Source organism: Streptomyces boninensis, from assembly GCF_048572725.1.
Lineage (GTDB): Bacteria > Actinomycetota > Actinomycetes > Streptomycetales > Streptomycetaceae > Streptomyces > Streptomyces boninensis.
The window spans coordinates 2029432-2256849 of record NZ_CP183837.1 but is presented as its reverse complement, the minus strand read 5'-3'; the positions used below and the strand labels follow the sequence as shown (position 1 = coordinate 2256849).

Annotated in this window: 198 protein-coding genes, 1 tRNA gene, 1 pseudogene and 1 riboswitch (3 of these 201 running past the window's edge); of the genes and pseudogenes, 125 read left to right on the top strand and 75 right to left on the bottom strand. The window is 71.6% G+C overall.

Annotation, left to right across the window (positions count from 1 at the left end):
* Window positions 1–568: the 3' portion of a methylenetetrahydrofolate reductase [NAD(P)H] gene (gene metF / locus ACNNMR_RS10100; protein WP_419994205.1), read on the top strand. The gene continues 350 nt to the left of window position 1, outside the view; 568 of the gene's 918 nt are visible here — the last part of the coding sequence; its start codon lies beyond the left edge, outside the window; its stop codon occupies window positions 566–568.
* 39 nt (window positions 569–607) lie between these two features.
* Window positions 608–1555 carry a hypothetical protein gene (locus ACNNMR_RS10095; RefSeq protein ID WP_419994204.1) on the top strand — a complete coding sequence of 316 codons (948 nt, stop codon included), beginning with the start codon at window positions 608–610 and terminating at the stop codon, window positions 1553–1555.
* A 21-nt stretch (window positions 1556–1576) separates the two neighbouring features.
* On the opposite strand, the gene ACNNMR_RS10090 is transcribed toward ACNNMR_RS10095, so the two are convergent.
* Window positions 1577–3115 (bottom strand): phytoene desaturase family protein, encoded by a 1539-nt coding sequence (locus tag ACNNMR_RS10090; RefSeq protein WP_419994203.1) that lies wholly within the window; start codon window positions 3113–3115, stop codon window positions 1577–1579.
* Window positions 3097–3723, bottom strand: coding sequence for a DUF4126 domain-containing protein (locus tag ACNNMR_RS10085; protein WP_419994202.1), 627 nt, complete (start codon window positions 3721–3723; stop codon window positions 3097–3099). The genes ACNNMR_RS10090 and ACNNMR_RS10085 overlap by 19 nt, the downstream gene beginning before the upstream one ends.
* 401 nt (window positions 3724–4124) lie before the next feature.
* Between ACNNMR_RS10085 and ACNNMR_RS10080 the strand changes: the two genes are divergently transcribed.
* From ACNNMR_RS10080 to ACNNMR_RS10070, 3 genes are all read left to right on the top strand, one after another.
* Entirely contained in the window at window positions 4125–4595 is a 471-nt protein-coding gene (locus ACNNMR_RS10080; protein ID WP_419994201.1) for an SAV_6107 family HEPN domain-containing protein, read from the top strand.
* Between the two features lie 49 nt (window positions 4596–4644).
* Window positions 4645–5421 (top strand): methyltransferase, encoded by a 777-nt coding sequence (locus ACNNMR_RS10075; RefSeq protein ID WP_419994200.1) that lies wholly within the window; start codon window positions 4645–4647, stop codon window positions 5419–5421.
* A 254-nt stretch (window positions 5422–5675) separates the two neighbouring features.
* Window positions 5676–6116 carry a DUF3040 domain-containing protein gene (locus tag ACNNMR_RS10070; protein ID WP_419994199.1) on the top strand — a complete coding sequence of 147 codons (441 nt, stop codon included), beginning with the start codon at window positions 5676–5678 and terminating at the stop codon, window positions 6114–6116.
* Between the two features lie 214 nt (window positions 6117–6330).
* On the opposite strand, the gene ACNNMR_RS10065 is transcribed toward ACNNMR_RS10070, so the two are convergent.
* From ACNNMR_RS10065 to ACNNMR_RS10050, 4 genes are all read right to left on the bottom strand, one after another.
* The gene (locus ACNNMR_RS10065; protein WP_420000318.1) at window positions 6331–8718 is read right to left on the bottom strand and encodes a transglutaminaseTgpA domain-containing protein; all 2388 of its coding nucleotides are present in this window, start codon (window positions 8716–8718) and stop codon (window positions 6331–6333) included.
* 28 nt (window positions 8719–8746) lie between these two features.
* The gene (locus ACNNMR_RS10060) at window positions 8747–10111 is read right to left on the bottom strand and encodes a DUF58 domain-containing protein (protein WP_419994198.1); all 1365 of its coding nucleotides are present in this window, start codon (window positions 10109–10111) and stop codon (window positions 8747–8749) included.
* Entirely contained in the window at window positions 10111–11151 is a 1041-nt protein-coding gene (locus tag ACNNMR_RS10055; protein WP_419994197.1) for an AAA family ATPase, read from the bottom strand. Before ACNNMR_RS10055 ends, ACNNMR_RS10060 begins: the two co-directional genes overlap by 1 nt.
* A 140-nt stretch (window positions 11152–11291) precedes the next feature.
* Complete coding sequence (locus ACNNMR_RS10050; protein WP_419994196.1) at window positions 11292–11846, bottom strand: beta-class carbonic anhydrase; 555 nt, start codon at window positions 11844–11846, stop codon at window positions 11292–11294.
* Between the two features lie 267 nt (window positions 11847–12113).
* Between ACNNMR_RS10050 and rsmH the strand changes: the two genes are divergently transcribed.
* From rsmH to ACNNMR_RS09970, 16 genes are all read left to right on the top strand, one after another.
* Entirely contained in the window at window positions 12114–13070 is a 957-nt protein-coding gene (rsmH, locus tag ACNNMR_RS10045) for a 16S rRNA (cytosine(1402)-N(4))-methyltransferase RsmH (protein ID WP_419994195.1), read from the top strand.
* The gene (locus ACNNMR_RS10040) at window positions 13067–13453 is read left to right on the top strand and encodes a cell division protein FtsL (protein ID WP_419994194.1); all 387 of its coding nucleotides are present in this window, start codon (window positions 13067–13069) and stop codon (window positions 13451–13453) included. The genes rsmH and ACNNMR_RS10040 overlap by 4 nt, the downstream gene beginning before the upstream one ends.
* Window positions 13450–15381 carry a peptidoglycan D,D-transpeptidase FtsI family protein gene (locus ACNNMR_RS10035; RefSeq protein ID WP_419994193.1) on the top strand — a complete coding sequence of 644 codons (1932 nt, stop codon included), beginning with the start codon at window positions 13450–13452 and terminating at the stop codon, window positions 15379–15381. The genes ACNNMR_RS10040 and ACNNMR_RS10035 overlap by 4 nt, the downstream gene beginning before the upstream one ends.
* Before the next feature lie 83 nt (window positions 15382–15464).
* Window positions 15465–17198: a UDP-N-acetylmuramoyl-L-alanyl-D-glutamate--2,6-diaminopimelate ligase gene (locus tag ACNNMR_RS10030; protein WP_420000317.1), complete on the top strand. Its 1734-nt coding sequence runs from the start codon at window positions 15465–15467 to the stop codon at window positions 17196–17198.
* Window positions 17195–18616 carry a UDP-N-acetylmuramoyl-tripeptide--D-alanyl-D-alanine ligase gene (locus tag ACNNMR_RS10025; RefSeq protein ID WP_419994192.1) on the top strand — a complete coding sequence of 474 codons (1422 nt, stop codon included), beginning with the start codon at window positions 17195–17197 and terminating at the stop codon, window positions 18614–18616. The genes ACNNMR_RS10030 and ACNNMR_RS10025 overlap by 4 nt, the downstream gene beginning before the upstream one ends.
* A complete protein-coding gene (mraY, locus tag ACNNMR_RS10020; RefSeq protein ID WP_419994191.1) occupies window positions 18613–19683 on the top strand; it encodes a phospho-N-acetylmuramoyl-pentapeptide-transferase in 1071 nt (356 codons plus the stop codon). The genes ACNNMR_RS10025 and mraY overlap by 4 nt, the downstream gene beginning before the upstream one ends.
* On the top strand, window positions 19680–21083 hold the full coding sequence (gene murD, locus ACNNMR_RS10015; protein WP_419994190.1) for a UDP-N-acetylmuramoyl-L-alanine--D-glutamate ligase: 1404 nt from the start codon (window positions 19680–19682) through the stop codon (window positions 21081–21083). The genes mraY and murD overlap by 4 nt, the downstream gene beginning before the upstream one ends.
* A gap of 176 nt (window positions 21084–21259) precedes the next feature.
* On the top strand, window positions 21260–22603 hold the full coding sequence (ftsW, locus tag ACNNMR_RS10010) for a putative lipid II flippase FtsW (RefSeq protein ID WP_419994189.1): 1344 nt from the start codon (window positions 21260–21262) through the stop codon (window positions 22601–22603).
* 36 nt (window positions 22604–22639) lie between these two features.
* A complete protein-coding gene (gene murG, locus ACNNMR_RS10005; RefSeq protein ID WP_419994188.1) occupies window positions 22640–23734 on the top strand; it encodes an undecaprenyldiphospho-muramoylpentapeptide beta-N-acetylglucosaminyltransferase in 1095 nt (364 codons plus the stop codon).
* 33 nt (window positions 23735–23767) lie between these two features.
* Complete coding sequence (locus tag ACNNMR_RS10000; protein ID WP_419994187.1) at window positions 23768–24580, top strand: cell division protein FtsQ/DivIB; 813 nt, start codon at window positions 23768–23770, stop codon at window positions 24578–24580.
* 250 nt (window positions 24581–24830) lie between these two features.
* A complete protein-coding gene (ftsZ, locus tag ACNNMR_RS09995) occupies window positions 24831–26084 on the top strand; it encodes a cell division protein FtsZ (protein ID WP_419994186.1) in 1254 nt (417 codons plus the stop codon).
* 13 nt (window positions 26085–26097) lie between these two features.
* A complete protein-coding gene (gene pgeF, locus ACNNMR_RS09990) occupies window positions 26098–26835 on the top strand; it encodes a peptidoglycan editing factor PgeF (protein ID WP_420000316.1) in 738 nt (245 codons plus the stop codon).
* A complete protein-coding gene (locus ACNNMR_RS09985; RefSeq protein WP_419994185.1) occupies window positions 26832–27560 on the top strand; it encodes a YggS family pyridoxal phosphate-dependent enzyme in 729 nt (242 codons plus the stop codon). The genes pgeF and ACNNMR_RS09985 overlap by 4 nt, the downstream gene beginning before the upstream one ends.
* A gap of 128 nt (window positions 27561–27688) precedes the next feature.
* Window positions 27689–28345 (top strand): cell division protein SepF, encoded by a 657-nt coding sequence (locus ACNNMR_RS09980; RefSeq protein ID WP_419994184.1) that lies wholly within the window; start codon window positions 27689–27691, stop codon window positions 28343–28345.
* A 62-nt stretch (window positions 28346–28407) separates the two neighbouring features.
* Complete coding sequence (locus ACNNMR_RS09975; protein WP_165238716.1) at window positions 28408–28692, top strand: YggT family protein; 285 nt, start codon at window positions 28408–28410, stop codon at window positions 28690–28692.
* 56 nt (window positions 28693–28748) lie between these two features.
* Complete coding sequence (locus ACNNMR_RS09970; protein WP_419994183.1) at window positions 28749–29903, top strand: DivIVA domain-containing protein; 1155 nt, start codon at window positions 28749–28751, stop codon at window positions 29901–29903.
* A gap of 104 nt (window positions 29904–30007) precedes the next feature.
* On the opposite strand, the gene ACNNMR_RS09965 is transcribed toward ACNNMR_RS09970, so the two are convergent.
* On the bottom strand, window positions 30008–30592 hold the full coding sequence (locus tag ACNNMR_RS09965; RefSeq protein WP_419994182.1) for a dienelactone hydrolase family protein: 585 nt from the start codon (window positions 30590–30592) through the stop codon (window positions 30008–30010).
* A 67-nt stretch (window positions 30593–30659) separates the two neighbouring features.
* Between ACNNMR_RS09965 and ACNNMR_RS09960 the strand changes: the two genes are divergently transcribed.
* Entirely contained in the window at window positions 30660–31742 is a 1083-nt protein-coding gene (locus ACNNMR_RS09960; RefSeq protein WP_419994181.1) for a mechanosensitive ion channel family protein, read from the top strand.
* Here the strand turns inward: ACNNMR_RS09960 and ACNNMR_RS09955 are convergent.
* From ACNNMR_RS09955 to ACNNMR_RS09940, 4 genes are read right to left on the bottom strand one after another with little or no spacing between them, the layout of a single operon-like run.
* A complete protein-coding gene (locus ACNNMR_RS09955; protein WP_419994180.1) occupies window positions 31704–33296 on the bottom strand; it encodes a Na+/H+ antiporter in 1593 nt (530 codons plus the stop codon). The genes ACNNMR_RS09960 and ACNNMR_RS09955 overlap by 39 nt on opposite strands.
* 27 nt (window positions 33297–33323) lie before the next feature.
* Window positions 33324–34265, bottom strand: coding sequence for an RluA family pseudouridine synthase (locus ACNNMR_RS09950; protein WP_419994179.1), 942 nt, complete (start codon window positions 34263–34265; stop codon window positions 33324–33326).
* 22 nt (window positions 34266–34287) lie between these two features.
* Window positions 34288–34869 (bottom strand): signal peptidase II, encoded by a 582-nt coding sequence (gene lspA / locus ACNNMR_RS09945; RefSeq protein WP_420000315.1) that lies wholly within the window; start codon window positions 34867–34869, stop codon window positions 34288–34290.
* 39 nt (window positions 34870–34908) lie between these two features.
* Complete coding sequence (locus ACNNMR_RS09940) at window positions 34909–35676, bottom strand: TraR/DksA family transcriptional regulator (RefSeq protein WP_419994178.1); 768 nt, start codon at window positions 35674–35676, stop codon at window positions 34909–34911.
* A 538-nt stretch (window positions 35677–36214) separates the two neighbouring features.
* On the opposite strand from ACNNMR_RS09940, the gene ileS reads away from it, so the two are divergent.
* On the top strand, window positions 36215–39382 hold the full coding sequence (gene ileS, locus ACNNMR_RS09935; protein ID WP_419994177.1) for an isoleucine--tRNA ligase: 3168 nt from the start codon (window positions 36215–36217) through the stop codon (window positions 39380–39382).
* Window positions 39383–39451: 69 nt separating this feature from the next.
* On the opposite strand, the gene ACNNMR_RS09930 is transcribed toward ileS, so the two are convergent.
* The 3 genes from ACNNMR_RS09930 to ACNNMR_RS09920 all read right to left on the bottom strand — a co-directional run bounded on the left by ACNNMR_RS09930 (window position 39452) and on the right by ACNNMR_RS09920 (window position 42364).
* Window positions 39452–40249, bottom strand: a complete 798-nt coding sequence (locus tag ACNNMR_RS09930; RefSeq protein WP_419994176.1) for a thioredoxin domain-containing protein — start codon at window positions 40247–40249, stop codon at window positions 39452–39454.
* A 63-nt stretch (window positions 40250–40312) separates the two neighbouring features.
* A complete protein-coding gene (locus ACNNMR_RS09925; protein ID WP_419994175.1) occupies window positions 40313–40981 on the bottom strand; it encodes a hypothetical protein in 669 nt (222 codons plus the stop codon).
* Window positions 40982–41035: 54 nt separating this feature from the next.
* Window positions 41036–42364, bottom strand: a complete 1329-nt coding sequence (locus tag ACNNMR_RS09920) for a DUF2252 domain-containing protein (protein ID WP_419994174.1) — start codon at window positions 42362–42364, stop codon at window positions 41036–41038.
* A 163-nt stretch (window positions 42365–42527) separates the two neighbouring features.
* On the opposite strand from ACNNMR_RS09920, the gene ACNNMR_RS09915 reads away from it, so the two are divergent.
* Window positions 42528–44072, top strand: a complete 1545-nt coding sequence (locus ACNNMR_RS09915) for a recombinase family protein (protein ID WP_419994173.1) — start codon at window positions 42528–42530, stop codon at window positions 44070–44072.
* A 102-nt stretch (window positions 44073–44174) separates the two neighbouring features.
* On the top strand, window positions 44175–47717 hold the full coding sequence (gene dnaE / locus ACNNMR_RS09910) for a DNA polymerase III subunit alpha (protein WP_419994172.1): 3543 nt from the start codon (window positions 44175–44177) through the stop codon (window positions 47715–47717).
* A 59-nt stretch (window positions 47718–47776) separates the two neighbouring features.
* Here dnaE and ACNNMR_RS09905 read toward each other — a convergent pair whose 3' ends face one another.
* Both ACNNMR_RS09905 and ACNNMR_RS09900 read right to left on the bottom strand, forming a co-directional pair.
* The gene (locus tag ACNNMR_RS09905; RefSeq protein ID WP_419994171.1) at window positions 47777–47977 is read right to left on the bottom strand and encodes a hypothetical protein; all 201 of its coding nucleotides are present in this window, start codon (window positions 47975–47977) and stop codon (window positions 47777–47779) included.
* Between the two features lie 6 nt (window positions 47978–47983).
* Window positions 47984–48202 carry a hypothetical protein gene (locus tag ACNNMR_RS09900; protein WP_419994170.1) on the bottom strand — a complete coding sequence of 73 codons (219 nt, stop codon included), beginning with the start codon at window positions 48200–48202 and terminating at the stop codon, window positions 47984–47986.
* A 189-nt stretch (window positions 48203–48391) separates the two neighbouring features.
* Between ACNNMR_RS09900 and ACNNMR_RS09895 the strand changes: the two genes are divergently transcribed.
* Window positions 48392–49795 (top strand): NYN domain-containing protein, encoded by a 1404-nt coding sequence (locus ACNNMR_RS09895; protein WP_419994169.1) that lies wholly within the window; start codon window positions 48392–48394, stop codon window positions 49793–49795.
* Between the two features lie 142 nt (window positions 49796–49937).
* Here ACNNMR_RS09895 and ACNNMR_RS09890 read toward each other — a convergent pair whose 3' ends face one another.
* The 6 genes from ACNNMR_RS09890 to ACNNMR_RS09865 form a co-directional block, all read right to left on the bottom strand.
* On the bottom strand, window positions 49938–50582 hold the full coding sequence (locus ACNNMR_RS09890; RefSeq protein ID WP_419994168.1) for a DUF2567 domain-containing protein: 645 nt from the start codon (window positions 50580–50582) through the stop codon (window positions 49938–49940).
* A 130-nt stretch (window positions 50583–50712) separates the two neighbouring features.
* Window positions 50713–51525, bottom strand: a complete 813-nt coding sequence (locus ACNNMR_RS09885) for an ABC transporter permease (RefSeq protein ID WP_419994167.1) — start codon at window positions 51523–51525, stop codon at window positions 50713–50715.
* The gene (locus ACNNMR_RS09880; RefSeq protein WP_419994166.1) at window positions 51522–52475 is read right to left on the bottom strand and encodes an ABC transporter ATP-binding protein; all 954 of its coding nucleotides are present in this window, start codon (window positions 52473–52475) and stop codon (window positions 51522–51524) included. The genes ACNNMR_RS09885 and ACNNMR_RS09880 overlap by 4 nt, the downstream gene beginning before the upstream one ends.
* A gap of 287 nt (window positions 52476–52762) precedes the next feature.
* Window positions 52763–53263 (bottom strand): Cys-tRNA(Pro) deacylase, encoded by a 501-nt coding sequence (gene ybaK, locus ACNNMR_RS09875; RefSeq protein WP_419994165.1) that lies wholly within the window; start codon window positions 53261–53263, stop codon window positions 52763–52765.
* An 18-nt stretch (window positions 53264–53281) separates the two neighbouring features.
* Window positions 53282–54022, bottom strand: a complete 741-nt coding sequence (locus ACNNMR_RS09870; protein WP_419994164.1) for an LON peptidase substrate-binding domain-containing protein — start codon at window positions 54020–54022, stop codon at window positions 53282–53284.
* A gap of 102 nt (window positions 54023–54124) precedes the next feature.
* A complete protein-coding gene (locus ACNNMR_RS09865; protein WP_420000314.1) occupies window positions 54125–55699 on the bottom strand; it encodes an oxidoreductase in 1575 nt (524 codons plus the stop codon).
* A 329-nt stretch (window positions 55700–56028) separates the two neighbouring features.
* On the opposite strand from ACNNMR_RS09865, the gene hisD reads away from it, so the two are divergent.
* The 8 genes from hisD to hisF are packed head-to-tail and all read left to right on the top strand — an operon-like array spanning window position 56029 to window position 61711.
* Window positions 56029–57348, top strand: a complete 1320-nt coding sequence (gene hisD, locus ACNNMR_RS09860; protein ID WP_419994163.1) for a histidinol dehydrogenase — start codon at window positions 56029–56031, stop codon at window positions 57346–57348.
* A complete protein-coding gene (locus ACNNMR_RS09855; protein ID WP_419994162.1) occupies window positions 57345–58439 on the top strand; it encodes a histidinol-phosphate transaminase in 1095 nt (364 codons plus the stop codon). Before hisD ends, ACNNMR_RS09855 begins: the two co-directional genes overlap by 4 nt.
* Entirely contained in the window at window positions 58436–59032 is a 597-nt protein-coding gene (gene hisB, locus ACNNMR_RS09850) for an imidazoleglycerol-phosphate dehydratase HisB (RefSeq protein WP_419994161.1), read from the top strand. Before ACNNMR_RS09855 ends, hisB begins: the two co-directional genes overlap by 4 nt.
* Window positions 59029–59193, top strand: a complete 165-nt coding sequence (locus ACNNMR_RS09845) for a hypothetical protein (protein ID WP_419994160.1) — start codon at window positions 59029–59031, stop codon at window positions 59191–59193. Before hisB ends, ACNNMR_RS09845 begins: the two co-directional genes overlap by 4 nt.
* A 4-nt stretch (window positions 59194–59197) precedes the next feature.
* A complete protein-coding gene (hisH, locus tag ACNNMR_RS09840; protein WP_419994159.1) occupies window positions 59198–59833 on the top strand; it encodes an imidazole glycerol phosphate synthase subunit HisH in 636 nt (211 codons plus the stop codon).
* Window positions 59834–59835: 2 nt separating this feature from the next.
* Window positions 59836–60561, top strand: a complete 726-nt coding sequence (priA, locus tag ACNNMR_RS09835; RefSeq protein WP_419994158.1) for a bifunctional 1-(5-phosphoribosyl)-5-((5-phosphoribosylamino)methylideneamino)imidazole-4-carboxamide isomerase/phosphoribosylanthranilate isomerase PriA — start codon at window positions 59836–59838, stop codon at window positions 60559–60561.
* Window positions 60558–60959: a Rid family hydrolase gene (locus ACNNMR_RS09830; RefSeq protein ID WP_419994157.1), complete on the top strand. Its 402-nt coding sequence runs from the start codon at window positions 60558–60560 to the stop codon at window positions 60957–60959. Before priA ends, ACNNMR_RS09830 begins: the two co-directional genes overlap by 4 nt.
* Complete coding sequence (gene hisF / locus ACNNMR_RS09825; protein ID WP_419994156.1) at window positions 60956–61711, top strand: imidazole glycerol phosphate synthase subunit HisF; 756 nt, start codon at window positions 60956–60958, stop codon at window positions 61709–61711. The genes ACNNMR_RS09830 and hisF overlap by 4 nt, the downstream gene beginning before the upstream one ends.
* A gap of 102 nt (window positions 61712–61813) precedes the next feature.
* Here the strand turns inward: hisF and ACNNMR_RS09820 are convergent, their stop codons facing one another.
* Window positions 61814–63451 carry an alkaline phosphatase D family protein gene (locus tag ACNNMR_RS09820; protein WP_419994155.1) on the bottom strand — a complete coding sequence of 546 codons (1638 nt, stop codon included), beginning with the start codon at window positions 63449–63451 and terminating at the stop codon, window positions 61814–61816.
* 171 nt (window positions 63452–63622) lie between these two features.
* Here ACNNMR_RS09820 and ACNNMR_RS09815 point away from each other — a divergent pair, with 171 nt between their 5' ends.
* Complete coding sequence (locus ACNNMR_RS09815) at window positions 63623–63817, top strand: hypothetical protein (RefSeq protein WP_419994154.1); 195 nt, start codon at window positions 63623–63625, stop codon at window positions 63815–63817.
* Here ACNNMR_RS09815 and ACNNMR_RS09810 read toward each other — a convergent pair.
* From ACNNMR_RS09810 to ACNNMR_RS09795, 4 genes are read right to left on the bottom strand one after another with little or no spacing between them, the layout of a single operon-like run.
* A complete protein-coding gene (locus ACNNMR_RS09810; RefSeq protein WP_419994153.1) occupies window positions 63789–64682 on the bottom strand; it encodes a ketopantoate reductase family protein in 894 nt (297 codons plus the stop codon). The genes ACNNMR_RS09815 and ACNNMR_RS09810 overlap by 29 nt on opposite strands.
* Before the next feature lie 8 nt (window positions 64683–64690).
* Window positions 64691–65434 carry a succinate dehydrogenase/fumarate reductase iron-sulfur subunit gene (locus ACNNMR_RS09805; protein WP_419994152.1) on the bottom strand — a complete coding sequence of 248 codons (744 nt, stop codon included), beginning with the start codon at window positions 65432–65434 and terminating at the stop codon, window positions 64691–64693.
* Window positions 65431–67380, bottom strand: coding sequence for a fumarate reductase/succinate dehydrogenase flavoprotein subunit (locus ACNNMR_RS09800; RefSeq protein ID WP_419994151.1), 1950 nt, complete (start codon window positions 67378–67380; stop codon window positions 65431–65433). Before ACNNMR_RS09800 ends, ACNNMR_RS09805 begins: the two co-directional genes overlap by 4 nt.
* A gap of 1 nt (window position 67381) precedes the next feature.
* Window positions 67382–68077 (bottom strand): succinate dehydrogenase, encoded by a 696-nt coding sequence (locus ACNNMR_RS09795; RefSeq protein WP_419994150.1) that lies wholly within the window; start codon window positions 68075–68077, stop codon window positions 67382–67384.
* Window positions 68078–68150: 73 nt separating this feature from the next.
* On the opposite strand from ACNNMR_RS09795, the gene ACNNMR_RS09790 reads away from it, so the two are divergent.
* On the top strand, window positions 68151–69035 hold the full coding sequence (locus ACNNMR_RS09790) for a LysR family transcriptional regulator (protein WP_419994149.1): 885 nt from the start codon (window positions 68151–68153) through the stop codon (window positions 69033–69035).
* Window position 69036: 1 nt separating this feature from the next.
* Here ACNNMR_RS09790 and ACNNMR_RS09785 read toward each other — a convergent pair whose 3' ends face one another.
* Both ACNNMR_RS09785 and ACNNMR_RS09780 read right to left on the bottom strand, forming a co-directional pair.
* Window positions 69037–70413 carry an ATP-binding protein gene (locus ACNNMR_RS09785; protein ID WP_419994148.1) on the bottom strand — a complete coding sequence of 459 codons (1377 nt, stop codon included), beginning with the start codon at window positions 70411–70413 and terminating at the stop codon, window positions 69037–69039.
* Window positions 70410–71120, bottom strand: coding sequence for a response regulator transcription factor (locus tag ACNNMR_RS09780; RefSeq protein ID WP_420000313.1), 711 nt, complete (start codon window positions 71118–71120; stop codon window positions 70410–70412). The genes ACNNMR_RS09785 and ACNNMR_RS09780 overlap by 4 nt, the downstream gene beginning before the upstream one ends.
* 71 nt (window positions 71121–71191) lie before the next feature.
* Between ACNNMR_RS09780 and ACNNMR_RS09775 the strand changes: the two genes are divergently transcribed.
* Both ACNNMR_RS09775 and ACNNMR_RS09770 read left to right on the top strand, forming a co-directional pair.
* Entirely contained in the window at window positions 71192–72382 is a 1191-nt protein-coding gene (locus tag ACNNMR_RS09775; protein ID WP_419994147.1) for a UDP-N-acetylglucosamine--N-acetylmuramyl-(pentapeptide) pyrophosphoryl-undecaprenol N-acetylglucosamine transferase, read from the top strand.
* Complete coding sequence (locus ACNNMR_RS09770) at window positions 72379–73368, top strand: SDR family NAD(P)-dependent oxidoreductase (RefSeq protein WP_419994146.1); 990 nt, start codon at window positions 72379–72381, stop codon at window positions 73366–73368. Before ACNNMR_RS09775 ends, ACNNMR_RS09770 begins: the two co-directional genes overlap by 4 nt.
* A 46-nt stretch (window positions 73369–73414) precedes the next feature.
* Here the strand turns inward: ACNNMR_RS09770 and ACNNMR_RS09765 are convergent, their stop codons facing one another.
* Window positions 73415–75199, bottom strand: a complete 1785-nt coding sequence (locus tag ACNNMR_RS09765; protein ID WP_419994145.1) for a glycoside hydrolase family 3 protein — start codon at window positions 75197–75199, stop codon at window positions 73415–73417.
* A gap of 365 nt (window positions 75200–75564) precedes the next feature.
* Window positions 75565–75718: riboswitch (cyclic di-AMP (ydaO/yuaA leader) on the top strand.
* A 9-nt stretch (window positions 75719–75727) separates the two neighbouring features.
* On the opposite strand from ACNNMR_RS09765, the gene ACNNMR_RS09760 reads away from it, so the two are divergent.
* The 3 genes from ACNNMR_RS09760 to ACNNMR_RS09750 all read left to right on the top strand — a co-directional run bounded on the left by ACNNMR_RS09760 (window position 75728) and on the right by ACNNMR_RS09750 (window position 78543).
* The gene (locus ACNNMR_RS09760) at window positions 75728–76504 is read left to right on the top strand and encodes a M23 family metallopeptidase (protein ID WP_419994144.1); all 777 of its coding nucleotides are present in this window, start codon (window positions 75728–75730) and stop codon (window positions 76502–76504) included.
* Window positions 76505–76627: 123 nt separating this feature from the next.
* Entirely contained in the window at window positions 76628–77203 is a 576-nt protein-coding gene (locus ACNNMR_RS09755; RefSeq protein ID WP_419994143.1) for an ArsR/SmtB family transcription factor, read from the top strand.
* On the top strand, window positions 77200–78543 hold the full coding sequence (locus ACNNMR_RS09750; protein ID WP_419994142.1) for an MFS transporter: 1344 nt from the start codon (window positions 77200–77202) through the stop codon (window positions 78541–78543). The genes ACNNMR_RS09755 and ACNNMR_RS09750 overlap by 4 nt, the downstream gene beginning before the upstream one ends.
* A gap of 9 nt (window positions 78544–78552) precedes the next feature.
* Here the strand turns inward: ACNNMR_RS09750 and ACNNMR_RS09745 are convergent, their stop codons facing one another.
* Window positions 78553–80106, bottom strand: a complete 1554-nt coding sequence (locus tag ACNNMR_RS09745) for an AAA family ATPase (RefSeq protein WP_419994141.1) — start codon at window positions 80104–80106, stop codon at window positions 78553–78555.
* Window positions 80107–80363: 257 nt separating this feature from the next.
* On the opposite strand from ACNNMR_RS09745, the gene ACNNMR_RS09740 reads away from it, so the two are divergent.
* The 6 genes from ACNNMR_RS09740 (at window position 80364) to ACNNMR_RS09715 (ending at window position 89265) form a co-directional block, all read left to right on the top strand.
* Complete coding sequence (locus tag ACNNMR_RS09740) at window positions 80364–81233, top strand: thiopeptide-type bacteriocin biosynthesis protein (protein WP_419994140.1); 870 nt, start codon at window positions 80364–80366, stop codon at window positions 81231–81233.
* Entirely contained in the window at window positions 81230–83716 is a 2487-nt protein-coding gene (locus tag ACNNMR_RS09735) for a lantibiotic dehydratase (RefSeq protein ID WP_419994139.1), read from the top strand. Before ACNNMR_RS09740 ends, ACNNMR_RS09735 begins: the two co-directional genes overlap by 4 nt.
* Window positions 83717–83805: 89 nt before the next feature.
* A complete protein-coding gene (locus tag ACNNMR_RS09730) occupies window positions 83806–84036 on the top strand; it encodes a hypothetical protein (RefSeq protein ID WP_419994138.1) in 231 nt (76 codons plus the stop codon).
* Between the two features lie 132 nt (window positions 84037–84168).
* A complete protein-coding gene (locus ACNNMR_RS09725) occupies window positions 84169–85356 on the top strand; it encodes a lanthionine synthetase LanC family protein (protein ID WP_419994137.1) in 1188 nt (395 codons plus the stop codon).
* Window positions 85329–87449, top strand: coding sequence for an ABC transporter ATP-binding protein (locus ACNNMR_RS09720; protein ID WP_419994136.1), 2121 nt, complete (start codon window positions 85329–85331; stop codon window positions 87447–87449). The genes ACNNMR_RS09725 and ACNNMR_RS09720 overlap by 28 nt, the downstream gene beginning before the upstream one ends.
* Complete coding sequence (locus tag ACNNMR_RS09715) at window positions 87442–89265, top strand: ABC transporter ATP-binding protein (protein WP_419994135.1); 1824 nt, start codon at window positions 87442–87444, stop codon at window positions 89263–89265. Before ACNNMR_RS09720 ends, ACNNMR_RS09715 begins: the two co-directional genes overlap by 8 nt.
* Window positions 89266–89284: 19 nt before the next feature.
* Here ACNNMR_RS09715 and ACNNMR_RS09710 read toward each other — a convergent pair whose 3' ends face one another.
* Together ACNNMR_RS09710 and ACNNMR_RS09705 are read right to left on the bottom strand one after the other, a co-directional pair.
* A complete protein-coding gene (locus ACNNMR_RS09710; protein WP_419994134.1) occupies window positions 89285–89917 on the bottom strand; it encodes a TIGR03085 family metal-binding protein in 633 nt (210 codons plus the stop codon).
* Between the two features lie 9 nt (window positions 89918–89926).
* On the bottom strand, window positions 89927–90526 hold the full coding sequence (locus ACNNMR_RS09705; RefSeq protein WP_419994133.1) for a hypothetical protein: 600 nt from the start codon (window positions 90524–90526) through the stop codon (window positions 89927–89929).
* Between the two features lie 60 nt (window positions 90527–90586).
* Between ACNNMR_RS09705 and hisI the strand changes: the two genes are divergently transcribed.
* The 13 genes and pseudogenes from hisI to ACNNMR_RS09640 all read left to right on the top strand — a co-directional run bounded on the left by hisI (window position 90587) and on the right by ACNNMR_RS09640 (window position 100599).
* Window positions 90587–90943, top strand: coding sequence for a phosphoribosyl-AMP cyclohydrolase (gene hisI / locus ACNNMR_RS09700; protein WP_419994132.1), 357 nt, complete (start codon window positions 90587–90589; stop codon window positions 90941–90943).
* Window positions 90940–92454 carry an anthranilate synthase component I gene (locus ACNNMR_RS09695; RefSeq protein WP_419994131.1) on the top strand — a complete coding sequence of 505 codons (1515 nt, stop codon included), beginning with the start codon at window positions 90940–90942 and terminating at the stop codon, window positions 92452–92454. Before hisI ends, ACNNMR_RS09695 begins: the two co-directional genes overlap by 4 nt.
* A gap of 109 nt (window positions 92455–92563) precedes the next feature.
* Entirely contained in the window at window positions 92564–93202 is a 639-nt protein-coding gene (locus ACNNMR_RS09690) for a TIGR02234 family membrane protein (RefSeq protein ID WP_419994130.1), read from the top strand.
* A gap of 75 nt (window positions 93203–93277) precedes the next feature.
* Entirely contained in the window at window positions 93278–93499 is a 222-nt protein-coding gene (locus ACNNMR_RS09685; protein WP_419994129.1) for an HGxxPAAW family protein, read from the top strand.
* Between the two features lie 88 nt (window positions 93500–93587).
* A complete protein-coding gene (locus ACNNMR_RS09680) occupies window positions 93588–94001 on the top strand; it encodes a DUF2752 domain-containing protein (protein WP_420000312.1) in 414 nt (137 codons plus the stop codon).
* A 147-nt stretch (window positions 94002–94148) separates the two neighbouring features.
* Entirely contained in the window at window positions 94149–94958 is an 810-nt protein-coding gene (trpC, locus tag ACNNMR_RS09675) for an indole-3-glycerol phosphate synthase TrpC (protein ID WP_419994128.1), read from the top strand.
* 189 nt (window positions 94959–95147) lie between these two features.
* Window positions 95148–95273 (top strand): annotated as a pseudogene (gene trpM, locus ACNNMR_RS09670) (tryptophan biosynthesis modulator TrpM); the annotation flags it as partial.
* Window positions 95274–95313: 40 nt separating this feature from the next.
* Window positions 95314–96561: a tryptophan synthase subunit beta gene (gene trpB / locus ACNNMR_RS09665; protein ID WP_419994127.1), complete on the top strand. Its 1248-nt coding sequence runs from the start codon at window positions 95314–95316 to the stop codon at window positions 96559–96561.
* Window positions 96558–97370 (top strand): tryptophan synthase subunit alpha, encoded by an 813-nt coding sequence (trpA, locus tag ACNNMR_RS09660; protein WP_419994126.1) that lies wholly within the window; start codon window positions 96558–96560, stop codon window positions 97368–97370. Before trpB ends, trpA begins: the two co-directional genes overlap by 4 nt.
* Window positions 97371–97478: 108 nt before the next feature.
* Window positions 97479–97805 (top strand): hypothetical protein, encoded by a 327-nt coding sequence (locus tag ACNNMR_RS09655; protein ID WP_419994125.1) that lies wholly within the window; start codon window positions 97479–97481, stop codon window positions 97803–97805.
* 113 nt (window positions 97806–97918) lie between these two features.
* Window positions 97919–98722: a DsbA family protein gene (locus ACNNMR_RS09650; protein WP_419994124.1), complete on the top strand. Its 804-nt coding sequence runs from the start codon at window positions 97919–97921 to the stop codon at window positions 98720–98722.
* A 72-nt stretch (window positions 98723–98794) separates the two neighbouring features.
* Window positions 98795–99730 carry a prolipoprotein diacylglyceryl transferase gene (gene lgt, locus ACNNMR_RS09645; RefSeq protein ID WP_419994123.1) on the top strand — a complete coding sequence of 312 codons (936 nt, stop codon included), beginning with the start codon at window positions 98795–98797 and terminating at the stop codon, window positions 99728–99730.
* A 59-nt stretch (window positions 99731–99789) separates the two neighbouring features.
* Window positions 99790–100599 (top strand): M23 family metallopeptidase, encoded by an 810-nt coding sequence (locus tag ACNNMR_RS09640; protein WP_419994122.1) that lies wholly within the window; start codon window positions 99790–99792, stop codon window positions 100597–100599.
* Window positions 100600–100615: 16 nt separating this feature from the next.
* Here the strand turns inward: ACNNMR_RS09640 and ACNNMR_RS09635 are convergent, their stop codons facing one another.
* The 11 genes from ACNNMR_RS09635 to ACNNMR_RS09585 all read right to left on the bottom strand — a co-directional run bounded on the left by ACNNMR_RS09635 (window position 100616) and on the right by ACNNMR_RS09585 (window position 112955).
* Window positions 100616–101452 carry an HpcH/HpaI aldolase/citrate lyase family protein gene (locus tag ACNNMR_RS09635; RefSeq protein WP_419994121.1) on the bottom strand — a complete coding sequence of 279 codons (837 nt, stop codon included), beginning with the start codon at window positions 101450–101452 and terminating at the stop codon, window positions 100616–100618.
* Window positions 101449–102657: a CaiB/BaiF CoA transferase family protein gene (locus ACNNMR_RS09630; protein ID WP_419994120.1), complete on the bottom strand. Its 1209-nt coding sequence runs from the start codon at window positions 102655–102657 to the stop codon at window positions 101449–101451. Before ACNNMR_RS09630 ends, ACNNMR_RS09635 begins: the two co-directional genes overlap by 4 nt.
* On the bottom strand, window positions 102654–103562 hold the full coding sequence (gene rbsK / locus ACNNMR_RS09625) for a ribokinase (RefSeq protein ID WP_419994119.1): 909 nt from the start codon (window positions 103560–103562) through the stop codon (window positions 102654–102656). Before rbsK ends, ACNNMR_RS09630 begins: the two co-directional genes overlap by 4 nt.
* Window positions 103559–105154 (bottom strand): ADP-ribosylglycohydrolase family protein, encoded by a 1596-nt coding sequence (locus ACNNMR_RS09620; protein ID WP_419994118.1) that lies wholly within the window; start codon window positions 105152–105154, stop codon window positions 103559–103561. The genes rbsK and ACNNMR_RS09620 overlap by 4 nt, the downstream gene beginning before the upstream one ends.
* Window positions 105154–106323, bottom strand: coding sequence for an ADP-ribosylglycohydrolase family protein (locus ACNNMR_RS09615; protein WP_419994117.1), 1170 nt, complete (start codon window positions 106321–106323; stop codon window positions 105154–105156). The genes ACNNMR_RS09620 and ACNNMR_RS09615 overlap by 1 nt, the downstream gene beginning before the upstream one ends.
* Complete coding sequence (locus tag ACNNMR_RS09610) at window positions 106320–107561, bottom strand: ADP-ribosylglycohydrolase family protein (RefSeq protein ID WP_419994116.1); 1242 nt, start codon at window positions 107559–107561, stop codon at window positions 106320–106322. The genes ACNNMR_RS09615 and ACNNMR_RS09610 overlap by 4 nt, the downstream gene beginning before the upstream one ends.
* A complete protein-coding gene (locus ACNNMR_RS09605; protein WP_419994115.1) occupies window positions 107558–108661 on the bottom strand; it encodes an ADP-ribosylglycohydrolase family protein in 1104 nt (367 codons plus the stop codon). The genes ACNNMR_RS09610 and ACNNMR_RS09605 overlap by 4 nt, the downstream gene beginning before the upstream one ends.
* Window positions 108662–108725: 64 nt before the next feature.
* Window positions 108726–110042: an ABC transporter substrate-binding protein gene (locus tag ACNNMR_RS09600; RefSeq protein WP_419994114.1), complete on the bottom strand. Its 1317-nt coding sequence runs from the start codon at window positions 110040–110042 to the stop codon at window positions 108726–108728.
* A complete protein-coding gene (locus ACNNMR_RS09595) occupies window positions 110042–110896 on the bottom strand; it encodes a carbohydrate ABC transporter permease (RefSeq protein ID WP_419994113.1) in 855 nt (284 codons plus the stop codon). Before ACNNMR_RS09595 ends, ACNNMR_RS09600 begins: the two co-directional genes overlap by 1 nt.
* The gene (locus ACNNMR_RS09590; protein WP_419994112.1) at window positions 110893–111855 is read right to left on the bottom strand and encodes a carbohydrate ABC transporter permease; all 963 of its coding nucleotides are present in this window, start codon (window positions 111853–111855) and stop codon (window positions 110893–110895) included. The genes ACNNMR_RS09595 and ACNNMR_RS09590 overlap by 4 nt, the downstream gene beginning before the upstream one ends.
* Window positions 111852–112955: a LacI family DNA-binding transcriptional regulator gene (locus tag ACNNMR_RS09585; RefSeq protein WP_419994111.1), complete on the bottom strand. Its 1104-nt coding sequence runs from the start codon at window positions 112953–112955 to the stop codon at window positions 111852–111854. Before ACNNMR_RS09585 ends, ACNNMR_RS09590 begins: the two co-directional genes overlap by 4 nt.
* 193 nt (window positions 112956–113148) lie before the next feature.
* Here ACNNMR_RS09585 and ACNNMR_RS09580 point away from each other — a divergent pair, with 193 nt between their 5' ends.
* The gene (locus ACNNMR_RS09580; protein WP_419994110.1) at window positions 113149–113877 is read left to right on the top strand and encodes a VIT1/CCC1 transporter family protein; all 729 of its coding nucleotides are present in this window, start codon (window positions 113149–113151) and stop codon (window positions 113875–113877) included.
* Between the two features lie 130 nt (window positions 113878–114007).
* Here ACNNMR_RS09580 and ACNNMR_RS09575 read toward each other — a convergent pair whose 3' ends face one another.
* The 4 genes from ACNNMR_RS09575 to ACNNMR_RS09560 are packed head-to-tail and all read right to left on the bottom strand — an operon-like array spanning window position 114008 to window position 116993.
* Window positions 114008–114901, bottom strand: coding sequence for a DUF4232 domain-containing protein (locus ACNNMR_RS09575; RefSeq protein ID WP_419994109.1), 894 nt, complete (start codon window positions 114899–114901; stop codon window positions 114008–114010).
* On the bottom strand, window positions 114885–115379 hold the full coding sequence (locus ACNNMR_RS09570; RefSeq protein ID WP_420000311.1) for an RNA polymerase sigma factor: 495 nt from the start codon (window positions 115377–115379) through the stop codon (window positions 114885–114887). The genes ACNNMR_RS09575 and ACNNMR_RS09570 overlap by 17 nt, the downstream gene beginning before the upstream one ends.
* 41 nt (window positions 115380–115420) lie before the next feature.
* On the bottom strand, window positions 115421–116203 hold the full coding sequence (locus ACNNMR_RS09565) for a class F sortase (RefSeq protein ID WP_419994108.1): 783 nt from the start codon (window positions 116201–116203) through the stop codon (window positions 115421–115423).
* 7 nt (window positions 116204–116210) lie between these two features.
* The gene (locus ACNNMR_RS09560) at window positions 116211–116993 is read right to left on the bottom strand and encodes a DUF4232 domain-containing protein (RefSeq protein ID WP_419994107.1); all 783 of its coding nucleotides are present in this window, start codon (window positions 116991–116993) and stop codon (window positions 116211–116213) included.
* A 140-nt stretch (window positions 116994–117133) separates the two neighbouring features.
* Here ACNNMR_RS09560 and ACNNMR_RS09555 point away from each other — a divergent pair, with 140 nt between their 5' ends.
* Window positions 117134–118147, top strand: coding sequence for a winged helix-turn-helix domain-containing protein (locus tag ACNNMR_RS09555; RefSeq protein ID WP_419994106.1), 1014 nt, complete (start codon window positions 117134–117136; stop codon window positions 118145–118147).
* Here the strand turns inward: ACNNMR_RS09555 and ACNNMR_RS09550 are convergent.
* Complete coding sequence (locus tag ACNNMR_RS09550; RefSeq protein ID WP_419994105.1) at window positions 118107–119147, bottom strand: hypothetical protein; 1041 nt, start codon at window positions 119145–119147, stop codon at window positions 118107–118109. The two genes, ACNNMR_RS09555 and ACNNMR_RS09550, sit on opposite strands and share 41 nt — an antisense overlap.
* A gap of 472 nt (window positions 119148–119619) precedes the next feature.
* On the opposite strand from ACNNMR_RS09550, the gene gltB reads away from it, so the two are divergent.
* The 3 genes from gltB (at window position 119620) to ACNNMR_RS09535 (ending at window position 126200) form a co-directional block, all read left to right on the top strand.
* Window positions 119620–124170 (top strand): glutamate synthase large subunit, encoded by a 4551-nt coding sequence (gene gltB, locus ACNNMR_RS09545; protein ID WP_420000310.1) that lies wholly within the window; start codon window positions 119620–119622, stop codon window positions 124168–124170.
* Window positions 124163–125623 carry a glutamate synthase subunit beta gene (locus tag ACNNMR_RS09540; RefSeq protein ID WP_419994104.1) on the top strand — a complete coding sequence of 487 codons (1461 nt, stop codon included), beginning with the start codon at window positions 124163–124165 and terminating at the stop codon, window positions 125621–125623. The genes gltB and ACNNMR_RS09540 overlap by 8 nt, the downstream gene beginning before the upstream one ends.
* Window positions 125624–125855: 232 nt before the next feature.
* Entirely contained in the window at window positions 125856–126200 is a 345-nt protein-coding gene (locus tag ACNNMR_RS09535; RefSeq protein WP_419994103.1) for a DUF6401 family natural product biosynthesis protein, read from the top strand.
* A gap of 26 nt (window positions 126201–126226) precedes the next feature.
* Here ACNNMR_RS09535 and ACNNMR_RS09530 read toward each other — a convergent pair whose 3' ends face one another.
* Complete coding sequence (locus ACNNMR_RS09530; RefSeq protein WP_419994102.1) at window positions 126227–127042, bottom strand: mechanosensitive ion channel family protein; 816 nt, start codon at window positions 127040–127042, stop codon at window positions 126227–126229.
* 306 nt (window positions 127043–127348) lie between these two features.
* Between ACNNMR_RS09530 and ACNNMR_RS09525 the strand changes: the two genes are divergently transcribed.
* From ACNNMR_RS09525 to ACNNMR_RS09505, 5 genes are all read left to right on the top strand, one after another.
* On the top strand, window positions 127349–128632 hold the full coding sequence (locus ACNNMR_RS09525) for a sugar ABC transporter substrate-binding protein (protein WP_419994101.1): 1284 nt from the start codon (window positions 127349–127351) through the stop codon (window positions 128630–128632).
* 33 nt (window positions 128633–128665) lie between these two features.
* The gene (locus tag ACNNMR_RS09520; RefSeq protein ID WP_419994100.1) at window positions 128666–129655 is read left to right on the top strand and encodes a carbohydrate ABC transporter permease; all 990 of its coding nucleotides are present in this window, start codon (window positions 128666–128668) and stop codon (window positions 129653–129655) included.
* Window positions 129652–130479 (top strand): carbohydrate ABC transporter permease, encoded by an 828-nt coding sequence (locus tag ACNNMR_RS09515; RefSeq protein ID WP_419994099.1) that lies wholly within the window; start codon window positions 129652–129654, stop codon window positions 130477–130479. Before ACNNMR_RS09520 ends, ACNNMR_RS09515 begins: the two co-directional genes overlap by 4 nt.
* Window positions 130480–130671: 192 nt before the next feature.
* A complete protein-coding gene (locus ACNNMR_RS09510) occupies window positions 130672–131313 on the top strand; it encodes a hypothetical protein (protein ID WP_419994098.1) in 642 nt (213 codons plus the stop codon).
* A gap of 32 nt (window positions 131314–131345) precedes the next feature.
* Window positions 131346–132290, top strand: a complete 945-nt coding sequence (locus tag ACNNMR_RS09505; protein ID WP_419994097.1) for a hypothetical protein — start codon at window positions 131346–131348, stop codon at window positions 132288–132290.
* Window positions 132291–132297: 7 nt separating this feature from the next.
* On the opposite strand, the gene ACNNMR_RS09500 is transcribed toward ACNNMR_RS09505, so the two are convergent.
* Together ACNNMR_RS09500 and ACNNMR_RS09495 are read right to left on the bottom strand one after the other, a co-directional pair.
* On the bottom strand, window positions 132298–133236 hold the full coding sequence (locus tag ACNNMR_RS09500) for a rhomboid family intramembrane serine protease (protein WP_419994096.1): 939 nt from the start codon (window positions 133234–133236) through the stop codon (window positions 132298–132300).
* A gap of 36 nt (window positions 133237–133272) precedes the next feature.
* Window positions 133273–134145: a hypothetical protein gene (locus tag ACNNMR_RS09495; RefSeq protein WP_420000309.1), complete on the bottom strand. Its 873-nt coding sequence runs from the start codon at window positions 134143–134145 to the stop codon at window positions 133273–133275.
* Between the two features lie 87 nt (window positions 134146–134232).
* Here ACNNMR_RS09495 and ACNNMR_RS09490 point away from each other — a divergent pair, with 87 nt between their 5' ends.
* Window positions 134233–134694: a PPOX class F420-dependent oxidoreductase gene (locus ACNNMR_RS09490; RefSeq protein WP_419994095.1), complete on the top strand. Its 462-nt coding sequence runs from the start codon at window positions 134233–134235 to the stop codon at window positions 134692–134694.
* Window positions 134695–134739: 45 nt separating this feature from the next.
* On the opposite strand, the gene ACNNMR_RS09485 is transcribed toward ACNNMR_RS09490, so the two are convergent.
* The 5 genes from ACNNMR_RS09485 to ACNNMR_RS09465 form a co-directional block, all read right to left on the bottom strand.
* Window positions 134740–135630 (bottom strand): helix-turn-helix domain-containing protein, encoded by an 891-nt coding sequence (locus tag ACNNMR_RS09485; protein WP_419994094.1) that lies wholly within the window; start codon window positions 135628–135630, stop codon window positions 134740–134742.
* A 124-nt stretch (window positions 135631–135754) separates the two neighbouring features.
* Window positions 135755–136423: a response regulator gene (locus ACNNMR_RS09480; RefSeq protein WP_419994093.1), complete on the bottom strand. Its 669-nt coding sequence runs from the start codon at window positions 136421–136423 to the stop codon at window positions 135755–135757.
* Complete coding sequence (locus ACNNMR_RS09475; RefSeq protein ID WP_419994092.1) at window positions 136420–137793, bottom strand: sensor histidine kinase; 1374 nt, start codon at window positions 137791–137793, stop codon at window positions 136420–136422. The genes ACNNMR_RS09480 and ACNNMR_RS09475 overlap by 4 nt, the downstream gene beginning before the upstream one ends.
* A 25-nt stretch (window positions 137794–137818) precedes the next feature.
* Entirely contained in the window at window positions 137819–138607 is a 789-nt protein-coding gene (locus ACNNMR_RS09470; RefSeq protein ID WP_419994091.1) for an ABC transporter permease, read from the bottom strand.
* On the bottom strand, window positions 138604–139545 hold the full coding sequence (locus ACNNMR_RS09465) for an ABC transporter ATP-binding protein (protein ID WP_419994090.1): 942 nt from the start codon (window positions 139543–139545) through the stop codon (window positions 138604–138606). The genes ACNNMR_RS09470 and ACNNMR_RS09465 overlap by 4 nt, the downstream gene beginning before the upstream one ends.
* Before the next feature lie 156 nt (window positions 139546–139701).
* On the opposite strand from ACNNMR_RS09465, the gene ACNNMR_RS09460 reads away from it, so the two are divergent.
* Both ACNNMR_RS09460 and ACNNMR_RS09455 read left to right on the top strand, forming a co-directional pair.
* Window positions 139702–140001, top strand: a complete 300-nt coding sequence (locus ACNNMR_RS09460) for a type II toxin-antitoxin system Phd/YefM family antitoxin (RefSeq protein WP_419994089.1) — start codon at window positions 139702–139704, stop codon at window positions 139999–140001.
* The gene (locus ACNNMR_RS09455; RefSeq protein ID WP_419994088.1) at window positions 139998–140399 is read left to right on the top strand and encodes a type II toxin-antitoxin system VapC family toxin; all 402 of its coding nucleotides are present in this window, start codon (window positions 139998–140000) and stop codon (window positions 140397–140399) included. Before ACNNMR_RS09460 ends, ACNNMR_RS09455 begins: the two co-directional genes overlap by 4 nt.
* Window positions 140400–140423: 24 nt before the next feature.
* On the opposite strand, the gene ACNNMR_RS09450 is transcribed toward ACNNMR_RS09455, so the two are convergent.
* The gene (locus ACNNMR_RS09450; RefSeq protein ID WP_419994087.1) at window positions 140424–141398 is read right to left on the bottom strand and encodes a DMT family transporter; all 975 of its coding nucleotides are present in this window, start codon (window positions 141396–141398) and stop codon (window positions 140424–140426) included.
* Between the two features lie 58 nt (window positions 141399–141456).
* Here ACNNMR_RS09450 and ACNNMR_RS09445 point away from each other — a divergent pair, with 58 nt between their 5' ends.
* The 8 genes from ACNNMR_RS09445 (at window position 141457) to ACNNMR_RS09410 (ending at window position 152301) form a co-directional block, all read left to right on the top strand.
* Entirely contained in the window at window positions 141457–141822 is a 366-nt protein-coding gene (locus tag ACNNMR_RS09445; protein ID WP_419994086.1) for a chorismate mutase, read from the top strand.
* Between the two features lie 55 nt (window positions 141823–141877).
* Complete coding sequence (pepN, locus tag ACNNMR_RS09440) at window positions 141878–144388, top strand: aminopeptidase N (protein ID WP_419994085.1); 2511 nt, start codon at window positions 141878–141880, stop codon at window positions 144386–144388.
* Window positions 144389–144521: 133 nt separating this feature from the next.
* Window positions 144522–145940, top strand: coding sequence for a pyridoxal phosphate-dependent decarboxylase family protein (locus ACNNMR_RS09435; RefSeq protein WP_419994084.1), 1419 nt, complete (start codon window positions 144522–144524; stop codon window positions 145938–145940).
* Window positions 145937–147340 (top strand): lysine N(6)-hydroxylase/L-ornithine N(5)-oxygenase family protein, encoded by a 1404-nt coding sequence (locus ACNNMR_RS09430; RefSeq protein ID WP_419994083.1) that lies wholly within the window; start codon window positions 145937–145939, stop codon window positions 147338–147340. The genes ACNNMR_RS09435 and ACNNMR_RS09430 overlap by 4 nt, the downstream gene beginning before the upstream one ends.
* 28 nt (window positions 147341–147368) lie before the next feature.
* Window positions 147369–148064, top strand: coding sequence for an SIMPL domain-containing protein (locus tag ACNNMR_RS09425; protein WP_419994082.1), 696 nt, complete (start codon window positions 147369–147371; stop codon window positions 148062–148064).
* A 127-nt stretch (window positions 148065–148191) separates the two neighbouring features.
* A complete protein-coding gene (gene pyk / locus ACNNMR_RS09420; protein WP_419994081.1) occupies window positions 148192–149625 on the top strand; it encodes a pyruvate kinase in 1434 nt (477 codons plus the stop codon).
* A gap of 73 nt (window positions 149626–149698) precedes the next feature.
* Window positions 149699–151027 (top strand): DUF1800 domain-containing protein, encoded by a 1329-nt coding sequence (locus tag ACNNMR_RS09415; RefSeq protein ID WP_419994080.1) that lies wholly within the window; start codon window positions 149699–149701, stop codon window positions 151025–151027.
* A 20-nt stretch (window positions 151028–151047) separates the two neighbouring features.
* Window positions 151048–152301: a DUF1501 domain-containing protein gene (locus tag ACNNMR_RS09410; RefSeq protein ID WP_419994079.1), complete on the top strand. Its 1254-nt coding sequence runs from the start codon at window positions 151048–151050 to the stop codon at window positions 152299–152301.
* 22 nt (window positions 152302–152323) lie between these two features.
* On the opposite strand, the gene ACNNMR_RS09405 is transcribed toward ACNNMR_RS09410, so the two are convergent.
* From ACNNMR_RS09405 to ACNNMR_RS09395, 3 genes are read right to left on the bottom strand one after another with little or no spacing between them, the layout of a single operon-like run.
* Window positions 152324–153745: a sensor histidine kinase gene (locus ACNNMR_RS09405; protein WP_419994078.1), complete on the bottom strand. Its 1422-nt coding sequence runs from the start codon at window positions 153743–153745 to the stop codon at window positions 152324–152326.
* Window positions 153746–153750: 5 nt separating this feature from the next.
* Entirely contained in the window at window positions 153751–154449 is a 699-nt protein-coding gene (locus tag ACNNMR_RS09400) for a response regulator transcription factor (protein ID WP_419994077.1), read from the bottom strand.
* Between the two features lie 42 nt (window positions 154450–154491).
* A complete protein-coding gene (locus ACNNMR_RS09395; RefSeq protein WP_419994076.1) occupies window positions 154492–155931 on the bottom strand; it encodes an arabinose isomerase in 1440 nt (479 codons plus the stop codon).
* Window positions 155932–156063: 132 nt separating this feature from the next.
* Between ACNNMR_RS09395 and ACNNMR_RS09390 the strand changes: the two genes are divergently transcribed.
* From ACNNMR_RS09390 to ACNNMR_RS09335, 12 genes are all read left to right on the top strand, one after another.
* Window positions 156064–157080 carry a LacI family DNA-binding transcriptional regulator gene (locus ACNNMR_RS09390; RefSeq protein WP_419994075.1) on the top strand — a complete coding sequence of 339 codons (1017 nt, stop codon included), beginning with the start codon at window positions 156064–156066 and terminating at the stop codon, window positions 157078–157080.
* A 127-nt stretch (window positions 157081–157207) separates the two neighbouring features.
* A complete protein-coding gene (locus ACNNMR_RS09385) occupies window positions 157208–158497 on the top strand; it encodes an MFS transporter (protein WP_419994074.1) in 1290 nt (429 codons plus the stop codon).
* A complete protein-coding gene (locus tag ACNNMR_RS09380) occupies window positions 158494–162156 on the top strand; it encodes a hypothetical protein (protein WP_419994073.1) in 3663 nt (1220 codons plus the stop codon). The genes ACNNMR_RS09385 and ACNNMR_RS09380 overlap by 4 nt, the downstream gene beginning before the upstream one ends.
* A complete protein-coding gene (locus ACNNMR_RS09375; RefSeq protein WP_419994072.1) occupies window positions 162153–164744 on the top strand; it encodes a family 78 glycoside hydrolase catalytic domain in 2592 nt (863 codons plus the stop codon). The genes ACNNMR_RS09380 and ACNNMR_RS09375 overlap by 4 nt, the downstream gene beginning before the upstream one ends.
* 15 nt (window positions 164745–164759) lie before the next feature.
* Window positions 164760–166010, top strand: coding sequence for an endonuclease/exonuclease/phosphatase family protein (locus tag ACNNMR_RS09370; RefSeq protein WP_419994071.1), 1251 nt, complete (start codon window positions 164760–164762; stop codon window positions 166008–166010).
* A gap of 82 nt (window positions 166011–166092) precedes the next feature.
* A complete protein-coding gene (locus tag ACNNMR_RS09365) occupies window positions 166093–166698 on the top strand; it encodes a hypothetical protein (protein WP_419994070.1) in 606 nt (201 codons plus the stop codon).
* Window positions 166699–166942: 244 nt separating this feature from the next.
* Complete coding sequence (locus ACNNMR_RS09360) at window positions 166943–168202, top strand: branched-chain amino acid ABC transporter substrate-binding protein (RefSeq protein ID WP_419994069.1); 1260 nt, start codon at window positions 166943–166945, stop codon at window positions 168200–168202.
* A gap of 100 nt (window positions 168203–168302) precedes the next feature.
* Window positions 168303–169232 (top strand): branched-chain amino acid ABC transporter permease, encoded by a 930-nt coding sequence (locus ACNNMR_RS09355; RefSeq protein WP_419994068.1) that lies wholly within the window; start codon window positions 168303–168305, stop codon window positions 169230–169232.
* A 5-nt stretch (window positions 169233–169237) separates the two neighbouring features.
* Window positions 169238–171019 carry a branched-chain amino acid ABC transporter permease gene (locus tag ACNNMR_RS09350; protein WP_419994067.1) on the top strand — a complete coding sequence of 594 codons (1782 nt, stop codon included), beginning with the start codon at window positions 169238–169240 and terminating at the stop codon, window positions 171017–171019.
* Between the two features lie 5 nt (window positions 171020–171024).
* Window positions 171025–171936, top strand: a complete 912-nt coding sequence (locus tag ACNNMR_RS09345) for an ABC transporter ATP-binding protein (RefSeq protein ID WP_420000308.1) — start codon at window positions 171025–171027, stop codon at window positions 171934–171936.
* Window positions 171933–172649 carry an ABC transporter ATP-binding protein gene (locus ACNNMR_RS09340; RefSeq protein ID WP_419994066.1) on the top strand — a complete coding sequence of 239 codons (717 nt, stop codon included), beginning with the start codon at window positions 171933–171935 and terminating at the stop codon, window positions 172647–172649. The genes ACNNMR_RS09345 and ACNNMR_RS09340 overlap by 4 nt, the downstream gene beginning before the upstream one ends.
* Before the next feature lie 101 nt (window positions 172650–172750).
* Window positions 172751–173545 carry a phosphatase PAP2 family protein gene (locus ACNNMR_RS09335; RefSeq protein ID WP_419994065.1) on the top strand — a complete coding sequence of 265 codons (795 nt, stop codon included), beginning with the start codon at window positions 172751–172753 and terminating at the stop codon, window positions 173543–173545.
* Here the strand turns inward: ACNNMR_RS09335 and ACNNMR_RS09330 are convergent.
* Complete coding sequence (locus ACNNMR_RS09330) at window positions 173523–174131, bottom strand: ANTAR domain-containing response regulator (RefSeq protein WP_420000307.1); 609 nt, start codon at window positions 174129–174131, stop codon at window positions 173523–173525. The genes ACNNMR_RS09335 and ACNNMR_RS09330 overlap by 23 nt on opposite strands.
* Before the next feature lie 185 nt (window positions 174132–174316).
* Here ACNNMR_RS09330 and ACNNMR_RS09325 point away from each other — a divergent pair.
* From ACNNMR_RS09325 to ACNNMR_RS09310, 4 genes are all read left to right on the top strand, one after another.
* A tRNA-Leu gene (locus tag ACNNMR_RS09325) sits at window positions 174317–174391 on the top strand.
* 109 nt (window positions 174392–174500) lie between these two features.
* Window positions 174501–175283 carry a transcriptional regulator gene (locus ACNNMR_RS09320; RefSeq protein ID WP_419994064.1) on the top strand — a complete coding sequence of 261 codons (783 nt, stop codon included), beginning with the start codon at window positions 174501–174503 and terminating at the stop codon, window positions 175281–175283.
* Between the two features lie 86 nt (window positions 175284–175369).
* The gene (locus tag ACNNMR_RS09315) at window positions 175370–177667 is read left to right on the top strand and encodes an FdhF/YdeP family oxidoreductase (protein WP_419994063.1); all 2298 of its coding nucleotides are present in this window, start codon (window positions 175370–175372) and stop codon (window positions 177665–177667) included.
* A 119-nt stretch (window positions 177668–177786) separates the two neighbouring features.
* Window positions 177787–178251 carry a PaaI family thioesterase gene (locus ACNNMR_RS09310; RefSeq protein WP_420000306.1) on the top strand — a complete coding sequence of 155 codons (465 nt, stop codon included), beginning with the start codon at window positions 177787–177789 and terminating at the stop codon, window positions 178249–178251.
* Between the two features lie 32 nt (window positions 178252–178283).
* Here ACNNMR_RS09310 and ACNNMR_RS09305 read toward each other — a convergent pair whose 3' ends face one another.
* From ACNNMR_RS09305 to ACNNMR_RS09295, 3 genes are all read right to left on the bottom strand, one after another.
* Window positions 178284–179498 (bottom strand): isochorismate synthase, encoded by a 1215-nt coding sequence (locus ACNNMR_RS09305; RefSeq protein WP_419994062.1) that lies wholly within the window; start codon window positions 179496–179498, stop codon window positions 178284–178286.
* Window positions 179499–179570: 72 nt separating this feature from the next.
* Window positions 179571–180719 carry an IS701 family transposase gene (locus tag ACNNMR_RS09300; protein WP_419994061.1) on the bottom strand — a complete coding sequence of 383 codons (1149 nt, stop codon included), beginning with the start codon at window positions 180717–180719 and terminating at the stop codon, window positions 179571–179573.
* 98 nt (window positions 180720–180817) lie between these two features.
* Window positions 180818–182254 carry an MFS transporter gene (locus ACNNMR_RS09295; RefSeq protein WP_419994060.1) on the bottom strand — a complete coding sequence of 479 codons (1437 nt, stop codon included), beginning with the start codon at window positions 182252–182254 and terminating at the stop codon, window positions 180818–180820.
* Between the two features lie 81 nt (window positions 182255–182335).
* Between ACNNMR_RS09295 and ACNNMR_RS09290 the strand changes: the two genes are divergently transcribed.
* From ACNNMR_RS09290 to ACNNMR_RS09240, 11 genes are all read left to right on the top strand, one after another.
* Window positions 182336–182992 carry a TetR/AcrR family transcriptional regulator gene (locus ACNNMR_RS09290; protein ID WP_419994059.1) on the top strand — a complete coding sequence of 219 codons (657 nt, stop codon included), beginning with the start codon at window positions 182336–182338 and terminating at the stop codon, window positions 182990–182992.
* 178 nt (window positions 182993–183170) lie between these two features.
* Window positions 183171–184337 (top strand): 3-deoxy-7-phosphoheptulonate synthase, encoded by a 1167-nt coding sequence (locus ACNNMR_RS09285; protein WP_419994058.1) that lies wholly within the window; start codon window positions 183171–183173, stop codon window positions 184335–184337.
* A 33-nt stretch (window positions 184338–184370) separates the two neighbouring features.
* Window positions 184371–185165: a 2,3-dihydro-2,3-dihydroxybenzoate dehydrogenase gene (locus ACNNMR_RS09280; RefSeq protein WP_419994057.1), complete on the top strand. Its 795-nt coding sequence runs from the start codon at window positions 184371–184373 to the stop codon at window positions 185163–185165.
* A 70-nt stretch (window positions 185166–185235) separates the two neighbouring features.
* Window positions 185236–185892, top strand: a complete 657-nt coding sequence (locus ACNNMR_RS09275; RefSeq protein ID WP_419994056.1) for an isochorismatase family protein — start codon at window positions 185236–185238, stop codon at window positions 185890–185892.
* A gap of 6 nt (window positions 185893–185898) precedes the next feature.
* Window positions 185899–187116 carry an FAD-dependent monooxygenase gene (locus ACNNMR_RS09270; RefSeq protein WP_419994055.1) on the top strand — a complete coding sequence of 406 codons (1218 nt, stop codon included), beginning with the start codon at window positions 185899–185901 and terminating at the stop codon, window positions 187114–187116.
* Window positions 187113–187652 (top strand): DoxX family protein, encoded by a 540-nt coding sequence (locus ACNNMR_RS09265; protein WP_419994054.1) that lies wholly within the window; start codon window positions 187113–187115, stop codon window positions 187650–187652. Before ACNNMR_RS09270 ends, ACNNMR_RS09265 begins: the two co-directional genes overlap by 4 nt.
* Window positions 187653–187713: 61 nt before the next feature.
* Window positions 187714–190446 (top strand): DNA polymerase I, encoded by a 2733-nt coding sequence (polA, locus tag ACNNMR_RS09260; protein ID WP_419994053.1) that lies wholly within the window; start codon window positions 187714–187716, stop codon window positions 190444–190446.
* A gap of 112 nt (window positions 190447–190558) precedes the next feature.
* Complete coding sequence (locus ACNNMR_RS09255; RefSeq protein WP_419994052.1) at window positions 190559–191461, top strand: serine hydrolase; 903 nt, start codon at window positions 190559–190561, stop codon at window positions 191459–191461.
* Between the two features lie 200 nt (window positions 191462–191661).
* Window positions 191662–193254 carry a lytic transglycosylase domain-containing protein gene (locus tag ACNNMR_RS09250; RefSeq protein WP_419994051.1) on the top strand — a complete coding sequence of 531 codons (1593 nt, stop codon included), beginning with the start codon at window positions 191662–191664 and terminating at the stop codon, window positions 193252–193254.
* 135 nt (window positions 193255–193389) lie between these two features.
* Window positions 193390–193530 (top strand): SPW_0924 family protein, encoded by a 141-nt coding sequence (locus ACNNMR_RS09245; RefSeq protein WP_419994050.1) that lies wholly within the window; start codon window positions 193390–193392, stop codon window positions 193528–193530.
* A 21-nt stretch (window positions 193531–193551) separates the two neighbouring features.
* On the top strand, window positions 193552–194559 hold the full coding sequence (locus ACNNMR_RS09240; protein WP_419994049.1) for a DUF3068 domain-containing protein: 1008 nt from the start codon (window positions 193552–193554) through the stop codon (window positions 194557–194559).
* On the opposite strand, the gene hrpB is transcribed toward ACNNMR_RS09240, so the two are convergent.
* Window positions 194549–197086, bottom strand: a complete 2538-nt coding sequence (gene hrpB, locus ACNNMR_RS09235; protein WP_419994048.1) for an ATP-dependent helicase HrpB — start codon at window positions 197084–197086, stop codon at window positions 194549–194551. The two genes, ACNNMR_RS09240 and hrpB, sit on opposite strands and share 11 nt — an antisense overlap.
* 99 nt (window positions 197087–197185) lie before the next feature.
* Between hrpB and ACNNMR_RS09230 the strand changes: the two genes are divergently transcribed.
* Complete coding sequence (locus tag ACNNMR_RS09230; protein ID WP_419994047.1) at window positions 197186–198151, top strand: ATP-binding cassette domain-containing protein; 966 nt, start codon at window positions 197186–197188, stop codon at window positions 198149–198151.
* On the top strand, window positions 198151–198975 hold the full coding sequence (locus ACNNMR_RS09225; RefSeq protein WP_419994046.1) for an ABC transporter permease: 825 nt from the start codon (window positions 198151–198153) through the stop codon (window positions 198973–198975). Before ACNNMR_RS09230 ends, ACNNMR_RS09225 begins: the two co-directional genes overlap by 1 nt.
* Before the next feature lie 5 nt (window positions 198976–198980).
* On the opposite strand, the gene ACNNMR_RS09220 is transcribed toward ACNNMR_RS09225, so the two are convergent.
* Together ACNNMR_RS09220 and ACNNMR_RS09215 are read right to left on the bottom strand one after the other, a co-directional pair.
* On the bottom strand, window positions 198981–202262 hold the full coding sequence (locus tag ACNNMR_RS09220) for a BTAD domain-containing putative transcriptional regulator (RefSeq protein WP_419994045.1): 3282 nt from the start codon (window positions 202260–202262) through the stop codon (window positions 198981–198983).
* A 491-nt stretch (window positions 202263–202753) separates the two neighbouring features.
* Window positions 202754–203946 (bottom strand): IS3 family transposase gene (locus tag ACNNMR_RS09215; RefSeq protein ID WP_419993208.1). Its coding sequence is split into 2 segments (ribosomal slippage): window positions 202754–203682 and window positions 203682–203946, totalling 1194 coding nucleotides; the frame shifts between segments, so codons are not numbered across the junction.
* A 166-nt stretch (window positions 203947–204112) separates the two neighbouring features.
* Here ACNNMR_RS09215 and ACNNMR_RS09210 point away from each other — a divergent pair.
* Entirely contained in the window at window positions 204113–204358 is a 246-nt protein-coding gene (locus ACNNMR_RS09210; RefSeq protein ID WP_419994044.1) for a hypothetical protein, read from the top strand.
* Window positions 204359–204371: 13 nt separating this feature from the next.
* Here ACNNMR_RS09210 and ACNNMR_RS09205 read toward each other — a convergent pair whose 3' ends face one another.
* On the bottom strand, window positions 204372–205565 hold the full coding sequence (locus ACNNMR_RS09205) for an IS110 family transposase (RefSeq protein ID WP_419994043.1): 1194 nt from the start codon (window positions 205563–205565) through the stop codon (window positions 204372–204374).
* Window positions 205566–205998: 433 nt separating this feature from the next.
* On the bottom strand, window positions 205999–206862 hold the full coding sequence (locus ACNNMR_RS09200; protein WP_419994042.1) for a class I SAM-dependent methyltransferase: 864 nt from the start codon (window positions 206860–206862) through the stop codon (window positions 205999–206001).
* A 378-nt stretch (window positions 206863–207240) separates the two neighbouring features.
* Between ACNNMR_RS09200 and rpsA the strand changes: the two genes are divergently transcribed.
* Window positions 207241–208752 carry a 30S ribosomal protein S1 gene (rpsA, locus tag ACNNMR_RS09195; RefSeq protein ID WP_419994041.1) on the top strand — a complete coding sequence of 504 codons (1512 nt, stop codon included), beginning with the start codon at window positions 207241–207243 and terminating at the stop codon, window positions 208750–208752.
* A 99-nt stretch (window positions 208753–208851) separates the two neighbouring features.
* Here rpsA and ACNNMR_RS09190 read toward each other — a convergent pair whose 3' ends face one another.
* Both ACNNMR_RS09190 and ACNNMR_RS09185 read right to left on the bottom strand, forming a co-directional pair.
* Window positions 208852–211197 (bottom strand): protein kinase domain-containing protein, encoded by a 2346-nt coding sequence (locus tag ACNNMR_RS09190; protein WP_419994040.1) that lies wholly within the window; start codon window positions 211195–211197, stop codon window positions 208852–208854.
* 68 nt (window positions 211198–211265) lie between these two features.
* Window positions 211266–213554 carry a protein kinase domain-containing protein gene (locus tag ACNNMR_RS09185; RefSeq protein ID WP_419994039.1) on the bottom strand — a complete coding sequence of 763 codons (2289 nt, stop codon included), beginning with the start codon at window positions 213552–213554 and terminating at the stop codon, window positions 211266–211268.
* Window positions 213555–213628: 74 nt separating this feature from the next.
* Here ACNNMR_RS09185 and ACNNMR_RS09180 point away from each other — a divergent pair, with 74 nt between their 5' ends.
* From ACNNMR_RS09180 to ACNNMR_RS09165, 4 genes are all read left to right on the top strand, one after another.
* Entirely contained in the window at window positions 213629–213991 is a 363-nt protein-coding gene (locus tag ACNNMR_RS09180; RefSeq protein WP_419994038.1) for an arsenate reductase family protein, read from the top strand.
* A 64-nt stretch (window positions 213992–214055) separates the two neighbouring features.
* Complete coding sequence (locus tag ACNNMR_RS09175) at window positions 214056–215192, top strand: sensor histidine kinase (protein WP_419994037.1); 1137 nt, start codon at window positions 214056–214058, stop codon at window positions 215190–215192.
* Window positions 215192–215866, top strand: a complete 675-nt coding sequence (locus tag ACNNMR_RS09170) for a response regulator (RefSeq protein WP_419994036.1) — start codon at window positions 215192–215194, stop codon at window positions 215864–215866. The genes ACNNMR_RS09175 and ACNNMR_RS09170 overlap by 1 nt, the downstream gene beginning before the upstream one ends.
* A 137-nt stretch (window positions 215867–216003) precedes the next feature.
* A complete protein-coding gene (locus ACNNMR_RS09165) occupies window positions 216004–218157 on the top strand; it encodes an MMPL family transporter (RefSeq protein WP_419994035.1) in 2154 nt (717 codons plus the stop codon).
* A gap of 19 nt (window positions 218158–218176) precedes the next feature.
* Here the strand turns inward: ACNNMR_RS09165 and ACNNMR_RS09160 are convergent, their stop codons facing one another.
* Window positions 218177–219061, bottom strand: coding sequence for an NAD(P)-dependent oxidoreductase (locus ACNNMR_RS09160; RefSeq protein WP_419994034.1), 885 nt, complete (start codon window positions 219059–219061; stop codon window positions 218177–218179).
* Window positions 219062–219180: 119 nt separating this feature from the next.
* Here ACNNMR_RS09160 and ACNNMR_RS09155 point away from each other — a divergent pair, with 119 nt between their 5' ends.
* The 8 genes from ACNNMR_RS09155 (at window position 219181) to ACNNMR_RS09120 (ending at window position 225651) form a co-directional block, all read left to right on the top strand.
* A complete protein-coding gene (locus tag ACNNMR_RS09155) occupies window positions 219181–219507 on the top strand; it encodes a winged helix-turn-helix transcriptional regulator (RefSeq protein WP_419994033.1) in 327 nt (108 codons plus the stop codon).
* A gap of 205 nt (window positions 219508–219712) precedes the next feature.
* On the top strand, window positions 219713–221038 hold the full coding sequence (locus ACNNMR_RS09150) for an N-acetylmuramoyl-L-alanine amidase (protein WP_419994032.1): 1326 nt from the start codon (window positions 219713–219715) through the stop codon (window positions 221036–221038).
* Window positions 221039–221100: 62 nt separating this feature from the next.
* Entirely contained in the window at window positions 221101–222018 is a 918-nt protein-coding gene (locus tag ACNNMR_RS09145) for a PAC2 family protein (RefSeq protein WP_420000305.1), read from the top strand.
* Between the two features lie 42 nt (window positions 222019–222060).
* The gene (coaE, locus tag ACNNMR_RS09140; RefSeq protein ID WP_419994031.1) at window positions 222061–222678 is read left to right on the top strand and encodes a dephospho-CoA kinase; all 618 of its coding nucleotides are present in this window, start codon (window positions 222061–222063) and stop codon (window positions 222676–222678) included.
* A 63-nt stretch (window positions 222679–222741) separates the two neighbouring features.
* Window positions 222742–223110, top strand: coding sequence for a tetratricopeptide repeat protein (locus tag ACNNMR_RS09135; RefSeq protein WP_419994030.1), 369 nt, complete (start codon window positions 222742–222744; stop codon window positions 223108–223110).
* Between the two features lie 144 nt (window positions 223111–223254).
* Window positions 223255–223902 carry a nitroreductase family protein gene (locus ACNNMR_RS09130; protein ID WP_419994029.1) on the top strand — a complete coding sequence of 216 codons (648 nt, stop codon included), beginning with the start codon at window positions 223255–223257 and terminating at the stop codon, window positions 223900–223902.
* Between the two features lie 217 nt (window positions 223903–224119).
* The gene (locus ACNNMR_RS09125; RefSeq protein ID WP_420000304.1) at window positions 224120–224851 is read left to right on the top strand and encodes a sugar phosphate isomerase/epimerase family protein; all 732 of its coding nucleotides are present in this window, start codon (window positions 224120–224122) and stop codon (window positions 224849–224851) included.
* 53 nt (window positions 224852–224904) lie between these two features.
* Window positions 224905–225651 (top strand): phosphotransferase family protein, encoded by a 747-nt coding sequence (locus ACNNMR_RS09120; protein ID WP_419994028.1) that lies wholly within the window; start codon window positions 224905–224907, stop codon window positions 225649–225651.
* 4 nt (window positions 225652–225655) lie between these two features.
* Here the strand turns inward: ACNNMR_RS09120 and ACNNMR_RS09115 are convergent, their stop codons facing one another.
* A complete protein-coding gene (locus ACNNMR_RS09115) occupies window positions 225656–226744 on the bottom strand; it encodes a DUF4037 domain-containing protein (RefSeq protein ID WP_419994027.1) in 1089 nt (362 codons plus the stop codon).
* Window positions 226745–226779: 35 nt separating this feature from the next.
* Between ACNNMR_RS09115 and ACNNMR_RS09110 the strand changes: the two genes are divergently transcribed.
* A protein-coding gene (locus ACNNMR_RS09110; protein ID WP_420000303.1) for a uridine kinase crosses the window boundary here: on the top strand, window positions 226780–227418 show its 5' portion. It continues 9 nt past the right edge of the window; 639 of the gene's 648 nt are visible here — the first part of the coding sequence; the start codon lies at window positions 226780–226782; its stop codon lies beyond the right edge, outside the window.
* Window positions 227414–227418 carry the final stretch of a hypothetical protein gene (locus ACNNMR_RS09105; RefSeq protein ID WP_419994026.1) on the bottom strand. 1693 nt of this gene lie beyond the right edge of the window, so the window shows 5 of its 1698 coding nt (coding positions 1694–1698); its start codon lies off the right edge, out of view — the gene reads right to left on this strand; its stop codon occupies window positions 227414–227416. The genes ACNNMR_RS09110 and ACNNMR_RS09105 overlap by 14 nt on opposite strands.

Genomic DNA, 227418 nt, shown 5'->3' with positions numbered 1-227418 from the left:
CGCGGTCCGCGGCGACCCGCCCGGCGACCCCAACGGCGAGTGGATCACGCACCCGGAGGGTGTGACGTATGCCGCCGAACTCGTCGAATTGATCAAGGAATCCGGCGACTTCTGCGTCGGCGTCGCCGCGTTTACCAATAAGCACCCGCGTTCGACGGACTGGGAATCGGACATCCGGTACTTCGTGGAGAAGTGCCGCGCGGGCGCCGATTACGCGATCACCCAGATCTTCTATACCGCCGAGGAGTATCTCAGCCTGCGCGATCGCGTCGCCGCGACCGGCTGCGAGGTGCCAATCATCCCGGAGATCATGCCGGTGACCAAGGTCACCCAGATCGAGCGATTCGCACAGCTGAGCAACTCGCCGTTCCCCCAGGACCTCGCGGATCGCATTCTCGCGGTCAAAGACGACGCGGCGGCAGTACGCTCCATTGGCATCGAGTACGCGACGAAGCTCTGCGAGCGGCTGCGGGCCGAGGGAGTCCCCGGACTGCACTTCATTACGATGAACCACTCCACGGCGACGCTGGAGATCTACGAGAACCTCGGACTGCACCCGCAGTCCTGACCCAACCAGCCGGATCAGCGGCGGAAGAGGGGCCCAGAAATGAGCCTGATGTGGATCGCCCTCTACATCGCGTTCGGCATTGTCGCGCTCTGGCTGCTCGGCGAGGTGCTGCTGCAGTACAAGGCCCGGCTGCGGTGGCGGCTGCTGGCCTTCTTCGGCTTCCTCGGCGTCGTGCTCGGGGTGCTGCAGGCGTCGGTGCCCATAATCGGCCTCGGCGTGATCGTCTTCGGCATCGGCCAGGTCAAGGTCACGCTCTCCTACCGGCAGGGCTACGACGCCGGCTGGGCCATCCGCGGCGGCCCCGGCCGCCCGCCGATGCGGCGCCGCCCGCCCGAGGAGGAGTACGAGCCGGAGCCCGCGTACGGGCCCGGACCCGGCGGCCGGTACGACGACGAGTTCGGCACCGACCCCGACGCGGCGCACCAGAACCCGTACAGCGAGCTGTCGGGCTACCAGGGCGATGGCTATGAGAGCCCGCAGCCGCAGCAGCCGCCGCAGCAGCTTCAGCCTCAGATGATCGACCAGACCGCGGAGTTCTCGGCCTTCGGCACCGGACCGCAGGACTATCCGGCCGAGTCCACCGGCTACGACCAGTACAGCGGCGCGTACGACACGGGCAGCCACGGGACGCTCGCCGGGGCCGGCTATGACGCGGGCTATGACACCGGTCAGTACGCCGTCCAGGGCTACGACACCGGTCAGTACGCCACCACGGGCTCGTACGACCAGGGCTACAGCGACCCGTACTCGGGCACCGAATACGCCACCCCGGGCTATTACGACGCCGCCCCGACGGGCTACGACACCAACGGCTACGGCTACGACACCGGCCAGTACGCGGCCCAGGGCTACGACTCGTCCTACCAGGCGACCCCGCCCCCGCCGGCGTACGACCCGAACGGCGCCTGGGTGCCGCAGCAGCGGGACGACAGCGGGCAGTACCCGGTGCAGGGGACCGGATATGAGGAGCAGCAGTACCGGTACTGAGGCGCGCGGCCTGCATTGCGCCTATTGAGAGCCGCGGAAATCCGCGCCTTCCGTGATCAGCCCGGCGACCAGCGTCCCCGACATCCCCGCGTGCGCCAGCCCGCCGCCCGGGTGCGACCAGCCGCCCACCGCGTACAGGCCCGGCAGCCGGGTCGCGTTCCGCTGCACCAGATAGGCGCCGCGGGCGCCCGCCAGCGCGGGCCCCGGCACGGCGCCGCCGCCCGCGCCCGTCTCCGCCTCCGTGTCGGCGGGGGTGCGGACCTCGCGCCACAGGATCCTTTCCGCAAGGCCCGGCAGCGCGGCTGCGGCAGCCTGTTGCATGCGGTCGGCGAAGTCCTCGGCCACGCCCGGCTCCGACCAGTTCCAGTCGGGGGCGGTCGCGGTGAGGGTCACCGCCTCGTGGTCGTCGTCCGGGCGCTGGGTGGGGTCGTCGGGACGTAGCACGGTCACGGTCGGGGCGGCCGTGGTCAGCGGGCCGCGGCGGAAGATCCAGTCCAGTTCGGCGGCGCGGTCGGGGGTGTGCACGACGGTGCGGTGCGCGGCGTCGGCGGGGCGGGTGCCGTGCAGGGCGAGGCAGACGACCACGCGGCCGGGCATCCCTACTTGCGCGTCCGCTTCCGGCTCTGAGCCTTGATCGCCGGGGTCGTCGGCCGCGTCCTCGGCGCCCAGCGCGTCGAGCCGGCCGGGGGAGACCCCGGCGACGACGGCGTCCGCGTCCACCACGGTGCCGTCGGCGAGCTCCAGGCCGGCGACCCCGTCCTCCTTGCGGACCAGGGCGGCGACGGGTGCGTCGAAGGTGAAGCTGACGCGGCGTTCGAGGCAGCGCTCGTACACGGCGGTGGCCAGGGCACGGATGCCGCCGTGCACGTACCAGGCGCCGAAGGTCTGCTCCATGTACGGCAGCACGGCCGCGCTCGCGGGCGCGGTGCGCGGGTCGAAGCCGTGGGCGAGGGCCTGGCTCTCCAGCAGCGCGGCCAGCCGCGGGTCGGCGAGCTCGTGCTCGCCGATCTCCGCCAGCCGCCGGGAGCGCTGCTGGTGGCGGCGGCGGAGCAGGCCGCGGCGGCCGGTCACCGGCGGGTACGGGTCGTCGCCGAGGCCCGCCGCGCGCCAGTCGGCGGCGAGGGGCTCCTCCAGCAGCGGGCGGCGGGTGGCGTCCCAGGCGGCGCGGCCGCGGCCGAGCATCGCCGCCCAGCGGTCGCCGGTGCCGTGGCCGAGTGCGGCGTCCAGGGCGGCGGTGACGCCGGCCTGGGAGGCGTTCGGGAGGGCGACCTCGGTGCCGTCGGGGAAGAGGTGGCGGGCGGCCGGGTCGACGGTGGTGAGGGAGACGCACTGTTCGAGGGGCTTGCGGCCGGTCTTGATGAACAGATCGCGTTGGACCGCGGGGAGGTGCAGCAGCCCCGGGCCCGTATCGAAGCCGAAGCCGGCGCGCTCGAAGCGGCGCACCCCGCCGCCGTACGTGGAGGTGCGCTCGTACACGGCCACCTGGTGGCCCGCGGTCGCCAGCCGGGCGGCCGCGGCCATGGCGCCCATTCCGGCGCCGATTACCGCAATCTGTGCCATGGCCTGGACCCTATCCGGCCGTCCAGGGCGCGCTGTTGGCGGCGCTCGCGTCTGCGGCGGCGGAAGCGGCGGATGCGGGTGGCGAGGAGGATGAGGAGAACGAAGCCGATGAGGAGCAGGAGGCCCGCGATGACCGCGGCGGCCACGGGATAGAAGACGGCGAGGGTGACGAGGGTGCCTACGCCGAGGTCTTCGGCGGTGCTCATCAGGAAGTTGCTGACCGGCTCGGGGGAGGCGTTGATCGCCATTCGGGTGCCGGTCTTGACGACATGGCTGGCGAGGGCGGTCGTGCCGCCGACGGCGCCGGCGGACAGCTCCTCCATGGAGCCGCTCTGGCCGGCGAGGAGCGCGGCGACGCCGCTGCCGACGGCGGGGCGGATGAGGGTGGAGATCGTGTCCCAGAGGGAGTCGAGATACGGGACCTTGTCGACGACGCCCTCGAAGAGGAACAGGATCCCGGCCGTGATGAGCACCTCGGGCCGCTGCATGGACTCGGGCACCTCGTCCGTGATCCCGGCGGAGCCGAGCAGGCCGAGGAGCAGGACGACGGCGTAGGCGTTGACCCCGCTGGCCCAGCCGCTGGTGAAGACCAGGGGAAGCACGGACACGCTGCGATCTTAGGCCGGGATGGGGGAGCTCGCCCGCCGGTGCCGGGGGGCCGGAGACGCGAGCGCGCCGCCCCGGTGCGGAACGATCCCCCGTCGCTCCGCGCCGGGACGGCGCTTTTTCTCCCCCGGGGTCGCCCCCGGTTTCCTCCCCCGTCCCCGTTACGGCCGGGCTTCCTGGTCCGGCTCCGCCGCCCCGTGTCGGCGGTGTCGGTCCGTTCGGCCTTGCCGTGAGCACAACTCTGCCCGCCGGGGGAGGGCGGTCCCATCCGCGTCCGTACTCATCTCATGGACTAGGTACGCGTACTCAGGCGTCCGCGCTCATCCCTAGAAACCGCCAGGTCAAGGCCGATTGTCAGTGGCGTGTCGCACTATGGGCACATACGAACGACAGGAGGTTCGTCATGGCAGTCAAGTCGACACGCCGAGCGGCCCCCCAATCCGTGCCGCGTCGCGCGCCCGTGTCCCGTGCGGCGCTCGAGCTGCTCGCCCAGGCGCATGCCGCCCTGGACGAGGCGGCCGTGCTGGAGACGGCCAATGAGCGCTATGCCACCGCGCATCTCGCCGCGCTGCGTACCGCCGCGGCGGTACTCGCGGTCCGCGCGAGCCCCGAGCCCCCGCGCAGCAGGCGCAAGCGCATCCGCAGCGCCTGGGAGGTGCTGCCGGAGGCGGCTCCTGAGCTGGCCGAGTGGAGCGCCCTGTTCGCCGCCGGGGCCCGGCTGCGGGCGCGGGCCGAGGCGGGCATACAGGGAGCGGTCAGCTGGCGGGACGCCGACGATCTGATGCGCGAGGCCGGGATGTTCGTCCGGATCGTGGAGCGGATGCTCGTCGTCGACCCGATGCTGCCGCGCCAGGGCGATGCGGAAGGGGCCTGAGGCCCGTCTAAGCTGGTGCGCGCCCCGCGACGCCCTTAGGAGCAGGCCGATGTCCGCTGAGCCGAACGACCGAGAAGCCGACCCGCAGGCGGGCCGGTCCTGGATGCGTAGCGCCGTGGTCTGGGAGGTGCTCCGGGAGGCGCTGGACGGGCGGGGCACGGCGGAGCCAGGGCGACAGCTCGACGTGCTGGATACCGGCGGCGGGGCCGGGCACTTCGCGGTGCCGGTGGCCCGGCTGGGCCATCGCGTCACGGTCGTCGACCCGTCGCCGAACGCGCTCTTCGCCCTGGAGCGGCGCGCCGCCGACGCGGGCGTCGCCGAGCGGGTGCGCGGGGTGCAGGGCGATGTGCACGGGCTCTTCGACGTCGCGGAGCGCGACGGGTACGACGCGGTGCTGTGCCACGGCGTGCTGGAGTACGTCGACGACCCGGCGGAGGGGCTGCGCAATGCGGCAGCCGCGCTGCGGCCGTCCGGGCTGCTCAGCGTGCTTGCGCCTGGGCTCGGCGGTGCGGTGCTGGCGCGGGCTCTGGCCGGTCACTTCTCGGATGCCCGGCGGGCCCTGACCGGTGTGGATGGGCGCTGGGGCGAGGGTGACCCGGTGCCGCGGCGGTTCACGGCCGAGCAGCTGACCGGGCTGGTCGGGGATGCCGGTCTTGAGGTCCGGTCGGTGCATGGCGTACGGATCTTCTCCGACCTCGTCGGTGGGCTGGAGGAGCAGGAGCCGCAGGCCGCCGAGGCGCTGCTGGAGCTGGAGCGGGCTGCTGCGGCGCGCCCGGATTTCCACTCCGTGGCGAGTCGGCTGCACGTGCTTGCTACCCGGAAGTGACCTGGATGCGGCGCTGAAGTGATTTTTTCCGCCGGGGTGGGCACAGGTCAGGCAGAGGTGCCGTGGACCTCACTCAACCGGGGTACCACCCGTTCGGCCGCATCGCCCCGTATCATTACGAGACACGGTCCGGCTTGGCGGATCGGCGGATTTGGCGTTGAGGGGCGGTTTCACGGGGGCGGTTCCCTGCATATCCTGAAGGGGACATCCCCGGTCCGGGCCAGCCCCCCGCGACCGACGAGTAGGAGGACTCCGTGCCGCTCTCGGAGCACGAGCAGCGCATGCTCGAGCAGATGGAGCGAGCGCTGTATGCCGAAGATCCCAAATTCGCGACAGCGCTTGAGGGAAGCGGGCTGCGGACGTACACCCGGCGCCGGGTGTACCAGGCAGTCGCCGGCTTCTTGGTGGGTATCGCCCTCCTCATGGCCGGAATGGTCGCGCAGCAGATCTGGGTCAGCGTGGTGGGCTTCCTCGTCATGCTGGGATGTGCGGTGCTGGCCGTAACCGGTTGGAGGAAGGCCGCGAAGCCTGGTGAGCAGCAGGCCGAGGGTGCGGAGGCCTCCGGCGGTGCGGCCGCCGGTTCTTCGCCGCCTTCGCGTGCTCCCCGCGGTTCGCGCCGCCAGGGGCGGCAGCGCCGCTCCATGATGAACCGGATCGAGGAGCGGTGGCAGCGTCGCCGCGATGAGCAGCAGTGAGACTGCTGCTCTAGGTTCCGGCGGAGCGGGGTGGGGCATCGAGTGGTGCCCCGCCCCGTTTCGCTGCGCCCGGTTTGGGTTGTGGGCCGGGGCCGGGGTTCCACGACACCACCGAAAAAACGTGGTGGTCGGCCGCCGCCGAGCTATGGGTTTTTTCGGCGGCGTCGTTCCACCCCGGCCCCTCCTTGGGAGGGCGGCCGGCGGCCTCGGTTTTCTACGCGCTTCCTTCCGATGCCCCGCGGCGCCAGCCGCGCAGGCTCCTGAGCCACCGGTCCGTGAGGGCCGTCCAGCGGGCGGACCAGGCCCACAGGATCCGTACCGCTGACCGTGGGGCCGCCGTCGCCCGGATCCGGGCCCAGCGGGTTGAGCTGGTCGCCAGGGCCGCGCGGACCTGCCGTACGTCGTCAGCGAGGCCTGTCACCGGGCGTGGGGAGGGGGCGTACAGGATCTGCTCCACCGCTGCTGCCGCGCGATACGCCGCCGTGCGGGCGTCCGCGTCCAGCGACGCGAAGCGGACCAGGCGGGACACGGTGGTGCGGGGGGTCTGGGCCTCGTCCGGCCAGAGGCCGAAGTCCCAGGCGGAGTCTGTTAGTTCGCGCCAGGCGTGGAGGGTGTCGCCGGAGGTGAGGCGGCGGCGGCGTTCTCTGATGCGCCACAGCATGGGTAGGGCGGGCAGGAAGAGTAGGGCGATTACCCCTATGGCCGCGGCGATCGTGCCGCCTGTCGGCCAGCCGGAGTCGCCGCCGGGTGCCGCGCCCGACTCCTGGTCGTCCGTTTCGCAGTTGCCCGAGCGGCGCAGTGCCGCCGGGCAGTCGCTCGTGGAGGCCGAGGGGGAGGCGGACGGGTCCGCGCTCTCCGAGGGCTCCGGGGCGCTCTCGCTCGGCTGGCTGCCGCCGGACGGGGTCTGCTCGACGGTGTAGTCGGGGATTTCGCCGCGGGTGGGGGTGGGCTCGAAGCGGGTCCAGCCGATGCCCTGGAAGTACAGCTCCGGCCAGGCGTGCGCGTCCTTCAGGCCCACCGACATCGAGTTGTCGCCCTGGACGTCGCCCGGCGTGTAGCCGACCGCGACCCGGGCGGGGATGCCCAGGGTGCGGGCCATCGCCGCCATCGTGAAGGAGAAGTGGACGCAGAAGCCCTCCTTGTTACGGAGGAACTTGACGATCGCGCGCGGGTCGTCCGGGTTGAGGGCGACCTCGGTCGAGTACTCGAAGTTCTCGGTGAAGTAGCGCTGCAGCGACACCGCCCGGTCGTAGTCGCTGGCGTCGCCCGCGGTGATCTTACGGGCCTGGGCCGCGACCTCGCCGGGCAGCGACCTCGGCACCCGCGTGTACTCCTCGCGCAGCGGCTCGGGCGCCGTTGGGGCCGCGGCGAGCTGCTGGGCGGTCGGCTCCAGCTGCAGGCTGGTGAGCTGGTAGTCGGTGCCCGCCGTGGTCCGGCCGCGGTCGCCGATCACCGACCGGGCCTCGGGCTCGTACCGCCAGCCGTCGCGCACGCTCACCCGCAGCGCCGGATACGGCATCGGCAGCCACTGCTGGCGATACCAGTCGGAGACCTTCACATCGAGGCTGACCTGATCGGCCTTCACGTCGGGGTTGGTGTAGCCGACGGGGCGCGGGAGCGGCTCGGGGACATCCTGGATGTCGCGCTTGGCGGTGGTCCAGGAGGTGCCGTCGAACTGGTCGAGGGCGACGAAGCGCATGTACACATCGCGGTCGGTGCGCTTGTCGGAGGTGCGGTAGCGGAGCACCTCGCGGTTCTCCGGCTGGTTCAGGGACTGCTGCAGGCGGACGATCGGGTTCACGGCCGAGACCGTCCCGCCGCCCGAGCCCTGGCCGCCGCCCCCGCCGCGGCCGTCGAGCAGGCCGCCGCTGAGCTCCGGCAGCAGCGCGGGGGTGAGCAGCGCGATGCCCAGCGCCATGGCGCCGATCCGGCGGCCGGTACGGACCGGGCTGACCGGCCGTGACCCGCCGTCGCCGAGCGGGTCGGCGGTGGGGGTGCGGGGCACGCCGCCGCCGAACATCCGGCCCCACTGCACGAGGCGTTCGCGGCCCTCGGCGAGGAGCAGCAGCAGATAGCCGGCCCCGGCGAGCAGGAACCAGATCCAGCGGGTGCCGTCCTGGTTGAGCCCGGCCGCCACCGAATACAGCGCCAGCAGCGGCAGCCCGGCGGGGGCGGCGCTGCGATACGTGACGGCGAGGGCGTCCACCAGCAGCGCCACGCCCGCGATGCCGCTGAGCAGCAGCAGCCGGATGCCGTCGGATACGGGGGCGGGGATGGCGTACCGGGAGACGTCGTCGGCGCCCTCCTGATAGAGCTGGCTGAACTCGTCGATGGACTGCGGGCCCGGGATCACCCCGGCCAGCGCCTGCCCGGGCGTGAAGATCAGGGTGAGCACCAGCAGCGCGATGACCACCTGCGCCAGCACCGTCAGCGGCCTGGCCAGGGGGATGCGGCGGGCCAGCGCGCCCGCGCCGGTGACCACCGCGACCAGGAAGACCGCCTGGAAGTACCAGCCGGCGCCGTCCGTCAGCGGCATCAGGGCGGTGCCCGCGAGCAGCGTCGCCGCCGCCGCGCAGACCGCCAGCCGGGCCCGTCCGCTCAGCATCCCCGCCCCACCTCACGCATAGTGCCTAAGCCCCCGCCTTCGTCCCCTGGATACGGCTGGTGTGCTGCTCGGCCTGCCGCCACAGGTCGGGCAGCGGCTGTCCCGGCCGTACGGGAAGCGCCGTCCAGCCCGCCTCGCGCAGCAGCCGCACATGGTCGTCGGTGGCGGACGGCTCGCCGTCCTGTGCCCAGGCGGCGCTGTCCATCACGAACGCGACCGCCGCGGTCGTCCGCTGCCGCATCCGGGCCACGGTCGCCGCCGACTCCTCGTCCAGCTCGCCGAGGAACGCCACCAGCAGCCCCTCGTGCCCGGCGCGCAGCACGTCGTACGCCGCCGAGATGTCCTCGCCGTCGGAGTGGTCGATCACGGCGAGGGTGTCGAGCATCAGCCCGGCCGCGTCCGCCGACTCCGGGCTCTGCTGGGCGCCGCCGAGGGCGTCGGGCCCGGGCACGCTGTCGCCGGTGTCGGTGAGCAGGCGGACCGAGAAGCCGCGCTCCAGCATGTGCAGCGCGGCCGAAGCGGCGCCGGAGACCGCCCATTCGAAGGCGGAGTCGGGGCCGGCGCCGTAATAGCCGTCCGCCCGGGTGTCGAGCAGGACGGTGCAGCCGGCCCGCTGCGGCTGCTCCTCGCGGCGCACCATCAGCTCGCCGTACTTGGCGGTGGAGCGCCAGTGGACGCGGCGGAGGTCGTCGCCGTGCCGGTAGCCGCGCGGGATGACGTCGTCCTCGCCCGCGAGGGCGAGGGCGCGGTGGCGGCCGTCGCCGAAGCCCGTCGTCTCGCCGGAGAGGCGGACGGGCGCCAGGGCCTCGGTGCGAGGCACCACCGTGAGGGTGTCGTACGCGGAGAAGGACCTGGTCAGCTCGCACATCCCGAACGGGTCGGTGAGCCGCAGCTGCAGCGGCCCCAGCGGATAGCGGCCGCGCAGGTCCGACCGCACCCGGTAGGACACCTCGCGGCGGCCGCCCTGCTCCACCCGGTCGAGGACGAAGCGGGGGCGGGGGCCCAGCACGTACGGCACCCGGTCCTGGAGCATCAGCAGCCCGGTCGGGAGCCGGGAGACATTGTCGAGGCGCAGGTGGACGCGCGACTCCGAGCCCGCGGGGACGCGGGCGGGGGAGAGGCGGCGGGAGCCCGCGACCCGGTAGCGGGTGCGGTGCAGCACCAGGGCGCACACCAGCGGCAGCGCCGCCAGCAGCAGGCCGACGCGCAGCAGATCGGACTGGCCGAGGACGTACGAGCAGACCACCGCGGCGATCCCGGCCGCGAGGAAGGACCGGCCGCGGGTGGTGGTCGCGGCCAGTGCGCCGCGCAGCCCGCTGCCCGCCTTGCCCGATGCCGAGCCGTCGGCTTCGGGGGCGGTGGCGGTGGCGGCGGCCGCCGGGACCGACATCAGAAGCCCCGGGAGCCCGGCGCCCGCTGGTCGTACGGTCCTGGGGGCGGCTGCAGCCGGGACGGGCCGCCGTGGTCCGGTGTCGGTACGGGGGTGCGCTGCAGGATCTCGGCGACGATCTGCTCGGCGGTGCGCCGGTTCAACTGCGCCTGCGCGGTGGGCAGCAGCCGGTGCGCCAGCACGGCGACGGCGAGCTGCTGCACATCGTCGGGCAGCACGAACTCGCGCCCGGCCAGCGCCGCCGAGGCCTTCGCCGCCCGCAGCAGCTGCAGCGTGGCCCGCGGCGAGGCGCCGAGGCGCAGCTCCGGGTGCGTACGGGTCGCGGTGACGAGGTCGACCGCATACCGGCGGACGGAGTCGGCGACATGGACGCCGCGGACCGCGTCGATCAGCTTGGAGATGTCATGCGCGTGCGCCACCGGCTGCAGATCTGCCAGCGGATTGACGCCGCCGTGCACGTCCAGCATTTCCAGCTCGGCGTCCGCGGACGGATAGCCGATGGAAAGCCGCGCCATGAAACGGTCCCGCTGCGCCTCCGGCAGCGGATACGTTCCTTCCATCTCGATGGGGTTCTGCGTGGCCACCACCATGAAGGGATTGGGCAGTTCATACGTCTGCCCGTCGATGGTGACCTGCCGCTCCTCCATCGACTCCAGCAGCGCCGACTGGGTCTTCGGCGAGGCGCGGTTGATCTCGTCGCCGATGACTATCTGCGCGAAGATGGCGCCCGGCTTGAATTCAAAGTCCCGCCGCTGCTGGTCGAAGACGCTCACGCCCGTGATGTCGGACGGCAGCAGGTCGGGCGTGAACTGGATCCGCCGCACCGAGCAGTCGATCGACTTGGCAAGCGCCTTGGCCAGCATGGTCTTTCCGACGCCCGGCACATCCTCGATGAGCAGATGCCCCTCGGCCAGCAGCACCGTGAGCGAGAGCCTGACGGCCTCCGGCTTCCCCTCGATGACGCTCTCGACCGACCGCCGCACCTGCTCCGCGGTCGACGTCAGATCGCTGAGGTTCGCTCGCTCGTCATACGTCGTCACCCGGCCCTCCTCGGCCCATTACTCCCCGATACCCGTGGGCTCGCTGTGCACGGGACCACAACCGCATTCTTGCTGCCGATGGGCGTTTTCGTCACTCGACTGCCGCAATCAAAGTCAACGAGCGGGTGTCCAGGATGGTTTCAGGAGGGCGCCACCTCGTGCAGCAGACCGGTGTGGACATCGAAGACAAACCCGCGCACATCATCGGTGTGCAGCAGGAACGGCGAGGTCCGCACCTTCTGGATCGACTGCCGTACGTCCTGATCCACGTCGCGGAAGGCCTCCACCGCCCAGGTCGGCCGCTGCCCGACCTCCTCCTCGAGGTCGTAGCGGAACTCCTCGGTCAGGTTCAGCAGGCCGCAGCCGGTGTGGTGGATGAGCGCCACGCTGCGGGTGCCCAGCGCGCGCTGGCTGATGGTGAGGGAGCGGATGATGTCGTCGGTGACCACGCCACCCGCGTTACGGATGGTGTGGCAGTCGCCCAGCTCCAGGCCGAGCGCCTCGTGCAGGTCGAGACGGGCGTCCATGCAGGCGACGATGGCGACCCGGAGGACGGGGGAGGCGTCCATGCCGGGGTCGGTGAAGCTCTCGGCGTACGTGCGGTTGGCCTCAACCAGGCGGTCGATGACCGCGTGGCTGTCGACGGAGTCGCTGTCTGAGGGGTTGGGCAGCGGCTGGGCCGCGGATATCGACATGCCTGAAACGGTATCCGGGCCGGGCCGCCGCGTCATGACCGGCCTGGTCGGGGAGGCGGAGATCACGTACGGCCGCGGGGCGCTGTCCAGGGTGGGTGCCTGACCGATTTTGCGATTCGTCTTCGGTATGGTGACGCGCGTGGCGCCAGCGGCCGGGCCTCCCTCCCCTTCCCCTTCAGGCGGGGCGGGGCCCAGCCGCACAGCCGGCGCGCGATGCGCGGGCGCGCGGGGCTGTTGCAGCGGAGGGTGAGTGCTTCGGAGGCCAGTGTGAGCAGCGCACGCCACGTGCCCGTCATGCTTCAGCGGTGTCTTGACCTGCTGGCTCCCGCGCTTCAGGCGCCCGGCGCCGTGGTGGTGGACTGTACGCTCGGCCTCGGCGGCCACAGCGAGGCGCTGCTCAAGACCTTTCCCGGGGTGCGGCTGGTCGGACTCGACCGCGACACCGCCGCGCTGGACCTCTCGCGGGAGCGGCTGGCCGAATACGCCGATCGGGTGAGCCTGGTCCATGCCGTATACGACGAACTGCCCGATGTGCTCGGCCGGCTCGGCATCGCGCGGGTGCAGGGCGTGCTCTTCGACCTCGGCGTGTCGTCCATGCAGCTGGACGAGGCCGACCGCGGCTTCGCGTACGCGCAGGACGCGCCGCTCGACATGCGCATGGATCAGACGCGGGGGGTGAGCGCGGCGGAGGTGCTGAATACGTATCCGCCGGGCGAGCTGGTGCGGATCCTGCGGGCGTACGGGGAGGAGAAGCAGGCGAAGCGGATCGTTTCCGCGGTGGTGAAGGAGCGCGCGAACGAACCCTTCAGCGGGAGCGCGCGCCTGGTCGAAGTGATCAGGGACGCGCTGCCGCAGGCGGCGAAGCGCACCGGCGGCAACCCGGCGAAGCGCACCTTCCAGGCGCTGCGCATCGAGGTGAACGGCGAGCTGGAGGTCCTGGAGCGGGCGATCCCGGCGGCGGTGGCCGCGCTGGCGGTCGGCGGCCGGATCGCGGTGCTGTCGTATCAGTCGCTGGAGGACCGCCTGGTCAAGCAGGTCCTCGCGGCGGGTGCGGCGGATACGGCGCCGCCGGGGATGCCGGTGGTGCCGGAGGAGTACCAGCCGCGGCTGAAGCTCCTCACGCGCGGTGCGGAGCTGCCGACGGAGGCGGAGATCGAGGAGAACCGGCGCGCGGCCCCGGCGAGGCTGCGGGGGGCGGAGCGGATCCGGGAGGCGGTGCGGTGACGTCGCGGCAGCGGTTTTCGTGGATGGTGCCGAGCGGGAGTGCCTCGGCGGCGAAGACGCCGTTCGTGCTGCTGATCGTGGTGCTGCTCGGGGCCGGGCTCATTGCGCTGCTGCTGCTCAATTCCGCCGTCAATCAGGGGTCGTTCCGGCTGAACAAGCTCAAGCATGAGACGACCGAGAAGACCGATCAGGAGCAGGAGCTGCAGCGGGTCGTCGACGGGTACTCGGCGCCCGATGCGCTGGCGCGGCGGGCGCGGGAGCTGGGGATGGTGCCGGGCGGGCCGCCGGCGTTCCTGGAGCCCGGCGGGAAGGTGCGCGGGCGGCCGAGCCCGGCCGCGGCGCCGTCCGCGCCCGCGCCCAAGCCGGAGAGGAGCGGGGAATGAGCGAGCGCCGGCGGCCCGTGCCGCGGCCCGCCCAGCGCGGCGGACAGGCGCCGGGTCAGCGCGGCCAGGCGGCCGGCCAGCGCGGCCAAGCGACGGCCCAGCGCGGCCAGACGGCCGCCCAGCGCCTCCGGCTCGCCGCGGCCCGGCCGCGATTGCGGCTGGTCAGCGTCGGCCTGACGCTGGTCATGCTGATCTTCACCGTCCGGCTGCTGCAGGTGCAGGCCGTCGACGCCTCCGAGTTCTCCGACAAGGCCAAGCTCAATCGGTACGTGCCCGTCACCCTGGCCGCGGAGCGCGGGCGGATCACCGACCGCGACGGCACGCTGCTGGCCACCAACGTCGACGCGTACGACATCACCGCCGACCCCTTCCTCTTCACCCCGGAGCAGTCCAAGAGCAAGGACGCCCCGCGGCGCGCGGCCGAGAAGCTCGCGCCCGTACTCGGGAAGGACGCGGCCGAGCTGGAGAAGAAGCTGGCCGCGCCGAAGTCGCGGTATGTGCGGCTCGCCCGGCAGCAGACCCCGCAGACCTGGAAGCAGATCAAGAAGATGAAGGAGAAGGCGCCCTACCTGGCCGGCGTCTTCGCCGAGGAGCAGGCCAAGCGCGTCTATCCGAACGGCGACCTGGCCGCCGGGATGCTCGGCTGGGTCAACGCCGAGGGCAAGGGCGGCGGCGGCGTCGAGGGCACCTTCAACAAGACCCTGTCCGGCAAGGACGGCAAGCTCGTCTACGCACAGTCCGCCGGCCGCCGTATCCCCACGGCCGGATCCCGGGAGGTGCCGCCCGAGCCCGGCGACGACGTCGAGCTGACCATTGACAGGGACATCCAGTGGGCCGCCCAGGACGCCCTCTCCCAGCAGGTGAAGAAGTCGAACGCGCAGCGCGGCTACGTGGTCGTCCAGGACAACAAGACCGGCGAGATCCTCGCCCTCGCCAACGCCCCCGGCTTCGACCCCAACAACGTCTCGGGCAGCCGCCCCGAAGCGCTCGGCAATGCCGCGCTGACCGATGTCTACGAGCCGGGCAGCGTGAACAAGGTCATCTCCATGTCCGCCGTGCTGGAGGAGGGCGCCGCCGCACCCTCCACGCATGTGACGGTGCCGAACACCCTGCAGCGGGCCGACCGGGTCTTCCACGACGACGTCGACCACCCGACCTGGTACCTGACGCTCAACGGCGTGCTCGCCAAGTCCAGCAACATCGGCACCATCCTGGCCACCGAGCAGCTGGGCGACTCGCAGCAGAAGGCGAACCAGGTGCTGCACTCGTACCTGCGGAAGTTCGGCCTCGGCGCGGAGACCGGGCTCGGGCTGCCGGAGAGCCCGGGGCTGCTCGCGAAGCCGCAGGACTGGAACGCCTCCCAGCAGTACACGATCCCCTTCGGCCAGGGACTCTCGGTCAATGCCGTACAGGCCGCCTCGGTCTACTCCACGATCGCCAACGGCGGCATGCGGGTGCAGCCCACCCTGATCCGCGGCAGCAAGGGCCCGGACGGGCACTTCACCGAGTCCGGGGAGCCGAAGCAGCGGCGCGTCGTCAGCGAGAAGACCGCGAAGACCGTGTCGAAGATGCTGGAATCCGTGGTGGACGACGAGGAGGGCACCGGCGTGCTCGCCCGGATGCCGGGCTACCGGGCGGCGGGCAAGACGGGTACGTCCAACCGCGTCGACCCCGAGACCGGCCGCTACCGCGGCTACACGGCGTCCTTCGCCGGCTTCGCGCCCGCCGACAATCCTCGGGTGACCGTCTACTGCGCCGTCCAGGACCCGAAGAAGGGCAGCTACTTCGGCGGCCAGGTCTGCGGCCCGGTCTACAAGAAAGTGATGGAGTTCGCGCTGAAGTCCCTCCAGGTCCCCCCGACCGGCGCAAAGCCGCCGCGGCTGCCCGTGACCTTCGAACCGGGCGAAAAGAACGAGAAGAAGCAGTGAGGACACCCGTGAACGCCGCCTCGACCGGGCCGGAGGGCCCCTCGCTTCGCGGCGCGGCGGTGGAGCCCGGTACGCTCACCGCCGTGCCCCACCCTGATCAGTCCCACGAAGACCCGCCGGCGCCCGCCGCGGCGCCGCCGCCGGGCCCGCCGCGCCCTGCGCGGGTGACGCCCGCCCCGCTGCCGGAGCTCGCCGCGCGGCTCGGCATCGACGGCCCGGCGGACGCCGCCGAGGTGGCAGCGACCGGCATCACGCACGACTCCCGGGCGGTACGCCCCGGCGACATCTATGCCGCCCTGCCGGGCGCCCGCTTCCACGGCGCCGACTTCGCCGCCCAGGCCGCCGACCTCGGCGCCGCCGCCGTACTCACCGACCCGCAGGGCAGCGACCGCGCCGCCGCCACCGGTCTTCCGGTGCTGGTGGTCGGCGACCCGCGCGGCCGGATGGGCGAGCTGGCCGCCGAGATCTACGGCGAGCCGGGCAACGACCTGCTGCAGATCGGCATCACGGGCACCAGCGGCAAGACCACCACCGCCTACCTGGTCGAGGGCGGCCTGCGCGCCATCGTGGAGAAGGCGGGCACCGGCCAGACCGGGCTGATCGGCACCGTCGAGATGCGGATCGGCGACGACCGGATCAAGTCGGAGCGCACCACCCCGGAGGCCACCGACCTGCAGGCGCTGTTCGCGGTGATGCGCGAACGCGGCGTCTCGGCCGTGGCGATGGAGGTCTCCAGCCACGCGCTGGTTCTCGGCCGGGTCGACGGCTGCGTCTTCGACGTCGCGGTCTTCAACAACCTCAGCCCCGAACACCTCGACTTCCACCCGGACATGGAGGACTACTTCCGGGCGAAGGCGCAGCTGTTCACCAAGGCGCGGGCCAAGAAGGGCGTGGTGAACCTCGACGACGAGTGGGGCCAGCGCCTGGTCACCGAGTCCGAGATCCCGGTCGTCACCTTCTCCGCCGAGGGCCACCCGGACGCCGACTGGCGGGCCGAGGACGTCGAGATCGGGCCGCTCGGCTCGGCCTTCACCGTCCGCGGCCCGGACGGCGTCGTCCTGCACGCCGAGGCCCCGCTGCCCGGCGCCTTCAACGTCTCCAACACGCTCGCCGCGATCACCGCCCTCGCGGTCGCGGGCGCCGACCCGGCTACGGCAGCCGCGGGTGTCGCGGCCGTGCCCGGCGTCCCCGGGCGCCTGGAGCGGGTGGACGCCGGCCAGCCGTATCTCGCCGTCGTCGACTACGCCCACAAGCCGGACGCTGTCGAATCGGTCCTGCGCGCCCTGCGCAAGGTCACCGAGGGCAAGATCCACGCGGTGCTCGGCGCCGGCGGCGACCGCGACCCGCACAAGCGCGGCCCGATGGGCGCCGCGCTGGCCCGGCTCGCCGACACCGCGATCCTCACGTCCGATAACCCGCGCGGCGAAGACCCCCTCGCGATCCTCGCCACGATGCTCGCGGGCGCCGCCGAGGTGCCGATCCACGAGCGCGGCGAGGTCCTGCTCGCCGAGGACCGCGCCACGGCCATCCGCGCGGCGGTGGCCCGCGCACGGGCCGGTGACACGGTGCTGGTGGCCGGCAAGGGCCACGAGCAGGGTCAGGACACGGCGGGCGTGGTCCGGCCGTTCGACGACCGCGAAGAGCTGCGCAGTGCGATCCGACGCCGGATGGCGGGAGCGGGCGGTGCGGCGGCGGTGGCCGTCGGCGCGACCGGGCCGTACGACGGCGCCGCCGCCGGCACCGCGGCGTCCGCCGCTTCGGAAGACGCGGCAGCCGCGGACGCGGCCACGCAGACCGAGCCCGGAGGCGCCGTATGATCCCGCTGACCCTCGCCGAGATCGCCGAGGTCACCGGCGGCACGCTGCACGACGCCCCCGACCCCGGCGCCCAGGTCACCGCGCCGGTCGTGATCGACTCCCGTAAGGCAGGACCCGGCAGCCTCTTCGCCGCCTTCGCGGGCGAGCACGTGGACGGCCACGACTACGCGGAGAAGGCGGTCAGGACCGGCGCCACCGCGGTGCTGGCGACCCGCCCCGTCGGCGTACCGGCGATCGTCGTCGACGACGTCCCGGCCGCGCTCGCCGCCCTCGCCCAGCACGTCGTCGCCCGCCTGACAGACACCACCGTCGTCGGCCTCACCGGCTCCTCGGGCAAGACGAGCACCAAGGACCTGCTCGCCCAGCTCCTGGGGCGCCTCGGCCCGACCGTCTACACATACGGCTCCTTCAACAACGAGATCGGCCACCCGGTGACCGCCTTGGAGGCGGACGCCGCCACCAAGTACCTGATCCTGGAGATGGGCGCCCGCAGCACCGGCCACATCCGCAGCCTCGCGCGGACCACCCCGCCCCGGATCGGCCTGGTCCTCAACGTCGGCACCGCCCACATCGGCGAGTTCGGCGGCCGCGAGCAGATCGCCGAGGCCAAGGGCGAACTGGTGGAGTCGCTCCCGGCTGACGGGGTGGCCGTCCTGAACGCCGACGACCCGCTCGTACGCGCCATGGCGCCGCGCACGCAGGCACGCGTCGTCCTCTTCGGCGAGGCCCCGGAGGCGCAGATCCGCGCGGGCGACGTCCGGCTGACCGACGACGGCCGCCCGGCGTTCACCCTGCACACCCCGTCCGGTGCCGCCCCCGTGATCATGAAGTTGTACGGTGAGCACCACGTGTCGAACGCGCTCGCCGCCGCCGCCGTCGCCCACGAGCTGGGCCTGCCGCCCCAGGAGATCGCCGAAGCACTCGGCGCGGCGGAGCCGCTCTCCCGCTGGCGGATGGAGGTCAGCGAGCGCGCCGACGGCGTCACGGTCATCAACGACGCCTACAACGCCAACCCCGACTCCATGCGGGCCGCGCTCCGCGCGCTGGTCGCCATGGGCCGGGGCCCCAAGGACCAGGGGGGCAGGACCTGGGCGGTGCTGGGCACAATGGCCGAGCTCGGCGGGGAATCGCTGGCCGAGCACGACGGGGTGGGCCGGCTAGTTGTACGGCTCAACGTCAGCAAGCTCGTGGCGGTCGGCGGCCAGGAGGCCGCCTGGCTGGACATGGGCGCCAAGAACGAGGGTTCGTGGGGTGAGGAGTCGGTGCACGTGTCAGACGCCGATGCGGCGATCGAGCTGCTGCGCGGCGAGCTGCGACCGGGGGATGTGGTGCTGGTGAAGGCATCGCGGTCCGTCGGCCTGGAGCGAATCGCCGAGGCGCTCCTGCAGGAAGAAGACCAGGAGGCCGCTGCCCGATGAGGCAAATCCTCTTCTCCGGAGCCCTCGGGCTCTTCTTCTCCCTGATCGGCACCCCGCTGCTGATCAGGCTCCTGGCCTCGCGCGGCTACGGCCAGATGATCCGCGACGACGGCCCGCAGGCGCACCACAGCAAGCGCGGCACGCCGACGATGGGCGGCATCGCCTTCATCCTGGCGACGCTGGTGGCGTACGCGCTGACGAAACTGATCACCGGCAGCTCCCCGAGCTTCTCGGGCCTGCTGGTCCTCTTCCTGATGGCGGGCCTCGGCCTGGTCGGCTTCCTCGACGACTACATCAAGATCGTCAAGCAGCGCAGCCTCGGCCTGCGGGCGAAGGCGAAGATGGCCGGCCAGTTCATCGTCGGCATCTCCTTCGCCATCCTGGCCCTGAACTTCGAGGACAAGCGCCAGCTGACCCCGGCGTCCACCAAGCTGTCCTTCACCCAGGACTTCGGCTGGACCCTGGGCCCGGTGATCTTCGTGATCTGGGCGCTCTTCATGATCCTGGCGATGTCCAACGGCGTGAACCTGACCGACGGCCTCGACGGCCTGGCCACGGGCGCGTCGGTGATGGTCTTCGGCGCGTACGTCTTCATCGGCGTCTGGCAGTACCAGGAGTCCTGCATCAACGCGGAGTCGCTGACGAACCCGGCGGCCTGTTACGACGTACGAGATCCACTCGACCTGGCGGTCGTGGCGGCGGCTTTGATGGGCGCCTGCTTCGGCTTCCTGTGGTGGAACACGTCCCCCGCGAAGATCTTCATGGGCGACACGGGCTCGCTCGCCCTGGGCGGCGCCCTGGCGGGCCTGGCCATCGTCTCCCGTACCGAACTGCTGCTGGCGCTGCTCGGCGGCCTCTTCGTCCTGATCACCATGTCGGTGGTCATCCAGGTCGGCTCGTTCCGTATGACCGGCAAGCGGGTCTTCAGAATGGCGCCACTCCAGCACCACTTCGAGCTGAAGGGGTGGAGCGAAGTCCTTGTGGTGGTCAGATTCTGGATCATCCAGGGCATGTTCGTGATCACCGGACTCGGCATCTTCTACGCGGGATGGGCAGCGGGTAAGTGAGCGAGGACTTCGCGGGCCGGTCGGTCACCGTCGCCGGCCTCGGCGTCTCCGGCGTACCGACGGCCAAGGCCCTGCACCGCCTCGGCGCCAAGGTCACGGTCGTCAACGGCAGCGACGACGACCGGGCCCGCGGCCAGGCGGCGGAGCTGGAGGCCCTGGGCCTCACGGTCCGCCTCGGCGACGGCGAGACACTGCCACCGGGCACGGAACTGGTCGTCACCACCCCCGGCTGGAAGCCCACCAGCCCGCTCTTCCTCGCCGCGGCGGCGGCGGGCGTCGAGGTCTGGGGCGACGTCGAGCTGGCCTGGCGGCTGCGCGGCCCGGACGCGGCCGACTGGCTGGCGATCACCGGCACGAACGGCAAGACGACGACGGTGAAGATGTTGGCGTCGATGCTGGCGGCAGGCGGCCTGCGCACGGCGGCGGTCGGCAACATCGGCGTCCCGCTGGTGGACGTCGTCCTGGGCGACGAGCCGTACGACGTCCTGGCAGTGGAGCTGTCGAGCTACCAGCTCCACTGGGCCCCGTCGTTGCGCGTCCACTCGGCGGCGGTCCTGAACCTGGCCCCCGACCACCTCGACTGGCACGGCTCCATGGAGGCGTACGGGGCGGACAAGGGCCGCATCTACGAGGGCAATCAGGTCGCCTGCGTCTACAACGTCGCCGACCCCGCCACGGAGGACCTCGTCCGCGAGGCGGACGTGGTGGAGGGCTGCCGCGCCATCGGCTTCACCCTGGGCACGCCTGCCCCGTCCCAGCTGGGCGTGGTGGAGGGCCTGCTGGTCGACCGCGCCTTCGTGGACGACCGGCAGCAGAACGCCCAGGAGCTGGCCTCGGTGGACGACGTCCACCCCACGGTGCCGCACAACATCGCCAACGCCCTTGCGGCGGCGGCGCTCGCGCGCGCCTACGGGGTCGCCCCGGCGGCGATCAGGCAGGGCCTGCTGGCCTTCCGCCCGGACGCGCACCGGATGGCGCACGTGGCGGATGTGGCGGGCGTCGCGTACGTGGACGACTCCAAGGCGACGAATACGCATGCGGCGGAGGCCTCGCTGGCCTCGTACGACTCGATTGTGTGGATCGCGGGCGGCCTGGCGAAGGGCGCGACTTTCGACGACCTGGTCGCGAATGCGGCGGGCCGGCTGCGCGGGGTCGTCCTGATCGGGGCGGAGCGCGGATTGATCCGCGAGGCCCTGGAGAAGCACGCTCCCGGCGTTCCGGTGGTGGACCTGGACCGTACGGACGAGGGTGCGATGGCGGCGGCGGTCGGGGAGGCGGCGCGACTCGCGGAGGAGGGCGACACCGTGTTGTTGGCGCCCGCATGCGCTTCGATGGATATGTTCACCAACTACAACGTTCGCGGCGACATGTTCGCCGCAGCAGTACGCGAAATGGCCTGAGCCCCGGGTGCCCCGGCGGCGGGGCCCGGAGGGGTAGCGATGACACTCAAGGCCAAGGCCGGGACGCACTCTCCAGCCCGTCCGGCGTTTGAGGACGAGGCGCGCAGCGCCGATATCGGGGGTCTGGGGGCGGAGCCCCCAGAGATTCGGGTAGGGGCGGGTCTGGGGCACATCGCATGACCCGCCCACCCACGAAGCCCCGCCGCGGCAGCGGCACGCGCCCACCCCGCCCCCGCGGCAACCGCCCTCGCACGGCGAGCGCAACCCCGACGGCGGTCGCACGCGTCCAACGCGGGATCGCGCAGGCGAGAAGGGCCTGGGACCGCCCTCTGACCGCCTATTATCTCCTCCTCGGCGGCAGCCTCCTCATCACGGTCCTAGGCCTCGTGATGGTCTTCTCCGCCTCCCAGATCAAGGCCCTCGAATACGGCCTCTCCTCCACGTACTACTTCAAGAAGCAGCTCATCGCCGCCGTCCTCGGCACCGGACTGCTCCTCCTCGCCTCCCGCCTCCCCGTGAAGGCGCACCGGGCGATGGCGTACCCGCTCCTCACCGTCTCCGTCTTCTTCATGTCCCTGGTCCAGGTCCCGGGGATAGGGCATACGGTCAACGGCAACACCAACTGGCTCTCCCTCGGCGGGCCCTTCCAGCTGCAGCCGAGCGAGTTCGGGAAGCTCGCCCTGGTCCTCTGGGGCGCCGACCTGCTCGCCCGTAAACAGGACAAGAACCTGCTCACCCAGTGGAAGCACATGCTGGTCCCGCTGGTCCCCGCAGCGCTCCTCCTGCTCGGCCTGATCATGCTCGGCGGCGACATGGGCACCGCGATCATCCTGACCGCGGTCCTCTTCGGCCTCCTGTGGGTGGCAGGCGCCCCCACCCGCCTCTTTACGCTCACCCTCGCCGCCGCGGCGACCATCGGCCTGCTCCTCATGAAGACGAGCCCGCACCGCATGGACCGCCTCAGCTGCATCGGCGCGACGGAACCGGGGCCGAACGACATCTGCTGGCAGGGCCTGCACGGCATCTACGCACTGGCGTCCGGGGGATGGTTCGGTTCCGGCCTCGGCGCAAGTGTGGAAAAATGGGGCGAACTCCCGGAACCGCACACCGACTTCATCTTCGCCGTGACCGGGGAGGAACTCGGCCTCGCGGGGACGCTGTCGGTGCTCACCCTCTTCGCGGCTCTAGGCTATGCGGGTATCCGCGTGGCCGGACGCACGGAGGACCCCTTCGTACGGTATGCCGCGGGAGGCGTGACCACCTGGATCACGGCGCAGGTCGTGGTCAATGTCGGTGCGGTGCTGGGGCTGCTGCCCATCGCCGGGGTCCCGCTCCCGCTTTTCTCGTATGGTGGCTCCGCGCTGCTGCCGACGATGTTCGCCATCGGTCTGCTCATCGCGTTCGCGCGCGATGATCCGGCGGCGCGGGCGGCACTGGCCATGAGACAGCAGCCTGGCCGGCTGAAGGGCCTTGGGAAGCTGTCCCGGGTGAGAAGGAAGTCGATGCGACGGCGCGCCTGACGAATCAGGCGTCCGTCCGGAGAGCGGTGAAATTCGGTGCATGTCGTACTCGCCGGCGGGGGGACCGCCGGCCACATCGAGCCCGCGCTCGCCCTTGCGGACGCCCTGCGCAGGCAGGACCCGACCACGGGCATCACGGCGCTCGGTACGGAGCGGGGGCTCGAGACCAGGCTGGTGCCGGAGCGCGGCTATGAACTCGCCCTGATCCCGGCGGTCCCGCTGCCGCGCAAGCCCACCCCGGAGCTGCTGACGGTCCCGGGCCGGCTGCGCGGCACGATCAAGGCGGCCCAGGAGGTCCTGGAGCGTACGAAGGCGGACTGCCTGGTCGGCTTCGGCGGCTATGTGTCGCTGCCCGGCTATCTGGCCGCCAAGCGCGCAGGAGTGCCCATCGTGGTGCACGAGGCCAACGCGCGCCCCGGTCTGGCCAACAAGATCGGCACGCGCTACACCAACTTCGTCGCGGTCTCGACCCCCGACAGCAAGCTGCGCAACGCGCGCTATGTCGGCATTCCGCTGCGCGCCAACATCGCCATCCTGGACCGAGCCGCGGTCCGCCCGGAGGCGCAGCAGCACTTCGGCCTCAACCCGTCCTTCCCGACCCTGCTGGTGTCGGGCGGCTCGCAGGGCGCCCGCCGGCTGAACGAGGTCGTGCAGCAGGTCGCGCCGTACCTCCAGCGCGCGGGCGTGCAGATCCTGCATGTGGTCGGCCCGAAGAACGAACTGCCGCCGATCGACAACATGCCCGGAATGCCGCCCTATATCCCGGTACCGTATGTGGACCGGATGGACCTCGCGTACGCCGCGGCCGACATGATGCTCTGCCGCGCGGGCGCGATGACCGTCGCGGAGCTCACCGCGGTCGGGCTGCCGGCGGCGTATGTGCCGCTGCCGATCGGCAATGGCGAGCAGCGGCTCAACGCGCAGCCGGTGATCAACGCCGGCGGCGGGCTGCTGGTCGACGACGCGCAGCTCACCCCGGAGTGGGTGCAGCAGAACGTGCTGCCGGTGCTCAGCGACGGGCAGCGGCTGATGGACATGGCGCGCAAGGCGGCCGAGTTCGGCCGCCGGGACGCCGACGAGCTGCTGGTCGGCATGGTGTACGAGGCGATCGCCGCCAGGCAGGCGGCGTAGCGAGGGTCTGACGACACGGACGGGGCGAGGCGAGTGGCCGGAGCGACGACCGCTAAGCGCGACGAGCGGCGCGGCAGCGCCTCACCCCCGTCCGGACGCCGCCCGCGCGGCGGCGGCTCCGGCGCCCGCCCCGCCTGGCGGCGGCTGGCCAACAAGCGGCTCGCGGTGGTGGCGCTCGTCCTCGCCGCGCTCCTCGGCGGCTTCGCCGGCTGGGCGCTGTACGGGTCCAACTGGCTGCGGGTGGAGCGGGTGCAGGCGAGCGGCACCCGCGTGCTCACGGCCGACGAGGTCGTCGGCGCGGCGGCGGTCGGCACCGGCGGGCCGCTGGCGTCCGTGGACACGGACGGGGTGGCGGCGCGGCTGCGCAAGGAGCTGCCGCGCATTAAGTCGGTGGATGTGCAGCGGTCCTGGCCGCACACCGTCAAGCTGGTGGTGACCGAGCGGACGCCCGCGGTGTTGCTGCACGGGGGCGACGGGCGCTATACGGAGGTGGACGCGGAGGGGGTGCGGTACGCCACCGTGGTGCGGCCGCCGCGGAAGGTGCCCGTACTGGAGGTGGCGGCGGACAACTCGCCGAGCCTGAAGCGCTTCGACGCGGAGCGGCTGCGCGCCGAGGCGATCAAGGTGGCCGGTCAACTTCCCGTGACGCTGCGGCACGCGACTCGTACGATCAAGGTCACGTCATATGACTCGATCACTCTTCAACTCGCCGACGACCGCACGGTCCTGTGGGGGAGTGCGGAGCGGGGCAAGGCGAAGGCGCGGGTCCTCACGGCGCTAATGAAAGCGGCCAAAGGCGCGGACCACTTCGACGTAAGCGCTCCAAGCGCCCCTGCGGCATCGTAGAGTTGACGCTTATCTCCCCAGATCAAGCCCGGATTGGGCAGAGCAAAGCCTGATCACATAGGGTGAAAAAGAAACTCGGGAGGTTCGGCGTGTTCATTGAACGCGCACGGCTTGTCGACTTAGTGTCTCGTTCCAAGAGTCCGGGGACCAGACACACCAGTAACCCTAAACTTCACGCTTAGGGTTCGGGTCGGCGAAGGCGAACGGGCCGACCCACCGGCAACGTAACTCGAGGCGAGAGGCCTTCGACGTGGCAGCACCGCAGAACTACCTCGCAGTCATCAAGGTCGTCGGCATCGGCGGCGGTGGCGTGAACGCCATCAACCGGATGATCGAGGTCGGTCTCAAGGGCGTCGAGTTCATCGCGATCAACACCGATGCGCAGGCGCTCCTGATGAGCGACGCCGACGTCAAGCTCGACGTCGGCCGTGAATTGACCCGGGGCCTCGGCGCCGGCGCAAACCCGGATGTCGGCCGCAAGGCCGCAGAGGACCACCGCGAGGAGATCGAGGAGGTCCTCAAGGGGGCCGACATGGTCTTCGTCACCGCGGGCGAGGGCGGCGGCACCGGCACCGGTGGCGCTCCCGTCGTCGCCAACATCGCGCGCTCGCTGGGCGCGCTGACCATCGGCGTGGTCACCCGCCCGTTCACGTTCGAGGGGCGCCGCCGGGCCAACCAGGCCGAGGACGGCATCGCGCAGCTGCGCGACGAGGTCGACACCCTGATCGTGATCCCGAACGACCGGCTGCTGTCCATCTCCGACCGCCAGGTGAGCGTCCTCGACGCCTTCCGCTCGGCGGACCAGGTGCTGCTCTCCGGTGTGCAGGGCATCACCGACCTGATCACCACCCCGGGCCTGATCAACCTCGACTTCGCCGACGTCAAGTCGGTCATGTCCGAGGCCGGATCCGCGCTCATGGGCATCGGCTCGGCGCGCGGTGACGACCGCGCGGTGGCGGCGGCCGAGATGGCGATCTCGTCGCCGCTGCTGGAGGCGTCCATCGACGGCGCCCGCGGCGTGCTGCTCTCCATCTCCGGCGGCTCGGACCTCGGTCTCTTCGAGATCAACGAGGCCGCGCAGCTGGTGAGCGAGGCCGCGCACCCCGAGGCGAACATCATCTTCGGTGCGGTCATCGACGACGCGCTGGGCGACGAGGTGCGGGTCACCGTCATCGCGGCCGGCTTCGACGGCGGCCAGCTGCCGTCGAAGAACCGCGACAAGGCCCTCGGCTCGTACGGCGAGCGGGAAGGCGCCCCGGCGGGCTCCGGCTCCGCGGCCACGGACCAGCCGGCCGGCCGCCCGACGCCGGAGCCGGCCACGTCGTTCCCGGGCCTCGGCAGCCCCGCCACCGAGCCGGACCCGCTGCCCACGGCGTCGACGACCCCGGACCCGGCCCCCGAGCCGGTCACGGCGCCGACCCCGACGACCCCGCACCAGCGCCCGTCGTACGGCAGCGACAGCCAGCCGGAGGAGCTGGACGTGCCGGACTTCCTGAAGGACTAAGGGAAGAAGCAAGCTGCGCGTGATACATCGAGAACAGCCCGTGAGCGGCGTTCACTTCGCGACCACCGACCGGTGGGGCGGCGTGAGCGCCGCTCCGTATGCCGAACTGAACCTGGGCGACCTGGTCGGCGACGACCCCGCCGCCGTACGGGACAACCGCGAACTCGCCGCGAAGAGCCTGGGCCTCGACCCGGGCGACGTGGTGTGGATGCGCCAGGTGCACGGCCGGGACGTCGCCGTCGTCGACCGGCCGTGGGGCGAGGACCGGCCGCCGGTGGACGGCATCGTGACCGCCCGCCGCGGCCTCGCCCTCGCCGTACTCACCGCCGACTGCACCCCCGTGCTCCTCGCCGACCCGGTCGCGGGCGTCGCCGGCGCCGCCCACGCGGGCCGGCCCGGGATGCTCGCCGGGGTCGCGGAGGCGACCGTGGCGGCGATGCGCGAGCTGGGCGCCGAGCCGGCGCGGATGGTCGCGCACCTGGGCCCGTCCGTCTGCGGGCGCTGCTACGAGGTCCCCGAGGACATGCGCGCCGAAGCGGCCGCGCAACTCCCGGAGTCGGCGGCCACCACGAGCTGGGGGACGCCCGCCATCGACGTCGCCGCGGGGGTACGGGCCCAACTGGCAGCCGCGGGTGTGAGCAGCGTCACAGCCTCATCCGTATGCACCCTGGAGTCCGTGGACCACTTCTCGTACCGCAGGGAGAAGGCCACGGGCCGGCTGGCGAGCTATGTGTGGCTGGGTGCCGCGTGAGCGACCGCAAGGACGAACTCGCCGCCAACCTCGCCCGCGTGGAGGAGCGCATCGCGGCCGCCTGCAAGGCGGCGGGGCGGGACCGCGACGAGGTCACGCTGATCGTCATCACCAAGACCTACCCGGCGAGCGACGTGAGACTTCTCGCGGAACTGGGCGTGACGCACGTCGGGGAGAACCGCGACCAGGAGGCGGCGCCTAAGGCTGCCGAATGCGCGGATGCCGGCCTGACCTGGCATTTCGTCGGGCAGCTGCAGACCAACAAGGCGCGGCATGTGGCCGCCTACGCCGACTATGTGCACTCCGTGGACCGGGTGCGCCTTGTCACTTCGCTCGCGGCCGGTGCGGCCCGCGAGGAGCGCGAGTTGGGGGTCCTGCTCCAGGTCGCGCTCGACAAGGAGGGCATGACGGCCGAGGAGGCCGCCGGACGCGGGGGAGTCGCTCCGGAAGGGGTGGCGGAGCTCGCGGACGCGGTGGCGGCCGCGGACGGCCTCAGGCTCGACGGGCTGATGACCGTCGCACCTTTGTCCGGGCCGTACGCGGGACGCCAACAGCAGGCGTTTCGGCGGCTGGTGGAAATCTCATCCGGCCTGCGCGCGGCGCATCCTGGTGCGAGCATGGTCTCGGCAGGTATGAGCGGGGACCTCGAGGAAGCCGTTGCTGCGGGGGCGACACATGTGCGCGTCGGCAGCGCGGTACTCGGAGTCCGGCCTCGCCTCCGGTAACGTCGCGAAGCAAGTCGGACTGCGCTTGGAAATATGGTTATTCCGGGCGAAATTGGACAGACTGCGTAGTTGAGCAATCAGAGTTTCCGGTGGCGGGCAGATCCACCACAGAGCGGAGGACGCAGAGAATGGCCGGCGCAATGCGCAAGATGGCGGTCTACCTCGGCCTCGTGGAGGACGATGGATACGACGGCGCGGGATACGACCCCGATGACGAGTTCGAGCCGGAGCCCGAGCCTGATCGCCGCAGGGGTCATGAGGGCGGCCAGCCGCACCACAGCCGCGGTCAGGCCCCCGTGGAGGAGCCGGCGGCGCGTATGGTACCCGCTCCGGCGCCGCGACAAGAGCGTCCGCCCGTAGCCGTTGAGAGCGGCCGAAGCTCGGGCATCCTTCCCGAAGGAGGGCGCAGCAACCGCATCGCGCCCGTGTCTTCCATCACACCTGAACGTCAGAATCTGGAGAAGAGCGCTCCCGTGATCATGCCCAAGGTCGTATCGGATCGGGAGCCGTACCGGATCACCACGCTCCACCCCCGCACCTACAACGAGGCCCGTACCATCGGGGAACACTTCCGCGAGGGCACTCCGGTGATCATGAATCTGACCGAGATGGACGATACGGACGCCAAGCGACTTGTCGACTTCGCGGCCGGTCTGGTCTTCGGCCTGCACGGAAGCATCGAGCGGGTGACCCAGAAGGTTTTCCTCCTGTCGCCTGCTAACGTCGATGTAACGGCTGAGGACAAGGCCCGCATCGCTGAAGGTGGGTTCTTCAACCAAAGCTAGACGCACCACCGGTAGCAGCGGCCGGCAACGGCCCGCAACGAAGGGGAGAGGGACGCGGCGAGATGGGTATCGCTCTAGACGTGATCCACGTCGCGCTGTTGTGCTTCCTGTTCGTGCTGATCTTCCGGCTCGTCATGGACTATGTGTTCATGTTCGCCCGGTCGTGGCAGCCCGGGAAGGCCATGGTGGTGCTGTTGGAGGGCGCCTACACGGTCACCGATCCGCCGCTCAAGCTCCTGCGGCGGTTCATCCCGCCGCTGCGTCTTGGCGGCGTAGCGCTAGACCTGTCCTTCTTCGTACTGATGATCATCGTCTACATCCTGATCTCCGTCGTGAGCGGGCTGTGATCGATGGTGAACGATACGGTCTGCCGATATGCCGACGACTACGTTGAGGTGAAGAGATGCCGCTGACTCCTGAGGACGTGCGGAACAAGCAGTTCACAACCGTCCGTCTCCGAGAGGGCTACGACGAAGACGAGGTCGATGCCTTTCTCGACGAGGTCGAGGCGGAGCTGACGCGTCTGCTCCGTGAGAACGAGGACCTGCGCGCCAAGCTGGCCGCGGCCACCCGTGCCGCCGCCCAGAACCAGGGCATGCGCAAGCCCGAGCCGCAGGACGGACGCCCCGGCGGCCCCGTGCCCGCCGCCATATCGGGCCCGCAGCCGGTGCCGCCGCAGCAGATGGGCCCGCCGCAGGGCCGTCCCGGCGCACCCCAGCTGCCTGCCGGTCCCGGCGGCCAGGGCCCGCAGGGTCCCGGCCCCATGCAGGGCCCGCCGCAGGGCGGCCCGCAGGGCCCCGGCACCATGGGCCAGGGTGCGCCGATGGCGCCGCCCGGCGGTCCGATGGGCCAGGGTGGTCCGATGGGCCCCGGTCCTGGTGGCCCGCACCTGCCGCAGCAGGGTCAGGGCCCGGGCGGCGACAGCGCCGCGCGCGTGCTGTCCCTCGCCCAACAGACCGCTGACCAGGCGATCGCGGAGGCCCGTTCCGAGGCCAACAAGATCGTCGGCGAGGCGCGTTCGCGCGCCGAGGGCCTGGAGCGGGACGCCCGCGCCAAGGCCGACGCGCTGGAGCGGGACGCGCAGGAGAAGCACCGCGTGGCGATGGGCTCCCTGGAGTCCGCGCGCGCCACGCTGGAGCGCAAGGTCGAGGACCTGCGCGGCTTCGAGCGCGAGTACCGCACCCGCCTGAAGTCCTACCTGGAGTCCCAGCTGCGCCAGCTGGAGAACCAGGCCGACGACTCGCTCGCCCCGCCGCGGACCCCGGCGACCGCGTCGCTGCCGGCTTCCCAGCCGCAGCCGCCGCAGCCGTCGATGGCCTCGGCAGGCGCTCCGGTCGGCCATGGTGGCGGCCCCTCGGGTCACCACAGCATGGGCGGCCAGCAGCAGATGCAGCAGCCGCAGCCGCAGCGCGGCGGTCAGCCGTCGTACGGCGGCCAGCAGCAGATGTCGCCGGCCATGACCCAGCCGATGGCGCCGGTGCGTCCGCAGGGTCCGGCGCCGATGCAGCAGCCGCCGTCCCCGATGCGCGGCTTCCTCATCGACGAGGACGACAACTGACAACGGCGGCTTACGCCGCGTAGTAGTCGGCAAAAGGCAAGGCCCGGGCCCCGGGGAGAAACCGTTCTCCTCGGGGCCCGGGCCTTTGTCGTGGTTACGGGCGCTCAGCCCGCCGCGACCTCGTCCACGAAGGCCGTCGCCACCGGCCACATCGACTCCGCCGCCTCCGGGTCGTAGTCATCCAGCTCCGGGTCCGTGAAGAGGTGCCCGGCGCCCGGGTAGCGGTAGACCTCCACCTCCGCGCCCGCCCGCTGCATCCGCAAGTACCAGGCGTTCAGCCAGTCATGGGTCTCGAACGGGTCCGGGTCCGCCACATGCAGCTGCACCGGCAGCTCGCCGGACGCGGCGACCGTGTCATCCGCGATATCCGACGTGCCATGCAGAAGCAGCAGCCCGCGCGCCCTCGCATCGCCCAGGGCGACGTTCTGCGCCAGCGCGGCGCCCATGGACAGCCCGGCGTAGACGATCCCGCGCTCCGAGTACGGCGCCGAGGCGACCACCGCGCGGCGCAGCAGCTCGTCCTTGCCGATCTCGTCGCGCAGCTTCTGCCCCTCCTCCATCGTGTCCGGCGTCCGGCCGTCGAACAGGTCGGGGACAATCACCTCGTGGCCGGTGGACCGCAGCAGATCGGCGGCCGCGTGCACCGCCGGGCGCAGGCCGAATGCCGAGTGGAAGAGCAGAACTGTCATGCCGCCATCCTGCCAGTTACGGTCTTAGGGAACGGTCTGCACGCACCCCCGTACGAGGAGAGGCATCTTGTCCACCGAGGAAGTGCTGCGCCCGGTCATCGTGCTCGGCGGCTCACTGGCCCTCACCGCGGCCATAGGAGCGGTCGCCGACTATCTGCTCCGCCGCGCGGACGCCGCGCACCCCGAGACGCCGCTGTGGGGGCTGCTGCGGCGCTGCCGGGTGCCGCTGCAGCTGGTGGTGCTGACGGGGCTGTTGCTCGGCCTGCACGGCCAGACGGACCTTGAGGGCGGCCTGGAGAACGACCAGGTCTCGGCCATCGACCGCGGCCTCACGCTCGTTCTGATGGCCGGCGTCGGCTGGCTGCTCACCCGCGTCGTCACGGTGATCGTCGAGCTCTCCTACACGCGCTACGCCGCCAAGGCCCGCGACGCGAGCCGCCGCCGGCGGGTGCGGACGCAGCTGACGCTCATCCAGCGGGTGGTGACCTTCGTCATCATCGTGGTGGCGGTGGCCTCGATGCTGCTGACCTTCCCCGCCATGCGCACCGTCGGCACCTCGATGCTGGCCTCCGCGGGCATCATCGGCATCATCGCCGGTGTCGCCGCCCAGTCCACGCTCGGCAATCTCTTCGCCGGGCTGCAGATCGCCTTCGGGGATCTCGTACGGATCGGGGACACGGTCGTCGTCGAGGGGGAGTGGGGCACGGTCGAGGAGATCACGCTGACCTTCCTCACCGTGAAGACCTGGGACGAGCGCCGGTTCACCGTGCCCGTCTCGTACTTCACCTCCCGGCCCTTCGAGAACTGGTCCCGCGGCGGCGCCGAGATGACCGGCACGGTCTTCTTCCAGCTCGACCACTCCACGCCGGTCGCGGCGATGCGCGAGAAGCTGCACGAGGTGCTGCAGGACTGCCCCGACTGGGACGGCCGCGCCTGGAATCTGCTGGTCACCGACACCAGCCCGTCGACCATAGAGGTACGGGCCCTGGTGACCGCCGCGGACGCGGACGCGGTCTGGGGAGTGCGCTGCTACGTCCGCGAGCAGCTGATCGGCTGGCTGACGGAGAAGCACCCGTACGCGCTGCCCCGCATCACCATGGCGCCGCCCCAGTCAGATCCGCCCGAGGCTGCGCACGTCGAGCTGCCGTAGCACCCGGTCCACGACCTCCGGGTCGGTGCCGGGCTCGCTGCGGGCGGAGAGCACCTCGTGCCGGGCGGCGGACATCATCTCGGCCTGGATGGACTGCATGTGCTTCGCCCGCTTCATGCGGTCCTTGGCGGCGGCCCGCCGCTCGTCGTCCAGGATCTCGGGGGAGATGCGCACCCCGAGCTCGTGGATCCGGCTGACGAGGCGCTGCGCGACCTCGTCGGGGAGCTCCTCGACCTGCTGGATCTCCTTCAGCCGGCGCTTGGCGGCCTTGGTGGCGCGGATCGCCAGCTGCCGCTCCAGGTCGTGCTCGGCGGCACTGTCCGCGCTCACCCCGAGCTTCTGCACCAGCCACGGCAGCGTCAGGCCCTGCACCACCAGCGTGAAGAGCACCACGGCGAAGGCGATGAAGAGGATCCACTCGCGGGCCGGGAAGTCCTTGCCGTCGTGGATCGACAGCGGCACCGCGAGCGCCAGCGCCACGGTGGCGACGCCGCGCATCCCCGACCACCACATGACGATGGTCTCCCGCCAGGTCAGCGGGATGTCCTCGTCGGTGTCGCGGTGCGAGTGCAGCCGGCGCGCCACCCAGGCGGCGGGCAGCAGCCACAGCAGCCGTACCAGCGCGATCACGCCGATCACCGCGGCGGCGGCGCCGAGCATGGCGCCCCAGCGGCCGTCGGCGGTGCCGAAGACGTTGTGCAGCTCCAGGCCGATCAGGCCGAAGGCGACGCCGGTGACCAGCATTTCGACGATCTCCCAGAACGTCTGCCCGGCCAGCCGCCCGAAGACATCGTCGGCGTCGGTGGCGTACTCACTCAGATAGAGCGCGGTGGCCAGCACCGCGAGCACGCCGGAGCCCTGGAGCTCCTCGGCGATCAGATACGACATGAACGGCAGCAGCAGGGTGAGGCCGATCTGCAGCGTGGAGTCGTCGAGCCGGTCCAGGTATTTGCCCGCCGCCCACGCGAGGCCGACCCCCACGACCACCGCGACGACCGCGGACAGCACCAGCTCGCCGGCCGCATCGGGTACGGAGAAGGTGCCGCTGATCGCGGCCCCGATGGCCACGTGGTACAGCACGATCGCGGTGACGTCGTTGAAGAGCCCCTCGCCCTCCAGGATCGACACCATGCGCCGCGGCAGCCCCAGCTTCCCGGCCACCGCCGTCGCCGCGACCGGGTCAGGAGGCGCTACGAGGGCGCCCAGCGCGACCGCGGCGGCCAGCGGCAGCCCGGGGACGACGGCGTTCGCGACGGCCGCGACGGCGGCCGTGGTGACGAATACCAGCGCCACGGCGAGCAGCAGGATCGGCCGCATGTTCGCCGTGAACTGCCGCCACGAGGTGCGCTGCACCGCCGCGTACAGCAGCGGCGGCAGCACCAGCGGCAGGATGTAGTCGGGCGGGAACTCGACGTTCGGCACCCACTTGATCATCGCGAGCCCGGCGCCGGCGATCGTCATCAGCACGGGTGCGGGCAGCCCCAGCTTGTTGCCGAGCGGCACGGTGGCGATGGCGCCGAGCAGCAGGACGAAGAGCAGTGCGAGCTGGCCCATGGTGGTGCGGACCTCCTCGCCGGGTGTTCAGGCGCTGTCGGCCTGCACGGTGTCGAGCGCGAACTGCAGATCATCAGGATAAACCGACTCAAACTCTACCCAACGACCATCTTCCGGGTGCTCAAACCCCAGCCGCACCGCGTGCAGCCACTGCCGGGTCAGCTTCAGCCGCTTGGCGAGCGTGGGGTCGGCGCCGTACGTCAGATCGCCGACGCACGGGTGCTTCACGGTCGACATATGGACCCGGATCTGGTGCGTGCGCCCCGTCTCCAGCTTGATGTCGAGCAGGCTGGCGGCCCGGAAGGCCTCGATGAGGTCGTAGTGGGTGACGGAGTCCTTGCCGTCGGCGGTCACGGCCCACTTGTAGTCGTGTACGGGATGCCGCCCGATCGGCGCGTCGATGGTGCCGCTCAGCGGGTCCGGGTGGCCCTGCACCAGCGCGTGGTAGCGCTTGTCGACGGTCCGCTCCCGGAACTGCTGCTTCAGCAGCGTGTACGCCAGCTCGGACTTCGCCACCACCATCAGCCCGGAGGTGCCCACGTCCAGCCGGTGCACGATGCCCTTCCGCTCGGCGGCACCGGAGGTGGAGACCCGGTAGCCGGCGGCGGCGAGCCCGCCGACCACGGTGGTCCCGGTCCAGCCGGGGCTGGGGTGGGCGGCCACACCGACGGGCTTGTCGACGACCACGATGTGGTCGTCGTCGTACACGATCGTCATGCCCGGCACCGGCTCGGCGACGACCTCGACGGGCCGCGGCGGCGCGGGCATCTCGACCTCGAGCCAGGCCCCGGCCGTGACCCGGTCGGACTTCATGGCCTCGGCGCCGTCGATACGCACCTTGCCGCCGGCGGCCAGCTCGGCGGCCTTCGTACGGGAGAACCCGAACATGCGGGCCAGGGCGGCATCGAGCCGCTCGCCTTCAAGGCCGTCGGGTACGGGCAGGGTGCGGATCTCCGGAATGGTGCTCACCCGTCGATTATGGGCGACAGTCTCAGTCGCGGTGCACCGTGCCGTCCGGGTCGAGGCCGCGGAAGGACAGGATCACGATCAGGATGCCGCCGCAGACGATGGCCGAGTCGGCGAGGTTGAAGACGGCGAAGTGCTTCGGGGCGATGAAGTCGACGACATGGCCCTGCAGGAAGCCGGGGGAGCGGAAGATGCGGTCGGTGAGATTGCCGAGCGGGCCGCCGAGCAGCAGGCCGAGCGCGATCGCCCAGGGCAGGCTGTAGAGCTTGCGGGCCAGGCGGGCGATCACCACGATCACGATGAGCGCGATCAGCGTGAAGACGATCGTCATCGACTCGCCGATCCCGAAGGCGGCGCCGGCATTGCGCACCACCTGGAACTTCAGCAGGTCGCCGACCACATCGATGGTCTTGTGCTCCGGCTCCAGCTGCGAGACCACGATGAGCTTGGTGATCAGATCGAGGGCGTAGACGACGGCCGCCACCCCCAGCAGCACGGCGATCTTGCGCTTCCCCCGCGCCGCGCTTTCCGCCGCGTCAGCGGCCTCCGCGGACTCGCCGCCGACCTGTTCCGCCTCAGTCACTTGTGTGGTCCCTCCGCTGCACAGAACTGCGTCAGAGGGTACGGCACCGACCCCGGGCCGCCGCTACCGCCGTTCCTGCTTCTGCTTGCACTCCACACACAGCGTCGCCCGCGGGAAGGCCTGCATCCGCGCCTTGCCGATGGGGTTGCCGCAGTTCTCGCAGAGGCCGTACGTGCCCGCGTCGATCCGGGCCAGCGCGTCCTCGGTCTGCGCGAGGCGCTCGCGGGCGCCCGCGGCCAGGGCGAGGCTGTGCTCGCGCTCGATGTTCTTGGTGCCGGTGTCGGCCTGGTCGTCGCCGGCACCGCCGCCCGAGTCCCGCATCAGGCCCGTAATGGCCTCCTCCGCCGCCGCGATCTCGCTGCGCAGCGCCGCGCTGTCCTGCTCCAGCTCGGCCCGGGCCTCGGCGATCTCCGCCGGAGTCCACGGGTCTTCCCCCGGGCGTACGGCGAGCTCGCCTGGGGCCGCCGGGGCGGCCGTCCGGGAGGCGGGCACCGCTGTCTTCGCGGCTTTTGTTGCAGCCGCCGTCTTCTTCACGACCACCTGTCGAGCTCCCGTCTCCTTCTTGGGGGCGGCCTTCTTCGCCGCGGTCTTCTTGGCGGCGGTCTTCTTCGCCGCGCTCTTCCGCGCCGCCCCTGTCCCCGTCCCCGTCTCGGTCTCCGCACCGGCCGCCTTCTTGGCCGGTGCCGCCTTCTTGGCCGGTGCTGCCTTCTTGGCGGCCGGCGACTTCTTCTTCGCCGGTGCCGCCTTCTTCGTGGCCGGCGCCTTCTTCGCGGCCGGTGTGGTCTTCTTCGCCGTCTTTTTCGCTGCCGGCGCGGTCTTCTTCGCCACCATGGCCGCGGCCCCTTCACATATTGTGATCTTGCGCGCGAATCGTGCCGGAACGATAAATCGACACATGGGCCGCGGCAACAGGGCACGCCATGGCAGATCGGTCTCCATCCGTTGTGCCCCACCACCGGCCCCGTAATCCGCCTGAGACGGCCCTACGGCGGCACTCCGCCAAACGGCGCACCCGGGCTACGGCGGCCGCAGGTCGGGTGCGCCGCCGAAAACCGGTCGGCGGCACCCCGCCGCCGCCCGTACACTGGCAGGCAGCGAAAGGCATGGATGGGGACGAGTAGCGTCGTCCAGCGGCCAGGAGCGACCCGGGGACGGTGGGAGCCCGGGGACCGCAGCGACGCGAAGATCACCCCGGAGCCGCCGGAAGAAAGCCTGACAGGCGAGTAGACCCGGCAGCGCTGACCCCAATGAGGGGGCGGCGGGCACCGCACCACGGAGCCCGGCGCCAAGGAGGGTGGTACCGCGGGAGCCGCAGGCTCTCGTCCCTCCGGACGGAAGCGCGACGGATCCGCCGGAGGAAGAGCCCGAGATGGCCAAGACGACGCAGTACCGCCAGGTCCCCGCCCAGGTCGACCTGCCCGCGCTGGAGCACGCCGTGCTCGACTTCTGGCGCGACGCCAAGGTCTTCGACAAGAGCGTCGAGCAGACCGAGGGCCGGCCGGAGTGGGTCTTCTACGAGGGCCCGCCCACCGCCAACGGCATGCCGGGCGCCCACCACATCGAGGCCCGCGTCTTCAAGGACGTCTTCCCCCGCTTCCGTACGATGCGCGGCTATCACGTCGCCCGCAAGGCCGGCTGGGACTGCCACGGCCTGCCGGTCGAGCTCGCCGTCGAGAAGGAGCTGGGCTTCAACGGCAAGCAGGACATTGAGGCGTACGGCATCGCCGAATTCAACGCCAGGTGCCGCGAGTCGGTGACCCGGCACACGGACGCGTTCGCCGAGCTGACGACCCGGATGGGCTACTGGACGGACCTCGACAACGCCTACCGGACCATGGACCCGGAGTACATCGAGTCCGTGTGGTGGTCGCTGAAGCAGATCTTCGACAAGGGCCTGCTGGTCCAGGACCACCGCGTCGCCCCCTGGTGCCCCCGCTGCGGCACCGGCCTGTCCGACCACGAGCTGGCGCAGGGCTACGAGACCGTGGTCGACCCGTCGGTCTTCGTGCGCTTCCCGCTGACCTCGGGCCCGCTGGCCGGCGAGGCGGCGCTGCTGGTGTGGACGACGACGCCGTGGACGCTGGTGTCCAACACCGCGGTGGCCGCGCACCCTGACGTCACGTATGTGGTGGCGACGGACGGCGACGAGAAGCTGGTCGTCGCCGAGCCGCTGCTGGAGAAGGCCCTCGGCGAGGGCTGGACGGCCACCGGGGAGACCTTCACCGGGCGCGAGATGGAGCGCTGGACGTATCAGCGCCCCTTCGAGCTGGTCGAGTTCTCTGCCCCCGCGCACTACGTGGTCAACGCCGAGTATGTGACGACCGAGGACGGCACGGGTCTGGTGCACCAGTCGCCCGCCTTCGGTGAGGACGACCTCAAGACCTGCCGGGCGTACGGGCTGCCGGTGGTGAACCCGGTGCGGCCCGACGGCACCTTCGAGGAGGGCCTCGGCCTGGTCGGCGGGCAGTTCTTCAAGAAGGCCGACGAGGCGCTGGTCGCCGACCTGAAGGAGCGCGGCCGCCTCTTCCGGCACGTCCCGTACGAGCACAGCTACCCGCACTGCTGGCGCTGCCACACCGCGCTGCTCTACTACGCGCAGCCGTCCTGGTACATCAGGACCACGCAGATCAAGGACGAGCTGCTGCGGGAAAACGAGCGGACCAACTGGTACCCGGACTCGGTCAAGCACGGCCGCTACGGCGACTGGCTGAACAACAACGTCGACTGGGCGCTGTCCCGCAACCGCTACTGGGGCACCCCGCTGCCCGTCTGGCGCTGCGACGAGGGGCACACGACCTGCGTCGGTTCGCTGGCGGAGCTGAGCGAGCTGACCGGGGCCGACCAGTCGGGTCTCGACCCGCACCGGCCGTTCATCGACGAGGTGGTCTTCGACTGCCCGCAGTGCTCGGCGACGGCGGTGCGCGTCCCTGAGGTCATCGACGCCTGGTACGACTCGGGTTCGATGCCCTTCGCGCAGTGGGGTTACCCGTACAAGAACAAGGAGCTCTTCGAGCGGGCGTATCCGGCGCAGTTCATCTGCGAGGCGATCGACCAGACGCGCGGGTGGTTCTACACGCTGATGGCGGTGGGCACTCTCGTCTTCGACAAGTCCTCGTACGAGAACGTGGTCTGCCTCGGGCACATCCTCGCCGAGGACGGCCGCAAGATGTCCAAGCACCTGGGCAACATCCTGCAGCCGATCCCGCTGATGGATCAGCACGGGGCGGACGCGGTCCGGTGGTTCATGGCGGCCGGTGGGTCGCCGTGGGCGGCGCGGCGCGTCGGCCACGGCACCATCCAGGAGGTCGTACGGAAGACCCTGCTGACGTACTGGAACACGGTCGCCTTCCAGGCGCTGTACGCCCGTACGTCGGGGTGGGCGCCGTCTGCTTCCGACCCGGCGCCGGCGGATCGTCCGGTGCTGGACCGCTGGCTGCTGGGCGAGCTGGGCACGCTGGTGCAGGGCGTCACGGACGCCATGGAGAACTACGACACGCAGCGGGCGGGCAAGCTGCTGTCCGCCTTCGTGGACGACCTCTCCAACTGGTACGTGCGCCGCTCCCGCCGCCGCTTCTGGCAGGGCGACGCGGCCGCGCTGCGGACGCTGCACGAGGTCGTGGAGATGGTGACGCGGCTGATGGCGCCGCTGGTGCCGTTCATCACCGAGCGGGTGTGGCAGGACCTGGTGGTGCCGGTGACGCCGGACGCGCCGGAGTCGGTGCACCTGGCGACGTGGCCGTCGGTGGACTCGGAGCTGATCGATCCCGAGCTGTCCCGGCAGATGGCTCTCGTACGGCGCCTGGTCGAGCTGGGCCGCGCCTCGCGGGCGGAGTCCGGGGTCAAGACCCGGCAGCCGCTGTCGCGGGCGCTGGTCGGCGTGCTCGGCTTCGAGCAGCTCGACGAGGAGCTGCGCGGGCAGATCGCCGAGGAGCTGAACGTGGCCGGGCTGGCGCCGCTGGCGCACACCGGCGGCTCGCTGGTCGACACCTCGGCGAAGGCGAACTTCCGCTCGCTCGGCAAGCGCTTCGGCAAGGGCGTGCAGGCGGTCGCCAAGGCGGTGGCGGCGGCGGACGCGGCGCGCCTCTCGGCGGAGCTGCGGGACGGCGGCACCACGTCGGTGGAGGTCGAGGGCTTCGAGGACGGCCCGGTGTCGCTGTCGCCGGAGGAGGTCATCATCACCGAGACGCCGCGCGAGGGCTGGTCGGTGGCGTCCGACGCGGGCGCGACGGTGGCGCTGGACCTGGAGATCACGCCGGAGCTGCGCCGTGCGGGCCTGGCCCGGGACGCGATCCGGCTGATCCAGGAGGCCCGCAAGAACAGCGGCCTGGATGTGGCGGACCGGATCGCGCTGCGGTGGTCGTCGTCGGACGACGAGGTGGCCACGGCGCTGGGCGAGCACGCGGAGCTGATCGCGGAGGAGGTCCTGGCGACGGCCTTCTTGAATGAGCACAGCGCGATGGGTGAGGCTGACGGCTCGTACGGCGAGGCTTTCGCGGACGAGTCACTGTCGCTGACCTTCCGGCTGCGGAAGGCGTAACCGCTTCGGGTACGCGGAAGGGCCCCGGCTCAGTGAGCCGGGGCCCTTCCGTATGCGTTGCTGCCGGTGTCAGCCGACCTTGACGCCCATCTTCGCGAGCTCGGCCGGGAACTTGTCCGTCGCGACCTTCTTGCCGTCGACCAGGACGGTCGGGGTGCCCTCGACCTGCTTCTCCTTGCCGAAGTCCTTGATCATCTCAAGGGCCCAGCGGTCGTAGGTGCCCTTCTTGACGGCGTTCTCGAACTTGGTGTTGCCCTTGAGCTCCTTGACGTTCTTCGCGACGTCCAGGAGGTAGGAGTCGTCGGCGAACTTGTCGTCGGACTCCTCCGGGTGGTGCTCCTTCGAGTACAGGAGGTCGTGGTACTCGGAGAACGCCTCGGGGCTCACATTGAGCGCGGCGCCCAGGGCGCTGGCGGCGTTCTTGGAGCCGTCACCGCCGAAGTTTGCGTCGATGATCGAGCCGAGGTGGTACTTGAGGGTGTATTTGCCGTCGTCGGCGCCCTTCTTCACCGCGCCACCGATGGCCTGCTCGAACTGGGCGCAGGCCGGGCAGCGCATGTCCTCGTAGACATCGACGGTCTTCTTGCCCTTGCCGAAGGAGACGGTGGTGCCCTTCGCGCCCTCCGCATTGGCGGGCTCGACGAGCTGCGCCTTGGCGGCAGCCTGCCAGTCGCTCGATCCCTCGTCGTCGCCGGACATCTTCGATACGCCGAAGGCGATGCCGACGCCCGCCGCGATGACCGCGATGACGGTGCCGCCGACGATCAGCTGCCGGCGGGCCCGCTCCTTCTTGGCCTGCTTTTCGCGCTCTACGCGCAGCCGCTCGCGGGCGGCGCGCTTGGCTTCCTGGCTGTTGCGCTTGCTCATGGTTCTGCTGCTCCGTGTGATGTGGGTGAGATGGGGTCCGTCAGTACGTGCCGGTGCTGCTGGTCAGGCAGGCAGCGGGCACGGGGGACCCCGGCGCACCACGGAGTGGGCGAGCCGTACGGGGGTGCGTACCGGGCGGAGGGCGAAGGCGCGGCCCGCGGAGTGCTTGCGGGGCGTCAGCCCGGCGGCGACCACGGCCGCGGCCAGCAGCAGCGGCCGGAAGGCGGCCGCGGCGACCGCGCGCAGCAGCTGGCCGAGGGCGGCCTCGCCGCGGCGGAGCCAGGCGGCGGCGATCAGGCCCACCGCGATGTGCGCGGCGAGCAGCAGCCAGGGGGAGGCGGCGAGGGCGGAGGCCTCGGTGCGGCCCGCGTACCGGGCCAGGGGGGTGCCGAAGTCGCCGCCGCGGCAGAGCAGGTCCACGCCCATGACGCGCAGCGGCCCTGCGACGGGGCCGCCGGCCTTTCCGTAACAGGCGTGCTGGCCGACCGTGAAGATCGTGTCGGCGGCCAGCTCCAGCGGCACGATGAGCGCGGCTATCGGCCAGAAGCCGCGCTCGCGCCGCCCGGCGAGGGCGAAGGCTATGCAGAAGACGGCGGCGGACAGCAGCGCCACGGTGGTGAGGGGGAGCGGCGCCGAGGACAGCAGCACGTGGGCGCCGGCGGACAGCGTCAGGCATACCGCGGTGAACACTGCGGCGCGCAGTGCTCGTATCGCCACGGGATTGCTGTCCATCGGCGCCGATTGTGCCACGGGGTGGGATAAGCAGTTGCTAAGAGTGGGCCGGAATCAGAGACCCGCGATCCGACCGTTACGGAACAGGTCGACGAAGATCTGGTGGTCCGCGCGCGCCCGCGCCCCGTAATCGTGTGCGAAGTCGACCAGCATCTGGGCGAAGCCCTCCGCGTGCGCGGAGATCGCCTCGTCGATGGCCTTCTCCGTCGAGAACGGGACCAGCGAGTGGCCGCTCTCCGCCACATCCGCCGCCGCGTGCATCGTGGCCGTCGCGCGGCCCAGGTCGGCGACGACCGCCTCGATCTCGGCCGGGTCGTCGATGTCCGACCAGTCCAGGTCGACAGCGTACGGCGAGACCTCGGCGACCAGCTGCCCGGCACCGTCCAGCTCGGTCCAGCCGAGCCACGGGTCGGAGGCGGCCTGCAGGGCGCGCTGGGAGATCACCGTGCGGTGGCCCTCGTGCTGGAAGTAGCCGCTGATAGCGGGGTCGGTGATGTGCCGGGAGACGGCCGGGGTCTGGCCGCGCTTCATGTAAATGACGACGTCGTTCTCGAGGGCGTCGCTGTGGCCCTCCAGGAGGATGTTGTACGAGGGCAGGCCGGCCGAGCCGATTCCGATGCCGCGGCGGCCGACGACGTCCTTGACGCGGCGGGCGTCGGGGCGGGCGTGCTCGTCGGCGGGGAGGGTGGCCAGGTAGCCATCGAAGGCGTCGAGGACCTTCGCGCGGGTGGCCGCGTCCAGCTCGATCGCACCGCCGCCGGGAGTGAAGCGGCGCTCGTAGTCGCGGATCTCCGTCATGGAGGCGAGCAGGTCGACGCGGGTCTTGCCGCGGGCGGCGCGCAGCGCCTCCAGGAGCGGGCCGCTCGCGGTGTCGAGGGTGAAGGGCGGGACCTCGTCCTCCTTGGCGCCGGTGGCCAGGGCGTGGATGCGCTCGCGGTAAGCATCGGCATAGGCACGGACCAGGGCGGTGATCTGGGCGTCGCTGAGCGCCTTGGTGTAGCCGATCAGGGCCAGGGAGGCGGCGAGGCGCTTGATGTCCCAGGTGAAGGGGGCCACGAGGGCTTCGTCGAAGTCGTTGACGTTGAAGACCAGCTTTCCGTTGGCGTCCATGTACGTGCCGAAGTTCTCGGCATGCAGGTCGCCGTGCACCCAGACACGTGAGGTGCGTTCGTCCAGGAAGGAGCGGCTCTGCTCGCGCACGAGGTCGTGGTAGTAGAGGCAGGCGCTGCCGCGGTAGAAGGCGAACGCGGATGCCGCCATCTTGCGGAACTTGACCCGGAATGCCGCGGGATCGCTGGAGAGCAGGTCGCCGAAGGCGGTGTCGAAGATCGAGAGGATCTCGTCCTCGCGTGTGGCGCGATCCGTCGTGAAGCTGTTGGCCATTGCGGGACCGTCTCCTGGTGGTGGGCTCGGACTGGCTGGCATGGGTAAAAACGGTGGGGCAGGCCATGGAGTGCCCGGACGAGTGTGTCTGTGACGTCACCCCTCTGGGCGAACCGTACTTTGAACGGCAGCGCAAGGTGCCGACCTAAGCGACGCTGCGCGCATGAGTTATGAAGCGGGCACAGGGAGTGATGGTGGTGTCCTTCGTGCGGCGGTCTATTCGAGGCTGTCGCGTACCACGGGGAGCAGCACCGCGCTGGAACGCCAGGAGGCCGACTGTCGCGCGTATGCGGCACGTCAGGGGTGGCTGGTGACTCGGGTATTCGTCGACGGCGGTGTTTCCGGAGGTGTGGATCCGGTGGATCGCCCCGGACTTGCCCGGCTGTGCGAGACCCTGGCGGACTACGACGTTCTGCTGGTCTGGCGCACGGACCGGGTCGCCAGGTCGCTGGTCCACTTCTCCTCGGTCATCGAGATGTGTGATGCCGCCGGAGTGCGACTGGTATCCGTCCAGGACGGCTGGGACGTCCATACCCCGCACGGTCGGTTCGCCGCACATGTGCTTGCCTCGTTTGCGCAGTTCGAGCGTGAGCTGTGTCGGGAGCGTCAGGTCTCATCGCAGAACCACCTCAGAAAATCAGGGCGCTGGACGGGGGGACGTGTGCCGTATGGGCTCCGGGCGATTCCGCACCAGGACGGCAAGGGCAAAGTCCTCATGCGGGACGAGAGTGCGGTCCCAGTGGTGCGGGAACTCGCTGAGCGGATCATGGAGGGTGAGGCTCCCACGCGCATTGCTGCGGATCTGCAAGCTCGCGGGGTGGCGCCGCCCCGGGTGCACAACTCGTCCAGCGCCACGCCTGTGCCGTCGTCGTGGTCCCATAAATCGATCAAGATCGTGATGACGTCCGTGACGCTGCTGGGGCATCGTCTGGAGCACCGAACGGGCAAGGTGATCTGTGACGAGAGTGGGCCGGTTCGCTACTGGGAGCCGATCCTGAGCGAAGCAGAGTTCGCACGTGTCGCCGAGGCCTTCGCGGCGACCTACCGTCCCCGGTCTCCGAACCGGCCGACGTATTGGTTGCACGGGGTCGTGGTGTGCGGCGTATGCGGTGGAAGCCTGAAACGCTCGGAGTCCTCGGGTGCTGAAACGCTGCGCTGCCTGGGCACCCTGAAGGAACCCCACAGCGGGGTGAGCATCAAGACGGAGGATTTCGAGGAGTGGTTCGAAGGCGATTTGCGGCGGCGGCTGGGGGGCGCTTACGTCGTGGACCATCGCCACCATGCAGAGGTGGAGCTAAGGGGAGAGATCGTACGCCTGCGTCGATATCTGGACGAGTTGATCGACGATCGTCGGGCAGGTGTCTTTGCCACCCCAGAGGCGGTGGCGGTGTTTCGGCGGGAGTACGAGACAACGGCGCGAGCTCTTGCGGATTGCGAGCGTCAGCCGCACGTTCCCGGAAGCTGGGAGGTGCAGGAGACGTCGTGCCCGATGTGGGTCGCCTGGGCGCGGTGGACTCCCGAGGAGCGGGGAAGCTACCTCCTGGGCTGCAGTGTCAAGGCCGTGATCGGGCGCCCGCCCCGGCCGCGGGCCAGGGTGGCGCCGAAGGAACGCGGCATGGTGGAACTGGGAGACCTGGCTCAGTTTGATGCCGAGGCGGCCGGGTCGGCGGCCGGCATCGGTCTGCGCCATGGGAGCGAGCGTGTTTGAGGCCCGTCGGAGGGCAGGTGCCGCCCGGATTGTCAGTCCCGGGTCGTAGACTCTGGCGCATCCCTGGACCAGTCGCCGAGCGCCCCTCCCGGAGGTCGAGTCGTGGCAAAGCCGCCGTTCACGCACCTGCATGTGCACACTCAGTATTCGCTGCTGGACGGGGCGGCGCGGCTGAAGGACATGTTCGCGGCCTGTAATGAGATGGGCATGACGCACATCGCCATGACCGACCACGGCAACCTCCATGGCGCGTACGACTTCTTCCAGCAGGCGCAGAAGGCGGATGTGACGCCGATCATCGGGATCGAGGCGTATGTGGCGCCTGAGTCCCGCAAGCACAAGCGGAAGGTGCAGTGGGGGCAGCCGCACCAGAAGCGCGATGACGTGTCCGGCTCCGGTGGCTATACGCACAAGACGATCTGGGCGGCGAACAAGACGGGGCTGCACAACCTCTTCCGGCTGTCCTCCGACGCGTATGCCGAGGGCTGGCTGCAGAAGTGGCCGCGGATGGACAAGGAGTCGATCTCCCAGTTCTCGGAGGGGCTGATCGCGTCCACCGGCTGCCCGTCCGGAGAGGTGCAGACGCGGCTGCGGCTCGGGCAGTTCGACGAGGCCGTGAAGGCCGCCGCGGAGTATCAGGAGATCTTCGGCAAGGAGCGGTATTTCCTGGAGCTGATGGACCACGGCATCGAGATCGAGCGCCGGGTCCGCGACGGGCTGCTGGAGATCGGCAAGAAGCTGGGGATCCCGCCGCTGGTCACCAATGACTCGCATTACACGTACGAGCACCAGTCGACGGCGCAGGAAGCGCTGCTGTGCATCCAGACCGGCAAGAATCTTTCCGATCCTGACCGCTTTAAGTTCGACGGCACCGGCTACTACCTGAAGTCGACCGATGAGATGTACGCCATCGACTCCTCCGACGCCTGGCAGGAGGGCTGCGCCAACACGCTGCTGGTGGCGGAGCAGATCGATGCCAGCGGGTGGTTCGAGAAGCGCGACCTGATGCCGCGCTTCGACGTGCCCGAGGGCTATACCGAGGTCACCTGGTTCCAGGAGGAGGTCAGGAAGGGCATGGCCCGCCGGTATCCGGGCGGGGTGCCCGAGGACCGGCAGAAGCAGGCCGAGTACGAGATGGACGTCATCATCCAGATGGGGTTCCCCGGCTACTTCCTGGTCGTCGCCGACTTCATCATGTGGGCCAAGGAGAACGGCATCGCGGTCGGCCCGGGCCGTGGCTCCGCGGCCGGCTCCATCGCGTCGTACGCGATGGGGATCACCGACCTCGACCCGATCGAGCACGGCCTGATCTTCGAGCGGTTCCTGAACCCCGAGCGGCTGTCCATGCCCGATGTCGACATCGACTTCGACGAGCGTCGGCGCGCCGAGGTGATCCGGTACGTCACCGAGAAGTACGGCGCCGACAAGGTCGCCATGATCGGCACGTACGGCACCATTAAGGCCAAGAACGCGATCAAGGACTCGGCGCGCGTGCTGGGTTACCCGTACGCGATGGGTGACCGCATCACCAAGGCGATGCCGGCGGATGTGCTCGGCAAGGGCATCGACCTCAATGGCATCACCGACAAGAACCACCCGCGCTATGGCGAGGCGGGCGAGGTCCGGGGGATGTACGAGAACGAGCCCGACGTGAAGAAGGTGATCGACACCGCGCGGGGTGTCGAGGGCCTGGTGCGGCAGATGGGCGTGCATGCCGCCGGCGTGATCATGTCCAGCGAGACCATCACCGACCATGTGCCGGTCTGGGTGCGGCATACGGACGGCGTGACGATCACGCAGTGGGACTACCCGACGTGTGAGTCGCTCGGCCTCCTGAAGATGGACTTCCTGGGCCTGCGCAACCTCACCATCATGGACGACGCCGTCAAGATGGTGAAGCAGAACAAGGGCACCGACATCGAGCTGCTGTCGCTGCCGCTCGACGACCCCAAGACCTTCGAGCTGCTGGGGCGCGGCGACACACTGGGCGTGTTCCAGTTCGACGGCGGCCCGATGCGCTCGCTGCTGCGCATGATGAAGCCCGACAACTTCGAGGACATCTCCGCGGTCTCGGCCCTCTACCGGCCGGGCCCGATGGGCATGAACTCGCACATCAACTACGCGCTGCGCAAGAACGGCCAGCAGGAGATCACCCCGATCCACCCCGAGCTCGAGGAGCCTCTGAAGGAGGTCCTCGACATCACCCACGGCCTGATCGTGTATCAGGAGCAGGTGCAGAAGGCCGCGCAGGTGCTGGCGGGTTATTCGCTGGGCCAGGCCGACCTGCTGCGCCGGGCGATGGGCAAGAAGAAGCAGGAGGTCCTGGACAAGGAGTTCGTGCCCTTCCAGAGCGGCATGCGCGAGCGCGGCTATTCCGACCAGGCCATCCAGGCGGTCTGGGATGTGCTGGTGCCGTTCGCCGGCTACGCCTTCAACAAGGCGCACTCCTCGGCGTACGGGCTCGTCTCCTACTGGACCGCCTACCTCAAGGCGAACTATCCGGCCGAGTACATGGCCGCGCTGCTGACGTCCGTGAAGGACGACAAGGACAAGTCGGCGATCTATCTCAACGAGTGCCGCAAGATGGGCATCAAGGTGCTGCCGCCGGATGTCAACGAGTCCGAGTCGAACTTCACCCCGCGCGGCGACGACGTCATCGTCTTCGGCCTCAGCGCCGTCCGTAACGTCGGCAACAACGTGGTGGACTCGATCGTGCGCTGCCGGAAGTCCAAGGGGCGGTATACCTCCTTCCCCGACTTCCTGGACAAGGTCGAGGCGGTGGTCTGCAACAAGCGGACGATCGAATCGATGATCAAGGCCGGCGCCTTCGACGCCCTCGGCCACACCCGCAAGGGCCTGACCGCGCACTATGAGCCGATGATCGACAATGTGGTGCAGGTCAAGCGCAAGGAGGCGGAGGGCCAGTTCGACCTCTTCGGCGGCATGGGGGAGGACGAGGGCAAGGACGAGCCGGGCTTCGGCATGGACGTCGAGTTCTCCGACATCGAGTGGGAGAAGACGTATCTGCTCGCCCAGGAGCGGGAGATGCTCGGGCTGTACGTATCCGACCACCCGCTCTTCGGCATCGAGCACGTCCTCAACGAGAAGGCGGATGCCGCCATCTCGCAGCTGACCGGCGGCGAGCACTCCGACGGGGCGATCGTCACCATCGGCGGGATCATTTCCGGGCTGCAGCGCAAAATGACCAAGCAGGGCAATGCTTGGGCCATCGCCACGGTCGAGGACCTGGCGGGCTCCATCGACTGCATGTTCTTCCCGGCCACGTATCAGCTGGTGTCCACGCAACTGGTCGAGGACGCCGTCGTCTTCGTCAAGGGCCGCCTCGACAAGCGCGAGGATGTGCCGCGGCTGGTGGCGATGGAGCTGATGGTCCCGGACCTGACGGACGTCTCGGTCAATGCGCCGGTCACCATCACCATTCCCACGGTGAAGGTCACCCCGCCGCTGGTGGAGAAGCTCGGCGAGGTGCTCAAGCACCACCGCGGCGCGACCGAGGTGCGGGTGAAGCTGCTGGGCACGCAGAAGACCACGCTGCTGCGGCTCGACCGGCATCGGGTGACCCCGGATCCGGCGCTCTTCGGTGACTTGAAGGAGCTGCTGGGGCCGTCCTGCCTGGCGGGTTAGCAGGATCGCAGGGGAGGGGCGTGACCTTCGGCGGTCACGCCCCTCGTCCCTGTGCGCGCTTAGTTGTGGCCGAAGCGCTTCGGCTTGTGGTACTGCGTCTTGTGGCTCGCCTGCTGCGCGCCGCGCTGGGCTGACGAACCCTCCTTCACGGCGTCCGTGACCTGGTCCTGATTGACCTGTTCGGGGGCGAACTCCTGCTGCTCGGTGCCCTTCTCGGGTATGCCGGAGCCGTCGTCCTGACCGCGGTTCTTACGTCCCATCGCCGATCACCGCTCCCCGAACGACTGGCCCTGCTCGAAGCCACCGGGAGCGGCGGCGTCGCCGAGCGCGTCGTCAAGTGAGGCGTTCTCGTCGAAGGACTGCTGGGTGCCGCGCTGCGGCTGGTCCTGGCCGCCCTGGCTCCGGGAGTCCTCCGGAGCGGCGTACTTGTCCTGGTGCTTGTTCTGCTGCTGATCCTGCTGCCTGCGCTTCTTGCCCTTACCCATGATTTTTTCCTTCACGGTTGCGGGTCCCCCGCGGAAAACACCGTCGCATGGGGCGACATCTGTCGCATTTCGGGCAATTACCGTGCGTGATCCTGAAGCCCGCCACGCCGAAGATCGCCGTGCTGCTGATAACCCCCTTGCAGTCGGGCAGACTCGAAGGCAACCCCGCCGGACGGAGAGGGTGAGATCATGGACCGCTGCGTCGTCCTGGTGGACGCCGGCTATCTGCTGGGGGCCGCCGCGAGCCTGCTGGCAGGAGAGCCCGCACGCTCCCGTATCGCCATTGACCACGCGGCTCTTGTGCAGGGCCTTCGCGAACGAGCCGAGGCGGATACGGGGCAGCAGCTGCTGCGGATCTACTGGTTCGACGGCGCACCCGACCGGGTTCCGCAGCCCGAGCACCGGCGATTGCGCGTCATGCCCCGGGTGACCGTGCGGCTGGGTGCGCTTACGCGCAGTGACGGCCGATGGGCCCAGAAGGGTGTAGACGCCGCGATGCACGCCGAGCTCACGGAGCTGGCGCGTAATCGGGCGTGCTCGGACGTGGTGCTGATCACGGGCGACGGGGATCTGCTGCCCGGGATGATGTCCGCGAAGGAGCACGGCGTTGCTGTGCACCTGTGGGCGGTGCAGGCCGCGGACGGCGACTACAACCAGTCGGAAGACCTGGTCGCCGAGGCCGATGAACGCAGAGTGCTCGACCGGGCCTGGATCACGCAGGCCGTTCGGGTGAAGGAGCTCACCGGGATCTGCGCACCGGCGCCCGCGCCGCGGCCGGAGATCGCGGCGATTCTGTCGGCGCCGCTGCCCGAGGGCGCGGCGGCCGCTGCCGCGCGTTCCGCCGCCGCGGCGGACGAGGCGGTGGCGGCGGCCGGCGGTGAAGGTGCGGAGGCGCCCGCGGTCGCCGCGGCCAATGGCAGCGAGCCCGGTGAGGACGGCGCGGAGGCGGAGGCCGAGGGAGAGGGCGGCACCTCCGGCAAGGGCGTGCCCACGCCGAAGGACCTTGCGGGTCTCGGCGCGGCACGGGCGGCCTCGATGCCTGAGGCGCGGACCGGCGGGGCCGCGGGCTCGCCGGGGAACGCCACGTTGCGGTGGTCCTCCGACAAGGGCTGGGTCGAGCGGGGCGGCACCGGCGAGTCCCCCGACACCGCGTCGCTGCCGACGCTCGCGGCGCTGACGACCGCGGAGCAGCGGTGGGCCGACCGCGAGGAGGACATCACCGCGATCGGCGGGGACCCGTACGAGGTGGGTCAGGTCTTCGCGCGCCGCTGGATCGAGCGGCTGGGGGAGGCGGGACGGCTGCCGGTGCTGGCGGGGCAGTATCCGCGGATCCCGCATCGGATCGATGGTGAACTGCTGCGGTACGCGGCGCGATTTGGGCTGCTCGCCCACAAGGACGATCAGATCGATGAGCACGATCGCTATGCGATCCGCGCCGGATTCTGGCGCGAAGTCGACGTACGGGCCGCCTCGGAAGGCGGGGGTGTGACGGTGGACCGGGCTCCGGCTGCCCCGTCGACCCCGGCTGCCGCGCCGACCCCGGCGGCCGCGCAGGAGCCTGCGCCTGCGCCTGCGGAGCAGCGCGGGGCGTAGCGCAGCGCCCGGTTGGGCTCGGTGCTAGCTGGGTGGGGCGGCTTGCGAAACGTCCCGGGCCAAAGCGCCCTTCCCCAAGCTCTCGGCTTCGCTCGAGCAGGGGATACCCCATTGCCTTGCGGGACGCCCTCCCCCGGAGGTGCTACGCCGGGGGCTTGCCCCAGCCCTGCCAGGTGCCCGGGGACTGGGGCTGGGGGGCCGGGTCGCGGGGGCCGAAGAGGCCGGTCAGGAGCAGGTGGGTGATCATGGCGGCTACGGGCCAGGCCAAGAGGGCGCCCTTGGCGTTGAGGACCAGGGGGGCGTCGAAGGGCTTGCCCTCGCCGAAGGATTTCGCGCGGGCTGCCACGTCCTGCGAGGGGCCCAGCCAGATGCCGAAGCGCCACGCCAGCAGCGAGGCGAGCAGGCCCCCGATGGCCAGGGCCAGGACCAGGGCGATGCCGCCGCGGCGGCGCCACAGGAAGGCGAGCGCCGCCAGCGCCGCGCCGAAGCCGAGGCCGATCAGGGTGAAGGTGCCGTCGATGGCGATCGTGTGCTCCGACTCGGAGTCCCGCAGCAGCACCGCCCCGTCCTGAGCGATGAGCGGCACCCGCGGCGCCAGCCACACCCACATCGCCCCGAAGAGCAGCCCGGCCACCACACTGCCCACCGCGATCACCGCCGCCCCGCGCAGCTCACGCCCCGACAGCTCGCCCCCGCCGACGCCGCGAGCGTCGGGCGCGGCCGGCCAGGGAGAGTCGGGTGAGGAGCCGTGCTGCGGCGGGCCGTGAGGCGTCATGGGAGCGGTCACCCAGCCATGGTGCCAGGGTTCGGTCGCACGTCCGTCGCAGGGGCAGTCGTTCGGGCGTTTCTTACGGCCCCGTTTACGGCTCCGCTTACGGCACCGCTGACGAACCCGCCGACGACCCCCGCCGCGCGTATCACCGCAGCGCCGCCCGCCGGTACGCCCACGTGGCCGCCGCCAGCGCCAGCACCCCGACGCCCGCGCACACCGCGAGGTCGGCGAGCACCGCCGCCCAGTCCGGGCGCGGCCCGAAGGTGCGGGCCAGGGCCTCGACCCCGTACGTGGACGGGAGCAGGTCGCGGGCGAAGGCGATCGGGCCGGGAAGGTTCGCGGCCGGGACGACGCCGAGGAGCAGCGCCGCGGACATGCCGAGCTGCCCGGCCAGCGTCGCCAGCTCCGGCCGCGGCGCGAGCAGGCCGAGCGCCGCGCCGAGGCCGGCGAGCGCCGCCCCTGCGAGGGGGATGACGGCGGCGAGCAGCCACAGGTGGGTCAGCGGCAGCTCGAAGAGCAGGCTGCCGAAGACGGCGGTCACGACCGTGCCGGGCACGGTGAAGGAGGCGTATGCCCCCGCCGCCCCCAGGACCACGGCGGCGGGCGGTACCGGCAGCGTGGCGTAGTGGTCGAGGCCGCCGTGGGCGCGGAGCTTGCCGAAGTACTGGGCGAGGAGGTTGAGCGCCACGAAGGCGACGACGAGGACGGTGGATCCGGCGACGACCGAGCGCGCCGCCTCGCTGCCGGGGTCGGCGTCCACCACGCCGCGCATCAGGACCATGATCCCGATGGACTGGAAGGTGGCGACGAAGAGGAGCGGGATGCGGGCGACGCGGGCGCGGGCGAGCTGGGCCCGGTAGACGGCGCCGAGGGCCGGGAGGAACGCGGCCCGGGGTGCGAGGGGGGCCGCGGCCTCGTAGTGCGTGTCGGTGGTGTTCTCCGCCGCGGTCGCCGTCACGCCTTCACCAGGCCTTCGCCGCTGCCGCCCAGGCTCATATAGACGTCCTCCAGGCTCGGGGTGGTGAGGGTGAAGTCGTCCAGGGCGTCGAAGGCCGGGCCGCCGGTGACGGCGGCGACCGCGGCGCGGGCCTCGTCGGTGGGGAGGCGGAGCGTCCAGCGGCGGCTGGTGCCGGCGCCTTCGTTACGGGCCGACAGTGCGGCGACCTCGGGCAGGTGGACGGGGGCCGTATCGCGCCAGACCAGCTCCACCCGTACCTCGTCGTCGATCCGCGCCTTCAGGCCGCCCGGGGTGTCGCAGGCGATGACCCGGCCCGTGTCCATGACGGCGACCCGGTCGAGGACCGTCTCGGCCTCGATGACGTTGTGGGTGACGAGGAGGACGGTGACGTCGTCGGCGGTGCGGCGGCGGTCGATCGCGGCCCAGACGGCGCGGCGGGCGACCGGGTCCATGCCGGTGGTCGGTTCGTCCAGGACCAGCACCGGGCGGTGGCCGGCGAGCGCGGCGGCCACGCAGGCGAGGCGGCGCTGGCCGCCGGAGAGGCGGGCGAGCGGCTTTGCGGCGAGCGGGGCGAGGCCGAGCTCGTCCAGGACCGCGTCCCGTTCCGTACGGGCGGCGCGGGCGCTCAGGCCGCGCAGCCGTGCCGTGGTCTCGGCGGCCAGGGCGACCGGGAGCTCGTCGAGCGCCGTGGACTCCTGGCCGAGATAGCCGAGGAGGCGGGAGGCGCGCTCCGGGTGCCGGACGAGGTCGTGGCCGAGGAGCGTGATGGCGCCGGAGTCGGGGCGGAGCAGGCCGGTGAGCTGCCGTACGAGGGTGGACTTCCCGGCGCCGTTCGGCCCGAGCAGGCCGAAGATCTCACCGCGGTGCACGTCGAGGCAGACGCCGTCGTTGGCGCGGACATCGCCGTAGCTCTTGGTGAGATCGCGAATGGTGCAGGCGCCTGTGCTCACGAGGTATGAGGGTACGCGGTGCGAGTCGCGTGGCGCTGGCAGGGGCTTGGTTCGAGTCGCGGACAGGTGCGCTGCGGTCTTGCTCGGTGCGGGTTGGGTGGGCGGCTGCGCGAAACGTCCCGGGCCAGCCCGTCCCGCCTTGCGGGACGCCCTCCCCCGGAGTTGCGTGAAGCGTTGACGGCTTCTCGCTGCGCCAGTAATACCTGGACATGTCCAAGAAGACGCGTAAGCGGCGGTGGCGGATCAAAAAGGGCAAGGCCAATCATGGGAGTCGGCCTGCGTAGGGGTCACGCCCGCGCGATCGGGGCCAGCACCGCGTTCGTCAGCTCGGCCAGGTCGGCCGGTGCCAGTTCGATCTCCAGGCCGCGGCGGCCCGCTGACACGCACACCGTCTCGTACGACGACGCCGACGCGTCCACCACCGTGGGCAGCCGCTTGCGCTGGCCCAGCGGGGAGATGCCGCCGCGGACGTAGCCCGTGGTGCGTTCCGCCGCCGCCGGGTCGGCCATCGACGCGCGCTTGCCGCCCGTGGCCGAGGCCAGGGCCTTGAGGTCGAGCGAGCCGGCGACCGGGACCACGGCGACGGTCAGCGTGCCGTCGACGTCCGCCACCAGCGTCTTGAAGACCTGGCCGGGGTCGACGCCGAGCGCCTCGGCGGCCTCCTCGCCGTACGAGGCGGCCGCCGGGTCGTGCTCGTACGCATGGATCGTGAAGGGCTTGCCGGCCGCCGTCAGCGCGACCGTCGCCGGGGTGCCGCCGGACTGCTGCTTCTGCTTCTTTTTCGCCATGACCTGCCGCAGGGAGACTCAGTTCGGGCTCGTCGGCTGCCGCGTCAGCTCCACCGCCGGCAGCGACGGGAGCTTACCGATCACCGCCGACTCGCGGCGAAGGAGTTTCAGCTCCTCCGCCAGCCGCGACGCCGTGTCCGGCGTCTGCAGCAGCCGCTGCTTCGTCGGCACGTCGAGCACCGCGGCCGCCGCGACCAGGTACGACACCACCGACGGCTCGTCCGGAAGCTCCTGGTCCGCCGCCACCGAGCGCTCCCGCGCCCCGGCCAGGCGCTTCTGGTACGTACGGAACGCCCGCAGCACGCCGGCCGACAGCGCGCCCGCGCCATCGCCCTCCTCCTCGCCGAGCAGCTCGACCTCGCCGGTCAGATACGGCCCCGAGGCGTCCACCGAGAGCAGCTTGAAGCGCCGCGTGCCCGTGGCCAGCACCTCGAAGCCGCCGTCCTCGCGCTCCCTGATGGTGGCGGCGTCCGCGGTGCAGCCGACGGAGAAGAAGGCCTGCATGGGGTCGGCGCCGAAGCCCGCCGCGGCGCCGCCCTGGGCGGCCTCCGTCTGCTCGTCCGGCAGCCCGGGCGCGGTCGGCGCGACCTCGCGCCCGTCCCGGATCGCGACGACCCCGAACTGCCGCTCCTCCTCGTCCAGCTCCAGCAGCGCCCGCATCATGGCGCGGTACCGCTCCTCGAAGACGTTCAGCGGCAGCACCAGCCCAGGGAAGAGCACCGTGTTCAACGGGAACAGGGGCAGGGCGGCAACGGTCACGCGCAAATCCTAAGCGCGTCGCGGGCGGGATCCGGCCACCCGGTGGGGGTCCGGGGGCCCGCGGCGCCGGCCGCTGATGTCACAGCCCCTGGAAAAATGCTGTCACTGGCGGCGAAGCAGCCGGGAAGCCCCCGCCGCGACCGTGGTCGCGAGGGTCCATCCGGCCAGTACGAACAGCGACGCCACCCACTGCGCCGCCCCCCGCTGCTGCCATGCCGTCTCCTGCCCCAGGTCGATCACCGGCAGCAGGATGTCCAGGGCGTACAGGGTCGCGCTGAAGCGGCCCTCCGAGTCGGGCTGCGTGGGATTCGCCTCGACGCGCGAGAAGTAGAAGGTGCCCAGCGCCCACAGCACCGCCATCCACAGCATCGCGCGGGTGGGCCGGTAGCCGTACGCCACCGCCCAGTCCTGCAGATAGCCCCACGCCTTGCCCGCCGGGCCGAAGGTCTCGCGCTGCCTGCGGTGCTTGGCGAGCATGACGCGGCGGGCGTCGTGGTCCTCGCCGGAGTTCCGCAGCACGCCCGCGAGCTGCTCGTACGGCTCCGGCGAATACTCGGCGGTGGCGGCGGCCACCCACTCCAGGCGCTCGGCGATCGGGAAGCGGTCGGTCGGTATCAGGTGCTCGTACGCGAACCCCGCCATCTGCAGCCGGCCGGGAGACGGCCAGCTGGCGTACGCATCGGCGAGATTGCCGACCTTGGCGCCGGAGAGGACGACGCGGCCGCCCTCCGGCGGCTTGCCGGTGAAGCGCAGCTCCGGCGTCTGGATGCGGCGGAGGGAGACCTCCTGGTCCTCGTCCATGACGAAGCGGGCGTCCTTGAAATCCACCATCCCGCCGAACCGGCCGTCGTCGAGGCGCACCCCGCCGTGGCACTCGAAGTTCCGGCTGCCGGTGCCGAACGGGGGCGTCTGCTCGCCGCGCGGTGCGACGCGGACGCGGGCCGGGGTGAGGTGGAAGGAACGCTCCACCGAGACCTGCGGGGCGTTCAGGGCGCGGCGGCCGTACGGATTGCGGATCATGCTCCCGGCGAGGTTGAGCGAGACGCCGATGGTCGCGCCGCGCAGGCTGACCTGCCCGTACGACTGGAGCAGCTCGGCGGTCAGGTCCTGGCCCACGGTGATGCCGTCGGCGGCGATGGCCTGGCCGCGGCGGTCCGGGCGGACGGTGAGCTGGCTGATCTGCAGGTCCGTGCCGATGCGGGCGTCGGTGAGGCGGACGCCGCTGTCGATGGTGCAGCGGGGGAGGTGCAGGTCGCCTTCCGCCTGGAGGCGGGCGCCTTCGAAGCGGGGGATGGCGCAGGCGATGAAGCGGGCGGTCGTCACGCGGCACTCGGGGAGGAGGATCTCCTCCTCGAAGCGGCAGTTGCGGAGTTCGAGGTACGGGCCGACGTTGCCGCCGGAGAGGTCGAGTTTGCCGGTGAGGCGGGCGCCGTTGAGCTTGAGGGCGGCTACGCGGCCGGGGGCGGCGGTGGGGCCGTCGAGGAGGAGGAGGGCTACGAGGACGGCGCGGACGGTGCGCTCCGGGCCCCAGGCGTGGAGGCCTGCGGGGTCGTCGTGGGCGGGGTCGCGTTCGCGGAGGTCGTACATGGTGCCGGTGCGATAGGCGTGCCAGAGGCCTTTCTCGGTGTCGGTCAGGCCGAGCTCCTCGGGGGGTTCAGTGTCCCCGCCCCCCTGCATGCCGGCGTGTGCGCTCACGCGTGGCTCCCCTCCTCGGTGTGAACGGCCCCCCGGCCGCCCGTAACGCTAGTGGTTGGGGGTGGGGAGGGGGTATTCCCCAATCCCGCCCCTTCCCGAAACCGGGGAGCGGCCCCGGGCCCCCTGTTCCGCGCTGCGCGCGGATATCGCGCCTGCGGCGCTCGGCCTCAAACGCCGGCCGGGCTGGAGACGGCCGGCCGGGCTGGAGATGGCCTCCCGGGCTGGAGATGGCCTCCCGGGCTGATTGCGGGCGCAGCCCGCATCGTGGACTCGCAGTCGCCCTCGACCCCCCGTCTGAGACACTTGACTACGTGATCTCCCGAATCGACCTGCGCGGTCGTGCCCTCGCCGGCGCGATCGACCGCGACCTGTTGCCCCGTGCCGAGCTCGACGTCGAGGCTGCCCTGGAGAAGGTGCGCCCGATCTGCGAGGACGTGCACCATCGCGGCACCGCGGCGCTGATCGATTACGCGGCCAAGTTCGACGGCGTACAGCTCGAGCGGGTCCGGGTCCCGGTCGAGGCCATCCAGCAGGCCCTCGCCGACCTCGACCCCGCGGTCCGTGCCGCCCTCGAGGAGTCCATCCGCCGCGCCCGCATCGTGCACCGCGAGCAGCGTCGCCAGGACACGACCGTGCAGGTCGTGCCGGGTGGCACCGTCACCGAGCGGTGGGTGCCGGTGGAGCGGGTCGGGCTGTACGTGCCCGGCGGTAACGCCGTGTATCCGTCGTCCGTCGTCATGAACGTCGTGCCTGCTCAGGAGGCCGGCGTCGGCTCGCTTGCCGTCACCTCGCCGCCGCAGAAGGACTTCGACGGGCTGCCGCACCCGACCATCCTCGCCGCCTGCGCCCTCCTCGGCGTCGACGAGGTGTACGCGGCCGGCGGCGCCCAGGCGATCGCGATGTTCGCGTACGGGACTGACGAGTGCGCGCCCGCGCAGCTGGTCACCGGGCCCGGAAATATCTGGGTCGCCGCGGCCAAGCGCCTGCTCAAGGGGCGTATCGGCATCGATGCCGAGGCCGGGCCCACCGAGATCGCCATCCTTGCCGACGACACCGCGGACGCCCGTCACGTCGCCTCCGACCTGATCTCGCAGGCCGAGCACGACACCCTCGCGGCAGCGGTGCTCGTCACGCCTTCCGTGCAGCTCGCCGAGGCCGTCGAGGCCGAGCTGAAGACGCAGGTCGCCGCCACCAAGCACGTCGAGCGGATCACCGAGGCGCTGGCCGGGCGGCAGTCCGGGATCGTGCTCGTGGACGACATCGACGCCGGGCTCGCCGTCGTCGATGCGTACGCCGCCGAGCACCTGGAGATCCAGACCGCCGACGCCGCGGCCGTCGCCGCCCGGGTCCGTAACGCCGGCGCGATCTTCGTCGGCGCCTTCGCGCCCGTCTCGCTCGGCGACTACTGCGCCGGGTCCAACCACGTCCTGCCCACCGGGGGCTGCGCCTGCCACTCCTCGGGCCTGTCCGTCCAGTCCTTCCTGCGCGGCATCCACGTCGTGGACTACACCCGCGACGCGCTGGCCGAGGTGACGCATCACGTCGTCAATCTCGCCAATGCCGAAGATCTGCCCGCGCACGGAGCGGCGCTCAAGGCCCGTTTTGGATGGAAGGTTCCGACAGAACAGTGACCCGGATCGACGATCTCCCCATCCGCGACGAGCTCCGCGGCAAGTCCCCGTACGGAGCCCCGCAGCTCGACGTCCCGGTGCGGCTGAACACCAACGAGAATCCGTACCCGCTGCCCGAGCCGCTGGTGCGGCGCATCGGCGAGCGCGTCACCGAGGCCGCCCGCGAGCTCAACCGCTACCCGGACCGGGACGCGGTCGAGCTGCGCACGGCGCTGGCCGCGTATCTGACGAAGACCACCGGCCATGAGACCGGCCTCGCCAATGTCTGGGCCGCCAACGGGTCCAACGAGATCATCCAGCAGCTGCTGCAGACCTTCGCCGGACCCGGCCGTACGGCGATCGGCTTCGAGCCCTCGTACTCGATGCACTCGATCATCTCCCGCGGCACCGGCACCGGCTGGATCTCCGGGGCCCGGCACGAGGACTTCACCGTCGACGCCGACGGTGCCGTCGCGCAGATCCGTGAGCTGAAGCCGGACGTGGTCTTCATCTGCTCGCCGAACAACCCGACCGGCACCGCCGTCGACCGCGAGACGGTCCTCAAGCTGTACGAGGCCGCCCCCGGCATGGTCGTCATCGACGAGGCCTACAACGAGTTCAGCCACGGCGCCTCGCTCATCGACCTCCTCGACGGGCGGCCGAATCTCGTCATCACCCGCACCATGTCGAAGGCCTTCGGCGCCGCCGGGCTGCGGCTCGGCTATCTCGCCGCCGACCCGGCCGTGGTCGACGCGGTGCAGCTGGTGCGGCTCCCGTACCACCTGTCTTCGGTCACCCAGGCCACCGCGCTTGCGGCCCTGGAGTACACCGATACGCTGCTCGCCTACGTCCAGCAGCTCAAAGGCGAGCGGGACCGGCTGGTCGCCGAGCTGGCGGCGGCCGGGTGCGAGGTGACCGCCTCCGACGCCAACTTCGTCCAGTTCGGGCGGTTCGAGGACGCCCACGCCACCTGGCAGCAGCTCCTCGACCGCGGCGTCCTCGTACGCGACAACGGGGTGCCGGGCTTCCTGCGCGTCACCGCGGGCACGCCGGCCGAGAACGACGCCTTTCTGGACGCCATCCGCGCCATCGTTAAGGAGACCAGCGCATGACCCGCGTGGGCCGTGTTGAGCGCAGTACCAAGGAGACCTCCGTCGTCGTCGAGATCAACCTCGACGGGACCGGGAAGGTCGATGTCGCCACCGGCGTCGGCTTCTTCGATCACATGCTGGACCAGCTGGGCCGCCACGGCCTCTTCGACCTCACGGTCAAGACCGAGGGCGACCTGCACATCGACTCGCACCACACCATCGAGGACACCGCCCTCGCCCTCGGCGCCGCCTTCAAGCAGGCGCTGGGCAACAAGCGCGGCATCGTGCGCTTCGCCAACGCGTCGGTCCCGCTGGACGAGTCGCTGGCCAACGTCACCGTCGACCTCTCCGGGCGGCCGTACCTCGTCCACTCCGAGCCCGAGGGCATGGCCCCGATGATCGGCGCGGAGTACGACACGACGATGACCCGGCACATCCTCGAATCCCTCGTCGCCCAGGCGCAGATCGCGCTGCACGTGCACGTGCCGTACGGGCGCAACGCCCACCACATCGTGGAGTGCCAGTTCAAGGCGCTGGCCCGGGCACTGCGGTACGCGTCCGAGATCGACCCGCGGGCGCAGGGCGTGATTCCGTCGACGAAGGGCGCGCTGTGACCGGCCTTTCGGTGCTGCTGCTGTTCGTCGGCCTCTTCCTGGCCGGCGGCGCGTACTCCTTCGCCAAGCAGGGGCTGCCGAAGGGCGTGATCGTGCTGCTCGCGGTCTGCTCGGCGTTCGCGCTGCTGGCCGGGGTGCTGCGCCTCGACGTGTGGGAGTAGAGCGATGAGCAAGAAGGTCGTCGTCTTCGACTACGGCTTCGGCAACGTCCGTTCCGCCGAGCGCGCGATAGCCCGTACCGGCGCGGACGTCGAAATCACCCGCGACTACGACGCCGCCATGAACGCCGACGGGCTCCTGGTCCCCGGCGTCGGCGCCTTCGCCTCCTGCATGCGCGGGCTGCGGGCGGCGCGCGGCGACTGGATCGTCGAGCGGCGGCTGGCCGGGGGGCGGCCGGTGATGGGCATCTGCGTCGGTATGCAGATCCTCTTCGCCCGTGGCGTGGAGCATGGCGTGGAGACCGAGGGCCTGGACGAGTGGCCCGGCACGGTCGAGGCGCTGAAGGCGGACATCGTGCCGCACATGGGGTGGAACACGGTCGACGTTGCGTCTGGGTCCCGGCTCTTTGCGGGCGTGGGCGCGGACGAGCGGTTCTACTTCGTGCACTCGTACGCGGTCCAGGGCTGGGACTTCGACGTCACCAGCGCCGCGATGACGCCCCCGCTGGTCACCTGGTCCACGCACGGCGAGCCGTTCGTCGCCGCGGTGGAGAACGGACCGCTGTGGGCCACCCAGTTCCACCCCGAGAAGTCCGGCGATGCCGGAGCCCAGCTGCTGACCAACTGGATCGAGAGTCTGTAGAGATGACCGCGAAGCTTGAGCTGCTCCCCGCCGTCGACGTCCGCGCAGGGCAGGCCGTCCGCCTCGTCCATGGCGAGTCGGGTACGGAGACCTCCTATGGCTCCCCGCTGGAGGCCGCCCTGGCCTGGCAGCGGTCCGGCGCCGAGTGGCTGCACCTCGTCGACCTCGACGCCGCCTTCGGTACGGGCGACAACCGCGAGCTCATCGCGGAGGTCGCGCAGGCGATGGACATCAAGGTGGAGCTGTCGGGCGGCATCCGCGACGACGATTCGCTGGCGGCCGCGCTGGCCACGGGGTGCCGTCGGGTGAATCTGGGCACCGCCGCCCTGGAGACCCCGGAGTGGGTCGCCAAGGTCATCGCCGAGCACGGCGACAAGATCGCGGTGGGCCTGGACGTACGCGGCACGACGCTGCGCGGGCGCGGGTGGACGCGGGACGGCGGGGATCTCTACGAGACGCTTTCGCGACTCGATGCTGAGGGGTGCGCACGCTACGTAGTCACCGACATCAACAAGGACGGCACGCTCAAGGGCCCGAATCTGGAGCTGCTGCGCAACGTCTGCGGCCGTACCGACCGCCCGGTGGTCGCCAGCGGCGGGGTCTCCTCACTTGACGATCTGCGGGCACTTGCGACCCTGGTACCAGAGGGCGTCGAAGGCGCGATCGTCGGCAAGGCTCTCTACGCCAAGGCGTTCACCTTGGAGGAGGCTCTGGAGGCGGTCTCGTGAGCGATGTCCGGCGTTACGGCTCCGAGAATCAGTGGGAGCAGCGCTTCGGTTTTTCCCGCGCGGTCGAGCTGCCGAACGGCCTCGTCCTGGTCTCCGGCTGTACGTCGACCGTGAACGGCGGCATTGACGCCGGCGGCCCGTACGACCAGGCGATGGCCTCCTTCCGGGAGGCCTTCGACGTACTGAAGAAGGCGGGCCTCGGCCGCGAGGACGTGGTCCGCACCCGCATGTACATCACCCACGCCCGCGATGTCGACGAGGTCGGCCGGGCGCACAAGGAACTGTTCGGCGACGTGCTCCCCGCGGCGTCGATCATCGTCGTCTCCGGCTTCGTCGACCCCAGCCTGGTGGTCGAGGTCGAGGTGGAGGCGTACCGAGGAGAGAGCGATAACGGATGACCCTGGCGGTCCGAGTGATCCCCTGCCTGGACGTCGACGGCGGCCGGGTGGTGAAGGGCGTCAACTTCCAGAACCTGCGCGATGCGGGTGATCCGGTCGAGATGGCGAAGCTCTACGATGCGGAGGGCGCGGACGAGCTGACCTTCCTGGACATCACGGCGTCGAGCGGGGACCGGGAGACCACGTATGACGTGGTGCGGAGGACGGCTGAGCAGGTCTTTATCCCGCTGACGGTGGGGGGCGGGGTCCGTACGCCGGAGGACGTGGACAAGCTGCTGCGGGCTGGGGCCGACAAGGTCGGGGTCAATACGGCCGCCATTGCCCGGCCTGAGCTGATTCAGGAGATCGCGGAGCGGTTTGGGCGGCAGGTGCTGGTGCTGTCGGTGGATGCGCGGCGGACGTCGTCCGGGGCCTTCGAGGTGACTACGCATGGTGGGCGTCGGGGGACCGGGATCGACGCGGTCGAGTGGGCGCATCGGGCGGCGGAGTTGGGGGCGGGGGAGATCCTGCTCAACTCGATGGATGCGGATGGCACGAAGGACGGCTACGACACGGAGATGATCGCGGGGGTTCGGAAGCATGTGGCTGTGCCGGTGATTGCCAGCGGGGGCGCGGGGGCGCTGGCGGACTTTCCGCCGGCGATCGAGGCGGGGGCGGATGCTGTGCTGGCGGCGTCGGTCTTCCACTTCGGGGATCTGCGGATCGCACAGGTCAAGGAGACGCTGCGGGGGGCTGGGCACCCGGTCAGGTAGCGCTGCCGGCCGGCGGTCGGTCTCGGTGCGCTGCGGGCCCACCCGCCTGCCCGTTGCTGCCAGCAGTAAAAGGGGGTGGGCCCGCCAGGACCGGGTGGGCTCTTATGCCACCGGGGTGTCTGCTCGCTGTACTCGTTGCGTGCCAGTCGCCGTCCGGTACGAGCGGGACCACTCTGCCGTGGCCGCCCGGTCCGCCTTGTCCGACAGCACGAAGTAGTCCATCTGCGTCTGCTCAGGCGTGATGTCCAGGACGCCGTAGCCGTGCGAGTCCATGTCCAGCCACTTCACATGGCGGTTGGCCGCCTTGATGGCCGTCTCCGCCACCACGGACACCGTGTCCGGGGCCACCCCAAGCACGTCATCCAGGTTGTCCGACGTCACCGACGTCACCACGAACTCCGTCGCCGCAGACCGCGACAGCGGATACGTAGCCGCCTTCACCGGGACATCGCACGCCCACGCCATATGGATATCCCCGGTCAGGAAGACCGTGTCCTTGATCCCGCGATCCGTGAGATGCGCCAGCAGCTCCCGCCGGTCATCCGTATAGCCGTCCCACTGGTCGACATTGATCGCCAGGCCGCCCTCCGGGATTTTGATCTGGAGCAGGTCCGCCAGCGGCTTCAGCAGGTGCGCGGGCAGTGACCCGAAGGCGACCGGGGAGATCATGACCTCATTGCCGACCAGCTTCCACTGCGCGTCCGAGTCCGCCAGGCCCGCCTTCAGCCAGTCCAGTTGCGCCCGCCCCGTGATCGTACGGTCCGGATCGTCCACGTCGCCGCTGCCGATGCCCACCTGCTGTGAGCGATACGAGCGCAGGTCCAGCAGATGCAGCTCCGCCAGCCGCCCGTAGCGCACCCGCCGGTACGTCGTGCCAGCCACCGACTGCCGGACCGGCATCCACTCGAAGTAGGCCTGTTTCGCCGCCGCCGCCCGTGCCGCCCAGTCGCCCTCCGCGCCCGGCGTGTGGTTCTCGGCGCCGCCGGACCAGGCGTCGTTGGCGAACTCGTGGTCGTCCCAGATGGCGATGATCGGGTGCGCGGCGTGCAGCGCCTGGAGGTCCGTGTCGCCCTTGTACGTGGCGTGCCGGGTCCGGTAGTCGGCGAGTGTCAGGATCTCGTGCGTGGGCTGGACCACGCGCAGCGGGGTGTCCGTCGCCGGGTACTCGCCCGTGGCGTATTCGTAGATGTAGTCGCCCAGGTGCAGGACTGCGTCGAGGTCGGCGCGCGCCGCGAGGTGGCGGTATGCCGCGAAGTAGCCGCCCTCCCAGTTGGCGCACGAGACCACCCCGAAGCGCAGGCCGTCTGGCGAGGCGTCCACCGCCGGGGCGGTGCGGGTGCGGCCCGTGGCCGACTGCGCGTCGCCCGCGCCGAAGCGGTACCAGTATGTCGTCGCCGGGCGCAGCCCCCGTACATCCGCCTTCACCGTGTGGTCGGCGGCGGCCCGTGCCGTCACGGTGCCCTTCGCGGCCACCTTCGCGAAGTTCTTGTCCTCCGCCAGCTCCCAGCTCACCTCGACGTCCGCGCCGGACACCGGTGTCACCCGCGTCCACAGCAGGACGCCGTCCGGGAGCGGGTCGCCGGACGCGACGCCGTGCAGGAAGGCCGGGCCCTCGGCGGCGTGCGCCGGGAGCGCGGCGGCGGCGAGCGGCGCGGCCAGCGCGGCGGTGGCGGCTGCGGCCTTCACGACCGTGCGGCGGCGGGGCAAATGGGACTCGGGAGTTGCGTGTTGACTGGTCACGGCGGATCAGGTTACTGGCAGGTACCCGCAACGGCCCCGGCAGGGGGGAAGATTCGCCCGGAATTCGCTTCTGGTTCGCGCGTGCTTGAGCCCCGGGAACGTACATCCACTACGTCCCCCGTCGCGGTGAACTTAAGACCGCCCCGGGCTGGCCGGTTCTAACCTGTGTCCATGACCGCGCTTACCGTGGAGCTGACCGACGCGGAGTTCGCCGAACTCCGCGCCGTCGCCGCCATGCGTGGCGTGCCGATCAGCTGTCTCGCGCACGCCATGCTGCTGGAGGGTGTGGAGCGGCGGCGGCTTCAGCGCCGGGAGCCGCGGCTGCCGGACTGGGAGCTCAGGGGTGACGCTCGCGGAGCGAGCTGACCAGCCGCGTCGCCACCGGCACCGGCACGCCGTGCCGTTCCGCCGCCCGCAGCAGCGCCCCGCCGATCGCGTCGAGTTCCAGCGGCCGCCCGGCCTCGGCGTCCCGCTGCATCGAGGACTTGGTCTCGTACGGCATCATCTCGAAGAGCCGCAGCACCTGTTCCACCGCCACCTCGGCCCCGCAGGCCCGCCCGGTCGCCACCGCCTCGGCCGCCAGCGCGCGCATCTCGTCGGCGTAGGTGGTACGGACATCGCCCACGGTCGCGGCGTAGCGGGTGGTGAGGAGCGCCGCGCAGGCGAGGAAGGACAGTTTGCGCCACAGGATCGTGGCCTCGTCCTCCTGCACCGCCGCCGTCGCGCCCGCGTCCTTCAGCAGCGCGGCCAGCTGCTCCACCCGCTCCCGCGGCGCCGTCGCGCTCGCCAGGTCGAGGTCGCAGAACGGGCTGCCGTGCTCGATCTCGCCCGGCGCGACCCGCGTCGATTCGACCCGGATCACGGAGGCGACGACCTGCGCCGGGTCGTAGCGCTCGCGCAGCACATCCATGTGCTCGACGCCGTTGAGCAGCGGCACGACAAGGCCGTCGCCCGGCGTCGGGGCGCGGTCGAGCGCGGCAGGCATCGCCGTGGCCTTGACCGTCACGAACAGGGCGTCCACCGGCTCGCGCAGCTCCGTATCGGCCTCGACGGCGGCGGTGAAGTCGCCGAAGTGTGCGCTGCGGACGCGGATGCCGCGGTCGCGGATGGCGGCCGCGGTCTCGCCGCCCGCGAGGCAGGTGACGCGGTGGCCCGCGCGGGCGAACAGGCCCGCGAGCAGGCCACCGACGCCGCCCGGGCCGAGCACGGCTATGTGGCTGGGGTTGTTCATTGACTCAGTCAAGCGCCTTTGCGGGCGGCCCGCAAGAACTCCTTGTTCATGTTGGTGATGGAGACGAGCGGGATGCCCTTCGGGCAGGCCGTCGCGCACTCACCGGTGAGCGTGCAGCCGCCGAAGCCCTCGTCGTCCATCTGCGCCACCATGTCCAGCACCCGCGACTCACGCTCGGGCGCGCCCTGCGGCAGTACGTTGAGGTGGTTGACCTTGGCCGAAGTGAACAGCATCGCCGCCCCGTTCGGGCACGCCGCCACGCAGGCGCCGCAGCCGATGCACTCGGCGTGCTCGAAGGCGAAGTCCGCGTCCGGCTTCGGCACGGGCGTGGCGTGCGCCTCCGGGGCGGCGCCGGTCGGCGCGGTGACGTAACCCCCGGCCTGGATGATGCGGTCGAAGGCCGACCGGTCCACGACCAGGTCCTTGATGACCGGGAACGCGGCCGCCCGCCACGGCTCGATGTCGATCGTGTCGCCGTCCTTGAAGGACCGCATGTGCAGTTGGCAGGTGGTGGTGCGCTCCGGGCCGTGCGCGTCGCCGTTGATGACGAGCGAGCAGGCGCCGCAGATGCCCTCGCGGCAGTCGTGGTCGAAGGCGACGGGGTCCTCGCCCTTGAGGATCAGCTCCTCGTTGAGGGTGTCGAGCATCTCCAGGAAGGACATGTCCTGGCTGATCCCGTCCACCTCATACGTGGACATGCCGCCTTCGGCGTCGGTGTTCTGCTGCCGCCAGACGCGCAGGTTGAGCTTCATGCGTAGCTCCGCTGGGTGGGGTGGACGTACTCGAAGACCAGGTCTTCCTTGTGGAGGGTCGGGGCCTCGCCCGTACCCGTGAACTCCCAGGCGGCCGCGTACGAGAACTCCTCGTCCCGGCGCTCCGCCTCGCCGTCCGGGGTCTGCGACTCCTCGCGGAAGTGGCCGCCGCAGGACTCGGCGCGGTGCAGCGCGTCGAGGCACATCAGCTCGGCCAGCTCCAGGTAGTCGACGATGCGATTCGCCTTCTCCAGGGACTGGTTGAACTCCTCGCCGGTGCCAGGGACCTTGATCCGGCGCCAGAACTCCTCGCGGATCTGCGGGATCCGGTCGAGGGCTTTCCGCAGCCCCTCGTCCGTACGGGCCATGCCGCAGAACTCCCACATCAGCTCGCCGAGTTCGCGGTGGAAGGAGTCGGGGGTGCGGTCGCCGTCGACGGCGAGGAGGAGGTGGAGCCGGTCCTCGGTGTCGGCGATGGTCTCCTGGACGGCCGGGTGGTCGGGGGTGACGGTCTCGGCGTGCGGGTTCCGGGCGAGGTAGTCGTTGATCGTGGCCGGCAGGACGAAGTAGCCGTCGGCCAGGCCCTGCATCAGCGCCGAGGCGCCGAGGCGGTTGGCGCCGTGGTCGGAGAAGTTCGCCTCGCCGATCGCGAAGAGGCCGGGGATGGTCGTCTGCAGGTCGTAGTCCACCCACAGCCCGCCCATCGTGTAGTGCACGGCCGGGTAGATCCGCATGGGCACCTGGTACGGATCCTCGTCGGTGATCCGCTGGTACATGTCGAAGAGGTTGCCGTACTTCGCCTCGACCGCCTTCCGCCCCATCCGCTCGATGGCGTCGGCGAAGTCGAGGTACACGCCCTGGCCGCCGGGGCCGACGCCGCGGCCCTCGTCGCAGACGTTCTTCGCGGCGCGGGAGGCGATGTCGCGCGGCACCAGGTTGCCGAAGGACGGGTAGATCCGCTCCAGGTAGTAGTCGCGCTCGGCCTCGGGGATCTGGTTCGGCGGGCGGTCGTCGCCGCGCTCCTTCGGGACCCAGATGCGGCCGTCGTTGCGGAGGGACTCCGACATCAGCGTCAGCTTCGACTGGTGGTCGCCGGTGCGCGGGATGCAGGTCGGGTGGATCTGGGTGAAGCACGGGTTGGCGAAGTGGGCGCCGCGGCGGTGCGCCCGCCAGATGGCGGTCGCGTTGGAGTTCATGGCGTTCGTGGAGAGGTAGAAGACGTTGCCGTAGCCGCCGCTCGCCAGCACGACCGCGTCCGCGAAGTACGTGTCGATCTTCCCGGTGATCAGGTCGCGGGCGACGATGCCGCGGGCCTTCCCGTCCACGACGATCAGGTCGAGCATTTCGGTGCGCGGATGCATCTCGACATTGCCGGCCGCGATCTGGCGGCTGAGCGCCTGGTATGCGCCGAGGAGCAGCTGCTGGCCGGTCTGGCCGCGGGCGTAGAACGTGCGCGAGACCTGGACGCCGCCGAAGGAGCGGGTGTCGAGGAGGCCGCCGTACTCGCGGGCGAAGGGGACGCCCTGCGCCACGCACTGGTCGATGATCTCGACGGAGATCTGGGCGAGGCGGTGCACGTTGGACTCGCGGGCGCGGAAGTCGCCGCCCTTCACCGTGTCGTAGAAGAGGCGGTGGATGGAGTCGCCGTCGTTGCGGTAGTTCTTCGCCGCGTTGATGCCGCCCTGGGCGGCGATGGAGTGGGCGCGGCGGGGGGAGTCCTGGTAGCAGAACTGGACGACGTGGTAGCCCTGCTCGGCGAGGGTGGCGCCGGCGGAGCCGCCGGCCAGGCCCGTACCGACGACGATCACGGTGTGCTTGCGGCGGTTGGCCGGGTTGACCAGCTTCGCCTCGAAGCGGCGGGTGTCCCAGCGCTCGGCGACGGCCCCGCCCGGAGCCGCGGAGTCGGCGATCGGGTCGCCGGTTGCGTAGTCGGTGTAGTCGGTCATGTCAGCTCACGACTCCCGTCATGACTCCGATGGGTACGGAGATGAACCCCGCCGTCAGGACCACGGCGAGGCCGGTGGACAGCGCCTTCGACACCCGGCCGCCGTAGCCGAGGGTGTGCGAGGCCGCCCAGAACCCGTGCTGGATGTGGAATCCGAGGGCGGTCATCGCGACGAGGTAGATGACGTTGCCGTACCAGGTCGAGAAGGTGTCGATGACGTTCTGGTACGGGCGCAGATGCTCGTACCCGTCCGGGTGCACGGTGCCCGTCGTCAGGTCGAGGAGGTGCCAGACGATGAAGAGGGCGAGGATGATGCCGCCCCAGCGCATGGTGCGGGTGGCGTAACTGGCCTTCGGCTTCGCGTGGACGTACTTGCTCGGGCGCGCCTTGATGTCGCGGCGGCTGAGCTGGTACGCGGAGACCGCGTGCGCGATCACGGCGGCCACGAGGACGATCCGCAGCAGCCAGAGGGCCCACTCGTAGTGGAGCACCGGCTCGCCCATGGTGCGCAGCCAGCGGGCGTAGTGGTTCATATCGTCGGGGCCGAAGAAGATCTTCAGGTTCCCGACCATGTGCGCGACCAGGTAGAGCAGCATGATCACGCCGCTGACCGCCATGACCGTCTTCTTGCCGAGGGTGGACTTCCACAGCAGCTCGGGGGTGGACGGGCGGCGGTCCGACTTCGTTGCCAGTGCCATGGAAATTGACGGTAGATTCGGAGCCTGCCATACGTCCAAGACATGATTCCGCTGTATTCGATAGGCTCTGCCTATGCAGCTGCATCAGCTCCGCTACTTCGCGGCGGTCGCCGACACCCGGCACTTCACCCGCGCCGCCGAGCGCGAGCATGTCGCGCAGCCCTCGCTGTCGCAGCAGATCCGGGCGCTGGAGAAGGAGCTGGGGGCGGAGCTCTTCCACCGGGCGCGCGGCCATATCGGGCTGACGGACGCGGGGGAGGCGCTGCTGCCGCTGGCGCGCCGGATCCTCGCCGATACGGAGACGGCGCGGCGCGAGGTGCAGGAGGTGGCGCAGCTGCGGCGGGGGCGGGTGCGGCTGGGGGCGCCGCCGAGTCTGTGCGCGTCGGTGGTGCCGGATGTGCTGCGGGACTTCCACGCCGAATACCCGGGCGTCGAGCTGGTGGTGCACGAGGACGGGTCGCAGGACCTGGTGCGCGAGCTCGCGGCGGGCGAGCTGGATCTGGCGCTGATCATCACGCCGCTGGCGGGGCAGGGCCCGGTGCTGTCCACGTCGCAGCTGCTGCGGGAGGACCTGGTGGTGGTGTCCTCGGCGGACGGCCCCGCGCCGGTGGCGCGGAAGCACATCCGGGTGGGGGATCTGCGCGGGCGGCCGATGGTGATGTTCCGGCGGGGGTACGACCTGCGGGACTTCACCCTGGCGGCGTGCCGGGAGGCCGGTTTCGAGCCGGAGTTCTCGGTGGAGGGCGGGGAGATGGACGCGGTGCTCGGTTTCGTACGGGCCGGGCTGGGGGTCGCGGTGGTGCCGCGGATGGTCGCGGAGCGGAGTGGGCTGCGGGCCACGCCGTTCGCGGCGCCCGGGCTGCACCGGACGATCTCGCTGGCGCACCGCGGCGATGTGTCGCCGCCGCGGGCGGCGCGGGAGCTGAGCCGGCTGCTGCGGGCGGGCCTGCGGCCCTGAGTCAGGCGAACGCGACCCGGAACAGCGCCCCGCCGCCGGGCGCCGCATGCGCCGTGAGCTCCGCGTCGTGCGACCGCGCGATCTGCCGCGCCATCGCCAGACCCAGCCCGGACCCGGGCAGCGCCCGTGCATTGTGGGCCCGGTAGAAGCGGTCGAAGACGTGCGGGAGGTCCGCCGGGTCGATGCCGGGGCCGTGGTCGCGGACCGTCAACTCCAGCCCGCCGGACGGCAGCAGGCGCAGTGTCGTCTCCACCGGGCCGCCCGATGGCGAGAACTTCGCCGCGTTGTCCAGCAAGTTGGACAGCATCCGGCTCAGCCGGGCCGGCACCCCCGACACCAGCACCTCCTCCGCCGCGGGGTCGACCGACACCGTAAAAGCAACTCCTGGCCAGTGCTCTCCCGCCGTCCCCACGGAGTGGGACAGCAGCCCGGCCAGGCGCACGTGTTCCACCGACTGATGGGGCTCCTCGTCCCGCGCCAGGTCGATGAGGTCGTTCACCATCGTGGTCACTTCGCGCAGCTGCCGCGACAGCGCACCGGCCGCGCGTGCGCGCTGCTCCGGTGTGAGGTGGTCGGCCCGCGCCAGCAGGTCGGCGTTGGTGCGCAGCGCTGTGAGCGGGGTGCGCAGCTCGTGCGAGGCATCCGCCACCAGCCGACGCTGGGCGGTCAGCGACTCCTCCAGCGCATCCAGCATCGTATTGATGGTGACCGCGAGCCGCGTGATCTCGTCGTCCCGGCCTCGGCCCGCCGGCCGCGCCGTCGGCAGCTCGATCCGATGACCGGCGTCCCGCGTGGCCGTGATCCGTTCCGCCGTCGCCGTCAGCCGCGTGACCGGCGCCAGGCCCGTACGCGAGACCCAGTAGCCCAGCAGCGCCGCCAGCGGCACGCCCGCGCCGCCGACCAGCGCCAGCAGGCCCGTTGCCTGTCGCTCGGCCTTGGTGAGGGCGTCGGAGCGGAGGGCCACCTGCATGGCCATGCCGTTGCCCGCGGGGGTGCTGAGGACCCGGACCGGGTGGCCGTCGACCGTGGCCGCGCGGTAGTACGGGGCGCGGTCGCCGGCCGCGACCTCGCGGTCGGCCTCCCGTACGGGCAGCAGGTACTTCTCGCCCGGGTCCTTCGCCGGATCGGCCGGTACGAGCTGCGCGCAGGCCGGCGCCGCCAGGTACTGGCACTGGTCCGCCTGCACCCCCGGCCCGTCGCCGCGGTGCTGCTGCAGCGCGAGGGTGGCGGACTGGGTCAGGCGGAGGTTGAACTGGCGGTCGAGCGTGTAGTGGATGACCAGGTACGCACCCGCGCAGACGGCCAGGGCCACCGCGGCCACCGCGGCGGATGCGGTCAGCGCCAGCCGGCGCCGCAGGGGCGGGCGGGCCCGGCTCACCGGCCCGCCTCCGGCTCGTCGAAGCGGTAGCCGACGCCGTGCACGGTGTGGACCAGGCGGTCCGCGCCGCCCGACTCCAGCTTGCGGCGCAGGTAGCCGATGTACACGGCGAGGGAGTTGGAGTCGGGGCCGAGGTCGCGGCCCCACACCCAGCGCATGATCGTCTCGCGCTCCAGGACCTGCCCCGGGTGCTGCAGAAAGAGCTCCAGCAGCGCCCATTCCGTACGCGTGAACTCCAGCCGCCGCCCGTCGCGCACCGCCCGCCGCCCCTCCGGATCCACCACCAGATCCGCGAAGCGCCACGGCTCGCCCTCGCCCCCGGCCCCCTCCGCCGGACCGGCCCGGCGCAGCAGGGCCCGCAGCCGCGCGGTGAGCTCGTCGAGCGCGAACGGCTTCACCAGGTAGTCGTCCGCGCCCGCGTCCAGGCCGTCGACCCGGTCGCTGATCGCGTCGAGCGCGGTGAGGACGAGGATCGGCGTACGGTCCCCGAGCGCGCGGAGGTGGCGGCACAGGGCCAGGCCGTCCATGACCGGCATCATCACGTCCAGCACCAGCGCGTCCGGGTCCCAGGCGGGGATCTCGGCCAGCGCGGCATGCCCGTCACCCGCCGTGCGCACGGCGAAGCCGTCCACCGTGAGGCCGTCCTCGACGGCGGCGCGCACCTCCGGGTCGTCGTCGACGAGGAGGATGCGGGGCCGGTCGTGCATGTCGTTCATGGGGCAAGACTGCCAAATCGGTTCTTAGAACCCTCTTAGGGCGCTCGCGGAGTGTGCCGCCCATGGACACACCACTGTCAGTCGTGATCGGCGCCGGAGGCACCGGCGGCCACATCTACCCGGGCCTGGCGCTCGCCGAGGCGCTGCGGCGGTACGAGCCAGGGGCGCGGATTTCGTTCGTCGGCACGGAGCGAGGTCTTGAGACCCGGCTCATACCTGAGGCGGGCTATCCGCTGCACACCGTCGACATGATCCCGTTCGACCGGTCCCTGGGCGCCAAGCGCTTCACCCTCCCGGCCGCCCTGCTGCGGTCGGGCGCCAGGTGCCGGAGCATCCTGCGGGCGCAGGACGCGCAGGTCGCCGTGGGCATGGGCGGCTACCCCAGCGCACCCGTGATCCTCGGGGCCCGGATGGCGGGCCTGCCCAGCGTCGCGCACGAGTCGAACGCGGTGCCCGGGCGCGCCAACGCCTTCGCCGCCCGCCTCACACCGCACGTGGCGCTCGCCTTCGAGGCGAGCGCCCTGCATCTGCCCGCCTCCGCGCAGCCGGAGGTCACCGGGATGCCGCTCTCCGGACCGCTCTCCTCCCTCGACCGGGAGGCGGTACGGGACGAGGCCCGGCGGGCGCTGGGGGTGCCCGCGGGCGTGCGCCTGGTCCTCTTCAACGGCGGCAGCCTCGGCGCCGCCCGGCTCACCGAGGCGGCGCTGGGGCTCGCCGAGCGATGGCAGGGGCGCGGGGACGTACGGCTGCTGATCAAGACCGGACCCGCCCGCATCGAGGACGCCCGGCAGCGGCTGCTCGCCGGTGGGGGACGGGTCGCGGCCGCGGTGCCGTACCTGGACCGGATGGATCTCGCCTATGCCGCGGCCGACCTCGTCGTCTGCCGGGCCGGTTCGGCGACCGTCGCCGAACTGGCGACGGTCGGGATGCCGGCGGTGCTGGTGCCGTACCCGCACGCCCCCGGCGATCACCAGACGCACAACGCGCGCGTCCTCACCGAGTCCGGCGGCGGCGTGCTGCTGCCCGACGAGGCGACGACGGCCGAGGCCCTCGACGCGGTGGTCCGGCCGCTGCTGGAGGAGCCGCTGAAGCTGCGCGCGATGTCGTACGCGGCGGCTGCCGCCGGCGCGAACGGGCGGCACTCGCGGGCCGCCGACCGGCTGGCCCAGAAGGTGCTGCGCCTGGCCGGCGGCCGCTTCGCACGGCTCGCGGATGACACCCGACCCACCCACATCACCAAGGAGCACTCATGACCTTCTTCAACGGCCGTACCGTCCTCGTCACCGGCGCGGAGGGCTTCATCGGCTCGACGCTCGTCGATCTGCTGCTCGCGGAGGGCGCGCGGGTGCGCGCCTTCGTGCACTACAAGCCGTACGCGGAGAAGGGCAATCTCAAGCATCTCGCCGGTGATCCGCGGGTCGAGCTGATGGCGGGCGACGTCCGCGATCCGGGCCGGGTCATGGACGCCGTCGAGGGCTGCGACACCGTCTTCCACCTGGCCGCGCTGATCGGCATCCCGTACAGCTACGACTCCCCGGGCGCGTACGTCGCCGTCAACGTCACGGGTACGGAGAACATCGCCGAGGCATGCCGGCGGCACGGCGTCCGGCGCCTCGTCCACACCTCCACGAGCGAGGTCTACGGGACCGCGCTGACCGCGCCCATCGCCGAAGACCACCCGCTGCAGCCGCAGTCCCCGTACTCGGCCTCGAAGATCGGCGCCGACATGATGGCGCTGTCGCACTTCCACGCCTTCGAGCTGCCGGTCGCGGTGGTGCGCCCGTTCAACACCTACGGCCCGCGGCAGTCCGCCCGCGCCGTCATCCCGACGATCCTGGCCCAACTGCACGCGGGCGCCCGCGAGCTGCGCCTGGGATCGCTGACCCCGACCCGCGACTTCACCTACGCGACGGACACCGCCCGCGGCTTTCTCGCGGTGGCGCAGAGCGACCGGGCGGTGGGCGAGGTGGTGAACCTCGGCAGCGGCCAGGAGATCGCGATCGGCGAGCTGGCGGAGCGGCTGATCGCGGCGAGCGGGAAGGACGCGGAGATCGTGGTGGACGAGGCGCGCCTGCGCCCGTCGGGGAGCGAGGTCCACCGCCTGCTGTCGGACAACTCCCGGGCGCGGGAGTGGGCGAGCTGGAAGCCGGAAGTCGACCTGGACGAGGGCCTGCGGCGGACCTCGGCGTGGGTGGCGGAGAACCTGGACCTGTTCGCCCCGGAGCGATACGCGGTGTGAGGCCCGGGCGGGCGCCTGTCGTGAGACAGCCGCCCGCCCACTCAGCTCAGTACTTCAACCCGTGCCCATACGGGTACAGCACCTCGCCACCCTCCACCGACCGGACGGTCACCGGCAGCTTCCCCCTCGGCGACACCTCGCCGAAGAGCACCCCGACCGCCGTCTCCAGCGACGTCACACCGAAGTTGCACGTCGTCAGATACGCCGGCACCGACGGGAAGCGGCGGATGTCGTACGGGACGCCGACCCCCAGCACCACCACCGGCTTACCCGTGCCGAGCAGCGCCTGGACCAGCACCGCCTGCGCCTTGCCCTTGTCCGTGGCGTTGGCCAGCGCGTGGCTGCTCACGACCACCAGGTCGGCCTGAGCCGCCGCGGCGACGGCCTCGTCGATCTTCGCCTGCGCCGGCACCGAGCCGGTCTCCAGCGTGGTGACCGTCTGGCCCCGCGCCGTCAGGCTCTGCCCGATCGCCGTCGTGGCCGGGACGCCCCACCCGGTGACCAGGACCTTCCGCTGCTGCTTCGGCAGCGGGAGCAGGTCACCAGAATTCTTCACCAGCGTCACCGTAGGACGGGTGATCCTCACCGCCTCCGCCGTGTGCGACGAGCTCCCGACCACCCGCTCCGCCCGGTTGACGCTGACGTACGGGTCCCCGTACAGCCCCTGCCGCAGCTTGTGCGCCAGGATCCGTACGACCGAAGCCTCCAGCCGCTTCTCGGTGATGTCGCCGCCGCGCACCGCGGCCGTCACCGCCGCCACCGCCGTGTCCATCTGCGGCGCCAGCACCAGCATGTCCGCGCCCGCCTGGAAGGCCCGTACCGGCGCCACGTCCGGCGGGAACTCGCCCGCCGCGCCCTGCATGTCGAGCGCGTCGGTGACGATCAGGCCCTTGAAGCCGAGCTCGTCGCGGAGCAGGCCGGTGAGGATCTTGTGGGACATCGTGGCCGGGGCGCCGCTGTCGTCCAGCGACTTCACCACGATGTGGGCGGTCATTATCGTTTCGAGGCCGGCGGCGATCGCCGCGCGGAACGGCGGCAGGTCGATGGCGTCGAGCTCGGCCCTGGTGTGCTTGATCTCCGGGAGGCCGAAGTGGCTGTCGACGGCCGTGTCGCCGTGGCCGGGGAAGTGCTTGGCCGCCGAGGCGACGCCGCCGCGGTCGTGGCCGAGGACGGCGGCCGCGGCCATTGGGGCGGCCAGCTTCGCCTCGTCGCTGAAGGAACGTACTCCTATGGCGGTGTTGTCCGGGTTGAGGTTCACGTCCGCGCACGGGCCGTAGTTCTGGTTGATGCCGACCGCGGCCAGTTCGCGGGCGGTGATCTCCGCGGAGCGGTAGGCGTGGGCTAATGAGCGGCCCGAGCCCAGGGCCATGTTGCCGGGGAACTGGGTGGCGGGGGCGGGCATGCGGGTGACGCGGGCGCCGCCCTCCTGGTCGGTGGAGATGACCAGCGGGGTGGCGGCGGGGGCGTCGAGGGCGGCCTTCTGCAGGCCGTTGGTGAGGCCCGCGATCTGGCGTACGCCGGTCATGTTGACGCCGCGGGTGGCGAAGAGAATTACGGCGCCCGGCTGGTATTTGGCGATCACCTCGGCCGGGGTGTTTACCCCGTAAAGGCGGCGGTTGAAGGCCTGCGCGGTGGCGTCGACGGCGTCGGCCGCGGTGCCGCCGACCTCGACCACGAAAAGCTGCCCGATTTGCTGCTCAATGGTCATTCGGCGGGCCAGCGCCCTGGCCCGGGAGGTGTACGAATCGGCCGCGGCGGTGGACGGGCCCGTCATGCCCGCGGTGATGGCGGCGCCTGCGAATCCGGCGAGGACATGTCTGCGAGAAGGCATGAGATCGCTCCTTAGCGAGTACGCGTGCGTGTGCCCTACGGCTGTGCAGCGGGGGGTGGTGGCTGCCGGCTCGGGTCTGCTCCCCCGTGTGGCCGCCAAGGAGAACTCGGCCGCAAATCTGGCAGCGGGTTCTTGGTCATGTCAATGCGTCTGCGCCCTAAACGGGTAAATCGGATCTTGTCCGAGAAGGCCGGGTTATTGCGCTGCAACTCGCCGGTGACCAAGCGGAATTCATGTGTGGGGCTGATGTGATGAGCTTGTAATCAGAGGCTGCAGACCTCTAGCGTTGCGTCCGTTCGAGAACCGAACACCGCAGCGCCGTACCGCCGAATCCTGCCCACGGCACCTGCGGCTCCCCCGGCAGCAACAGCTCACCGCCAGGGCAGGAGCGGGGGACCCACCTTCGCCGTTCCGTCCCCGGACGGCTTGGGGTGAAGCCGCCCGTCATCAGTGCAGCGCGGCCGGGCTATCTCCAGCCCGAACCCGACAGCTCACCTCGCAGGCGTAGGGAGAAGGAGAGCTCACTCCATGACGTCTGCGATAGGCCGTCACCGCGCCCACCGCAAGCCGAGCACCGCCCGCCGCTACGCCGCCCGCGCCGCCGCCGGCGGCGCCACCCTCGCCCTCCCGATCGTGGGTTACTCCGCCACCGGCGCCCTCGCCGCGGAGTCCACCTACACGGTCGAGGCCGGGGACACGCTCTCCACGATCGCCGCCGACGAGGACGTCGACGGCGGCTGGAAGGCCCTCTACGAGAAGAACAAGTCCGTCATCGGCGACGACCCGAACATGATCCAGGTCGGCGACAAGCTGTCCCTGGACACGGGCGACTCCGGCTCCAGCACGGACGCCTCCAATGCCTCGTACGGCACCGGCACCTCCACCGAGGAGGCCGACGCCGTCCTCCCGGTCTCCGACGCCAACCCGACGGCGAAGTTCGAGCAGGCGGGCGGCACCTGGTCCTCCGGCGAGCACAGCGGCCAGGACTGGTCCGTACCCACCGGCACGAAGGTCAAGGCCGCCATCGGCGGCGAGGTCGTCACGGCCGGCTACGACGACTCGTTCGGCTACGAGGTCGTCATCAAGCACGCCAGCGGCGACTACCAGCAGTACGCCCACCTGTCGCAGATCGACGTGAAGGTGGGCGAGAAGGTCGGCACCGGCGACCGCATCGCCCTGTCGGGCGCGACGGGCAACGTCACCGGTCCGCACCTGCACTTCGAGGTCCGCAAGACCGCCGAGTACGGCTCCGCGGTGGACCCGATCTCGTGGCTTGCCGACCATGGGGTGAAGGCGAACTCCTGAGTCGTAGCGGCTCCTGAAAGGCCCGGGCCGGGTGGTGGTCCGGGCCTTTTCGCTGCCGAGTTGTGCAAGAAAAGTTGCGCAAGACATATTGTGCAACTTTCCTTGCCTATCTACGGTGTTGGCGTGCCCTCTCGCATCACTGAACTGGCCAAGCTCAAGGCCTTCACACATCCGTTGCGTATCGACCTGTACCGGCTGCTGCGGCTGCGCGGTGCGGCCACGGCCTCGCAGCTGGCCGAGGAGGTCGACCAGGCGGTGTCGCTGGTCAGCTATCACCTGCGCAAGCTGCACGAGCACGGCTTCATCCGGGACCTGCCCGATCGCGCGCGGGACGGGCGGGAGCGCTGGTGGGGCGTTACGGAGCAGGGTTTCGCGTTCCACGCCAAGGACTTCGACGAGACCCCCGAGGGCGTCGCCGCGCTGGCCGGAGTGACCCGCGAGGTGCTGGCGACCCGCACGGCGCAGTACCGCAACTTCCTCGACCAGCAGGCCGGCTGGGGCAAGGAGTGGACCCGGGCGCACTTCAGCTCGGAGGCCATGGCCCGGCTGACGGCGGCCGAGCTGCAGGAGGTGGCCGACGAGGTCGCGGCGCTCGCCGACCGGTGGGTGGAGCGGGGCAGGGCCGCCGAGGCGGCCGGCGACACCGAGGGGCGGGAGGCCGTCGCGTTCCATCTGTACGGGTTTCCGGTGCGGCCGTGAGCGGGATAGGCGTGAGGGCCGTCGGGGCCGGGGCGCCCCGGCCCGCCTATCGCGACGCCAACGTGCTGCGCTGGCTGTCCGCGTACACGCTGTCGCTGATCGGCGACGGGGTCTACTTCGTCGCGCTCGCCTGGACGGCGGCGAAGGTGGCCGGACCGGCGCAGGTCGGGCTGGTGATGGCGGCCGGTTCGGTGCCGCGGGCTGCGCTGATGCTCTTCGGCGGGGTGTTCGCGGATCGGTTCGGGCCGCGGCGGCTGGTCATCGGCAGCGATGCCGCGCGGTGCCTGATCATGTTCGCGCTGGCCGCGGCTATTGCGCTGCTGGCGCCCGGGCTGTGGCTGCTGGTGGTGGTGGCGCTGGTCTTCGGGGCGGTGGACGCGATGTTCGTGCCGGCTGTCGGTGCGCTGCCGCCGCGGGTGGCGCCGGCTTCGGAGCTGGCGCGGGTGGTCGGGATGCGCGGGCTGGCGATGCGGATCGGCAACAACATGGTCGGTCCGGGGCTCGGTGGCGCGGTGATGGCGGCGACCGGGTCGGCGGGGGCGTTCACCGTGGCGGGGGCGCTGTTCGCGTTCTCGCTGCCGTTGCTGGTGGCGGTGCGATTGGCGCCGTTGGCGCCCGTGCAGGGGAAAGGTGAGGCCGTCGCGGTCGGGGTGGAGGTCGCACCCGGGGCCGAGGCCGCGACCGCGGCGGATGTCGCTACCGGGTCGCGAGGCGCGTGGCGCGATCTCGTCGAGGGGCTGCGTTACGCCCGCCGGCACCCCGTCGTCGGGCCGCTGCTGCTGTCGGGTGCGCTGAGCGAGTTCGGGCTGTCCGGGCTGTTCAACGTCGGGATGGTGCTGCTTGCCGCCGACCGCGGCTGGGGTGCGGGCGGGCAGGGGGCGCTGATCGCGTGTCTCGGCATCGGTTCGGCGGCGAGTGCGGCGCTGCTCGCCGTCAAGGGGCGGCTGCCGCGCGCCGGTGCCGTACAGAACGGCACTTTGCTCATCGGCTCGCTCACCCTCGGCGCGGTGGCGCTCGCGCCCTCGCTGCCGTGGGCCGCCGCGCTCATGGCCGTCGGCGGCGCCGTGTGCGGCATCTGCGGCGGCCTGGCCCAGGCGCTCATCCAGACCTCCGCCGACCCGCACTACATCGGCCGCGTCACCTCACTGATGGGCCTTACGGGCCTGGGCATCGCGCCGATGTGCTACCCGCTCGTCGGCGCCGCTGTCGGGCTCTGGGGGCCGACGCCGGTCTTTCTCGCCGGGGCGGGGTTCAGCTGCCTCGGTGCGGTGGTCGGGCTGTCGGCGGCGGCGGTACGGAGGGCGGAGCTGCCGCGGGCGGGGGAGGAGTTGGCGGCCTAGCGGCGGGGGTCATGGCCGCGCGTGTCCGGCGGGCGTGTCCAGGTGGTGCTGCGCGAAAAGCCGGGTCAGCGGGTGGAAGCCATAGTGGCCCGGCGCGTCCGAGCGCAGGAGCTGGGCGTCTACTAGGCGTTCGAGGGACTCCTCCGCCGTGTCCAGGTCCGTGCCCGTGGCGGCCGCCGCCTGGCGCGCGTCCAGCGCGTCGCCCACCGCGGCCAGCAGCGGCAGCGCCCGCGCCGCCCGCCGGTCGGCCGCGTCGCCCGCGAGCAGTTCCCGGTAGCCGGAGTCCAGGGTGGCCCGTACCGCCAGGTCCGCATAGCTGAGCTCGTCCAGGCGGCGGCGGGGGTCGGCGAGGCGGGCGGCCAGGGCCGCCACCGGCCAGGCGGGGCGGGCCGCGAGCCGGGCGCCCGCGATCCGCAGGGCGAGGGGGAGGTGGCCGCACAGCCGGGCCACCGTCTCCGCCGCGGCCGGGTCGGCGGCCGTCCGCGTCGTGCCGGCGTAGGCGCTGAGCAGCGCCAGCGAGGCGGCGGGAGTGAGCAGCGGGACGTGCAGGTGGACGGCCCCGTTGACCACCGCGAGCGCGCGGCGGCAGGTGACCACGGCCGCGCAGTGCGGACCCGTGGGGAGCAGCGGGCGGACCTGGGCGGCGTCGTGGGCGTTGTCGAGGACGATCAGCAGCCGCTGCCGCGCGGCCAGTTCGCGGTAGCGGGCGGCGGCCTCGGCCTCGTCGGCGGGGGGCGGGCCGGGGGCGCCGAGCGCGTGCAGCAGCTGGTGCAGGGCACGGGCCCGGGGGAGAGGGCGTTCGCCGGGGATCGTGCCGCGCAGGTCGACGTACAGCCGGTGGTGCGGAAAGTGCTCGCCGAGCCGGTGCGCCACCTGGATGGCCAGGGCGGACTTGCCCACACCTGCGGGCCCGTGCAGCGCCACGGTCGTGCCGTGCCAGGCGGTGGTGTCGGACAGGAGGGTCGTCAGGTCCGACAACTCCCGCTCGCGGCCCACCAGGCGCGGGGGGTCGGGCGGGAGCTGGTGGGGTACGGGCGGCGGGGCGGCGTCTTGGGCGGGGGTCCGGCTCCGGCGGGCGCGGGCCTGGCTCGGGTCCTGGCTCGAGTCCCGACCTGCGTCCTGGCTCGGGTCCTGGCTGGAGTCCCGACCTGCGTCCTGGCTCGGGCCCTGGCTGGAGTCCCGGCCCAAGTCCCGCCCCCGGCCCGCCTCCGCGCCACTGGCCGTACGCACCCGCCGCGACTCCTCCACCCGGTCCCGTGCCGTCGCCAGCATCCCGACCTCCGGTCCGGTCGCCCCGAGCAGCCGGATGAGCACGTCGAACCGGTCCGTCGGCGGCAGGTTCTGCCCCCCGAAATAGCCGCCGATCGCCCCGCGGGACCACCCCGTGCGCTCCGCCAGCTGGCGGAAAGTCAGCGGCGCCGCGCCATCGCGGCGGGCCGCACGGCGGCGCAACCGGCGCAGCACGGCCGCGAGTTCGGCCAGCGTGCGTACCCCCTCCAGGTCGTGCAGTACGGCCGCCACTTGGGCGCCATTGCGGCGCGCTCGGTCAGCGCCCTGTGCCACGTCTTCCTCCCCCGTACTGCGGCGGTGCTGTGCGCGGTGACCCGTTCGTGGTCACCGTCCGGGGCTGTCCGGCGGCGTCCGTTCTCTCCGGCTGCCGTGCGGGGCCCTCTGCCAGCATCCGGAGCGTGCCGCCCCGAGCCGGTGGCGACCGCCGGAACCTCAGGCGGAACGCCACCCGGGATTCGACGGGCACGGGGCGGCGGATAGGCCGGATTTCGCCATTTGAGACAGCGCCGTAGAGGAGGGAGTCGGTCACCGTGATCCAGAATCGTGACGAGGACCTGCTGCCGGCCGCTGACCGGCGACCGCCCTCCGCCTGGCTGCACTTCGGGCTGGAGCCCGGCGCCGGAATGCTGCCGCGCACGCTGGCCGGACTCCGTACGCTCGCGGCCGACTTGCTCGCCGATGGCGACGTGGCCGACTTCTTCTTCGTACGCAAGGTGCCCGGGCTGCGGGTGCGCTTCCGGTGTGCGGAGGGGCGGGCGGATGCCGTCGATGAGCGGGTGTGTGCGGTGTTGTCCCGGTGGGAGCTGGATGGGGTCGTGGCCGGGTGGTGTGGTGGGGCGTACGAGCCGGAGGAGTTCCTGTTCGGCGGGCCGGTGTCCATGGCGCATGTGCATCGGGTGTTCACCGCGGACTCGACGGCGTGGCTCGGCTTTCACGCGCTGGCGGGCTCCGGCGGCGGGCCCGGCCCCGTCTGGGCCATGTCGCTGCGCATGATCCGCGGGCTCCTCGACGGGCTCGGCATCGTCGGCTGGGAGGACCTCGACGTCTGGGACCGGCTGCGGCGGCAGGCGGGGCGCGGCTTCGCGGCGGACGCGGAGTTGCCGGAGGCGGGGGCGCGGGCTGCCGTGGCGCTGCGGGAGACCTGGGCCGATGCGCGGCGGTCGGCTGCGGTGCTGCATCCGGAGGCGTGGGGGCTGGCGGAGGCGTACTGCCAGGACGTGGCGGAGATCGCGGCGCGGTGGCGGGAGGAGTACTTCACGGTCGGCCGCCCGGCGGTCGGGCCGCGGGAGGCGGCTGCCTTTGTGATCGTCTTTCACTGGAATCGGGCCGGGCTTTCGGCCGTACGGCAGGCGCTGATCACCTCCGCGCTCACCGTCCGCCCACGGGGGGTGGACCGGTGAACGCGAGCCCGGTGCTGCTGCGTACGGCAGGCTTCCCGATCCGGCTGTGGAGTGCGGCGGGTTCTCCGTACCTCTTCCAGCTGCTGCGGGAACTGGACGAGAAGGAGGCGGAGTTCGCCCGCTCGGCGCGGCGGTCCGCGGAGGTGGTCGGGCGGGAGCTGATACCGGCGGCCGGCCTGTCGGTGGGGGAGCGGCGGTGGACGCTGGCGCAGCGGCGACGGCTGCACCGGGGGTACGTGCCGGAGGCCGGGGATCACGCCCGGCTCATCGCCCTGGCCCGCCGGGCCGCCGGGGGCGGGGAGGTCGTGGGCGTACTGGCGCACACCGAGAAGCTTGCCGAGGCGCTGCAGGAACTGCAGGTGCTCGCCCGCACCCGGCACCGGGCCGAGCTGGCCTGGCTCGGCAGCGCGGGGCGGCGGCTGCTCGCGGGTCATCCGGCCGGGCGGCGGGCGCTGCTGGACGGGGACGTACGGCCGGTGGACGTCGGCTCCGACGATGTCCACCGGCAGCGGCGGCGGGCGGACTACCTGTGGCGGATGACGGCGCGGGGGGCGGCGAAGGTGACGCCGCGGGGGTGGCTGGGGCAGGTGGCGGTGCTGGGCGGGGTGGATTCTGGTGCCGTCTCCGGTGCGGTCTCCGGTGCGGTCTCCGGCGTGGCGACTGACCGGCTGCTGGTGCTGACCGACGAGGTCGCGACGCACTGGGGGGAGAACGAGCACCGCGACGGCGGCGCCGACTGGACCGGTAACCCAGGCAGTCGGGTCGGTCTGGCGCCGCTGTCGCGGGTCGCGGGGGACCGGCTGGAGGTGCTGGCGCTGGCGGCGCGGGAGGGAATTGTCCTCACGCCGGTACGGACCCGGGTGACGCCGGTCGTCGAGCGGATCGTCGCGGCGCTGCGCGGCGGGGCGGTGCCGCTGGGCGGGCTGGAGGGGGCCGTGCTGCAGGGGGCGGCGGCCGAGCGGCAGCGCGCCGTACTGCGGCAGTTCCTTGCGCACCTCGCCGCCATCGGCGTCCTGCAGGTGACGACCCGTGCGGAACGGCGCTGTCGCCCGTGGCATCCGGTGGCCGCCGATCCTGGCTGGCCCAAGGCCGATCCGGGCTGGCCCAAGTCCGATCCCGGCCGGCCCAAGGCCGCCCCCGCGCCGAAGGCCACCCCGACCGACACCCCAAGCAGCGCCGACGGCGGCTACCTGGACGTCTATCGCCGGGCCCGCGGCACCGTACCTGCCGCAGACCTGCAGGCACTCAGCGCCGCGCTGACCCAAACGCTGCGCCTCCAAGCGCTGATCCGCGACGACGCCACGGCCGCCTCGACGGGCGCGACGGGCCCGTCCCCCGCCGGACTCACCACCGAAGACCGCCCCCTCCTCGACCTCGTACGCGACGGCCTCGCCTCGCGCCCGGCCACCGACCACCACCAGCACCAGCCGGTCGGCTGGCCGCCCGCCACCACCCCCGGCTCCGGATACTCCCGCCTGCTGCACCACCTCGCGGACCAGGCACGCACCGGCCGGACCATCGACCTGACCCCCGCGGACCTGGACCAGCACGCCGCACCACCCCCGCGCCTCACCTGGCCCCTCGACTGCACCGTGCGCCCGCTCCCCGACGGCTCCGGAGCCCTGGACCTCATCGCCCCCGCCGCCGTCCTCGACGCCCGCTTCGTCCCCACCCTGCGCCGCCTCCACGGCGGCCGGCTCCCGGCGGCAGACGCCTATCGCGACTTCCTGCGCGAGCTGGACGCGGACAGCGGGATACGTTCCGTGGAGCTGCTGTTCCCCGCGCTGTCCCGGTACGCGGCCAACGCCGTCCGGCGGCCGCTGTACCCCGCCGCCTGGACCGGCGACCCCGACCTCGCCGCGTACTGCGAAGAGGCGCCGCAAAGCGCCGACTTCCTCCCCCTCGGCGAGCTCACCGCCCGCGCCGACGGCCCGCACACCGTGATCAGCCACCGCGGCGAGCCCATCCGCCCCCTCTACCACTCGGCGCGCAACGCCCCGCCGCCCTGGGACCTCGTCGCCGGGCTGCTGCTCGCCGCGTCCCCGCAGCGGCGGGCCTGGGTACGGCGGCTGCGCCACTCGCTCTGCGCGCTGCCGGGGCTCGACTACGTACCGCGCATCACCGTGGCCGGGGCGCTGGTGCTGTCCGCCGCCCAGTGGCGGGTGCCCGCAGACCGGCTGCCGGACCCCGACGCCGAGGGCCTCGACCAGGCCAGGCAACTCCTGCGCCTGCGCGACCAGCTCGGCCTGCCCCGCTACGTCTTCGTCTCCGCCGCCCCCGGCGCCCGCTCCCCGCTGCCCTGCGACCTGGACAGCATCCAGACCCTCGGCGTGCTGCGGAGGGTCGCCGCGGCGGACAGCGCGGCCGTGGTGATCGAGGAGATGGTGCCCGCCCCCGGCGAGCTGACCGTCATCGACCGCGCCGACCCCGGCGGCTCGCCGGTCGCGGCAGAACTCATGCTCCGTATCCCGCCGGGCGGTTGATGCCCCCGCCGCCCGGCCCCCGAGACCGGCGCCGCCACCAGCATCGACGGCGCCGTACCCCACCGATGTCGCAGAAGGAGGTGAACACCATGGCGAGCGAGATCCTGTGGCCGAGCAACACCCAGCCGATCCTGCCGGGCAAGCCCGAGCAGCCGGAGCTGGACGATGTCGAGGTCCTCATCGCGCAGCTGGAGGGACAGTTCGAGGAGTCCAACCTGCTGACGATGGGCGCGGATTCCGGGACCAACGGCTGCACCAACGCCCAGGGCTGCACCGGTACGTGCCCCTGTCACAACCCGGAGCTGCCGAACCCTAGCTGAGGCCCGGCGGCACTGAGCTGCCGCTGATCCGAAGCGAAACGGCGGCCCGCCGGGGTGCCCGTGCCTGCCCCACGGCGCCCCGGCGGTCCGCCACCGAAACTTCCGTCTGACCCTTGAGAGAGGCCGCCCGGCATGTCACCCGTCTCCGCCCAGCAGACCGCGGCACCGGCCCCGGTGTACGAGACCGTCGACCGCGTACTGGCCGCCTTCACGCGTGTCGTCGGCGCGGATGAGCGCGGCGAGGAGTACAGCATCGACTTCGGCCCCGCCGTGCTCGCCGCGCTGACCGCCCAGAGCCGGCCGGGCCTCCCGGCGGCCGAACCCGGCCCGCAAGCCCAGGCGTTCGCCACCTGGCTGCGCACGCTGCGACAGGGCTGCACGCATCCCGGCTTGTACGGGTGGGGGCTGGCCGGCTATCTGCAGGGCCTGCGTACGGCAGCGCCGGTCTGGCCCGCGGTGGCCGGGCTCGCGGACGCGGCGCGGGCGGAGCTCACCGACTGCGCGCACCGGTGGCGGCCGGGCCGGATGGCCTGGTGCGACTACGACCTGGTGACCGGGCCCGCGGGCACGCTGCTGGTGCTCACCGCCGACCCGCGCTGCACCCCCGCCGACCTCGCCGCCACCGTCGGCTACCTCACCCGGCGCTGCGAGGGCGACGGGCTGACCGGCCTGCGGGTGGGTCACTACCGCGGCGAGGCCATGCGCGGCTGGAACCACGGACGTATCAACACCGGCGTCGCCCACGGCGCGGCGGGTGTGGCGCTCGCCCTCGCCGCGGCGGTCCGCGCTACTGGGCTGACCGCGGAGCTCGGCACGGCGCTCACGCGACTGGCGACCTGGCTGCGCGCTCAGAGTCGGGTCGCTCCCGGCGGCCTGATCACCTGGCCGCACGGCGGCGACATGGCGGATCTGCCGCCTGGGCCGCAGGCCTGGTGCTATGGCACCCCGGGGGTGGCCTGGGCGCTGTGGGAGACGGCGGGGGCGCTGGGGGACCCGGAGTTACGGGACTTCGCGCTGGAGGCTGCCGCCTCCTTTCTCCGCTGGTACGACGGTGACGCCGCGCCGCTCGGCCTGTCCCTGTGTCATGGGGCGCCGGGCCTGGCCCTGCTCTGCGATGCCTTCGACCGGCATGCGGGGCTGCCGGGGGCGAGGGACCTGCGGGATCGGCTCGTACGCGAACTGCTCGGGCGGCAGGAGGAGGTGGCCGCGCTTGCCAACACGGACACGACGCTGCTCAGCGGGGCGTCGGGGGCGTGTGCGGCGCTGCTGACGCTGCATGGTGGCGATCGCGGGTGGCTGCCGGCGTTTGGGCTGCGCTGATGCGGGGGCTGAAGGCGCTGACGCTGCGGCGCTCCGGCAAGACCGCGACCGACGCCGCGCCCGGGCGCGCTGCCGGGACGCCTGGCGGGGGCGCCTCCGACGCGCCTCCCGGCGGTGCCTCGCCCGCGCCTCCCGGCGCCATCCGCGCCGCCTCCCACACTGCCCCCGTCACCTCCCTCCTTCGCCTCCTGCCCACCGCATCGCGGCGGCTGACCGGTGGGCTGGCCGCGCTCGTGCTGATCGATGCCGCGCTGGCCCCGGCGTTGACGCTCGCCATCGGCGCGCTCGCCGGGCGGTTGCCCGCGGCCGTGGGGGCGGGGTTCGACTCGGCGGCCGGGCGGGGGGTGCTGGTCGCGTTCGGGGTGCTGTGTCTCGTCTATCTCGCCAACGTGCTGATCGACCCCGTCATCGCCGCGACCTCGGCTCAGCTCGCCCGCCGCCTCTCCGCCGCGGTCGCCCGTATGACCATGCGCGGCACGCTGCGCCCTGCCGGGCAGGCGCCGCTGGACGACCCCGAGGTCGCGGACCTGCTGCTGCTCGCGCAGGGGCGCGGCACCGGCCAACTCCCGGTCGCCCAGGCGGTCACCGCGCTGCCCCGCCTGGTCTCCGCGCGGCTCGCCGGGCTCTCGGCGGCCGGGCTGCTGCTGCTCTTCGCGTGGTGGGCGCCGATCCCGCTGGTCATCGCCTGGGTGCTGACGGGTCGGCGGCTGGACCGCGCGACGCGGCGGGCGGCCGACAGCCATGCGGGTACGACGACGGAGCTGCGCCGCGCCGAATACCTGCGGACGCTCGCCCTCGACGGCGCCGCGGCCAAGGAGATCCGCGTCTTCGGCCTGGCCGACTGGCTCGTGGAGCGCTTCACCCGCTCCTGGCTGGCCGGCACGCGCGAACTGGCCGGCCGCAGGGCGGGCCCCGGCGACCTGGTGGCCCTGGCGGGCCTGATCGGGGCGCACGCGCTGGTCCTGATCCCGCTGGCCACGGCAGCGGCGTACGGCGACCTCTCGGTCACCCGTACCACCATCTGCCTCCAGGCCGTCCTAGGCACGGCCTCCCTGGGCTGGCTCGGCGACCTGCAGTGGACGATCACCCGCGCCAGCGCCGCCGCCCCGGCCGCCCGCCGCCTCGCGCAACTGGGGCGTGGACCGGGTGAGTCGGGGCTTTCCGCGGCGCCGGACGATGCCGCCTCCGGCGAGGAAACCGCCGGCACGGACGCCGGACCCGCCACGGCCCCCGCCCCCGTTCGCCCCGGCACCATCGACCCCAGCTGGCCTGCCGCCCTGCCCCCCGCCCAGGGGATCCGCTTCGAAGCCGTCCGCTTCCGCTACCCCCACCGCACCGCCCCCGCCCTCGACCGCCTCGACCTCACCATCCCGGCGGGCAGCTCGCTCGCCCTCGTAGGCGACAACGGCGCCGGCAAGACCACCGTCGTCAAGCTCCTCGCCCGCCTCTACGACCCCGCGGCAGGCCGCGTCACCACCGACGGCACCGACCTGCGCACCCTCGCCCCGGACGCCTGGCGCCGCCACATCGCCGTCGTCTTCCAGGACTTCCTCCGCTACGAGCTCCCCGCCCGCGACAACATCCGCCTCGGCGCCGTCCACGCCGACCCCGACCGAGGTCCCAACCGCCACGCCCTCGCCACCGCCGCCCGCCGCGCCGGCGCCGACCGCCTCCTCGACGGCCTCCCCGACGGCTGGGACACCCCCCTCTCCCGCCGCTTCACTCGCGGCACCGACCTCTCCGGCGGCCAGTGGCAGCGCATCGCCCTCGCCCGCGCCCTCTACGCCGTCGAGCACGGCGCCCGCATCCTCGTACTCGACGAGCCCACCGCCCACCTCGACATCCGGGCGGAAGCCGAGCTGTACGAGCAGTTCCTCGACCTCACCCGCGGGCTGACCACCATCCTCGTCTCGCACCGCTTCGCCACCGTCCGGCTCGCCGACCGGATCTGCTTCCTCGACGGCGGGCGCGTCGCCGAGCAGGGCACGCACGACGAACTCCTCGCCGCCGACGGCCGCTACGCCCGCTCCTTCCGCCTGCAAGCCGCGACCCTCACCGGAGCCGGACACGGAGACGGAGACACCCATGCGTGACCCCAAGCCAGGCGCCGCCACCCTCCGCGACCAGGCCCGCGCCACCGCCCTGCTGATCATCAGCGCCGTCCGCGCCGACCCCCGCCGCGCCGCGCTCGTCCTCCTCCTCGCCCCGGCCGTCGGCGCCTGCACCGTAGGCGCCGCCCTGGCCGTACGGCTCGCCACCGACGCCGCGGTACGGCACGACGCGCGCGCCGCGGTACTCGCCGCCGGGTTCCTGCTGACGGCCGTCGCCGTCACGCACGCGGTCGGCAGCTATGTCTCCCGGCTGCGCATCGGCCTGCAGCAGCAGGTCGGCCTCGACCTCGACCGGCGGCTGATGGCGCTCACCGCCGGCATCCCGGACCTGGCCCACCACGAACACCCCGCCCACCTCGACCGCATGGAGCTGCTGCGGGCCCAGCGGGCCCTGCTCGGCAGCGCGTTCGGCGCGCTCGTGGAGAACCTGCGCGCGATGTGCGGCCTGGGCGCCGCTCTCCTCGTGCTCGCGAGCATCCACCCGGCCGCCGCCGCGCTGCCGCTGTTCGCGCTGCCCGCGGTCGCCGCGAGCCGCGCCGGCAGCCGCCGTATCGCCGAGGTGGAGGAGCGGACCGCCGAGTCCGAGCGGCTGCGCCGCAGCCTGTTCACGCTGGCCTGCACGCCGCAGGCGGCCGCGGAGATACGGGTCTACCGGCTCGCGGCCGAGCTCACCCGCCGCCACGACCGGCTCCAGGACGAGGTCGACCGCGCCCGCAACCGCGTCCAGCTGCGCGCCTCGGCCCGGCTGGCGGCCGGCTGGCTGGTCTTCGGCGCCGGCTACCTCGGCGCCGTCCTGCTCGCCGTACGGGCCGTCGCCCACGGCACCGGCACCCCGGGCGAGGTGGTGCTGACCCTGATGACCGGCGCCCAGCTGATCGGCACCGTATCCGGCGTCATCGGCCTGGCCGGCTGGCTGCAGCAGGCGCTGCGCGCCGCGGGCCACTTCCTGTGGCTCTCCGACCACGCCGCCGCCCGCCAGCAGGCCGCCGCGACAGGGGCCAAGCACCGGCTCGCGCCCGCCCCCGGCCACGCCCTGACCCTCCACAACCTGACGTTCACCTACCCCGGCACGGAACGGCCCGTACTCAGGGACCTCTCCCTCGCCATCCCCCCGGGCACCACCGTCGCCCTGGTCGGCGAGAACGGCGCCGGCAAGACCACCCTCGCCAAGCTCCTGTGCCGCATGTACGAACCCACCTCAGGCGCCATCCGCTACGCCGGCGACGACCTCTCCGCCTGGTCCGCCTGCGCATGGCGCCGCTCGCTCGCTGCCTGCTTCCAGGACTTCCAGCGCTTCGAGTTCACCCTGCGCACCGCCGTCGGCATCGGCGACCTGCCGTACGCCGACGACCCCGCCAGCGTCACCAAGGCCCTCACCCGCGGCGGCGGCTCCGGCCTCCCCGCCGAACTCCCGCACGGCCTGGACACCCAGCTCGGCCCCACCTTCCCGGCCGGTACGGACCTGTCCTCCGGCCAATGGCAGAAGGTCGCCCTCAGCCGCACGCTGATGCGCCCGAGCCCCGCCCTGCTGATCCTCGACGAGCCGGCCTCCGGCCTCGACCCCGCCTCGGAGCACGCCCTCTTCACCCGCTACGCCACCGCGGCCCGCGCCACCCGTACCCCGCCCATCACGGTGCTGATCTCCCACCGCTTCACGACGGTCCGGATGGCCGACCTGATCGTGGTCCTGGACGAGGGCACCATCAGCGAATACGGCACCCACGAGGAGCTGATGGCAGCGGGCGGCCGCTATGCCCAGCTCTACGAACTCGGCACCCGCGGCTACGCGGCCCGCTAGGTCCCGGGCCCAGTCCCGCTCAGATCCCGAGCTTCGCCTCGTACACCTTCGCCACCGCGTCCTTGTCGCCCTCCGCCTCGACCCGCGCCTGCTCCTGCCGCCCGTACGCGAACAGGGTCAGCTCGCCCGGCTCGCCGGTCACCGTCACCACCGGGGCGCCGCGGTGCGCCACCGCGGTCTGGCCGTTCGGGCGGCGGAGGACCAGGCCGACCGGGGCCTTGCGGCCGATGAGGCGGGCGCCGCGCTCCAGGCGCTGCCACAGCGCGTCCGCGAAGACCGCGTCGATCTCCCGCGGCGCCGGGTCGGGCTGGGCGCGGCGGATGTCCTCGCCGTGGACGTAGAACTCCACCGTGTTCGACGCCTCGTCGACCTGCTTCAGCGAGAACGGCGACAGCCGCTGCGGCCCGGCGCGGAAGAGCTGCACCAGCTCCTCGTACGGCTTCGCGGCGAACTCGCCCATCACCCGCTCCAGGCGGGGCGCCAGCTGCTTGATCAGAAGGCCGCCGGCCGCGTCCGCGCGGCGCTCGCGCACCACCAGGTGGGCGGCGAGTTCGCGGGTCGTCCAGCCCTCGCAGAGCGTGGGCGCTTCAGGCCCGACGCTTTCCAGGAGGTCGGCGAGCAGGAGCCGTTCACGCTTCGCATGCGTCGTCATGGCTCCACGTTACGGCAGGGGCGGGAGGGCGAGCGGGGAGGTGAGCTTGGGGCCGCCGCGCTTGTCGCTGAGGGTCAGGGCGCAGGAGATCTCGTCCTGGTTCTGGTAGTCGTACGTCAGCCGGGTCGGGTAGAGCGCATAGAAGTAGTAGAAACGGCCGTCGCCCGCCAGGGACTTCAGCTGCCGCTTCGCGTCCGTCTCGCACAGCGCCATCGCCTTGCGGCGCAGCGCGGCGTCGCTGGTGAAGTCGCCCGTAAGGGTGCGGTTGGAGATGACCTGGCCGTCGTGCGGGACGCCGCAGGAGCGGGCGGTGACCTTCTCGGCCCGCGGGTCGAGGCGCGGGTGGTCGAAGCATTCGCCGGGCTTCAGGACGACGTACGGTATGGCGGGACCGGCCGCGGTGGAGGGCGAGTTGTCCGGCCTGGGCGGGTGCGTCGGCGGGGGTGAGCCCTTGGCGTCCGCGGCGGCCCGGGCGTCCTCGGGGGCGGCGTCCTGGCGGGTGTCCGTACCGTCCGGTCCACCGGTGATGATGGCGACCACCGTGACCGCCGCCACGAGGACCGTGGCCAGCAGGGCGGTCAGCCCTAACCTCTTCATGGTCAGCAGCATGCCTTATCCACGCCCGCGGGGTTCCGGAATTCGGGAGATCGTGGTAAGTGCTGCCACAATATGACCATGCCACTGGACCCCGCTATCGCCGCCCGCCTCAAGCGCGGCGCGGACGGCCTGTTCGCCGCCATCGCCCAGCAGTACGACACCGGCGAGGTGCTCATGCTCGCGTGGATGGACGACGAGGCGCTGCACCGCACGCTCACCACCGGCCGGGCCACGTACTGGAGCCGCAGCCGCGGCGAGTACTGGGTGAAGGGGGACACGTCGGGTCATGTCCAGGCGGTCAAGTCCGTAGCGCTGGACTGCGACGGCGATACGGTCCTGGTCAAGGTCGACCAGACCGGGGCGGCCTGTCACACGGGCACCCGCACCTGCTTCGACGACAGGGAGCTGCCAGTAGGCTCCCCCGCATGACCGCGACTCCACCCACCACTCCCGACCTCGAGACGTTCCGTACGCTCGCCAAGGACCGCCGGGTGATCCCGGTCGTACGGCGGCTGCTGGCCGACGGCGATACCCCGGTCGGGCTGTACCGGAAGCTGACCGGGGAGCGGGCCGGCACCTTCCTGCTGGAGTCCGCGGAGAACGGCCGTACCTGGTCGCGCTATTCGTTCATCGGCGTCCGCAGCGCCGCCACCCTCACCGTCGGCGACGACGGCGAGGCGCGCTGGCTCGGCAGCCCGCCGGTCGGCGTCCCGGTCGACGGCGACCCCCTCGCCGCCCTGCGCGCCACGGTCGAGGCCCTGCACACCCCGCGCGACCTGCACGAGCAGGACGCGGGGCTGCCGCCCTTCACCGGCGGCATGGTCGGGTATCTCGGCTACGACATCGTGCGCCGGCTGGAGCGCGTCGGCGACAGCACCGCCGACGATCTTCAGCTCCCCGAGCTGACCATGCTGCTCGCCTCCGACCTCGCCGTACTCGACCACTGGGACGGCACGGTGCTGCTGATCGCCAACGCGATCAACCACAACGACCTGGAGACCGGCGTCGACGAGGCGCACGCGGATGCAGTAGCGCGCTTGGACGCCATGACCGCCGACCTCGCGCGCCCCGCGCCGGCGAGTGCTGCGGTGCTGCCGCCGTCCGAGCTACCCGCGTACGAGGAGCTGTGGGGCGGGGCCGCGTATCAGGAGGCGGTCGAGGACATCAAGGAGCGGATCAGGGCGGGCGAGGCCTTCCAGGTGGTGCCCTCGCAGCGCTTCGAGACGCCGTGCGCGGCCAGCGCCCTGGACGTCTACCGGGTGCTGCGGGCGACGAACCCGTCCCCGTACATGTACCTCTTCCGCTTCGAGGGCTTTGACGTCGCCGGCTCCTCGCCCGAGGCCCTGGTGAAGGTCGAGGACGGGCGGGCGCTGCTGCACCCCATCGCCGGTACGCGCCCCCGCGGGGCGACCCCGCAGCAGGACGCCGCGCTGGCGGAGGAGCTGCTCGCGGACCCGAAGGAGCGCGCCGAGCACCTGATGCTGGTCGACCTCGGCCGCAATGACCTGGGGCGGGAGTGCGAGCCGGGGTCGGTCGAGGTCGTCGACTTCATGTCGATCGAGCGCTACAGCCACGTGATGCACATCGTCTCCACGGTGACGGGCCGGGTGGCGCCGGGCCGCACGGCCTTCGACGTGCTGACGGCGTGCTTCCCGGCGGGCACCCTCTCCGGGGCCCCGAAGCCGCGCGCGATGCAGATCATCGAGGAGCTGGAGCCGACCCGGCGCGGCCTGTACGGCGGCTGCGTGGGCTACCTGGACTTCGCCGGGGACGCCGATACCGCGATCGCGATCCGGACCGCGCTGCTGCGGAACGGCACGGCGTACGTCCAGGCCGGCGCGGGCGTCGTGGCCGACAGCGACCCGGCGGCCGAGGACCAGGAGTGCCGCAACAAGGCGGCGGCGGTGCTGCGGGCCGTCCACACGGCCAACCGGCTGTGAGCCGCGCGGCTTCGTCTCGGTGCTGGGCGCGTCGGCGGGCGCCGGAAACGTCCGGGCCCACCGGTCCCGCCATGCGGGACGCCTGCCCCCGGGGCGGCCTTCTCGGGGCATGCGCGACACTGGCTGGGTGACCTCTCGCAGTTCCTCCCGCAGCAATTCTCGTCGGCCCCTCGCTATTGCCCTCTTCGGCGGTGCGCTCGGCGCCGCTGTCGTGCTGCTGTCGTCCGGCCGTACCTGGGCCGAGGGCGCCGCCAAGACCGCCGTCGCGGAGAGCGTGCTGCCCGTGAGCGCGAGCGGGCGGGACGTCACCGCCGTGCCGTCGGCGCTCGCCGTGGTCGGGCTGGCGGCGCTCGTCGCCGTCTTCGCCGTACGGGGCCCGGCACGGCGCCTGGTCGCCGCGCTGCTGGCGCTCGCGGGCGCGGGCGTGGTCGCCGCGGCCGTCTTCGGCGCGAACGACAGCGGCGCGCTCGGTACGCAAGCCGCCGAGGCGACCGGGCTGAGCAGCGCGGACGTGGCGAATGTCACACATACCGGATGGCCGTGGGTCGCCGTCGCCGGCGGCGCGCTGCTGCTGCTCGCCGGCGCCCTCGCGCTGCGCTTCGGCTCCGACTGGCCCGCGATGTCCGGCCGTTACGAGCGCTCCGGCGCCCCCGCCCCGCGCCGCGCCAAGGCCGCCCCCGACCCCGACCGGCCCGAGGAGCTGTGGAAGGCCCTGGACCGCGGCGAGGACCCCACCGGCAGAGCCTGACCGCGCGTCGGGGACAATGGAGGCGGGGCCGCAGTGGCCCCGTACTGAACTACTTAACTTGCGAGGAGCACGCGCATGGCGGGCAGCAGCCACGGCCACACTCCGGCGGCCTGGACCGGTGTGACCATCTCGTTCATCGGCTTTTGCATCGCCGGCGCCTACATGGTGCTGGACAAGCCGATCGGCTTCTGGCTGGGCATGGGCGTCATCGTGCTCGGCGGCGTGGTCGGCGTCGCGATGCGCGCGGCCGGCATGGGCCGCGAGGCGGAGAAGCCGCTGCGCGTCGCCTCGGAGTAGCCGAGCGGGAGACGTACGCGGGACGACGCACGGGAGAGCGCCAATAGGTGCGCGGCCGGGCCGGGCGAGGGAGGATCGAAGGGTGAGCATCTCTTCGGCAGCCCCCACGACGGCCCGGCGCCTGGCCGCCCCCGCAGCCGCGCTCACGGGCGTGCTGGCCGCCTTCGCATACGTGGGCGCCGTCGACCCGAACGAGTCCGGCCACTACCCGGCCTGCCCCGTCCTGGCCTTCACCGGCGTCTACTGCCCCGGCTGCGGCGGCCTCCGCAGCGCCCACGCCTTCGCCCACGGCGACCTGGCGACGGCCGTCAGCTCGAATGTGCTGGCCGTAGCGGCCTTCGCCTTCGCGGCGTACGTCCTCACTACCTGGTTCGTACGTGCGGCGCGCGGCCGCCCGCTGCAGCTTCCGTTCAACCGGATCGGCGGCTGGTCGGTGGTCGCCGTACTCGCCGTCTTCATGGTGGTGCGCAATCTCCCATTCGGAGCCGCACTGGCCCCATGAGCTGGGCCTCGTGTCCACCAGGCAAGACCGCAGGCCAACCGGATGCGGGGCATCCGCCCCGTGCCGGATACCATCGCAGATGCCCGATGCAGAGTCCGGATAAAGGACCCGGCTGACCGCGTATCGCTAACGAAGGAGACCGCTCGCGTGAGTGTGCTCGACGAGATCATTGACGGCGTCCGCGAGGACCTTGCCGAGCGGCAGGCACGCGTCAGCCTCGACGAGCTCAAGGACATGGCCGCCCGCGCCCCCGAGGCCAAGGACGGCGTAGCCGCCCTCCGCGGCGACAGCGTGAAGGTCATCTGCGAGGTCAAGCGCTCCAGCCCCTCCAAGGGCGCCCTGGCCGCGATCGCCGACCCGGCGGCGCTGGCCGCGGACTACGAGGCGGGCGGCGCGTCCGTGATCTCGGTCCTCACCGAGCAGCGCCGCTTCGGCGGCTCGCTGGCCGACCTGGAGGCGGTCCGCGCCAAGGTCGACATCCCGGTGCTGCGCAAGGACTTCATCGTCACCGCGTACCAGCTGTGGGAGGCGCGGGCGTACGGCGCCGACCTGGTGCTGCTGATCGTCGCCGCCCTGGAGCAGGAGGCCCTGGTCTCCCTCATCGAGCGGGCCGAGTCGATCGGCCTCACCCCCATCGTCGAGGTCCACGACGAGGAGGAGACCGAGCGCGCGGTCGCCGCCGGCGCGAAGATCATCGGCGTGAACGCCCGCAACCTGAAGACCCTGGAGGTCGACCGCGGCAATTTCGCCACGGTGGCCCCGGAGATCCCGTCGAGCATCGTGAAGATCGCGGAGTCGGGCGTGCGGGGCCCGCACGACCTGATCGCGTACGCGAACGAGGGCGCGGACGCGGTGCTCGTGGGCGAGTCCCTGGTGACGGGGAAGGACCCGCGATCCGCGGTGGCGGACCTGGTGGCGGCGGGTGCGCATCCGGCCTTGCGGCACGGGCGGAGCTGACGCTCCGTGACCGCCTCCGAGTCGCGCTCCGCGCTCCGGCCTCATGCGCCGGCCGGGCTTGATCGGCGCCTGCGCGCCTCGTCCTCAAGCGCCGGACGGGCTGAGAAGCCCGTCCGGCGCTTGAGGACGAGCGCCGCCAGGCGCGACACGGGGGTCTGGGGGCGGAGCCCCCAGGAGCGGGGGAAGGGGCCTGCCCGCGGCTGCAAGCCGCGTGGGTGCCGGGCGCCTGCCAGGCGCATTCACGGGCGGCGCGTGCGATACCACATCGGCGCCGAGCCGGGGCAGATCAACGGACGGCGATGGCGACGCGGCTGACTGAGCCGCATCCACTTCAAGCCATCCCATCCAAGGAGACATGTCGATGTCATCCAGCGATTTCTTCATCCCTGACCCAGCTGGTCAGGTGCCCAGCCCGGAGGGCTACTTCGGCGCTTTCGGCGGCAAGTTCATCCCTGAAGCGCTCGTCGCCGCTGTCGACGAGGTCGCCGTCGAGTACGACAAGGCGAAGGCCGACCCCGCCTTTGCCGCCGAGCTCAACGAGCTCATGGTCAACTACACCGGCCGCCCCTCCGCCCTCACCGAAACGCCGCGCTTCGCGGAGCACGCGGGCGGCGCCCGGATCTTCCTCAAGCGCGAGGATCTCAACCACACCGGCTCCCACAAGATCAACAACGTCCTCGGTCAGGCCCTGCTCACCAAGCGCATGGGCAAGACCCGCGTCATCGCCGAGACCGGCGCCGGACAGCACGGGGTGGCCACGGCGACGGCGTGTGCGCTGTTCGGGCTGGACTGCACGATCTACATGGGCGAGGTGGACACCGAGCGGCAGGCGCTGAACGTGGCGCGGATGCGGATGCTCGGCGCCGAGGTGATCGCGGTGAAGTCCGGCAGCCGGACGCTGAAGGACGCGATCAACGAGGCCTTCCGCGACTGGGTCGCCAACGTCGATTCCACGCACTATCTGTTCGGCACGGTGGCGGGCCCGCACCCCTTCCCGGCGCTGGTCCGCGACTTCCACCGCGTCATCGGCGTAGAGGCCCGCCGCCAGCTCCTGGAGCGCACCGGCCGCCTCCCGGACGCGGCGGTGGCGTGCGTCGGCGGCGGCTCGAACGCCATCGGCCTCTTCCACGCCTTCCTGGACGACGCCGCCGTCCGCCTGGTCGGCTGCGAGCCGGCCGGCCACGGCATCGCGACGGGCGAGCACGCGGCCCCGCTGTCCGTGGGCGATCCGGGCATCCTGCACGGCTCGCGGTCGTACGTACTGCAGGACGAGGACGGCCAGATCACCGAGCCGTACTCGATCTCGGCGGGCCTGGACTACCCGGGCGTCGGCCCGGAGCACTCGTACCTGAAGGACGCGGGCCGCGCGGAGTACCGGGCGATCACGGACGATGCGGCAATGCAGGCGCTGCGCCTGCTGTCCCGTACCGAGGGCATCATCCCGGCGATCGAGAGCGCACACGCGCTGGCCGGCGCCCTGGAGCTGGGCAAGGAGCTGGGCCCGGACGCGCTGATCGTGGTCAACCTCTCCGGACGTGGCGACAAGGACATGGACACGGCGGCCCGCTACTTCGGGCTCTACGACGAGGGGGCGGACAAGTGACCGGGAACATCGCACTGCTGGACGCCGCCCTGGCCCGGGCGAAGTCGGAAAACCGCGCCGCCCTGGTGGGCTACCTGCCCGCCGGCTTCCCCGACATCGAGGGCGGCATCGACGCGATGACGGCGATCCTGGAGGGCGGCTGCGACGTGGTCGAGGTCGGCCTGCCGCACTCGGACCCGGTCCTGGACGGCCCGGTGATCCAGACGGCGGACGACATCGCGCTGAAGCAGGGCCTGCGCATCAAGGACGTCATCCGTACGGTCGGCGAGGTCCACCGCCGCACCGGAAAGCCGGTGTTGTGCATGACGTACTGGAACCCGGTCGACCGCTACGGCACGGAGCGCTTCGCGGAGGACCTGGCGGCGGTGGGCGGTGCGGGCTGCATCCTGCCCGACCTGCCGGTCGAGGAGTCGGCGGTGTGGCGCGCGGCGGCGGAAAAGCACGGGCTCGCGACGGTCTTTGTCGTCGCCCCGTCGAGCAAGGACGACCGCCTGGCGCAGATCACGGCGGCGGGCTCCGGCTTCGTATACGCGGCATCGCTGATGGGCGTGACGGGCACGCGGGAGTCGGTAGGCGCGCAGGCGGAAGACCTGGTCCGGAGGACACGGGCAACGACGGACCTCCCGGTCTGCGTAGGCCTGGGCGTCTCGAATGCCACGCAGGCGGCAGAGGTCGCGGCCTTCGCCGACGGCGTGATCGTCGGCTCGGCTTTCGTCAAGCGCATGCTGGAGGCGGAGTCCCGCGAGGCGGGAGTCGCTGCCGCGCGCTCCCTGGCAACGGAGCTGGCGGCAGGCATCCGCAGGCCCTGACCCACCCACCCGCCCGTTGCCGCATGCAGCAGAACGCATCCGGCTTCGGGCGGGTGCCCAACACCGCCAGCCCACCCGGCCGGGCGGTCCAAGGCGTACCGTTGACGTATGGGCGATGCGCGCAGGTCCGGCGAGGACGAGGGGCTGCCGGATGACATATGGGAGAAGTTCGAGAAGGACTCCTGGGGGCGGATAGACGAGACGGCTCCGCATGAGCCGTCTGCACGGGCCCGTATGGTCGAGGAGCGCTTTCGGCGGGAAGAGGCCGCCGCCAGGGCCGCGAAGCCCAAGCGCAAGCCCAGGCGCCCGCGGCGCCCCCGCGCCTCCCTCTCCGACGGCCGCCTCCGCACCGTCCTCATCACCATCGCCGTCATCGGCGGCATGATCGCCGTCTCCGCCCTAGCCGCCTGGCTCCAGTACGGCCGGGTGTTCTGACCCGCCTGGCGCCTCAGTACGGCCCGGGGTTCCGCCCCCCCCTCCCGCCGCACGCCCGAGTGTTCTCACCCCCCGCCCCGCAACCGTGACCCGCCGCCCTCGTTACGCCGGGCGTGAGCGAACGGAACAGGGAAGGCAAGCGCGCAGCCCGCGAGCGGCTCGCGGCCGAGCGGGAGCGGGACAAGGCGCGGCAGAAGACCAGACGGACGATGGTGGCGCTGGCCAGCGTGCTCGGCGTGATCATCGTGGCGGGCGGCATCGCCTTCGCCGTCAACAAGGCGAACTCCGGCGACGACGACGCCAAGAAACCCGTCGCGTATCCGAAGGGCGCCGCGGGCAAGGACCGCCTCGCGATCCCGGCCGGCAAGGCCGACGCGCCCTCGAAGCTCACCGTGTACGAGGACTTCCGCTGCCCGGCGTGCGCGCAGTTCGAGCAGGGCTTCAGCAAGACGATCGGCCAGCTGGTCGACGACGGCAAACTCAGCGCCGATTACCACCTCGTGACCCTCATCGACGGCAATGTCGGCGGCTCCGGCTCCCTCAAGGCCGCCAATGCGGCCGCCTGCGCCCAGGACGCCGGGAAGTTCCGCGACTACCACGACGTGCTGTACAGCAACCAGCCCGAAGAGACCAGCGACGACTTCGGCGACAACAAGCGCCTCAAGGAGCTCGCCAAGCAGGTCAAGGGCCTCAGCGGCGCCACCTTCGACAAGTGCGTCGACGACGGCCGCTACGACGGCTGGGTGCAGAAGTCGCAGGACGCCTTCGGCAAGTCGGGCCACACCTCCACCCCGACCGTGCTGCTCGACGGCAAGAACGTCTGGGGCCAGGGCAGCGACCTCACCCCGAAGAAGCTGACGGAGCTCGTCGACAAGAAGGCCGGTGACAAAGCCGGCGACAAGGCCGGCGCTTCCTGAGCGAGGAGTTACGGACCCGTTGCCGGGTGGGTTGCCTCATCACCCGCCCGGCAGGGTACGGTCGGTGCTGCCATGGACATCGCTTACATCCCCAGCCCGTCGCAAGGTGTCATCCACCTTGGTCCCCTCCCGCTGCGCGGATACGCCTTCGCCATCCTGATCGGGATCTTCGTCGCGATCTGGCTCGGCGGCCGCCGCTGGGAGGCCCGCGGCGGCAAGCGCACGACGGTCGCGGACATCGCCATCTGGGCGGTCCCCTTCGGCCTCGTCGGGGGTCGGCTCTACCACGTGATCACCACGTACGAGCCGTACTTCGGCAAGGACGGCAACTGGGTCGACGCCTTCAAGATCTGGGAGGGCGGCCTCGGCATCTGGGGCGCCATCGCCCTCGGCGCGCTCGGCGCCTGGATCGGCTGCCGCCGCCGCGGCATCCCGATGCCGGCGTACGCGGACGCCGTGGCGCCCGGCATCGTGCTGGCCCAGGCGATCGGCCGCTGGGGCAACTGGTTCAACCAGGAGCTGTACGGCAAGGCCACCGACGTGCCGTGGGCCGTCAAGATCGACGGTGATCACAACGTCCTCGACCCGGGCGTGACCGGGACCTTCCACCCGACCTTCCTGTACGAGTTCCTGTGGAACGTCGGCGTCTGCCTTCTGGTCATCTGGGCCGACCGCCGCTTCCGGCTCGGGCATGGGCGGGCCTTCGCGCTGTACGTGGCCGGGTACACCGCCGGGCGCGGCTGGATCGAGTACATGCGCATCGATGAGGCGCACCATGTGCTCGGGCTGCGGCTGAATGTGTGGGTCTCGATTCTCGTCTTCGTGGCCGCGGTGCTCTACATCGTGATCTCGGCGAAGGTGCGGCCCGGCCGGGAGGCCGTGGTCGAGCCTGGCGCGCAGCCCGACGAGGCCGTCGCCACAGCCGAGTCCGAGGGTGACGACTCCGCCGAAGCCAAGGCGGAAAAGGGTGCTAAGGCGGAGCAAGCGGACTCGTCTCAGAAGAGTTGAGTCGTCTCGGGACGGCCTGAGGGTGTCCTGCGCATGCCAAAACTCGGCATCCTGCCGGGATGTATAAGAGACCGCTCGCCATCCTCCTCGCCGTTCTGACGGCAGTCGGCATCGGCCTGGCTGTCGCACCCACCGCGCAAGCGGCGCCCGAGTTCAAGGCGCCCTTCCCCTGCGGCCAGAAGTGGACCTACAGCCACCACTCCGCCGAGGTCCGGCTCGCCCTGGACTTCGTCCGCTCCGACGGCGGCGCGACGGCGGGCACGCCGCAGCTCGCCTCTGCCGCGGGCACCGCCACCCGGCACTCGCAGCCGGGCGGCGCCGGCAACTACATCTCCATCGACCACGGCGGCGGCTGGAAGACCTACTACTTCCACCTGGACTCGTTCCTCGTCGCCGACGGGACGAACGTCGCCCAGGGCCAGCCCATCGGCACCACCGGCTCGACGGGCAACGTCAGCGGGCCGCACATCCACTACGAGCAGCTGCACAACGGCGCGGGCCAGACCATCCACATCAACGGCCAGTCGCTGGCCCCGTACCCAGGGTCGTACGGCCAGAAGCACCTGACCAGCGACAACGGCTGCTCGGGGCAGGACGGCAAGTACTGGGTCGACACCTTCGATGACGCGCCCGTCTTCGCCTCGCCGACGTCGACTCAGCAGACCGGGACGCTGAACAAGGGCACGAACTACGTCTTCTGCAAGGTCAAGGGCCGGAAGATCGGCGACGACACCACGTACAACCACTGGTGGCTGAAGACCGACCCGGACAGCGGCCCGGCGGGGCAGTACGTATCGGCGTACTACCTCTCCCGCTGGGGGAACGACGAGGCCAAGGACAACGCCGGGAAGGAGATCCCGGACTGCTGAGCCCCAGCCCCGCCCCTCACCGCTGCCGGTGTGCCAGCGCCAGCGTCCGCTGCGCGCCCGCCACCACCGCCGCGTCCACGAAGCGGCCGTCCGGGAGCGCCAGCGCGCCCGCGTCCGTGGCGGCCGCCTTCATGATCTCCTCCGCACTCTCGATCTCGGCGGGGGAGGGGAGGTAGGCCTGCTCGATGACGGGCAGTTGGCGCGGGTGGATCGCCGTGCGGCCGAAGAAGCCGAGGGTGCGGCCCGTGGCGCAGGAGCGGGCCAGGCCCTCGGTGTCGCGGACGTCCGGGTAGACCGACTGCGGGGGCGGGGCCAGGCCCGCCGCCCGGGCGGCGACGATCGCGCGCGAGCGGGGGTAGGCCAGGCCTGCGTCGTCCGTGACGCCCAGATCCGCGCGCAGGTCGGCCTCGCCCAGGGCCAGGCCCTCGATCGCCGGGTGGGCCGATGCGATCGCGTACGCCTGCTCCACGCCCAGCGCGGACTCCAGCAGCGCGTACAGCGGCGTCTCCGGGGCCCAGGCGGCCACCTCGTGGATCTGGGCCGGGTCCGTCACCTTCGGCAGCCGCAGGCCCGCCAGGCCGGGGAGGCCCGCGAGTGCGCGGAGCTCGCCGTGGGCGAGGGGGCCGTCGAGGGCGTTGATGCGTACGTGGACCGGGGCCGGGCCCGGCTCCGGCTCGCTGAGCAGCTCCGTCGTGGCCTCCAGCGCGTACGCCTTGCGCCTGGGGGCGACCGCGTCCTCGAGGTCGACGAGCACGACGTCGGCGCCGGAGTGCAGCGCCTTGGCGATCACCTCGGGGCGGTCGCCGGGGACGTACAGCCAGGTGAGGATCGGGTCGGTCGCGGGGCCGGTCATGATGCGCCCTTCTCGCGCAGCCGCGCGATCGCGTCCGCGTCGTAGCCGAGGCCGCCGAGGATTTCGTCGGTGTCGGAGCCGTGCGGGCGGCCGGCCCACTTGATGCCGCCGGGGGTTTCGGAGAGGCGGAAGAGGACGTTCTGCATCTTCACCGTGCCCAGCTCGTCGTCCTCGACCTCGGTGATCGAGCCGAGGGCTTTGTACTGGTCGTCGGCCATGACGTCCGTGACGTCGTAGATCGGGGCGATGGCCGCCTCGGCCTTCTCGAAGGCGGTGACGACCTCGTCGCGGTCGTGCCCGGCGATCCAGGAGCCGACCGCCTCGTCCAGCTCGTCGGCGTGCTGGGCACGGCCCGCGCCGGTGCTGAACCACGGCTCGTCGATGAACTCCGGGCGGCCGACGAGGCGCATCACGCGCTCGGCGATCGACTGCGCGGAGGTCGAGACGGCGACCCACTTGCCGTCGGACGTGCGGTACGTGTTCCGCGGCGCGTTGTTCGTCGAGCGGTTGCCGGTGCGCGGCTGGACGTAGCCGAGCTGGTCGTACCAGATGGGCTGCGGGCCGAGGATCGTCAGCATCGGCTCGATGATCGCCATGTCGACCACCTGGCCCTTGCCGGTCTTGTCGCGGCCCGCGAGCGCGGCCATCACGGCGTACGAGGTGGACAGCGCGGCGATCGAATCGGCGAGGCCGAAGGGCGGCAGGGTCGGCGGGCCATCCGGCTCGCCCGTGATCGCGGCGAAGCCGGACATCGCCTCGGCGAGGGTGCCGAAGCCGGGGCGGCGGGAGTACGGGCCGTACTGGCCGAAGCCGGTGACGCGGGCTAGGACGAGGCGGGGGTTTGCCTTGCTGAGCTCGTCCCAGCCGAGGTTCCACTTCTCCAGGGTGCCGGGGCGGAAGTTCTCGATGATGACGTCCGACTCGGCGGCCAGCTTGAGGAGGACCTCGCGGCCTTCGGGGGTGGAGAGGTTGAGGGTGATGTTCTTCTTGTTGCGGCCGAGCAGCTTCCACCACAGGCCGACGCCGTCCTTCGCCGGGCCGTGGCCGCGGGACGGGTCGGGCTTGGCGGGGTGCTCGACCTTGATGACCTCGGCGCCGAAGTCGCCGAGCATGGTGGCGGCGAGCGGTCCGGCGAAGAGCGTGGCCAGGTCGAGGACGCGGAGGCCCGCCAGCGGGCCGGTGGTGGGGTTCGCGGGGGCAGTCATCGGTGGTCCTCCGAGTACAGCGAGTCGATTTCCATGCGGTCCGGCATGGAGGCAGAGGCCCCGGGGCGTTGTACGGACAGCGCCGACGCGGCCGCGGCCCACGCCATCGCCTCTGGCATCGGGCGGCCCTCTCCGTACGCCACGCAGAGCGCGCCGACGAAGGTGTCACCGGCCGCGGTGGTGTCGACGGCGTCGACGCGGATGGCGGGGACCTGGACCGGTTCGGCGTTGCGGGCCGCGTACAGGCTGCCGGCCTCGCCGAGGGTGATCACGACCTCGGGGACCTGTTCGAGGAGGGTCTGGGCGGCCTTGTGCGGGTCGCCTGTGATGCCGGTGAGGGCGGCGGCCTCGTGTTCGTTCGGGACCAGGAGGTCGGTGGCGGCGAGGAGTTCGGGCGGGAGCGGCTGGGCGGGGGCGGGGGTGAGGACCGTCCGGACACCGTGGCCGCGGGCGGTGACGGCGCCGGCGATGACGCCGGTGAGGGGGAGTTCGAGCTGGAGGAGGAGGGCGCCCGCGGCGGCGATCCGGCCCTCGTCGCCGGGTGCGAGGCCGGTGACGGTGCCGTTGGCGCCGGGGACGACGACGATGGAGTTGCCGCCGTCGTCGTCGACGACGATGTGCGCGGTGCCGCTGGGGCCCGGGACGGTGCGCAGGCCCGCGGTGTCCACGCCGGCTTCGGAGAGGGTGGTGCGGAGCCGGTTGGCGAAGTCGTCGTCGCCGACCGCCCCGATCATCGATACGTTGCCGCCCGCGCGGGCGGCGGCGATGGCCTGGTTGGAGCCCTTGCCGCCGGGGATCGTACGGAATTCGCGGCCGGTCACCGTCTCGCCCCGTTGGGGTGCCGTGGCCACGTACGCGACGAGGTCCATGTTCGTGGAGCCGAGTACGGCGAGGTTCGTGGTCATGCGCGGGCCTCCAGGGTGCGGGCGGCGAGCTCGTCGAAACCGATGCCGTCCATGCCGCCGACGGTGGTCGAGAGGCGATTCTTCAGCGGGGCGGTCCAGTGGTGGGGGAGGGCGTCGGGTGTGCCTGCGATCAGGCCCGCGATGGAGCCTGCGGTGGCGCCGTTGGAGTCGGTGTCCCAGCCGCCGGAGACGGCGTTGGTGATGGACGCGGTGAAGTCGCCGTCGGCGTGGGTGAGGGCGGCGGCGAGGAGGGCGGCGTTGGGGAGGACGTGGACCCAGTGGTGGTCGGCGTACGCGGTGTGCAGTGCGTCTACGGCTTGGGAGAAGTCCGTGTGCGTACGGGCCTGTTCGGCGCCGAAGCGGATGGCTTGGGCGTAGCGGGAGCGGGGTGGGACGACGGCGAGGCCGGTCGCGATGATGCGGTGGATGTCGGTGGTGCCGGCTGCGGCTTCGGCGATCGCCGCTGCCGTGAACATCTCGCCGTAGACGCCGTTTGCGGTGTGGGTGAGGGTGGCGTCGCGGTGGGCCTGTTCGGCGGCTTTGGACGGGTCGCCCGGGTTGGTCCAGCCGAAGATGTCGGCGCGGATGGCTGCGCCGATCCACTCGCGGAAGGGGTTGTGGTGGGTGGCGGTGTGCGGGGGCTCGATGCCGTCGAGGAGGTTGCGGTAGGCGATGCGCTCGGCGGTGAAGGTGCGGCCGGCGGGGAGTTCGTCGAGCCAGAGTTTGGCCACGTCGGCGGTGGTGAAGTCGTGGCCGTGGCGCTGGAGGAGGAGCAGGCCGAGGAGGGGGTAGTTGAGGTCGTCGTCCTCGGGCATGCCGTCGATGTTCTCGGCGAGGGAGGTGGGGCGCGAGCGGCGATTCCAGGGGTACGCGGCCGAGATCTCGGGGTCGAGGCCGACCTCGGTGAACCAGGTGTGGAGCGGCCAGTTGCCGGTGGAGCGGGCGATGGCGCGGATGCCATCGAGAGTCATCTTCTCGACCGGCTTGCCGAGGAGGCAGCCGACAGCGCGCCCGAGCCAGGCGGCGTGGAGGCGTTCCCCAATCCCGCCCCTTCCCGAAACTGGGGGGTGCCCCAGACCCCCGCTGCCCGTCCCTGGGGGCTCCGCCCCCAGACCCCCGTGTCGCGCCTGGCGGCGCTCGTCCTCAAACGCCGGACGGGCTGGTGTGGGGGTCGCGTCCTCAAACGGCGGACGGGCTGGTGTGGGGGTCTCGTCCGCAAACGGCGGACGGGCTGGTGTGCGGGTCTCGTCCGCAAACGCCGGACGGGCTTGGGTGCCAGCCCGCGCGCCCCTTTCGCCGCGGAGCGGCGAAGCAGCATCAGCGCGTAGCGCCTGGATTGCTCCCAGCTCCGTCGGCTCGTCCGCCGACAACGGCGAGGGCATGGCCGCCAGCTCATCCAGCAGCTCCTCCGCCAGCCGCCGCAGCGCAGGATCCCCCGGCCCCGCCGACGCCCCGGCCCGCTCCGGCGCAAGGTGACCGCCCGCCGCGAGCCACCGCCGTTCCACGGCGCTCGCGTTGCGGCCGTCCTGCGCCGCCTGGCGCAGTTCGTGGCCGACCAAGTCCTCTGGCTGGACCCAGGTCAGACGTAGCATCACAGGCCCGCAATCGCGCCGAAGGCGGCCTCGTGCTCGCGGCGGCGGGCGATGTCCTTCGCGTAGACCTCCTGAGCCACCGCTGCCAGCGACTCCGCCGGTGTGATCAGATCCAGCTTGCTGGCCCTTCCCACCTCCGACGACCACTCCTCCGGCACCGCGCCGGCGCCGCGCATCGCCCCCACGATCGACCCGCTCATCGTCGCGATCGAGTCGCAGTCCCGGCCGTAGTTCACCGAACCCAGCACCGTGTGGCGGAAGTCGCCACGGCCCACGACCAGCATGCCGAGCGCGACCGGCAGCTCCTCGATCGCGTGCAGCCGCGACGGGCGGCGCGCGCCCAGCGACGGCTTGCGGTACTCCGGGCCCACCGTGTCGTACGGCTCCACAGCCGCCCGCAGCGGCTTCAGCGCATCCTCGAAGTCGTCGTAGCGACCAGCGACCTCGCACACCGCCTCGATCGCGGCCTTCGTCCCGTCCTTCGCCAGCGCCAGCGCATCCGCGATCACCGAGTCGACCGTCGCGCCCGGCTTGAACGCCGACGCCACCGCCGCCGCGAAGACGCCCGCCGCCTCGCGGCCGTACGAGGACTGGTGCGCCCCCGCGACATCCAGGGCCTCCGCGTACGCCGCCGCCGGGTTGCCGGCGTTGACCACACCCACCGGCGCCATGTACATCGCGGCGCCGCAGTTGACGATGTTCCCGACCCCGGCTTCGCGGGGGTCGATGTGGCCGTAGTGGATCCGCGCCACGATCCACTTCTCCGCGAGGAAGATCCGCTGCAGCGGCAGCGCCTCCGCCTCCAGCTCGGGGATCCAGCGCGGGTTTCCGATCAGGTCGGGGACGAGGTAGTCCGCCACTGAGTAGGCATCCAGGTGGTCCCTGACCTGCTCGTACACCCGCACCAGCGCGTGCGTCATGAGGGTGTCGTCGGTGACGTGGCCGTCGCCCTTGTGGTACGGGGCGATGGGGCGGGCCGTCTTCCACTCGTCCTTGTAGAACGGCTCCACGATGCCCTGCACCCGACCGCCGTGGCGCTCGGCGATGGCCTCGGGCGTCCAGCCCTCGACCGGGCCGCCGAGGGCATCGCCGACCGCCGCTCCGACGAGGCAGCCGGTCGCGCGGTCCGTGAGGGTGGGGGCTCCGGTGACTGTGGTGGGCGCGGTCATGATGCGAGGGTTCCTTCCGCGGGGGTGGAGATTTCCGGGGTGGCTGGTTGGTCGGCCGTTTCGGCCAGTTGGTTTGCTGTCAGCTGGTCGGCCAGGGTGACCAGGTCGGTGCCTGCCAGGTCCGGCAGGGCGCAGCCCGACAGCACGCGGCAGGCGTCGCGCCAGGTGGCCGGGAGGCCGGAGGCGCCGCCGATGGCGCCGGTCAGGGCGCCGGCGAGGGCTGGGGCCGAGTCTGCGACCCGGGAGAGGCAGGCGGCTGCCGGGACTGCTTCCGTCACCGCGCCCGCCGATGCCGTCGCCACTGCCAGGGCCACCGGGACCGTTTCTGCCGCCGCGATGCCGTAGCTGTAGACGTGGTCGACGATTTCGTGTTCCAGGACGGGGACCAGCGCGAAGGCGTTCCCCGGGAGGCCGGGGCGGGTGGCCACCGCCGAGCGGCCCAGCTGGACGGCGCGCAGCGCGTTGCGGCGGATCTCCGTGCCCTCGGGGAGCTGGGCCAGGGCGGCGTCCACTGCCGCGTCGACCACCGCGCCGCCCAGGGCCGCCGCCACCGCCGCCGCGATCGCGCGGGCGCCGTGCACGCCGTCGCCGTCCTGGGTGAAGCGGGCGTCGAATTCCGCCAGTTCGGCGGCGGCCGTCGGGTCGCCCGGGTGGACCGTGGCCAGGACGGCCGCCCGTACGCACGCCGCGTCGTCGAAGTAGTGCGGGTTGTCGTGGCCGGTCGCCGGGGGGCGGAGGCCGGTGGCCAGGTTGCCCAGGCCTGCTCGTACGGATATGCGGGCCCGGATCGGGATCTCCGCCGACTCGATCTCGTCCGCGCGCTCCGCGGCCGCCGCCACCTCGTCCGCCAGCGCGTTCCATGCAAGTGTCAGCGCCGAGCGGACCCGCTGGTCGACCGTCAGGTCGCTGTGCAGGGACGTGCCCGCCGACAGCACCGCGCCCGCCGTGAAGGCCGCCCATTCCGCGTCGTCCGACGGGCCGAGGCGGAGTGGCTCGGGGGGCTGGTTCAGGGCGATCGGGACCGGGAGGGTGGTGGTCTGGTTCTGCTCGGCGAAGGTGTCCAGCTCGCGGGTGAGGCGGCGGGTCCACTCCGGCATGCGGGCGGCGCGGTGCTTGCTGGACGGCCAGCCGGCCGCGTCGCCGGAGGCGATGCCGAGGAGGAGGCCCTCGATGCGGTTGGGCTCCGGGCCCCGAGGGGGCTCCGTCAGGGCGGATTCGGTGACTATCGGTGGGGTCATGATGCGGCCCTGTCTCCCTCATCCGACGGGGCTAGCCGGTCGGCGATCTCGACTACGTGGTGGCCCTTCATCGACGGCAGGCAGGTGCCGCGGACCGGGCGGATCGCGTCCGCCCACTCGACGGGGATGGCGGTCGCGCCGCGCAGTGCGCCTGCCAGCGAGCCGGCCACCGCCGCCGTCGTGTCGGCGTCCCGGCCCATGTTCACGGCCGTCAGCACCGACGTGGTGAAGTCGCCGCGGGCCGCCGTGAAGGCGCCGAAGGCCAGGCCGACCGCCTCCGGTGCGAGGTCCGTCCACGGGTAGCCGCCGATGATCACCGAGGTGCGGACCGCGCGCTCGATCGAGAGCGGGGTGGCGTCCGGGTTCAGGCGGGCGCGGCGGGCCGCCGAGACCGCGCGCTGGAGGGAGCGGGAGGTCCAGGAGTCCTCCGGTATGACGGAGAGGGCCGCCTGTACGACGGCGTCGGGGCTGTCGCTCACCATCGCCGCCGCGACGCCCGCGGCCACCGCCTTGCCGCCGTAGATGCCCTCGCCGTCGTGGCTGACCGTGCCGTCGATGGCGACAAGACGCGCCGCCTCGGCCGGGCGGCCCGCCGCGTACACCCCGAAGGGCGCCGCGCGCATGGCCAGGCCGTCGCTCCAGGAGTGGCGGTGCTGGGCCGAGATCGGCGCCGCCAGGCCGCGGCGGAGGTTTTCCAGGGTGCCGCGCTCGGAGAAGCCCGCGCCCTTGAACGGGCCCTCGTCCAGGTCCGCGATCCACTGGTGCCAGGCGTGCTCCACGTGCTCGACCGTCAGCCCGGAGCCGTGCTCGGCGAGCAGCAGCCCGGAGAAGATCGCGTACTCCGTGTCGTCCGTACCCGCCGGGTCGTCCGACACGAAGTCCTCGATCCGGCCCCAGCGCTCCCGGATCTGGGAGGGCTTCATGTTCTCCGCGGGGGCGCCGAGCGCGTCGCCGACGGCCAGGCCGAGCATCGCGCCGCGGGCCCGGTCGCGGGCCGTGCGGCTTTCCCTTGCGCCGGTCGGTGGGGGTGATACGGGGCGGAGGCGCGGCCGGCGCGCGGCCGTCCGCTCCTCCCTTGCCGGTTCTGCGGTGCTGCTCATGTGCTGATCGTGCTCTTTCGTTACGGGGTGCGCTCGCTGGGCTGGGCGGTACGGCCGCGCGCTGTCACCGCTGGTATCTGTCCAATACCCGCTGGCCGTCCTCCACGAGCGACTTGCGCAGGCCCTCCACGTCGGTGTCGCCGTTGTAGAAGCGCTGGTAGGCGGGGGTGGCGAGCTTGTCGGACCACTCCGCATAGCCGCGGACGCCGAGCGCGGGGGAGGGCTTGAGCGACTTCGCGATGTCCGCGCCGAGGCTCCAGCCGTCCTTGTCGGTCGCGATCGCCGGGTCCTTCAGCGCCTCCTCGCTGGTCGGCAGCAGCCAGTCGCCCTTGGCGAGCTCGGCCATGTGGTCCGGCTGCGACATATAGGCGACGAAGTCCATCGCTGCCTTCTTGTGGTCGGTGTCCTCGGCGATCGACAGGGTCTGCGGCGCGACGCCCTGCGAGAGGCCGCCCTTGCCGGCCGGCATCGGCAGCACCTCCCAGTCGAAGTTGTCCGGGGCCTGCTGGACGACCTGTTGCCGGTACGCGAAGTTCAGCGGGACCATCGCGTACCGGCCGGCGAAGAAGCCGGGGAGGGTGTCGGAGCCGCCCATGCTGAGGCTGGACTTCGGGGCGGTCCTGTCCTTGTTGACCTGCCGGTTGATGGTCTGGGCGACGGCGGACTCGTCGGGGCCGTACTGGACCCGGTTTTTGACCCCGTCGTCGGTCTCGTCCTTGGTGAACATCTCGCCGCCGGTGGAGAGCGAAAGGCTCACCGACTGGTTGACCGGCTCCTTCATGCCGTACGCGACGCCGTACTGGTCGGTGCGGCCGTCGCCGTTCTTGTCCTTGGTGAGCTTCTTGGCGATGTCCTCGAACTCGTCCCAGGTCCACGGCTTCTGAGGGGTCGGGATGCGGACCCCGGAGGACTTCAGGAGCTTCTTGTTCGCGATCATCACCCGCGGCTCCTGCAGGAACGGCACCGCGTACACGCCGCCGTCCATGGTGACCGAGTCCCAGGTGGACTTCGGGATGTCCTTCTTCAGCTCGTCCGGGATCAGCTTCTTCATGTCGGCGAGGTAGCCGCCGTACGCGAAGTCGGTGAGGTCGCTGGCGTCGTCGTGGATGATGTCCGGCGCCTCGCCGCCCTCGAAGGAGGTGAGCAGCTGGTCGTGGACGGTGTCCCAGGAGCCCTGGACGTAGTTCACCTTGACGTTGGGGTGCGACTTGTTGAACTGGGCGACCAGGCGCTTGTTCGCCTCGATGGAGTCCTTCTGCCAGGCGAGGGAGTAGTAGTCGAGGGTGACCTTGCCGTCGGCGTTGTCGCCGTTCCCGCCGCAGCCGGCCAGGAGGGCGATGGCGGAGGCGCCCGCGATGATTCCCGTGGCGATACGGCGCATCAGCCCTTCACCGCCCCGGCGAGCATCCCGCTGACCAGCCGGCGCTGGAGCAGGGCGAAGAACAGCAGGCTCGGGATCGTGGCGATCACGGACGCGGCGGCCAGCGGGCCGAGGTCCGCGACGCCCTCGGCGCCGAGGAAGCGGGTGAGGATCACGGACATCGTCTGGTTCTCCGGAGACTTGAGCAGGACCAGGGCGAAGAAGAATTCGTTCCAGGCGGTGACGAAGGAGAACATCAGCGTGGCCACCAGGCCCGGCGTGAGCAGCGGGAAGACGACGCTGGTCAGGGTGCGGAAGCGGCTCGCGCCGTCCACGGCCGCCGCCTCCTCCAGGGAGATCGGCACCGCCTTCACGTAGCCCTGGAGCATCCAGAGCGAGAAGGGCAGGTTCCAGACGACGTAGACGATGATCAGGCCGCCGATGGAGTTGATCAGCTGCAGGTTCTTCAGCACCAGGAACAGCGGGATGATGATCAGCACGAACGGGAACATCTGGCTGACCAGGATCCAGGCCGTGCCGGCCGTCGAGACCTTCGACTTGTAGCGGACCATCGCGTACGCCGCCGGGATGGCGATCGCGACCGCGATCACGGCCGCCGATACGGCGACGATCAGGCTGTTCAGCGCCGAGTGCAGCAGCGGCTGGGTGTCGAAGGCGACCCGGAAGTTCTCCAGGGTCCAGTCCTTCGGCAGCCACGTCGGGTCGATGGAGCCGAGTTCCTTCGCCGGCTTGAAGGCCGTGGAGACCAGCCACAGCAGCGGGAAGGCGAGGAAGACGAGGTAGGCGAGGAGGGCGACGTACTGGCCGGTGCGGCCGGCCGCGCGCTTCGCTCGCAGGGAGCCTGCCGTACTCATGCGGCCTCCTCCTTCAGACGCTTGCGCAGGAACAGGGTCAGGAAGATCGCGATGACGGCGATCATCGCCAGGCCCATCGCGGCCGCGTAGCCGAACTGGCCGTACTTGAAGGCCTCTTCGTACGCGAAGAGCATCGGCAGCCGGGTCTCGCCGCCGGGTCCGCCCTGGGTGAGGACGTAGACCAGGCCGAAGGAATTGAAGTTCCAGATGAAGTTCAGGGCGGTGATCGCGATGACCACCGGCTTGACCGCGGGCCAGGTGACGGCGGTGAAGCGGCGCCAGAGCCCGGCGCCGTCCAGGGCGGCGGCCTCGCGGAGCTCGCCGGGCACGTTCTGCAGCCCGGCCAGCAGCACGACGGTGGTCTGCGGCATGCCCGCCCAGATGCCGACGACGATGACGGCGGGGAGCGCCATGGAGAGGGAGCCGAGCCAGTCGACGTTCTCGTTGATGAAGCCGAGGTCCTTCAGGGTGGCGTTGAGGATGCCCGCGTCCTGGTGGTAGACGAGCCGCCACATGATGCCGACCACGACCTCCGGCATCGCCCAGGGGACGAGCGCGAGGGTGCGGGCCAGCCAGCGGAACCGCAGGTTCTGGTTGAGCAGCAGGGCCAGGCCGAGGGCGAGGACGAGCTGCAGGGCCGTCACGCAGACCGCCCAGATCAGGCCGATGCGGAAGGAGTCCCAGAAGAGCGAGTCGTGCCGCAGGTCCGCGAAGTTGTGGAGGCCGACGAACTGGGTCGGGTTCGTGCGCCCCGACTGCGAGTCCGTGAAGGCGAGCGAGACGCCGTACAGCAGCGGGCCGACGCTGAGGATCAGGATCGGCACCAGCGCCGGGAGCAGCAGGAACCAGCCGCCGCGGTCCAGACCCAGCGCGGCCTTGCGCTGCGCCGGGGTGCGGGGTGGTGGGGTGCCTCGGTTTCCCGAAGCCTGCGGCTTCGGCTTGGGGCTCGTGAGACTCATACGGACCTCGCCGGGACGGTGGACTCGCGCACGACGAGCCGCGGCTCGGCGGTCGTACGGCGGGGGGCAGGGATGGTGGTTTCGCTGGTGTCTTCGGCGGCGTCGCCCGCGGGGTCTCCGGGGCGTGCCTCGCGTTCGCGCAGGCGCTGCAGCAGCAGTTCGGCGGCGATGCGGCCGCGTTCGGACGAGCCGAGGTCCACGCTGGTCAGCGGCGGCCAGGCGGCGCGGGCCAGCTGGGTGTTGTCCATGCCGGCGACGGCGACATCCTCGGGCACCCGCATGCCGCGGGTGTGCAGGGTCTGCGCGGCGCCGAGCGCCAGCTGGTCGTTCGCGCAGAAGATCGCGTCCAGGTCCGGGCGGGCGTCCAGCAGCCGGTGCGCCGCCTCGGCGCCGGCCGCGACGTCGAAGTCCGCCGCCGCCACGAGGCCCGGGTCGTAGGAGATGCCGTGGTCGGCGAGGCCCTTGCGATAGCCCTCGTCGCGATTACGCCCCGGCACGGTGTCGATGGGGCCGTTGATGAAGGCGATCCGGCGGCGGCCGGTCTCGGCCAGATGCCGCACCGCCTTCTCCGCGCCGCTGACCGAATCGGCCTGGACGCAGTCCAGCTGCGCGTCCGGCGGCGGCGAGCCGATCACCACGACCGGGGCGGTGGCCTGCGCGATCGCCTCGACGTGCTCGGGGGTTATCCGTATCGGGCAGATGATGAGCCCGTCGCTGGTGCGCTCGGCGAGGCTGCGGACGACCGCCAGCTCGTCCTCGGTGACGGCGTCGGTGGAGTGCAGCAGGAGGCGGTAGCCGGCGGCCTTCGCGACCGCCTGGATCTCGCGGACCATCGCCACGTAGACGGGGTTGCCGATGTCGGGCATCGCGAAGGTCAGCTGCCGGGTGCGGCCGCCCTTGAGGGAGCGGGCGACGGAGTTCGGCACGTACCCGAGCTCGGCGGCGGCGTTACGGACCCGCTCCTCGGTGTCGCGGCGGGCGCTGAGCCCGTTCAGCACGCGCGAGACGGAGGCGATGGAGACGCCTGCGCGCTCGGCGATGGACACGATGGTCGGCGGCCCTGAGCCCGATCCGCCCGATCCGGCCGTCCCGGATGACACCACACTCGCCCCTTTGCGTCCGTGATGCGCCATTGCTGTAAAGGTTTACAGCTACTGGAAACGTTTACAGATATTGCTGCCGCGTTACGCCCGCGTCAAGACCCGCGTAACTGTGATCGTCATCTCTCCGGGGGTGGTAAGTACGGCCTGCCTTGCTGGCGAGCGGGGTGCGGGCGCGCGTACGGTCGGCCATATGACCACCCCCGCCGCCGATTCCGCCAACCCGGCCGAGGCCCACCAGCACACCCACCGGGATGTCAATGGCGGCTGGCTGCGCCCCGCCGTCTTCGGCGCGATGGACGGGCTCGTATCCAACCTCGCGCTGATCACCGGCGTCGCGGGCGGCTCCGTGGAGTCGAAGACGATCGCGGTGACGGGCCTTGTGGGCCTGGCCGCGGGCGCCTTCTCGATGGCCGCGGGAGAGTACACCTCGGTCGCCTCCCAGCGGGAGCTGGTCCTGGCGGAGCTGGACGTGGAGCGGCGCGAGCTGCGCCGCCACCCCGAGGCCGAGGAGCGGGAGCTGGCCGACCTGTATGTGAAGCGGGGCGTGGCGCCGGAGCTGGCCGGCGAGGTGGCCAGGCAGCTGATGAAGGACCCCGACCAGGCCCTGGAGATACACGCCAGGGAAGAGCTCGGCGTCGACCCGGACGACCTGCCGTCGCCGACGGTCGCGGCGGTGTCGTCCTTCGGCTCATTCGCGCTGGGCGCACTGCTGCCCGTGTTGCCGTACCTGGTGGGCTCCACGTCGCTGTGGCCCGCGGCGGCGCTGGCGCTGGCCGGGCTGTTCGTGTGCGGCGCGGTGGTGTCGCGGGTGACGACGCGGTCGTGGTGGTACGGGGGCCTGCGGCAGCTGGTGCTGGGCGGCGCGGCGGCGGCTGTTACGTATGGGCTGGGGTCGCTCTTTGGGGCGGCGGTCGGGTAGTCGCGGGGGAGCGGGGGGCTCGTTGTCGCGGGTGCGGTGCTCGTTGTGCGGTGCGCTGCGGACTGAAGTTGCCCTCAATGGCGGTTAGCGTCGAGGTGGAACCGAGAGCGGACCCCGCGGACCGCGCCGCTCACCCCGTCCCCGCCGTCAGCGGGGTGACCGTGAAGGTGCCGTCGCAGAGGTCGATTTCGGCGGGGGCGGTCAGGGACGCCGTGTTGCCCGGCGGGTAGACGCGCACCTCAGCGGATGTGGGCAGGCACTCGCCCTGGTGGTTGATCGTGCGCAGGGTGCTGCTGGCGGCCTTCCCCGGAGCGAGAGTCACCGGGTCGTACGACTTCGCGTCGCGGGTCGCCGGGTCGCCGATGCGGGCGCCGCCGGCGCCCTGCAGCGAGACGCCGGGGAAGCCGGCGAGGCGGCAGGTCGTGTCGCCGCGGTTGGTGAGGACCAGGTAGCGGTAGATGCTGCCTGCCGCGGCGTCGCCGGTCTTCACGGAGGCGGACAGCTTCGCGGTCTCGCAGCGCCGGGGTGCGGTGTCGCCGCCCGCCTTGCCGGAGGGGGACGGGGTCGTACGGGACGGGCTGCCGCTCGGGGTGCCGTCCGGCTTGCCGCTGCCGCTGTGTTCCGGGGCCGGGGGCTTGGGGGAGCTGCTCGGGGGCGGGCTGGTGGGGGCGGCCGAGTCCGGGTGCGACTCGCTCGCGGTGGGGCGGGCCACCTCGTCCTCGCCGCGGTCGGGGGAGAGCGCGGTGGCCAGGTACGCCGTGCCGCCGAGCACCGCCGCCGCGGCCGTGGCGCCGAGCACCGCGCGGGCGCGCCTGCGGCGGGCGGCGCGGCGGCGGATCCGCCCGTACGCCTCCGGGGACGCGGCGAGGAACGCCGCGGGGGGCCGCAGCAGCGACTCCAGCGGGTCGCCCTCGCTGCCGTCGAGGCGCGGGGTGAGGTCGCCGTCGCGGGAGTCGCGGGAGTCGCGGGAGTCGCGGGAGTCGCGGGCGTCCCGGCCGTGCTGGTCGTCAGGTGATCCGGTCATGGTGTCCCTCGAGCTCGGCGCGGAGCAGTTCGCGGGCCGCGTGGAGGTCGGACTTGACGGTGCCTTCGCGGCGGCCCAGGAGACGGGCCACCTCGCGGATGGGGAGGTCGGCGTAGTAGTAGAGCAGCGCGGGGGCGCGCAGGCGGTCGGGGAGCGACTGGACCAGGAGGCGTACGGTCGGATCGGCCGTCTCGTCGCGGGAGTTGGCCGCCTCCTGGGTGACCGCGCGGCGCAGTGCACGGCGCTCGCGCTCCAGTTTGCGCCAGTGGTCGCGGACCAGGTTGGCGGCGGTCGCGTAGAGGAAGCCGCGGGGCTCCTCGACCTTGGCCCAGCGGGCCCACAGCCGCGTGAACGCCTCCGCGGCGATCTCATGCGCCGTCTCGTCATCGTCCACCAGCCGCCGCACCCAACCGGCGAGGCGCGGATAGAGCACGGCGAACAGCTCGGCGGCGGCGCGCTCTTGAGTCGATGCCCGGATGCCCACACTCCTCACGTACCCCGGTACGTGCTCCGCCGCGCTCACTTGGCGGCGGCCTGCGAGGCGTATGCGATGACATTGTCGGCGTACTCACCCGCGGAGCGGCTGCCGCCGCAGGTGATCAGGCGCAGCGCGGGGTGGTCGGTGTCGCCGTACACACGCTGCGTCGGGAACCGCTTCTTGGCCACCCTCTGGACCGAATCCACGGCGAAGACCGCCTCGGAGCCGTCCTTGCGGGTGACGGTGATCCGGTCGCCCGCCTTGAGGCTGGGCAGCCGCTTGAAGACGCCGTCGCCGTATTTGCCTACGGTGACGTGGCCGAGGACGACCGACGGGCCCAACTCGCCGGGGGTGGGGGACTGTTCGTACCAGCCGGCGGGGTCGTGGGCGCGGATGGGGGGCACCTCGATCTCGCGGGTGCGGGTGAGGCCGAGGGGGATGACGGGGGTGTCGACGCCGATGGCGGGGATACGGAGGCGTGCGGGGCGCGAGTGGGACATGGGCTTGTCGGCGGCGGGTGGTGCGGGAGTCGTGGCCGCGGACGACTTCGGTGTGCGGTCGCGGTCGCGGGACGGTCCGGAGGAGGCGGGCGTGTCCGGCCCGCAACCGGCCAGGGCGGCGAGCGCCATGGCAGCGGCAAGCGCCAGCGCCGCGCCCGCGCGGGGGCGCCCGCCCGCGATGCGGCGGGAGCGGCCCGGTGTACGGCCGGGCGCGGAGCGGGGCGGGGCCGCGCGTTCGGGGCGGGGCCCCGCGCCGGGTGCGGCGGGGCGCCGTGCCGGCGCTCCGCCGCACCCGTCCGCCGCGGCGTGGTTACGGGCGGCCAACGCGCCCTCAGTCCTTGGCCCGGCGGCGGGCCACCAGCACCGCCGCACCGGCCAGGGCGGCGAGGCCGCTGCCGATGGCGGCTACCAGGACCTCGCCGGAGCCGCCGTTGCCGGAGCTCTCGGCTGCCGCCCGCACGCCCGTGTCCGGGGCGCCGCTGGGCACCGTGCCGACCTGGCCGCCGGAGCCGGAGCCGCCGCCCGTACCGCCGCCTGAGCCGGAGCCGCCGGAGCCGCCCGTACCGCCGCCCGTGTCCGAGCCGCCCGTACCGCCCGTACCGCCTGAACCGCCGCCCGTGCCGCCCGGATTGCCCCCGGCCCCCGCCGCCAGCGGGCTGATGCTGAAGACGTTCCCGCAGATGGTGATCTCGCCCGGGATGACCAGGGAGGCGCGGTTCGCCGGCGGATACACCCGTACCTGCGCGGACGCCGGCAGGCACTTGCCGTGGCGGTTGAGCGTATGGAGCGTGTTGCTCGCCGTGGCGCCCGGCGCCAGCGTCACCGTGCCGTAGCCCTTGGCCTCGCGCGTCGCCGTCGGGCCGAGCTGCTTGCCTGCCGCGTCGAGCAGCGAGACGCCGGGGTAGCCCTTCAGGGCGCAGGCGGTCGAGCTCTTGTTGGTGAGCACCAGGTGCTGGTAGATGTTCCCCGCCCCGGCCTCCTGCCCGCCGAGGGCGGCGCTGAGCTGCGATGTCCTGCACGTCGGGGTGGTGGTGGCCTGGGCCGCTGCCGGGACCGCCACCACGGCCGCCGCCGCGGCCACCGCGGAACCCGCCGCGATCAGTGCTGTACGCATGTACTGACTCCCTCTTCAGCGCCGGAGGACTGCCCCAGAGACGACGCGGCGGGTGCGACGGTTGTAAAGAGATGTCAAAGTCTGCGGGCGGTGGGCAGCACTAGACTCGTGTGCCTGCCATCGGGGGAGGGCGAGACGAGATGCTGCGAGTGCACTTCACCGCCGGGGACCTGGCGCGGACGCGCATCGCCGACGGGCCCGATCCGCTGTGGGAGACCGTGCTGAGCGTGCAGCAGCTCGGCGAGCGGCGGCCCGATCCGGTGCTGGCCGCCTGGCGGGAGGGCGGCTGCCCGCGCGGCCGGGCCGCGCTGCGGGCGCTGCGCCCGCTGATGCCGACGCGCGGGTACTTCCCGGACTTCCTCACGCCCGCCGCTTCTTCGGCGGGCTTCGAGCACGGTGTGGAGGCCGTGCTGGGCACCCCGCGGCGGCGGCTGCGCGCCGAAATCGGGCGGGTGGCGGCCGCGTCCCCGCTGCCCGCGTGGACGCGGGAGCTCGCCGACGGCGAGGCGGGCGGCATGCGGCGGCTCGGGCAGGCGCTCGGTACGTATCACGACTCCGCGCTCGCGCCCGCGTGGCGGCGGATCGCGGCCCGTACGGAAGAGGACCGGGTGCGGCGGGCGCAGGCGCAGAGCACGGCGGGGACCGAGGCGATGCTGCGGACGTTCGCGCCGGCGCTGCGGTATGCGGCGCCGGTGCTGACGGCGGACTATCCCGTGGAGCGGGATCTGCACCTGCGGGGGCGGGGACTGCTGCTGGTGCCGTCGTACTTCTGCCGGCGGACGCCGGTGGTGCTGGCCGACGAGGAGCTGCCGCCGGTGCTGGTCTATCCGGCGCGCGCCGACGGTTCCGGGCAGGGGTCCAGTCCCACCCTGCCCGCCGAGCTCACCGCGCTCCTCGGCCACACCCGCGCCGTCGTCCTGCACAGCCTGCGCGAGCCGTGCAGCAACGCCGACCTGGCGAGCCGGGCGGGCGTCGCCCCGTCGAGCGCCAGCGAGCACGCCGCGGTGCTGCGCCGGGCCGGGCTCGTCGTCACGACCCGGCAGCGCAATCGCGTGCACCACGCGCTGACGCCGCTCGGCACGGCGCTGCTGACGGGACCGGCGGCGCCCGCGCTCACCGCACCAGGACCCGTCCCGGGGCACGGAGCAGCATGACGAGCACCGTGGCGGCCGCGATGGTGCCGAGGACCAGCGTGGCCAGCCAGAGCCGGCCCTCCCAGGAGCCGGCGTAGGAGCCCCAGCTCGGGATGAAGACCCGGTCCGTCGGGAGCGGCGAGGTCGCCGGCGTCTCCTGGCCGGTGAACGTGATCCCCGCCAGCTGCCGCAGGTTCAGGTACAGCATGATCGAGCTCAGCACGAGGGCCCCGCCGCGGGCGACCGGGCGGCGCAGCAGCGCCAGCGTGCCCAGCACCAGGAAGCCCACCGCGTACGCCGTCTCGTAGAACGCCTCGCTGCCCGCGAACTCGGTCAGCATCGGCCCGCCCGCGTTCACCAGCCCCTCCGCGTAGTCGAGCAGATGGTTGTCGGCGAAGGCGCTGCCGGCGCTGACGGGGTCGATGTACCTCCGCAGCAGCCAGCCCAGCGTGGCGAGGCCGAGGAAGAGCATCAGCACCCCGGAGATCAGATACGGCCGCTCCTCGCTGCCCGGCAGCATCCGGTGGTCGGCCGTCCCCGAGCGACCCATCATGATCAGCACGCTCACCGCCGCGGCCAGCGCGAAGAGCCAGCTGCCGATGATCGGCGCGGCGAGGGCGGTGTCGCCGAAGTAGCTGGACCGGAATTCGGGATCGGAGGCGATGCCGATCAGCTCGCGCACCGCCGCCCAGGCGATGATCGCCGCGAGCACCATGGCGGCCCCGCGGGCGGCGGTACGGCGCATCAGGGCCAGCAGGCCGACGACCATGAGGGCGCCGCCGACCGCCCACTGGTTCCGGCCGAGCATCATCGTGTCGAGCCGTACGCTCGGGTCCACCAGGGCTCTGAGCAGGTCGGACACGCTGTTTTCCTCGTACGCCAGGCCGTAGCCGACCCACACCCACAGCATGCGGCCGATCATCGTCAGCAGCACGCCGGTGGTCAGGTACGCGGCCAGATAGCGCCGCGAGGCGAGCCGGGTGCGGGTGTCGGAGGTGGCCGGTGCGGTGTCTACTGCCATGCGCGCAGGCTCGCGCGCGCGAGAGCGCCGGGGCCAGGCTCTTCGGGCGTGGCCGAAGGAGCTCGGGTGCCGGACCGGTCGCTGGACCGCGTGACGCACGTCGTAGCCGTCGCCGGAATCTGCTGCTAATTTGCGTCCCGCCTGCGAATCCATCGTTACCCACCGGTTTCGCGGTGGTCATCCTGGGGCATGGGTGACTGATGCAGCGAGGGCAGCGTCGCCCCCGTCTGTACCTGGGCAGATAGAGGTCGAGCCGCCCGTTCGCCCATCTCGGTACCCGTGATCCGGGTGTCCGCATTCTGGAATGCAGTATCCGCTTCGCGAGAAGCAAGGGCATCATGTAACCTGCACGAAAATTTGCGCAGGGCACTTGCCCGAACCCGAAACACCAGCACCGCAGAGGGCCAACGTCGTCCCTCGGCATGCCTCATCTGCCACGACGACGACGGGAGAGCCGATGCGCTCCGCATTCATGGCGGCCCACCCTGCCCCGCAGGGGATGTATGACCCCCGGTATGAGCATGACGCCTGCGGCGTCGGCTTCGTGGCCACCCTGACCGGCGAGGCGAGCCACGAACTCGTCGAGCGTGCGCTCACCGTTCTCCGTAACCTCGAGCACCGCGGGGCCACCGGCTCCGACCCGGACACCGGCGACGGCGCGGGCATCCTGCTGCAGGTCCCGGACGCCTTCCTGCGCGAGAACGTCCCCTTCACGCTGCCCGCCGCCGGTTCGTACGCGGTCGGCATCGGCTTCCTGCCCGCCGATGAAGCGGCCGCCGCCAAGGCCGTCGAGCGCATCGAGGCCATCGCCACCGACGAGGGTCTTACGGTCCTCGGCTGGCGTGACGTCCCCGTCGCCCCTCAGCTGCTCGGCGCGGGCGCGCGCGAGGTCATGCCCGCCTTCCGGCAGCTGTTCGTTGCCGACGCCGATGGCGCCAGCAGCGGCATCGCCCTCGACCGCAAGGCCTTCGTGCTGCGCAAGCGCGCCGAGCGCGAGGTCGACGTCTACTTCCCGTCGCTGTCCGCGCGCACCATCGTCTACAAGGGCATGCTGACGACCGGCCAGCTGGAGCCGTTCTTCCCGGACCTCTCGGACCGCCGCTTCGCCACCGCCATCGCGCTGGTCCACTCGCGGTTCTCCACCAACACCTTCCCGAGCTGGCCGCTGGCCCACCCGTACCGCTTCGTGGCGCACAACGGTGAGATCAACACCGTGATGGGCAACCGCAACTGGATGCGGGCCCGCGAGTCGCAGCTGCTCTCCGACAAGTTCGGCGACGGCGCGCTCGACCGGATCTTCCCCGTCAACACCCCGGACGCCTCCGACTCCGCCACCTTCGACGAGGTGCTGGAGCTGCTGCACCTCGGCGGCCGCTCGCTGCCGCACTCGGTGCTGATGATGATCCCGGAGGCCTGGGAGAACAGCCCCAACATGGACCCCGCGCGGCGGGCGTTCTACCAGTACCACTCCACGATGATGGAGCCCTGGGACGGCCCGGCCTGTGTCACCTTCACCGACGGCTCCCTCGTCGGCGCGGTCCTCGACCGCAACGGGCTGCGCCCCGGCCGCTACTGGGTCACCGACGACGGCCTCGTCGTCCTCTCCTCCGAGGTCGGCGTCCTCGACATAGAGCCGGACCGGATCGTCCGCAAGGGCCGCCTGCAGCCGGGCCGGATGTTCCTCGTCGACACCGAGAAGCACCGCATCATCGAGGACGACGAGATCAAGGCAGAGCTCGCCGCCGAGCACCCGTACCAGGAGTGGCTGGAGGCCGGGCTCATCGAGCTCGAGGACCTCCCCGAGCGCGAGCACATCGTGCACACCCACGCCTCGGTCACCCGCCGCCAGCAGACCTTCGGCTACACCGAGGAGGAGCTGCGCGTCCTCCTCGCCCCGATGGCGAAGACCGGCGGCGAACCGCTCGGCTCCATGGGCACGGACTCGCCCATCGCCGCGCTCTCCGACCGGCCGCGGCTGATCTTCGACTACTTCACCCAGCTCTTCGCGCAGGTCACCAACCCGCCGCTGGACGCCATCCGGGAGGAGCTGGTCACCTCACTGATCTCCTCCCTCGGCCCGCAGGGCAACCTGCTGGACCCGACCCCGGCCTCCTGTCGCAGCGTCACCCTGCCCTTCCCGGTGATCGACAACGACGAGCTCGCCAAGCTCATCCACGTCAACGCCGACGGCGACATGCCCGGCTTCAAGGCCGTGACCCTGTCCGGGCTTTACCGCGTCCACGGCGGCGGCGACGCCCTCGCCGCCCGGATCGAGGAGATCTGCGCCGAGGCCGACGCCGCCATCGAGGCCGGCGCGCACCTCATCGTGCTCTCCGACCGGCACTCCGACGCCGAGCACGCGCCGATCCCGTCGCTGCTGCTCACCTCGGCCGTCCACCACCACCTCATCCGTACGAAGCAGCGCACCCACGTCGGCCTGCTGGTCGAGGCGGGCGACGTCCGCGAGGTGCACCATGTCGCGCTGCTGATCGGCTACGGCGCGGCCGCGGTGAACCCGTACCTCGCCATGGAGTCCGTCGAGGACCTGGTCCGTGCCGGCACCTTCCTGCCCGGCGACATGGACCCCGAGCAGGCCATCAAGAACCTGATCAAGGCGCTCGGCAAGGGCGTGCTGAAGGTGATGTCCAAGATGGGCATCTCCACCGTCGCCTCGTACCGCGGCGCGCAGGTCTTCGAGGCCGTCGGCCTGGACCCGAAGTTCGTGGACACGTACTTCCACGGCACCACGACGAAGATCGCGGGTGCCGGGCTCGACGTCATCGCCAAGGAAGTCGCCGCCCGGCACCTCAAGGCCTACCCGGCCTCGGGCATCGCCCCGGCGCACCGGGACCTTGAGATCGGCGGCGAGTACCAGTGGCGCCGCGAGGGCGAGCCGCACCTCTTCGACCCGGAGACGGTCTTCCGCCTGCAGCACTCCACGCAGACCAAGCGCTACGACATCTTCAAGCAGTACACCGAGCGCGTCGACGAGCAGTCCGAGCGGCTGATGACGCTGCGCGGCCTCTTCGGCTTCACCTCCGACCGGCAGTCCATCCCGGTCGACGAGGTCGAGCCGGTCAGCGAGATCGTCAAGCGCTTCTCCACCGGCGCCATGTCGTACGGCTCCATCTCCCAGGAGGCGCACGAGACCCTCGCCATCGCGATGAACCGCCTCGGCGGCAAGTCCAACACCGGCGAGGGCGGCGAGGACGCGGACCGCCTGTACGACCCGGCGCGCCGCTCGTCGATCAAGCAGGTGGCTTCCGGCCGCTTCGGCGTGACCAGCGAATACCTGGTCAACTCCGACGACATCCAGATCAAGATGGCCCAGGGCGCCAAGCCCGGCGAGGGCGGCCAGCTGCCCGGCCACAAGGTGTACCCGTGGGTGGCGAAGACCCGGCACTCGACGCCGGGCGTCGGCCTCATCTCGCCGCCGCCGCACCACGACATCTACTCGATCGAGGACCTGGCGCAGCTGATCCACGACCTCAAGAACGCCAACCCGCAGGCCCGCATCCACGTGAAGCTGGTCAGTGAGGTCGGCGTGGGTACGGTCGCGGCGGGTGTGTCTAAGGCGCACGCGGACGTCGTCCTGATCTCCGGCCACGACGGCGGTACGGGCGCGTCCCCGCTGACCTCGCTGAAGCACGCCGGCGGCCCCTGGGAGCTCGGCCTCGCCGAGACCCAGCAGACCCTGCTGCTGAATGGTCTCCGGGACCGCATCGTCGTGCAGACGGACGGCCAGCTGAAGACCGGCCGGGACGTCGTCATCGCGGCGCTCCTGGGCGCCGAGGAGTACGGCTTCGCCACCGCCCCGCTCGTCGTCTCCGGCTGCGTCATGATGCGCGTCTGCCACCTGGACACCTGCCCGGTCGGCATCGCCACCCAGAACCCGGTGCTGCGCGAGCGCTACACCGGCCAGGCCGACCACGTGGTGAACTTCTTCGAGTTCATCGCCCAGGAGGTCCGCGAGTACCTCGCCGAGCTCGGCTTCCGTACGCTCGACGAGGCCATCGGCCACGCCGAGGTGCTCAACGTCGAGCGCGCGGTGGACCACTGGAAGGCCCAGGGCCTCGACCTCGCCCCGCTGCTGCACGTCCCGGACCTGCCGGAAGGCGCCGTCCGCTACCAGATCACCGACCAGGACCACGGCCTGGCCAAGGCGCTCGACAACGAGCTGATCAAGCTCGCCTCCGACGCCCTCGCCGCGCCCTCCGCGGAGGACGCGCACCCGGTCCGCGCCCAGGTCTCGATCCGTAACATCAACCGGACCGTCGGCACCATGCTGGGCCACGAGGTGACGAAGAAGTTCGGCGGCGCGGGCCTGCCGGACGACACCATAGACATCACCTTCACCGGGTCCGCGGGCCAGTCCTTCGGCGCCTTCGTGCCGCGGGGTGTCACCCTCCGCCTGGAGGGCGACTCGAACGACTACGTCGGCAAGGGGCTGTCCGGCGGCCGCCTGATCGTCCGCCCGGACCGGGGCGCCGACCACCTCGCCGAGTACTCGACCATCGCCGGCAACACCATCGCGTACGGCGCCACCGGCGGCGAGATCTTCCTGCGCGGCCGGACCGGCGAGCGCTTCTGCGTCCGTAACTCCGGCGCCACGGTGGTGTCGGAGGGCGTGGGCGACCACGGCTGCGAGTACATGACCGGCGGCCGCGCCGTTGTCCTCGGCGAGACCGGGCGCAACTTCGCGGCCGGCATGTCGGGCGGCATCGCGTACGTCATCGACCTCGACCCGGACAACGTCAACCGCGAGCTGACCGACGCGGTCGAGCCGCTGGACGACGAGGACAAGCAGTGGCTGCACGACGTCGTGCGCCGCCACGCGGAGGAGACCGGTTCCACCGTCGCGGAGAAGCTCCTGGCCGACTGGGAGTCCTCCGTGACCCGCTTCAGCCGGGTCTTCCCGGCCACGTACAAGAAGGTGCTCGCCGCCAAGGACGCTTGTGAGCGCGCGGGTCTCTCCGAGACCGAGACCCACGAGAAGATGATGGAGGCGGCGATCAATGGCTGACCCGAAGGGCTTTCTGACCACCGGCCGCGAGGTCGCGCAGACCCGTCCCGTCGACGAGCGCGTGCAGGACTGGGACGAGGTCTACGTCCCCGGCTCGCTGCTGCCGATCATCAGCAAGCAGGCCGGCCGGTGCATGGACTGCGGCATCCCGTTCTGCCACAACGGCTGCCCGCTGGGGAACCTGATCCCCGAGTGGAACGACTACGCGTACCGCGAGAACTGGTCCGCGGCGTCCGAGCGGCTGCACGCGACGAACAACTTCCCGGAGTTCACCGGGCGGCTGTGCCCGGCTCCGTGCGAGTCGGCGTGCGTGCTCGGCATCTCGCAGCCGGCCGTGACCATCAAGAACGTCGAGGTCTCCATCATCGACAAGGCCTGGGACGCGGGTGACGTCACGCCGCAGCCGCCCGAGCGCCTGTCGGGCAAGACCGTGGCGGTCATCGGCTCGGGCCCGGCGGGCCTGGCGGCGGCGCAGCAGCTGACGCGGGCGGGCCACACGGTCGCGGTGTACGAGCGCGCCGACCGCATCGGCGGCCTGCTGCGCTACGGCATCCCCGAGTTCAAGATGGAGAAGCGGCACATCAACCGCCGCATCGAGCAGATGCGGGCGGAGGGCACCAAGTTCCGTACCGAGGTGGAGATCGGCCGCGACATAGACGCGACGAAGCTGCGCCGCCGGTACGACGCGGTGGTCATCGCCGCGGGCGCCACGACGGCGCGTGACCTGCCGGTGCCGGGCCGCGAGCTCGGCGGCATCCACCAGGCGATGGAGTACCTGCCGCTGGCGAACAAGGTCCAGGAAGGCGACCTGACCACCTCCCCGATCTCGGCGGAGGGCAAGCACGTCGTGGTGATCGGCGGCGGCGACACGGGCGCGGACTGCGTCGGTACGGCCCACCGCCAGGGCGCCGCGTCCGTGACCCAGCTGGAGATCATGCCGCGCCCGTCGGACGACCGCCCCGGCCACCAGCCGTGGCCGACGTTCCCGATGACGTACAAGGTCACCTCGGCGCACGAGGAGGGCGGCGAGCGGGTCTACTCGGTCTCGACGACGCACTTCGAGGGCGACGAGGAGGGGAACGTCCAGTGGCTGCACTTGATCGAGGTGGAGTTCAAGGACGGCAAGCTGGAGCAGATCCCGGGCACGGAGAAGAAGATCCCGGCCCAGCTGGTCACCCTGGCGATGGGCTTCACGGGCGTCGACCGGGAGAACGGCCTGGTCGAGCAGTTCGGCCTGGACCTCGACCCGCGCGGCAATGTGGCCCGTAACGGCGACTACGAGACCAACGTCCCCGGCGTCTTCGTCGCCGGCGACGCGGGCCGCGGCCAGTCCCTGATCGTCTGGGCCATCGCCGAGGGCCGCTCCGCCGCCCGCGGCGTCGACCGCCACCTGACGGGCGCCAGCGCCCTGCCGGCCCCCATCAAGCCGACGGACCGGGCGCTGACTGCGTAGGCGGCTTCGCCGCGGTCCTCCGACAACAGAATCCCGGGGCTCTGTCCGTCCCGGACCACAGCAGCTTCACCCGGACCAGGGGTCTCTTCCTCTGGCCGGAGCGGAGCGACATCGCCGCACAAGGGCGTGCGGTCGTCACAACGCGGCGCCTGCCATTCCCCGACCGGAGGCAGGCGCCGTGGTGTCTTTTGGGTCATACCGCCTCTTCGAACGGAAGGGCTATAGTCGTCCGGTGCACAACGTATCGCCCGATTCCGGACCGCCCGGCTGCCCGCTCACCGCGGTGACGGCGCAGTACCTGCCGCGGCTGTCGGAGTTCGCCTTCGAGCCGGGACTGGTGGCGGCCGTCGACCAGCATGCGGCGGCGGTACGGGACACGCTCGCGCCCGGGTCTTCGGCCCACGTGCCAGGTCCCCGCGCCGAGCTGCGGCGCGAGGACCTGACGGATTACGTGCTGGGCTTCACGGACGTCCTCGGCGAGAACGGCTGGCGCGAGCCGGTCGGCTACGACTTCGCCGCGCTCCGCCTGACGGCGGTGTGCTGGCTGGTCCGCGAGTACGACCTGCTGGGCAGCTGAAGCCTCGGGCTCATGGGCTCACGGCCTTACCGGCGCCCGTACCCCTCGTCTCCGAGCGGCCGGGTGCTGCCGGTCTCGTACTCCCCGGCGGGCTGACCAGCGGCGGCGTCAGAGCGGCCGGCCTGGTACGCGGAGGGGCCGCTGCCGTTGCCGGTGCTGACCTTCGCCTGCTCCTGCTCCACATGCGCCAGCCAGCGCTCCCAGCGCTGCCGCATCGGGGCGATGAGGCCGCCGCCGACACCGACGATCGCGATGCCCGCGGCGGTGGCCAGCACGGCCGTCAGCAACGGACCGGTGATCGAGGTGGCGATCCCCGCCTGCCCCAGCGCGGCGATCACGCCGAGCGAGACGATGAAGGCCCAGGCCACGGTGGCGACGGTGCGGCCGTACGAGGTGCCGGACAGCGCGCCCTCGACGATCTCCCGTACGCGCTTGGCAATGGCCATCGTGATGACGACGAGCAGGACCGCGACGATCGCCTTGGGCAGCCAGGCCACGATGGAGCGCAGCAGGTCGCTGACCGGGTTCGGGCCGAAGACGCCGAGCGCCATCTGCAGCGTCATCAGCAGAATGGCGTAGTAGATGATCTTGGACACCAGGCCGACGGCGTCCATGTTGGTGCGCTCCATGTGGCGCGAGATGCCACTGCGCTCGACGAGGTGGTGGAAGTTCAGTCGGTGCATAAGCGCCGTGCAAGCGCGGGCGATGACCTTGGCGATGATCCAGCCGATGACCATGATGACGAGGAAGCCGATCAGCTTGGGTATGAAGCTGATCACGCTCGACATCGCGTCGGTGAAGCCCTGGCCGAAGTCGACCGAGAGGGCGAGTTGTATCGGCATGGTGCATGCCGCCTCTCTGTTGTGGACCCCAGCCGGATTGCCCGGGCCTTGTCTCCGTCGTAACACCGGGTGGTCAGGGGGCGCGCCTGCACGTGGGCCGATCGGGTGGATGGGGCGGCACCGGCGTTTAAGGTGCAAGATGCAACGAATGCTCCCGAAAGTGCCAGTGGTCGGACAATTGGCGAAGGCAACGGTTCCGCATCCCCGGCCGGAAAGGTCTTGACCAAGGTCTCAGCCGCTCCTTACCTTCCCTTCATCTGGTCTAGACAACACGTTGGACTTTCCTTCTGCTTGGGGAGCGGGTTCATGCGCAAACTGGTCGTAGGCGCCGTCAGCGTCTCGATGGCACTCTCACTCGCGGCGTGCGGCGGCGACGACGGCGGCGATGACAGCGCCTCCGGCGAGGGCAAGACCCTCAAGGTCTGGATCATGGAGGGCACCAACCCCGACGCGAAGCCCTTCTTCAACGAGGTCACGAAGGCCTTTGAGAAGAAGACCGGGGCGAAGGTGAAGGTCGAGTTCCAGCAGTGGAAGACCGTCCAGCAGAAGTTCACGACCGCCATTGAGGGCGGGCCCGACCAGGTCCCGGACGTCGCCGAGGTCGGCACGACCTTCATCCCGCAGTTCGCCGAGACCGGTGCCCTCGTGGACGTGACGAAGGACGTCAAGGGCGCGGGCCTGGACAGCGACCTCGTCGAGGGCCTGAAGGACGCCGGCACCCTGGACGGCAAGCAGTACGGCATGCCCTGGTACGCGGGCGTCCGCTCGATCGTCTACCGCAAGGACATCTTCGAGAAGCACAAGCTGAAGGCGCCGACCACGTGGGCGGAGCTGAAGTCCACGGCGGAGAAGCTGAAGAAGGAAGAGCCGGGGATGATCCCGTTCCCGGTCCCCGGTGTCGCCGAGATGTTCGCGACCCCGTGGATCTGGGGCAACGGCGGCGAGTTGGCCACCGAGTCCGGCGGGAAGTGGAAGTCGGAGATCAACTCCAAGAAGTCCGTCGAGGGCATCAAGTTCTACACCGACCTCGCGAAGCTCGGCCCGACCAAGGTCAACAACTGGACCGAGACCGAGGTCAAGGACGACTTCGTCAAGGACAAGATCGCCATGACGATGTCCGGCAACTGGACTCCGAAGGCGTACGTCGAGGCGAACCCGAAGCTGAAGGGCAAGCTGGCCGCGATTCCGGTCCCGGGCAAGACCGGCGGCATCAGCCCGTCCTTCCTCGGTGGCTCGTACCTCTCCGCCTTCAACGGCCACAACAAGGAACTCTCCTGGGAGTTCATCAAGTTCATGACCTCCGGCAAGTACGCCGAGAAGTGGGCCGAGCAGACCAACTACTTCCCCGGCACCAACTCCGGCGTCAAGGCCATGGCCGACAAGGGCGACCCGCTGGTCACTCCGTTCGCCAAGCAGATGACCGAGGGCGGCACCACGGTGCCGAAGACCCCGGCGTACGGCAAGATCCAGGCATCGGCCGTCGTCACCAAGATGGTCACGGCGATCGTCGAGGGCAAGGCCACTCCGCAGGAGGCCGCGGACAAGGCCGCCAAGGAGATGGACGACATCTTCGCCAAGGAGAAGAAGTAACCACCGGGTCGAACAGATACGAGAGCAAGTCACGTGACAGAAAATCTCGTTGACGAGGCCGCGCCGGCTCCTGTGAAGGAGCCGGCGCGGCCCCGCCGCACCTCCGGCGAGGCCCTCGCCCGCCGCCGGCGCCTGATCGCCGGCACTCGCCCCTGGGTATTCCTGGCCCCGTCGCTCGTCGTGCTCGCCGGGCTGCTGCTGTGGCCGCTGATCCAGGTCGGCAAGCTGTCGTTCCAGGAGTACGCGGTCAAGTTCGGCGGCGGCGTCGGCACCTGGGTCGGTTTCGACAACTACACCAACCTGCTCAAGCAGAGCGACTTCTGGAAGACGGTCCTGCCCAACACGGTGGGATTCACCTTCGCCTGCGTGGTGCTCACCATCGCGGTCGGCACGCTCGTAGCGCTGCTTCTCAACCGCCTCGGGCCGGTGTGGCGGCTGATCTGCTCCACCGCCATCATGGCCGCCTGGGCGATGCCGCAGATCACCGGCACGTATGTGTGGGTGTGGCTGTTCGCGCCCCAGGACGGCATGTTCATGAAGGTGCTGGACACGGTCGGCCTGGTCGACGCGGATACGGCGAACTTCTTCAGCGACAGGTTGTCCTTCTACGCCATCGCCACGATCAACGTGGTCCATCACGGCTTCCCCTTCGTCGCCGTCACGGTCCTGGCCGGACTGCTGACGATCCCGAAGGAGCTGTACGAGGCGGGCGAGCTGGACGGGGCGAACTCCTGGCAGCGGTTCTGGAAGATCACTGTGCCGACCATCAAGCCGGTCTTCGCCGTGGTGACCATCCTCTCCACGATCTGGGACTTCAAGGTCTTCACCCAGATCTATGCGATGCCCGGCGGCAGTGGCACTCACCCTGAGATGGCGAACCTGGGTGTCTTCTCGTACATCCAGGCCTTCGCCAAGCAGGACTACGGAACCGGCGCGGCGGCCGCGGTCATGCTGACGCTGGTGCTGATCGTGATCACGATTGTCTACATCCGCACACTGTTCAAGGAGGGGGAGGACCTGTGAGGCGCACGACCCTGGCCTCTCGGCTCGGCCTCCCGGTCGCGGTGGCCGCGCTGCTGGCCTTCACCCTGCTGCCGGTCTACTGGATGCTCACCACCGCGCTGGACCCGAAGGCGACGCTGCGCGGGGCCGACGTGCTGCCCAGTGGGATCTCCTTCGAGAACTTCAGCACCGTACTGGATAACGGCAACTTCGGCCGCTATCTGCTGAACTCGGCGATCGTGGGCATCGCCACGATCGTGCTCTCGGGGCTGCTGGCGCTTTTCGCGGCGGTGGCGGTGGCGCGGTTCAAGTTCAAGTTCCGCACGTCCGTGCTGATCATGGTGCTGATCGTGCAGATGGTGCCGCTGGAGGCGCTGGTCATCCCGCTGTTCATCCAGATGCGCGACTACGAGCTGCTGAACTCCCTGCTGGGCCTGTCGATCGTGTACATCGCGCTGTCGCTGCCCTTCGCCATCTGGACGCTGCGCGGCTTCGTGCACACGGTGCCGAAGGAGGTCGAGGAGGCGGCGTACATCGACGGCTGCTCGTGGTGGCGGATGTTCCGCTCCGTGCTGCTGCCGCTGGTGGCGCCAGGGCTGGTGGCGACGAGCATCTTCGCCTTCATCACGGCCTGGAACGAATTCGTGTTCGCGTACACCTTCATGAAGGACAGCGAGAAGTACACCGCGGCCGTGGGTATCTACCAGTTCTTCGGCGAACACGGCACGGACTGGGGCGCGGTAATGGCCGCCTCAACCCTGATCACCGTACCGGTGCTCATCTTCTTCATCCTCGTCCAGCGCCGCCTGGCGTCGGGGCTGGCGGCGGGCGCGGTCAAGGGCTGAGAGCTGACCGGTGGTACGTCGCTCTGATTCAGGGCGACGTACCACTTTCCCGTGAAACTCAAGGTGCACCTGTTCCTCGTGTTGCGGCGTTGGTACGCTGCCGCGAAGTGATGCGCGGGGGCGTCGAGTTCCACCTCCCTTCTTCGGCTGCCTATCGCGGGCGGTCAAGGACGGATGGGAGTTGGTTGTGCCATGAACAACCGCATGCGCCGCGGCGCGCCCGCGGTAATGGCAGCGTCGCTGCTGCTCACGGCCTGCGGCAGTTCAGGCAATGAAGGGTCCGGCCGGATCGAAGGCGCGCGACAGGGGAGCGACGTGCCAACTCGCTCTGCCGAGCCGTCACCTGAGGGCCCTCATTTCGCATTTCCGAGCGATGTCCGGGTTGAGGTAGACGCCGCCTCAACAGGTCAGAAGGCCCCGGCCTCCCTTCTCCGGGACCATGCCAGCGCTGTGCAGGCCGTGAACCTGGCCGCCGCTAAGCTCGACTCGGACTTGCCTGAACTCAAGAAGTATCTCGGTGGTGATGCGCTTGCCGGATGGGCGGGCAGCATCCAGCAGCTGAAGAAGAAGGGCCAGACGATCACTGGCGTGGTGCGTTACTACGACCGCGACGTGAAGCTCAATAAACGAGCCGGGACGGCGAGCATCATGTACTGCGAGGACCAGACCAACTCGTATGCGAAGGTGCTCTCCACTAAGAAGGTGCGGAAGACGAAGCCCAGTATCGCGGACTTCATCAGCCACGTGGCCACGATGAAGAAGTCATCCGACGGCACCTGGCAGATGGTCGTGGACAGGACTTTCCTCAAGTCTGCGAGGTGTCAGCAATCATGAGGCGAGGCGCACTGGCTATTAGTGCGTTGACCATGGGGTTTGTGGTCGGCGCCGCGAGTCCGGTGATGGCAGCCAATGGGGTGCCCCAGCCCGGTGGGGGTGGGGCGAGGCAGGATCCGGCCGAGATCGACTCGTCAGTGCAGTACAACCAGAGCCGCCCAGGGTCGGGCGGGACCCCCATGGCCCCAGTGGGCCAGAGTTGGTCCCCGCCGGCCTGCTGGTTCGAACCGCGCTACTCCCCAAAGGAATTCGAGCAGTACGCCAACGACGCGTACGTCGGGCCGCAGAACGGGGGTGGCCAGATCCCCAATGACTATGCCGAGGACGATTTCCACCGGGGCGACAAGGGATCCTGGTACGAATTGGTGGTGGACGAGGCGGCGCCCGAGAGTTCCTACAGGTCTCAGTGTGGTGACTATTACAACCAGTTCATGTTCATTGGGCCGGCCGACCCGGCGCCTGCCGGTACGCCTGTCATCGATCCAGAGATCCTGGCAGGTTTGGCCTATGCCCGTACCAGGCTGCCTGCTCCGCCCGTGGAACTGAGCCCGGGCGCCGGCCGCCAGCTCGTCAACTTCGACACACAGGTCAAATTCGCGAAGCAGCTTGAGCGGGTATGGGTGACCGCATCGATCAACAACGCGGATGTCGACCTGGCCGCGACCACGGTCGCAACGCCCGCCACACTGCACGTGGAAGCCGGCACGGCGAACGCGAGCCCGGCCGCATGCGACTACAAGCTCGTGGACAAGGGCGACGGCTACGCGGTCGATACCGCAGGATCGGACTGCAACATCACCTACCGCAGGGCATCAGGGGATACCAACTACACCTTCCAGGCCTCCATCACCTGGAACGTGAAATGGACCGACTCCGCCGACCCTGATGGGCCGGCGCAGGAGCCGGAGTTCCCCGACGGTCAGTCGACGACCGAAATTCCGGTGACCGTGAAGGAAGTGCAGACGGTGACCCGCTGAGGCTTCATCAAGACAGCGACGCCGTCTTGATGACCGTGGCGACTACGAGCACCACCAGCACCACCGCCGGGCCTGCGATGTGCAGGACCTTGCGGTGGTGCTGTGGGGTGTAGGCGAAGACGAAGGCGGTGGCGCCGCCGGCGAGGAGGCCGCCGAGGTGGCCTTCCCAGCTGGTGAAGCCTGCTGAGATGACCAGCCAGATCAAGCCGATGACCAAGAACTGGGTGTCGGGGCGGCCGAGGCGGCGGGTCATCAAGTAGTAGGCGCCGATCAGGCCGAAGATGGCGCCTGAGGCGCCCAGGGCGGGCTGGTAGGGGCTGATTACGTAGCCGAGCACCGAGCCGCCGATGGCCGAGATCAGGTAGAGGGCCAGGTAGCGGGAGCGGCCCAGGCCCTGTTCCACGACTCTGCCCAGCATCCACAGCATGTACATGTTCATGAGCAGGTGCAGCGGGCCGATGCCGCTCGTCGGGGGCTGGTGGAGGAAGGCCGATGTGATCAGGCGCCACCATTCGCCGTGTGCGATGCCGGCGGGGTCGGTCCCGGGGATCGGGTAGCCCTGGTCCTCGTACAGCGCGCCGCCGTTCGATGCGATCCAGCCGCGGCCGAAGTTGTCGAAGCGGTTGGTGAACTCGTCGCCGAGTGCGGCCTGCGCGATGTAGGCCAGGACGTTCAGGCCGATCAGCGTGTACGTGACCACCGGCACGAAGTTCTGCCGCAGCGTGCCGCCGAAGGCCGTGCGGGCCTGGCGGACCTCGCGGTTGCCCTCGGAGACGCACTCGGGGCACTGGAAGCCCACCGCCGCCTCGCGCATGCAGTCCGGGCAGATGTAGCGGTCGCAGCGGGTGCAGCGGACGTGCGCCTCGCGGTCCGGGTGGCGATAGCAGGTCGTGGGCGTGCTTGCGGCCTGGTCGTTCTGCTCGTTCGGCGGCGGCGTGGCTTCCATGGCCCGAACCCTAGCGAAGTGGTCGTGAGGTGGCTGTCAGGTGTCGCAGTCAAGGACGGTGTGGCAGAGGGCGCAGCGGGCCCGGACCCGGCCGCGGACGGGGAGCCTGATGCGCTGGTGGCATACCGGGCAGGGGAACGAGACCCGGAGCGGGGACCGGCCCTCGAAGGCGTATCCGTGGTCCGGCGCCTCCGTCGTCGTCATGACCCCGCCCCTGGCCGCCGCGAACAACTCCTGCGCCTGCCGCCGGTCCTTCGCGTACCGCCGCCGCCCTGCCCACCCGCTCGCGGCCAGCGGCGGCCGCTCCGCGTCCCGGCGCGCCATCGCCAGCCCCTTCGTGTACGCGTCGTACGCCTGCGCGCTCGTGAACCACGTCTCCGGGCTCTCGCCGAAGGCCAGCGCCCGCTTGGCGACGACGTAGCCGAACTCCTCCGGGGTGAGATAGCCGAGCTTCTGCCGGGTGCCATTGCTCTCGCGGTACGCGTCCAGCAGCAGCCAGCCCGCGCCCAGATACGCGGTCGCCGTGTCCGTGAGGATTTCGTTGTCGCGGGTGCCGGGGAAGTTCAGGCCCAGTCGGTGCAGGCTGACGTGCATCACCTCGTGGGCGAGGGCGGCGCCGATGTCGCGGCGGTAGTTGCGGAAGCGGGAGTTCAGCTCGATGAAGTACTCGGGGCCCGCCTCCAGCTCGACATTCGCCGCATGCTCCATGTCCCGGAAGGAGACGATCATCCGGGCGTCCGGGAGGTGCAGGTGCTGCACCATGACGCGGGCGATGCGCTGCACGCCCAGATGCAGGTCGTCGGCGTCGGCGAAGGTGACGTCGCCGGCGAGGACGCTGGTGGCGTAGTCGCGGTGGAGGGTGTCGCGGTCCAGCCGCTTGTAGAGCGCGGTGAGCGCCGACCGCACCATGGCCAGGTGCGGAAAACCGTGCACGATCTCGCTGTCCACTGAGCGCCCCCAGCGTGGTCCGACTACCCCAAGCGTACGGTGGGAGCCATGAGCCCGAACATCGCCACGAACACGCGCGTCGACCGCGAGGCCCTCCTCGACTTCGTACGGACCCGGCACCGAGGCATCCTGATCACCCGGCGGGCGGATGGGTCGCCGCAGGCGTCGCCGCTGACCTGCGGGGTTGATGACTCGGGGCGGATTGTGGTGTCCACCTATCCGGAGCGGGCGAAGACCCGCAATGTGCGGCGGGATCCGCAGGCGAGCATCCTCGTGCTGTCGGATGAGTGGAATGGGCCGTGGGTGCAGGTGGATGGGCCGGCTGATGTCGTGGATGCGACGGAGGATGTGGAGCCGTTCGTCGAGTACTTCCGCAATATCTCCGGGGAGCATCCGGACTGGGATGAGTATCGGGCCGCGATGCTGAAGCAGGGGAAGTCGCTGATCCGGATCACGCCGGAGCGGTGGGGGCCGTTGGCTACGGGTGGGTTTCCAGCGCGGCTGGCGTAGCTGGCGGTCGGATGGCGTAGCTGGTGGTCGGCTGGGCGGCTTGGCTCAGCGGCCCGCCCGTACGATCGTCGGTGGCCGGTCCGGGTCCGGGATGGTGGTGGCATAGCCGCCCGGGACCGCGCGGCCCTGCGTCTCGCGGAAGCGGACCGGGGCCGTGCCCACGCGGCGGGTGAACAGGCGGCTGAAGTATGCCGGGTCGTCGTATCCCACGCGCCGGGCCACCGCCGCCACCGGCAGCTCGGTCGCCGCCAGCAGCTCCTTGGCGCGGCTCAGGCGGATGCCCAGCAGGTAGTCCTTGGGGCTGCAGCCCGCGGCTCTGCGTACCGCGGTGCGCAGCTCGGCCGTCGTCATGCCGTGCCGGGCCGCGTGTTCGGCGACCGAGAGGGGGAGGAAGGCGTCTCTGGCGAGGGCCTCCAGCACTGGGTGGCCGTCTCCTCCGATGTCCGCGCGGGAGCGGCGCAGGGTGACCAGCAGTTCGTGTACGCCGGCCGCCGTTTCCAGCTCCAGCAGCGGGTTTCCGCGTCGGGCGGCCCGCGCGATCCGAGTGATCACCGCCCGGGCGGTGTCCGCCTCGCCGAGCGGCACCACGGGGTCGTCGCCCTCGATGCAGCCGAGCTCCGCGTACGCGGCCACGGCGGGGCCGGTGAAGTCGACGAACGCCTCGTCCCAGCCCTTGTCCGTGTCGGGCCCGTAATGATGCGCCATCCCCGGCAGCAGCCACAGCACCGCGGGCGCCCGTACCTCCACGCGCGGGCGTGAACCGGCCCGGAACCAGCCGGACCCGCTGCTGACCACCACCGCCACGTGGTGGTCGAGCGTCCGCGGTCCGACCTCGGGCAGCGTCCCGTACTGCAGCCCGACGCCGAGGCAGACGAGGCCGAGGCGCTGGTGCACGGGGCTGGGGGAGAAGTAGCGCATCCAACTGTGCACGGTCATCGGCCCCTCCGCTCGAAACCCGCCCGAGTCCCAACACATCGGATCTTTGTGCATGGACACGTCCAGCGCCAGAGGGCGGGCCATGGCGGGGTCGTGGCGGGGTCATGCCGGGGTCATGCCGGGGTTATGCCGGGCGCACCAGCCGGACGTCGTACGCGAAGATCACCGCCTGCACGCGGTCGCGGGCGCCGACCTTCGTCAGGATCCGCCCGACGTGCGTCTTCACCGTCGACTCGGCGAGGTGCAGGCGCGTCGCGATGTCGCCGTTGGTCCAGCCCTGCGCCATGGCGCGGAGGACCTCGACCTCGCGGTCGGTGAGTGCGGCGAGGCGCGGGTCGGGGGCGTCGTCCGGGGTCGCGGGGCCCTCCGGGAGGAGATGCGCGTACTTCTCGATCAGGCGGCGGGTCAGCGCCGGGGCCACCACCGCCTCGCCGGAGGCGACCGCGCGGATGCCGGCGAGCAGCTCCGCGGGCAGCGCGTCCTTGACGAGGAAGCCGCTGGCGCCGGCGCGCAGGCCCGCGAAGGCGTACTCGTCGAGGTCGAAGGTGGTCAGGATCAGCACCCGGCTGCGGCCGCCCTCCGCGGCGATGCGGCGGGTCGCTTCGATGCCGTCGAGGCCTGGCATGCGGACGTCCATGAGGACGACGTCGGGGCGGAGTTCGGCGGCCATGCGGACGGCTTCGGTGCCGTTGGCGGCTTCGCCCGATATGGAGATGTCGTCTTGGCTCTCGAGGAGCATGCGGAAGCCCAGGCGTTGGAGGGCGTGGTCGTCGGCGATGAGGACTGCGGTCATGGGGTGCTGCCCTGTTGGGTGCGGGGGCCGGGGCCGGAGTTCCGCGACACCACCGAAAAAACGTGGTGGTCAGCTGCTGCGCGGTGCTGGGTTTTTTCGGCGGCGTCGCTCCACTCCGACCCCTCCTTCGCGCCGGCGGCTTCCGGTGGCGGGATAGTGGCGCTCACCCGCCAGCCGTTACGGGTCGGGCCTGCCTCGAAGTCGCCCCCGTACAGCGCCGTGCGTTCGCGCATGCCCGCCAGGCCCTGGCCCGACGTGTCCGGCGGAGCCGGCTTTGCGCTGCCCGTGTTCGTGATCTCCACCGTTGCTCCCCCCTCGTACGCAAGCTTCACCTGCGCGCGCGCCCCCGCGCCCGCGTGCTTGAGCGTATTCGTCAGGGCCTCCTGTACGACCCGGTACACCGTCAGCTGCTGGCCCTCCGACAGCGCGCCCGCATCGCCGCGCACCGCGTACTGCACCGGCAGCCCCGCCGCCCGTACCCGGTCGACGAGCGCGTCGAGCTCCGGGAGGCCGGGCTGCGGGGCGAGTTCGGGCTGGGCCTCCTCGGGGCGGAGGACTCCGAGGAGGCGGCGGAGTTCGGCCAGGGCCTCGCGGCCCGTCGTGGAGATCGCGTCGAGGGCCTGGCCCTGGCGCTGGGGGGACTTCGCGCCCGCATAGGAGCCGCCGTCTGCGAGGCCAACGATCACGGCGAGGTTGTGGGCGACGATGTCGTGCATTTCGCGGGCGATGCGGGAGCGTTCGGCGGCGGCGGCCAGGCGGGCCTTCTGGTCGCGTTCCACCTCGAGTTGGCGGGCGCGCTCCTCCAGGGCGCCGATGTGTTCGCGGCGGGTGCGCATCGTGAACGCCGTCGTGACGATCGCGGTGAAGATGGCGACCACCGGGATGTACTCGCGCAGCGGGTCGGACGGCGGGTTCTGGAGGAGGTCGAAGGCCAGGCCCGCGACCACCACGGCGGCCGCCCACGCGACGCGGGATATCGGCAGGCGCAGGGCGACGGAGAAGAGCGCGGCGCCGATCGCCGCCGCGGAGGCGAGTGCGAGGTGGTACGCGTCGTGGACGGTGAGTGCGGCGGCGACGGCGCAGTAGACGGCGAAGGGATGCCGGCGGCGCCACAGCAGCGGCAGCACGAGGCCGGCGTACACCAGCCACAGGACGGGCGTCGGCACGTCCGCCAGGTAGGTCACCGTGCCATCCGGCCGCTCCTCCGCGGCGCGCGCGTCGAAGACGCCGAACAGCTGCAGCAGCCCGGGCAGCCCGATCACCCCGGGCACCACCGCGTCCCACACCAGCGGGTGCCGGGCGTCGAACGCCCACACCCGCCGGATGACGGCATACGCGGGGTGCGTCGTCGGTGCCGGCGTCACGTCCATGCGCCCATCGTCGCGCGCACCACCGTCATACGTCACTGCGCCGCAGCCGCACCGCCGCCGCGGCGAGCACCGCGGCGACCCAGACCCAGAGCGTGAGGAAGCCCGCGAGGGGCGAGATCCGGTCGTCGGCGGGAAGGGCTTTGACCAGAGGCTCGGCGGCGTAGAGCGGGGTGTAGTTGATCGTGGTCTCGACCCAGTCGTACGGGGAGAGTTGGGCGAGGCTGGGCACGATCATCAGGACCGCCACGAAGATCCCGATCGACGCCGGGATGGAGCGGACCAGCGCGCCGAGGGCGAGGCCGAGCACGGAGATGAGGGCGACGGCGGCCGCCGAGCCGATCAGGGCGCGGGCCACGCCCGGGTCGCCGAGGCCGGCCTCGATCCTCGTACCGGAGAGGAAGGGCTGCGCCAGCGGGAAGGTGATGAACGCGGTGGCCAGGATGGTGACGAAGACCGCCGTGCCGAGGACTGCCGCCTTTGCCCAGAGGACGGGGAGGCGGCGTGGCACCGCGGCCATGGTGGCGCGGATCAGGCCCGTGGACCATTCGCCGGCGGCGGTCAGGATGCCGAGGATGGGGAGGATGAGCTGGGCGAAGTTGAGGCCGAAGAGGGGGACTTCGACCGGGTCGGCGGGGCCGTCGCCGCCGTCCTTGTAGGTGATGCCGACGATCAGGCCGATGGCGAGGCTGACGGCGATCGCGCCGGCGAGGGCGTACCAGGTGGAGCGGAGCGAGAAGAGCTTCGACCACTCGGAGCGGAGGACGCGGGTGGGGGTGACGGTGGGGGTGGGAGCGGCGGTCTTTGTGGTGCTCATGCGGCGACCTCCTGCTCCTGCTCGTTCGGTACGGGCGCGGCGTGGTGCTCGACGGCGTCGCGGGTCAGCTCCATGAAGGCGTCCTCCAGGGAGACGCGGTGCGGGGTGAGTTCGAAGACCGGGATGCCGTGGGCGGCGGCGGCGAGGCCGATCGCCTCGGCGTCGAGGCCTGATACGCGCAGCGTGTCGGGGGCGTCGGCGGTGATGGTGACGCCGGGTCCGGCGATGGCTTCGCGAAGCCGGCCGGTCTCGGGTGATCTGAGGCTGATCTCGTCGCGACCTGCCGACCGTACGAACTCCTCCACGGTGGTGTCGGCGAGCAGCCGGCCGCGGCCGATGATGATCAACTGCTCTGCGGTGAGCGCCATCTCGCTCATGAGGTGGGAGGAGACGAAGACGGTGCGCCCCTCGGCGGCGAGGGACTTGAGGAGGTTACGGATCCACAGCACCCCCTCCGGATCAAGCCCGTTGACCGGCTCATCGAGGATCACGGTCGCGGGATCGCCGAGCAGCGCCGCAGCAATCCCGAGCCGCTGCCCCATCCCCAGCGAAAACCCACCCACGCGCTTCTTCGCCACCCCCGCAAGCCCGACGGCCTCGATGACCTCATCGACCCGCCCCCGCGAAATCCCCTGCGTGAGCGCCAGCCCCAGCAGATGCTTGTACGCACTCCGGCCCCCGTGCACGGACCGCGCCTCCAGCAGCGCCCCGACCTCGCGCAGCGGCGCCCGATGCGCGGCGTACGGCCGCCCGGCAACGGTGACCGTCCCGGCAGTGGCCCGATCCAGCCCCAGAATCAGCCGCATCGTCGTCGACTTCCCGGCCCCATTGGGTCCAAGAAAGCCAGTAACCGTGCCGGCCCGCACGGTAAACGTCAGCTCATCCACGGCGGTCTTATCGCCGTAACGCTTGGTCAGCCCGCGGGCTTCAATAGTCATGCCAACGACGCTAGGCAGCGGGCGCCCCTGGATCGTCCGACCGGAGGGCCTTGGTCGAGGCGGGCGGTGGTACCGCGGGAGGACGGGCGTACTTCGTTCAGGGGATAGCGCCGCACGATTGTGGAAGCGCCGCACGGTCCGACGTAGCCTGGCAATATGACCAAGAGAGTCCCTATTCGCCAGCTGCAACAGCACGCGAGTGAACTCGTGGACCGGGTAGCCGCCGGAGAACGGGTGGAGATCACGCGCAACGGCCGGCTCATTGCCGTGCTGGCGCCACCGGACCCGGAGCAGCGAGTCATGGAGGACCTCGTACGAACGGGAACCGTCGACCCGGAGAACGTCAAGGATTCCCGCAGGCTCGCCGATTGGGAGCCACTGCCGCCCCGCGCCGCGGGGAGCCATCGGCGGCTGTCGGACGTGCTGCTTGAGCTGCGCGAGGAAGAGAACCGTTGATCTACCTCGACACGTGCGCCCTGGTGAAGCTCCTGCTGCCGGAAGCGGAGACGGCGGCGCTTCGGACTTTCCTCTCCGCACGTGCTGCGGAGGGCCACGCCACGTCGGCCCTGGCGCAGACCGAGGTCGCCCGGACGCTGATCCGGATCGATGCGGACCCAGAAGTGGCGGACGCGGCAGAGGACTTGCTGGATCGTGTGCTGCGGATCCGGATCACCGATCCGATCCTGCGAGCCGCCGCCATGTTCCCCGTACGGCATTTGCGGACGCTCGATGCGATTCATCTGGCCAGCGCGGAGCATCTGGAGCAGGCGCTGACCGCCTTCGTCACCTACGACAAGCGGCTGGCCGCGGCCGCCGATGCGCGCGGGCTGCCGGTGGAGGTACCGGGGGCGTGAGCTGCGTGGGGCGGGAGGACGGGCTCAGCGTGAGCCGGGTGTGCCTTTCGGTTCCGGTTTCTGGGGCTCGACGCCGTCCTGCGCCGCCACCGCCGAGGGCGGTGCGCCGCGCCGGCCGGCTCCGCCTCGTCGCCGCGACACCGCCACCCCCGCCAGGCACAGGGCGCCGCCGAGCAGGGTGAGCAGGCCAGGGACCTCGCCGAGGGCCAGCCAGGACATCAGGACTACCAAGGCCGGGACGGCATACGTCGTCGCGCCCATGCGGCCGGCCGTCGTGCGGGCCAGGGCGTAGGCCCAGGTGGTGAAGGCCAGGGCCGTGGGGAAGATGCCCAGGTAGATCATGTTGGCCGTGGCGGACCAGGGGGCGGATGCCGCGTCGTGGATCAGCTGGCCCGTGAAGGGGAGGCAGAGGACCGCGCCCGTTATGCAGCCGAAGGCCGTTGCCTGGAGGGGGGAGGCGTGTCGCAAGGCTGGTTTCTGGCTGACCACCCCGCCCGCGTACGTGGCCGCCGCTACCAGGCACAGCAGCACCCCCAGCAGGGATGACGACCCGCCGTCCGACATCGAGATGCCCACGACGATCGCCCCCGCGAAGGACACCGCCATCCCGGCCATCAGGCCCGGTGGGAAGCCCTCCTTCAGGACCCAGCCGCTCAGCAGCGCGATGAGGATCGGGCCGACATTGACCACCAGCGCCGCCGTGCCGGCGTCGACCTTCTGCTCGCCCCAGTTCAGCGCGACCATGTAGACCCCGAACCACAGCACGCCGGACGCCGCGATCCCGGGCCACGCCGCGCGCGGCGGCAGGCCCTCGCGCCGCAGCACCAGGATCAGCGCCAGCGCCACCGCGCCGGCGGCCAGCCGGCCGAGCGCCAGCGCCCCGGGCCCGTAATGCTCCGCGGCATCCCGGATCGAGACGAATGCCGACGCCCAGAGCACGACGGTGATCCCGGCGGCGACGAGCGCCCGCCGGTCCGTGCCCTCCCCACTTCCGATCATGCCCCGCACGCTAGCCGACCCCACTGACACTCCCCACCGCTTTGTTACGGTGACCGGCATGACCGAACCCGCCGCCACCCGCGACGACGCCTCGTCCGGCAAGTCGCAGGACGCCGTCAGCGCCGAGCTCGGCCGGCTCCGCGAGAGCATCGACAACATCGACGCCGCCGTCGTCCACATGCTGGCCGAGCGCTTCAAGTGCACCCAGCAGGTCGGCCGCCTCAAGGCCGAGCACCAGCTGCCGCCCGCCGACCCGGCCCGCGAGTCCCGCCAGATCGCCCGCCTCCGCGAGCTGGCCGCGAGCGCGAAGCTGGATCCGGCATTCGCGGAGAAACTGCTCAATTTTATTATCGCCGAGGTGATCCGCCATCATGAGCAGATCGCCGACGGGACGGACCCGGGGAACGGCGAAGCCGCCCGGTAGCCGCCCGCCGGACGATCTCCTGCGCGCACTCCGGCCATGAGGCACCATGGCCCCCATGCCCGCACTCACCCGCGCAGAGGCGCAGCTCAGAGCCCGGATTCTCGATGTCGAGCGGTACGACGTCGGCCTCGACCTCACCCGCGGCGAGGAGGTCTTCGGGTCCACCGTCGTCATCCGCTTCACCGCCCGCGAGGCCGCCGGGACCTTCCTGGAGCTGAAGCCCGCCGCGCTGCACCGGGTCGTCCTCGACGGTACGGACCTGGAGCCGGGCGCGCTCGACGACAACCGGCTGCCGCTCACCCTCACCGCGGGCGCGCACGAGCTGCGGGTCGAGGCCGACATGGCGTACTCGAGGACCGGCGAGGGCATGCACCGGTTCACCGACCCGGCGGACGGCGAGACCTACACGTACACCCAGCTCTTCCTCGACGACGTGCAGCGCGTCTTCGCCGCCTTCGACCAGCCGGACCTGAAGGCCGAGTTCGCGGTCACCGTCACCGCCCCCGCGGGGTGGACCGTGCTCGGCAATGGCATCGCCACCGACCACGGCGACGGCCGCTGGTCCATCGCCACCAGCCCGCCCCTCGCCACCTACTTCGTCGCCGTCGCCGCCGGCCCCTGGCACTCGGTCACCGACGAGCACGCCGGGCTCCCCCTCGGCCTGCACTGCCGCCGCTCGCTCGCCCAGCACCTCGACGCCGACGCCGACGAGCTCTTCGACATCACGAAGCGCTGCTTCGACCGCTTCCACGAGAAGTTCACGGAGCCGTATCCCTTCGACTCCTACGACCAGGCCTTCGTCCCCGAGTTCAACGCGGGCGCGATGGAGAACCCGGGTCTCGTCACCTTCCGCGACGAATACATCTTCCGCTCCGCCGTCACCGACACCGAGCGGCAGACCCGGGCGGTCACCATCGCGCACGAGATGGCCCACATGTGGTTCGGTGACCTCGTCACCCTCCAGTGGTGGGACGACATCTGGCTGAACGAGTCCTTCGCCGAATACCTCGGCTGCCAGATCGTCTCCGAGGCCACCCGCTTCGAGGGCGTGTGGACCGACTTCGCCATCGCCCGCAAAGGCTGGGGTTACGACGCCGACCAGCGGCCCTCCACCCACCCGGTCGCCCCGGAGCCCGGCGCCGTCCCCGACACCGCCTCCGCGCTGCTGAACTTCGACGGCATCTCGTACGCGAAGGGCGCCTCGGCGCTCCGCCAGCTCGTCGCCTGGCTGGGCGAGGAGGACTTCCTGGCCGGGATCAACGACCACTTCGCCAAGCACAAGTTCGGCAACGCCACCCTCGCCGACTTCATCGACTCGCTCGCGGGCGCGTCCGGGCGGGATGTGCCGGGGTGGGCGGATGCCTGGCTGCGTACGACCGGGGTGGACACGCTCGCCCCGGACATCCGCGTCCTCGACGACGGCAGTTGGCGGCTCCGGGCGGTGCGCGACGGCAGCCGGCCGCACACCTTCACCATCGGCTGCTACGACCATGTCCGGGACGCGCCGGGGGAGTTGCGGCGCACCGGATCGATGCGGGCGCGCGTCGGCGACGACGGGCCCGAGCTGTGGACGGAGCAGGGGGAGCGCTCCGCGCTCTACCTCCTCAACGACACGGACCTCACCTACGCCAAGATCCGCTTCGACCAGGAGTCCTGGGACACCCTCGCCGGCTCCCTCTCCGCCATCCCCGACCCCCTCGCCCGCGCCGTCGCCTGGAACGCCGCCCGCGACCTGGTCCGCGACGCCGAACTCCCGCCGGCCGACTTCCTGGAGATCGCCGCCCGCCACCTCCCGTACGAAAGCGACCTGGCGGTCATCCAGGGCGTCCTCACCTTCGCCCGCAGCCAGGTCGCCGACCGCTACCTGCCGCCGGGGGAGCGGGCCGCCGCCCTGGAGACGCTGACCGGCCTGGCCCGCGAGCTCCTGGCCGACGCCGAAGACCCCGGCCTCCGCCTCACCGCCGTACGCACCCTCACCGACTCCGCCACCACCCCCGACGAACTGCGCGACTGGCTCGCCGCCGGCACCGTCCCCGGCGGCCCCGTCCTCGACCCCGAGCTGCGCTGGCGGGCGCTGCTGCGGCTCAGCGTCCTCGGCGCCGCCACCCCCGCGAAGATCGACGCCGAGCTCGACCGCGACCCGAGCGCCACCGGCGAGGAAGGCGCGGCCCGCTGCCGCGCCGCGCTCCCCGACCCGGCGGCCAAGGAGGCCGCCTGGGAGCAGCTCTACGGCAATGACAAGCTCTCCAACTACCTCTTCACCGCCACCGCCCAGGGCTTCTGGCGGCCGGAGCAGCGCGACCTCGTCCGTGCCTACGTACCGCGGTACTTCGACGACGTCGTCCCGCTCGCCGCCCGCCGCGGCCCGGCCATCGCCGCGCAGGCGGGCACCCACGGCTTCCCCTCCGCGCTCGTGGAGGACGACACCCTCCGCCACAGCACCGCCGCGCTGGAGCGCACTGACCTGACCCCGGCCCTGCGCCGCAAGCTGGTCGACCAGGAGGACGACCTGCGCCGGGCGCTGCGGGTGCGGCAGGCCGCCCGCGAAGCTCATTATCAGACCTGATGCGTCAACCCCGCATGCCCGTCCTTCGTACGGGCGAACTCCCCTGCACATAAGCATGATCGTGAGATTCCGGCCGTAGGTTAGGCCTGCCTAACCACCCCACTCCGGAATTTCCGCGCAAGGGAGCACGACCATGCACGGGGCTGTGTCGGACACCGCCGACCCCACCGCCCTCGCCGGTGGCACCGCAGGACCACGGGCGCTCAGGCCGCACCTGGACACCGTCCTCGACGCCCTCGCCGAGGGCGCCGCCGCCCGCCAGGGCCCGCTGCCCGCCGGCGGTCCCGAGGCCGTCGCCGCGCTGGTACGGGCGGCCGCGCGGCCCGTTCTCCCCGCCTCGGGGGAGGGGAGCGCGGGCCTGCGCGGCCTCGTCCACGCGCTGGCCGCGGGCGCCGCCGACCCGGCCGACCCGCAGTGCGCCGCCCACCTGCACACCCCGCCGCTCGCCCTCGCCGCCGCCGCGGACCTGGCCGCCGCCGCCCTCAACCCGTCGATGGACTCCTGGGACCAGGCCCCCGCCGCCTCCGCCCTGGAGGCCGAGACCACCGCCGCGCTCGCCGACGAGGTCTACCCCGACTCGCCCAGGCCCGACGCCCTCGTCACCACCGGCGGCACCGAGGCCAACCAGCTCGCGCTGCTCCTCGCCCGCGAACACCTCGGCCCCGGCGTCCAGATCATCTGCGGCGCCAACGCCCACCACTCCGTGCACCGCGCCGCCTGGCTCCTCGGCCTGCGCCGCCCGCACACCATCCCCACCCCGACCGGCATCCTGGACCCCCTGTCCGTACGCGATGCCCTGCGCAACACCCGCAATCCCGCCCTGGTCATCGCCACCGCCGGCACCACCGACACCGGCGCCCTCGACCCGCTCCCGGAACTCGCCGCCGCCGCCCGCATCCGCGGCGCCCGCCTCCACGTCGACGCCGCCTACGCCGGGCTGCTCCTCCTCGCCCCGCGGCTGGCGCATCTGCTGACCGGCCTCGCCGAAGCCGACTCCGTCACCCTCGACTTCCACAAGCTCGGCTGGCAGCCCGTCGCCGCCGGCCTCTTCGCCGTACGGGACGGGGCCGACCTCAAGGCCCTCGACCACCGCGCCGACTACCTCAACGCCGACGACGACACCGAAGCCGGCCTCCCCGACCTCCTCGGCCGCTCGCTGCGCACCACCCGCAGGCCCGACATCCTGAAGATCGCGGCCACCCTGAAGGCCCTCGGCAGGGACGGCTTTGCCGACCTCATCGAGCGGACCGTTGCCAACGCCCACCACCTCGCCGCGCTGGTCGACGCCCACCCCGACTTCGAGCTGTACGACCAACCGGCCCTCACCACCGTCCTGTTCCGCCCCGCGGACGCCGACGACGCCGCCGTGGCCGCCGTCCGCCGCCGGCTCCTCGCCGACGGGCACGCCGTGCTCGGCCGCGCCCGCCCCCACACCGGCGCGCGGCTGTGGCTCAAGGCCACGCTGCTGAACCCGCACGCACAGCCCAGCGACCTCGCCGCGCTCCTCAAGCTCACCGCCGAGGCCCACCAGGAAGGCACCACCCCCCGATGAGCAACGACGCGCCGCCCCCCGACCAGCAGCCCCTCGACCTCGTCGGCGTCGGCATCGGCCCCTTCAACCTCTCCCTCGCCGCCCTCGCCCAGGGCATCGACGGCCTGACCACCCGGTTCTACGACCAGCGCCCCGGCTTCTCCTGGCACCCCGGGCTGCTCATCGACGGCACCACCCTCCAGGTCCCCTTCCTCGCCGACCTGGTCACCCTCGCCGACCCGACCAGCCGCTTCAGCTACCTCAACTACCTGCGCACCCGCGACCGCCTGTTCCCGTTCTACTTCGCCGAGCGGCTGCACCCCTTCCGCGCCGAATACGACGCGTACTGCCGCTGGGTCAGCGAATCCCTGCCGAGCCTGCACTTCGGCCACCAGGCCGACGCCATCCGCTTCAACCCGGAACGCCGCTGCTTCGAGGTCGACTTCACCCAGATCGACGAGATGGGCGAGGCCGAGGCGCTCGGCCGCGTCCAGGCGAAAAACCTGGTGCTGGGAGTAGGCACCGAGCCGTATGTCCCGGACCCGCTGCGCCCGCTCGCCGACACCCCGACCGTCCCGGTCATCCACGCCGCCGACTACCTCGCCCACCGCGAGCGCTTCCTGGACCTGCGGCACATCACGGTCATCGGCTCGGGACAGTCGGGCGCCGAAGTCTTCCTCGACCTGCTGCGGGCCCGGCCCGCGGGCGCCGAGCGGCTGCACTGGCTGGGGCGCACCGGCGCTTTCGCGCCCATGGAGTACAGCAAGCTGGGCCTTGAGCACTTCACGCCCGACTACACCCGTTACTTCCACGGCCTGCCCGAGCCCGTACGGGACGAGCTGGTGCCGCGGCAGTGGCAGCTGCACAAGGGCGTCGACCACGACACCCTCGCCGCCATCCACGACGAGCTCTACCACCGCACCCTGCACGGCGGGTGGCCGGAGGTCGTGATGACCCCGGGCGTCGCCGTCCGTACGGCCGGGCGGATCGGCGCGGGCCGGATCGAGCTGCACCTGGAGCACGCCGAGCAGAAGGGCCGCGAGCGACTGCACACCGACGCGGTGGTGCTGGCCACCGGCTATCGGGAGCGGCCGCTCGAATCGATGCTGGCGCCGCTCGCCCCGTACGTACGCAAGGACGGGGCCGAGCGGCCGCGGATCGACGTCGACTACCGGCTGGTGTTGGACCGGTCGGTGGTGGACGCCGGCTGCAAGATCTACGTGCAGAACGCCGAGCGGCACACACACGGCGTCGGCGCGCCCGACCTGGGCCTGGCCGCGCACCGCAGCGCCGTCATCCTCAACGACCTCACCGGCAAGGAGCCGTACCCGGTGCCGGACCGGACCGCCTTCACCACCTTCGGCCTCGACGCGTCGGCCGCGGACCGTACCCGAAAGGCGGCGTCGCACGCGCTGCGGTGAGCCGGGGCGGGGTGCCAGAGTGTGGGCCATGACGAATGCTCCCGTTCCGTACGGCACCCCCGACATCCCGCGCGTCGCCGTCCGCGGCGAGGCCCGGCTCGAAGTTGACCCCGAGATCGCGCAGATCGGCATCCTCGTCTCCGCGCGCGGCACCGACCGGCGGGGCGCGCTGGAGGACCTGACGCGGCGCAATGACGCGGCGCGGGAGCTGGTGAAGACATACGGCGAGGCGGTCGAGAAGCTGGAGACCGGCGCGCTCACGGTCACTCCCGAGCTGGGCAAGCGCGGCCGCGGTGAGCGGGTGCGCACGTATAACGGGCGGGTGCAACTGACCGCCACCCTGAACGACTTCACGGCGCTGGGCGAGCTGGTCACGCGGGTCGCGGAGCTGGACCTGACCCGGGTCGACGGGCCGTCGTGGCAGCTGCGGCCGGACTCGCCGGTGTACCGGCAGGCGCGGCAGCAGGCGGTGAAGGAGGCGGTGACGCGGGCGCGGGAGTATGCGCAGGCGCTGGGCGCGGAGCTGGACGCGGTCGTGGAGCTGGCCGATGAAGGGGCGGAGAGGGAGCGGATGATGGACAAGGCCAGCTTCGCGTCGTCGCGGGCGATGCCGGAGGCGGCCATGGCCGACGACTACGCGCCCGCCCTCGATCTCGAGCCGCAGCGGCAGCTTGTGCGGGCCCGTGTGAATGCGCGTTTCACGATGACGCGGCCTGTGTTGTAGCCGCGAATTGCTCATTCGAGCGGACGCCCGCACGTTTTACAAGTTGTCAATACCCTTTCACGCAATTGTCGTTGGGTAGTAGGCGGTCCACAGTTCTCTACTCGTGGGTAAGTCATAGAGTCGAAACATGCGCCGAGCCAAGATTGTCTGCACCCTGGGACCCGCGACCGATTCGTACGACCAGATCAAGGCACTGGTCGAGGCCGGAATGGACGTGGCGAGATTCAATCTCAGCCACGGCAGCTACGCGGAGCACGAGGAGCGTTACGCACGGGTGCGCAAGGCCGCCGACGAGACGGGGCGCAGCGTCGGCATCCTCGCAGACCTTCAAGGGCCGAAGATCCGGCTGGGCACCTTCCGTGAGGGGCCTGTACTTCTCGAACGCGGCGATGAGTTCACGATTACGGTCGACAGCGTCGAGGGCGACCGGCAGCTGTGCGGGACCACCTATGCCGGGCTGGCCGCGGATGCCTCGCGCGGCGAGCGCATCCTCGTCGACGACGGGCGGGTGACCCTTGAGGTCACCGGCGTGGACGGGCCGCGGGTGCGCACGATGGTCATCGAGGGCGGCATGGTCTCCGACCACAAGGGGCTCAACCTGCCCGGCGTGGCGGTGTCGGTGCCCGCGATGTCCGACAAGGACACCGAGGACCTGCGGTGGGCGCTGCGTACCGGCGCCGACGTGATCGCGCTGTCCTTTGTCCGTAATGCCCATGACGTGCGTGATGTGCACCGGATCATGGACGAGGAGGGACGCCGGCTCCCCGTCATCGCGAAGATCGAGAAGCCGCAGGCGGTGCAGAACCTGGAGGGCATCGTCGATGCCTTCGACGGTTTGATGGTGGCGCGCGGTGATCTTGGCGTGGAGATGCCGCTGGAGCAGGTGCCGATCGTGCAGAAGCGCGCGATCAAGCTGGCGAAGCGGAATGCGAAGCCCGTCATCGTGGCCACGCAGATGCTGGACTCGATGATCGACGCGTCGCGCCCGACGCGCGCCGAGGCGTCGGATGTCGCCAATGCGGTGATGGACGGCACGGACGCGGTGATGCTGTCCGGCGAGACCAGCGTCGGCAAGTACCCCGTACAGACGGTGAAGACGATGAGCCGGATCGTCGAGGCCGCCGAGGAGGAGATGCTCGCCAAGGGCCTCCCGCCGCTGACGGAATCCAGCAAGCCGCGCACGCAAGGCGGCGCGGTGGCGCGGGCCGCGGCGGAGATCGGGGACTTTCTCGGGGCGAAGTACCTGGTCGCCTTTACCCAGTCCGGGGACACGGTGCGGCGGCTGACCCGGTACCGGTCGCCGATTCCGGCGCTGGCGTTCACGCCGGTGGAGTCGACCCGCAGTCAGCTGAATCTGACGTGGGGCGTGGAGAGCTTCCTCGGGCCGATGGTGGAGACCACGGATGAGATGGTCGCGCAGGTGGATGAGCAGCTGCTGAAGATCGGCCGGTGCCGGAAGGGCGATGTCGTGGTGATTACGGCGGGGTCGCCGCCTGGGGTGCCGGGGTCCACGAATCTGGTGCGGGTGCATCACATTGGGGAGGATGACTCGCCGAGGTAGGGGCGGGTAGTTCCCACGGAATTCCCACCCTGGGCACACGCTGCCGCGACGGGGTGCCGTCAGCCTGCTGTCCATGGCAGTTCTGGACGAACGGGCGCGGGTCGCCCGGTTGCTGCAGCGAACCGGGTTCGGCGGCCGCGGCGACGTGGGCGGGGGGTTCGGCGACACCGTCGACCGGATCCTGGCGCCGGGGGACGACGCGGACGCGCCGAAGCCGCCTGACCTCGGGCCGCTCCCGATGCGCGGCAAGGGCAAGAAGGGTAACAAGGCGGGTAAACCGGATGATCCGGACGAGGCTGCGAAGAAGGCCTATCGCCAGGCCGCCCGGGAGCAGCGCGAGGCGCTGACCTTCTGGTGGCTGGACCGGATGACCGCCACCCGCCGCCCCTGGCTGGAGAAGCGGACGCTGCTCTGGCACGACCACTGGGCGACGTCCATCCAGAAGGTCAAGTCCGGCCAGGCGATGCTGGCGCAGAACGAGACGCTGCGCCGGCTCGGCGGCGGCGACTTCCGGGCGATGGCCCGCGCGATGGTCCAGGACCCCGCGCTGATGCTGTGGCTGGACGCGGCCGGGAACACGGCGGAGGCGCCGAACGAGAACCTGGCGCGCGAGCTGATGGAGCTGTTCGTGCTCGGGGTCGGGCACTACGAAGAGACCGACGTACGACAGGCCGCCGCGGCCCTCACGGGGTGGTCCGTGGACCGCAAGGGCGGCGAGGAGTGGCGGGCGCGTTTCCGGCCGCGGCAGCATGCGCGGGGCGCGCAGACGGTGCTCGGCACGAAGACCGACTTCACGGCACCCGCCCTCGTCGACCACCTGGTCGAGCAGCCCGCCTGCCCGAAGCACGTGGCGTCGCGGCTGTGGGCACGGCTCGTATCGTCCGAGGACAAGCCGTCCGAGGAGGCGCTGGAACGCATCGCGGCGAGCCGCGACCTGACCAGGATGGTCCGGGCGATCCTCATGGAGCCCGCCTTCTCGGACTCGGGGAGCGTGCTGGTGAAGCAGCCGGTCGAGTACGTGGTCGGCTCGCTGCGGGCGTTGGGCGTACGCCCGTCGCAGCTGGAGAAGAAGCAGCGCCGCCAGCTGATGCGGACCCTGAACGGCCTCGGCCAGGTCCCTTTCGCACCACCGAACGTCGGCGGCTGGCCGCACGGCGCCGCCTGGCTGACCACGGCGGCGGCAAAAGTGCGGATCGGCTTCGCCCAGCAGCTCGTACGGCAGGCCGATCTGGGGCCGATCGAGCGGACGGCGCGCGGGGAGCGGCCGGAGGCGCTGGCGCAGCTGCTCGGGGTGCCGCGGTGGAGTGAGGCGACGGCGCGGGTGCTGGCGGACGCGGCGAGGGAGCCGCGGCGGGTGACGGCGATCGCGCTGGTGGCGCCTGAGCATCTCGTACTGCCCTAGGCCTGAGGAGGAGTTGACCGGTGGACACCTGGACCCGACGCAAGTTTCTGACCGCGAGCGGCGTTACGGCCGGTGCGGCGCTCGCGGGCGGGGCGACGGCTTGCAGTGTTGGTGAGCTGCTCGGTTCGAGTACGGAGGAGAGCCGGGCGAGCGAGGCGCGGACGCTGGTGCTGGTGACGCTGTACGGCGGCAATGACGGTCTGGGGACGGTCGTGCCGGCCGGGAATGCGGCGTATCGGGATGCCCGTCCGGATCTGGCGTACGGCGAGGACGAGGTGCTGCCGCTGGGGGAGGGGCTGGGTCTCAACCCTTCCTGTAAGGGTTTTAAAAAGCTCTGGGACAGCAAGCAACTGGCAATAGTGCGAGGCGTCTCGTATCCGCGGCCGGACCACAGCCACTTCAGATCGATGTCGATCTGGCAGACCGGCTCGCCGGCCCACCCGCTGCCGACGGGCTGGCTCGGCCGCTGGCTGGACGTGAGCGGGGATGCCGACCCACTGCGGGCCGTGTCGATAGGGGCGACGCTGCCACCGCTGCTCGCGGGAGAGAAGACGGCGGGCGCGGCGGTGCAACTCGGCGGCCTACGCCTGGCCAAGCCCTGGCAGCAGGTCTGCAAGGAGCTGGCGCAGGCACAGGACGGTGTACATCCGCTGCAGGCACGGGCGGCGGCATCGCTGGGTGATCTCACCAAGGTGGTAGGCGAGTTCGGAGCGAAGGAGAAGCCGGAGCCAAGCCCCTCCCTGGTGGACCCGGGCGAACCACGAGACGACGCCGAGGCCGGCGCCGACGACGGCGCCTCAGCAGGCGGCCAGGGCCAGCTGGGCGCACAGCTGGCAGTGGTCGCAAAGGCGATCAAGGCAGGCGTCCCCACCCGCGCCTTCAGCGTGAGCCTGGGCGGCTTCGACACGCATGCCAACGAGAAGAACACGCAATCGCGCCTGCTGGGCGAGATGGACAAGGCACTGACCGCCTTCCTGGAACAGGTACGCGGCAAGAGGGTCGTGGTCGCGGTGTACTCGGAGTTCGGGAGGCGGGTGAAGGCCAACGCCAACCAGGGGACAGATCATGGGACATCGGGTCCGGTCTTCATCCTGGGCGAGCCGGTGAAGGGCGGCTTCTACGGCGACCAGCCCTCGCTGACCAGGCTCAAGGACGACGACCTGCAGATGACGACGGACTTCAGGGATGTCTACGCGACGCTGCTGGAAAGGGTGCTGGGCACGGAGCCGGGGAAGGTCCTTGATGGCCATGACCGAACCCTGAGCTTCGTCTAACGGGTGGCCCGCGCCTTCCTGCCTACGCCCTCAGCCCCGGCAGCCGCATGCTCACCACCATGCCTCGCCCCTCCACTCCGCCGGTGACCTCCACCCGTCCCCCATGCGCCTGGGCCACCGAAGCCACGATCGCCAGGCCCAGGCCGCTGCCCGCCCCGCTGCGTGATGGATCCGCCCGATAGAAGCGGTCGAAGATCTTCGGCAGGGACTCCTCCGGGATGCCTGGGCCGTCGTCCGCGACCACCAGCTCCGCCACGCCCCCGTCCCCATCCCGGCCCCCCGCCACCGTCCGTACGGACACCCGCGCCGCCACCCCGCCAGGGGTGTGAGTGCGTACGTTGGCCAGCAAGTTGTCCACGACCCGGCGCAGCTGCTCCTCATCCCCGTACACGACCACCCCCGGCGCCGCCTCCAGCTCGACCCGCCGGTCAGGAGCCGCCGCCCGGGCCGCGGCCACCGCCGCAGCCGCCACCTCGCCCAGGTCCACAGGAGCGCGTTCCGGCGCTCGCACCGTGTCCAAGCGGGCGAGCAGCAGCAGGTCGTCGACCAGGCGGCGCATCCGTAGTGCTTCGCCCGCGATGCCGTCCATCGCCTTGCCGACCTGCTCCGGCGCGGTCAGGGCGCCCTGGGCGTGCAGGTCCGCGTAGCCGAGGATTGCCGTCACCGGCGTGCGCAGCTCATGCGAGGCGTCCGCGATGAACTGGCGCAGCCGCTCCTGTGTGGCCTCCTGGCCGTCCAGCATCGTGTTCAGGGCCAGGCCGAGCCGGCCCACCTCGCTGCCGGAGTCCGCCGGTGCGACTCGGTGTCCGCCGCGCCCCGCGGCGATTGCGTCGGCGTCGCCTGCCATGGACTCCAGCGGCCGCAGGCCGCGCCGTACGATCCACAGCCCGGCCGCCGTGAGCAGCGCCAGCGCGGCTGCCGTCGCCACGCCCTCGATCAGCAGCAGGCGGCGCAAGGTGCCGTCCACCGAGGTCAGCGGGACGGCCGTCACCAGCGTGCCGCGGTGGTCGGGGAGGGGGCGGGTCAGGAGCCGGTAGTCGGGTCCGCCGGCGTCGACGGCGCCTACCGTGACCGGTTCCCCGAGCTTCGGTTCCCCGGCCTTCGGTTCCCCGGTCCTCAGCTCCGCCGGCAGGCTCGGTGGTGCGTCCTCCGGATTGCGCAAGCCCTTCACCAGCGGCGTCACCGTCCCATTCGGCCGCCGGATCTCGATGAAGTACTCCGACGTGCCGAGCATCTTCGCGTCCGCCGCCAGCCCCTGCGCGGGCGGCAGCCCCTGCCGCACCTGCTTCACGACCCGGCTCTGCACCCCGCGCAGCGACGTATCGGTGCGGTCCAGCAAATAGCCGCGCAGCGCCCCGTACACCACCGCATCCAGCGCCAGCAGCACCACCGCGACGAGCGCGAGCAGCGCCAGCAGCAACCGAGCGCGCAGCGAGCGAGGCACCCCGATCACGCCTCGGGCGCGCGCAGCACGTAGCCGATGCCGCGGCGGGTGTGGATGAGCGGCGGGCCCAGGGAGTCGACCTTTCGCCGCAAGTAGGAGATGTACGACTTGAGCACGGCCGTGTCGGCGGCGCCGTAGTCCCAGACGTGCTCCATCAGCTGCTCGTGGGTCAGGACGCGGCCCGCGTTGGTGAGGAGGTGGTGCAGCAGGCGGTATTCGGTGGGGGACAGCTCCACCGCCGTGCCCGCCCTGCGCACCTCGTACGTCCGCGGGTCCAGCTCCAGGTCGGCGCAGCGCAGCACCGCCTCGTCGGCCGGGCCGCCGCCCTCGGTGCGGCGCAGCACCGCGCGCACCCGGGCGGCGACCTCGGCCAGCCGGAACGGCTTGGTGATGTAGTCGTCCGCCCCCAGGTCCAGCCCGCCCACCACATCGGCGCCGCTCTCCCGGGCGGTCAGGAAGACCACCGGCACCCGGGCGCCGCCGGCCCGCAGCCTGCGGACGACCTCGAAGCCGTCGAGGTCGGGCAGCATGACGTCCAGCAGCACGAGGTCGGGCCCGTGCTCGCGCACCGCGGCGAGCGCCGCGCGGCCCGTGGCGGCCTCGGCCACGTCGTAGCCGAGGAAGCGCAGCGAGGTCGCGAGCACGTCGACGATCGCGGGTTCGTCGTCGACGACGAGCAGGCGGCGTCCGGTCCCCTCTTGCATGGGGCCATCCTCGCAGGTGGCTCCCCACCGGCCGGAAGCCGACTACACCACCCTCAGCTCCACCCCCATCAGATCCGCCACCGCCCGCAGCTCCGGCAGGATGTGTCCAGTGGCCAGCGCCCAGTGATGCCCCACCCCGCTCGCCGACCAGTCGTCGCACCACTCGCCCGGGTCCCGGCCGAAATCCACCCGCGACGTCGTGTTGCCGATCTTGAGCCGCGGCCCTTCCACCACCGCCCCCTCCGAGGCGATGAGCTGATACCGCCCGTCCCGGGTCTGGCCCAGCCCGACGGTGGTCACCGGACCATGCTTCACCTCGAACTCCACCGACACGCCCCAGCCGCGCTTGCCGTGGTAGACGCCGAGGCCGCGCAGCAGCGGCCGGCTGTCGCTGATGGCCAGGTGGCCCGGCCCGTCATGCCCCATCTCCACTACGCCATCCCGGAAGTTGAGCGCCTGCAGTTCCGTGAAGGACCCGCCCGCGCCCAGCCGATCGGTGATCAGCATCGCCAGCGACGTACGCAGCTCGTACTCGCCGGCCGCCGGAATCCCGCGCGCCGTCAGCAGCGACGCGCCCAGGATCATCCCGGCGCCGAGTCGCTCGTGCGTCTCGCCGTCCAGGCCGCGGTGGTAGTACGCGAGTGAGTCCAGGTCGAAGTCCGCGGCGAGCCGGTCCAGGCCCACCGCGACCTTCGCCGCCCAGGCGAGGTCCTCGTTGACCACCGTCTCGGCATCGAGCTCGAAGACCTTGCGGGTCTCGGCGAGCTTCGCCTCGACGTCCGCGTCGCCCACCTTCTCCACCCGCACCCGCAGGTCGTCGAACTCCAGCACCTCCACATGCCCGCCCAGATTGCCGGTGACCATGGTGAGGTCGGTGGAGACGTCGTACATGCCCGGATACAGGTGGCCCATCAGCCCGTGCCTGCCGTTACGGAGCACCGACCGCACTCCCGCCGCCTTGATCCAGCGGCCGATCCGCGCCCAGGCCCGCTCGTCCTCCAGATAGCCGGACACGGAGCGGAAGTCGATGCCGCAGCGCTCGAAGGCGTTGGCCATCTCCGGCAGCGGGCAGGCGCCGCAGTACGCCAGCCACTGGCCCGTGTCGAAGGTGGCGTGGTCCATCGACTCGGTCGGCTGCAGGTTGATCAGCAGCACCGGGGCGCCGCTGCGTTGCGCGATCGGCACCAGCATCGTGGCGGTCATGTAGGTGGTCAGGAAGCCGACGATCAGGTCGCAGTCCGCGGCCCGCAGCTTCTGTGCCGCGGCGGCGCCCTCCTCGGCGTCGGAGATGAAGCCGACGTCGATCACCTCGGCGTCGAAGGCGCCCATCCGCTCGGCCACCCGGGCGGCCGAGCGCTGGAGTTGCGGGAGCAGGTCGGGGAACTGCGGCCAGTACGCGCCGAGTCCGCCCGCGACCAGGCCGATCCGGGGCCGGCGGGCGGTGGCGGGGGTGCGGGTGTCGGATGTCGTGGGAGACGTCATCTTGGCTCCTAACTGAAAGGTTTCAACGACCCTGCGCGGAAGCTAAGCCCCCCGCTTCGGGGGCGTCAATGGGGAGGTGCGGAGGGGAGGCGTATTCTGAGCGACCTCATGGTTACGCCGGAACGCAGACGTGTGACGATCACGGACGTGGCGCGGCACGTGGGCGTATCCACCTCCGCGGTCTCCAAGGTGCTCCGCAATGCCTACGGCGTGAGCCCCGCCATGCGCGAGCGCGTCCACGCCGCCATGGCCGAGCTGGGCTACCGGCCGCACGCCGCGGCGCGCGGGATGCGCGGCCGGACGTACACGATCGGCGTGCTGATGGACGGCATCCGCAACGCCTTCTTCGCCGACCTCCTCGACGGCATCCACGGCGTCCTGGGCGGCACCGAGTACGCGACGCTGATCGGCTACAGCGGGCCCAGCCCCGACGAGCAGTACAAGGCCACGTTCGCGATGGTCGACCGCCAGGTGGACGGCCTCATCCTGATCGCCCCGACCTTCGGCCGCCCGGAGGTCGAGAAGACCGCCGCCACCGTCCCGACCGTGGTCATCGGCCATCACGACCCTTCGCCGCACTACGACTCCGTCGTCAACGACGACGCCGCCGGCGCCCGCGAGGTGGTCGATCACCTCGTCGAGCTGGGGCATCGCCGGATCGCCCTGATCTCCTCGCCGGCGGTCACGGGCAGCGGCTGGACCCGCCCGCCCGCGGTCGTCGCGAGCGAGGGCTATCGCGAGGCGATGGCCGGGCACGGGCTGGCGGATCTGGTACGGATCGTGCCCGCCGAGTACACCGACGAGGGCGGCTATAGGGGCGCCACCGAACTGCTCGCCGCGCCCGAACCGCCCACCGCGATCTTCGCCGGCGCCGACGTCGCGGCGACCGGGGTCTTCCGGGCGGCCGCCGAGCTCGGCCTGCGCATCCCCGAGGACCTGTCCCTCGCCGGCTACAACAACACGGCGGTGGCCGCCCTCCAGCCCGTCCAGCTGACCAGCGTCGACCAGGCCGGGGACGCCATGGGCGCGATGGCGGCCCGGCTGCTCCTGGAGCGCATCGAGGAGCGGCGTACCCGCTCCCTGATCGAGTCCGTGACGCCGGGTCTCGTCGTCCGCAGGACCACCGCGCCGCCCGCGGCCCTCGGCTGATCGTCCGCATCTTTTGCTGCCCCAACCCTTGACGGTCGCCATCGGCACCCCCATTGTTTGAGTCGTTTCAATCCTCGTAGAACGTTCTACACACGTCCCCGCGCAACGTTATGAGGAGCCGCCGCTCATGGTCCAGGAAACGACTCAACCAACCGCCGTCCAGGACGACGGCACCGTCACCCGCGAGCAATGGAGATGGACCGCCCTGGCCGGCATGGCCTCGTATCTGGACGCCGGCTCGATCGTGGCGCTGGGGGCGGGACTTGCCCTCTTCCAGTCGTACCTGAACCTCAGCAGCGATGCGATCGGCGCGCTCGCCGCGATCGGGCCGAACGCCATCGGCTGCGCCGTCGGCGCCTTCATCGGCGGCCGGCTCGGCGACAAGCTGGGCCGCAAGCGCATCTACAAATACGACCTGCTGGTGTACGCCGCGGGCATCCTGTGCGTCGCGCTGGCCTTCAACGCGCCGATGCTCTTCTTCGGCGTCTTCGTGGTCGGCGTCGCGGTCGGCGCCGACGTCCCCACCTCCCTCGCCCTGGTCGGCGAGTTCTCCCCGGCGAAGGCGCGCGGCAAGCTGCTCGGCTTCACCCAAGTCGCCTGGAACTTCGGCCCGGTCATCGTGCTGGTCCTCGCCCTGGTGCTGTCCAATCTCGACCTGCTGGGCATCCGGATCGTGTTCCTGCACCTCTTCGTGATGGCCCTGGTGACCTGGGCGCTGCGCCGCGGCCTGACGGAGTCGCCGCGCTGGCAGACCGCCGCCAAGGCGAAGACGGCGGCGCAGCACAACCTGAAGGCGCTGCTGAGCGGCGCCCACCTGAAGGCGCTGCTGTGGACCGGAAGCATCTACCTGTTCTGGAACCTGGCGGCCGGCACCGCGGGCATCTTCACCCCGTACTTCATCAAGACGCTCAACGCGGGCGGCCAGACCGCGAGCGTGGCGCTGTCGTCGTCGGGCTTCATCATCGGCGGCGTGGCGACGGTGTTCCTCTTCATGCGCTACGCCGACCGAGGGCACTCGACGCGCAAGCTGCTGTGGGGCGTTGGCGCCGTGCTCCAGATCGTCGCGTACGCCGTCTTCCTCGTGCTGCCCTTCACCGTGCCGGTGATCGTCCTCAACATCTTCCTGTTCGGCGTCGGTGCCGCGCTGGCCGGTGAGGCCTTCTACAAGGTGTTCAGCCAGGAGCTGTTCCCGACCATGCTCCGCGGCACCGCGCAGGGCATCACCTTCGGCGTCGCCCGCACCTGCCTCGGCGTGTGGAGCTTCTTCGTGCCGACGCTGGCCGATGCGGGGATCGAGACGGTCGCCGCGCTGCTGTCGCTGTTCCTCATCATCAGCGGCGGCATCGGCTACTTCTTCATGCCGAATACCTCCGGCAAGGCGCTGGAGCAGATCGAATCGGAGCGTGCCACCGCGTGACCTCCCAGCACCACTCGGCAGAACTCCTCGCACGATTCACCGCCCCCGGACCCGAGTACACCCCGCTGCCCATCTGGTGGTGGAGCGGCGCGGAGGTCACCAGGGACCGGCTGCGGTGGCAGATGGAACAGCTCGTCTCCCAGGGCGTCAGGCAGGCGGTGGTGATGTGCCTGGCGCCCACGGGGCCGATGTTCGGCTCGCTCGCCGACGACCCGCCCTTCCTGAGCCCACGCTGGATCGAGCTGCTCGACGGCGCTTGCGAGGACGCCGCCCGCCTCGGCTTCCGGATCTGGATGTACGACCAGATCGGCTTCTCCGGCGCGAACTTCCAGGGGCGGCTGACGGCCGCCCACCCGGAGTACGCGGGCCTCTCCCTGCACCGCGAGCAGGACGGGACCATCGGGCAGCGGGTCAGCGGCTTCGACTACTTCGGCACCGACGCCTGCGCGGCGCTGCTCGACCAGGTGCACGGCGAGCTCGCCCGCCAGGTGGGCCACTGGTTCGGCAGCGTGATCCCCGGCTTCTTCCAGGACGAGCTGCCCGCGATGCCCACTTGGGGGCGGGACTTCGCCGAGACCTTCTCCGAGGCGTACGGATACGACCTGCGGCCGCTACGCCCCGCGCTGTACGAGGGCGCCGACCCCCAAGCGGCCCGCGTCCGCCGCGACTACCACGAGCACCGCGCCCGCCTCGCCCGCCGCGCCTTCTTCGACCCGCTGGACGCGTGGTTCGCCGAACACGGCCTGATCTGCGGCTTCGACCAGGCCTCCCCGGCCCGCGAGGGCGACCCGGTCGGCGGCGTGCAGATGTACGGCGACTACCTGGGCACCCACGCCGGCTTCGGCGCGCCCGGCAGCGACCACTGGGGCGACCCCAAGGTGCACAGCTCCCTCGCGCACGCCCACGGCGCGCGGCGCACCTGGATCGAGGCGTTCCACTCGTCGGGCTGGGGCGGCACGCTGGAGGAGACGTACGACTGGCTCGCCCCCTTCCTCCGCCGCGGCGCGAATCTCTACGACCCGCACGCCGTCTACTACTCGACGGCGGGCGGCTGGTGGGAGTGGGCGCCCCCGTCGACCTGCTGGCGGCAGCCGTACTGGCCGTCGTACCACCAGTTCGCGGGCGCCGTGACCCGGCTGTGCTCGGTGCTGACGACGGGCACGCACGTCTGCGACACGGTGCTGCTGTCGCCCACGACCACCGCGCAGGCCTATCTCACGCTGGACGGACCGCTGCCGCCGGCCGAGCGGGCGACCGCCTGCTATCACCGGCTCAACGGGGTCAGCAACTGGATGGCCGAGGAGCGCGGCGTCCTGGAGCGCGCCGGGATCGATCACGACACGCTGGACGAGAACACGATCGCGGCGGGAGCGGCCGGGGCCGAGGGCCTGCGCGTCGGGGATGAGACGTACCGGACGGTCGTGCTCCCCGACGTGGAGCTGCTGGATCCGGCCGCCGGACGCCGGCTGGTGGAGTTCGCGCGCGCCGGCGGCACCGTGGTGTGCGTCGGCCGGGTGCCCGAGCCGCTGACCGGCCATGCCGTGCTGGTGGCGACGCCCGAGGAGGTGCCGGACGCGGTGCCCGCCGGTCCGGTACGGGTCCAGGCCGATGCCCCGTATCTGCTGCGGCGGCACGGTGATGCGTACGTCGTGATGCTCGCCGCTCACGACGAGCACAGCGGCACCGGGGCGCCGATCATGCGGCTGGGGGCCGACGACTGGTACGCGACCGGCTTCAGCTGGGACGAGTACTGGCGGCAACTGCGTACGGACGGCTATGACTTCGTGTCGCCCGCCGACCGCCGGGCTCAGGTGCGTATCGAAGGGCTGCCGCCGGTGCGCGCCCAGCGGTGGGACCCGCGGACCGGGGAGCGGACCGAGCTGGAGGTCACCGCGGACGGCGGGTCGCTGCTGCTCGACGTGCCCTTCGCGGACGGCCCCGTGGCCCTGGTGGTGCTGGGCGATGACCTGCCCGACGCCACCCGCGAGCCGCTCGGCGCCGCCCTCGGCAGCACCCCGGTCGACGGGCCGTGGCGCGCGCTCGCGACCTCCACCCTCGACAACCGGCACGGCGACCTCGCCGCCGCCGACCGGGACGGGGTGCTGCCGATCGAGGTGTGGCGCCTGGAACACGCGGCGCACGACGGCGCCGACTGGGGGCGGGCGACCGCGGGTTACGGCCCCTTCGCCGAGGTCCGCGACCCCGACGGCACCTGGCGCCCCGCCGAGTGGTCGCTGTCGCGCGGCATCCGCAAGGACCCGATCCACCTGGAGCCGCTCGGCCCCAAGGGCTATGTGCCGGAGGAGTTCCTCGACTGGCGGCGGATCGAGCGCGGCGAGCAGGTCGCCGTACGCACCCGGCTCCCGCTCCCCGACCGCACCGGCCTGCACCTCGCCGTAGGGTCCAATGCCGCGCGCCGCGTCCGGGTCGACGGCTCCGAACTGCCGCTCCAGGGCGGCGGCTACCAGTCCTTCAGCCCGCTCCCGGCCCACACCGCCGGGCGGACGGTCGAGCTGGAGATCGACTTCACCGCCGAGCGCGACGGCCCGCTGCGTGCCTCCTTCGCGGTGGTCACCAGCCCCGGCCCGTACCGCCGGCCGGAGTGGCTGACCGGCGACGGCGAGGTGAGTCACACCTTCCGCCTCGCCGAGGTGCCCGCGTCCGGCGCCGAGGTGCTGGTCGCGGGGGAGAGCGCCTGCAGCGTCCTCGTCAATGGCGTCGAGATCGGCCGCCAGGGCGACTTCAGCCCGTACCCGGGACACCGGCAGGTCCACGTCAGCCCGTACGACCTGAGCGCCGTTCTCCGCAGCGGCGAGAACACGATCACCCTCCGGCCCGCCGCGGGCTCGGCGGTGGCGCTCGACTCGCCGGACCTCGGCCTGATCAGCGGCGCGGGCTGGCAGGGGGAGACCGTACGGCGCTTCCATGACTGGGACCCGCGCGTCCTGTGCGCCCGGGTGCGGCCGCACCCGCTGCCCGGCGCGCACTGGCTGGAGCCTGCCGCGGCACCGGGGGAGACCGTCGTGCCGGTGGTCCCCGACCTGGCCCCCGGCCCGCGCACCGAACGGCTGCGATTCCCGGCGCCGCTGGGCACGACGGCGCTGCGGATCCCGACCGATCTGGAGGTGGTCGTACGGATCGGCGACCGCGAGTACAAGCCGGAGAACCAGCGCGTGACCCTGCCAGAACCGCTCCCCGCCGCCACCCCCGTGGTGCTGGAGGTGCAGGCCGTCGACGGCCGCAGAGGCGGGGCGCTGCTCGACGGGGCGATCGCGGCCGAGGTGGCCGAGGCGTCGGTGGAGCCGGCCGGCTGGGAGGAGCTCGGGCTGCGGTCGCTCGGCGGGCAGGTGCGCTATCGCACCACGATCAGCGCGCCGACGGCGGGGGAGCGGGTCGTGCTCGACCTCGGTGAGGTGCGCGGCACCGCCGACGTCGTACTCAACGGCCAGGTGGTCGACCGCCTCGTCTGGGGCCCTTGGCGCACCGAGATCACCGACGCCCTGCGCCCCGGCGCGAACCAACTCGACGTCATCGTGCGCGGCACCCTCGCCGGATACCTCGACGAGGCGTCCCCGACCATGGCCGTCGCCGCGGGCCAGACCCGCACCGGACTGTTCGGCCCGGTGCGGCTGCACCGGCACATCGGAGGAACCTCATGACCACCGACGTAACGGCAGCCGTCACCGCCGTCCGCTTCGAGCACCGCGACGACCCTTCCCCAAGCTCTCGACTTCGCTCGAGCAGGGGATACCCCATTGGCCTCGGCACCGGCACACCACGGCTGTCGTGGCAGGTGCGCACCGACGACCCGGACTGGCGGCAGACCGCATACGAAATCCGGCTCGGGGACGGGCCGCCGGTGCGCGTGACGTCGGACGAACAGGTCCTGATCCCCTGGCCCTTCGACCCCCTCCCTTCGCGTACCCGCGCGACGGTCCGCGTGCGCGCGGCCGCGGGCGACCGGTGGACCGACTGGAGCCCGCCCGCGACCGCCGAGACCGGGCTCCTGCGGCCGGCCGACTGGAGCGCCCGCTTCATCAGCCCCCGCACCCCCGGCCCATCCGCCCCCGTGCTGACCCGCACCGTGGCCCTGTGCACCGAGGTCGCCTCCGCCCGGCTGTACGCCACCGCGCACGGCATCTACCAGGTCACCCTCAACGGCACCCGCATCGGCGACGAGGAGCTGGCCCCCGGCTGGACCAGCTACCACCACCGCCTGCGCTACCAGATCCACGACGTCACCGCGCTGCTGCGGCAGGGCGAGAACACCCTGGACGTGCTCCTCGGCAACGGCTGGTACCGCGGCCGCCTCGGCTGGACCGGCCGGCAGGCCCTGTACGGCGACCGGCCGGCGCTGCTCGCCCAGCTCGAAGTGACGTACGCCGACGGCTCGGTGGAGGTGATCGGCACCGATGAGCAGTGGACGGCCCGTAACAGCGGCATCCTCGCCGACGACCTTTACGACGGCCAGGTAACCGATCTGCGTCCACTGGAGCCGGTCACCGGCCCCGTCGACATCCTCGACGAGGACCTCGGCCGCCTGGTCGCCCCCGACGGCCCTCCCGTCCGCGTCACCCAGGTGCTGCCCGCCAGGTCCGTATGGCAGTCGCCGTCCGGGCGCACCCTGGCCGACTTCGGGCAGAACGTCGTCGGCCGGGTGCGCCTGCGCGTACGCGACCCGAAGGCCGGCGACGAGGTGACCGTCCGGCACGCCGAGGTGCTGGAGCACGGCGAGCTCGGCACCCGCCCGCTGCGCTCCGCGAAGGCGGCCGACAGCTACTTCCTCGCCGATGCCGCCGAGGCCGTGCTCGAACCCGAGCTGACCTTCCACGGCTTCCGGTACGCCGAGATCACCGGCGTCGCGGACGTACGGGCGGCGGACCTGGAGGCCGTGGTGCTGGGCAGCGACCTGCGGCGCACCGGCTGGTTCAGCTGCTCGGACCCCGAGCTGGAGCGGCTGCACGAGAACGTCGTCTGGGGCATGCGCGGCAACTTCCTCGACGTCCCCACGGACTGCCCGCAGCGCGACGAGCGGCTCGGCTGGACCGGCGACATTCAGGTCTTCTCGCCGACCGCGAGCTTCCTTTACGACACGGCCGGATTCCTCGGCTCGTGGCTCGCGGACCTGGCGGCCGATCAACTGCCGGACGGCTCGGTGCCGTATGTCATCCCGGATGTGCTGCGCGATGTCTTCGACGAGGCCGGGGACGGGCGCGTCACCGCCGCGGCGTGGGGGGATGCGGCGACGGTGGTGCCGTGGGTGCTGTATCAGCGGTACGGGGATGTGGGGGTGCTTGAGCGGCAGTTCGGGAGCATGCGCGGGTGGGTGGACCGGATCGCCTCGCTCACCACGGAGGACGGGGTGTGGGCGGGGGGCTTCCAGTTCGGGGACTGGCTCGACCCGACCGCGCCGCCGGACGATCCCTTTGCCGCGAAGGCCGATCCGGATGTGGTCGCGACGGCTCATCTGGTCAGGTCCGCGGAGATCGTCGCGGAGGCCGCCGGAGTGCTGGGGCGCGACGCCGACGCGAAGCACTACGGCGCGCTGGCCGCCCGTACCCGCGAGGCCTTCGCCCGCGCGTACGTGAGCGACGGCGGCGCGGTGCACAGCGATGCGCCGACCGCGTACGCCCTCGCCGTCTGCTGGGCGCTGCTGCCTTCGGCGGAGCAGCGGGAGTATGGGGGGCGGCGGCTGGCGGAGCTGGTCGAGGAGAACGGCTATCGGATCAGCACCGGCTTCGTGGGCACTCCGCTGATGACCGACGCGCTCACGGCCTGCGGACATGCCGATACGGCCTACCGGCTGCTGCTGGAGCGCGGCTGCCCGTCCTGGCTGTATCCGGTGACGATGGGCGCGACGACGGTCTGGGAGCGGTGGGACAGCATGCTGCCCGACGGGACGGTCAATCCCGGCGAGATGACCTCGTTCAACCACTATGCGCTGGGTGCGGTGGCGGACTGGATGCACCGCACCGTCGCGGGCCTCGCGCCCGCCGCCCCCGGCTACCGCGAGATCACGGTCCGCCCGCTGCCCGACGGCGCGCTCAGCCACGCCTCCGCCCGCCATCTCACCCCGTACGGGGAGGCGTCCGTCGCGTGGCGGCGGGCCGACGGGCGGTTCGCGCTCGATGTCGTCGTGCCGGTGGGGGCGCGGGCGACCGTGCACCTGCCCGGGGGCGATGCGGCTGTCGCCGTGGGGCATGGGCGGCATTCCTGGACGGTCACGGATCCCTGCACGCTCCCTTGAGAGGAAGAGGAACGCATGCTCGTACGTAGGAGAGCCCACCGCCCATTCGTCGTCGGACTGGCGGCGGCCGCGCTGCTCACGGCGGGCGGCAGTGTGACGGCCCAGTCCGCACCTGCCCCTGAAGCGCCTGCCGCCGAGGCTCCCGGCGAAGACGACTGCGACGGCAAGGACCCCGCAGCCCAGCCGTCCGCCGCCCCCGGCGACGCCCTCCGCGTGGCCACGTACAACATCCACTTCGGCATCCCCGCCGGCGCCGACGACACCGTCCCCGGCACCGACGACCTCGACGGCACCGCCGCCGCCATCCGCGCGCAGAACGCCGACGTCATCGGCCTCCAGGAGGTCCACCACAAGGACGCCTGGCACGGCGACCAGCCCACCGCCCTCGCGGCGAAGCTCAAGGACCTCTACCCGTACGCGAAATACCACACCAACAGCGAGAACAACTCCGGCGGCCACACCGGCGAGGCCGGCAACATGCTGCTGTCGAAGCACCCCATCAAGCAGGAGAAGCACCTCCCCCTCCCCGAGGGCGAGCACGTCCGGCGCGGGCTGCACGGCATCCAGATCGACGTCGGCGGCACCCCGGTCTGGGTCTACACCACCCACTACTCGGCCGGTTACGACGCCGCCGGCCTCGCCCAGCGCGAGGGTGAGGCCCGCGCCACCATCGAGGCGCTCGGCAGCGCGAAGCAGCCGGTCGTGCTCACGGGGGACTTCAACGCCCGCCCGTACGACCGGCTGATGCCCTGGTTCGCCGACGCCGGCTGGGTCGACTCGTGGACGGCGCTGCACCGCGGCGACGCCGGCTGCACCTTTCCCGCCGACAAGCCGATCGCCCGCATCGACTATGCGTACGCCTCGCCCACCCTCGACATCGCGGCGGCGGCCGTGCCGCAGCAGCCGGACTCCGACCACCGCGCGCTCGTGGTCGACTTCAAGCTGCCCGCGAAGCCCGTCGACAAGTCGGCAGGGGTGGTCACCGCCGCGGACGGCCAGTCCGGCAACGGCAACCTCACCACGTACAAGGACGGCACCGCCCGGCTGCGCGTCTGCGACACCAAGGCCGACGGCTATGCGGTACGGGCCACCGGCTACGACCCGGCGACGAACAAGGACTTCCTCACCCGCACCGACCCCCAGCAGGCCGACTCCTGCTACAGCGCCACGGGCACGGCCCCGGCCCCCGGGTCGGCGGCGCTGCGCGTCTGCCTGATCAAGTCCGGCGAGCCGCCGCGCGACTGCCGCACGGAGCGACTCGGCTGAACCCGCGGGGCGGTGATGAGCGCCAACTCACCGCGACCGCCCGCGCCTTGCCGTGCCGCCGCGGCGCCTCTAGCTTTCCGCCATGGACGCCCCGCCCGAGCCGGAGGTGATCGGTCACGACGAACCGCGGCTCGTCGACCGGTGGACCGCGCTGCCCGGACGCATCCGCCGGCTGCTGCTCCTCACCGGCGGGCTGCTGCTGGTCGTCGGCCTCATCGGCTACGGGCTCGCCACCCGCCGCGCCGCCGCGCCGGGCCCGCCCCGCGTGCCCGCCAGGACCCCGGTCCCGTATCCGCTGCAGTCCACCGAGCTGCGCTACATCAAGATCGACGGCCCGATCGCAGGGGAAAAGGTATTTCATGTCCGAATGACGGCGAAATCCTCCACCGGCGCCAGCATTACCCGTGTCACCCAGGGCTACGACGGCCTCCGGCTGAAGATAGGACCGCCGGTGCCAATAGAGCTGCCGCAGGGGCAAAACGTGAAATTCACCGTTACGTTCGAGGCGCGATTGTGCAGAGGAGTCCCTCTCCACGCCAGGATGGCCTATCTGGACGTAACGCTCCGTAACACGCGCGCAATACAGGCGTACAGCGCCATTCTCGGAGACCGCTATGCCGCCGACCTGTCCACCGCGCTCCGTGCGCTATGCGAACATCCCAACCGCTCCGCATCACCTGGCACATGACCCCAGCAGCAACTTTGAGTCCCCAGGCGTGTCCGCTCTGCGAAGAGGTGAGGTAGATCACCGCTCCTGGAGGGCCTGGTGTGGCGCCGGTCATAACAAGAGAGTCACAGCATGGCCTGCACCTCTGCCACACGACTTAGCCGCGCCTTAGAGTCACGGCCAGTCACCGCGGCGCAGATCACACGGTTGCTGCACCGCTCAACGGCCACTCAAGCGAGGTGGCCGTCAGGGGAAAGGACTGATCGTGCGTCACCGTTCCTTGCTCATAATCACCACTGCCGTCACCGCAGGGGCGCTCACGCTCTCCGCGTGCGGCTCTCGCGACGACGACAACAAGGGAGGCGGTGACGGCGAGACGACCACCGTCACCATTGGCCTCGACGCCCCGCTGACCGGCGACCTCTCGGCGCTCGGCCTGGGCATCAAGAACTCCGCCGACCTCGCGGTCAAGACCGCGAATAAGAACAAAGAGGTCAAGGGCGTCGAGTTCAAACTGACCAGCCTCGACGACGTTGCGCAGGCGTCCCAGGGTCAGACCAACGCCACCAAGCTTGTCGGCAACGAAGAGGTCATGGGTGTCGTAGGCCCGCTGAACTCCGACGTCGGCCAGTCCATGCAGAAGGTCTTCGCCGACGCCAACCTCGTCCAGGTCTCGCCGGCCAACACCAACCCGGCGCTCACCCAGGGCGAGAAGTGGCAGGAGGACAAGAAGGCCCGCCCCTTCAAGAGCTACTTCCGCACCTCGACCACGGACGCCATCCAGGGCCCGTACGCGGCGCACTACCTCTTCAAGGAAAAGAAGTTCAAGAAGGCCTTCATCATCGATGACAAGAAGACCTACGGCGCCGGCCTCGCGGGCACCTTCTCGGACGAGTTCAAGAAGCTCGGCGGCAAGGTCGTCGGCACCGAGCACGTGAACCCGGACGACAAGGACTTCGCGGCCGTCGCCACCAAGGTCAAGGCCGCCGGCGCCGACTTCGTCTACTACGGCGGCGAATACCCGGCCGGCGCCCCGCTGGCCGCGCAGATCAAGAAGGCCGGGGCCAAGATCCCGACCGTCGGCGGCGACGCGCTGTTCAGCCCCGAGTACGTCAAGCTCGCCAAGGCCAACTCCGAGGGCGACATCGCCAGCTCCGTCGGCGCCCCGCTGGAGACCCTGGACACCGCCAAGAAGTTCATCTCCGGCTACAAGGCCGGCGGCTACAGCGAGGGCTACGACGCCTACGGCGGCTACTCGTACGACTCCACCTGGGCGATCATCCAGGCCGTGAAGGCCGTCGTGGAGAAGAACGACGGCAAGCTGCCGGACGACCACGAAGAGGCCCGCAAGCAGATCACCGAGGCCATGCAGAACGTCAAGTTCGACGGGGTGACCGGCCAGGTCGGCTTCGACGAGTACGGCGACACCACCAACAAGCAGCTCTCCCTCTACGAGGTCCAGAAGAAGGGCGGCAAGCTGCAGCACGTCCCGGTCACCAGCGGCGAGTTCGAGGGCGGCCAGTGACCCGGAAGTAACCAGGCGTACTGACTGATGCACGCTCACGCGCGGGGGCGCCACAGCGCCCCCGCGCGGCCATATCTGACAACCCTTCGGAGGCCCCGCGGTGAACGATCTGCCGCAGCAACTTGCCAACGGCCTGCTACTCGGCGCGCTGTACGGACTCATCGCAATCGGCTACACGATGGTCTACGGCATTGTTCAGCTCATTAACTTCGCGCACGGCGAGATATTCATGATCGGCGGCTTCGGCGCGCTCACCGCGTTCCTGTGGCTGCCGGAAGGCACCAGCCTTGCCCTCGCCCTGCCCCTCATGATCCTCTTCGCCGTGGTCTGTTCCACGCTGGTAGCCGTCGGCGCCGAACGCTTCGCCTACCGGCCGCTGCGCGGCGGCCCGCGGCTGGCACCGCTCATCACCGCGATCGGCCTGTCCATCGCACTCCAGCAGGCCATCTGGGCCTGGTACCCGGACGCCACCAAGTCCCGTACCTTCCCCGAGTTCTCCGGCCCCCGCTTCGACTTCGGCTCCTTCAGCATCGAACGCGGCGACATGTTCCTGCTGATCTCCGCCCCGCTGTGCATGGTCGCCCTCGGCGTCTTCGTCTCCAAGACCCGCACCGGCCGCGCCATGCAGGCCACCTCGCAGGACCCGGACACCGCGAAGCTGATGGGCATCAACACCGACCGCATCATCGTCATGGCCTTCGCCATCGGTGCCGCGTTCGCCGCCATCGCCGCCATCGCGCACGGCCTGCGCTACGGCGAGGTCAATTTCAAGATGGGCTTCATCGCCGGCCTCAAGGCCTTCACCGCCGCCGTCCTCGGCGGCATCGGCAACATCTACGGCGCCATGATCGGCGGCGTCGTCCTCGGCCTCGCCGAGGCCCTCGCCACCGCCTACATCGAGAACGTCCCCGGATTCGCCTCGTTCGGCGGCGGCGCCTGGAAGGACGTCTGGGCCTTCGTCCTGCTCATTCTCGTACTGCTGCTACGGCCCCAGGGCCTGCTCGGCGAACGCGTCGCGGATCGGGCGTGATACGCATGACTGTCACCACACCCACCACCGAGAACCCCGCGGGCGTCATCCCGCTGCCCGCCGCAGGGGCCCGCCTGACCACCATCGTCGGCGCCATCGCCAGCTTCGCCTCCACCTGGCTCGCCTGGACCTGGACCGACGAATTCCCCGGCAACCTGACCGTCACCGGCTACCCCGGCGGCCTTCAGCTGCTCACCCTCGTCGGCTCGCTGCTGGTCCTGGCCTTCACCCTCTCCGGCCAGGGCGTACGCGGACTGACCTGGCTCACCCCCGGCGGCCGCAACAGCGCCGTCCGGCTCATGGCCCTCGGCGTCTTCGTCACCACCGGCTACACGGTCATCGCCATCGCGGTCGAGCTCGGCGGCCTCGCCAACCTCGAACCCGGCGGCTGGATCGCCTTCGTCGCCACCCTCGTCACCGCGCTCGCCGCCCTCGGCCTGCCCGCCGACGTACCCGCGGAGGAGACACCGGCGGCCAACGCCTGGCAGACGTTCGTGCACTCCCTCAAGGCCCCGGCCGCCCGGGAAGCCAAGGCGCTGCCCGGCTGGGCCGAGATCCTGACCATCACGGTGTCGTTCGCCCTCGGCCTCTTCGCCTTCACCTACGGCATCGACGCCGAAGACGGCCCGCCGTTCCTCGGCTACGTCATCTTCATCGCCTTCCTGGCACCCGCCCTCGGCCGCTCCGGACTCACCAAGCGGCTCGCCCGGCTGACGTCCAAGCACAAGAACGTCACCGTGACCGCGGCCTTCGTCGCCGCCTTCGCGTTCCCGTTCACCCAGAGCAGCGACCAGTACGCCTCCCTGGGCACCAACATCCTGATCTTCGCGACCGTCGCCCTCGGCCTCAACGTCGTCGTCGGCCTCGCCGGACTGCTGGACCTCGGATACGTGGCGTTCCTCGGCGTCGGCGCCTACACCGCCGCCCTCGTCTCCGGCGCCCCCAGCTCCCCGTTCGGAGTCACCTTCCCGTTCTGGGCCGCCGTCCTCACCGGCGCCGCCGCCTCGCTGGTCTTCGGCGTCGTCATCGGCGCCCCCACCCTGCGGCTGCGCGGCGACTACCTCGCCATCGTCACCCTCGGCTTCGGCGAGATCTTCCGTATCGCCATGCAGAACATGGACGGCACCTCAGGACCCGACGTCACCAACGGGCCCAACGGCATCCCGTCCATCCCCGAACTGGAGCTCTTCGGCTTCAACTTCGGCGAACCGCACACCATCCTCGGCGTCGAACTCGGCAGGTTCTCCAACTACTTCCTGCTGATGCTGCTGTTCACCGCGGTCATCGTGATGATCTTCCGGCGCGCCGACCAGTCCCGGATCGGCCGCGCCTGGGTCGCCATCCGCGAGGACGAGACCGCCGCCCGCGCCATGGGCATCAACGGCTTCCGGCTCAAGCTGCTCGCCTTCGCCCTCGGCGCCACCCTCGCCGGCTTCGCCGGCACCATCCAGTCGCACGTCACGTACACGGTCACCCCGACCCAGTACAAGTTCGTCGAGGCCGTCCCGCCGAACTCGGCCTTCCTGCTCGCCGCGGTCATCCTCGGCGGCATGGGTACGGTCAGCGGACCGCTGATCGGCGCCTCGCTGCTCTACCTCATCCCCAACAAGCTGCAGTTCCTGGCCGACTACCAGCTGCTCCTCTTCGGCATCGCGCTCATCCTCCTGATGCGCTTCCGCCCCGAGGGCCTGATCGCCGACCGCCGCAAGCAGCTTGAGTTCAAGGAAACCGGGCAACTCGACGTACCCAAGGGCGAAGAACCCGGCCTCACCAAGGTTGGGGCGTGAGAGACATGACCAGCGACACCATCCCCGTCACCGCGAACGGCACGTCGGTGCTCGACGCCCGCGGCGTCACCATGCGCTTCGGCGGCCTCACCGCCGTACGCGACGTCGACCTGCACGTCAACGCGGGCGAGATCGTCGGCCTCATCGGCCCCAACGGCGCCGGCAAGACCACCCTCTTCAACTGCATGACCGGGCTCTACATCCCCACCGAGGGCAAGGTCAGCTACAAGGGCACGGTCCTGCCGCACCGCTCCCACCTCGTCACCCAGGCCGGCGTGGCCCGTACCTTCCAGAACATCCGGCTCTTCGCCAACATGACGGTGCTGGAAAACGTCCTGGTGGGACGGCACACCCGCACCAAGGAAGGGCTCTGGTCGGCGCTGCTGCGCCTGCCCGGCTTCAAGCGCGCCGAGCGCGAGAGCGAGGCCCGGGCCATGGAGCTGCTGCAGTTCACCGGCCTCGCCGAGAAGCGCGACCACCTCGCCCGCAACCTCCCGTACGGCGAACAGCGCAAGCTGGAGATCGCGCGGGCGCTGGCCAGCGAGCCCGGGCTGCTCCTCCTGGACGAGCCCACCGCCGGCATGAACCCGCAGGAGACCCGCGCCACCCAGGAGCTGGTCTTCGCCATCCGCGAGCAGGGCATCGCCGTCCTCGTCATCGAGCACGACATGCGCTTCATCTTCAACCTGTGCGACCGCGTCGCGGTCCTCGTACAGGGGGAGAAGCTGGTCGAGGGCACGGCCGCCGAGGTCCAGGGCGACGAGCGGGTCATCGCCGCCTACCTCGGCACGCCGTTCGAGGGCGCCCCGGGCGCGGAGGAAGCCGCCGAAGTCGCCGCGGCCGAGCGTGCGGGCGCGCGTCCTGCCGACGCGACGCCCGGCGACGCCGGACAGACCAGCAAGGAGTCCGACCGATGACCGCACTGCTCGAGGTCGAGGACCTCCGCGTCGCCTACGGCAAGATCGAGGCCGTCAAAGGCATCTCGTTCAAGGTCGAGGCCGGCGAAGTCGTCACCCTGATCGGCACCAACGGCGCCGGCAAGACCACCACCCTGCGCACCCTCTCCGGCCTGCTCAAGCCCGCCGGCGGCAAGATCTTCTTCGACGGCCAGCCACTCAACGGCGTCGGCGCCCACAAGATCGTCGCCATGGGCCTGGCCCACTCCCCGGAGGGCAGGCGCATCTTCCCGCGCCTGACCATCGTGGAAAACCTCCTGCTCGGCGCCTTCCTGCGCCGCGACGCCGACGGCGTGGAAAAGGACGTCCAGCGCGCCTACGAGCTCTTCCCCATCCTGGGCGAACGCAGCAAGCAGGCCGCGGGCACCCTGTCGGGCGGCGAGCAGCAAATGCTGGCGATGGGCCGGGCGCTGATGTCCCGTCCCAAGCTGCTGATGCTCGACGAGCCGTCCATGGGCCTCTCACCGATCATGATGCAGAAGATCATGGAGACGATCCAGGAGCTGAAGTCGTCGGGCACGACGATCCTGCTGGTCGAGCAGAACGCCCAGGCGGCGCTCTCGCTCGCGGATCAGGGGCATGTGATGGAGGTCGGGAAGATCGTCCTGTCGGGTACGGGGCAGGAGCTCCTGCACGACGAGTCGGTGCGGAAGGCGTACTTGGGCGAGGACTGACGGTCGCATCGCTCCGCGGACCTGCCCCTGACTTTCGTCAGGGGTGGGTCCTGCCGTTGGGGGGCGGAGACGGGGTCGGGTGCGCTCGTAACGTCCCGCTTATGGGACGACGTACAGCAGCTGAACGGACCGCCGCCTCCACCGCCGCCGGCGCCGGCCCGTCCGGGGGCGCCGTCGCCCGCGCCCGCGCGCTGGCGCTCGCATCCGCGCTTCTCGCGGCGGCCACCGCGGCTCTGGTCTGGCTGGCCCCCGGCGGTATCGGCACACCCGACCCCGTTCGGATACGCGACGGCGCCTCCGCGGACGCGTACCGCACGCTCACCGACGCCGCCGCTGCTACGCCCGGCTGGGTCCACACCGCCCTGGAGGCGGCGACCGAGGGCACGCTGCTCGCCCTGGCCGCCCTGCTCGCGTGGCTGGGCTGGACGGCGCTGCGCCGGTGCGATGCCGCCGTGCTGGCGGGCGTGGCCCTGACGGGGGCGGCGACGGCCGCGGCGTCCGGCATCAGCGAAGCCCTGAAGCTCGCGGTGGACGAGGCCCGCCCGTGCCGGACTGTCCCCGGCGTGGACGCCCTGGTGACCTGCCCGCCAGTGGGCGACTGGTCCTTCCCCAGCAACCACGCCACCATCGCCGCGGCGCTGGCCATCGGCGTAACGCTGCTGCGACCGCGGTGGGCGGCGGTGGCGCTGCCGCTGGGGGCGGCGGGGGCGCTGCTACGGGTCGTGGTGGGCGCGCATTACCCGCACGATGTGGCGGCGGGCGCGATCCTCGGGGGCGCGCTGGCTGGGGCGCTGGTGCTGGCGGGACAGGGCGCGGCGGCTAGGTGCCTGGCCGGCTCGCGCCGCGCGGCGGCGGCGCGCCCAGCCGCTGCCGCTACTCGCCGTTCTTCTTCTTAGCCTTCTTCTCCGAGTCATCCTCGATAACGGCCTCGGCGACCTGCTGCATCGACAGCCGCCGGTCCATCGACGTCTTCTGGATCCACCGGAAGGCGGCCGGCTCGGTCAGCCCGTACTGGGTCTGCAGGATCGACTTCGCCCGGTCGACGAGCTTGCGGGTCTCGAGGCGCTGGGTGAGGTCGGCGACCTCGTTCTCGAGGGTCTTGAGCTCGGTGAAGCGGGAGACGGCCATCTCGATGGCGGGCACGACATCGCTCTTGGAGAACGGCTTCACGAGATACGCCATGGCCCCGGCGTCCCGCGCCCGCTCGACGAGCTCCCGCTGCGAGAAGGCGGTCAGCATGAGAACGGGCGCGATGGAGTCGGCGGCGATCTGCTCGGCGGCAGAGATCCCGTCAAGGACGGGCATCTTCACATCAAGGATCACCAGATCAGGCCGATGCTCCTGCGCCAGCTTCACCGCCTCCTCGCCATTACCCGCCTCACCGACGACGGTGTACCCCTCCTCCTCAAGCATCTCCTTGAGGTCAAGGCGAATCAGCGCCTCATCCTCGGCGATGACCACGCGGGTGGTCTGCGGCGGCACGTGCTCATCGCCCGCGGTCTCCGCGGGGGTGGGCTCGGCGTCCGGGGTGTCCGGGGTGGTCGCGTCGTCGGCGGCGCTCACGGTGTGCGCTCCTGGTGAGGTTCCGGGGCAGGGGGCACCCACGAGGGTACCTACCTCCTGTAAGGTAGTTCCACGACGGAGGGTCGTAGACCTTTGATTCGTTGGCCCCGGTAGCCCAATTGGCAGCAGGCAATGGATTCAAAACCCATACAGTGTCGGTTCGAGTCCGACCCGGGGCACTTTTCCTTCGAATCCCAGGCTGGCGCCACCGGTGATCTTCACGCCTTCCGGTGATCGAGCACCCGTTCACCCCGAAGGCCATCCCCGCCTGCACCATGCTGCGCAGGTATGTACGACACCGCAACGCGCAAACGTGCACTCGCACTCGTGGCACAAGGCCGCAGCCAGAACTCGGTAAGCAAGGAGATGGGGATCTCCCGCGCGGCCATCCGTGGGTGGATGACCCGCATCGAGCCGTTACCGCGCATCCCTCAGGTCGGGGCGTGCGTCCGATGCGCGCCGGATCCCGCGCTGCCGAAAGAGCCCGAGTCGTACGCGTACCTGCTCGGTCTGTACCTCGGTGACGGCTGCATCAGCGCTCATCCGAAGGGCGGCGGGCGCTACCTCCGTATCGCCTGCGCGCAGGCATGGCCTGGCTTGGTCGAGGAGTGCAAGCGGGCCATCATCGCCGTCTGCCCGGATCGCAGCGTGTACGGGGTGCAGCGCCACGGGGACGTGCTCGTGTCGAGCTACGGACATCACTGGCTCTGTCTCTTCCCTCAGCACGGCCCCGGCAGGAAGCACGAGCGCCGTATCGCGCTGGAAAGCTGGCAGCACGCCATCGTGGCCTCTCACCCCTGGGCGTTCATCCGGGGCCTCATCCACTCCGACGGGTGTCGCATCACGAACTGGACCGTCCGCACGATCGGCGGCGAACGCAAGCGCTACGAATACGCGAGGTACTTCTTCACGAACACGTCGGCCGACATCGTCCGGCTCTTCACCGACGTGCTGGACGATCTCGGCGTCGAGTGGAAGCCCGCGCGGCAGAAGCGGGCCGCGGTCACCATCTCCATCGCCCGCCGCACCTCCGTAGCCCTCATGGACCACCACGTCGGCCCCAAGTACTGACCCCCGCCCCGCTACCCGCCGCCGCCAGGCCGCCGTGGCAGGATGCCAAGAGAGTGCGTGTACCGCCCCCGAGAAGGTGACCCTCCATGGCAGGCAAAGCTCCCGCAGGCGACCCGATCCAAGACGCCCCCGAGGTGAGCCCGCCGCCGGACTCCGCCGTCGGCCTTCCCGCCATCACCCACGCGCTGCGGATGTCGCAGCAGCAGATGGGCGTACGGCGGACCGCGCTCACCCTCCTCCGCGTGAATCAGAAGGAGGGCTTCGACTGTCCGGGCTGCGCCTGGCCGGAGCCCGACAAGCGGCATGCTGCCGAGTTCTGTGAGAACGGGGCCAAGGCCGTCGCCGAGGAGGCCACCCTCCGGCGCATCACGCCCGCGTTCTTCGCCCGGCACCCGGTGTCCGACCTCGCCCGCCGCAGCGGTTACTGGCTGGGGCAGCAGGGGCGGCTGATCCAGCCGATGTACCTCGCCGAGGGCGCTGACACGTACGCGCCCGTGTCCTGGGAGAAGGCCTTCGGCCTCATCGCCGAGGAGCTCAATGCGCTCGGCTCCCCCGACGAGGCCGTCTTTTACACCTCCGGCCGTACCAGCAATGAAGCCGCCTTCCTCTACCAGCTCTTCGCCCGCGAGTTCGGCACGAACAACCTCCCGGACTGCTCCAATCTCTGCCACGAGTCTTCCGGGTCCGCCCTCTCCGAGACACTCGGCGTCGGGAAGGGGAGCGTCCTCCTGGAGGACATCTACCAGGCCGATCTCATCATCGTCGCCGGGCAGAACCCGGGCACGAACCACCCCCGCATGCTCACCGCCCTCGAAAAGGCCAAGGCCAACGGCGCCCGCATCATCACCGTCAACCCGCTGCCGGAGGCGGGCATGGTGCGGTTCAAGAATCCGCAGACGGCGCATGGGCTCGCGGGTGGCGGCACGCCGCTGACCGATCTCTTCCTGCAGGTGCGGATCGGCGGTGACCAGGCGCTCTTCCGGGCGCTGGCGCGTGGGATCGTGGAGGCCGGCGCGGTCGATCAGCGGTTCATCGATGAGCACACCCATGGCTTCGAGGCGTACGAGGAGTGCGCCCGTGACCTTGACTGGGATGAGTTCGAGCGCGCGACCGGGCTCGATCGCGAGGCGTACCAGCAGGCGCTGGAGATGGTGCTCGCCGCCGACAAGACCGTCGTGTGCTGGGCGATGGGGCTTACGCAGCACAAGCACGCCGTGCCCAGCATCAAGGAGATCGTCAACTTCCTGCTCCTGCGCGGGAACATCGGGCGGCCGGGCGCCGGGGTGTGCCCGGTGCGCGGGCACAGCAATGTGCAGGGCGATCGCACGATGGGGATTTTTGAGCGGCCGGCGCCGGCGTTCCTTGATGCGCTGGAGAAGGAGTTCGGGTTCGCACCGCCTCGGCAGCACGGGCATGACGTCGTACGGGCCATTCGGGCGCTGCGGGACGGGGACGCGAAGGTGTTCTTCGCGGTCGGGGGGAATTTCGTCTCCGCCTCGCCGGATACCGAGGTGACCGAGGATGCGATGCGGCGGGCGCGGCTCACCGTGCACGTATCGACGAAGCTGAATCGGTCGCATGTCGTGACCGGGGCGCGGGCGCTGATTCTGCCGACGCTGGGGCGTACGGAGCGGGATCGGCAGGCGGGCGGGGATCAGTTCGTCACGGTCGAGGACTCCATGGGCATGGTGCATGCCTCGCGGGGGCGGCTGGCGCCGGCGAGTGGGCAGTTGCTGTCCGAGGTGGCGATCATCTGCCGGCTGGCGGAGGCGGTGCTGGGGGAGCGGTCGGTGGTGCCGTGGGGGGAATTCGAGCGGGATTACCGGGGGATTCGGGACCGGATTTCGCGTGTGGTGCCGGGCTTTGAGGATTTCGAGGCCAAGGTCGCGCGGCCCGGTGGCTTTACGCTGCCGCATGCGCCGCGGGACGAGCGGCGGTTCCCGACGCATACCGGGAAGGCGAACTTCACCACCGCCGGGCTGGAGTATCCGCGGGTGCCGGAGGGGCGGCTGCTGCTGCAGACGCTGCGGTCGCACGATCAGTACAACACCACCATCTACGGGCTCGACGACCGCTATCGGGGGATCAAGGGCGGGCGGCGGGTGGTGCTCGTAAATCCGGAGGATGCGGAGCGGCTCGGGCTGCCGGACGGGTGCTATGCCGACCTGGTGAGCGAGTGGCAGGACGGGAGCGAGCGGTGGGCGCCGGGGTTCCGGGTCGTGCATTACGCGACGGCTGCCGGGTGCGCGGCGGCGTACTACCCGGAGACCAACGTCCTGGTGCCGCTGGACGCGACGGCTGATACGAGCAATACGCCGGCGAGCAAGTCGGTTGTCGTGCGAATCGAGCGGACGTCGGAGACGGCGGTCACAGCGGTGGGCTGAGGTAAGGGTGCAGACTGCATCCATCAGCGTGTACGCAGCAAGGCCGCTCCACGACATGCGGCCCCACCGGATCGGAGCCCGCCCCCATGGCCGAGCAGAACAGCCAGACCGCGACCAGGATGAAGACGGAGTTCCCGCCGGAGGTCCTGAATCGCTTCGCCGGTGTCGGGGTGGACCTGGAGGCGCTGTTCTCCGCCGGTGCGCTGGGTGAGCGCATGGGTGTGCAGATCCTCCGGGCGTCCCCGGACCGGGTGGTCGGGACGATGCCGGTCGAGGGCAATACGCAGCCGTACGGGCTGCTGCACGGCGGCGCGTCCGCGGTGCTGGCGGAGACGCTCGGTTCGGTGGGCGCGATGCTGCACGGCGGGCCGATGAAGATGGCGGTCGGGGTCGACCTGAACTGCACGCATCACCGAGGGCTGCGGCACGGCCTGGTGACGGGCGTGGCGACGCCGGTGCACCGCGGGCGGACCACGGCCACGTACGAGGTCGTGATCTCGGACGAGCAGGACCGGCGGGTGTGCACGGCGCGGCTGACGTGTCTGCTGCGGGATGTGGCGCCGAACGGTGGCGTGGCCGGCTGAACCGGAGCGTCTCGTCGCGGTGGCCAGGTCGGTCATGCCTCGCCCTCCACGCCCAGGGCGGTGAGGAAGGTACGGAGCTTCGCCGACGTCTCGGCGAGTTCGGAGTCCGGGTCGGAGCCGGGGACGATGCCGGCGCCTGCGAAGAGCCGTAGCCCGGCGCCCTGCACCTCGGCACAGCGCAGCGCCACCACCCATTCGCCGTCGCCCTCGGAGTCGCACCAGCCGACCGCGCCGGTGAAGTAGTCGCGGTCGAAGGGCTCCGTCTCGGCTATGACGTGCCGGGCGAGCCCGGTGGGCCAGCCGCACACGGCGGGTGTGGGGTGCAGCGCGAGGGCCAGGTCGAGCGCGGTGGTGTCGGGGTCGCGGAGTTCGCCCTCGATGCGGGTGCCCAGGTGCCACATGGTGGAGGTGCGGACCAGGGACGGGTGGCGGGGGACCCGTAGCTTGCGGCAGTACGGGGTGAGGGTGTCGGTGATCGCCTCGACGACGATGGCGTGTTCGTGGCCGTCCTTGGCGGAGCGCAGCAGCCGCTCGGCGCGCTCGTGGTCGGCGAGGGGGTCGGCGGTGCGGGGCGCGGAGCCGGCGAGCGGGTGCGAGGTGACGGCGGTGCCGTTGCGGGAGACGAGCAGTTCCGGGCTGGCGCCGATGAGGAGGCGCCGGCTGTCCCCGGCGGCCGCCGCCGGCAGCTGCACCGCGAAGGTGTGGGCGTGCGGTTCGCGGTGGGCGAGGCGGCGTAGCAGCGCGGGGACGTCGATGGGCTGCGGGCCGGTGAGGTGCAGGGTGCGGGCCAGGACGACCTTGTGCAGGTCTTCGGTGCCGAGCTGGTCGAGGACCCTGCTTACGGCCCGGCGGTAGTCGGCGGGTTCGGGTACGGCGCGGTGCTGCCAGCGGCCGGGGGGTGCGGGGGCCGGGGCGGGGCCGGTGGCGCGGGGGGAGCCGGTGAAGTGGGCGGTGTGCGGGACGAGGAGCTCGGCGGTGTGCTCGGGGTGGAAGGGGAGTACCCCGGTCGCGACGGTGGGGGCGTGGTCGCCGGTGCCCGCGGCGTCGAGCAGGCGGTGGAGGGCTGCGGCCGCGTCGGTGGTGGTGCCGTTGCGTAACGGGAGGGTGGTGCGGATGCCGGTGGCGTGCAGGGTGCGGTGCGGGGAGCGGTGCAGGTAGCTGGAGGCGGGGCCGAAGTCGGCGAAGTCGGGGGTGGGGGTGGTGGGAGTGGGGGTGTGAGTGGGCTGATTGATGGTGCTGGTGGTCATGAGGGCTCCGGTTTCTGTGCGATGAGGCTCGGATTGCCGGTGGGGATTGGGGGGCTTGGTTGCCGGTGGGGTTCAGGCGGCGTGCTGCGTCGTGCGCTGCTGCAGTGCGAGTACGGCTGCCGCGTGGGCGGCGGAGGCCAGCGTGATGTGGCGGTGCCAGCCGGCGAATGAGCGGCCCTCGAAGTCCCGCAGACCGGCGTGCGCGCCGACGCGGGTGAGGTCCTGGCGGACGCGTTCGGCGAGCGCGCCGGGGCTGCCGCCCGTCTCCGCGTGGGCGTTGGCGAACCACAGTTGCCGGGAGGCATCCGCGGAGCCGAACAGGTACAGCGGCTCGCCGGAGCCGTGCGGCAGCGTGACGCGCACCCCGGCGCCCGCGGCCGTGCCCCGGTGCCGTAACCCGCCGCGCAGGGCGAGGATGCGCCAGGCCGACAGCGAGCGTGCGGCGTAGCCGGGCAGCGCGGGGTCGGCGATGACGGCGGGCGCCCGCGCGTCGGCGCGGACCAGCGTGGGCAGGCCGGCCTCGGTGAGCCGGTCGAGGGCCGTACCGGCGCAGGTGCCGGGCAGGTCGAGGATGACGGGGACGGGGCGGCCGGTGAGCCGCGTGGCCTCCAGGGCGGCAGCGGCGGCGCAGTCCTGGATGGTCTCCGCCGCGGGAGGGCCGTCCGGGGTGTCAGGGGCGACCGGCTCGCCCGGGAGCAGCAGCCGCCAGTGCACGGGGGCGCTCAACCGGGCGGTGGTGTGCCAGACGCCGATGGCCTGCTGGCCGCGGTAGGCCTGTCCGCGGTGCGGGTCGTAGCGGTGGGCGATGCCGACGGACTGGTCGCCGGATCTGGGGATGCTCAGCAGCTGTACGACGTGTGCCGCCGCCGGGGCGGCGCGCTCCAGTTGGGCCGCGAGGGCCGCGCGTACCGGCGTCCACGGCCAGGTGGAGGCGGTGATGAAGTGCTGCAGGCGCTGCTCGAGCGCCGTACCGCCGCGGCCGTACGCCATGCGCCGGATGGATTTGCGGCCGTGCGTGGTGAGCAGGCCGTCCAGATAGAGCCGGCCCTTCCTGCGTTGGTCGCGGCGGGGGAAGGACGCGAAGAGGGCTTCGGATAATTCATCGAGCAGGGCGGGTAGTTCGGATAAGTCGCCCGGTATTCGCCGTGTGGTGGCGGGTGATTCGGCGGGAGTTTTCCCGGTGTGGTGGTACGGGACCGAGCTGCTCCGGCGCATGTGCATGGACGCCCCTTTCGGCGTGTACGCGCTCGCCTGGGGCGGGGCGCGGATATTCCATGTAATTGCTGCAGCGTGCGCCTCACCATACTGAACTGTACGGTTCAGTTGTCAAGCGATGCCTGTCGCCGCAGCCCGTACCCGGCGAGCGGCGCGGCCAGCAGCAGCACGGCGGCGGCGACGGTGAACGCGAAGGCATAGCCGCCGACTTCGGCCGGTCCACCGACCTCGGCCGCCGGCCGGCCCGCCGCGTCGAGCGCGCCGGTACGGGCCGCGGCCAGCGAGGACATCAGCGCCACCCCGGCCGTGGAGCCGATGAGCAGCGCCGCGTTGACCACCCCGCCGGCCGGCCCCGCATCCCGCTGCGGCAGCCCGGACACGGCCAGCACCACGGCCGCGGAGCCGAGCACGGCGATGCCGAGCGGCAGCAGCAGCAGACCGGCGACCACGGGCGCGGACAGGTGCGGCGAGCGGGCGGGGAGGTGGCCGACGAGGAAGAGCCCCGCGGCGATGGTGAGCAGCCCGGTGACCGCGACGCCGCGAGCCGTGAAGCGGGCCACCGCCCGGCCCGCCAGCCGGCCGGCGGCGAAGAGCACGACGGTGTACGGGATGAAGACGAGCGAGGTGCGCAGCGCCGAGTACGAGCACGCCTCCTCCAGGTAGAGCGCCATCAGAAAGGCGGTGCTGGCGCCCGCGGCCGGGCCGAACATCGCCGCCGCCAGCGCGGTGGCCCGCTGCCGGTCGGCGAACAGCCCGGCGGGCAGCAGCGGCGCGGCCGTACGGGCCTGCCGTACGGCGAACAGCGCGAGCGCCACCACTCCCGCGGCCAGCGGCAGCTGGGCGTACGGCGACGACCAGCCGCGCGGGCCGAGCATCACCAGGCCGTAGCCGAGGGCGGACAGGGCCGCGGTGCCGAGCAGTGCGCCGAGCACGTCGACGCGCAGCCGGCGGGGGGCGTCGCCGGGCGGGAGCAGGCGGGCGGCGGGGACGGCCGCCGCCGCCGCGGCGGCCAGCAGTCCGAAGCCCCAGCGCCAGCTCAGCCAGGTGGCGAGGGTGCCGCTGAGCACGATGCCGGTGGCCGCGCCGAGCCCGGCCAGGAAGCCCCAGACGGCCAGGGCCCGCCGGCGCGCGGCCGGCTCCGGGAAGACGCCGCCGAGCAGCGCCATGGCGGCGGGTGCCGCGAGGGCCGCGCCGCAGCCCTGCGCGAAGCGGGCGGCGATCAGTGCCTGGCCGCCGGGGGCCAGCGCCACGGCGGCGGTTGCGGCGGCGAAGAGCGCGACGCCGAGGGTGAACTGCCGGCGGCGGCCCACGATGTCGGTGAGCCGCCCGCCGAGTAACAGCAGTCCGCTGAACGACAGTCCGTACGCGGCCGCCGCGAGTGCCAGCTCCGGTCTGCTCAGCCGGAGTTCGTCCTGGATGGCCGGGCCCGCGGCCGAGGTGACGGTGACGGCGATGTGCAGCATCGACTGGACCGCGGCCAGGAGCGCGAAGCGGATCCGGGTGAGCCGCGGAGCGGGCGAGAAGAGCCGGGAAGCGTGCATGCTGACCCCTTTGTGAACTCAACAGTTCAGTTTAGTATGGGGACTTGGCCGGGCCGGTGGCTAGAAGGAGAGGAACCACTCATGGACATGCGCAGAAAGACCGCATCACCGTCGGTCGTCCCGAGCGGGCAGCGCGCCGCACGCAAGCGCGAGGCGATCCTCGACGCCGCCCGCCGGGTGTTCCTGCGCGAGGGCTTCAGCGCCGGAGTGGATCTTCTGGCCGCCGAGGCGGGCGTCTCGAAGGTCACCGTCTACAACCACTTCGGCAGCAAAGAGCGCCTGTTCATGGCCGTGATCGGACAGACCCTCGACCAGGCGCTCGGCGAGTCCCAGGAGGTCATCCACGAGCGGCTGGCGGAGGCGGAGGACATCCGCGCGGCGCTGGTGGAGACCTGCCGCACCTGGGTGCACGGCCTCACCACACCCGAGGTGCTCGCGCTGCGCGACCTGATCGCCGCCGAGCGGCGGCGCTTCCCCGAACTGGGCCTCACCTGGCTGGAACGCGGCCCCACCCGGCAGCACGCCGCCATCGCGGCCGCCCTCGACCGGCTGGTCGCCCGCGGCCGCCTCGACATCCCGGACACCGCGCTGGCCGCGCTGCAGCTGGCGGGCCTGGTCCTGCATCCGCATCTGGTGCTCAGCCAGTACGGCGGCGGCGTGGACCCGCGACTCGTCGAGCAGCTCATTCAGGGCGGCGTCGACCTATTCCTGAGGAGTTACGAGAATGCGCCGCAGTGAACGGCGAGGAGAGCTGAATTTCCGCTGTCACGTGGCGGTTTACCGGACGGAAACAATGCGACCTGACTGAATCCGCCGCGGTCATGGCCGGAATTGACCATTCCTGTCGGCCGCCCCGCACCATCGGTCACAGCCGCCACACCCGGCGGCCCGAGGCCAGTGAAAGTGGAGGAGCCAGGTGAACGGTATCCGGGCAGCATTCCAGGCCCTGCCGGCGGTTCAGCAGCCGGACTGGGAGGGACGCACCGAGATCCGGTACGTCCGGGAGGAACTCGCCGAATTACCGGCGCTCATCGAGGCGCGGGACGTCGACGCCCTGCGCGACCAGCTCGCCGAGGCGGCCGCCGGGCGGATCGCGATCGTCCAGGCCGGCGACTGCGCCGAGGACTGGGCGGAGTGCACCGCCGACGACACCATCCGCAAGGCCGGTCTGCTGGACATGCTCGCCGGCGTCATGTCGATGATCACCCGCAGACCGGTGCTGCGCGCGGGCCGGCTCGCCGGCCAGTTCGGCAAGCCCCGCTCCAAGCCCGTGGAGGTGGTGCACGGCGCCGAACTCCCGGTCTACCGCGGCCACATGGTCAACTCCCCGGAGCCCGACGAGCGACTCCGGCAGCCGGACCCGTACCGCCTGCTCACCGGCTATGAATGCGCGCGCACCGTCCTGCACCACCTCGGCTGGGGCGCGGAGCGGCCGCGGCCGGGCTCGGCCGTCTGGACCAGCCACGAGGCGCTGCTGCTCGACTATGAACTGCCGCTGCTGCGCCCGCAGCCCGACGGCCGGCTGCTGCTCGCCTCCACCCACTGGCCGTGGGTCGGCCACCGCACCCGGCAGCCGGACGGCGCGCACATCGCGCTGCTCGCCGCCGTCGCCAACCCGGTCGCCGTGAAAATCGGCCCCGGCAGCACCGCCAACGAACTCGTGGCGCTGTGCGAGCGGCTCGATCCGCACCGCATCCCCGGCCGCCTCACCCTCATCGCCCGCTTCGGCGCCGCGGACGCCGGCCGGCTGCTGCCGCCGCTGGTCGCCGCCGTGCGAGCTGCCGGACACCCGGTCAGCTGGCTGACCGATCCCATGCACGGGAACACCGTGCCGGGGCCCGACGGGCTCAAGACCCGCCTGGTGCCCGATCTGATCCGGGAGGTGGTGGAGTTCCACCGCGCCGTCACCGAGTCCGGCGGCACCGCCGCGGGGGTGCATCTGGAGGCCACCCCGGACGCCGTCACCGAATGCGCCGACGACCGCGCCGCGCTGTCCGGCGTGGGCGACAAATACACCAGCCTCTGCGACCCGCGGCTGAACCCACGGCAGGCCATGAAGGTGGCCGCCGCCTGGCCCGGGTGAGGCGGGGTGGACGCTATGAGCGGGGTGGACGCCATGAACCGTAGCGACGCCCCGGGCTCCGCCGCCCCCCTGCCCGCCGGTCCGGTCGCGCTCGTCACCGGCGCCGCCGGCGGCATCGGCGCCGAGGTCGCCGCCGCGCTCGCCGCCCGCGACGACGTGGTCGCCGCCGTGGACCTGGACGGCGAAGGACTGGCCAAGCTGCGCGCCTCGGCCGCTCCGCTGCGGACCTACACCTGCGATGTGACCTCCGCCGCGGAGGTCGACCGCCTCGTCGCCGCAGTGGAGCGCGAACTCGGCCCCGTACGGCACCTGGTGAACGCCGCCGGTGTGCTCCGTACCGGCGAGGCCACCGACCTGACCGACGACGACTTCGAGGACGCCTTCGCCGTCAACGCCTTCGGGGTCATCCGGGTCTGCCGCGCGGTGGTGCGGCGGATGCGCGGGCGCCGGCGCGGCGCGGTGGTGACCGTCGCCTCCAACGCCGCCGCCGTGCCCCGTACCGGCATGGCCGCCTATGGCGCCTCCAAAGCGGCGGCGGCCATGTACACCAAATGCCTGGGGCTTGAGGTGGCGCGGTACGGCGTGCGCTGCAACGTGGTGGCGCCCGGCTCCACCGACACCCCGATGCTCGCGCCGCTGCTGCGGGACGGCGGGGAGCGGGCGTACGTCGACGGGATCCCGTCGGAGTACCGCACCGGCATCCCGCTCGGCCGCCTCGGCCGCCCCGCGGACGTGGCCGCGGCCGTCGCGTTCCTGCTCTCCGAGCAGGCCGCGCACATCACCCTGCACACCCTGACCGTCGACGGCGGCGCCGCACTCGGCGCCTGATCCGCCTGCCTGACCCGCCTGCCTGACCCCGCACCCAACGCGAAAGACCGAACGCGAAAGGACGACGTCCATGGCGTCATTACCGCCCGTCGATCCCTACCCGATGCCCGCCGCACACCAGTTGCCGGCCAGCACCGCCGGCTGGCGGCCGGACCCGGGGCGGGCGCTGCTGCTCGTCCATGACATGCAGAGCTATTTCCTGCGCCCGCTGCTGGCGGCCCGTACCCCCGCCGACGCGCTGATACCCAACGTCGCCCGGCTGCGGCAGCGGTGCGCGGATCTCGGCATCCCGGTCGCCTTCACCGCCCAGCCCGGCGGCATGACGGAGACCGAGCGCGGGCTGCTGAAGGACATGTGGGGCCCGGGGATGAGGGTGCAGGAGGAGGACCGGCAGCTGGTGCCGCCGCTCACGGCGGGGCCCGACGACTGGATGCTGACCAAGTGGCGTTACAGCGCGTTCTTCCGCACCGGGCTGCTGGAGCGGATGCGCGAACGCGGGCTCGATCAGCTGCTGTTGTGCGGGGTGTACGCGCACGTGGGCGTGCTGATGACCGCAGTGGACGCCTTCAGCCACGACATCCAGCCCTTCCTGGTGGCGGACGCGGTGGCGGACTTCACCCGTGCCTACCACGACCTCGCCCTCGACTATGCGGCCAAGCGCTGCGCGGTGGTTACGGCGACCGAGCCACTGATGGCGGCGCTGGGCGCGGCCCGGGTGGCGACCTGAGTCGCCATGGCCATCATTGCTGAAGGTCTGCGGCTGATCGTCGCCGGCGGCGGCATCGGCGGGCTGGCGGCCGCGCTCGCGGCCGCCGCCCGCGGCCACCGGGTCACGGTCCTGGAGCGCCAGGACCGCTTCGAGGAGCTGGGAGCGGGCATCCAGCTCGCCCCGAATGCCTTCCGGGCGCTCGAACGCCTCGGAGTGGCCACCGCCGTGCGGGAACGCGCCGTATACGTATCCGAACTGCGCTTCATGGACGGCACGTCGGGCCGCCGGGTCGCCCGGATGCCGCTCACCGGCTCGTATCGCCGGCGGTTCCGCAACCCGTACGCGGTCGTGCACCGCGGCGACCTCCTGGAGCCACTGCTGGCCGCTTGCCGCGCGGCGCCCGGCATCGAGCTTCACGCCGGGCAGGAGGTGGCGGCGTACGAGCAGAGCCCGGACCGGGTCACCGCGGTGACCGCCACCGGCCGGCGGGTCGGCGGCGACGTGCTGCTCGGCGCCGACGGCATCCGCTCGGCCGTGCGCCGCCGGCTGATCGGCGACGGGGAGCCGCGGGTCTCCGGGCACACCGTCTACCGCTCGGTCGTCCCCATGGCGGGCGTGCCGCCGCCGCTGCGCTCGCAGAGCGTCACGCTGTGGGCCGGACCCGACTGGCACGTCGTGCACTATCCGATCGCCGGCGGCACGCTGCTGAACCTCGCCGCCACCCGCGCCGACGGCGCCCGTACGGCCGTGACGGGCGCGCCCGCGGCCAGGGCGCATGTGCAGCGCCAGTTTCCCGGCGCCCACCGCGGGGTCCGGCAGCTGCTGCTGCTCGGCAACCGCTGGCGCTCCTGGACGTCCTGCGACCGCGACCCCGTCGCCCGCTGGACCGACGGCCGGGTGGCGCTGCTCGGGGACGCCGCGCATCCGATGCTCCAGTACGCCGCCCAGGGCGCCTGCCAGGCGCTCGAGGACGCGGTGGCGCTGGGCGAGGAGTTGCACGACTGCCGTCCTGCGGAGGCTCCGGGGCGATTGGCGGCGTACAACGAGCGCCGCCACGAGCGCGCCGCGAGCGCGCAGCGCGTGGCGCGCGCTCTGGCCGAGCGCCTCTACCACCCCGCGGGAGCTGCCGCCGCCGCCCGTAACGCACTCCTGTCCTCCCTCACCAGGGAGGAGCTGTACGACAAGGTCGCCTGGCTGCACGGGCCCGGCGACGCCGTAATCCCGAAGGGAGCGAGTCGATGAACACCGACACGACAGATGTTGCCGAGCGCACCACCGGCGCCGCCGCGCGGGGCGGGACGCGTCCCGAGGACATCGGTCTGCTGCTGGTCCGCGTCGTCTTCGGACTGATGCTCGCCGGGCACGGCACGCAGAAGCTGTTCGGCTGGTTCGGCGGTGCCGGGCTCGAGGCGGAGGCCGCGGAAATGGCCGGCGACGGATACGAGCCGGGCAAGCTCTTCGCCGTCGTCGCCGGGTGCAGCGAGACCGGCGGCGGGCTGCTCTTCGCCGTGGGTCTGCTGACGCCGTTGGGCTGCGCGGCGATCGTCGGCACGATGATCAACGCGATCGCGACCGAGCTGGACGCGGGCCTGTACCAGGGCTACGAGCTGGCGCTGACGTATCTGACGGCGGCGGCCGCGGTCGCCTTCCTGGGCCCGGGCCGGCTGGCCCTGGACGCGGGCCGGCCGTGGCAGCGCTCCGGCTTCACCTGGGCCGGCGCGGCGCTCGCCCTGGGCGCGGGGACGGCGGCGGCGACGCTGGTGCTACGGGCGTTGTAGGGGCGTAACCGACGCGCTGCAGCGCCGGGGCCCGGGGTGAGTGCGGTCCGGCGTTGCAGCGATGTCAGTGGTCCGTGGGAGGATCGCCTACGTGGCTGAGAACGGACCGAAGACGACCCGACCGCGCCTGATGCTGCTGGATGGACACTCTCTGGCATACCGGGCATTTTTCGCCCTGCCCGCGGAGAACTTCTCCACCACGACGGGGCAGACGACGAACGCGATCTACGGCTTCGCGTCGATGCTGGCGAACACGCTGCGCGACGAGACGCCCACGCATCTCGCCGTCGCCTTCGACGTATCGCGGAAGACCTGGCGGTCGGCGGAGTTCTCCGAGTACAAGGCGAACCGGTCGAAGACCCCCGACGACTTCAAGGGGCAGGTCGAGCTGATCGGCGAGCTGCTCGACGCCATGCACGTGCGCCGCTTCGCCGTGGACGGCTTCGAGGCGGACGACGTCATCGCCACGCTCGCCACCCAGGCGGAGGCCGAGGGCTTCGACGTCCTGATCGTCACCGGCGACCGCGACTCCTTCCAGCTCGTGTCGGATCACGTCACGGTGCTGTATCCGATGCGCGGCGTCTCCGAGCTGGCCCGCATGACCCCGTCCTATGTAGAGGAGAAGTACGGGGTGCCGCCGGGCATCTACCCCGACGTGGCCGCCATCCGCGGCGACTCCTCCGACAACCTCCCCGGCGTCCCCGGCTTCGGCGAGAAGACCGCCGTGAAGTGGATCAGCAAGTTCGGCTCCTTCGACGCCCTGCTGGAGAACGCCGACAAGATCACCGGCAAGGGCGGCGAGAACTTCCGGGCGCACATCGACTCCGTCCGGCTCAACCGCCGCCTGACCGAGCTGGTCCGCGATGTCGAGCTGGACGGGCGGCCGGCCGAGCTGACACGGCAGCCGTACGACCGCGAGGCGCTCAATGTCGTCCTGGACGCGCTGGAGTTCCGGCACCAGAACTTCCGCGACCGGCTGATGGCCGCCGACCCGGGCGTGGCCGAGGCAGAGGCCGCCGCCCCGGAGGCCGGGGTCGAGGTGGACGGCACCGTCATCGGCGACGGCGAGCTCGCCGGCTGGCTGGCCGAGCATGGCGCGCAGCCGCTCGGCCTCGCCACCGTGGACACGTGGAGGCTGGGCACCGGCAGCGTCGCCGAGGTGGCCCTCGCCGCGGCCGGCGGCCCGGCCGCATGGTTCGACCCGGCGCAGCTGAACGAGGGCGACGAGCGGGCCTTCGCCGCCTGGCTGGCCGACGCGGACAAGCCCAAGACGGTGCATGACGCGAAGGGCCTCTTCCGGGTCTTTGGCGAGCACGGCTGGTCGCTCGCCGGGATCGCCATGGACACCGCCCTCGCCGCCTATCTGGTGCAGCCCGGCCGGCGCAGCTTTGCGCTGGACGCGCTGAGCGTCGAGTTCCTGGGCCGGGAGCTGGAGCCGGCCACCGCGGCCGACGGCCAGCTGGCGCTCGGCGCCGACGACCAGGCCGAGGCCGATGTGCTGATGCGCAAGGCGCGGGCGGTGCTGGACCTGGGCGAGGCGTTCGGCACCCGGCTCGACGAGGTCGGCGCGACCGAGCTGCTGCACGACATGGAGCTGCCGGTGTCCGCGCTGCTCGCGCGGATGGAGCGGGCCGGGATCGCGGCCGACCGCGAGCATCTGCAGGCGATGGAGCAGCAGTTCGCCGGCGCGGTGCAGCAGGCCGTCAAGGAGGCGCATGACGCGGCCGGGCGGGAGTTCAACCTCGGCTCGCCCAAGCAGCTGCAGGAAGTCCTCTTCGGCGAGCTGAACCTGCCCAAGACGAAGAAGACCAAGACCGGTTACACCACGGACGCCGACGCCCTGGCATGGCTGGCCGCGCAGACCACCAACGAGCTTCCGGTGATCATGCTGCGCCACCGCGAGCAGTCCAAGCTGCGGTCCACGGTGGAGGGCCTGATCAAGACGATCGCGCCCGACGGCCGGGTCCACACCACCTTCAGCCAGATCGTCGCGGCCACCGGCCGGCTGTCCTCCACCGACCCGAACCTGCAGAACGTCCCGGTGCGTACGGACGAGGGCCGGGCGATCCGGCGCGGCTTCGTCGTAGGCGAGGGCTATGAATCGCTCCTCACCGCCGACTACAGCCAGATCGAGCTGCGGGTAATGGCCCATCTCTCGGAGGACGAGGGCCTGCTGGAGGCGTTCACCTCCGGCGAGGACCTGCACGACACCGTCGCCTCCCAGGTGTTCGGCGTCGAGCGCAGCGGCGTGGATGCCGAGATGCGGCGCAAGATCAAGGCGATGTCGTACGGGCTGGCCTACGGCCTGTCCGCCTTCGGGCTCTCCGGCCAGCTGAGCATCGAGGCGGCCGAGGCGCGCAAGCTGATGGACCAGTACTTCGAGCGCTTCGGTGGCGTACGGGACTATCTGCGCCGGGTCGTCGACGAGGCGCGCGCCACCGGCTATACGGAGACCATTCTGGGGCGCCGCCGCTACCTGCCGGACCTCAACAGCGACAACCGGCAGCGCCGCGAGATGGCCGAGCGGATGGCGCTCAACGCGCCGATCCAGGGCACCGCGGCCGACATCGTCAAGATCGCGATGCTGCGGGTGGACGAGGCGCTGCGCGCGGCGGAGCTGCGCTCGCGGCTCCTCCTCCAGGTGCACGACGAAATCGTGCTGGAGCTCGTCCCCGGCGAGCGGGAGCAGGTCGAGGAGCTGGTGCGGCGCGAGATGGCGGGGGCCGTGCAGCTGCGCGCGCCACTGGACGTGTCGGTGGGTGTGGGGCCGGACTGGGAGTCGGCTGCTCACTAGGCGGCGCCTAAATGCGGGCGGCATTCCCGGCGCGTCTGCGTCAGGTTGGTGATCGCGTTCGGCAGGCTGGTGTGTCCCCCCATGTGACCACCAGCCAGCCGGAGTACACCCCATGCGCGTTACGCACGCGGCCGCACCCCACTTCCTGCCCACCGTGACTCTGGCGGCCCTGCTCGCCTGCGCGCTGCCCGGGCAGGCCGCCGCGGAGCCGCACCCCCGGGGCGCGGGCGCAGCCGTCACCTGCACCTCCGAGGATCACCCCGGCATCGCGCGGCAGCTGGAGCGGGACCTGCGCAAGGCGCTGCAAGGGCGGCCGGGGACCGCCGCCTTCGCGGTGCACGACGCCCGCCGTGGCATCGACTGCGCGCACAACCCGCGCCGGCGCATCGAGACCGCCAGCGTCGCCAAGCTCATGATCATGCAGGCGGTCGCGTACCGGGCCAAGCAGGAGCACCGCACGCTGAGCCCGTCCGAGAAGCAGCAGCTGCGCCCGATGATCACCGCCTCCGACAACAACGCCGCCAGCCGGCTCTGGAGTCACGTCGGCCGCGAGCGGATGCAGCGCTTCCTCGACAAGGCCGGGCTCGACGACACCCGGCTCGGCTGGGGCCGCTACTGGGGCCTCAGCCAGACCACCGCCCGCGACCAGCTCACCCTCCTCGACCACCTCACCCGCAAGGACTCACCCCTCGCGACCGACGCCTCCCGCGCGTACATGCGCGACCTGCTCGCCCACATCCGTACGGGCCAGCGCTGGGGCGTCACCGCCGGGGCCCCCGAGGGCGCCCGGGTGCGGCTGAAGAACGGCTGGCTGCCGCGCCCGTCGGGCGGCTGGCGGGTGCACAGCGTCGGCACGGTCGGCGGCGGCGACCGCGACTACCGCATCGCGGTGCTGACGACGGGCAGCGCCACCATGGACACCGGCGTACGCACCGTCGAACACGTGGCTCGTGCGGTCCACACGGCACTGGGCCGTACGACACCCGCGGCGAAGCGCTCACATCCCGGGTCCTGACTGACCACGACTGACGCAAATCTGTCGCTTGAGCCCGGTAGATCCGCACCTCAAGTTGAAGTACTGTCACGCGTATTGCCGTGGCCGCTGGCCGGGTGCCCGGCAACAAGCGGTGTGGGAGGGGACGTAACGCAATGGCAGCGCCTTTCGGCCGACGTTTGCGAAGAGGGGCGGCGAGCGCGGCGATAGCCGCGGTCGCCATGGCTGGGCTCGGGGCCTCCGCGGCGCCCGCGCTCCTCCCCGACAATCCCGGCAAGAGCAGCGACCTCGCGGACGACCCGGTGGACGACGAGCCCGGCATATCCGGCGACTCGCCCTACTACACCGACCTTCCGCCCCTCAAAACCCCCGGCGAGGGCACCGGCGCGACGCCCGCCGGCGGCGGCGAGGCGGGCATACCGGCCACCGTCCTCGACGCGTACAAGAAGGCCGCCACCGAGCTGAACTCCTCGCAGCCCGGCTGCAATCTGCCCTGGCAGCTGCTCGCCGCGATCGGCAAGGTCGAGTCCGGCCACGCCCGCGGCGGCAATGTCGACGCCCGGGGCACCACCAAGAGCCCCATCCTGGGCCCGGTCCTCAACGGCAGCGGCTTCGCCAACATCACCGACACCGACAACGGCGCGTACGACGGCGACAAGACCCACGATCGCGCGGTCGGCCCGATGCAGTTCATCCCGGGCACCTGGAACCGCTGGGGCCAGGACGCCAACGACGACGGCAAGCGCGACCCGAACAACGTCTACGACGCGTCCCTCGCCGCCGCCAAATACCTGTGCGCGGGCGACCGCGACCTCTCCAACGACGCCGACCTGCGCCGCGCGATCCTCGGCTACAACAACTCCGACGCGTATGTGCGGACGGTGCTGTCGTGGCTGAAGTTCTACCGCGAGGGCGGCGCGCACGAGGTGCCGGACGGCAAGGGGCCGCTGCCGGGGCACCGGAGTGATGAGCCGAGCGGCGACGGGTCGTCGAAGAGCCCGAGCCCGGGGCCGAGCGGGTCCGAGACGCCCGGATCCGGCGGATCCAAGCCCGGCGGCGGAGGCGACTCCTCGCCGCCTGGTAACGGCGGCGGAGGCTCCACGCCGCCCGGCAATGGCTCCGAAACCCCCACCACCCCCGAAGCCCGCGTCGACCACCTCGACAACGCCACCTCCGGCAAGCTCGCCACCCCCGCCCGCACCACCTTCCCGGTACGGGCCAAGGTCAAGGCCGAGACATCCGGCGGCAGCGCGATCAAGGGCGCCACCGTCACCTTCACCATCCGCGGCACCACCGACGCCCGCTTCAGCGACGGCACGACCTCCGCCACCGTCGACACCACGAGCAGCGGCACCGCCACCGCCCCCGCGCTCAAGGCCGGTTCCGACGAGGGCGCCTTCACCGTCCGCGCCAAGGTGAACGGTCGTACGGTCAGCAAGGACCTCGCCGCCACCGTGACCGCCGCCGAGGCCGACAAGCTCGCCCGCGTCGGCGATGACGCGCTCACCGCCAAGCCCGGCGGCGAGTTCGCGGCGGACGTCACTGCCAAGGCCACGTACAACGGCGCCGAGGCGACCGGCGTCGCGGCGACGGCGACCTTCGTCAAGTCCGCCGACAACGCGGACGCCAACGACAAGGGCCCGTACTTCAAGGGCGCCGACGGCAAACCGCTCCGCAAGCTGGCCCTGAAGACGGACGCCGACGGCCTCCTGAAGCTCCCGAAGGTCTACGCCGACGACACCACCGGCACCTTCCTGCTCCGCATCACCACCACGGGTGGCGCGGTGCTCACCCTGGAGTTCAAGGTCGCCTGACCCACGCGGCAACCCAACCGCCCCGCCGGCCGATCACGGTTGGCGGGGCGGTTTGCGCAGGGTGTTCCCCTCTCAGCCCGGCATTGCTACCGTGCGCCTCCTCACCTGACACACCATCAGATCTGGGAGGACGGCATGCGTGCACTCATAGCCGCGGCCATCGGCCTGGCCGCCGCCTTCGCGCTCGTCTTCACCATGACGGCGCTCGGCTCGCCGCCACCGCCGAACGACACCTCGCCGAAGAAGATGCTCACCTCACCGCCCGAGCACCCCTGACCCGAGGAGGGGTTGTCGCTCATGCGCCGCACCGCCGCCACCATGCACCGCAAGGCCAGCCTGGTCCTGCTCGCCTTCGCCGTCTTCGCCTTCACGCTGTCGCCGCTGATCCGCTGGTACGCGTTCCCCAAGCTGGTGCAGGTGCCGCAGGGCCAGTACCAGGCGACCGTCCTGGAGGCGAAGAACGCCACCCTCATCAACTACGCCAACCTCAAGCCCCGCAAGGTCGACAAGGTCACGATCGTCCAAACGGTCAAGGGCAACGTGCAGAAGGCCGAGCAGGTCAAAGAGGAGACCGGCAAGGACGTCGTCGCCTGGGACACGCTCAGCCACGTCCTCGACGACAAGGGCAAGCTGGTCTCCTCGCTCCCCGAGACCTACTACTTCGACGGCCACACCCAGGAGCCGGTGCACGCCACCGGCGAGTCCGTCGACAAGGACCCGGTGCGGCGCTCCGGCATCGAGTTCAAGTGGCCGTTCTTCGCCGAGAAGCGCGACTACGAGTACTTCGACGCCCAGGTCCGCAAGTCCGCGCCGATCCACTTCAAGGGCGTCCGTAACTTCCACGGCCTGGAGACCTACTACTTCGAGCAGACCATCCCGTGGTCGAAGACCCCGCTGCCGAAGAAGCTGGCGCTCGGCATCACGCCGAAGACCATCAAACAGCTGGGCCTGGAGCGCTGGTACTCCACCAAGCGCTACTTCTACGTCGAGCCGACGACCGGCGCCCCGGTCAACGGCGGCGAGGTGCACAAGGAGGAGATGCGCTGGACCGACCAGCCGGACAAGGAGCCGCTGCCGGCCTTCTCCGGCGACGTCAAGATGCGCCCCGACTACGTGAACCACCTCGTGGACCTGGCGAAGTCCCAGCGCCAGCTGGTGCTGCTGATGCACACCTACCTGCCGATCGGCCTGATCGTCACCGGCGGCATCCTGCTGGGCCTGAGCCTGTGGCTGGAGGCCCGCTCGCGCCGGCCCGCGGCGACCGCCGGCAGCGGGGCGACGGCGCCGGAGCCGGTCAGCGCCTGAGGTCCCGGTCCTGGGCGGCTTTGGTACGGCGGGTGGGCTCGGCGGTGGCCGGGTCCTCCGGCCAGGGGTGCTTCGGGTAGCGGCCGCGCAGCTCCGCTCGTACGGAGCGATAGCCCTCCGCCCAGAAGGACTTGAGGTCGGCGGTGACCGCGGCGGGGCGGCCGGCGGGGGACAGCAGGTGGACGAGCAGCGGGACGCGGCCGTCCGCGATCCGCGGGGTGTCGGTCAGGCCGAACAGCTCCTGCAGCTTCACCGCCAGTACGGGCTGCGCGGGATCGGCGTAATCGATGCGGATACGGGAGCCGGTGGGCACCTCGACGCGCTCCGGGGCGAGTTCGTCGAGGCGGGCGGCCTCGCCGGTGGACCAGGGGAGGAGGGCGGTGAGGAGCGCCTTGGGGTCGGGGCGGGTGGCGGGGTTGTCCGGGAGCCAGTCGGCGGCGCTTTGGACGAGCGCCGCGTCGGAGACGTCGGGCCAGGGGTCGCCGAGGTGATGGTGGAGGAAGGCAAGGCGCTCGCGGAGGGCGGCGGCGGGTGCCGGCCAGTGCAGTACGGAGGCGAGGCCGTCGCGGGTCAGGGCGTCGAGGCGGGCGGTGCGGAGGGCGCCGGGGTCGGGCTTGCGGAGCGGGGTCGAGTCGAGCTCGATGGCGCCGAGGCGGGTGATCCGGCGGGCAATGGCCGCTCTGCGGCCGCTGTCCCAGCGGATGTCGTCCTCTTCGACGAGGAGGGGCGCGGCTGCGCGGCGGGCGGTGTCCTCGTCGATGTGCGCGGCCAGGCGCACGCGGGCGTCGGCTCGGCCGACGGGGCGGTCGGCCACGGCGATGGTCAGCCAGGGGCTGTTGCGGAGGGGGGATGCGGGGTCGAGTTGGGCGCCGGTGCCGGAGGTCATGAGGTAGGTGTCGCTGTTACGGGCTTTCGCGATGCGCTCGGGGAAGGCCAGGGCGGCGATCAGGGCGGGGGCTTCTTGCGGCGGCCGGCCTGCGGGTTGTCGGGATTCATCCCTGCCTTGCCGCACCGCCCGCTCCAGCCTCCGCGCCTCCGTGCGCCAGCGCGCCGCGTAGCCGTCCTGGCCGCGCTGCGCCCTGCGCAAGGCCGCGGCCAGATCGTCGCCGTATTCGCGTGGGGGCTCCTCGCTCAGCAGCGCCACCGCCTCCGCCGCGGCGCGCGCGCCGACCTCGGCCGTACCGTCCAACAGCGCCCGCGCCAGCCGCGGATGGACGCCCAGCCGGCCGAGCGCTGCGCCCCGGGGCGTGGCGCGGCCGGCCGCGTCCAGGGCGCCGAGCGCGTGCAGCGTGTCGCGGGCCGCGGCCATCGCCCCGGGCGGCGGCGGGTCCAGCAGCGCCAGGTCACTCGCCTCGGGGTCGCCCCAGCAGGCCGCCTGCAGCGCAAAGGCCGTCAGGTCCGCCACCGCGATCTCCGGCGCCGGATAGCGCGGCAGCCGCGCCTGCTCCGCCTCCGGCCAGCAGCGGTAGGCGGCACCCGGCGCCTCCCGGCCCGCGCGGCCGGCGCGCTGCCGGGCGGATGCCTGTGAGGCCCGTACGGTCGCGAGTGCGGCGAGGCCGCGGGCGTGGTCCGTACGCGGCTCGCGGGCCAGGCCGCCGTCGACGACGATCCGGACGCCGGGCACGGTGAGGCTGGACTCGGCGACGGAGGTGGCCAGCACGACCCGCCGCCGATCGCCGGGGCCGCGGCCGGCGAGGACGGCGTCCTGGGTGGCGGCGGGGGCGCGGCCGTGGACTTGGAGCACTTCGATGCCGGGGGCGTCCGTACGGCCCGCGCCGCCGAGCATCCCCGCCACCCGCGCGATCTCCCCGACCCCGGGCAGGAAGCACAGCACATCCCCCTCCCGCTCGGCGAGCGCCCGCCGCACCGTCGCCGCGACATGGTCGAGCAGCGCCGGATCGACCCGCATTCCATGGGGCGGCCGTACGGGACGGGGCGGCGGCGCCCACACCACCTCCACGGGATGCGACACCCCCTCGGCCTCGACCACATCCGCATCGAGCAGCCGCGCCCAGCCCGCGGCATCGGTCGTCGCCGAAGCCGCGACAAGCCGCAACTCAGGCCGCAGCGCGGCTCGTACATCGAGCAGGAAGGCCGCCGTCGTATCAGCGTCCAGATGCCGCTCATGGCACTCGTCGAGGATCACCACATCCGTGCCGCTCAGCTCCTGATCCCGCTGCAGCCGCTGCAGCAGCACACCCGTGGTCACGACCTCGACCACGGTCCGCGGCCCGGCCCGCCGCTCCCCACGCACGGTGAACCCGACCCGCCCACCGACCTCCTCCCCGAGCAACCACGCCATCCGCCGCGCAGCCGCCCGCGCCGCCATCCGCCGCGGCTCGGCCACGACGACCTTCCGCACGGGCCCGCGCCCGTCCAGCCCGGCGAGCACCAGGGGCACGAGGGTGGTCTTGCCGGTCCCCGGAGGCGCGCAGAGTACGGCCGCACCGCGCGAGTCGAGGGCAGCACGGAGCGCGGGCAGCGCGGAACGCACGGGCAGATCAGCAGCGGCAAGGCGATCAGTCACCCTGCCAGTCTCCCTGGCCCATGCCAGCGCCGTGTGCGCGCCCTGCCAGCGCCCTCCGCCAGCCTTCCTCCGTAAGCACACCCAGAAGGAGACACCACCATGACCTACGCATTCCGGGCCGAAGGCCTGGTCAAGCGGTTCGGGGCGACGACCGCGCTGGATGGCATCGACCTTGCCGCCCAGCCGGGCACCGTGCTCGGCGTGCTGGGTCCGAACGGGGCCGGGAAGACCACCGCCGTACGGATCCTCGCCACACTGCTGCGTCCCGACGCGGGCGTCGCCACCGTCGGCGGCCTCGACGTCGTCCGCAAGGCCGAGGAGGTGCGGCGGCTGATCGGGCTCACCGGCCAGTACGCCTCCGTCGACGAGGACCTCACCGGCACCGAGAACCTCGTCCTCATCGGCCGGCTCCTCGACCTGCGCACCGGCGCCGCCCGCGCGCGGGCGCGCGAGCTGCTGGCGCACTTCGAGCTCACCGAGGCGGCCGGCCGGCAGGTCAAGACGTACTCCGGCGGCATGCGGCGGCGCCTCGACCTCGCCGCCTCCCTCGTCGGGCGCCCCGACGTCATCTACCTGGACGAGCCGACCACCGGCCTCGACCCCGTACGCCGCGAGGACATGTGGGGCATCGTGCGGTCACTGGTCGCCGACGGCGCCACCGTGCTGCTCACCACCCAGTACCTGGACGAGGCCGATGCGCTCGCCGACGAGATCTCCGTCATCGACCACGGCCGGGTCATCGCCCACGGCACGCCGGACGAGCTCAAGCGGCGGGTCGGCGGCCGCCATCTGCAGCTGCGGCCGCAGGACCCGGCGCGGCTGCTGCAGGCCGCCGCGCTCCTCACCGAGGTTTCCGGCCACGAGCCGGAGTCGCCGATGCGCGGCGTGCTGACCGTGCCGGTCGAGGACGACGCGATCCTCGGCGCGGTCGTACGGCGGCTGGACGAGGACGGGATCACGGTGGCAGAGCTGTCGCTGAGGCTGCCGGACCTGGACGACGTGTTCTTCAACCTGACCGGCCACGGGGCCGCAAAAGACGTCACTGACGAGAGCGAGGCCGCCTGATGACCACCACCCTCACCGCCCCCGAGCGGGTCACCGCGCCGCGCCGTGACGGCGGGCCGAAGCGCCCGTTCCCGCTGGCCCGGCACAGCTTCGCGCTGGCCCGCCGCAGCCTGACGAAGACCCTGCGCACCCCCGAGCAGCTCCTGGATGTAACGCTCCAACCGGTGCTGTTCATCGTGATGTTCGTGTACCTGCTGGGCGGCGCCATCGCCGGCTCCACCCACGACTATCTGCAGTTCCTGGTGCCGGCGCTCATGGTCATGAACGTGATGTTCGCGTCCGTCCAGACCGGCATCAACCTCAACGACGACATCAAGAAGGGCGTCTTCGACCGCTTCCGCTCCATGCCCATCGCCCGTACGGCGCCGCTGATCGGATCGGTGCTCGGCGACGTCATCCGCTTCGTCGTGACGATCGTCGTGCAGCTCGGCTTCGCGTACGCGGTCGGGTTCCGGATCAGCACCGACCCGCTGTCCGCGCTGGCCGCCTGTCTGCTGGTGATGGCGTTCGCGTTCTGCTTCAGCTGGGTGTTCGTGCTGATCGGCATGCTGGCGCGGGAGCCGGGGGCGGTGCAGGGCATCGGCTTCATGGCGCTGTTCCCGCTCACCTTCGGTACGGGCGTGCTGGCGCCCACCGACACCCTGCCCGGCTGGCTGCAGTCCTGGGTGGACGTCAACCCGGTGTCCAAGGCGATGGAGGCGTCCCGCGGCCTGATGGAGGGCGGCGCGGTGGCCGGGCCGGTGCTGGCGACGGTGCTGTGGGGCCTGGGTATCTTCGCGGTGTTCTTCCCGCTGGCGACCAGGGCGTACAAGCGGCGGGCGTAGGGGCGTTACACGTACCCACGCAGCATCGTCACCGCATCCCCCTGCCGCAGCTCCGCGCCGCGGGCCCGGGCGGGCTCGAAGTCCTCGCCCAGCTCGCGGCGCAGCCGCGCGGCCAGCTGCTGCGGGCACGGCTGCGCGGCGCGCACCCCGCGGACGCCGTCCGCGGCACCCAGGAGCTCGGCCGCGTACGCGACCTTGCCCTCGTGCGCCGCGAGGTCGGCGATGGCCACCCCCACGATGGCCGTGACCGGCATGTCCTGGGACTTCTCGGCCGCCCGCAGCGCCCCCACCAGATGCTCCCGTGCCGCCACCAAGTCACCCTGCGCGCACCGCAGATGCGCGAACCCGGACCGCAGCAGCGCCTCCAGCTGCGGCATCGCGTCAGGCGCCGCGCCCGCGCCCTGCCGCCAGGCGGTCAGCCCCTCCTCGTACCAGCGCTCGGCCGCATCCAAGTCGCCGGTGAGCCGGGCGAGTTCGCCGAGCGCGTGCCGGGCAACGGCGGCGATGTGCTGGCGGCCGTCGCGCAAGCAGGCGTCGAGCACCTCGGTCAGCAGCGCCCGGGCCTCATCGGTCCGCCCCTGCTGGGCGTCGAGCTCGGCGATACGTACCCGCAGCTGGCTGACATCGTCCTGGGCGCGCAGCTCACGCATGAGCCCGAGCGCCTCCTCGTAGCCGGCCCGGGCGGCGTCGTCCTCGCCGATCAGCGCCTGGTACTCGGCGAGCTGATGCAGCGCCATGCCCGTACCCCACCGATCGCCGACCGCCCGGAAGCCGGCGGCAGAGGCACGCAGGTCATCATCGATGCCGGCCGCGTACCCCTGGTTCTCCTTGAACGCCGCCCGCATCAGCCGCAGCATCGCCCGCGCCCACGGGTCCGGGTGATCGAGCCGCTCCTCGATCAGGCGGATCCCGGTGTCGTCGTCGTTCGCGAACATCGCCACGCCAGGCTCCAGCGCGGCCAGAATCGGCTGCCCATGGGCCGTATCGACCTGGGCGGCCAGCTCCTTGAGCTCCTCGACATACGGCCCGAGGAGACCCACCTGCCCGGACGAGGCGCTGTTGATGATGCAGAACGCGATCGCGGCGGCCCGCGCCTCAGTGGGCGAGTCGCCGGGCACCGCGAGGGCGAGCTGGGTCCAGTCGGCGGCCTCGCTGTGGTGGCCGAGGACCGACCAGAACATGCCGAGCGCCGCGCTGATCCGTACCGCGGTGGCGGCGTCGCCCGCGTCGATGGCGTAGCGGAGGGCGGCGAGGAGATTGTCGTGCTCGGCGTCGAGTACGGCGATCCAGTGCAGCTGGTCGTGCCCGCGGACGAGCGGCTCGGCGGTCTCGGCGAGTTCGAGGAAGTACGCGGCGTGGGCCGCGCGGGCAGCAGCCAGACCATCGCTCGCGGCCAGCCGCTCATGGCCGAACTCGCGGAGGGTCTCGAGCATGCGATAGCGCGGGGCGCCGTGCTGCGGTTCGTGCGCCTGCTGCAACAGGGACTTGTCGGCGAGGGCGGCGAGCGCGTCGAGCGCGGACACGGTGTCGCGGCCGGTGACGCCCGCGACCGCCTCGGGGCTGACGCCACCCGGAAACACCGACAGCCGCTCCGCGAGCCGCCGCTCGTCCTCGTCCATCAGCTCCCAGCTCCAGGCGACGACGGCCTGCAGCGTGCGATGCCGCGGCAGCGCGGTCCGGGAACCGGTGGTCAGCAGCCGGAAGCGGTCATCGAGCCGGGCCGCGACCTCTTGTACGGGGAGGGTGCGCAGGCGCGCCGCGGCCAGCTCGATCGCGAGGGGGAGACCGTCGAGGCGGCGGCAGATCTCGATGACGGTGGGTGCGTTCGCGGCGGTGACGGCGAAGTCGGGGCGGGCGGCGCGGGCACGGTCGGCGAAGAGCCGGATGGCGGGATAGGTGAGGTCGGCTTCGTACACGGTGTCCGCCGGCAGCCCCAGCGGCGGCACCGGGCACAGCGTCTCGCCCGCGATGCCCAGGGGCTCGCGGCTGGTGGCCAGGATGCGCAGCTGCGGGCAGCAACCCAGGAGGCGGTCGGCGAGGTCCGCGGCGGCGGCGATGACGTGTTCGCAGTTGTCGAGGACGAGGGTGGTGGGCGCGGCGGAGAGGGCGTCGGTGAGGCGGGTGAAGACATCGCGGGGTGCGGCCTGGTAGCGGGCGTCAAGGACGGCTGCCTCGCGCTGGCCGAGGGCGCTGAGGACGGCGAACGCGACATCGTCGGCGTCGGTGACGGGCGCCAGTTCGGCCAGCCAGACGCCGCCGGCGGGCCGGTCATCCGCGGCCAATTGCGCGGCGGCGGTCGAGGCGAGCCGGGTCTTGCCCGCTCCGCCGGGCCCGGTGAGGGTGACGAGCCGGGCATCCTTCAGCAGCGTACGAACCTGGCGGAGCTCCTCGTCGCGACCGACGAAGCTGTTCAGGGGGGAACGCAGGTTGCTGCGGGCAGGTCCGGGGGCGCTGGCGGCTGGCGCGTCGCGGGCGGCCTTCGACGCCTCGCGGATCGGCAGCGCCCCTTCATCTCGCAGCGCGCCATCGTCGCCGCGCAGGACCGCCAGGTGCACGGCCTGCAGCTCCGGCGACGGGTCGGTGCCGAGCTCCTCGGCAAGGCGACCTCGGAAGTCCTCGTACGCCGCGAGCGCCTCAGCCTGGCGCCCGGCCGCGTAGAGCGCCTTGACCAGCAGGATCCGCGGCCGCTCACGCAGCGGCTGGCTCTCGGCGAGCTCACGCAGCCCCGGGACCACCGCCTCGGTACGACCGGCGGCCAGCGCCGCCTCGTAACGATCGGCGGTGGCATCGAAGCGCAACTCCTCCAGCCGGTGCGCGGGCGCGGCGGCGAAGGCGGAGTCGGCGACGTCGGCCAGCGCGGGGCCGCGCCAGAGGGACAGGGCATTGGTGAGGAGCGTGTGCGCGTCCTCGGCGTCTCCGGCAGCCAGGGCCCGGCGGCCCTCTGCCGTGAGCTGCTCGAAGCGGACGGCGTCCACATCCGCCGGCTCCACGGCGAGGCGGTAGCCGGCGGGGCCGTACTCGATCGTGTGTGAGCTGCCCAGGGCGCGGCGCAGGCGGGAGACGAGGGACTGCAGGGCATTGCCGGGGTCGGCGGGGATCTGGTCCGGCTCCCACAGCGCGTCGGCCAGTGCCCCGGAGCCGACGAAGCGCCCGGGGTCCAGGGCCAGCCGAATCAGCAGCGCGCGAAGTCGCCCGCCCGCGATCTGGACAGCGTCCCCGTCCCCGACCCCGTCCCCGCCCCCGTTCCCGTCGGCCACCTCCAGCGGCCCCAGCACCCCTATGCGCACGGCAGTCAGCTTCTCACGGGGGCGTGGCTGCGCGACCTCGCGGAGGAGGGGGCGGGGGGCTTGGCATCGGATGGTGACGGCTGGGCTGCCGGGTTCTGGGTGTCCCGGTGCGGGAAACGGAGGCTGGCTGGGGAGGGAGGGGGAGGGGGGTCGCCTTGGGGAGCCGGGTGGCGGTTGGTGGGGTGGTGGGGTGGAGGGGTGGCGGAGTGGGGGGCGCGAGGCGGGGGTTCGCAGGGCGAGGGTTGGCGGTTGGCGGTGTGGCGGGGTGGTCGGGGCGGCGGTCGGGCTGTGGGCTCTGGCGGCCGGGGCGGCGGTCGGGCTGTGGGCTCTGGCGGCCGGGGCGGCGGTCGGGCTGTGGGGCACTGGTGATCGAGGCGGCAGCCGGGCTGTGGGGCACTGGTGGCGGGAGCGGCAGCCGGGCTGTGGGGCACGGGCGCAGGGGTGGGTCATAGTGAGCTGCCCCGAGTTTCATAGCGTCCGGACTTGATTGGTCAGGCGGACTGCTGGGTGGCTTCCTGACTTCGCCAGAAGGCGTCCTCGTACTCGGCGGGTGGCACGTAGTCGAGGGCGGAGTGGAGCCGTTCCTCGTTGTACCACGTCACCCAGCGAAAGATCGCCCGCTCGACCTGGTGGACGTCGTGCCAGGGGCCCTGCATCTCGATCAGCTCGGCCTTGAAGGTGCCGTTCAGCGCCTCCGCCATGGCGTTGTCGTAACTGTCCGCGACGGACCCGACGGATGCCGAGGCGCCGATGTCGGTGAGCCGGTCTGTGTATCGAATTGATACGTATTGCGACCCGCGGTCGCTGTGATGTATGAGACCGGAACCCGTCTTGATCCTCCGGCGCCACAGCGCCATTTCCAAGGCGTCCAGCGGCAGTTCGGTCCGCATGTGACCGGCGATCTGCCAGCCGACGATCATCCGCGAGTACACGTCGAGGACGAACGCGACATACGCCCAGCCGGACCAGGTCCGCACGTAGGTCATGTCCGCCACCCACAGCTGATCCGGCCGGTCCGCGGTGAAGTCGCGGTCGACCAGGTCCGGCGGCCGCGGCGCGGTCGGCTCGGGGATCGTGGTGCGGCGCCGCTGGCCGCGGATGACGCCTTCCAGGCCCAGCTCGCGCATCAGCCGCTCGACGGTGCAGCGGGCAGCTTCGACGCCCTTGCGCCGCAGCGCGCGGGTGATCCGGCGGGCCCCATAGGTGCCGCCGGACTCGGCGTGGATCTCCTCGATCATGGGCATGAGCTGTTCGTCGCGCAGCCGGCGGGCCGATTTCGGGCGCCGCTTGCGGGCGAAATAGGTCGAGACCGACAGGTCCAGCACCCGGCAGACGGGATCGACCCCGAGGCCGCGTTCCTTCAGGTGGTCGATCACCTGCTCGGCCTCGTCCGGGGACGGTCGATCTCCTGGGCAAAAAACACCGAAGCGGCCTTCAGGATCTCATTGGCCCGCTTCAACTCGGCGTTGTCCTTGCGGAGTTGTTTCAGCTCGTCGCGTTCGGCGCTGGTAAGCCGGTCATCGCGGTCGCCGCTGTCCGCCTCGGCCTGGCGGACCCACTGCCGCAGGGCTTCCTTGTGGATGCCGAGGTCTTTGGCGACATGGGCGACCGGGCGTCCGCTGGTGCGGACCTCGCGGACGGCACGCTCGCGGAGCTCGTCGGGGTACTTCCGTGGTGCTGGCACTTGCTCGTGTGTCTCCTTACGCCAAGATCATAGACCTGGCTTCAGGGACGCTACGAAACGGGGTGCAGCTCATAGCGACGGGGGGGTGCCCCTATGTGTTCGGTCAAGGGGCGAGGGTCAGTAGGTTCGTGTGGTCGAAGGTGAGTGCCTAGGGGGTGGGGGGCGCATGAGCGAGAGCCGGATCACGATCGAGCTCACGAGCGATCAGGCATTGGTGTTGTCGGACTGGTTGGAGAAGCTGCAGATGACGGACCTGAGTCGTGTCATCGACGATCCGGCCGTGTGGTCACCGATCCATCGCATTGCCGGAACGTTGGACAAGACGCTTCCTGAGTTGTTCGCGGCGGACTATGGCCGGCGGCTTGAGGCGGCTCGTCAGCGGCTTCGGGCGGAGAATGATTGGGCGGGTTGAACTCCTGAGCTGGTCATGGGGTTGACGGTTGGTAGAAGGTGCCGTCGCGGAGCATCGCGAAGAGCACGTCGGCTCGGCGGCGGGCGAGGCAGAGGATGGCCTGGGTGTGGTGCTTGCCCTCCTTGATCTTTTTGTCGTAGTAGGTGCGGGAGGCGGGATCGGACAGGGCGGCGAATGCGGAGAGGAAGAAGGCCCGCTTGAGCTGCTTGTTTCCTCTCCTGGATTGTTGTTCGCCGCGGATGGAGGAGCCGGAACTGCGGGTCGTCGGAGCGAGTCCCGCATAGGCGGCGAGGTGGGCGGCCGAGGGAAACCTGGTGCCGTCGCCGACGTCGATGAGGAGGCGGGCCGCGGTCCTGACGCCGACGCCCGGCATCGACGTCAGGACGGCGGCAAGAGGGTGGGCCTCCAGCAGTTCTTCGAGCCGCTTCTCCAGCAGCCGACGCTGGTCGAGCACGGCGGTCAGGGACCGGGCCAGACTCGGGACGATCAGTGCGGCTGCTTCGGTGCCCGGGACGACGACGGTCTGTTCGTCGAGCGCGGTGAAGATGTCCCCGGCCAAGCGGATGGCCATCCGCGGGGCTTTGGGACGCATCAGATTGGTGACCTGGCGGCGTCCGGCCTGGCGGATCTGGGCGGGCGAGCCGAACCTCTCCAGCAGGGCCAGGACGGCTGGGTGCTGCATGCGCGGGCCGAGCACTCGTTCCAGGTGCGGGTGGACCTGCGTGAACAGGCCGCGAAGCCGGTTGGAGAGCCGGTTTGCCTCGGCGACCAGGTCGTCGTCGAAGCCGACGAGCATCTCCAGCTCGGCGACGGTCTCGTCGTCCAGGTCGATGGAGCGGAGGGTGTGAGGCATCGAGCGGGCCGCGTCGGCGATGATGAACGCGTCGCGGGCGTCGGTTTTGGCCTCACCCGGATAGAGATCGGCGATCCGCCGCATCGTCAGGCCCGGCAGATAGGCGACCGGGCATCCCATGTTGCGGGCGACGGCCAGCGGCAGGGCTCCGATGGAAGCCGGCTGGTCGACGACGACCAGCACGGTTCCGTGTTTGGCCTGCAGTTTCGCGAAGACCTCGTGGAGTTTGGGTTCGCTGTTGGGCAGGCGTCGGTCGAAGGCTTTCTTGCCGGCCGCGGTGACGGCGGTGGCGTGGTGTTCGCCTTTGCCGACGTCCAGGCCGAGGAAGACGTCGATGTCGCTGGTGTCGATCACGTCGTGGTTCCTTCGGTGCTGTTCACCCGGCCTCGCCACGGCACTGATCGCCACATCCACATTACGAAGAACCTCCCGACCTGGGGAAAGGCCGGTGGTCATGCCCCTAATCAGCGGTCTGTCAGTGCCTTCGGAGCTGGTGACACCACCCCCCGGGCCATGCACTCGACAAGGGGAGGTAGTCATGCCAACTCCGAAGGCCGGTAGTCCCGTTGCAGGACTACGAAGAAGGTAATGGGGGGGAAGTCCGGGTTGATCCCTTCCTACGGGAGGAGGGCCGAGTGGAACGACGCCGCCGAAAAAACCCAGCACCGGGCGGTGGTGGACCACAGCGTTTTTTCGGTGGTGTCGTGGAACTCGGCCCGGCCCACCCACCGATCAAGCCCGTCCGGCGCTTGAGGACATCCGTGGCGAAGCCACAGGATTCCACCCGCTAACCCGCCTCGCACACAAAGATCGCCGTCCCCGGAATCAAGCCACCCCGCAGCGGCGACCACCCACCCCACTCCTGCCCATTCCACCGCGGCCACTCCGGCTCCACCAGATCCACCAGGCGGAACCCAGCCGCGACCACATCCCGCACCCGATCCCCCATCGTCCGGTGATGCTCCACATACACCGCACTCCCGCTCTCATCCACCTCCACATAAGGCGTGCGATCGAAGTACGACGCCGCCACCGACAGACCCTCCGGCCCCGGCTCGTCCGGGAACGCCCACCGGATCGGATGCGTGACGGAGAAGACGAACCGGGCGCCCGGGCGCAGCACGCGATGGACCTCGCTCAGCACCGTCACCGGATCCGCGACGAAAGGCAGCGCCCCGTACGCGGAAAAGCCCAGGTCAAAGCTGTCCGAAGCAAAGGGAAGGGCAGCCGCGTCGGCCTCCACGAGAGGAAAGGAAGCCCCCAGACGGAGGGCGTGCTGCAGCTGACGGTGGGCGAGATCGAGCGCGACGGGGCGCGCACCGCGCTCCGCGAGCCACCGCGAGCACTGCGCGGCGCCCGCGCCGATCTCCAGCACCCTCCGGTCCTTGACCTCACCGAGCAGCCCCAGCTCGTCCTCGCTCAGCCCCTCCGGCCCCCAGACGAAGCCGGCGTCGCCGAGAAAGCCCCCATGGTCCTGCTGATACTCGTCCGCATGCCGGTCCCACCAGCCACGATTCGCGACCCGGCTCTCCGCCGAGGAGGCGGGGCGACGCGTGGCCTCGGCGTCGTCATCGTCGGCAGCAGCGCCGGCAGCAGCGCCCGCTCCGGCCTCCAGGCCGGAGCCGGGCCCGCGCCCAGGTTCTTGGATCATGGCTGGAATCGTCGTACTCTCTGCTCGACGGGCGGCGCAGTCCCGGCGCAAAAGGCCGGAAATCGCCGGTCAGCGGCCTCGTGGCGGCCGTGACGCGGACGTATTCGTGCCGGATATGGGGCGGCATGCCCCAGGTGCACTCTTCGCGCATTGACCGTGCCCGGCTGCCCCCGTATGCTACAAGTTGCGCTGCGGGCCTGCGCGCCTCGGACGGAGCAGGTCGCGCTCGCATCAGTTGTATGTCCCCTCGGTTCTCGAGGCGCTCGCCGGGCAGCATGGATGAGCGCCTTCAAGGCTGTCCGGCTTCGGTGGTGCGATCAAGGGTTCACGGCGCGGCAGTATCCACTACTTCATGTCCGTACCGGAGCCCTTTCCCACATGACGAGCAGCACCGAGACCACCGCCACCACGCCGCAGGTTGCGGTCAACGACATCGGTTCCGAGGAAGCCTTCCTCGCCGCGATCGACGAGACGATCAAGTACTTCAACGACGGCGACATCGTCGACGGCGTCATCGTGAAGGTCGACCGGGACGAGGTCCTGCTCGACATCGGTTACAAGACCGAGGGCGTCATCCCCTCGCGCGAGCTGTCGATCAAGCACGACGTCGACCCCAACGAGGTCGTTGCCGTCGGTGACGAGATCGAGGCCCTGGTTCTCCAGAAGGAGGACAAGGAAGGCCGCCTCATCCTGTCCAAGAAGCGCGCTCAGTACGAGCGTGCCTGGGGCACGATCGAGAAGATCAAGGAAGAGGACGGCATCGTCACCGGTACCGTCATCGAGGTCGTCAAGGGTGGTCTCATCCTCGACATCGGCCTCCGCGGCTTCCTCCCGGCCTCCCTGGTCGAGATGCGTCGCGTCCGCGACCTCCAGCCCTACGTGGGCAAGGAGCTCGAGGCGAAGATCATCGAGCTGGACAAGAACCGCAACAACGTGGTCCTGTCCCGCCGTGCCTGGCTCGAGCAGACCCAGTCCGAGGTCCGCCAGACGTTCCTCACCACCCTCCAGAAGGGTCAGGTCCGCTCCGGCGTCGTGTCCTCCATCGTCAACTTCGGTGCCTTCGTGGACCTGGGCGGCGTCGACGGCCTGGTGCACGTCTCGGAGCTGTCCTGGAAGCACATCGACCACCCGTCCGAGGTCGTCGAGGTCGGCCAGGAGGTCACGGTCGAGGTCCTGGACGTCGACATGGACCGCGAGCGCGTCTCCCTGTCGCTGAAGGCGACCCAGGAAGACCCGTGGCAGCAGTTCGCCCGCACCCACCAGATCGGCCAGGTCGTGCCCGGCAAGGTCACGAAGCTGGTTCCGTTCGGTGCGTTCGTGCGCGTCGACGAGGGCATCGAGGGCCTGGTCCACATCTCCGAGCTGGCCGAGCGCCACGTGGAGATCCCGGAGCAGGTCGTCCAGGTCAACGACGAGATCTTCGTCAAGGTCATCGACATCGACCTCGAGCGTCGCCGCATCTCGCTGAGCCTCAAGCAGGCCAACGAGTCCTTCGGCGCCGACCCGATGGCCGTCGACTTCGACCCGACCCTGTACGGCATGGCCGCGTCCTACGACGACCAGGGCAACTACATCTACCCCGAGGGCTTCGACCCGGAGACCAACGAGTGGATGGACGGCTTCGACAAGCAGCGCGAGGAGTGGGAGCGCCAGTACGCCGAGGCGCAGGTCCGCTTCGAGCAGCACCAGGCGCAGGTCGTCAAGTCCCGCGAGGCCGACGCCCAGGCCGCGGCCGAGGCCGGCGAGTCCGGTGGCGCGGCTCCGCAGGGCGGCGGCGCTGCCTCCGGCGGCGGCTCGTACTCCTCGGAGTCGGCCGACGACGGCGGCGCGCTCGCCTCTGACGAGGCGCTGGCGGCGCTCCGCGAGAAGCTGGCCGGAGGCCAGAGCTGATCGCAGCGCTTAGCTGAGCGAGCTGGATAGCTAGCTGAGAGCGGGCCCGTTCCCTTCGGGGGGCGGGCCCGCTTCTTGTGTGCGGCAGCGGGTGTCGGCTCAGCCCTTTGTACGGGCCACCTGCCGCCACCCGCTGTCCTCGTGGCGGTCGATCCACACCGGCGGGTGCTGTTCCGCCTCCTTCAGCTGCTTCCAGCCGCCCGTGAGCAGCCCCTTGGGCGTCGCCGACGGCAGCTCCTGCGTCAGGCGGGCCCGGATGTGGGTCGGCTGGTGGGCGTCCTTCGTCTCCTTCGGGACCCGGGACCAGGCCGCGAGCAGCGCGCGGGTGGCGTCGTACTGCTCGGCCGCGTACGGCAGTGCGGCCAGGTCCTTGCCCAGGGCGGCGCGGACCTTCGCGGCGCGCGTACGGTCGGAGTCGCGGGCCGCGCTGTAGTAGCCGCGCGGCGCGAGCCAGCCGTCCGGGAAGTCGAATGCGGCGGCCTCCGAGAACCGGCCCGAGCACTCCGGGCTCGTCGGATCCCAGGCCGCCCTGATCCCGCGGAAGCCCGAGCCGTCGACCGCCTTCATCCAGGCCGTCAACGCCTTCGCGTCCTCGGTCTGGAGATACACCGCATCCGGCCGGTACTCCCTGATGCCCTCGCGCAGCACCGAAGCCGCCTCGCCGCCGAGCGTGCCGGCGTGGTCGACCCGTACGTCCGCGCCCGCCGCGCGCAGCTCGTCGATGAGCGTACGGGTGGAGGGCTTCTCACTGTCGCCACGGACGTACACCTTGTGCACGCCGGGGCGCCCGGCGAGATGCCGGGCCATGGCCCGGCCCATGTCCGTCGCGGCAGCTGAGGTGCTGAAGACGCTGGCGTTCGTCTTGGTGTCGGGCTGGTCCGGTGCGATGTACGGGTCGTCCTTCCGGCAGGTGCGGAGGAAGACGGTCGGGAGCGGGCCGCGTTCGTCGTAGCTGCTCGGGATGGTCGGATCGTCGCCGACGACGCCGATGAGGCCGGGGGTGTCCGCGGTCCACTGCACGGGCTCCTCGTCGGACATGACCGGCGTGACGCCGACGCCGGGGGCGGCCGCGTTTCCTTGCGCGGCGCGCTGGACGGCCCTCGGGATGATCAACTTGGTCGGCTCGACGGTGTCGTCGCGGCCGCTGAGGGCGCCGACCGAGTAGCCGTCGGCGGCTGGTGACGGTGTTACGGCTTTGACGGGCGGGTCGTGCGGTGTCGGGCCTCGGTCGCTGCTCATGAGGGCGATGGTGACGCCGCCGCCCAGGAAGAGTGCCGCGCCCAGGAGGGAGATCAGCACCTGGCGGGCGGCGCGGGTGAGGGTTGCGGGGGTGAGGGCGGGCTTGGGGCGCGGCTTCGGGGTGGGTGGGACGGCCCCGTTGGGCCTCGGGGTGCGTGAGGCGGCCGCGCTGGGCGGCTTCGGGGTAGCGGCTCGCCGAGGGCTGGGCTGCTGCGGTTGGGCGGGGGTGGACGTGGGCGCGGACGCATCCGGATCCGGCACCGCGGGCTTCCGCCCCGCCGCCGGCGGCCCGACCGCGCGCTCCGCCCCCGGCGGCCCGGCCTCGCGGCCCGCCGCCGGCAGCCCCGCCTCCCGTATCGCCTCCGCCGCCGTCTCCGCGTCCGCCGGGCGGCCCTCCGGGTCCCGCGCCATCAGCGCCAGCACCACCCGGTCCACCGCCCCCGGCAGCCCGCGCACGGCCCGACTCGGCCGCAGCGGCGTGTCGTTCAGGTGGTTGTACATCACCTGAGCCGACGTCCCGACGTACGGCGGCCGCCCCACAAGGAGCTCGTACAAGACACAGCCGACCGCATACAGGTCCGTCCGCGCACCCCCCGCGTCATCGCGGAAGCGCTCCGGCGCCATGTACAGCACGCTCCCGAAGGGCAGTGCCCCGGTCCGCGTAAGCCGCTGGTCCGAGGACCCCTCAAGGAAGCGCGCGATGCCGAAGTCCAGCACCTTCACCGAGTCGTCGCCGGTGACCATCACATTCGCGGGCTTGATGTCGCGATGGACCACCCCCGCCGCATGCGCCGTCGCCAGCGCCCGGCAGATCTGTTCCACCCACACGAGCGCCTTTTCGTACGGGACCCGCCCGTCGTCCTTCAGCACCCGCTCCAGCGTGCGGCCCCGGACCAGCGCCATGACCAGATACGCCGTGCCGTCCCGGCCGCCGATCTCCGCGGTCCCGTGGTCGTGCAGCGCCACCACATGCGGGCTCTCCAGCGCCGCCACCGCCCGCGCCTCGCGGTCGAAGCGGGCCAGCATCTCCGCGCGGTCGGCCTCGTCGGTGCCGGGCGGCGGCGCGAACACCTTCACCGCGACCTCGCGCCCCAGCCGGGTGTCCCGGGCGCGCCAGACCTCGCCCATGCCGCCGGCGCCGAGCGGCTCGATCAGCTCGTAACGCCCGTCGACCAACTCGCCTGACCGCTCACCGTCCTCGGGCACAGCCGCCGCCCCCCTCCCCCTTGACCTGCTGGTGAGATGACGTGCGCGAGGCGCGGTCGGTTCCCCGGTCAGTCGGCGGGGGAGGGGGCCTTCACCTGGCGCCAGGTGCGGCCGTCGCGGCGGTCGATCCAGACCGGCGGTTCGGTCTGGGCGGCCTGCAGGGTCTTCCAGTGGGTGGTGAGCAGGCCCTTCGCGGGGGTGCGGGGCAGCGCGTCGGCCACCTGCATGCGGGTCTCCTCCGGGTCGTCGCCGGACTTGATCTTCTTCGGGACCTCGGCCCAGGCCGCCATGAGGGCGCGGGTGGCGTCGTACGCCTCGGCGGCGTACGGCCGCTTCGCCAGGTCCGCACCCAGCGCGGCGCGGACCTTGGCGGCGTGCTTGCGGTCGGTGTCGCGGGCCGCGCTGTAGTAGCCGCGCGGGGAGAGCCAGCCGTCCGGGAAGACGTCCTCGGTCTGGGTGGGGTACGAGCACGCCGGGGCCAGCCCGTCCCAGGCCGCCTTCGGCCCGTCGAAACCGGTCTTGTCCACCGCGCGCGCCCAGTCCGACAGGGCGTCGTCGTCCGGGGCCTGCAGGTATACGGCGTCCGGCGCGTACTCGCGGAGGCCCTTGCGGAGGATCGAGAGCGGATCCTCCTCGTACCCGACGTGCTCCACCCGCACGTCGACGTCCAGGTCCCGCAGCGTCTCGATCAGCGCGCGCGTGGAGCCCTCGTCGCTGTCGCCGCGCACGTACACCTTGCGCACACCCGGCTGGGCGGCGAGGTGGCGCGCCATGCTCTTGCCCAGGTCGGTCGACTTGGCGGAGACGCGGAACTCGGCGGGGTCCGGGTCCGGGTACTCCTCGTCGTAGGTGTCGTCCTCCCTGCACGTGTGGATGAGGGCGGGTTCGTCGCTCGTGCTGCCGAGGCTGACGGAGTTCTCCGGGTCGTCTCCGACCATGCCCATCAGGCCCGGCTCGTTCTCCACCCACTGATCGGATTCCCACTGGGAGCTGATGTGGGTGACGTGCATCGCGTCGGGGTCCTTGGCGGCCGCGCGCCTGACCGCGTCGTCCAGGTCGGAGTCCGCGATGTTCCCGGCGCCGTCGAGACCGGACACCGCGCCGATGGAGTAGGTGCCGGTGAAGGCGGGGGACTCGGAGCCGCCCGGGCTGGGCGGCGGGACGGGGTCGTGCGGCGGCGGGTCGTCGCCCGCCATGCTGATGCCGACGATGGTGCCCATGGCGGCGATCACGGCGGCGATGGTGAGCGCGGCTTTGCGGCGGGCCTTGCGGGGCTGTTCCTTGGGGGCGTCGGCGATGGAGAGGGGGCGGGGCTTGGGGGTGGGGGCTGGGGCCTGCTGCGGGGCCGGCCGCTTTTCGGGTACGGGCCGCTTCTCGGCGGCGGGCGTCTTCTCGACTGCGGGCGTCTCCACGGGGTCGGGCGACTTCTCGGGTTCGGGCGACTTCTCGGATACGGGCGCGGACGCCCGCCCCTGCCCCGCCGCCGGCAGCCCCGCTTCCCGTATCGCCTCCGCCGCCGCCTCCGCGTCCGCCGGGCGGTCCGACGGCTCCCGCGCCATGAGCGCCAGCACCAGCCGGTCCACCGCCCCCGGCAGCCCGCGCACGGCCCGACTCGGCCGCAGCGGCGTGTCGTTGAGGTGGTTGTACATCACCCCGGCCGAGGAGCCGACATACGGCGGCCGCCCCACCAGCAGCTCGTACAGCACGCAGCCCACCGCGTACAGGTCCGTCCGCGCATCCCCTGCGTCATCGCGGAAGCGCTCGGGCGCCATGTACAGCACGCTCCCGAACGGCAGCGCCCCCGTCCGCGTCAGCCGCTGATCCAGCGCCGCCGCCTCGACGAAGCGCGCGATGCCGAAGTCCAGCACCCGCACCGAGTCATCGTCGGTCACCATCACATTCGCCGGCTTGATGTCGCGATGCACGACCCCCGCCGCATGCGCCGTCGCCAGCGCCCGGCAGATCTGCTCAGCCCACACCAACGCCTTCTCGTACGGGACCCGCCCGTCGTCCTTCAGCACCCGCTCCAGCGTGCGGCCCCGGACCAGCGCCATCACCAGATACGCGACCTCGTCCCGGCCGCCGATCGACGCCGTGCCATGGTCGTGCAGCGCCACCACATACGGGCTCTCCAGCGCCGCCACCGCCCGCGCCTCGCGGTCGAAGCGGGCCAGCATCTCCGCGTGGTCGCTCTCGTCGGTGCCGCGCGGCGGCGCGAACACCTTCACCGCGACCTCCCGGCCCAGCCGAGTGTCCCGCGCCCGCCACACCTCGCCCATGCCGCCCGTACCGAGCAGTTCGAGCAATGCGTAACGCCCGTCGACCACTTCACCCGCTTCGGCACCGTCCCCGGACAACGCGCCGCCCCCTCCCCGTTCGCCTGCTGGAGAGAGACGTGCGGCGGATGGGGCCGGTTCCATAGGCTGGGGTCATGGAGATCTGGATCAATCCCGCCTGCTCGAAGTGCCGCAGCGCCGTGAAGCTGCTGGAGGCCGAGGGGGCCGGCTACACGGTTCGGCGCTATCTGGAGGACCCGCCCAGCGAGTCCGAGCTGAGCGACGTACTCAAGCGGCTGGGCCTTGAGCCGTGGGACATCGTGCGCACGCAGGAGGCCGCCGCCAAGGAGCTCGGGCTCAAGGACTGGCCGAAGACCCCGGCAGAGCGCGGCCGCTGGCTGCAGGCGCTCGCCGAGCACCCGAAGCTCATCCAGCGGCCGATCATCACCGCCGATGACGGGACGGCGGTCGTGGCGCGGACGGACGAGGCGGTACGGGACGCCCTGTCTCGCGGCTGAGTCCCCCGGATCAGGCGCGTACGGCCAGCAGGGCGCCGGCGTGTGCAGCGCATACGCTGGCCGCATGTTTGTGAGGCTGCCGCAGGGGCGTGGTGCCGATGCCGCCGTTGCCGGTGTCGTCGGTGCCGTGGTGGTGGCCGGGAGTCTGCGGTCGGTGTTTGCCGAGCGGCAGGAGCCGTGGGCGGTGACCGTGGTCGGGTGGGGGCTGATCGCGGTTGCCTGCGGGGCGTTGTACTTCTGGCGGCGGTGGCCGGTCCCGGTCGCTGTCGTCAGCTTTGCCGCCACCGCGGTGTACTACCCGAGCAGCGCGTACGACGGGCCGCTGATGATCGCGCCGGTGGTGGCGATGTACGCGGTCGCCGCCGCCGGGCGGTTGAAGGCGGCGGTGGCGATCGCCGCCGCCATGGTGATCGGCACAGGGCTCGGCACCCTCGCAGGCAATGACGAGATCAACGGCATCGCGCTCTTCATGCTCACCGGCTGGCTCGTCGGCGTGGTGGCGCTGGGGAGCATGCAGCACGGGCGCCGCGCGTACGCGGAGGAGGAGGCCAGGCGCCGCGCCACCGAGGAGCGGCTGCGCATCGCCCGCGAGCTGCACGATGTCGTCGGCCACAACATCTCCATGATCAATGTGCAGGCGGGCGCCGCCCTGCACCGGCTGAAGAAGACCGCGGGACCCGAGGACACGGCCGTGCAGTCGCTCACCGAGATCAAGGTCAGCAGCAAGGAGACGCTGCGCGAGCTGCGCGCCACCCTCGGCGTGCTGCGCCAGGTCGACGAGGCGGCGCCGACCGCCCCGCCGCCCGGCGTGGACCGGCTGCCGGAGCTCGCGGCCGGCGCCCGCCGCGCGGGCCTCGCGGTGGCCGTCGAGACCGGCGGCGAGCCGCGGCCGCTGCCCGCCGAAGTGGACCTGGCGGCGTACCGGATCGTGCAGGAGTCGCTCACCAACGTCAGCCGGCATGCCCGCGGCGCCGCGGCGGTGACGGTCCTGCTGCGGTACGGGCCGGACCGGCTGGAGCTGTCCGTGACCGACGACGGGCGCGGCCCCGCCGGCTACGCGCACGGCGCCGGCAGCGGCGTGCACGGCATGCGCGAGCGCGCCCGGCTGCTCGGCGGGCGGCTCACCGCGGGGCCGCGGCCCGACGGCGCCCCCGGCTTCGCGGTCGAGGCGACGCTGCCGTACGAGAACGAGGGAGCCTAGTGGACAGGATCAGAGTGCTGCTGGCGGATGATCAGCGGCTGGTGCGGGCCGGGTTCCGGTCGATTCTCGAGGACGAGGACGACCTGGAGGTGGTCGGCGAGGTCAGCGACGGCGCCGCCGCGGTGGCGGCCTGCCGTGAACTGCGGCCCGACGTGGTGCTGATGGACATCCGGATGCCGGATGTGGACGGGCTCGAGGCGGCCCGGCGGATCGCCGAGGACGAGCGGCTGGGTGAGGTCAAGGTCGTCATCCTGACCACCTTCGACCTCGACGATTACGTGTACGGGGCGCTGCGCGCCGGCGCGACCGGCTTCCTGGTCAAGGACACCGAGCCGGAGGAGCTGATCCACGCGGTGCGGGTCGCGGCCCGCGGTGACGCGCTGATCAGCCCGTCGGTGACGCGGCGGCTGATCGCGGAGTTCGCGGGCCGGGTGAAGGCGCCCGAGCCGTCGCCGCGGCTGAACGCGCTGACCGAGCGGGAGCGCGAGGTGATGGTGCTGGTCGCGGCGGGGCTGACGAACGACGAGATCGCGGCGCGGCTGGTGCTCAGCCCGGCCACGGCGAAGACGCACGTCAGCCGCATCATGACGAAGCTGGGCGTGCGGGACCGCAGCCAGCTGGTGGTGCTCGCGTACGAGACGGGCATGGTCAGCCCCGGCTGGCTGGCGGACTAGGCCGGTCCTGACAACCGCGGGGTACAGCCAGCAACCGCGGGGGTACGGCCCCGCGCCACCCCGCAACCCCCGTGGTACGCCAGGTGCCCTCCGGCGGCCGACGCCCCGGCCCGTAACGCCCCCGCAGCCTCAAGGGCATGAGCACTGACACCCGTACCTCACCCGCGCCACCCGGCGTCTTCTCCCGGCTGGCCGGCTGGTCGCAGCGGCACCGCTGGGGCGCCCTGCTGCTCTGGGTGGTGGTGGTCGCCGCGATCACCGCCGGTTCCCAGGCGGCGGGCAGCGACTACCGCAACGACTTCTCCCTCCCCGGCACCGACTCCCAGGCCGCCACCGACCTGCTCAAGGAGCACGGCGCGGCGCAGGCGGGGGACAGTGTGCAGATCGTCTTCAAGGACGACGACGGGCTCCACGGCGAGCGGGCCGGGGTCGAGCGGATGCTCGGGAAGGTCGCCGACCTGCCGTCCGTGACCGGGGTGCGGAGTCCGTACGAGGACCGCGCCGCCGTGTCCGAGGACGGCACCATCGGGTACGCCACCGTCACCCTCTCCGGCAAGGCGGAGGAGGTGCCCAAGGAGGATGTCGTACGGATCATCGACACCGCGCAGGCGGCGGCCGGTGACGGGCTCGGCGTCGAGCTCGGCGGCGACGCCGTGCGCGGCGCCGTGGAGGAGGAAGGCGGCGCCGCGGAGGGCGCGGGGATGCTGGCCGCGCTGGTCGTGCTGGTGCTGCTCTTCGGCTCGCTGGTGGCGGCGGCGCTGCCGCTGGTGACGGCGCTGTTCGCGGTCGGCGGCGCGATCGGTCTGATCGGGCTCGCGTCCCATGTCTTTACGGTGGCCGACTTCACGCCGCCGATCATGATGCTGGTCGGGCTCGGCGTGGGCGTGGACTATGCGCTGCTGATCTTCTACCGCTACCGGCATGAGCTGATGCGGGGTGCGGAGCCGGCGGCGGCGACGCGTACCGCGCTGGATGCGGCCGGGCGGACGGTCTTCTTCGCCGGCTGCACCGTGATCATTGCGCTGCTCGGGCTGGTGGCGCTGGGGCTCGGGTCGCTGCAAGGTGTGGCGCTGGCGGTGGCGTTGACCGTGCTGGTCACCATGGCGGCCTCGCTGGTGCTGCTGCCGGCGCTGATGGCCGTATTCGGCGGGCGCATTCAGCGGCATGTGCTGAAGCAGGCGGCGAAGGCGGCGGCCAAGGGCAAGGTGGAGGGCGCGCGCTGGCGGCGCCTCGGCGCGGCAGTGCAGCGGCGGCCGCTGCCTGCGCTGCTGGTCGCGGTGGTGGCCCTGGGGGCGCTCGCGGCGCCGGCCGCGGGGATGCGGCTGGGGTTCGCGGACGCGGGCAATGATGCGGCGGACTCGACCGGGCGGAAGGCGTACGACCTGCTGGCGGAGGGCTTCGGGCCGGGCTTCAACGGGCCGCTGATCGTGACCGGTGAGGCCGACGCGGGCGCGGGGCAGGAGCTGCGCAAGGCCCTGGACGCCGCCGACGGCATCGCGGCGACGACCCCGCCGCTGCCGTCCGAGGACGGCTCGCTGACGACGGTGATGGCCTTCCCGGAGACGGCGCCGCAGGACGAGGGCACCGAGCAACTGGTGCACGCGCTGCGCGACGACGTGCTGCCGCCGGTGGCGGACCGTACCGGCGCGGACTTCCTCGTCGGCGGGCCGACCGCCGCCACCCAGGACTTCGCGGATACGGTCGCGGACCGGCTGCCGCTCTTCGTGGCGATCGTGGTGGGGCTTTCCGCGCTGCTGCTGATGGTCGTGTTCCGGTCGGTGCTGATCCCGCTCAAGGCGGCTTTGCTGAACCTGCTGTCGATCGCGGCGGCGCTGGGGGCGATCACGCTGGTGTTCCAGGAGGGCTGGTTCGGGGTGCAGCCGGGGCCGATCGAGGCCTTCATTCCGGTGATGATCTTTGCGATCGTCTTCGGGCTGTCCATGGATTACGAGGTCTTCCTCGTCTCGCGGATCCATGAGGAGTGGGAGCGGACGAGGGATCACTCGTTCGCGGTACGGGAGGGGCTGGCGGCCACCGGCAAGGTGATCACCGCGGCCGCCGCCATCATGATCGTCGTCTTCGCGGCCTTCGTGCTGAGCCCGAGCCGGATGCTGCAGCAGTTCGGGCTGGGGCTTGCGGTGGCGATCCTGCTGGACGCGGTGGTGATCAGGTGCCTGATCGTGCCCGCGGTAATGCAGCTGATGGGGCGGCGGGCGTGGTGGCTGCCCGGGTGGCTGGCGCGGCGGCTGCCGCGGGTGGCGCTGGAGGCGCGGGGGTCGGAGGAGCGCTAGGGCTGGGGCCGGAGGAGCGTTAGGGCTGGGGCTTCTTGAGGATCTCCGTAAGCGCCGCGATGCTCTCCTCGCCCCTCCCCGCCGCCACCGCCCGCTCGAGCAGCTCGTGGAACGGCCGATGCCACGCCACGTCCAGGCCCGCCTCCTTCCCGAGCTCCGCGTCGTGCGCCGCCCCGGCGGCGAAGGTGTTCACGGTCGACAGCGGCTTCCCGTAATCGCCGCTGTCGATCTCCGCGGCCAGGAGCGGCAGGATGGAATTGATCATCTCGAACCACTTCACCGTGAACCGCACCAGCGACGCCGCCTCCAGCCCGCGCGCCTGCAGCGCCGCCGCCCCCTGGAAGAAGCCGACCAGCGCGGGCAGCAGCGTGCCGCCCACCGCCATCTCGTAGAGCGCGGCGAGGTCCGGCTCCGTACCCAGGTACACCGTGTCGCCGCCGAGCACCCGCAGCACCGGCTCGTACTCCGTGAAGGCCTCCCGGTCACCGCCGTAGTAGAGGAGCGTGTCCGCGGCGCCCACCGCGGGCGGGACGTTCTTGATCGCGCCGCCGAGGCAGCGGGCGCCGTGCTCGCGTGCCCACTCCGCCGTGCGGCGGGCGCCTGCCGGGGAGCCGCTGTTGAGGGTGACGAGCGTCCGGCCCGCCAGCGCGGCGGCGGCCGGGGCCAGGGTCGCGAGCGTGGCCTCGTGCGTCGTCAGGCAGGTGATCACCAGCGGGCTCGCGGCCACCGCTGCCGCGGGTGAGTCGGCCACCGTCGCCCCCTTCGCCGCAAGCGGGGCGGCCCGCGCGGCCGTTCTGTTCCAGACGGTGGTGGGGTGGCCGGCCTCGATGAAGGCCGACGCCAAGGCGCTGCCCATCGCGCCGAGGCCGATGACGGTTACGGGGGTGTGCTGCTGCACGGACATCTGCCGCTCCAGTTCCGGGGATTGGTGATCTCCATGGTCGGCAGGACGCGATACTCTGCGCAAGTACCGACATTTTTGTTCGGTACCCACAGATGTGTAAGTGAGGAGGGTGCGCGCGTATGCGCAAGTACACCTGCGGCTTCGACGCCGCCATCGACGTGATGGGCGGCAAGTGGAAGGGGCTCATACTCTTCTGGCTCGGGGAGGAACGGACCCTGCGGTTCGGCGAGTTGCGGCGCATCGTCGAGGGGATCAGCGAGCGGATGCTCACGCTTCAGCTGCGCGAGCTGGAGGCGGCCGGGCTGGTGCACCGGGAGGTGTACGAGCAGGTGCCGCCCAAGGTGGAGTATTCGCTGACCGACTTCGGACGCTCCCTCGTCGCCGCCCTCATGCCGCTGGGGGAGTGGGGCGAGCAGCACATGGAGCGGCTGGAAGCGCTGCCGTGACCAGGTAAAACTCTGGTAACGGCCACCTGCCGGGGGTTGGTTGAAACTTTCTTCCGGCAGGTCGGAGGGGGTGCCAGTGGTCTGCTCCACTGGCCCAACACGCCGTACATCCACCGCCCTTGACTCACTGGCCCCCCTGGTCACAGTGTGTGCCTCCGTATGCACACGGGGACGACCGCCCAGACCTTGCCGAGGGGAACCCGTCATGACGTCCAGTCAGAAGACCAAGCTCGCGCTCGCGCTCACCGCCGCCGGCGCCTTCAGCTTCGCTCTGCTCGCCCCGGCCGGGGCCGCGAGCGCGGAGGGCGGTGCGACCGAGTGCCCGGCCTACCTCGACTGCGACTGGGTGCCCGCGGCGTACGCGGAGACGCCTGACGGGAATTACGGCAACTACGACACGTCGGAGCGGCCGAAGACCAACAAGATCAAGTACATCGTCCTCCACGACACGGAGGAGACGTACGACGACACCATCAAGATCTTCCAGGACCCGGCCAGACAGGCCTCCGCGCACTACCTGGTGCGGTCCAAGGACGGGCACGTAGCCCAGATGGTCAAGAACAAGGACGTCGCCTGGCAGGCCGGCAACTGGTACATCAACGGCCAGTCCATCGGCATCGAGCAGGAGGGCAAGGCCGCCGAGGGCGCCAAGTGGTACACCCCCGAGCTGTATCGCTCGACCGCCGCGCTGGTGCGCCACCTCGCCGCCAAGTACGACATCCCGCTCGACCGCGAGCACATCATCGGCCACGACAACGTGCCCTCGCTGACCACCGCCAAGATCGCCGGGATGCACTGGGACAGCGGGCCGTACTGGGACTGGAACTACTTCTTCACGCTCCTCGGCAAGCCGACCGTGCCCACCGGCGGCCCGGGCAGCGACCTGGTGAAGATCAACCCGAAGTTCAAGGAGAACATCCAGGCCATCCGCGACTGCGAGCAGAACGTCGACCTGCCCGCCCAGCCGTCGAGTCTGCTCCCGATCTACACCGCGCCCTCCACGGATGCCGCCCGCCACTCCGACCCCGGCGAGCACCCCGACGGCGGCGCCGGGACCAACTGCGCGCAGGACACCGGCGCGTGGGTCAGCAGCGGCATGAGCTTCGTCGTCGCCGAGCGCAAGCCCGGGTGGACGGCGGTGTGGTACCAGGGTGAGAAGGTGTGGATCAAGACGCCGGCGGGCCAGCGGGTCCTCACGCCGCAGTCGGGGTACGTGGTCAAGCCGAAGGCGGGGAAGGAGAGCGTGCCGGTGTACGGCGGTGTGTACCCGGAGAAGGGTGAGTACCCGGCGGACATGGCCGATGAGGAGAAGGCGACCTCGGAGGCATTGCCGTACACCCTCAAGCCGGGGCAGGCGTATGCGGGTGGCGGGACGGCGCCCAACGGCTACTACTACGCCCCGACCTTTGACTCGTCCAAGCCGTACGACCACACCTTCTTCCCGGGCGCGACGAAGTACGTGACCGTGCAGATCGGGAGCAGGATTGGCTTCGTGAAGCGGGATGATGTGGACATTGTGCGCGAGCGCTGAGCGCGTCTCATCTCACAGCGGGAATCTTCACGGGCCCGCAGGGGTTGGGAACGTACATGGGTATGTACGAATGGGACCCCCGCGGGCTCGCCGCAGTCGATGCCGTCATCGAGCACGACTCCGCCGGCCTGGTCATGCTGTATCACTTCGACGGCTTCATCGACGCCGGCGAGACGGGCGAGCAGATCACCGAGCGGCTGCTCGACGCCCTCCCCCATGAGACCGTGGCCCGCTTCGACCACGACCGCCTGGTCGACTACCGGGCTCGACGCCCCCTGATGACCTTCCAGAGCGACCGCTGGGCGGACTATGACGTCCCGGTCCTCGAACTGCACCTGATGCGCGACGCCACCGCCGCGCCCTTCCTCCTGCTCACCGGCCCCGAGCCGGACGTCGAGTGGGAGGCCTTCGCCGCCGCCGTCCGCGAGATCGTGGAGCGGCTGCAGGTCCGCCTCTCCGTGAACTACCACGGCATCCCCATGGGCGTCCCGCACACCCGCCCCGTCGGCATCACGCCGCACGGCAACCGCACGGACCTCATGCCCGGCCACAAGTCGTACTTCGACGAGGCCCAGGTCCCCGGCAGCGCCATGTCCCTGGTGGAGTACCGGCTGGGCCAGGCCGGACACGACGTCCTCGGCGTCGCCGCCCATGTGCCGCACTACCTCGCCCGCTCCGGCTATCCGGACGCCGCGCTGACCGTGCTGGAGTCCATCACCTCCGCCACCGGCCTCGTCCTCCCCGGCATCGCCCACTCGCTGCGCGCGGACGCGCTCCGGGTGCAGAACGAGATCGAGCGGCAGGTGGAGGAGGGCGACGAGGAGCTGACGTCGCTGGTCAGCGGCCTTGAGCACCAGTACGACGCGGTCGCGGGCGGCGAGAGCCGGGAGAACCTGATCGCGGAGCCGGCCGATCTGCCATCGGCGGATGAGCTTGGCCAGGAGTTCGAGCGCTTCCTGCGGGAGCGGGAAGAGGGGTAGCGCGCGGGGAGGGCCGAAGCCGCCGCCGATAGGCTGCCCCGCATGCTGAAAGTGGGACTGACCGGGGGCATCGGCTCCGGCAAGAGCGAGGTGTCGCGGCTGCTCGGCTCGTACGGGGCCGTGATCATCGACGCCGACAAGATCGCCCGGGAGGTCGTGGCGCCCGGCACGCCGGGGCTGGCCGCGGTTGTCGCCGAGTTCGGCGAGGGGGTGCTGCAGCCGGACGGGTCCCTGGACCGGCCGCAGCTCGGCACCATCGTCTTCGCCGACCCCGACCGGCGCGCGGCGCTCAACGCGATCGTCCACCCCCTCGTCGGCGCCCGCTCGGCCGAGCTGGAGGAGGCCGCCGGGGCGGATGCGGTGACCGTCCATGACGTGCCGCTGCTCGCCGAGAACGGGCTCGCGCCGCTGTATGACCTCGTGATCGTGGTGGATGTCGCGCCCGAGACCCAGCTGGACCGGCTCGTACGGCTGCGCGGCATGGCCGCGGACGAGGCCCGCGCCCGGATGGCCGCTCAGGCCACGCGGGAGGAGCGGCTGGCGGTCGCGGACATCGTGATCGACAACGCGGGGACGCTGGAGCAGCTGCGGGAGCGGGTCGCCGGGGTGTGGGCGGAGCTTGTGGCCAAGGCGGGGCGCGGTTCGCCGGGCGAGGCGTAGCGGGGAATACCGGCGGGCAAGATCTCGTTGGCTGGACTGAGCGCGATGGAAAGGAGCTCAGCCGTGCCCCAGAACGCCCGTACCCCCGAGACCGACGTCGTCGACTTCCGGGCCGCCGAGCTGCTCCTGGACGTACGGGACCCGCAGGGTGCCGTGAAGCTCCTGGACCCGATCATCGAGAACCACCCGGAGCAGCTCTCCGTGCGCCTGCTCCGCGGCCGCGCGTACTTCCTCTCGGCGCAGCTGCGCCGGGCGGAGGCGGACTTCCGCGTGATCGTGGAGCGCGAGCCCGACAATGCGTACGCCCACTATGTGCTGGGCCGCACCCTGGAGCGGGGCGGCCGAGACGACGAGGCCCGACCGCACTTCCGCCTGGCGGCGGCGCTGGATCCGCGGCCGGACTTCTGGGAGGCCGCCGGGTTCGGCGACTGACTGGCGCGGGGGCCGGGGACGGAGTTCCGCGACACCACCGAAAAAACGCTGTGGCCGGCTGCTGCTCGGTGCTGGGTTTTTTCGGCGGCGTCGCTCCACTCCGTCCCCTCGTCGCGTCGGCGGCCTCCGTGGTCTCCTGGTCGCATGATGACCACCATTCCGTACGAGGCGATGGCTGTGCCCGCCGAGGAAGCGGCAGCGCGCAGCCGCGAGTTCCACGCGACCATGGCACGCCGCCGCACCGTCCGCGACTTCTCGTCGCGGCCCGTACCGGACGACGCGATCGAATGGGCGGTCCGTACCGCTGCCACCGCCCCGAGCGGGGCGAATGTGCAGCCCTGGCGCTTCGTCGTGATCACCGACCCGGCGCGCAAGCGGCGGCTGCGGGAGGCGGCCGAGGCGGAGGAGCGGGAGTTCTACGGGCGGCGGGCGTCGGAGGAGTGGCTGGAGGCGCTGGCGCCGCTCGGGACCGACTGGCATAAGCCGTTTCTGGAGACGGCGCCTGCGGTCATCGTCGTCTTCGAGGTGCACAAGGGGCCGCAGTCGCCGCGGCCTTACTACACCAAGGAGTCGGTCGGCATCGCCGTCGGGCTGCTGCTCGCCTCGCTGCACCAGGCCGGGCTCGCCACGCTCACGCACACGCCGAGCCCGATGCGCTTCCTCAACGAGGTGTGCGAGCGGCCGGCCGAGGAGCGGGCGTCCTATGTGATCCCGGTCGGGTACGCCGCCGAGGACGCGCGGGTGCCCGATATCCGGCGGAAGGAGCTGGACGAGGTTCTGGTGCGGCTCTGAGGCTGCTGCTACGTTGACGGGCGGAACGATAGAAAGCGCTTGCACAGTCCGTCAGTTGCCCCTTCGAAAGGCGGTAGCAGTCTTGAACGGCAAGCCCCTTCCCCGTCGCCGTACCCTCCTCACCGCCGCGCTCGGCGCGGCCTCCCTCGCTGCCCTGCCCGCCCGCGCGGCGGCCGCCGAGGCGCGGACCCGGCGCATCCCGCCCGGCGGCATCGGCATGCACCTGTACACGATGCGCACCCCGCTCGCCGCCGACTACCCCGGCACCCTGACCGCCCTCGCCGACATCGGCTACGCCACGGTCGGCGTCAGCGGCCGCTTCGGCAACACGCCCGCGCAGATCCGCGGTTGGGCCGACGCGGCCGACCTGCGGATCGTCCTGGAGCACGTCTCGTACGACATCGTGGCGGGTGCCGGGCTGCCGCAGGCGCTCGACGACGTCCGCACGCTGGGCGGCCAGTGGATCGTCGTGCCGAGTCTGCCGTCCGCGCTGCACTCGCCGGCCGGCTACCGGGAGGCGGCGCGGGTCTTCAACCGGGCGGGCGCGGCGGCGCGCGACGCCGGGCTGAAGCTGCTCTTCCACAACCACGGCGGCGACCATGAGACGGTCGACGGCGAGGTCTTGTACGACATCCTGCTGGCCGAGACCGACCCGCGGCTGGTCGGCTTCGAACTCGACCTGTACTGGGCGGTCAAGGGCGGCGCCGACCCCCGCGACCTCTTCCTCGGGCATCCGCGGCGCTTTCCCGCCCTGCATGTGAAGGACATGGCGCCGGACGGGAGCTTCGAGGACGTGGGGTCAGGGGTGCTGGACTTCCCGCGGATGTTCGAGGCGGCGGACACGGGTGGCGTACGGCAGTGGCTGGTCGAACATGATTCTCCGGCCGACCCGTTCGCCACCGCCCGTAACAGCTACGACTACCTGTCGACCGTCCGCTATTGCCCGTAGGGCGGCAATTAACCGGAAGGCGGCCTTGGCGGTCGTCCGGGATACTGATCGCCATGGATGAGGTCGAAGTCGTCGCCGCCCATCACGAGTGCGCGACCCTGCGCGTCGGCGACGTATTCCTGAAGGTGGACGGCGACCAGGCGCGTTCCGACCACGAGGTCGAGGCGATGAGCCTGGCGCGGGTGCCGACCCCGGAGGTGCTGTGGCGCAAGCCGCCGGTGCTTGCGCTCGCGGCGCTTCCGGGGGCGCCGATCGCCCGGCTCGGCGAGCCCTCGGCCTCGCCGGCGGCGGCGTGGGTCGCGGCGGGTGCGGCGCTCAGGAACCTGCATGAGACGCCGCTGCCGGACTGGCCCGGGCGGGCGGGGCGGAGCGTCGATGCGCTGGTGGCGGAGCTCGACGCCGAGTGTGCGCGGCTGGTGGCGGGTGATCTGCTGCCCGCTGATCTGGTCGCCCGTAACCGGGAGGTCGCGGAGGCCGTGCTGCGGCCGTGGACGCCGGTGTTCACGCATGGGGACCTGCATGTGGCGCACCTGTTCGTCGAGGGTGACGAGGTCAGCGGCATCATCGACTGGACCGAGGCGGGGGCGGGCGATGCGCTGTACGACATCGCCACGCTGGCGCTCGCGCATCAGGAGCATCTCGCGGACCTGGTCGCTGGTTACGGCACTGACGTCGACCTGGACGTGATCCGCGGGTGGTGGTCGCTGCGCAGTCTGCTGGCGGTGCGGTGGCTGGTCGAGCATGGCTTTGACCCGTTTACGCCTGGTGGTGAGGTCGACGTGCTGAAGGCGCGGATGTGAGGCGTCATGAGCGGAGGCCCAGCAGCGGCGCCGCCGCTCGGCAGCGGGTCGGGCTGCTGAGGACGTCGGTGCTGTCGACGGCCTGGTCGATGGCGCCGGTGAGGGAGCCGACGGTGTCGTGGCGTAGGCCTTGGCGCTCGATGTGGGTGCGTACCTCGGGGTCGGTGACCGTGCTGGTCAGCGCCGGGACGAAGCGGCCGGCGTCGAGCACGCGGACGTCCCGGTCGTAGAACTGCCGTGGTGCTGGGTCGACTTCGGGTGCGAGGCCGAGCGCGTTGGTGGCGGCGGCGAGGTCGGCGGCGGCCGTGCAGACGGCGGCTTCCCGCTCGCGCCAGGTGGGGGCCGCGAGGGCGGCGTCGAGGTGCGGGCCGATGCGGGGGGCGAGGGGGAGGCGGGCGAAGGCGGTGCCCAGCCATTTGCTGTACGGGGCCCATCGCCGGTCGATGAGGAAGGCCAGCCGCATCAGCTCCCGTACCAGCCGGGCGGCCACGATGGCGCTGCCGCGCTCGTCGCCGACGCCGCCGGTGCGGCCGATGAAGGCCTCCTCCTGGGAGACCTTGAGCCAGGCGGCGGCGAGGACGTAACGCCAGACGTCGTCCGGATACCAGCGGAGGGTCTCGCGGCGGTTCCGCAGTTCGCCGTCCGGGTCGGCGAAGACGGCTCCGGCGGTGAGGGTGGCGAACTTCTGGGTGGGGGTGAGGAGCCAGTCGGCGAGGGTCAGTCTGCCGGGTTCGCCGGGGTCGACGGCGATCTCGCGGCGGAAGAAGCTCGCCGCGGTCGTCACCTCGACGTGGTGCTGTGGTTGGGCGCCGGGGACGTCGGCCTGTGCGTACCAGACCGGATGGCCGCCGAACTCCGGCGGCAGCTCCTGGAGCGCGGCTTCGACGGGCGCCGGGTCTGCTCCGGTCGGCAGGAACAGCTGCAGTCGCGGCCCGAAGTTGTGATCGGTGGAGACGGCGTCGTCGAAGCCGAGCACCTCGGAACCCGACCCGAGCAGCGCTGCCGCGTGCGGGATGCCCGTCCTGGTGACGAGCGGCGCGACCGCGTCCGCGTAGAAGCGGCGGGCCAGGTCGAGGCCGGGGGTGGAGATCATGGGGGTAGCGTACGAAAGATGGGGTCTGGATCTTGGTGAATTTTGCGGCGATCTCCTGGGAGCGGCTGGCGGTGGAGCTGGCCGAGCGGGCCGCCGGGGTGACGCCTGCGGATGGGGCGGCTCGGGTGCGGGTGGCCGTGGACGGGGCGCCCGGGGCCGGGGGCGGGGAGCTTGCGGGGCTGGTGGCCGAGGAGTTGCGGGTGCGGGGGCGGGCCGCGGTGGTGGTGGCGGCCGAGGGGTTTCTGCGGCCGGCTTCGCTGCGGCTGGAGTGGGGGAAGCGGGATGCCGATGCGTATTACGACGAGTGGCTCGATGTCGGTGCGCTGTGGCGGGAGGTCTTCGGGCCGCTGGAGGCGGGTGGGAGCGGGCGGGTGCTGCCCGATCTGTGGGATCCGGTGGCGGATCGGGCGACGCGGAGTCCGTATGTGGAGGTGCCTGAGGGTGGGGTGGTGATTCTGGAGGGGGCGCTGTTGCTGCGGCACTGGTTTCCGTTTGATCTGGCGGTGCATTTGCGGCTGTCCGAGGGGGCGCTGGCGCGGCGGGTGCCGGAGGAGTTGCGGTGGGCGCTGCCTGCCTTTGCGCGGTACGAGGCCGAAGCGGCGCCGGGGGAGGCGGCGGATGCGGTGGTGCGGGCCGACGATCCGCGGCGGCCCGCCTGGTCGGGTTGGGCTATT

Excerpts from the sequence above, each read along its gene's own strand:
- ACNNMR_RS10095 (WP_419994204.1), top strand. The coding sequence starts at position 608 with ATGAGCCTGATGTGGATCGCCCTCTACATCGCGTTCGGCATTGTCGCG.
- ACNNMR_RS10090 (WP_419994203.1), bottom strand. The coding sequence starts at position 3,115 with ATGGCACAGATTGCGGTAATCGGCGCCGGAATGGGCGCCATGGCCGCG.
- ACNNMR_RS10080 (WP_419994201.1), top strand. The coding sequence starts at position 4,125 with ATGGCAGTCAAGTCGACACGCCGAGCGGCCCCCCAATCCGTGCCGCGT.
- ACNNMR_RS10075 (WP_419994200.1), top strand. The coding sequence starts at position 4,645 with ATGTCCGCTGAGCCGAACGACCGAGAAGCCGACCCGCAGGCGGGCCGG.
- ACNNMR_RS10060 (WP_419994198.1), bottom strand. The coding sequence starts at position 10,111 with ATGTCGGTCCCGGCGGCCGCCGCCACCGCCACCGCCCCCGAAGCCGAC.
- ACNNMR_RS10050 (WP_419994196.1), bottom strand. The coding sequence starts at position 11,846 with ATGTCGATATCCGCGGCCCAGCCGCTGCCCAACCCCTCAGACAGCGAC.
- ACNNMR_RS10035 (WP_419994193.1), top strand. The coding sequence starts at position 13,450 with ATGAGCGAGCGCCGGCGGCCCGTGCCGCGGCCCGCCCAGCGCGGCGGA.
- ACNNMR_RS10025 (WP_419994192.1), top strand. The coding sequence starts at position 17,195 with ATGATCCCGCTGACCCTCGCCGAGATCGCCGAGGTCACCGGCGGCACG.
- mraY (WP_419994191.1), top strand. The coding sequence starts at position 18,613 with ATGAGGCAAATCCTCTTCTCCGGAGCCCTCGGGCTCTTCTTCTCCCTG.
- ftsW (WP_419994189.1), top strand. The coding sequence starts at position 21,260 with ATGACCCGCCCACCCACGAAGCCCCGCCGCGGCAGCGGCACGCGCCCA.
- ACNNMR_RS09980 (WP_419994184.1), top strand. The coding sequence starts at position 27,689 with ATGGCCGGCGCAATGCGCAAGATGGCGGTCTACCTCGGCCTCGTGGAG.
- ACNNMR_RS09975 (WP_165238716.1), top strand. The coding sequence starts at position 28,408 with ATGGGTATCGCTCTAGACGTGATCCACGTCGCGCTGTTGTGCTTCCTG.
- ACNNMR_RS09970 (WP_419994183.1), top strand. The coding sequence starts at position 28,749 with ATGCCGCTGACTCCTGAGGACGTGCGGAACAAGCAGTTCACAACCGTC.
- ACNNMR_RS09965 (WP_419994182.1), bottom strand. The coding sequence starts at position 30,592 with ATGACAGTTCTGCTCTTCCACTCGGCATTCGGCCTGCGCCCGGCGGTG.
- ACNNMR_RS09955 (WP_419994180.1), bottom strand. The coding sequence starts at position 33,296 with ATGGGCCAGCTCGCACTGCTCTTCGTCCTGCTGCTCGGCGCCATCGCC.
- ACNNMR_RS09940 (WP_419994178.1), bottom strand. The coding sequence starts at position 35,676 with ATGGTGGCGAAGAAGACCGCGCCGGCAGCGAAAAAGACGGCGAAGAAG.
- ileS (WP_419994177.1), top strand. The coding sequence starts at position 36,215 with ATGGCCAAGACGACGCAGTACCGCCAGGTCCCCGCCCAGGTCGACCTG.
- ACNNMR_RS09930 (WP_419994176.1), bottom strand. The coding sequence starts at position 40,249 with ATGAGCAAGCGCAACAGCCAGGAAGCCAAGCGCGCCGCCCGCGAGCGG.
- ACNNMR_RS09925 (WP_419994175.1), bottom strand. The coding sequence starts at position 40,981 with ATGGACAGCAATCCCGTGGCGATACGAGCACTGCGCGCCGCAGTGTTC.
- ACNNMR_RS09920 (WP_419994174.1), bottom strand. The coding sequence starts at position 42,364 with ATGGCCAACAGCTTCACGACGGATCGCGCCACACGCGAGGACGAGATC.
- ACNNMR_RS09915 (WP_419994173.1), top strand. The coding sequence starts at position 42,528 with ATGAGTTATGAAGCGGGCACAGGGAGTGATGGTGGTGTCCTTCGTGCG.
- ACNNMR_RS09905 (WP_419994171.1), bottom strand. The coding sequence starts at position 47,977 with ATGGGACGTAAGAACCGCGGTCAGGACGACGGCTCCGGCATACCCGAG.
- ACNNMR_RS09900 (WP_419994170.1), bottom strand. The coding sequence starts at position 48,202 with ATGGGTAAGGGCAAGAAGCGCAGGCAGCAGGATCAGCAGCAGAACAAG.
- ACNNMR_RS09895 (WP_419994169.1), top strand. The coding sequence starts at position 48,392 with ATGGACCGCTGCGTCGTCCTGGTGGACGCCGGCTATCTGCTGGGGGCC.
- ybaK (WP_419994165.1), bottom strand. The coding sequence starts at position 53,263 with ATGGCGAAAAAGAAGCAGAAGCAGCAGTCCGGCGGCACCCCGGCGACG.
- ACNNMR_RS09865 (WP_420000314.1), bottom strand. The coding sequence starts at position 55,699 with ATGCAGGGGGGCGGGGACACTGAACCCCCCGAGGAGCTCGGCCTGACC.
- hisB (WP_419994161.1), top strand. The coding sequence starts at position 58,436 with ATGACCCGCGTGGGCCGTGTTGAGCGCAGTACCAAGGAGACCTCCGTC.
- hisH (WP_419994159.1), top strand. The coding sequence starts at position 59,198 with ATGAGCAAGAAGGTCGTCGTCTTCGACTACGGCTTCGGCAACGTCCGT.
- priA (WP_419994158.1), top strand. The coding sequence starts at position 59,836 with ATGACCGCGAAGCTTGAGCTGCTCCCCGCCGTCGACGTCCGCGCAGGG.
- hisF (WP_419994156.1), top strand. The coding sequence starts at position 60,956 with ATGACCCTGGCGGTCCGAGTGATCCCCTGCCTGGACGTCGACGGCGGC.
- ACNNMR_RS09815 (WP_419994154.1), top strand. The coding sequence starts at position 63,623 with ATGACCGCGCTTACCGTGGAGCTGACCGACGCGGAGTTCGCCGAACTC.
- ACNNMR_RS09810 (WP_419994153.1), bottom strand. The coding sequence starts at position 64,682 with ATGAACAACCCCAGCCACATAGCCGTGCTCGGCCCGGGCGGCGTCGGT.
- ACNNMR_RS09805 (WP_419994152.1), bottom strand. The coding sequence starts at position 65,434 with ATGAAGCTCAACCTGCGCGTCTGGCGGCAGCAGAACACCGACGCCGAA.
- ACNNMR_RS09800 (WP_419994151.1), bottom strand. The coding sequence starts at position 67,380 with ATGACCGACTACACCGACTACGCAACCGGCGACCCGATCGCCGACTCC.
- ACNNMR_RS09795 (WP_419994150.1), bottom strand. The coding sequence starts at position 68,077 with ATGGCACTGGCAACGAAGTCGGACCGCCGCCCGTCCACCCCCGAGCTG.
- ACNNMR_RS09790 (WP_419994149.1), top strand. The coding sequence starts at position 68,151 with ATGCAGCTGCATCAGCTCCGCTACTTCGCGGCGGTCGCCGACACCCGG.
- ACNNMR_RS09780 (WP_420000313.1), bottom strand. The coding sequence starts at position 71,120 with ATGCACGACCGGCCCCGCATCCTCCTCGTCGACGACGACCCGGAGGTG.
- ACNNMR_RS09775 (WP_419994147.1), top strand. The coding sequence starts at position 71,192 with ATGGACACACCACTGTCAGTCGTGATCGGCGCCGGAGGCACCGGCGGC.
- ACNNMR_RS09770 (WP_419994146.1), top strand. The coding sequence starts at position 72,379 with ATGACCTTCTTCAACGGCCGTACCGTCCTCGTCACCGGCGCGGAGGGC.
- ACNNMR_RS09765 (WP_419994145.1), bottom strand. The coding sequence starts at position 75,199 with ATGCCTTCTCGCAGACATGTCCTCGCCGGATTCGCAGGCGCCGCCATC.
- ACNNMR_RS09760 (WP_419994144.1), top strand. The coding sequence starts at position 75,728 with ATGACGTCTGCGATAGGCCGTCACCGCGCCCACCGCAAGCCGAGCACC.
- ACNNMR_RS09730 (WP_419994138.1), top strand. The coding sequence starts at position 83,806 with ATGGCGAGCGAGATCCTGTGGCCGAGCAACACCCAGCCGATCCTGCCG.
- ACNNMR_RS09725 (WP_419994137.1), top strand. The coding sequence starts at position 84,169 with ATGTCACCCGTCTCCGCCCAGCAGACCGCGGCACCGGCCCCGGTGTAC.
- ACNNMR_RS09715 (WP_419994135.1), top strand. The coding sequence starts at position 87,442 with ATGCGTGACCCCAAGCCAGGCGCCGCCACCCTCCGCGACCAGGCCCGC.
- ACNNMR_RS09710 (WP_419994134.1), bottom strand. The coding sequence starts at position 89,917 with ATGACGACGCATGCGAAGCGTGAACGGCTCCTGCTCGCCGACCTCCTG.
- ACNNMR_RS09705 (WP_419994133.1), bottom strand. The coding sequence starts at position 90,526 with ATGCTGCTGACCATGAAGAGGTTAGGGCTGACCGCCCTGCTGGCCACG.
- hisI (WP_419994132.1), top strand. The coding sequence starts at position 90,587 with ATGACCATGCCACTGGACCCCGCTATCGCCGCCCGCCTCAAGCGCGGC.
- ACNNMR_RS09695 (WP_419994131.1), top strand. The coding sequence starts at position 90,940 with ATGACCGCGACTCCACCCACCACTCCCGACCTCGAGACGTTCCGTACG.
- ACNNMR_RS09690 (WP_419994130.1), top strand. The coding sequence starts at position 92,564 with ATGCGCGACACTGGCTGGGTGACCTCTCGCAGTTCCTCCCGCAGCAAT.
- ACNNMR_RS09685 (WP_419994129.1), top strand. The coding sequence starts at position 93,278 with ATGGCGGGCAGCAGCCACGGCCACACTCCGGCGGCCTGGACCGGTGTG.
- trpB (WP_419994127.1), top strand. The coding sequence starts at position 95,314 with ATGTCGATGTCATCCAGCGATTTCTTCATCCCTGACCCAGCTGGTCAG.
- ACNNMR_RS09655 (WP_419994125.1), top strand. The coding sequence starts at position 97,479 with ATGGGCGATGCGCGCAGGTCCGGCGAGGACGAGGGGCTGCCGGATGAC.
- lgt (WP_419994123.1), top strand. The coding sequence starts at position 98,795 with ATGGACATCGCTTACATCCCCAGCCCGTCGCAAGGTGTCATCCACCTT.
- ACNNMR_RS09640 (WP_419994122.1), top strand. The coding sequence starts at position 99,790 with ATGTATAAGAGACCGCTCGCCATCCTCCTCGCCGTTCTGACGGCAGTC.
- ACNNMR_RS09635 (WP_419994121.1), bottom strand. The coding sequence starts at position 101,452 with ATGACCGGCCCCGCGACCGACCCGATCCTCACCTGGCTGTACGTCCCC.
- ACNNMR_RS09630 (WP_419994120.1), bottom strand. The coding sequence starts at position 102,657 with ATGACTGCCCCCGCGAACCCCACCACCGGCCCGCTGGCGGGCCTCCGC.
- rbsK (WP_419994119.1), bottom strand. The coding sequence starts at position 103,562 with ATGACCACGAACCTCGCCGTACTCGGCTCCACGAACATGGACCTCGTC.
- ACNNMR_RS09620 (WP_419994118.1), bottom strand. The coding sequence starts at position 105,154 with ATGCTACGTCTGACCTGGGTCCAGCCAGAGGACTTGGTCGGCCACGAA.
- ACNNMR_RS09615 (WP_419994117.1), bottom strand. The coding sequence starts at position 106,323 with ATGACCGCGCCCACCACAGTCACCGGAGCCCCCACCCTCACGGACCGC.
- ACNNMR_RS09610 (WP_419994116.1), bottom strand. The coding sequence starts at position 107,561 with ATGACCCCACCGATAGTCACCGAATCCGCCCTGACGGAGCCCCCTCGG.
- ACNNMR_RS09605 (WP_419994115.1), bottom strand. The coding sequence starts at position 108,661 with ATGAGCAGCACCGCAGAACCGGCAAGGGAGGAGCGGACGGCCGCGCGC.
- ACNNMR_RS09600 (WP_419994114.1), bottom strand. The coding sequence starts at position 110,042 with ATGCGCCGTATCGCCACGGGAATCATCGCGGGCGCCTCCGCCATCGCC.
- ACNNMR_RS09595 (WP_419994113.1), bottom strand. The coding sequence starts at position 110,896 with ATGAGTACGGCAGGCTCCCTGCGAGCGAAGCGCGCGGCCGGCCGCACC.
- ACNNMR_RS09590 (WP_419994112.1), bottom strand. The coding sequence starts at position 111,855 with ATGAGTCTCACGAGCCCCAAGCCGAAGCCGCAGGCTTCGGGAAACCGA.
- ACNNMR_RS09580 (WP_419994110.1), top strand. The coding sequence starts at position 113,149 with ATGACCACCCCCGCCGCCGATTCCGCCAACCCGGCCGAGGCCCACCAG.
- ACNNMR_RS09575 (WP_419994109.1), bottom strand. The coding sequence starts at position 114,901 with ATGACCGGATCACCTGACGACCAGCACGGCCGGGACGCCCGCGACTCC.
- ACNNMR_RS09560 (WP_419994107.1), bottom strand. The coding sequence starts at position 116,993 with ATGCGTACAGCACTGATCGCGGCGGGTTCCGCGGTGGCCGCGGCGGCG.
- ACNNMR_RS09555 (WP_419994106.1), top strand. The coding sequence starts at position 117,134 with ATGCTGCGAGTGCACTTCACCGCCGGGGACCTGGCGCGGACGCGCATC.
- ACNNMR_RS09550 (WP_419994105.1), bottom strand. The coding sequence starts at position 119,147 with ATGGCAGTAGACACCGCACCGGCCACCTCCGACACCCGCACCCGGCTC.
- gltB (WP_420000310.1), top strand. The coding sequence starts at position 119,620 with ATGGCGGCCCACCCTGCCCCGCAGGGGATGTATGACCCCCGGTATGAG.
- ACNNMR_RS09540 (WP_419994104.1), top strand. The coding sequence starts at position 124,163 with ATGGCTGACCCGAAGGGCTTTCTGACCACCGGCCGCGAGGTCGCGCAG.
- ACNNMR_RS09530 (WP_419994102.1), bottom strand. The coding sequence starts at position 127,042 with ATGCCGATACAACTCGCCCTCTCGGTCGACTTCGGCCAGGGCTTCACC.
- ACNNMR_RS09525 (WP_419994101.1), top strand. The coding sequence starts at position 127,349 with ATGCGCAAACTGGTCGTAGGCGCCGTCAGCGTCTCGATGGCACTCTCA.
- ACNNMR_RS09510 (WP_419994098.1), top strand. The coding sequence starts at position 130,672 with ATGAACAACCGCATGCGCCGCGGCGCGCCCGCGGTAATGGCAGCGTCG.
- ACNNMR_RS09505 (WP_419994097.1), top strand. The coding sequence starts at position 131,346 with ATGGGGTTTGTGGTCGGCGCCGCGAGTCCGGTGATGGCAGCCAATGGG.
- ACNNMR_RS09500 (WP_419994096.1), bottom strand. The coding sequence starts at position 133,236 with ATGGAAGCCACGCCGCCGCCGAACGAGCAGAACGACCAGGCCGCAAGC.
- ACNNMR_RS09495 (WP_420000309.1), bottom strand. The coding sequence starts at position 134,145 with ATGGTGCGGTCGGCGCTCACCGCGCTCTACAAGCGGCTGGACCGCGAC.
- ACNNMR_RS09490 (WP_419994095.1), top strand. The coding sequence starts at position 134,233 with ATGAGCCCGAACATCGCCACGAACACGCGCGTCGACCGCGAGGCCCTC.
- ACNNMR_RS09485 (WP_419994094.1), bottom strand. The coding sequence starts at position 135,630 with ATGACCGTGCACAGTTGGATGCGCTACTTCTCCCCCAGCCCCGTGCAC.
- ACNNMR_RS09480 (WP_419994093.1), bottom strand. The coding sequence starts at position 136,423 with ATGACCGCAGTCCTCATCGCCGACGACCACGCCCTCCAACGCCTGGGC.
- ACNNMR_RS09475 (WP_419994092.1), bottom strand. The coding sequence starts at position 137,793 with ATGGACGTGACGCCGGCACCGACGACGCACCCCGCGTATGCCGTCATC.
- ACNNMR_RS09470 (WP_419994091.1), bottom strand. The coding sequence starts at position 138,607 with ATGAGCACCACAAAGACCGCCGCTCCCACCCCCACCGTCACCCCCACC.
- ACNNMR_RS09465 (WP_419994090.1), bottom strand. The coding sequence starts at position 139,545 with ATGACTATTGAAGCCCGCGGGCTGACCAAGCGTTACGGCGATAAGACC.
- ACNNMR_RS09460 (WP_419994089.1), top strand. The coding sequence starts at position 139,702 with ATGACCAAGAGAGTCCCTATTCGCCAGCTGCAACAGCACGCGAGTGAA.
- ACNNMR_RS09450 (WP_419994087.1), bottom strand. The coding sequence starts at position 141,398 with ATGATCGGAAGTGGGGAGGGCACGGACCGGCGGGCGCTCGTCGCCGCC.
- ACNNMR_RS09445 (WP_419994086.1), top strand. The coding sequence starts at position 141,457 with ATGACCGAACCCGCCGCCACCCGCGACGACGCCTCGTCCGGCAAGTCG.
- pepN (WP_419994085.1), top strand. The coding sequence starts at position 141,878 with ATGCCCGCACTCACCCGCGCAGAGGCGCAGCTCAGAGCCCGGATTCTC.
- ACNNMR_RS09435 (WP_419994084.1), top strand. The coding sequence starts at position 144,522 with ATGCACGGGGCTGTGTCGGACACCGCCGACCCCACCGCCCTCGCCGGT.
- ACNNMR_RS09430 (WP_419994083.1), top strand. The coding sequence starts at position 145,937 with ATGAGCAACGACGCGCCGCCCCCCGACCAGCAGCCCCTCGACCTCGTC.
- ACNNMR_RS09425 (WP_419994082.1), top strand. The coding sequence starts at position 147,369 with ATGACGAATGCTCCCGTTCCGTACGGCACCCCCGACATCCCGCGCGTC.
- pyk (WP_419994081.1), top strand. The coding sequence starts at position 148,192 with ATGCGCCGAGCCAAGATTGTCTGCACCCTGGGACCCGCGACCGATTCG.
- ACNNMR_RS09415 (WP_419994080.1), top strand. The coding sequence starts at position 149,699 with ATGGCAGTTCTGGACGAACGGGCGCGGGTCGCCCGGTTGCTGCAGCGA.
- ACNNMR_RS09400 (WP_419994077.1), bottom strand. The coding sequence starts at position 154,449 with ATGCAAGAGGGGACCGGACGCCGCCTGCTCGTCGTCGACGACGAACCC.
- ACNNMR_RS09395 (WP_419994076.1), bottom strand. The coding sequence starts at position 155,931 with ATGACGTCTCCCACGACATCCGACACCCGCACCCCCGCCACCGCCCGC.
- ACNNMR_RS09385 (WP_419994074.1), top strand. The coding sequence starts at position 157,208 with ATGGTCCAGGAAACGACTCAACCAACCGCCGTCCAGGACGACGGCACC.
- ACNNMR_RS09375 (WP_419994072.1), top strand. The coding sequence starts at position 162,153 with ATGACCACCGACGTAACGGCAGCCGTCACCGCCGTCCGCTTCGAGCAC.
- ACNNMR_RS09370 (WP_419994071.1), top strand. The coding sequence starts at position 164,760 with ATGCTCGTACGTAGGAGAGCCCACCGCCCATTCGTCGTCGGACTGGCG.
- ACNNMR_RS09365 (WP_419994070.1), top strand. The coding sequence starts at position 166,093 with ATGGACGCCCCGCCCGAGCCGGAGGTGATCGGTCACGACGAACCGCGG.
- ACNNMR_RS09350 (WP_419994067.1), top strand. The coding sequence starts at position 169,238 with ATGACTGTCACCACACCCACCACCGAGAACCCCGCGGGCGTCATCCCG.
- ACNNMR_RS09345 (WP_420000308.1), top strand. The coding sequence starts at position 171,025 with ATGACCAGCGACACCATCCCCGTCACCGCGAACGGCACGTCGGTGCTC.
- ACNNMR_RS09340 (WP_419994066.1), top strand. The coding sequence starts at position 171,933 with ATGACCGCACTGCTCGAGGTCGAGGACCTCCGCGTCGCCTACGGCAAG.
- ACNNMR_RS09335 (WP_419994065.1), top strand. The coding sequence starts at position 172,751 with ATGGGACGACGTACAGCAGCTGAACGGACCGCCGCCTCCACCGCCGCC.
- ACNNMR_RS09320 (WP_419994064.1), top strand. The coding sequence starts at position 174,501 with ATGTACGACACCGCAACGCGCAAACGTGCACTCGCACTCGTGGCACAA.
- ACNNMR_RS09315 (WP_419994063.1), top strand. The coding sequence starts at position 175,370 with ATGGCAGGCAAAGCTCCCGCAGGCGACCCGATCCAAGACGCCCCCGAG.
- ACNNMR_RS09310 (WP_420000306.1), top strand. The coding sequence starts at position 177,787 with ATGAAGACGGAGTTCCCGCCGGAGGTCCTGAATCGCTTCGCCGGTGTC.
- ACNNMR_RS09305 (WP_419994062.1), bottom strand. The coding sequence starts at position 179,498 with ATGACCACCAGCACCATCAATCAGCCCACTCACACCCCCACTCCCACC.
- ACNNMR_RS09300 (WP_419994061.1), bottom strand. The coding sequence starts at position 180,719 with ATGCACATGCGCCGGAGCAGCTCGGTCCCGTACCACCACACCGGGAAA.
- ACNNMR_RS09295 (WP_419994060.1), bottom strand. The coding sequence starts at position 182,254 with ATGCACGCTTCCCGGCTCTTCTCGCCCGCTCCGCGGCTCACCCGGATC.
- ACNNMR_RS09290 (WP_419994059.1), top strand. The coding sequence starts at position 182,336 with ATGGACATGCGCAGAAAGACCGCATCACCGTCGGTCGTCCCGAGCGGG.
- ACNNMR_RS09280 (WP_419994057.1), top strand. The coding sequence starts at position 184,371 with ATGAACCGTAGCGACGCCCCGGGCTCCGCCGCCCCCCTGCCCGCCGGT.
- ACNNMR_RS09275 (WP_419994056.1), top strand. The coding sequence starts at position 185,236 with ATGGCGTCATTACCGCCCGTCGATCCCTACCCGATGCCCGCCGCACAC.
- ACNNMR_RS09270 (WP_419994055.1), top strand. The coding sequence starts at position 185,899 with ATGGCCATCATTGCTGAAGGTCTGCGGCTGATCGTCGCCGGCGGCGGC.
- ACNNMR_RS09265 (WP_419994054.1), top strand. The coding sequence starts at position 187,113 with ATGAACACCGACACGACAGATGTTGCCGAGCGCACCACCGGCGCCGCC.
- polA (WP_419994053.1), top strand. The coding sequence starts at position 187,714 with ATGTCAGTGGTCCGTGGGAGGATCGCCTACGTGGCTGAGAACGGACCG.
- ACNNMR_RS09255 (WP_419994052.1), top strand. The coding sequence starts at position 190,559 with ATGCGCGTTACGCACGCGGCCGCACCCCACTTCCTGCCCACCGTGACT.
- ACNNMR_RS09250 (WP_419994051.1), top strand. The coding sequence starts at position 191,662 with ATGGCTGGGCTCGGGGCCTCCGCGGCGCCCGCGCTCCTCCCCGACAAT.
- ACNNMR_RS09245 (WP_419994050.1), top strand. The coding sequence starts at position 193,390 with ATGCGTGCACTCATAGCCGCGGCCATCGGCCTGGCCGCCGCCTTCGCG.
- ACNNMR_RS09240 (WP_419994049.1), top strand. The coding sequence starts at position 193,552 with ATGCGCCGCACCGCCGCCACCATGCACCGCAAGGCCAGCCTGGTCCTG.
- ACNNMR_RS09230 (WP_419994047.1), top strand. The coding sequence starts at position 197,186 with ATGACCTACGCATTCCGGGCCGAAGGCCTGGTCAAGCGGTTCGGGGCG.
- ACNNMR_RS09225 (WP_419994046.1), top strand. The coding sequence starts at position 198,151 with ATGACCACCACCCTCACCGCCCCCGAGCGGGTCACCGCGCCGCGCCGT.
- ACNNMR_RS09210 (WP_419994044.1), top strand. The coding sequence starts at position 204,113 with ATGAGCGAGAGCCGGATCACGATCGAGCTCACGAGCGATCAGGCATTG.
- ACNNMR_RS09200 (WP_419994042.1), bottom strand. The coding sequence starts at position 206,862 with ATGATCCAAGAACCTGGGCGCGGGCCCGGCTCCGGCCTGGAGGCCGGA.
- rpsA (WP_419994041.1), top strand. The coding sequence starts at position 207,241 with ATGACGAGCAGCACCGAGACCACCGCCACCACGCCGCAGGTTGCGGTC.
- ACNNMR_RS09180 (WP_419994038.1), top strand. The coding sequence starts at position 213,629 with ATGGAGATCTGGATCAATCCCGCCTGCTCGAAGTGCCGCAGCGCCGTG.
- ACNNMR_RS09175 (WP_419994037.1), top strand. The coding sequence starts at position 214,056 with ATGTTTGTGAGGCTGCCGCAGGGGCGTGGTGCCGATGCCGCCGTTGCC.
- ACNNMR_RS09165 (WP_419994035.1), top strand. The coding sequence starts at position 216,004 with ATGAGCACTGACACCCGTACCTCACCCGCGCCACCCGGCGTCTTCTCC.
- ACNNMR_RS09160 (WP_419994034.1), bottom strand. The coding sequence starts at position 219,061 with ATGTCCGTGCAGCAGCACACCCCCGTAACCGTCATCGGCCTCGGCGCG.
- ACNNMR_RS09155 (WP_419994033.1), top strand. The coding sequence starts at position 219,181 with ATGCGCAAGTACACCTGCGGCTTCGACGCCGCCATCGACGTGATGGGC.
- ACNNMR_RS09150 (WP_419994032.1), top strand. The coding sequence starts at position 219,713 with ATGACGTCCAGTCAGAAGACCAAGCTCGCGCTCGCGCTCACCGCCGCC.
- ACNNMR_RS09145 (WP_420000305.1), top strand. The coding sequence starts at position 221,101 with ATGTACGAATGGGACCCCCGCGGGCTCGCCGCAGTCGATGCCGTCATC.
- coaE (WP_419994031.1), top strand. The coding sequence starts at position 222,061 with ATGCTGAAAGTGGGACTGACCGGGGGCATCGGCTCCGGCAAGAGCGAG.
- ACNNMR_RS09130 (WP_419994029.1), top strand. The coding sequence starts at position 223,255 with ATGATGACCACCATTCCGTACGAGGCGATGGCTGTGCCCGCCGAGGAA.
- ACNNMR_RS09125 (WP_420000304.1), top strand. The coding sequence starts at position 224,120 with ATGCACCTGTACACGATGCGCACCCCGCTCGCCGCCGACTACCCCGGC.
- ACNNMR_RS09120 (WP_419994028.1), top strand. The coding sequence starts at position 224,905 with ATGGATGAGGTCGAAGTCGTCGCCGCCCATCACGAGTGCGCGACCCTG.
- ACNNMR_RS09115 (WP_419994027.1), bottom strand. The coding sequence starts at position 226,744 with ATGATCTCCACCCCCGGCCTCGACCTGGCCCGCCGCTTCTACGCGGAC.